The organism is Methylobacterium sp. E-012 (assembly GCF_057836545.1).
This window is the reverse complement of record NZ_JBYQEY010000001.1, coordinates 1,759,503-1,981,851: the sequence shown is the minus strand read 5'-3', so window position 1 is coordinate 1,981,851 and position 222,349 is coordinate 1,759,503. Positions and strand designations below refer to the sequence as shown.

212 protein-coding genes, 3 tRNA genes and 1 pseudogene (2 of these 216 only partly in view) are annotated in these 222,349 nt (G+C 69.5%); 105 read left to right on the top strand and 111 right to left on the bottom strand.

What is annotated here, in order from left to right; translation table 11 throughout:
* A protein-coding gene (locus tag AC3IF1_RS09420; protein WP_243968638.1) for a GcrA family cell cycle regulator crosses the window boundary here: on the top strand, positions 1-2 show a 2-nt sliver of it. 538 nt of this gene lie to the left of the window's left edge; only 2 of the gene's 540 nt are visible here; the start codon falls outside the window, past its left edge; its stop codon straddles the left edge of the window (only 2 of its three bases are visible, at positions 1-2).
* Between the two features lie 12 nt (positions 3-14).
* Here the strand turns inward: AC3IF1_RS09420 and AC3IF1_RS09415 are convergent, their stop codons facing one another.
* Positions 15-926 carry a TAXI family TRAP transporter solute-binding subunit gene (locus AC3IF1_RS09415; RefSeq protein WP_489217326.1) on the bottom strand — a complete coding sequence of 304 codons (912 nt, stop codon included), beginning with the start codon at positions 924-926 and terminating at the stop codon, positions 15-17.
* A gap of 323 nt (positions 927-1,249) precedes the next feature.
* On the opposite strand from AC3IF1_RS09415, the gene cysK reads away from it, so the two are divergent.
* From cysK to AC3IF1_RS09390, 5 genes are all read left to right on the top strand, one after another.
* Positions 1,250-2,224 (top strand): cysteine synthase A, encoded by a 975-nt coding sequence (cysK, locus tag AC3IF1_RS09410; RefSeq protein WP_243968608.1) that lies wholly within the window; start codon positions 1,250-1,252, stop codon positions 2,222-2,224.
* Positions 2,225-2,610: 386 nt separating this feature from the next.
* Positions 2,611-3,108, top strand: coding sequence for a hypothetical protein (locus AC3IF1_RS09405; protein WP_489217325.1), 498 nt, complete (start codon positions 2,611-2,613; stop codon positions 3,106-3,108).
* Positions 3,109-3,235: 127 nt separating this feature from the next.
* Positions 3,236-3,562 (top strand): hypothetical protein, encoded by a 327-nt coding sequence (locus AC3IF1_RS09400; protein ID WP_489217324.1) that lies wholly within the window; start codon positions 3,236-3,238, stop codon positions 3,560-3,562.
* Entirely contained in the window at positions 3,562-3,867 is a 306-nt protein-coding gene (locus AC3IF1_RS09395) for a hypothetical protein (protein WP_489217323.1), read from the top strand. Before AC3IF1_RS09400 ends, AC3IF1_RS09395 begins: the two co-directional genes overlap by 1 nt.
* On the top strand, positions 3,860-4,018 hold the full coding sequence (locus AC3IF1_RS09390) for a hypothetical protein (RefSeq protein ID WP_489217322.1): 159 nt from the start codon (positions 3,860-3,862) through the stop codon (positions 4,016-4,018). Before AC3IF1_RS09395 ends, AC3IF1_RS09390 begins: the two co-directional genes overlap by 8 nt.
* Positions 4,019-4,105: 87 nt before the next feature.
* Here AC3IF1_RS09390 and fabI read toward each other — a convergent pair whose 3' ends face one another.
* Positions 4,106-4,930, bottom strand: a complete 825-nt coding sequence (fabI, locus tag AC3IF1_RS09385; RefSeq protein ID WP_489217321.1) for an enoyl-ACP reductase FabI — start codon at positions 4,928-4,930, stop codon at positions 4,106-4,108.
* 94 nt (positions 4,931-5,024) lie between these two features.
* Positions 5,025-5,951, bottom strand: coding sequence for a DnaJ C-terminal domain-containing protein (locus AC3IF1_RS09380; RefSeq protein WP_243968620.1), 927 nt, complete (start codon positions 5,949-5,951; stop codon positions 5,025-5,027).
* 218 nt (positions 5,952-6,169) lie between these two features.
* Between AC3IF1_RS09380 and AC3IF1_RS09375 the strand changes: the two genes are divergently transcribed.
* The 4 genes from AC3IF1_RS09375 to AC3IF1_RS09360 are packed head-to-tail and all read left to right on the top strand — an operon-like array spanning position 6,170 to position 9,439.
* On the top strand, positions 6,170-6,553 hold the full coding sequence (locus AC3IF1_RS09375) for a VOC family protein (RefSeq protein ID WP_489217320.1): 384 nt from the start codon (positions 6,170-6,172) through the stop codon (positions 6,551-6,553).
* Complete coding sequence (locus AC3IF1_RS09370) at positions 6,553-7,617, top strand: iron ABC transporter substrate-binding protein (protein ID WP_489217319.1); 1,065 nt, start codon at positions 6,553-6,555, stop codon at positions 7,615-7,617. Before AC3IF1_RS09375 ends, AC3IF1_RS09370 begins: the two co-directional genes overlap by 1 nt.
* Positions 7,614-8,666, top strand: a complete 1,053-nt coding sequence (locus tag AC3IF1_RS09365; protein ID WP_489217318.1) for a FecCD family ABC transporter permease — start codon at positions 7,614-7,616, stop codon at positions 8,664-8,666. Before AC3IF1_RS09370 ends, AC3IF1_RS09365 begins: the two co-directional genes overlap by 4 nt.
* Positions 8,663-9,439: an ABC transporter ATP-binding protein gene (locus tag AC3IF1_RS09360; RefSeq protein ID WP_489217317.1), complete on the top strand. Its 777-nt coding sequence runs from the start codon at positions 8,663-8,665 to the stop codon at positions 9,437-9,439. The genes AC3IF1_RS09365 and AC3IF1_RS09360 overlap by 4 nt, the downstream gene beginning before the upstream one ends.
* Positions 9,440-9,528: 89 nt before the next feature.
* Here the strand turns inward: AC3IF1_RS09360 and AC3IF1_RS09355 are convergent, their stop codons facing one another.
* The gene (locus tag AC3IF1_RS09355) at positions 9,529-10,359 is read right to left on the bottom strand and encodes a glycoside hydrolase family 25 protein (protein WP_243968629.1); all 831 of its coding nucleotides are present in this window, start codon (positions 10,357-10,359) and stop codon (positions 9,529-9,531) included.
* 256 nt (positions 10,360-10,615) lie between these two features.
* Between AC3IF1_RS09355 and AC3IF1_RS09350 the strand changes: the two genes are divergently transcribed.
* Positions 10,616-11,053 (top strand): DUF488 domain-containing protein, encoded by a 438-nt coding sequence (locus AC3IF1_RS09350; protein ID WP_489217316.1) that lies wholly within the window; start codon positions 10,616-10,618, stop codon positions 11,051-11,053.
* Between the two features lie 138 nt (positions 11,054-11,191).
* Here AC3IF1_RS09350 and AC3IF1_RS09345 read toward each other — a convergent pair whose 3' ends face one another.
* From AC3IF1_RS09345 to AC3IF1_RS09330, 4 genes are all read right to left on the bottom strand, one after another.
* A complete protein-coding gene (locus AC3IF1_RS09345) occupies positions 11,192-11,581 on the bottom strand; it encodes a DUF6894 family protein (RefSeq protein ID WP_489217315.1) in 390 nt (129 codons plus the stop codon).
* Between the two features lie 33 nt (positions 11,582-11,614).
* Entirely contained in the window at positions 11,615-11,827 is a 213-nt protein-coding gene (locus tag AC3IF1_RS09340) for a hypothetical protein (RefSeq protein WP_409564812.1), read from the bottom strand.
* 113 nt (positions 11,828-11,940) lie between these two features.
* Positions 11,941-12,858 (bottom strand): response regulator, encoded by a 918-nt coding sequence (locus AC3IF1_RS09335; RefSeq protein WP_489217314.1) that lies wholly within the window; start codon positions 12,856-12,858, stop codon positions 11,941-11,943.
* Positions 12,851-16,219, bottom strand: a complete 3,369-nt coding sequence (locus tag AC3IF1_RS09330; protein ID WP_489217313.1) for an ATP-binding protein — start codon at positions 16,217-16,219, stop codon at positions 12,851-12,853. Before AC3IF1_RS09330 ends, AC3IF1_RS09335 begins: the two co-directional genes overlap by 8 nt.
* Before the next feature lie 233 nt (positions 16,220-16,452).
* On the opposite strand from AC3IF1_RS09330, the gene urtA reads away from it, so the two are divergent.
* The 10 genes from urtA to AC3IF1_RS09280 all read left to right on the top strand — a co-directional run bounded on the left by urtA (position 16,453) and on the right by AC3IF1_RS09280 (position 26,260).
* Positions 16,453-17,721 carry an urea ABC transporter substrate-binding protein gene (gene urtA / locus AC3IF1_RS09325; RefSeq protein WP_243969332.1) on the top strand — a complete coding sequence of 423 codons (1,269 nt, stop codon included), beginning with the start codon at positions 16,453-16,455 and terminating at the stop codon, positions 17,719-17,721.
* A 238-nt stretch (positions 17,722-17,959) separates the two neighbouring features.
* The gene (urtB, locus tag AC3IF1_RS09320; RefSeq protein ID WP_243966582.1) at positions 17,960-18,886 is read left to right on the top strand and encodes an urea ABC transporter permease subunit UrtB; all 927 of its coding nucleotides are present in this window, start codon (positions 17,960-17,962) and stop codon (positions 18,884-18,886) included.
* Positions 18,887-18,896: 10 nt separating this feature from the next.
* On the top strand, positions 18,897-20,069 hold the full coding sequence (urtC, locus tag AC3IF1_RS09315) for an urea ABC transporter permease subunit UrtC (RefSeq protein WP_243966583.1): 1,173 nt from the start codon (positions 18,897-18,899) through the stop codon (positions 20,067-20,069).
* A gap of 7 nt (positions 20,070-20,076) precedes the next feature.
* Positions 20,077-20,862 carry an urea ABC transporter ATP-binding protein UrtD gene (urtD, locus tag AC3IF1_RS09310; RefSeq protein ID WP_243966584.1) on the top strand — a complete coding sequence of 262 codons (786 nt, stop codon included), beginning with the start codon at positions 20,077-20,079 and terminating at the stop codon, positions 20,860-20,862.
* A 2-nt stretch (positions 20,863-20,864) separates the two neighbouring features.
* Complete coding sequence (gene urtE / locus AC3IF1_RS09305) at positions 20,865-21,626, top strand: urea ABC transporter ATP-binding subunit UrtE (RefSeq protein WP_489217312.1); 762 nt, start codon at positions 20,865-20,867, stop codon at positions 21,624-21,626.
* 10 nt (positions 21,627-21,636) lie between these two features.
* Entirely contained in the window at positions 21,637-22,656 is a 1,020-nt protein-coding gene (locus tag AC3IF1_RS09300) for an alpha/beta fold hydrolase (protein WP_489217311.1), read from the top strand.
* Between the two features lie 62 nt (positions 22,657-22,718).
* Positions 22,719-23,948: a formamidase gene (fmdA, locus tag AC3IF1_RS09295; RefSeq protein ID WP_489217310.1), complete on the top strand. Its 1,230-nt coding sequence runs from the start codon at positions 22,719-22,721 to the stop codon at positions 23,946-23,948.
* Positions 23,949-24,046: 98 nt separating this feature from the next.
* Positions 24,047-24,364, top strand: coding sequence for an FmdB family zinc ribbon protein (locus AC3IF1_RS09290; protein WP_489217309.1), 318 nt, complete (start codon positions 24,047-24,049; stop codon positions 24,362-24,364).
* A 213-nt stretch (positions 24,365-24,577) separates the two neighbouring features.
* Positions 24,578-25,633 carry an aliphatic amidase gene (locus AC3IF1_RS09285; protein ID WP_489217308.1) on the top strand — a complete coding sequence of 352 codons (1,056 nt, stop codon included), beginning with the start codon at positions 24,578-24,580 and terminating at the stop codon, positions 25,631-25,633.
* 57 nt (positions 25,634-25,690) lie between these two features.
* The gene (locus tag AC3IF1_RS09280; protein ID WP_489217307.1) at positions 25,691-26,260 is read left to right on the top strand and encodes a ClpP family protease; all 570 of its coding nucleotides are present in this window, start codon (positions 25,691-25,693) and stop codon (positions 26,258-26,260) included.
* Positions 26,261-26,311: 51 nt separating this feature from the next.
* On the opposite strand, the gene AC3IF1_RS09275 is transcribed toward AC3IF1_RS09280, so the two are convergent.
* The 3 genes from AC3IF1_RS09275 to AC3IF1_RS09265 all read right to left on the bottom strand — a co-directional run bounded on the left by AC3IF1_RS09275 (position 26,312) and on the right by AC3IF1_RS09265 (position 28,718).
* Positions 26,312-27,160: an oxidoreductase gene (locus AC3IF1_RS09275; protein ID WP_489217306.1), complete on the bottom strand. Its 849-nt coding sequence runs from the start codon at positions 27,158-27,160 to the stop codon at positions 26,312-26,314.
* A 218-nt stretch (positions 27,161-27,378) separates the two neighbouring features.
* Complete coding sequence (locus tag AC3IF1_RS09270) at positions 27,379-28,320, bottom strand: 2-hydroxyacid dehydrogenase (RefSeq protein ID WP_489217305.1); 942 nt, start codon at positions 28,318-28,320, stop codon at positions 27,379-27,381.
* Positions 28,321-28,427: 107 nt separating this feature from the next.
* A complete protein-coding gene (locus AC3IF1_RS09265) occupies positions 28,428-28,718 on the bottom strand; it encodes a hypothetical protein (protein ID WP_489217304.1) in 291 nt (96 codons plus the stop codon).
* A gap of 158 nt (positions 28,719-28,876) precedes the next feature.
* Here AC3IF1_RS09265 and AC3IF1_RS09260 point away from each other — a divergent pair, with 158 nt between their 5' ends.
* Positions 28,877-30,349 carry an MFS transporter gene (locus AC3IF1_RS09260; protein WP_489217303.1) on the top strand — a complete coding sequence of 491 codons (1,473 nt, stop codon included), beginning with the start codon at positions 28,877-28,879 and terminating at the stop codon, positions 30,347-30,349.
* Positions 30,350-30,430: 81 nt separating this feature from the next.
* Here the strand turns inward: AC3IF1_RS09260 and AC3IF1_RS09255 are convergent, their stop codons facing one another.
* The 5 genes from AC3IF1_RS09255 to otsB form a co-directional block, all read right to left on the bottom strand.
* Positions 30,431-30,817, bottom strand: coding sequence for a type II toxin-antitoxin system VapC family toxin (locus AC3IF1_RS09255; RefSeq protein ID WP_489217302.1), 387 nt, complete (start codon positions 30,815-30,817; stop codon positions 30,431-30,433).
* Positions 30,814-31,056, bottom strand: a complete 243-nt coding sequence (locus AC3IF1_RS09250) for a type II toxin-antitoxin system Phd/YefM family antitoxin (protein ID WP_489217301.1) — start codon at positions 31,054-31,056, stop codon at positions 30,814-30,816. Before AC3IF1_RS09250 ends, AC3IF1_RS09255 begins: the two co-directional genes overlap by 4 nt.
* Before the next feature lie 66 nt (positions 31,057-31,122).
* Positions 31,123-32,130, bottom strand: a complete 1,008-nt coding sequence (locus tag AC3IF1_RS09245; RefSeq protein ID WP_489217300.1) for a glucokinase — start codon at positions 32,128-32,130, stop codon at positions 31,123-31,125.
* A gap of 207 nt (positions 32,131-32,337) precedes the next feature.
* A complete protein-coding gene (locus AC3IF1_RS09240; RefSeq protein WP_489217299.1) occupies positions 32,338-32,631 on the bottom strand; it encodes a DUF4260 family protein in 294 nt (97 codons plus the stop codon).
* Between the two features lie 96 nt (positions 32,632-32,727).
* The gene (gene otsB / locus AC3IF1_RS09235; RefSeq protein WP_489217298.1) at positions 32,728-33,471 is read right to left on the bottom strand and encodes a trehalose-phosphatase; all 744 of its coding nucleotides are present in this window, start codon (positions 33,469-33,471) and stop codon (positions 32,728-32,730) included.
* A gap of 114 nt (positions 33,472-33,585) precedes the next feature.
* Between otsB and AC3IF1_RS09230 the strand changes: the two genes are divergently transcribed.
* The gene (locus tag AC3IF1_RS09230) at positions 33,586-34,095 is read left to right on the top strand and encodes a DUF427 domain-containing protein (protein ID WP_489217297.1); all 510 of its coding nucleotides are present in this window, start codon (positions 33,586-33,588) and stop codon (positions 34,093-34,095) included.
* A 97-nt stretch (positions 34,096-34,192) separates the two neighbouring features.
* On the top strand, positions 34,193-35,416 hold the full coding sequence (locus tag AC3IF1_RS09225) for a serine hydrolase domain-containing protein (protein ID WP_489217296.1): 1,224 nt from the start codon (positions 34,193-34,195) through the stop codon (positions 35,414-35,416).
* 18 nt (positions 35,417-35,434) lie between these two features.
* On the opposite strand, the gene AC3IF1_RS09220 is transcribed toward AC3IF1_RS09225, so the two are convergent.
* The 5 genes from AC3IF1_RS09220 to AC3IF1_RS09200 form a co-directional block, all read right to left on the bottom strand.
* Entirely contained in the window at positions 35,435-36,079 is a 645-nt protein-coding gene (locus AC3IF1_RS09220) for a DUF2147 domain-containing protein (RefSeq protein WP_489217295.1), read from the bottom strand.
* Between the two features lie 220 nt (positions 36,080-36,299).
* Positions 36,300-36,830, bottom strand: coding sequence for a GNAT family N-acetyltransferase (locus AC3IF1_RS09215; RefSeq protein ID WP_489217294.1), 531 nt, complete (start codon positions 36,828-36,830; stop codon positions 36,300-36,302).
* Between the two features lie 132 nt (positions 36,831-36,962).
* Positions 36,963-37,163: a hypothetical protein gene (locus AC3IF1_RS09210; protein WP_243966603.1), complete on the bottom strand. Its 201-nt coding sequence runs from the start codon at positions 37,161-37,163 to the stop codon at positions 36,963-36,965.
* 99 nt (positions 37,164-37,262) lie between these two features.
* Positions 37,263-38,366, bottom strand: coding sequence for a helix-turn-helix transcriptional regulator (locus AC3IF1_RS09205; protein ID WP_489217293.1), 1,104 nt, complete (start codon positions 38,364-38,366; stop codon positions 37,263-37,265).
* A gap of 361 nt (positions 38,367-38,727) precedes the next feature.
* Positions 38,728-40,041 carry an MFS transporter gene (locus AC3IF1_RS09200; protein WP_489217292.1) on the bottom strand — a complete coding sequence of 438 codons (1,314 nt, stop codon included), beginning with the start codon at positions 40,039-40,041 and terminating at the stop codon, positions 38,728-38,730.
* 181 nt (positions 40,042-40,222) lie between these two features.
* Between AC3IF1_RS09200 and AC3IF1_RS09195 the strand changes: the two genes are divergently transcribed.
* Positions 40,223-41,374, top strand: a complete 1,152-nt coding sequence (locus tag AC3IF1_RS09195; RefSeq protein ID WP_243966605.1) for a dimethylmenaquinone methyltransferase — start codon at positions 40,223-40,225, stop codon at positions 41,372-41,374.
* Positions 41,375-41,417: 43 nt separating this feature from the next.
* On the opposite strand, the gene AC3IF1_RS09190 is transcribed toward AC3IF1_RS09195, so the two are convergent.
* Together AC3IF1_RS09190 and AC3IF1_RS09185 are read right to left on the bottom strand one after the other, a co-directional pair.
* Complete coding sequence (locus AC3IF1_RS09190) at positions 41,418-41,630, bottom strand: DUF2283 domain-containing protein (protein ID WP_313900828.1); 213 nt, start codon at positions 41,628-41,630, stop codon at positions 41,418-41,420.
* Between the two features lie 56 nt (positions 41,631-41,686).
* Positions 41,687-41,890 carry a DUF4258 domain-containing protein gene (locus AC3IF1_RS09185; protein WP_489217291.1) on the bottom strand — a complete coding sequence of 68 codons (204 nt, stop codon included), beginning with the start codon at positions 41,888-41,890 and terminating at the stop codon, positions 41,687-41,689.
* A 117-nt stretch (positions 41,891-42,007) separates the two neighbouring features.
* On the opposite strand from AC3IF1_RS09185, the gene AC3IF1_RS09180 reads away from it, so the two are divergent.
* Positions 42,008-43,204, top strand: a complete 1,197-nt coding sequence (locus AC3IF1_RS09180) for an MFS transporter (RefSeq protein ID WP_489217290.1) — start codon at positions 42,008-42,010, stop codon at positions 43,202-43,204.
* Here the strand turns inward: AC3IF1_RS09180 and lptB are convergent.
* The 11 genes from lptB to AC3IF1_RS09125 all read right to left on the bottom strand — a co-directional run bounded on the left by lptB (position 43,194) and on the right by AC3IF1_RS09125 (position 54,972).
* Positions 43,194-44,054, bottom strand: a complete 861-nt coding sequence (gene lptB, locus AC3IF1_RS09175) for an LPS export ABC transporter ATP-binding protein (protein ID WP_279598197.1) — start codon at positions 44,052-44,054, stop codon at positions 43,194-43,196. The two genes, AC3IF1_RS09180 and lptB, sit on opposite strands and share 11 nt — an antisense overlap.
* Positions 44,051-44,749 carry an LptA/OstA family protein gene (locus tag AC3IF1_RS09170; protein WP_489217289.1) on the bottom strand — a complete coding sequence of 233 codons (699 nt, stop codon included), beginning with the start codon at positions 44,747-44,749 and terminating at the stop codon, positions 44,051-44,053. Before AC3IF1_RS09170 ends, lptB begins: the two co-directional genes overlap by 4 nt.
* Positions 44,746-45,465 carry an LPS export ABC transporter periplasmic protein LptC gene (gene lptC / locus AC3IF1_RS09165; protein WP_489217288.1) on the bottom strand — a complete coding sequence of 240 codons (720 nt, stop codon included), beginning with the start codon at positions 45,463-45,465 and terminating at the stop codon, positions 44,746-44,748. Before lptC ends, AC3IF1_RS09170 begins: the two co-directional genes overlap by 4 nt.
* 215 nt (positions 45,466-45,680) lie before the next feature.
* Positions 45,681-47,513 (bottom strand): molecular chaperone HtpG, encoded by a 1,833-nt coding sequence (htpG, locus tag AC3IF1_RS09160; RefSeq protein WP_489217287.1) that lies wholly within the window; start codon positions 47,511-47,513, stop codon positions 45,681-45,683.
* A gap of 155 nt (positions 47,514-47,668) precedes the next feature.
* A complete protein-coding gene (locus AC3IF1_RS09155; protein ID WP_243966612.1) occupies positions 47,669-48,148 on the bottom strand; it encodes a DUF2442 domain-containing protein in 480 nt (159 codons plus the stop codon).
* Positions 48,135-48,368, bottom strand: coding sequence for a DUF4160 domain-containing protein (locus AC3IF1_RS09150; RefSeq protein ID WP_313900830.1), 234 nt, complete (start codon positions 48,366-48,368; stop codon positions 48,135-48,137). Before AC3IF1_RS09150 ends, AC3IF1_RS09155 begins: the two co-directional genes overlap by 14 nt.
* A gap of 78 nt (positions 48,369-48,446) precedes the next feature.
* Positions 48,447-50,435, bottom strand: coding sequence for a potassium transporter Kup (locus tag AC3IF1_RS09145; RefSeq protein WP_489217286.1), 1,989 nt, complete (start codon positions 50,433-50,435; stop codon positions 48,447-48,449).
* A 163-nt stretch (positions 50,436-50,598) separates the two neighbouring features.
* Complete coding sequence (gene nadC / locus AC3IF1_RS09140) at positions 50,599-51,471, bottom strand: carboxylating nicotinate-nucleotide diphosphorylase (protein ID WP_243967003.1); 873 nt, start codon at positions 51,469-51,471, stop codon at positions 50,599-50,601.
* Complete coding sequence (locus AC3IF1_RS09135; protein ID WP_489217285.1) at positions 51,468-52,991, bottom strand: L-aspartate oxidase; 1,524 nt, start codon at positions 52,989-52,991, stop codon at positions 51,468-51,470. The genes nadC and AC3IF1_RS09135 overlap by 4 nt, the downstream gene beginning before the upstream one ends.
* A complete protein-coding gene (gene nadA, locus AC3IF1_RS09130; protein WP_489217284.1) occupies positions 52,988-54,004 on the bottom strand; it encodes a quinolinate synthase NadA in 1,017 nt (338 codons plus the stop codon). Before nadA ends, AC3IF1_RS09135 begins: the two co-directional genes overlap by 4 nt.
* A 137-nt stretch (positions 54,005-54,141) precedes the next feature.
* Positions 54,142-54,972: an aldo/keto reductase gene (locus AC3IF1_RS09125; RefSeq protein WP_489217283.1), complete on the bottom strand. Its 831-nt coding sequence runs from the start codon at positions 54,970-54,972 to the stop codon at positions 54,142-54,144.
* Positions 54,973-55,193: 221 nt separating this feature from the next.
* On the opposite strand from AC3IF1_RS09125, the gene paoA reads away from it, so the two are divergent.
* The 4 genes from paoA to AC3IF1_RS09105 all read left to right on the top strand — a co-directional run bounded on the left by paoA (position 55,194) and on the right by AC3IF1_RS09105 (position 60,704).
* Entirely contained in the window at positions 55,194-55,844 is a 651-nt protein-coding gene (gene paoA / locus AC3IF1_RS09120; protein ID WP_243966998.1) for an aldehyde dehydrogenase iron-sulfur subunit PaoA, read from the top strand.
* Between the two features lie 10 nt (positions 55,845-55,854).
* Positions 55,855-56,829, top strand: coding sequence for an FAD binding domain-containing protein (locus tag AC3IF1_RS09115; RefSeq protein WP_489217282.1), 975 nt, complete (start codon positions 55,855-55,857; stop codon positions 56,827-56,829).
* Between the two features lie 24 nt (positions 56,830-56,853).
* Positions 56,854-59,076, top strand: coding sequence for a molybdopterin cofactor-binding domain-containing protein (locus tag AC3IF1_RS09110; protein ID WP_489217281.1), 2,223 nt, complete (start codon positions 56,854-56,856; stop codon positions 59,074-59,076).
* Positions 59,077-59,162: 86 nt separating this feature from the next.
* Positions 59,163-60,704, top strand: coding sequence for an acetate--CoA ligase (locus AC3IF1_RS09105; protein ID WP_489217280.1), 1,542 nt, complete (start codon positions 59,163-59,165; stop codon positions 60,702-60,704).
* A 230-nt stretch (positions 60,705-60,934) separates the two neighbouring features.
* Here the strand turns inward: AC3IF1_RS09105 and mgtE are convergent, their stop codons facing one another.
* Positions 60,935-62,347 carry a magnesium transporter gene (gene mgtE / locus AC3IF1_RS09100; protein ID WP_489217279.1) on the bottom strand — a complete coding sequence of 471 codons (1,413 nt, stop codon included), beginning with the start codon at positions 62,345-62,347 and terminating at the stop codon, positions 60,935-60,937.
* A gap of 412 nt (positions 62,348-62,759) precedes the next feature.
* Here mgtE and pqqA (AC3IF1_RS09095) point away from each other — a divergent pair, with 412 nt between their 5' ends.
* On the top strand, positions 62,760-62,849 hold the full coding sequence (gene pqqA / locus AC3IF1_RS09095) for a pyrroloquinoline quinone precursor peptide PqqA (protein WP_243966993.1): 90 nt from the start codon (positions 62,760-62,762) through the stop codon (positions 62,847-62,849).
* A gap of 81 nt (positions 62,850-62,930) precedes the next feature.
* Complete coding sequence (gene pqqA / locus AC3IF1_RS09090; RefSeq protein ID WP_243966993.1) at positions 62,931-63,020, top strand: pyrroloquinoline quinone precursor peptide PqqA; 90 nt, start codon at positions 62,931-62,933, stop codon at positions 63,018-63,020.
* Between the two features lie 157 nt (positions 63,021-63,177).
* Here pqqA (AC3IF1_RS09090) and AC3IF1_RS09085 read toward each other — a convergent pair whose 3' ends face one another.
* The gene (locus AC3IF1_RS09085) at positions 63,178-64,425 is read right to left on the bottom strand and encodes a NupC/NupG family nucleoside CNT transporter (protein ID WP_489217278.1); all 1,248 of its coding nucleotides are present in this window, start codon (positions 64,423-64,425) and stop codon (positions 63,178-63,180) included.
* Positions 64,426-64,482: 57 nt separating this feature from the next.
* Positions 64,483-65,106, bottom strand: coding sequence for a TetR/AcrR family transcriptional regulator (locus AC3IF1_RS09080; protein WP_489217277.1), 624 nt, complete (start codon positions 65,104-65,106; stop codon positions 64,483-64,485).
* Between the two features lie 126 nt (positions 65,107-65,232).
* On the opposite strand from AC3IF1_RS09080, the gene AC3IF1_RS09075 reads away from it, so the two are divergent.
* Genes AC3IF1_RS09075 through AC3IF1_RS09065 form a run of 3 tightly spaced genes read left to right on the top strand, consistent with a single transcriptional unit; the run spans position 65,233 to position 68,466 of the window.
* Entirely contained in the window at positions 65,233-66,084 is an 852-nt protein-coding gene (locus AC3IF1_RS09075) for an SDR family NAD(P)-dependent oxidoreductase (RefSeq protein WP_489217276.1), read from the top strand.
* 1 nt (position 66,085) lies between these two features.
* Positions 66,086-66,988, top strand: coding sequence for an alpha/beta hydrolase (locus tag AC3IF1_RS09070; RefSeq protein ID WP_489217275.1), 903 nt, complete (start codon positions 66,086-66,088; stop codon positions 66,986-66,988).
* On the top strand, positions 66,985-68,466 hold the full coding sequence (locus tag AC3IF1_RS09065; RefSeq protein WP_489217274.1) for a flavin-containing monooxygenase: 1,482 nt from the start codon (positions 66,985-66,987) through the stop codon (positions 68,464-68,466). Before AC3IF1_RS09070 ends, AC3IF1_RS09065 begins: the two co-directional genes overlap by 4 nt.
* Before the next feature lie 16 nt (positions 68,467-68,482).
* Here AC3IF1_RS09065 and AC3IF1_RS09060 read toward each other — a convergent pair whose 3' ends face one another.
* A complete protein-coding gene (locus AC3IF1_RS09060) occupies positions 68,483-69,136 on the bottom strand; it encodes a protein-L-isoaspartate O-methyltransferase family protein (RefSeq protein ID WP_489217273.1) in 654 nt (217 codons plus the stop codon).
* A gap of 301 nt (positions 69,137-69,437) precedes the next feature.
* Here AC3IF1_RS09060 and AC3IF1_RS09055 point away from each other — a divergent pair, with 301 nt between their 5' ends.
* From AC3IF1_RS09055 to AC3IF1_RS09030, 6 genes are all read left to right on the top strand, one after another.
* The gene (locus AC3IF1_RS09055) at positions 69,438-71,414 is read left to right on the top strand and encodes an alpha/beta hydrolase domain-containing protein (protein ID WP_489217272.1); all 1,977 of its coding nucleotides are present in this window, start codon (positions 69,438-69,440) and stop codon (positions 71,412-71,414) included.
* 135 nt (positions 71,415-71,549) lie between these two features.
* Positions 71,550-72,824: a PQQ-dependent sugar dehydrogenase gene (locus AC3IF1_RS09050; RefSeq protein WP_489217271.1), complete on the top strand. Its 1,275-nt coding sequence runs from the start codon at positions 71,550-71,552 to the stop codon at positions 72,822-72,824.
* Between the two features lie 8 nt (positions 72,825-72,832).
* Complete coding sequence (locus tag AC3IF1_RS09045; protein WP_489217270.1) at positions 72,833-73,417, top strand: c-type cytochrome; 585 nt, start codon at positions 72,833-72,835, stop codon at positions 73,415-73,417.
* Positions 73,418-73,547: 130 nt separating this feature from the next.
* The gene (locus AC3IF1_RS09040) at positions 73,548-74,255 is read left to right on the top strand and encodes a glutathione binding-like protein (protein ID WP_489217269.1); all 708 of its coding nucleotides are present in this window, start codon (positions 73,548-73,550) and stop codon (positions 74,253-74,255) included.
* Positions 74,256-74,264: 9 nt separating this feature from the next.
* A complete protein-coding gene (locus AC3IF1_RS09035) occupies positions 74,265-74,840 on the top strand; it encodes an NUDIX domain-containing protein (RefSeq protein WP_489217268.1) in 576 nt (191 codons plus the stop codon).
* Entirely contained in the window at positions 74,837-75,754 is a 918-nt protein-coding gene (locus AC3IF1_RS09030) for an inositol monophosphatase family protein (RefSeq protein ID WP_489217267.1), read from the top strand. The genes AC3IF1_RS09035 and AC3IF1_RS09030 overlap by 4 nt, the downstream gene beginning before the upstream one ends.
* 203 nt (positions 75,755-75,957) lie before the next feature.
* Here the strand turns inward: AC3IF1_RS09030 and clpB are convergent, their stop codons facing one another.
* A complete protein-coding gene (gene clpB, locus AC3IF1_RS09025; protein ID WP_489217266.1) occupies positions 75,958-78,594 on the bottom strand; it encodes an ATP-dependent chaperone ClpB in 2,637 nt (878 codons plus the stop codon).
* 199 nt (positions 78,595-78,793) lie between these two features.
* On the opposite strand from clpB, the gene AC3IF1_RS09020 reads away from it, so the two are divergent.
* Together AC3IF1_RS09020 and AC3IF1_RS09015 are read left to right on the top strand one after the other, a co-directional pair.
* The gene (locus AC3IF1_RS09020) at positions 78,794-79,564 is read left to right on the top strand and encodes an MOSC domain-containing protein (protein WP_489217265.1); all 771 of its coding nucleotides are present in this window, start codon (positions 78,794-78,796) and stop codon (positions 79,562-79,564) included.
* A 167-nt stretch (positions 79,565-79,731) separates the two neighbouring features.
* On the top strand, positions 79,732-80,742 hold the full coding sequence (locus AC3IF1_RS09015) for an NAD-dependent epimerase (protein WP_489217264.1): 1,011 nt from the start codon (positions 79,732-79,734) through the stop codon (positions 80,740-80,742).
* Between the two features lie 73 nt (positions 80,743-80,815).
* Here the strand turns inward: AC3IF1_RS09015 and AC3IF1_RS09010 are convergent, their stop codons facing one another.
* Both AC3IF1_RS09010 and AC3IF1_RS09005 read right to left on the bottom strand, forming a co-directional pair.
* Positions 80,816-81,571 (bottom strand): collagen-like protein, encoded by a 756-nt coding sequence (locus tag AC3IF1_RS09010; RefSeq protein ID WP_489217263.1) that lies wholly within the window; start codon positions 81,569-81,571, stop codon positions 80,816-80,818.
* A 321-nt stretch (positions 81,572-81,892) separates the two neighbouring features.
* On the bottom strand, positions 81,893-83,806 hold the full coding sequence (locus AC3IF1_RS09005) for a putative bifunctional diguanylate cyclase/phosphodiesterase (RefSeq protein ID WP_489217262.1): 1,914 nt from the start codon (positions 83,804-83,806) through the stop codon (positions 81,893-81,895).
* Positions 83,807-84,102: 296 nt separating this feature from the next.
* Here AC3IF1_RS09005 and AC3IF1_RS09000 point away from each other — a divergent pair, with 296 nt between their 5' ends.
* Together AC3IF1_RS09000 and AC3IF1_RS08995 are read left to right on the top strand one after the other, a co-directional pair.
* Positions 84,103-85,170, top strand: a complete 1,068-nt coding sequence (locus AC3IF1_RS09000; protein ID WP_489217261.1) for a spore photoproduct lyase family protein — start codon at positions 84,103-84,105, stop codon at positions 85,168-85,170.
* 86 nt (positions 85,171-85,256) lie between these two features.
* Complete coding sequence (locus tag AC3IF1_RS08995; RefSeq protein ID WP_489217260.1) at positions 85,257-85,715, top strand: nucleoside deaminase; 459 nt, start codon at positions 85,257-85,259, stop codon at positions 85,713-85,715.
* 4 nt (positions 85,716-85,719) lie between these two features.
* On the opposite strand, the gene AC3IF1_RS08990 is transcribed toward AC3IF1_RS08995, so the two are convergent.
* Both AC3IF1_RS08990 and AC3IF1_RS08985 read right to left on the bottom strand, forming a co-directional pair.
* Positions 85,720-86,043 (bottom strand): ETC complex I subunit, encoded by a 324-nt coding sequence (locus AC3IF1_RS08990; RefSeq protein ID WP_243966971.1) that lies wholly within the window; start codon positions 86,041-86,043, stop codon positions 85,720-85,722.
* A gap of 13 nt (positions 86,044-86,056) precedes the next feature.
* Positions 86,057-86,133: transfer RNA gene (locus tag AC3IF1_RS08985), tRNA-Pro, on the bottom strand.
* Between the two features lie 267 nt (positions 86,134-86,400).
* Here AC3IF1_RS08985 and AC3IF1_RS08980 point away from each other — a divergent pair.
* Positions 86,401-86,625 carry a hypothetical protein gene (locus AC3IF1_RS08980; RefSeq protein WP_489217259.1) on the top strand — a complete coding sequence of 75 codons (225 nt, stop codon included), beginning with the start codon at positions 86,401-86,403 and terminating at the stop codon, positions 86,623-86,625.
* Between the two features lie 165 nt (positions 86,626-86,790).
* Here the strand turns inward: AC3IF1_RS08980 and AC3IF1_RS08975 are convergent, their stop codons facing one another.
* Positions 86,791-86,925, bottom strand: coding sequence for a hypothetical protein (locus tag AC3IF1_RS08975; RefSeq protein ID WP_279598222.1), 135 nt, complete (start codon positions 86,923-86,925; stop codon positions 86,791-86,793).
* A 434-nt stretch (positions 86,926-87,359) separates the two neighbouring features.
* Here AC3IF1_RS08975 and AC3IF1_RS08970 point away from each other — a divergent pair, with 434 nt between their 5' ends.
* From AC3IF1_RS08970 to AC3IF1_RS08960, 3 genes are all read left to right on the top strand, one after another.
* Positions 87,360-88,721 carry a polysaccharide biosynthesis/export family protein gene (locus tag AC3IF1_RS08970; protein ID WP_243966969.1) on the top strand — a complete coding sequence of 454 codons (1,362 nt, stop codon included), beginning with the start codon at positions 87,360-87,362 and terminating at the stop codon, positions 88,719-88,721.
* A 474-nt stretch (positions 88,722-89,195) separates the two neighbouring features.
* Complete coding sequence (locus AC3IF1_RS08965) at positions 89,196-90,311, top strand: glycosyltransferase (RefSeq protein WP_489217258.1); 1,116 nt, start codon at positions 89,196-89,198, stop codon at positions 90,309-90,311.
* A 465-nt stretch (positions 90,312-90,776) separates the two neighbouring features.
* Entirely contained in the window at positions 90,777-91,946 is a 1,170-nt protein-coding gene (locus AC3IF1_RS08960; protein WP_489217257.1) for a glycosyltransferase family 4 protein, read from the top strand.
* A 72-nt stretch (positions 91,947-92,018) separates the two neighbouring features.
* Here AC3IF1_RS08960 and AC3IF1_RS08955 read toward each other — a convergent pair.
* The 7 genes from AC3IF1_RS08955 to AC3IF1_RS08925 form a co-directional block, all read right to left on the bottom strand.
* A tRNA-Val gene (locus AC3IF1_RS08955) sits at positions 92,019-92,094 on the bottom strand.
* Entirely contained in the window at positions 92,085-92,474 is a 390-nt protein-coding gene (locus tag AC3IF1_RS08950; RefSeq protein ID WP_489217256.1) for an aspartate/glutamate racemase family protein, read from the bottom strand. The genes AC3IF1_RS08955 and AC3IF1_RS08950 overlap by 10 nt, the downstream gene beginning before the upstream one ends.
* Before the next feature lie 164 nt (positions 92,475-92,638).
* A complete protein-coding gene (gene lon, locus AC3IF1_RS08945) occupies positions 92,639-95,065 on the bottom strand; it encodes an endopeptidase La (protein ID WP_243966965.1) in 2,427 nt (808 codons plus the stop codon).
* A 250-nt stretch (positions 95,066-95,315) separates the two neighbouring features.
* Complete coding sequence (gene clpX / locus AC3IF1_RS08940) at positions 95,316-96,587, bottom strand: ATP-dependent Clp protease ATP-binding subunit ClpX (protein WP_010684321.1); 1,272 nt, start codon at positions 96,585-96,587, stop codon at positions 95,316-95,318.
* 185 nt (positions 96,588-96,772) lie between these two features.
* On the bottom strand, positions 96,773-97,399 hold the full coding sequence (locus AC3IF1_RS08935; RefSeq protein ID WP_243966964.1) for an ATP-dependent Clp protease proteolytic subunit: 627 nt from the start codon (positions 97,397-97,399) through the stop codon (positions 96,773-96,775).
* A 125-nt stretch (positions 97,400-97,524) separates the two neighbouring features.
* Positions 97,525-98,922 carry a trigger factor gene (gene tig, locus AC3IF1_RS08930; RefSeq protein WP_489217255.1) on the bottom strand — a complete coding sequence of 466 codons (1,398 nt, stop codon included), beginning with the start codon at positions 98,920-98,922 and terminating at the stop codon, positions 97,525-97,527.
* Positions 98,923-99,059: 137 nt separating this feature from the next.
* A tRNA-Leu gene (locus AC3IF1_RS08925) sits at positions 99,060-99,144 on the bottom strand.
* Positions 99,145-99,303: 159 nt separating this feature from the next.
* Here AC3IF1_RS08925 and AC3IF1_RS08920 point away from each other — a divergent pair.
* Positions 99,304-100,815: a multicopper oxidase family protein gene (locus tag AC3IF1_RS08920; RefSeq protein WP_489217254.1), complete on the top strand. Its 1,512-nt coding sequence runs from the start codon at positions 99,304-99,306 to the stop codon at positions 100,813-100,815.
* Here AC3IF1_RS08920 and AC3IF1_RS08915 read toward each other — a convergent pair.
* Positions 100,808-102,313: an NAD(P)H-hydrate dehydratase gene (locus AC3IF1_RS08915; protein ID WP_489217253.1), complete on the bottom strand. Its 1,506-nt coding sequence runs from the start codon at positions 102,311-102,313 to the stop codon at positions 100,808-100,810. The genes AC3IF1_RS08920 and AC3IF1_RS08915 overlap by 8 nt on opposite strands.
* Positions 102,314-102,507: 194 nt before the next feature.
* On the opposite strand from AC3IF1_RS08915, the gene AC3IF1_RS08910 reads away from it, so the two are divergent.
* On the top strand, positions 102,508-102,846 hold the full coding sequence (locus AC3IF1_RS08910) for a P-II family nitrogen regulator (protein WP_003600526.1): 339 nt from the start codon (positions 102,508-102,510) through the stop codon (positions 102,844-102,846).
* A gap of 273 nt (positions 102,847-103,119) precedes the next feature.
* Here AC3IF1_RS08910 and AC3IF1_RS08905 read toward each other — a convergent pair whose 3' ends face one another.
* Positions 103,120-103,548, bottom strand: coding sequence for a cupin domain-containing protein (locus tag AC3IF1_RS08905; protein WP_489220359.1), 429 nt, complete (start codon positions 103,546-103,548; stop codon positions 103,120-103,122).
* An 87-nt stretch (positions 103,549-103,635) separates the two neighbouring features.
* Here AC3IF1_RS08905 and AC3IF1_RS08900 point away from each other — a divergent pair, with 87 nt between their 5' ends.
* Entirely contained in the window at positions 103,636-104,259 is a 624-nt protein-coding gene (locus tag AC3IF1_RS08900; RefSeq protein ID WP_489217252.1) for a ribonuclease D, read from the top strand.
* A 20-nt stretch (positions 104,260-104,279) separates the two neighbouring features.
* Here the strand turns inward: AC3IF1_RS08900 and AC3IF1_RS08895 are convergent, their stop codons facing one another.
* From AC3IF1_RS08895 to glnA, 6 genes are all read right to left on the bottom strand, one after another.
* A complete protein-coding gene (locus tag AC3IF1_RS08895) occupies positions 104,280-104,918 on the bottom strand; it encodes a VOC family protein (RefSeq protein ID WP_489217251.1) in 639 nt (212 codons plus the stop codon).
* Positions 104,919-105,076: 158 nt separating this feature from the next.
* A complete protein-coding gene (locus tag AC3IF1_RS08890) occupies positions 105,077-105,295 on the bottom strand; it encodes a hypothetical protein (RefSeq protein ID WP_489217250.1) in 219 nt (72 codons plus the stop codon).
* 13 nt (positions 105,296-105,308) lie between these two features.
* Positions 105,309-105,707 (bottom strand): hypothetical protein, encoded by a 399-nt coding sequence (locus AC3IF1_RS08885; RefSeq protein WP_489217249.1) that lies wholly within the window; start codon positions 105,705-105,707, stop codon positions 105,309-105,311.
* 11 nt (positions 105,708-105,718) lie between these two features.
* Positions 105,719-106,033, bottom strand: coding sequence for a hypothetical protein (locus AC3IF1_RS08880; protein WP_489217248.1), 315 nt, complete (start codon positions 106,031-106,033; stop codon positions 105,719-105,721).
* Positions 105,996-106,334 carry an RNase A-like domain-containing protein gene (locus AC3IF1_RS08875; protein WP_489220358.1) on the bottom strand — a complete coding sequence of 113 codons (339 nt, stop codon included), beginning with the start codon at positions 106,332-106,334 and terminating at the stop codon, positions 105,996-105,998. Before AC3IF1_RS08875 ends, AC3IF1_RS08880 begins: the two co-directional genes overlap by 38 nt.
* Positions 106,335-106,807: 473 nt before the next feature.
* Positions 106,808-108,217: a type I glutamate--ammonia ligase gene (glnA, locus tag AC3IF1_RS08870; RefSeq protein WP_243966953.1), complete on the bottom strand. Its 1,410-nt coding sequence runs from the start codon at positions 108,215-108,217 to the stop codon at positions 106,808-106,810.
* Positions 108,218-108,551: 334 nt separating this feature from the next.
* On the opposite strand from glnA, the gene AC3IF1_RS08865 reads away from it, so the two are divergent.
* On the top strand, positions 108,552-109,586 hold the full coding sequence (locus AC3IF1_RS08865; protein WP_243966952.1) for a glutamine synthetase beta-grasp domain-containing protein: 1,035 nt from the start codon (positions 108,552-108,554) through the stop codon (positions 109,584-109,586).
* A 61-nt stretch (positions 109,587-109,647) separates the two neighbouring features.
* Here the strand turns inward: AC3IF1_RS08865 and AC3IF1_RS08860 are convergent, their stop codons facing one another.
* Complete coding sequence (locus AC3IF1_RS08860; RefSeq protein ID WP_243966951.1) at positions 109,648-109,827, bottom strand: DUF2735 domain-containing protein; 180 nt, start codon at positions 109,825-109,827, stop codon at positions 109,648-109,650.
* Positions 109,828-110,365: 538 nt separating this feature from the next.
* Positions 110,366-111,268: pseudogene (gene yddG / locus AC3IF1_RS08855) on the bottom strand (aromatic amino acid exporter YddG); the annotation flags it as partial.
* Between the two features lie 100 nt (positions 111,269-111,368).
* Here yddG and AC3IF1_RS08850 point away from each other — a divergent pair.
* On the top strand, positions 111,369-112,595 hold the full coding sequence (locus AC3IF1_RS08850) for a glycerophosphodiester phosphodiesterase family protein (protein WP_489217247.1): 1,227 nt from the start codon (positions 111,369-111,371) through the stop codon (positions 112,593-112,595).
* 183 nt (positions 112,596-112,778) lie between these two features.
* On the opposite strand, the gene AC3IF1_RS08845 is transcribed toward AC3IF1_RS08850, so the two are convergent.
* From AC3IF1_RS08845 to AC3IF1_RS08830, 4 genes are all read right to left on the bottom strand, one after another.
* On the bottom strand, positions 112,779-113,018 hold the full coding sequence (locus tag AC3IF1_RS08845; RefSeq protein WP_489217246.1) for a hypothetical protein: 240 nt from the start codon (positions 113,016-113,018) through the stop codon (positions 112,779-112,781).
* Positions 113,019-113,039: 21 nt separating this feature from the next.
* A complete protein-coding gene (locus tag AC3IF1_RS08840; protein WP_489217245.1) occupies positions 113,040-113,333 on the bottom strand; it encodes a hypothetical protein in 294 nt (97 codons plus the stop codon).
* A 993-nt stretch (positions 113,334-114,326) separates the two neighbouring features.
* A complete protein-coding gene (gene phbB, locus AC3IF1_RS08835) occupies positions 114,327-115,055 on the bottom strand; it encodes an acetoacetyl-CoA reductase (RefSeq protein ID WP_243966947.1) in 729 nt (242 codons plus the stop codon).
* A 114-nt stretch (positions 115,056-115,169) separates the two neighbouring features.
* The gene (locus AC3IF1_RS08830) at positions 115,170-116,354 is read right to left on the bottom strand and encodes an acetyl-CoA C-acetyltransferase (RefSeq protein ID WP_489217244.1); all 1,185 of its coding nucleotides are present in this window, start codon (positions 116,352-116,354) and stop codon (positions 115,170-115,172) included.
* A gap of 325 nt (positions 116,355-116,679) precedes the next feature.
* On the opposite strand from AC3IF1_RS08830, the gene phaR reads away from it, so the two are divergent.
* Positions 116,680-117,267 carry a polyhydroxyalkanoate synthesis repressor PhaR gene (gene phaR, locus AC3IF1_RS08825; protein ID WP_489217243.1) on the top strand — a complete coding sequence of 196 codons (588 nt, stop codon included), beginning with the start codon at positions 116,680-116,682 and terminating at the stop codon, positions 117,265-117,267.
* A 219-nt stretch (positions 117,268-117,486) separates the two neighbouring features.
* A complete protein-coding gene (locus tag AC3IF1_RS08820) occupies positions 117,487-117,678 on the top strand; it encodes a hypothetical protein (protein ID WP_489217242.1) in 192 nt (63 codons plus the stop codon).
* A 17-nt stretch (positions 117,679-117,695) separates the two neighbouring features.
* Here the strand turns inward: AC3IF1_RS08820 and rpmF are convergent, their stop codons facing one another.
* Positions 117,696-117,884, bottom strand: coding sequence for a 50S ribosomal protein L32 (gene rpmF / locus AC3IF1_RS08815; protein WP_003601373.1), 189 nt, complete (start codon positions 117,882-117,884; stop codon positions 117,696-117,698).
* A 262-nt stretch (positions 117,885-118,146) separates the two neighbouring features.
* On the opposite strand from rpmF, the gene AC3IF1_RS08810 reads away from it, so the two are divergent.
* Positions 118,147-118,512 carry a ComEA family DNA-binding protein gene (locus AC3IF1_RS08810; protein ID WP_243966942.1) on the top strand — a complete coding sequence of 122 codons (366 nt, stop codon included), beginning with the start codon at positions 118,147-118,149 and terminating at the stop codon, positions 118,510-118,512.
* Between the two features lie 94 nt (positions 118,513-118,606).
* Here AC3IF1_RS08810 and AC3IF1_RS08805 read toward each other — a convergent pair whose 3' ends face one another.
* Both AC3IF1_RS08805 and AC3IF1_RS08800 read right to left on the bottom strand, forming a co-directional pair.
* A complete protein-coding gene (locus tag AC3IF1_RS08805; RefSeq protein ID WP_489217241.1) occupies positions 118,607-119,227 on the bottom strand; it encodes a hypothetical protein in 621 nt (206 codons plus the stop codon).
* Entirely contained in the window at positions 119,224-119,553 is a 330-nt protein-coding gene (locus AC3IF1_RS08800; RefSeq protein WP_489217240.1) for a hypothetical protein, read from the bottom strand. The genes AC3IF1_RS08805 and AC3IF1_RS08800 overlap by 4 nt, the downstream gene beginning before the upstream one ends.
* Positions 119,554-119,669: 116 nt before the next feature.
* Between AC3IF1_RS08800 and AC3IF1_RS08795 the strand changes: the two genes are divergently transcribed.
* Positions 119,670-122,549 (top strand): phosphoenolpyruvate carboxylase, encoded by a 2,880-nt coding sequence (locus AC3IF1_RS08795; protein WP_489217239.1) that lies wholly within the window; start codon positions 119,670-119,672, stop codon positions 122,547-122,549.
* A gap of 327 nt (positions 122,550-122,876) precedes the next feature.
* Here the strand turns inward: AC3IF1_RS08795 and AC3IF1_RS08790 are convergent, their stop codons facing one another.
* From AC3IF1_RS08790 to AC3IF1_RS08780, 3 genes are all read right to left on the bottom strand, one after another.
* On the bottom strand, positions 122,877-125,039 hold the full coding sequence (locus AC3IF1_RS08790) for a molybdopterin-containing oxidoreductase family protein (protein ID WP_489217238.1): 2,163 nt from the start codon (positions 125,037-125,039) through the stop codon (positions 122,877-122,879).
* A 221-nt stretch (positions 125,040-125,260) separates the two neighbouring features.
* Positions 125,261-125,710: an NfeD family protein gene (locus AC3IF1_RS08785; RefSeq protein ID WP_243966937.1), complete on the bottom strand. Its 450-nt coding sequence runs from the start codon at positions 125,708-125,710 to the stop codon at positions 125,261-125,263.
* A gap of 5 nt (positions 125,711-125,715) precedes the next feature.
* Positions 125,716-126,693 carry an SPFH domain-containing protein gene (locus AC3IF1_RS08780; RefSeq protein ID WP_489217237.1) on the bottom strand — a complete coding sequence of 326 codons (978 nt, stop codon included), beginning with the start codon at positions 126,691-126,693 and terminating at the stop codon, positions 125,716-125,718.
* A 338-nt stretch (positions 126,694-127,031) separates the two neighbouring features.
* Here AC3IF1_RS08780 and AC3IF1_RS08775 point away from each other — a divergent pair, with 338 nt between their 5' ends.
* Genes AC3IF1_RS08775 through AC3IF1_RS08765 form a run of 3 tightly spaced genes read left to right on the top strand, consistent with a single transcriptional unit; the run spans position 127,032 to position 130,256 of the window.
* Positions 127,032-128,126 carry a glycosyltransferase family 4 protein gene (locus AC3IF1_RS08775; protein WP_489217236.1) on the top strand — a complete coding sequence of 365 codons (1,095 nt, stop codon included), beginning with the start codon at positions 127,032-127,034 and terminating at the stop codon, positions 128,124-128,126.
* A gap of 1 nt (position 128,127) precedes the next feature.
* Entirely contained in the window at positions 128,128-129,216 is a 1,089-nt protein-coding gene (locus AC3IF1_RS08770; RefSeq protein WP_489217235.1) for a glycosyltransferase family 2 protein, read from the top strand.
* Complete coding sequence (locus tag AC3IF1_RS08765; protein WP_489217234.1) at positions 129,213-130,256, top strand: glycosyltransferase; 1,044 nt, start codon at positions 129,213-129,215, stop codon at positions 130,254-130,256. The genes AC3IF1_RS08770 and AC3IF1_RS08765 overlap by 4 nt, the downstream gene beginning before the upstream one ends.
* A gap of 187 nt (positions 130,257-130,443) precedes the next feature.
* Here the strand turns inward: AC3IF1_RS08765 and AC3IF1_RS08760 are convergent, their stop codons facing one another.
* Complete coding sequence (locus tag AC3IF1_RS08760; RefSeq protein ID WP_489217233.1) at positions 130,444-131,097, bottom strand: GntR family transcriptional regulator; 654 nt, start codon at positions 131,095-131,097, stop codon at positions 130,444-130,446.
* A gap of 115 nt (positions 131,098-131,212) precedes the next feature.
* On the opposite strand from AC3IF1_RS08760, the gene tcuA reads away from it, so the two are divergent.
* The 3 genes from tcuA to AC3IF1_RS08745 all read left to right on the top strand — a co-directional run bounded on the left by tcuA (position 131,213) and on the right by AC3IF1_RS08745 (position 136,690).
* Positions 131,213-132,709 carry an FAD-dependent tricarballylate dehydrogenase TcuA gene (gene tcuA, locus AC3IF1_RS08755; RefSeq protein ID WP_489217232.1) on the top strand — a complete coding sequence of 499 codons (1,497 nt, stop codon included), beginning with the start codon at positions 131,213-131,215 and terminating at the stop codon, positions 132,707-132,709.
* A gap of 218 nt (positions 132,710-132,927) precedes the next feature.
* Positions 132,928-136,095, top strand: coding sequence for a double-strand break repair protein AddB (gene addB, locus AC3IF1_RS08750; protein WP_489217231.1), 3,168 nt, complete (start codon positions 132,928-132,930; stop codon positions 136,093-136,095).
* 208 nt (positions 136,096-136,303) lie between these two features.
* Entirely contained in the window at positions 136,304-136,690 is a 387-nt protein-coding gene (locus AC3IF1_RS08745) for a bleomycin resistance protein (RefSeq protein ID WP_489217230.1), read from the top strand.
* 287 nt (positions 136,691-136,977) lie between these two features.
* Here AC3IF1_RS08745 and AC3IF1_RS08740 read toward each other — a convergent pair whose 3' ends face one another.
* From AC3IF1_RS08740 to AC3IF1_RS08725, 4 genes are all read right to left on the bottom strand, one after another.
* Positions 136,978-138,207 carry an acyl-CoA dehydrogenase gene (locus AC3IF1_RS08740; RefSeq protein WP_489217229.1) on the bottom strand — a complete coding sequence of 410 codons (1,230 nt, stop codon included), beginning with the start codon at positions 138,205-138,207 and terminating at the stop codon, positions 136,978-136,980.
* A 108-nt stretch (positions 138,208-138,315) separates the two neighbouring features.
* Positions 138,316-139,245 carry an AEC family transporter gene (locus AC3IF1_RS08735; protein WP_243966924.1) on the bottom strand — a complete coding sequence of 310 codons (930 nt, stop codon included), beginning with the start codon at positions 139,243-139,245 and terminating at the stop codon, positions 138,316-138,318.
* A gap of 126 nt (positions 139,246-139,371) precedes the next feature.
* Complete coding sequence (locus tag AC3IF1_RS08730) at positions 139,372-139,836, bottom strand: hypothetical protein (protein ID WP_489217228.1); 465 nt, start codon at positions 139,834-139,836, stop codon at positions 139,372-139,374.
* A gap of 475 nt (positions 139,837-140,311) precedes the next feature.
* On the bottom strand, positions 140,312-141,517 hold the full coding sequence (locus AC3IF1_RS08725) for a trans-sulfuration enzyme family protein (RefSeq protein WP_489217227.1): 1,206 nt from the start codon (positions 141,515-141,517) through the stop codon (positions 140,312-140,314).
* Positions 141,518-141,598: 81 nt separating this feature from the next.
* Here AC3IF1_RS08725 and AC3IF1_RS08720 point away from each other — a divergent pair, with 81 nt between their 5' ends.
* A complete protein-coding gene (locus tag AC3IF1_RS08720) occupies positions 141,599-142,117 on the top strand; it encodes a TspO/MBR family protein (protein ID WP_489217226.1) in 519 nt (172 codons plus the stop codon).
* 150 nt (positions 142,118-142,267) lie between these two features.
* On the opposite strand, the gene AC3IF1_RS08715 is transcribed toward AC3IF1_RS08720, so the two are convergent.
* The 5 genes from AC3IF1_RS08715 to AC3IF1_RS08695 form a co-directional block, all read right to left on the bottom strand.
* Positions 142,268-142,534, bottom strand: a complete 267-nt coding sequence (locus AC3IF1_RS08715) for a DUF1640 domain-containing protein (protein WP_489217225.1) — start codon at positions 142,532-142,534, stop codon at positions 142,268-142,270.
* A gap of 65 nt (positions 142,535-142,599) precedes the next feature.
* Positions 142,600-143,112 carry a phosphate-starvation-inducible PsiE family protein gene (locus AC3IF1_RS08710; protein ID WP_409564782.1) on the bottom strand — a complete coding sequence of 171 codons (513 nt, stop codon included), beginning with the start codon at positions 143,110-143,112 and terminating at the stop codon, positions 142,600-142,602.
* A 93-nt stretch (positions 143,113-143,205) separates the two neighbouring features.
* The gene (locus AC3IF1_RS08705; RefSeq protein WP_489217224.1) at positions 143,206-143,763 is read right to left on the bottom strand and encodes a DUF4337 domain-containing protein; all 558 of its coding nucleotides are present in this window, start codon (positions 143,761-143,763) and stop codon (positions 143,206-143,208) included.
* Positions 143,764-143,840: 77 nt separating this feature from the next.
* Positions 143,841-146,981, bottom strand: a complete 3,141-nt coding sequence (locus tag AC3IF1_RS08700) for an efflux RND transporter permease subunit (protein ID WP_489217223.1) — start codon at positions 146,979-146,981, stop codon at positions 143,841-143,843.
* 8 nt (positions 146,982-146,989) lie between these two features.
* Positions 146,990-148,207: an efflux RND transporter periplasmic adaptor subunit gene (locus tag AC3IF1_RS08695; RefSeq protein ID WP_489217222.1), complete on the bottom strand. Its 1,218-nt coding sequence runs from the start codon at positions 148,205-148,207 to the stop codon at positions 146,990-146,992.
* 265 nt (positions 148,208-148,472) lie between these two features.
* On the opposite strand from AC3IF1_RS08695, the gene AC3IF1_RS08690 reads away from it, so the two are divergent.
* Positions 148,473-148,655 (top strand): hypothetical protein, encoded by a 183-nt coding sequence (locus tag AC3IF1_RS08690; RefSeq protein ID WP_243966909.1) that lies wholly within the window; start codon positions 148,473-148,475, stop codon positions 148,653-148,655.
* A 168-nt stretch (positions 148,656-148,823) separates the two neighbouring features.
* Here AC3IF1_RS08690 and AC3IF1_RS08685 read toward each other — a convergent pair whose 3' ends face one another.
* The 8 genes from AC3IF1_RS08685 to AC3IF1_RS08650 form a co-directional block, all read right to left on the bottom strand.
* Entirely contained in the window at positions 148,824-150,131 is a 1,308-nt protein-coding gene (locus tag AC3IF1_RS08685) for an MFS transporter (RefSeq protein ID WP_489217221.1), read from the bottom strand.
* Positions 150,132-150,155: 24 nt separating this feature from the next.
* Complete coding sequence (locus tag AC3IF1_RS08680) at positions 150,156-151,538, bottom strand: 2-hydroxycarboxylate transporter family protein (protein ID WP_489217220.1); 1,383 nt, start codon at positions 151,536-151,538, stop codon at positions 150,156-150,158.
* Positions 151,539-151,985: 447 nt separating this feature from the next.
* Entirely contained in the window at positions 151,986-153,635 is a 1,650-nt protein-coding gene (locus AC3IF1_RS08675) for a porin (RefSeq protein WP_489217219.1), read from the bottom strand.
* Between the two features lie 878 nt (positions 153,636-154,513).
* A complete protein-coding gene (locus tag AC3IF1_RS08670; RefSeq protein WP_489217218.1) occupies positions 154,514-156,148 on the bottom strand; it encodes a porin in 1,635 nt (544 codons plus the stop codon).
* 407 nt (positions 156,149-156,555) lie between these two features.
* A complete protein-coding gene (locus AC3IF1_RS08665; RefSeq protein WP_489217217.1) occupies positions 156,556-157,230 on the bottom strand; it encodes a metal ABC transporter permease in 675 nt (224 codons plus the stop codon).
* 112 nt (positions 157,231-157,342) lie between these two features.
* Positions 157,343-157,600, bottom strand: a complete 258-nt coding sequence (locus AC3IF1_RS08660; RefSeq protein WP_409564884.1) for a winged helix-turn-helix domain-containing protein — start codon at positions 157,598-157,600, stop codon at positions 157,343-157,345.
* Between the two features lie 104 nt (positions 157,601-157,704).
* Positions 157,705-158,301, bottom strand: coding sequence for a HupE/UreJ family protein (locus AC3IF1_RS08655; RefSeq protein ID WP_489217216.1), 597 nt, complete (start codon positions 158,299-158,301; stop codon positions 157,705-157,707).
* Between the two features lie 70 nt (positions 158,302-158,371).
* On the bottom strand, positions 158,372-158,845 hold the full coding sequence (locus AC3IF1_RS08650; RefSeq protein ID WP_489217215.1) for a pilus assembly protein PilZ: 474 nt from the start codon (positions 158,843-158,845) through the stop codon (positions 158,372-158,374).
* A 443-nt stretch (positions 158,846-159,288) separates the two neighbouring features.
* On the opposite strand from AC3IF1_RS08650, the gene AC3IF1_RS08645 reads away from it, so the two are divergent.
* The 6 genes from AC3IF1_RS08645 to AC3IF1_RS08620 all read left to right on the top strand — a co-directional run bounded on the left by AC3IF1_RS08645 (position 159,289) and on the right by AC3IF1_RS08620 (position 166,603).
* Positions 159,289-160,776, top strand: a complete 1,488-nt coding sequence (locus AC3IF1_RS08645; protein ID WP_489217214.1) for an ABC transporter substrate-binding protein — start codon at positions 159,289-159,291, stop codon at positions 160,774-160,776.
* Entirely contained in the window at positions 160,776-161,720 is a 945-nt protein-coding gene (locus tag AC3IF1_RS08640) for an ABC transporter permease (protein WP_489217213.1), read from the top strand. Before AC3IF1_RS08645 ends, AC3IF1_RS08640 begins: the two co-directional genes overlap by 1 nt.
* Positions 161,721-161,961: 241 nt before the next feature.
* A complete protein-coding gene (locus AC3IF1_RS08635; protein WP_489217212.1) occupies positions 161,962-162,876 on the top strand; it encodes an ABC transporter permease in 915 nt (304 codons plus the stop codon).
* Positions 162,873-163,889: an ABC transporter ATP-binding protein gene (locus tag AC3IF1_RS08630; RefSeq protein ID WP_243973641.1), complete on the top strand. Its 1,017-nt coding sequence runs from the start codon at positions 162,873-162,875 to the stop codon at positions 163,887-163,889. Before AC3IF1_RS08635 ends, AC3IF1_RS08630 begins: the two co-directional genes overlap by 4 nt.
* The gene (locus AC3IF1_RS08625; RefSeq protein ID WP_489217211.1) at positions 163,886-164,809 is read left to right on the top strand and encodes an ABC transporter ATP-binding protein; all 924 of its coding nucleotides are present in this window, start codon (positions 163,886-163,888) and stop codon (positions 164,807-164,809) included. Before AC3IF1_RS08630 ends, AC3IF1_RS08625 begins: the two co-directional genes overlap by 4 nt.
* Before the next feature lie 192 nt (positions 164,810-165,001).
* Positions 165,002-166,603, top strand: a complete 1,602-nt coding sequence (locus tag AC3IF1_RS08620) for a gamma-glutamyltransferase family protein (RefSeq protein WP_489217210.1) — start codon at positions 165,002-165,004, stop codon at positions 166,601-166,603.
* 213 nt (positions 166,604-166,816) lie between these two features.
* On the opposite strand, the gene prfB is transcribed toward AC3IF1_RS08620, so the two are convergent.
* Positions 166,817-167,945, bottom strand: a protein-coding gene (gene prfB, locus AC3IF1_RS08615) for a peptide chain release factor 2 (RefSeq protein WP_489217209.1) whose coding sequence is annotated in 2 segments (ribosomal slippage) — positions 166,817-167,875 and positions 167,877-167,945 — 1,128 coding nt in all. Because the reading frame shifts where the segments join, the coding sequence is not laid out codon by codon here.
* A 196-nt stretch (positions 167,946-168,141) separates the two neighbouring features.
* On the opposite strand from prfB, the gene AC3IF1_RS08610 reads away from it, so the two are divergent.
* Positions 168,142-168,480, top strand: a complete 339-nt coding sequence (locus AC3IF1_RS08610; protein ID WP_489217208.1) for a DUF3140 domain-containing protein — start codon at positions 168,142-168,144, stop codon at positions 168,478-168,480.
* Positions 168,481-168,502: 22 nt separating this feature from the next.
* On the opposite strand, the gene AC3IF1_RS08605 is transcribed toward AC3IF1_RS08610, so the two are convergent.
* The 4 genes from AC3IF1_RS08605 to AC3IF1_RS08590 all read right to left on the bottom strand — a co-directional run bounded on the left by AC3IF1_RS08605 (position 168,503) and on the right by AC3IF1_RS08590 (position 170,975).
* Complete coding sequence (locus AC3IF1_RS08605; RefSeq protein ID WP_489217207.1) at positions 168,503-168,862, bottom strand: hypothetical protein; 360 nt, start codon at positions 168,860-168,862, stop codon at positions 168,503-168,505.
* 114 nt (positions 168,863-168,976) lie between these two features.
* Positions 168,977-169,189 (bottom strand): hypothetical protein, encoded by a 213-nt coding sequence (locus AC3IF1_RS08600; protein WP_243965142.1) that lies wholly within the window; start codon positions 169,187-169,189, stop codon positions 168,977-168,979.
* A gap of 134 nt (positions 169,190-169,323) precedes the next feature.
* On the bottom strand, positions 169,324-170,541 hold the full coding sequence (locus AC3IF1_RS08595; protein WP_243965143.1) for an LL-diaminopimelate aminotransferase: 1,218 nt from the start codon (positions 170,539-170,541) through the stop codon (positions 169,324-169,326).
* Between the two features lie 107 nt (positions 170,542-170,648).
* Complete coding sequence (locus AC3IF1_RS08590; protein ID WP_489217206.1) at positions 170,649-170,975, bottom strand: hypothetical protein; 327 nt, start codon at positions 170,973-170,975, stop codon at positions 170,649-170,651.
* A gap of 281 nt (positions 170,976-171,256) precedes the next feature.
* On the opposite strand from AC3IF1_RS08590, the gene AC3IF1_RS08585 reads away from it, so the two are divergent.
* Positions 171,257-173,038 carry a PHA/PHB synthase family protein gene (locus AC3IF1_RS08585; protein ID WP_489220357.1) on the top strand — a complete coding sequence of 594 codons (1,782 nt, stop codon included), beginning with the start codon at positions 171,257-171,259 and terminating at the stop codon, positions 173,036-173,038.
* A 55-nt stretch (positions 173,039-173,093) separates the two neighbouring features.
* Here AC3IF1_RS08585 and AC3IF1_RS08580 read toward each other — a convergent pair whose 3' ends face one another.
* Entirely contained in the window at positions 173,094-174,407 is a 1,314-nt protein-coding gene (locus AC3IF1_RS08580; protein WP_489217205.1) for an OmpP1/FadL family transporter, read from the bottom strand.
* 408 nt (positions 174,408-174,815) lie between these two features.
* Between AC3IF1_RS08580 and AC3IF1_RS08575 the strand changes: the two genes are divergently transcribed.
* Entirely contained in the window at positions 174,816-175,700 is an 885-nt protein-coding gene (locus AC3IF1_RS08575) for a fumarylacetoacetate hydrolase family protein (RefSeq protein ID WP_243965150.1), read from the top strand.
* A 62-nt stretch (positions 175,701-175,762) separates the two neighbouring features.
* Positions 175,763-176,779, top strand: coding sequence for a biotin synthase BioB (gene bioB / locus AC3IF1_RS08570; protein WP_489217204.1), 1,017 nt, complete (start codon positions 175,763-175,765; stop codon positions 176,777-176,779).
* A gap of 4 nt (positions 176,780-176,783) precedes the next feature.
* Here the strand turns inward: bioB and AC3IF1_RS08565 are convergent, their stop codons facing one another.
* The 4 genes from AC3IF1_RS08565 to mnmA all read right to left on the bottom strand — a co-directional run bounded on the left by AC3IF1_RS08565 (position 176,784) and on the right by mnmA (position 181,063).
* The gene (locus AC3IF1_RS08565; RefSeq protein WP_489217203.1) at positions 176,784-178,238 is read right to left on the bottom strand and encodes an ATP-binding protein; all 1,455 of its coding nucleotides are present in this window, start codon (positions 178,236-178,238) and stop codon (positions 176,784-176,786) included.
* A 218-nt stretch (positions 178,239-178,456) separates the two neighbouring features.
* A complete protein-coding gene (locus AC3IF1_RS08560) occupies positions 178,457-179,233 on the bottom strand; it encodes a TVP38/TMEM64 family protein (RefSeq protein ID WP_489217202.1) in 777 nt (258 codons plus the stop codon).
* Complete coding sequence (locus AC3IF1_RS08555; protein ID WP_489217201.1) at positions 179,230-179,883, bottom strand: class I SAM-dependent methyltransferase; 654 nt, start codon at positions 179,881-179,883, stop codon at positions 179,230-179,232. The genes AC3IF1_RS08560 and AC3IF1_RS08555 overlap by 4 nt, the downstream gene beginning before the upstream one ends.
* 25 nt (positions 179,884-179,908) lie before the next feature.
* Positions 179,909-181,063: a tRNA 2-thiouridine(34) synthase MnmA gene (gene mnmA, locus AC3IF1_RS08550; protein WP_489217199.1), complete on the bottom strand. Its 1,155-nt coding sequence runs from the start codon at positions 181,061-181,063 to the stop codon at positions 179,909-179,911.
* Positions 181,064-181,311: 248 nt separating this feature from the next.
* Between mnmA and AC3IF1_RS08545 the strand changes: the two genes are divergently transcribed.
* The 8 genes from AC3IF1_RS08545 (at position 181,312) to flbD (ending at position 189,365) form a co-directional block, all read left to right on the top strand.
* Positions 181,312-182,916, top strand: a complete 1,605-nt coding sequence (locus AC3IF1_RS08545) for a flagellar hook-length control protein FliK (protein WP_489217197.1) — start codon at positions 181,312-181,314, stop codon at positions 182,914-182,916.
* Between the two features lie 104 nt (positions 182,917-183,020).
* A complete protein-coding gene (locus AC3IF1_RS08540; RefSeq protein ID WP_243966897.1) occupies positions 183,021-183,707 on the top strand; it encodes a flagellar hook assembly protein FlgD in 687 nt (228 codons plus the stop codon).
* A 91-nt stretch (positions 183,708-183,798) separates the two neighbouring features.
* Entirely contained in the window at positions 183,799-184,074 is a 276-nt protein-coding gene (gene sciP, locus AC3IF1_RS08535; RefSeq protein WP_007569077.1) for a CtrA inhibitor SciP, read from the top strand.
* A gap of 220 nt (positions 184,075-184,294) precedes the next feature.
* Positions 184,295-185,929, top strand: coding sequence for a flagellar basal-body MS-ring/collar protein FliF (fliF, locus tag AC3IF1_RS08530; protein WP_489217195.1), 1,635 nt, complete (start codon positions 184,295-184,297; stop codon positions 185,927-185,929).
* 18 nt (positions 185,930-185,947) lie between these two features.
* Positions 185,948-186,994, top strand: a complete 1,047-nt coding sequence (locus AC3IF1_RS08525; protein ID WP_243966895.1) for a flagellar motor switch protein FliG — start codon at positions 185,948-185,950, stop codon at positions 186,992-186,994.
* A complete protein-coding gene (locus tag AC3IF1_RS08520) occupies positions 186,991-187,602 on the top strand; it encodes a FliH/SctL family protein (RefSeq protein ID WP_243966894.1) in 612 nt (203 codons plus the stop codon). The genes AC3IF1_RS08525 and AC3IF1_RS08520 overlap by 4 nt, the downstream gene beginning before the upstream one ends.
* Before the next feature lie 10 nt (positions 187,603-187,612).
* Positions 187,613-187,945 carry a flagellar motor switch protein FliN gene (gene fliN / locus AC3IF1_RS08515; protein ID WP_243966893.1) on the top strand — a complete coding sequence of 111 codons (333 nt, stop codon included), beginning with the start codon at positions 187,613-187,615 and terminating at the stop codon, positions 187,943-187,945.
* 61 nt (positions 187,946-188,006) lie between these two features.
* Complete coding sequence (gene flbD / locus AC3IF1_RS08510) at positions 188,007-189,365, top strand: sigma-54-dependent transcriptional regulator FlbD (RefSeq protein ID WP_243966891.1); 1,359 nt, start codon at positions 188,007-188,009, stop codon at positions 189,363-189,365.
* A 78-nt stretch (positions 189,366-189,443) separates the two neighbouring features.
* Here flbD and AC3IF1_RS08505 read toward each other — a convergent pair whose 3' ends face one another.
* Positions 189,444-189,728: a hypothetical protein gene (locus AC3IF1_RS08505; RefSeq protein WP_243966890.1), complete on the bottom strand. Its 285-nt coding sequence runs from the start codon at positions 189,726-189,728 to the stop codon at positions 189,444-189,446.
* A 183-nt stretch (positions 189,729-189,911) separates the two neighbouring features.
* Positions 189,912-191,225: a KpsE/RkpR family capsule polysaccharide export protein gene (locus AC3IF1_RS08500; protein WP_489217191.1), complete on the bottom strand. Its 1,314-nt coding sequence runs from the start codon at positions 191,223-191,225 to the stop codon at positions 189,912-189,914.
* Positions 191,226-191,399: 174 nt separating this feature from the next.
* Here AC3IF1_RS08500 and AC3IF1_RS08495 point away from each other — a divergent pair, with 174 nt between their 5' ends.
* The 3 genes from AC3IF1_RS08495 to fliP all read left to right on the top strand — a co-directional run bounded on the left by AC3IF1_RS08495 (position 191,400) and on the right by fliP (position 193,761).
* Entirely contained in the window at positions 191,400-191,840 is a 441-nt protein-coding gene (locus AC3IF1_RS08495) for a hypothetical protein (RefSeq protein ID WP_243966888.1), read from the top strand.
* 65 nt (positions 191,841-191,905) lie between these two features.
* Entirely contained in the window at positions 191,906-192,973 is a 1,068-nt protein-coding gene (locus tag AC3IF1_RS08490; protein WP_489217188.1) for a lysylphosphatidylglycerol synthase domain-containing protein, read from the top strand.
* Positions 192,974-193,050: 77 nt separating this feature from the next.
* A complete protein-coding gene (gene fliP, locus AC3IF1_RS08485) occupies positions 193,051-193,761 on the top strand; it encodes a flagellar type III secretion system pore protein FliP (protein ID WP_243966905.1) in 711 nt (236 codons plus the stop codon).
* A gap of 121 nt (positions 193,762-193,882) precedes the next feature.
* Here the strand turns inward: fliP and AC3IF1_RS08480 are convergent, their stop codons facing one another.
* The 3 genes from AC3IF1_RS08480 to AC3IF1_RS08470 all read right to left on the bottom strand — a co-directional run bounded on the left by AC3IF1_RS08480 (position 193,883) and on the right by AC3IF1_RS08470 (position 198,391).
* Entirely contained in the window at positions 193,883-197,257 is a 3,375-nt protein-coding gene (locus AC3IF1_RS08480; protein WP_489217186.1) for a hypothetical protein, read from the bottom strand.
* Positions 197,258-197,394: 137 nt separating this feature from the next.
* Positions 197,395-198,102, bottom strand: a complete 708-nt coding sequence (locus tag AC3IF1_RS08475; protein ID WP_489217184.1) for an invasion associated locus B family protein — start codon at positions 198,100-198,102, stop codon at positions 197,395-197,397.
* Between the two features lie 112 nt (positions 198,103-198,214).
* Positions 198,215-198,391 carry a hypothetical protein gene (locus tag AC3IF1_RS08470; RefSeq protein WP_243966884.1) on the bottom strand — a complete coding sequence of 59 codons (177 nt, stop codon included), beginning with the start codon at positions 198,389-198,391 and terminating at the stop codon, positions 198,215-198,217.
* A 376-nt stretch (positions 198,392-198,767) separates the two neighbouring features.
* Between AC3IF1_RS08470 and AC3IF1_RS08465 the strand changes: the two genes are divergently transcribed.
* Together AC3IF1_RS08465 and AC3IF1_RS08460 are read left to right on the top strand one after the other, a co-directional pair.
* Positions 198,768-200,213: a homospermidine synthase gene (locus AC3IF1_RS08465; protein WP_489217182.1), complete on the top strand. Its 1,446-nt coding sequence runs from the start codon at positions 198,768-198,770 to the stop codon at positions 200,211-200,213.
* A gap of 125 nt (positions 200,214-200,338) precedes the next feature.
* Positions 200,339-200,596, top strand: coding sequence for a TM2 domain-containing protein (locus AC3IF1_RS08460; RefSeq protein ID WP_489220356.1), 258 nt, complete (start codon positions 200,339-200,341; stop codon positions 200,594-200,596).
* A 102-nt stretch (positions 200,597-200,698) separates the two neighbouring features.
* Here the strand turns inward: AC3IF1_RS08460 and AC3IF1_RS08455 are convergent, their stop codons facing one another.
* Together AC3IF1_RS08455 and AC3IF1_RS08450 are read right to left on the bottom strand one after the other, a co-directional pair.
* Entirely contained in the window at positions 200,699-201,550 is an 852-nt protein-coding gene (locus tag AC3IF1_RS08455) for a metallophosphoesterase (protein ID WP_489217180.1), read from the bottom strand.
* An 8-nt stretch (positions 201,551-201,558) separates the two neighbouring features.
* On the bottom strand, positions 201,559-202,164 hold the full coding sequence (locus AC3IF1_RS08450) for a cation efflux transmembrane domain-containing protein (RefSeq protein ID WP_489217178.1): 606 nt from the start codon (positions 202,162-202,164) through the stop codon (positions 201,559-201,561).
* Positions 202,165-202,352: 188 nt separating this feature from the next.
* On the opposite strand from AC3IF1_RS08450, the gene croR reads away from it, so the two are divergent.
* From croR to AC3IF1_RS08420, 6 genes are all read left to right on the top strand, one after another.
* Positions 202,353-202,826, top strand: coding sequence for a MaoC family dehydratase (croR, locus tag AC3IF1_RS08445; protein WP_243966879.1), 474 nt, complete (start codon positions 202,353-202,355; stop codon positions 202,824-202,826).
* Positions 202,827-202,890: 64 nt separating this feature from the next.
* Positions 202,891-203,658: a TrmH family RNA methyltransferase gene (locus AC3IF1_RS08440; protein ID WP_489220355.1), complete on the top strand. Its 768-nt coding sequence runs from the start codon at positions 202,891-202,893 to the stop codon at positions 203,656-203,658.
* Positions 203,659-203,832: 174 nt separating this feature from the next.
* A complete protein-coding gene (locus tag AC3IF1_RS08435) occupies positions 203,833-204,456 on the top strand; it encodes a TadE/TadG family type IV pilus assembly protein (RefSeq protein ID WP_489217176.1) in 624 nt (207 codons plus the stop codon).
* Complete coding sequence (locus tag AC3IF1_RS08430) at positions 204,456-205,070, top strand: TadE/TadG family type IV pilus assembly protein (protein ID WP_489217174.1); 615 nt, start codon at positions 204,456-204,458, stop codon at positions 205,068-205,070. Before AC3IF1_RS08435 ends, AC3IF1_RS08430 begins: the two co-directional genes overlap by 1 nt.
* Before the next feature lie 144 nt (positions 205,071-205,214).
* Positions 205,215-206,483 carry a TadE/TadG family type IV pilus assembly protein gene (locus tag AC3IF1_RS08425; protein WP_489217171.1) on the top strand — a complete coding sequence of 423 codons (1,269 nt, stop codon included), beginning with the start codon at positions 205,215-205,217 and terminating at the stop codon, positions 206,481-206,483.
* Positions 206,484-207,033: 550 nt separating this feature from the next.
* Positions 207,034-208,119 (top strand): glycosyltransferase family 4 protein, encoded by a 1,086-nt coding sequence (locus tag AC3IF1_RS08420; protein WP_489217169.1) that lies wholly within the window; start codon positions 207,034-207,036, stop codon positions 208,117-208,119.
* A 162-nt stretch (positions 208,120-208,281) separates the two neighbouring features.
* Here AC3IF1_RS08420 and AC3IF1_RS08415 read toward each other — a convergent pair whose 3' ends face one another.
* The gene (locus tag AC3IF1_RS08415; RefSeq protein WP_489217167.1) at positions 208,282-209,373 is read right to left on the bottom strand and encodes a glucosamine inositolphosphorylceramide transferase family protein; all 1,092 of its coding nucleotides are present in this window, start codon (positions 209,371-209,373) and stop codon (positions 208,282-208,284) included.
* Between AC3IF1_RS08415 and AC3IF1_RS08410 the strand changes: the two genes are divergently transcribed.
* The 5 genes from AC3IF1_RS08410 to AC3IF1_RS08390 all read left to right on the top strand — a co-directional run bounded on the left by AC3IF1_RS08410 (position 209,354) and on the right by AC3IF1_RS08390 (position 214,990).
* Positions 209,354-210,586, top strand: coding sequence for a YbfB/YjiJ family MFS transporter (locus tag AC3IF1_RS08410; RefSeq protein ID WP_489217165.1), 1,233 nt, complete (start codon positions 209,354-209,356; stop codon positions 210,584-210,586). The two genes, AC3IF1_RS08415 and AC3IF1_RS08410, sit on opposite strands and share 20 nt — an antisense overlap.
* 181 nt (positions 210,587-210,767) lie before the next feature.
* The gene (locus AC3IF1_RS08405) at positions 210,768-212,357 is read left to right on the top strand and encodes a phytoene desaturase family protein (RefSeq protein WP_489217163.1); all 1,590 of its coding nucleotides are present in this window, start codon (positions 210,768-210,770) and stop codon (positions 212,355-212,357) included.
* Entirely contained in the window at positions 212,354-212,803 is a 450-nt protein-coding gene (locus AC3IF1_RS08400) for a DUF2141 domain-containing protein (RefSeq protein WP_489217161.1), read from the top strand. Before AC3IF1_RS08405 ends, AC3IF1_RS08400 begins: the two co-directional genes overlap by 4 nt.
* A gap of 4 nt (positions 212,804-212,807) precedes the next feature.
* Entirely contained in the window at positions 212,808-213,785 is a 978-nt protein-coding gene (locus AC3IF1_RS08395) for an ABC transporter ATP-binding protein (RefSeq protein ID WP_489217159.1), read from the top strand.
* Positions 213,782-214,990, top strand: coding sequence for an ABC transporter permease (locus AC3IF1_RS08390; protein WP_489217157.1), 1,209 nt, complete (start codon positions 213,782-213,784; stop codon positions 214,988-214,990). The genes AC3IF1_RS08395 and AC3IF1_RS08390 overlap by 4 nt, the downstream gene beginning before the upstream one ends.
* 15 nt (positions 214,991-215,005) lie before the next feature.
* Here AC3IF1_RS08390 and AC3IF1_RS08385 read toward each other — a convergent pair whose 3' ends face one another.
* Positions 215,006-215,482 (bottom strand): cache domain-containing protein, encoded by a 477-nt coding sequence (locus AC3IF1_RS08385; protein ID WP_489217156.1) that lies wholly within the window; start codon positions 215,480-215,482, stop codon positions 215,006-215,008.
* A gap of 207 nt (positions 215,483-215,689) precedes the next feature.
* A complete protein-coding gene (locus AC3IF1_RS08380; protein ID WP_489217155.1) occupies positions 215,690-215,992 on the bottom strand; it encodes a hypothetical protein in 303 nt (100 codons plus the stop codon).
* A 300-nt stretch (positions 215,993-216,292) separates the two neighbouring features.
* On the opposite strand from AC3IF1_RS08380, the gene AC3IF1_RS08375 reads away from it, so the two are divergent.
* From AC3IF1_RS08375 to AC3IF1_RS08360, 4 genes are all read left to right on the top strand, one after another.
* Complete coding sequence (locus AC3IF1_RS08375) at positions 216,293-217,135, top strand: type 1 glutamine amidotransferase (RefSeq protein ID WP_489217154.1); 843 nt, start codon at positions 216,293-216,295, stop codon at positions 217,133-217,135.
* Between the two features lie 101 nt (positions 217,136-217,236).
* Positions 217,237-218,766, top strand: coding sequence for a phytoene desaturase family protein (locus AC3IF1_RS08370; RefSeq protein ID WP_489217153.1), 1,530 nt, complete (start codon positions 217,237-217,239; stop codon positions 218,764-218,766).
* 134 nt (positions 218,767-218,900) lie between these two features.
* Entirely contained in the window at positions 218,901-219,659 is a 759-nt protein-coding gene (locus AC3IF1_RS08365; RefSeq protein ID WP_489220354.1) for a lysophospholipid acyltransferase family protein, read from the top strand.
* Positions 219,660-219,726: 67 nt separating this feature from the next.
* Entirely contained in the window at positions 219,727-220,863 is a 1,137-nt protein-coding gene (locus AC3IF1_RS08360) for a glycosyltransferase family 2 protein (protein WP_489217152.1), read from the top strand.
* Positions 220,864-220,903: 40 nt separating this feature from the next.
* Here AC3IF1_RS08360 and AC3IF1_RS08355 read toward each other — a convergent pair whose 3' ends face one another.
* Together AC3IF1_RS08355 and cutA are read right to left on the bottom strand one after the other, a co-directional pair.
* On the bottom strand, positions 220,904-221,509 hold the full coding sequence (locus AC3IF1_RS08355) for a hypothetical protein (RefSeq protein WP_489217151.1): 606 nt from the start codon (positions 221,507-221,509) through the stop codon (positions 220,904-220,906).
* Positions 221,510-221,683: 174 nt separating this feature from the next.
* The gene (gene cutA, locus AC3IF1_RS08350) at positions 221,684-222,028 is read right to left on the bottom strand and encodes a divalent-cation tolerance protein CutA (RefSeq protein ID WP_489217150.1); all 345 of its coding nucleotides are present in this window, start codon (positions 222,026-222,028) and stop codon (positions 221,684-221,686) included.
* A 145-nt stretch (positions 222,029-222,173) separates the two neighbouring features.
* Between cutA and AC3IF1_RS08345 the strand changes: the two genes are divergently transcribed.
* Positions 222,174-222,349, top strand: the beginning of a protein-coding gene (locus tag AC3IF1_RS08345) for an NAD kinase (RefSeq protein WP_243966854.1). The gene runs 592 nt beyond the window's last position; the window shows 176 of its 768 coding nt (coding positions 1-176); the start codon lies at positions 222,174-222,176; its stop codon lies off the right edge, out of view.

Here is a 222,349-nt window from a genome sequence, read left to right as displayed (position 1 = left end):
GATCGGCGACAGATTCAGGAGCGGCTCGCGTCTGTCGCGCGCAGGTAGCGTGCGGTGGCGGCGTTGATGCGCTCCGCCGGGACCAGCCCGATGAGGTTCCTCGGGTGGGTCGGCGCTGCGGCGTCGCGGGCGAGCGCGCGGACGATCCGGTCAGCCGGATGGCCGTCGAAGCCTGGGCGCGCCAGGACGAAGCTCCAGGAGCCCACCGTCTCGATCGGGTCTGCCTGCCCTGGAAAGCTGCCGGCCGGCACGGTCAGCCGCTTCATCGCGGCGCCGGGCTGCGCGAGGCGCGCGATCCCGGTCTCGGTCGGACCGAAGAACCGGGCCCCGCCCGGCGCGCGGGCGAGCGCCGCGAAGCCCGGCCAGTCAAGACCGCCGCCCCAGAGCGCGTCGGCACGGCCCTCGCGCACCAGGGTCGGCCCATCACCCGCCCGGTCGAGCAGGATCGGGCGAATGTCGCGCTCGGGATCGAGCCCCGAAGCGGCGAGCACGGTGCGACCCATCACGGTGAGGCCGGATTGGTGCGTGCCCAGCGCCACCGCGCGTCCACGCAGATCCGCCACCGACCGGATCGGGCTGCCCGCCGGGACGACGAACAGGCCGGGTGTCGGGTACATCGGGGCCAGCACGGTGACCCCGCCGGGGTCGGCGAAGGCCGGGTAGGCGTACTCTCCTTGAACCAAGCCGAGATCGACGGAGCCGGACCGCAGGAGGCCGAGATTCTCGGCTGAGCCGGCGCTGGCGCGGGTCTCGATCGTGAGGTCCGGATCGGCCTGCCGGATCGCCGCCGCGAAGGCCGCTCCGAAGGCCGGGAAGCCGCCGCCCGGCGTCGCCGTGGCCAGGACGACGTGGACGGCGTCGGCGGCTTGGGCCGGCCGCGCCGCGAGGAGGCCAAGCGCTGCGAGGATCGCCGTCCGGCGCGTCAACGGCCCTGCTCCGGCGGCGTGCGTACGGCGAGTCGGCATCGGCGGTCCCGTCATGCGTGGGCGCCCGGCCGGCGCAGAGGAGGAGAATAAGTTTCCATCGATCCCGCGGCCAATAGCAAAGCCGTTCCACCAACGGCCGGAAACATCGTCGGGAGCGGAAAGAACTTTCAGCAAGGGCACTTAGCCCGATTGCTCCGGTGGCGGCAACGCGATATCGCAGCCTCCCGTCCGCGTCCGAGCCCAGCCTCCCCAACCCAGGAAGCCTTGGTCTGGTCGGTCCGGACACACATCTGTCCGATCCCACGACGAGCAGGAGTTCCGCGATGGCCGATTCCCTCCACGCACCGGCGAAGGTCGGCCACGGCCGTGTCTACGGCTCGATCACCGAAACGATCGGCAACACGCCCCTGGTCCGCCTGAACCGCCTTCCGAAGGAGCACGGCGTCGACGCCGAGATCCTGCTGAAGCTCGAGTTCTTCAACCCGATCGCCAGCGTCAAGGATCGTATCGGCGTCAACATGATCGACGCGCTGGAGGCCTCCGGCAAGCTGCAGCCCGGCGGCACGCTGGTCGAGCCGACCTCCGGCAACACCGGCATCGCCTTGGCCTTCACGGCCGCGGCGCGGGGCTACCGGCTGATCCTGGTCATGCCCGAGACCATGTCGCTCGAGCGGCGCAAGATGCTCGCCTTCCTGGGCGCGGAGCTGGCGCTGACCCCCGGCGCGCAGGGCATGAAGGGCGCGATCGCCAAGGCCGAGGAGCTGCTGAAGGAGATTCCCGGCTCGGTGATGCCGCAGCAATTCTCCAACCCCGCCAACCCCGAGATCCACCGGAAGACCACCGCCGAGGAAATCTGGAGCGACACCGGCGGCCAGCTCGACGCGTTCGTGGCCGGCGTGGGCACGGGGGGCACCATCACCGGTGTCGGCGAGGTGCTGAAGCCCCGCCTCCCCCACATGAAGGTCTTTGCCGTGGAGCCGGAGGAATCCCCGGTGATCTCCGGCGGCCAGCCCGGCCCGCACAAGATCCAGGGGATCGGCGCCGGCTTCATCCCCGACAACCTTCACACCGCCATCCTCGACGGCGTGCTGAAGGTCTCCAATCAGACTGCCTTCGAGACCGCCCGGGCGCTGGCCCGGCTGGAGGGCATCCCGGGGGGCATCTCAACCGGCGGCAACGTCGCGGCCGCGCTGGAGCTGGCCAAACGGCCCGAGTTCCAGGGCAAGCGCATCGTGACCATCGCCTGCTCCTTCGCCGAGCGCTACATCTCGTCGGCGCTGTTCGACGGGATCGGCTGAGCGGGCTGCGCCGCGGACGCGGCGGCCGCGTGCCCCGCGCCGCGTCGAACGGTGCGGGGCCGCCCTCGGCGGGACGCGGTCCATAGGGTTCGGGCATGGCCGGCCGGGGCCGAGTCGGTCGCCACGGCGGGTGGCACAGGCCGAAGGGTGTTCCGCGAGATCGTCATTCTGAGAGGCTATGTCGCTCCGAACACTCCAGTTCAAAGGCTTGAGTGGGCGTTGTCTGCAGGTCGTCTGGATTTATTCAGCACTCTCGATTGCTGCATGCGCGTATCGATCGCGCAAACGATCATAAATTCTCAGTGCCGCGGCCCGCGCAAGACCCGTCTGGATCTTCGTTGATCGTTCCGCTACCGCCGATCGGGCGACCGGTCGGAGATTCGCGCATGCGCTGCCTTTTCGCGATCCTGTGCAGCCTGTGGTCCCAAATGGCGCTGGCGCAGGGTTTCGCGATCCATGACCTGACGTCCCTCGCAGAGCCGGCCCGGACGATCCTCGGCGACGGTGCCACCGCGCAGGCCCAGCCGGGTCAGCTCATTCTCACCTGTCAGGCCTGCCAGGGCGCCCCCACGGTGGCGTTGCAGCTCGGGCGCCTGACCGACGGCACCGAGGATCGGATCCGGTCCGGCAAGACCACCCTCGCTGCGCTGGAGACCCTCTGCCTCAAGCAGAACCCGGATTGCCGGCTCACCAGCCTGCCCGCCGGACCGGCGATCGGCTGGATCAGCCTGTACGCCTTCACCGGCGGCGCGGGCTCGACCGCCGTCATCCTGCGCGACGGCGATCTTCTGACGATCGAAGCCAAGGCGATGAGCCGCGGGGCGGCGGAGGATGCGGTGCAGCGGCTGGCCCAGGCACTCCTGCCACGCATCGTGGGACGCTGACGCCGCGTCTTCCTCCGGGAACCGGCAGCCTCCTCTCGGGGCAATGCTCCCAGGGCGACCGATCGTCCCCGGCGCAACCCTCCCGTCCCGCCTCCGTTGTCCTGCGCAGACACGGAGGAGGCGAGCCATGAGCCAGCAGACAGACCGACCGTCGCTGAAGACCTTCAGCGCCCAGGCCGACCGGAACGGTCAGGATCTCGGCCAGGACTCGCCCCTCGACGTGGGGCTGGCGGCCCGGACCCAGGCCGATCTGAAGCGCGATCCGGCCGGGGACGCAGACGCAGCGCGGATCGCCTCGGGCACGCCCGGCTCCGATGCCACGGATGCGACCGAGGCGGAGACGCCGCGCGAGAACCTCGACGCCCTCAACGGCAAGACCGGGACCGGCGCGGATCTGAGCGAGGCGATCAACCGGGCGACCGCGGCGGTCGGCCAGGACGACGGTAAACGCTGATGGTCCAGCCGACGCGCGACTCCGGGACGGCGACCCGCAAGCCCGACGACGCGGTCGGCTCCCCCGGGGGACCGGCTGCCGGCGGCGGTCTTCAGACCGCCGAGCAGGCAGCCATCACCGATATGGGCGCCGCGCCCCGAACGGAACCCAAGGACGGCTGGGGCAGCACCGGTGACCCGGGACGGGCACCGCCGGCAATCGGCGGTTCGTCCGGCGGACAGTCCGACCGGAAGGCCGCGGCGGCGACCGACGACAGCATTGCGGGCGGCCTGTCCCGCGCGGAGCGGGAGACCCGGGATGACTGACCGCAAGGAGACCGACGCGAAGCCGGACAAGCCGAAGAACGTCGCGCCGGATGCCGTCAAGGACCCGAACGAGAAGACTGACGGCAAACCGGGGCTCGGGCCGCAGGGCGGCGAGACCCAGCAGGACGAGACGGATCCCGGCGGCAGCTGACCAGCCCGAATTTTTTGGGACCTCGTACGTGTCGTACGCCCTGGGTCGTTCGTAATCCGTTTCGCCACGGCCCGCCGTGGAGACGGGTCAGTCCTTGTCGAGCGACAGGTCCGGCGCGTCCGGATTCTTCATGCCGACGACGTGGTAGCCGGCATCCACGTGAAGGATCTCGCCGGTCATGCCGGCGGCCATGTCGGAGACGAGATACGCCGCCGTCTCGCCGACCTCGCCGATGGTCACGGTCCGGCGCAGGGGTGCGTTGTACTCGTTCCACTTCAGGATGTAGCGGAAGTCGCCGATCCCCGAGGCGGCCAGCGTCTTGATCGGGCCAGCGGAGATCGCGTTGACCCGGATGTTCTTCGGGCCGAGATCGGCCGCGAGGTAACGCACAGAGGCCTCGAGCGCCGCCTTGGCGACGCCCATGACGTTGTAGTGCGGCATCCATTTCTCGGCGCCGTAATAGGTCAGCGTCACAAGCGAGCCGCCGGGGCGCATGATCTTCTCGGCACGCTGGGCCACCGCCGTGAACGAGTAGCATGAGACCAGGAGCGACTTGGTGAAGTTCTCCTCCGAGGTCTCGATGTAGCGGCCGGTCAGCTCGTCCTTGTCGGAGAAGGCCACGCAGTGGACGACGAAGTCGATCCCGTCGGTGAAGACCCGGGCCGCCTCCGCGAACACCGCGTCGATCGTGGCCGCTTCGGTCACGTCGCAATGGCCGATGACGTGGGCGTCGACTTCCCTCGCCAGCGGCTCGACCCGCTTGCGCAGGGCATCGCCCTGATAGGTGAAGGCGAGCTCCGCCCCGTGGGCGCGGGCGCTGCGGGCGATGCCCCAGGCGATCGAGCGGTTGTTGGCGACACCCAGGACGATGCCCCGCTTGCCCGCCAGAAGCCCCTGCCCGTGTTCCGCCATGATCGATCCCGAAGCCTCGCGACACCTCGCGGCGCCGGGGCGTCTCCTTAGCGGAGGCGGCCCGGCGACGGAAGTCCGGGGCGCCCCCGCGCGTTCAGGCCGCCTTGGCGCCGCGGCGGGCGCGGGCGAAGTCCATGAGCGCAGCGTCCTCGCCCGCCGGCAGGACGATGGCGGTTGTGGCGAACAGGTCGCCGGGGCTGCCGTCCTTCTTCGGCAGGCCCTTGCCGCGCAGGCGGAAGGTGCGGCCCGAACTCGTCATCGCTGGGATCTTCATCTCCACCGGTCCGGTCAGCGTCGGCACGCGGATCGTGCCGCCGAGCACGGCATCCTCGAGGGGGACATCGACCGTGGTCCGCAGATCCGGACCGTCGACGGTGAAATTCGGGTGCGGCCGGATCCGGATGGTCAGCAGCGCGTCGCCGGGCTCACCGCGCGGACCGGCGCTCTGGCCGAGCCCGCGGAGGCGGATGGCCTGGCCATCGATCACCCCGCGCGGGATGACCACGTCCACCTCCCGCCCGGTGGGCAGGTACAGGCGCAGCTTCTCCTCGCTGACGACCTGCTCCAGGGTCACGGATAGCTCGGCGGCGATGTCCTCGCCCTTGGCGGCCTGGCGCTGGGCGCCGGGGCCGGCCCCGCCCGCGCGGAACGCCTCGCCGAAGATATGCGAGAAGATGTCCTCGCCCATCCCGCCGGCCATGCCGGCGCCCATGCCGCCCTGCCGGCTGCGGGCCATGTTCTCGAAGTCGAATCCACCGGCCCGTCCGCCGCCGAATCCCTCGAAGCCGGTCGCGCGGGGCTTGCCGTCGGCGTCGATCTCGCCGCGGTCGAACTGCTTGCGCTTCTCGGCGTCGCCCAGGATCTCGTAGGCGGAATTGGCCTCGGCGAACCGGTCCTTGGCCTTCACGTCGTTCGCGTTGCGGTCGGGGTGGAAGTCCTTGGCGAGCTTGCGATAGGCCTTCTTGATGTCGGCCTCGCTCGCCCCCTTGGCCACGCCCAGCACGTCGTAGGGATTGCGCATGGAACTCTTGGCTGTGCGGTGTCGGGTTTCCACCCGGATGTGGGAAGGCTGTTGCATACCTGCAACGGTCCTGGGGGCGAAAGTCTGCGGGTTCGCGGCCGGCGTCAAGCGGTCCCCCTCGTCCCGGAGTATTGGGGGACATAACTTCGTTTCGGCACAGGCCCGCGCAGCGTGACTGGAGCTGCGCTGACGCCGAATCGCGAGGAACTGGAGGTCCGATGCAATATGCCTGCGACCACGTCCATCTGCGCAGCCGCGACGCCGTGCAGGCCGCGCGGTTCTATGTCGAGACCTTCGGGGCCCGGGAGGTGAAGCGCGTCGGCGCCGACCCCGTGCAGCGGGTGGTCCTGGATCTCGGCGGGCTGACCGTGTTCATCGAGCAGGCGCCCGCCGAGACGGCGCCGGCCGCATCCACCCCTTGCTTCGGCATCGAGCATATCGGACTGCGGGTCGCCGATATCGAAGCGGCCATGGCCGATCTCACGACCCGCGGCGTCCCCGTCCGGACCGGCATCACCGAACGGGGGCCGGGGCTGCGGATCGCCTTCGTGGAGGGGCCGGACGGGGCGCTGATCGAGATCCTGGAGCGCGGATCCGTCTGATGGGGGCCCTGTTCGGACCCGGCGGATCCCGCGCCGGCGCGCTTGCGCTGCTTCTGGCCCAGTTCCTGGTCCTGGCGGGCGCAGCCGCGGCCCGCCCCTTCACCGACGCGGCCGGCCGGACCGTCGAGCTGCCCGAACGGATCGAGCGGGTCCTGGCCGCCGGCCCCCCGGCCTCGGTGCTGCTCTACACCCTGGCGCCGGACAGGATGGTCGGCTGGGTCAGCGCCCCCCGGCCCGAGGCGCTGCCCTATCTCGAGCCCCGCACCCGAGCGCTCCCGGCCTATGGCCGCCTGACCGGGCGCGGCGGCACCGCCAACGTCGAGAGCGTGCTCGCCGCCAAGCCCGACCTGATCGTCGATTCGGGCAGCCTCGGACCGACCTATGCGTCGCTGGCCGACCGGGTCCAGGCTCAGACCGGCATCCCCTACATCCTGCTCGACGGCAGCTTCGCCAAGATCCCCGAATCCTACCGGCAGCTCGGGGCGGCCCTGGGCCGGCAGGCCGAGGCGGACGCCCTCGCGGCCTACGCAGAGGACCTGACCGGCGCGGTGGCGAAGGCGGTCGGATCCATCCCGGAGGATCGGCGGCCGCGCGTCTACTACGCTCGGGGGCCGCGCGGACTGGAGACCGGGTTCTCCGGCTCGATCAACACCGAACTCGTGGAGGCGGCCGGCGGCCGGAACGTCGCGCAGGGCGGCGACGGGCGCCTCGGCGCGGTCTCCCTGGAGCAGGTCCTGGCCTGGGATCCCGACGTGATCGTCACCCTCGATCCGGGTTTCGCGACCGGTGTGCGGACGGATCCGCTCTGGCGGGACCTGCGGGCGGTGCGGGACGGCCGGATCTACCTGGCGCCGCAACAGCCGTTTCCGTGGTTCGACGCGCCGCCGGGCGTCAACCGGCTGATCGGCCTGCGCTGGCTGGCGGGGCTGCTCCACCGGGACCTGTTCCCGCAGCCGATGGCGGAGGTCGTGCGCGACTTTTACCACCGCTTCTATCACGTCGACCTCGACGCCGCGCAGGCGGCCGCACTGCTCGATCCGACGCAAGCGGGTGCAACGCCGTGAGCCGATCCCCCTCCGCCGCGGCCCCGGTGCGGGCGCACCGGAGCGTCCCGGCCCCGGCGGCGCTCCTGGCCGGGGCCGTCCTCCTGGCGCTGTCCGTGCTCGCGCTGGCGGTCGGCAAGTATCCGGTCACCCTGACGGATCTGGCCAACGTGCTCGGCCACCGGCTGCTCGGCCTGCCGGCCCGGGCGCCGGCGGCGGTGGAGACAGTGGTGATGCAGGTGCGCCTGCCCCGGGTCGTGGCCGCCCTGGTGGTCGGCGGGGCCCTCTCGGCGGCGGGGGCAACCTATCAGGGGCTGTTCCGCAATCCACTCGTCTCGCCCGACATCCTCGGCGTCTCGGCCGGAGCCGGGCTCGGGGCGGTGCTGGGGATCTATCTCGGCCTTCCGGTCGCGCCGATCCAGGCGCTCGCCTTCCTGGGCGGACTCGCGGCCGTCGCGGCGGTGTACGGCGTCGGGCTCGCGGTCCGGCGCAACGATCCGGTCCTGACGCTGGTGCTGGCGGGCGTGGCGGTGGGCGCGGTGCTCGGCGCGGGTATCTCGCTCCTGAAGGTGCTCGCCGATCCCTATAACCAGCTGCCGGCGATCACCTTCTGGCTCCTCGGCAGCCTCACGTCGGTGACTCTGGGCGATGTCGGCGCGGTGCTGCCGATGATGCTAGTCGGCCTCGCGCCCCTGGTGCTGCTGCGCTGGCGGATGAACCTGATGAGCCTCGGGGACGAGGAGGCCCGGGCCCTCGGCGTGGAGACGCGGGTCCTGCGCCCCATCCTGATCGCCGGGGCGACCCTGATCACCGCGGCGGCGGTCTCGATGACCGGGGTGATCGGCTGGATCGGGCTGATCGTGCCCCACATCGCCCGCCTGCTCGTCGGGCCGGACTACCGCCGGCTGCTGCCGGCCTCCCTGGCGCTCGGGGCCGGCTACCTCCTCGCCGTCGACCTGATCGCCCGCACCGTCGGGACGATCGAGGTGCCCCTCGGGATCCTCACGGCCCTGGTCGGCGCCCCTTTCTTCCTGTGGCTGCTGGCGGCCGGACGCGGCCGGATCGGATGACGCTGCTGCAGGTCGAGGATCTCGCCTTCGGCTACGGCGACCGGACCGTCGGAGCGGGGGTCTCGTTCGGCATCGCGGCGGGCCAGGTGATGTGCCTGCTCGGGCCCAATGGCGGCGGCAAGACGACCCTGCTCAAGACCGTGCTGGGCCTGCTTCCGGCCCGGGCGGGGCGGATCCGGCTCGACAGGTCGGACCTGTCCCGGCTGTCGCGGACCGAGACCGCCCGGGCGGTCGCCGCCGTGCCGCAGGCGCACGCGGCCTACTTCCCGTTCACGGTCCGCGAGATGGTGGTGATGGGGCGGGCGAGCCGGCTCGGGCCGTTCGCCACGCCCGGCCCATCCGACGAGGCGGCCGCCGAGCGGGCGCTCGCCACCCTGGGGATCGGGCACCTAGCCGGGACGGTCTATACCGAGATCAGCGGCGGCGAACGGCAGCTCGCCCTGATCGCCCGGGCGCTCAGCGGGGCGCCGCGGCTCCTGATCATGGACGAACCCACCGCGAGCCTCGATTTCGGCAACCAGGCCCGGGTCCTCGGCCAGGTCCGCCGCCTGGCCCGGGCCGGCATCGCCGTGCTGTTCTCGACCCACGATCCCGGCCACGCCCTGCTCTGCGCCGACCGCGTCATCGCCCTGCACGACGGTGGGGTTGCCGCCTGCGGACCCTCCGCCGAGACGGTCACCCCGGCGCTGCTGCGCCGGATCTACGGGATCGACGTGGTGATGGCGACGGTGCCCGGCATCGCGGCGCCGGTCTGCGCGCCGGTCATCGACTGACTGCTATCCCACGCCGCCGCGGGTTGCCGCATTCATAGCCCGGGATACCGCCGCCGGAACGAACCCAGGCTTGTTCGCCTCAGGCACACCTATTTGTCCGTGCAAAGCCCCTGCTCGGACAACCGCTTGTGCTCCCGGGGATCGCAATCGGTCGAGAGGAACGAGGCCCAGTCCGACGGCGTGCCGTAGAAGGCGTTCCGGTCGACGTCGCCCTGCACCCCCGGCACGCGGCCCGTGGAGGTGAATTGCCAGAGCATCCACTTGCGATTGACGAAGCGCTCCTCCGGCTCCGCCGCGGTGGAGCGCAGCCAATGCGGGTAATCCGGCAGCTCGCCCTCCAGCACGTCCTTGTGGAAGGTGATGTCGGTGTAGATGATCGGCCGCTTGCCGGTGTAGCGCTCCATCTCCTCGAGCATCTCGGTGACCATCGCCAGGGCCTGCGCCCGGGGCAGCTTCTTGGGGCAGGTCTGCGAGTGGCCGTTCCACTCGACGTCGAGTACGGGCGGGAGGGCGGCCGGGTCGTTCGGCACGTTCTTCCGGAACCACTCCATCTGCTCCTTCGCGGAGCGGCACCAGAACACGAAGTGGTAGGCCCCCCGCGGGACGCCGGCCCGGGCCGCCCCGTCCCAATTGGTGCGGAAGCGCTCGTCGACGTGGTCGCCGCCTTCGGTCGCCTTGATGAAGGCGAACTGCGTTCCGGAGGCCCGGACCGAGGCCCAATCGACGTTGCCCTGCCACTTCGAGATGTCGATGCCCTGGATCGGGTGGAGCTTCGCCTTGGCCACGCCCGGATGGGGCTTCGCGTCGCCCTTGGTCGGGTAGAAATCGCGATTCGACGCACAGGCCGCGAGGCCGGCGAGAATCACCGCCGCCGCGAACCGTCCGGCGAGCCGGCGAGCCGCCCTCAGCCGATGGCTCATGCCCGGAATCCGGCAGGGGGAGGACGTGTGCGAAAACTGGTCGATCCGCGACATCAGTGTTTAGCCCGCCACCGAAGATGCGCCTCAGACAGGCGTATTCGATGGCCCCGGCGCGGTTAACGGACCTTTGCGATCATTGCGGCGGAATTCCGAGATGCGTTGCAACGCCGCGACATACGCAGGACATCCCAGGGTGTTGCACAGGGTGACACCCGGCTAAGTGCCGGGCCTGACACACGAGTTCGGTCACGCCGCCGTGAACAAGCAAATCTTTACCATAGGGTACGAAGGGCTCGAGTCGGAGCACGTCCCCGGAATCCTGAGCGCCGCCGGTGTCGCCGTCCTGGCGGATGTCCGGGCGGTGGCGAATTCGCGCAAGCGCGGCTTCTCGAAGGGCGCCCTCGGGTCAGCCCTGCGGGATTCCGGGCTCGGCTACACGCATCTGCGCAGCCTCGGAACCCCGAAATCCGGCCGCCTGGCGGCCCGGGCGGGGGACGCGGCGCTGATGCGCCGGATCTACTGCGAGGAAGTGCTCGACACGGCCGCCGGACAGGCGAGTCTCGACGACCTCGCCGCCCTGGCCGAGGCCGCTCCGCTCTGCCTGCTCTGCTTCGAGCGCGATCCGGCCTTTTGCCACCGGCGCGTCCTGACGGAGCGCCTGGGCGAGCGGGGCTTCACGGTCAGGGATCTTTGAGGGGCGTTCCGGGTCACGGGGGTTACGCAAACCGGGGCCGGGTCGCCTCTCCGTGAGATCTTTCAGGAGACGAGGCGCCCCCAGCGTGCCGCGCACCTCCCTCCCCCCTCTGTGGGGGAGACGCGCGGCGCCGGCTCGTCACGCGGAAAAGCGCGAATCCGTCGGGGATCCGTGCACAGGCTGCATGCGTGCACCGATCGCGCCGGCGAGCTTCCGAAGCGGGCGCAGGGTGGCGGCGAGTCGCGAGGGCGGGGCGATGCGCCGCGTCCGCCGGTCCAGGTCGGCCACCGGCTCGACGGGCATGTAGAGCGCGTCGAGGAACGGGATTTCCAGCTGCGTCGCGCCGGTCTCGTCGGTGATCACCATGGTCGCGTCGAGCAACCGCGGGTCGCCGCCGTGCTGGCGCATCAGGCCCTGCACGATCATGCGCGCGGTCGCCCGGGCGGCGTCGGCGTTGGCAACCCATTGTGCCGCCGAAGCGGGCAGCGACGCGCCGCCGAAGCGGACGAGGAAATGGGCGTGGATCATAGGGAGGCTCCTCGGGAGGGCCGAATACGTGCCTCAGGCCGCCTGCGCACCGTCGGCCGGCTCGGCATCCTCGGTCGCCGGCCGCGGGTCGAAGGCGTCGGCCAGGAGTTCGAGGCGCCGCGCCATATCGCGCACCTCGTTCAGGGCGATCGACTTCTGGCCCTCTTTGACCGCGCGGGTGATGTCGCTGACCTGCGTGGTGGCGATCCGCTTCAGTTCCTCGGCGAGTTGCTGGCAGGTCATCATCGCGTCCGGGCTCGGCTTGTCGATCTGAGCCTGGACCGTGGCGCGCGGGCGCTTACCAAGGCGTTGCGCCGGGCCGCGACGCCTGTGGACAAGATGGGGCGTGCGGCGCCGACTCAATCCTGAAGATGGCGCGCCGCGATGATCGAGGCCGCGGTGCGGTTCTCCACGCCGAGCTTGGCGTAGATGCCTTCGAGATGCTTGGTGACGGTCCGATGGCTCAATCCGAGGATCTCGCCGATGTCGCGGCTCGACTTGCCGCGCGAGAGCCAGAGGAGGACCTCCGCCTCCCGGCCCGTGACGGGCAGGCGCGCCCGCAGCCGCTCGACCCCCGCCGCCTGCGCCTCGCGCGACAGGCGCAGCAGAATCTCGTCCGGCGTGCGGCCGATGAAGCTGAGGGCGTAGGCGACCCCGTCCCGGTCGGTCAGCGACAGGGTGCCGGTCGCACCGGCGAGGCAGCCCCGCAGCCATTCCCGGGCCCGCGGCGGCAGGGCGAAGACGTCGGACGGCTCGGCGCCGAGCCCGGCCAGCAGTCGACCGGCCTGCGGCGTCGACCACAGCACGGTCCCGTCCTCCGCGACGGCGAACAGGGTCCGCCCCGCCGTGTCGAGGGCCGCTCGCGCGCTCTGCGCAGCGCGGGCGCTGGCCAGATGGACGCGGATCCGGGCCAGGATCTCGTCGGGGGCGATGGGCTTGGTGACGTAGTCGATCCCGCCGGCAGAGAGACCCTTCACGATGTGCTCGGTCTCGCTCAGGCCCGTCATGAAGATCACCGGCACGCCGGCGAGCTGCGGCTTGGCCTTGAGCCGGCGGCAGGTCTCGAACCCGTCCATGCCGGGCATCACGGCGTCGAGGAGGATCACGTCGGGGGTGATCTCGTCCACCAGCGCCAGGGCGAGGTCGCCGCCCACCGCCACCAAGACGGTGGCGCCGGAGCGCTCGATCGCCTCGGTGAGAAAGCTCAAGGTGTCGGGGGAATCGTCGACCACCAGGACCACGTCCCGGTGCGGCCGTGGGGTCGGGGCGTCAGCCATTGCGGGCGAGCCCCTGCAGCACCGAGAGGTAGCGGCGCAGGTCATAGCCCTCCACCAGCCCGCGCATCTGCTCCACGAAGGCCGGGGGTACCGACGTATCCGCCTCCATGCGGTCGAGCTTGGCCTCGATGGCCCGGATATGGCCGATCCGCCCGAGGCGCAGCAATTCGCCGACATGTTCCGGGCCGGGATGACCGATCTCCGCGAGCGCCGGGACGCGGGCAGGCGGGAGCGGCGCCGGATCGGTCCATTCGAGGTGCAGGAGCTTTCCGATCCGCTCCAGCACGTCGCGCAGATCGAAGGGTTTTGCGAAGATCGCGTCGTGGGGGGCATCGTCGCCCCGCACCGGGCTGATCTCGTGGACGTTGGCCGACATCATGGCGATCGGACCGGTATGCCCCTCCGCCCGCAGGGCCGCCGCGGCGGCCCAGCCGCTCATTCCCGGCATGGCGATGTCGAGCAGGATCAGGTCGATCCCGCCCTCGGCCACGGCCGCAAGGCAGTCCGGTCCCGAGCCCGCCTCGATCACGAGGATCCCGTGCGGCTCCAGGATCGCCCGCATCAGGGCGCGGTGGGCGGTATCGTCGTCGGCCACCAGGACGGTGCGCCGGGCACCCACATAGGCCCGTTCCGGCGTCTGCGCGGGGGCCGGCAGGACGATGGGCGCGGGCTCGGCCACCGAAGACAGCATCAGCCGCAGTCGGGCCTGCGTGCCGCCCCCGGGCGCCGACGCCACGGTGATCTCGCCGCCGAGGAGCTGCGCCAGCAGGTTGGCGATGGTCAGCCCCAGCCCCGTGCCGGGCGTGCTGCGGGCCGCCGGCGTGGAGCCCCGTTCGAAGGGCTCGAAGATCCGCGCGCGATCCGCCTCCGGGATGCCGGGCCCGGTGTCGCGGATCGTGAACGCCGCGATCTGGCTCCGGTAGCTGAGGTCCAGCGAGACCGTGCCGGCCTCCGTGAACTTGATGGCGTTCGACAGCAGGTTGAGCAGCACCTGCCGCAGCCGCTTCTCGTCGGTGGCGACCACCGCCGGCAGGATCTCGGGCCGCGAGAAGCGGAACTCCAGCCCCGCCTCCCGCGCCTGGAGCCGGACCATGTCGACCAGCTGGTCGAGGAAATCGGACAGCCGGACCTCGTCCCGGTGGATCTGGAGGCGGCCGGCCTCCATGCGCGAGATGTCGAGCAGGCCGTCGATCAGCCCGGACAGGTGCTGGCCGCTGCGTCGGATCACCCGGATGGCGTTGAGGCGGTGGGCCGGGATTGCCGGATCGGATTCGAGGAGCTGCGCGTAGCCGAGCACGGTGGAGAGCGGCGTGCGCAACTCGTGGCTGATCCCGATCACGTAGCGGCTCTTGGCCTGGTTGGCCGCCTCCGCCCGCTCCTTGGCCTCCTGCAGCTTGGCATCGGTGACCTTATGGGCGGCGATCTCCGCCTGGTAGAGCGCGGTCTGGCGCATCGTCTCGGCCTGGGCGACGCGGCGGCTCTCGTGGGCGAGGACGAACAGCCATGCTACGACGCCGAGGATCACTGTGAGGGTGAAGAACACGCTGGTGAGCGCACCGCGCAGGAACGCGCTGTGCTCCGGATGCGCGATGGTCGCCCCGGCATGCACGATCCCGAGGATCAGGCCGATCACCGCGCACAGCGTCAGCATCACCGCCAGGTAGCGGCCGAGCGGCGCGCCGATCCAGGCGGCGGTGCGGCCCGGGAGGATCCGCGCGACCGCCGCCTGCGCCTGCGCTTCCAGCCGGCCGTGCGGCTTGCACAGGTCGCCGCAGCGGGCGTCCAGCGAGCAGCAGAGCGAGCAGATCGGCGCGTCGTAGGCCGGGCAATGGGCCATGTCCTCCGCCTCGAAGGGGAGTTCGCAGACCCGGCAGACCACCTCCGCGGTCGGCCAGTCGGTCTTCGGAGCGCGGGCGAGATACCAGCGCCCCGCCGTCGCCCAGGCGATCGCGGGGGCGGCGCAGAACGCGATCACCAGGGTCAGGAGCGGCGCGAAGGGCTGAAGGCCGGGACCGAGCAGCCCGGTATAGGCGAAGCCGCCGCCGGCGAGCGCCAGCACCATCGCGCCGGTCCCGACGGGATTCACCGCGTAGAGATGGGCGCGCTTGAACTCGATGCCGGGCGGCGAGAGCCCGAGGGGCTTGTTGACCGCGAGGTCGGCGGCGAGCGCACCGACCCAGGCCGAGACCACCGAGGCGTAGAGGGGCAGCGTGCTCGCGATCGTCTTGTCGATGCCAAGTTCCATCAGCAGCAGCGCGATGGCGACATTGAAGACCAGCCACACGACCCGGCCGGGGTGGCTGTGCGTCAGCCGGGAGAAGAAGTTCGACCACGCGATCGAGCCGGCATAGGCGTTGGTCAGGTTGATCTTGAGTTGCGAGACCACCACGAAGAGGCCGGTGATCAGCAGGGTCGCCCGGCTGCTCTCCCCGGTCAGGTAGCCGAAAGCCACCGCGTACATGCGGGTCGGTTCGGCCGCGTGTTCGGGCGGCACGCCGTGGCCGAGCACCAGGATCGCGAGCGCGGCGCCGAGCAGGATCTTGAGCATCCCGGGCAGGATCCAGCCGGCGCCCCCGGCCAGCACCGGGAGCCACCACCGGTGATCGCGCGGGCCGTTGGGTTCCGGCACGAAGCGCAGGAAGTCGACCTGCTCGCCGACCTGGGCGAGCAGCGCCAGCAGGACGCCCGTCGCGAGCCCGAACCGGGCGAGGTCGAGACCGGCGCCGCCGTCGAGGCCCGGGAAGTGGACGAGGGCGCGCAGCGGCTCCGCCCCCTGCCCCGCCACGAAGGCCAGGGGCAGCAGGCTCAGGGCGATCCAGAGCGGCTGCGTCCAGATCTGGAAGCGGCTGATCAGGCGGATGCCGTAGACCACGAGCGGGATCACCGTCCCCGCGCAGAGGAGATAGCCGATCCCCAGCGGCAGCCCGAAGCAGAGCTGCAGCGCCAGCGCCATGATCGCCGCCTCGATGGCGAAGAACAGGAACGTGAAGCTCGCGTAGATCAGGGACGTGACGGTGGAGCCGAGATAGCCGAACCCCGCCCCGCGGGTCAGGAGATCCATGTCGACCCCGTGGCGGGCGGCATAGACGGTGATCGGCGTCGCCGTTGCGAAGATGATCAGGCCGACGACGAGGACCGCCGCCAGGGTGTTGGGGAAGCCCGCCGTGAGGGCGAGCGTCCCGCCGATCGCCTCCAGCGCCAGGAACGAGACCGATCCCAGCGCCGTCTGCGCCACCTCGAAGCCGGACCAGCGCCGCGCCTTCTTGGCGGTGAACCGGAGGGCGTAATCCTCCAGCGTCTCGTCGGCGACGAAGCGGTTGTAGTCCCGGCGGATCGGGATGATGCGTTGCGGCCCGTTCATCGCACCGCGATCACGCACGCGCGCGAGAAAACGAGCGTCCGGGGAAACCCCGCGCTCCCCCTCGTACCCTTGAAACGCACCCGTCGGAATCCTGCGTCGCGATCATGCGCTTTATGCAAGAAAAGGGCCATACGCAAAACAGCGTATAGGCCGCAGCGCAACCGAGGTCCTAGCCTGCACCCGTCGATCCGCGGCCGCCTCTCAAGGCCCCGGACGCGAACAGGGTCAGGCAGATGGCAGACGACACCGACACCGGCGCGGATCAAGGCTTGCGTTCCCCGTTGCGGCGCAGGCTGCTCATGGGCCTGGCCGGCGCACCGGCGCTGGCGCTGATGCCCCGGGGCGCCTGGGCGGCGGCCCCGACCTCCGCGGTCAACACCACCGGCCTCGCGGTGACCGACACCGAGGTGACGGTCGGCATCCTGCACTCCATCACCGGCACGATGGCGATCTCGGAGACGGGCGCGCAGGAAGCGGAAAAACTCGCGATCCAGCAGATCAACGACGCCGGCGGCGTCCTCGGCCGCAAGATCAAGATCATCCAGGAAGACGGCGCCTCCGATTGGCCGACCTTCGCCGAGAAGGCCAAGAAGCTCCTGGTCAACGACCATTGCGCCGCCGTGATGGGCTGCTGGACCTCGGCCTCGCGTAAGGCGGTGCTGCCGGTGTTCGAGCAGTATAACGGGCTCCTGTACTACCCGACCTTCTACGAGGGCCTGGAGCAGTCGAAGAACGTCTTCTACACTGGTCAGGAGGCCACGCAGCAGATCCTCGCCGGCCTCGACTGGGTCCACAAGGAGAAGGGCGGCGACAGCTTCTACTTCATCGGCTCGGACTACATCTGGCCGCGCACCTCAAACAAGATCGCCCGCAAGCACGTCGAGAACGTGCTCAAGGGTAAGGTCGTCGGCGAGGAATACTTCCCGCTCGGCCACACCCAATTCAACTCGGTGATCAACAAGATCAAGCTGACCAAGCCGAAGGTGATCTTCGCGGACGTGGTCGGCGGCTCGAACGTGGCGTTCTACAAGCAGCTCAAGGCGGCCGGCATCGACCTGTCCAAGCAGGTGCTGATGACGATCTCGGTGACCGAGGACGAGATCGACGGCATCGGCGGCGAGAACATCGCCGGCGCCTATGCGTGCATGAAGTACTTCCAGTCGATCGAGAACGACAACAACAAGGCCTTCGTCGCCGCCTTCAAGAAGATGTGGGGCGAGAAAACGGTGATCGGTGACGTGACCCAGGCGGCCTATCTCGGGCCGTTCCTGTGGAAGATGGCCTGCGAGAAGGCCGGCTCCTTCGACGTCGACAAGGTCGTGGCGGCCTCGCCGGGGCTCGAGTTCAAGGGCGCGCCCGAGGGCTACGTCAGGATCGACGAGAACCATCACCTCTGGTCAAAGACCCGGGTCGGCAAGGCCAAGCCGGATGGCCAGTTCGAGATTGTCTACACCAGCCCCGAGCTGATCAAGCCGGATCCGTTCCCGAAGGGCTATCAGTAGCCTCGCCGATTCTCCCCTCCCCCCTCTGCGGGGGAGGGTGGCCCCCGAAGGGGGTCGGGAGAGGGGAGCGACGGTGCAGGATGACGCACTGCCCCTCACCACACACGCAGCTTCTTCCGGAAGCCGGGTTCCCCTCTCCCGACCCCTGCTGACGCAGGGGCCACCCTCCCCCGCAGAGGGGGGAGGGAGAGCGCTCCGGGCTTCAGTCAGGCATTCCCAAGCGCCGGAGACCGAAACCATGCTCGGCGACTATTCCCTCGGCGACCTCGGCGCGATCTTCGCCATGCAGGGCTTCGCCGGCCTGATCCTGTTCTCCGTCTACCTGCTGATGGCGCTTGGGCTCGCGATCATCTTCGGCCAGATGGGCGTGATCAACATGGCCCACGGGGAGTTCATGATCCTCGGGGCCTACGTCACCTATCTCTGCTCGACCTTCTTCCAGTCCTACCTGCCGGCGCTGTTCCCGATCTACTTTTTCGTGGCGATGGGCCTCGCCTTCCTCGCCTCCGGGGCACTCGGGATGCTGGTCGAGTGGAGCCTGATCCGGTTCCTATACAAGCGCCCGCTCGACACGCTGCTCGCCACCTGGGGCCTGTCGCTGATCCTGCAGCAGGCCTACCGGTCGATCTTCGGCGCCCGCGAGGTCGGCGTCGAGCTGCCGTCCTGGCTGATCGGCTCGGTGCAGGTCACCGACACGATCGAGATCCCGATCAACGGCCTGTTCGTCATGGCGGTAACCATCCTGATCACCGTGAGCGTCGCGCTCCTGATTTACCGCTCGCGCTTCGGCCAGCAGGTCCGGGCCGTGATGTCGAACCGCGCCATGGCGGGGGCGGTCGGCATCGATACCGAGAAGGTCGACCGCTACACCTTCGGCCTCGGCTGCGGCATCGCGGGGATCGCCGGCTCGGCCTTCACGATGATCGGCTCCACCGGGCCAACCTCGGGCCAGCTCTACATCGTCGACACCTTCCTGATCGTCGTGTTCGGCGGCGCCGCGAGCCTGCTCGGCACCATCGCGTCGGCCTTCTCGATCTCCCAGACGCAGTCGACCCTGGAATTCTTCCTCTCCGGCTCGATGGCCAAGGTGATCACCCTGCTCGCGGTGGTCGGCATCCTGATGCTGCGGCCGCAGGGCCTCTTCACCCTCAAGGTCCGGCGCTGAGGATTTTCCGATGACCAATCCGGTCCAGACCCTGACCAAATCGGTCACCGTCAACGACAACCCGTTCATGAAGCCGGTGGAGTGGCTGAGCCTCCTCCTCCTGGCCGGGGTGATCCTCGTGGTCCTGCCCCTGGCGCTCGACGGGTTCCGCCTCAACCTGGTCGGCAAGTACCTGACCTACGCCTTCGTGGCCCTCGGGCTGGTGATCTGCTGGGGCTACGCCGGCATCCTGTCGCTGGGCCAGGGTGTCTTCTTCGGATTGGGCGGCTACTGCATGGCGATGTACTTGAAGCTGGAGGCTTCGAGCGTCGCCAACACAAAAATCCAGTCGACGCCGGGCATCCCGGACTTCATGGACTGGAACCAGATCACGGCGATCCCCTGGTTCTGGCAGCCGTTCAAGAGCCTGCCGCTGACCCTGATCCTGGTGGTGGCGGTCCCGGTCCTGTTCGCGATGCTGATCTCCTACGCGATGTTCAAGCGCCGGGTCGGCGGCACCTACTTCGCCATCATCACCCAGGCGATCGCCGCGATCCTGACGATCCTGATCGTCGGCCAGCAGGGCTATACCGGCGGCATCAACGGCATCACCGACCTGCGCACCCTCCACGGCTGGGATATCCGCACCGACCACGCCAAGGTGATCCTGTACTTCGTCAACGGCGGCCTGCTGCTCGCCTGCATCCTGGCGGCGCAATACGTGAAGAAGTCGAAGCTCGGCCGCATCCTGGTCGCGATGCGCGACAAGGAGGACCGAGTCCGCTTCTCCGGCTACTCGGTGGCGGGCTTCAAGGTCTTCGCCTTCTGCTTGGCGGCGGCCTTCGCGGCCATCGGCGGGGCGATGTTCACCCTCCAGGTCGGGTTCATGTCGCCCTCCTTCGTGGGCATCGTGCCGTCGATCGAGATGGTGATCTACGCCGCCGTCGGCGGGCGTCTGTCGCTGTTCGGCGCGGTCTGGGGCACGCTGCTCGTCAATTGGGCCAAGACCAGCTTCTCCGAGAGTTTTCCGGATCTCTGGCTGTTCGGCCTCGGCGCCCTGTTCATCGCCGTGGTCCTCGCCTTCCCGAACGGTCTCGCCGGCATCTGGCGCGAGCACATCGAGCCCCGCCTGACCCGCCGGGTGAAGGGGCTGCGGGCCCCGCCGTCCGCCGTCGCCCCGCCCCACGGCGCTCCGGCCGAGTGAGGACATCATGAACGCCGCGATCCTCTCCTCCCCCGTGGTCGGCGCCGAGGCGGCCCCGCCCGATCACCTCCTCGCCGTCGAGGCGCTGACGGTCTCGTTCGACGGGTTCAAGGCGGTCAACGACGTGTCGTTCTACGTCGAACCCGATGAGATCCGGGTGATCATCGGCCCGAACGGCGCCGGCAAGACCACGGTGCTCGACCTGATCTGCGGGCGCACGAAGGCCAGCGCCGGCTCGATCAAGTACAAGGGCCAGGAGCTGACCAAGCTCTCCGAGAGCGCGATCGTCCAGGCCGGGGTCGGCCGCAAGTTCCAGACGCCGTCGATCTACGACGACCTCACGGTGTTCGAGAACCTGGAGATCTCGTTCCCCCGGGGCCGCTCGGTGTTCGGCGCCCTGACATTCAAGCGGGATGCGGAAGTCCGCGACCGCATCCACGCCATCGCCGAGACGATCTTCTTGAAGGATCAGCTGAAGGAGCGGGCCGAGTTCCTGAGCCACGGCCAGAAGCAGTGGCTGGAGATCGGCATGCTGCTGATTCAGGACCCGGAACTCCTGATGCTCGACGAGCCGGTGGCCGGGATGAGCGTCGGCGAGCGGATCAAGACCGCCGAACTCCTCAACCAGATCATCAAGGGCCGCTCGGTGCTGGTGATCGAGCACGACATGAAGTTCGTCGAGGACATCGCCCACCGTGTGACGGTCCTGCATCAGGGCAAGGTGCTTTCCGAAGGGTCGATGGAGCGGGTCAAGAACGACCCGAAGGTCATCGAAGTGTATTTGGGACATTGACGATGGGCTCGCTCCAGACCACCGCGCCCCTCGTCCAGGCGCCTCCGATTGCCACTATCCCGGCCGCGACGCCGGCGCTCGCCGTCGAGGATCTGCACGCCGCCTACGGCCAGAGCGAGGTCCTGCACGGGCTGACCTTTTCGGTGGCGCCCGGCGAGATCGTCGCCGTGATGGGCCGCAACGGCATGGGCAAGACCACGCTCATGAAGACCCTGATGGGCCTCGTGCCCGTCAAGTCCGGCGCGATCCAGGTCGAGGGCACGGATGTCGCCGCCCTCAAGAGCCATGCCCGGGTCGCCAGGGGCCTCGCCTACGTGCCGCAGGGCCGGATGATTTTTTCCACCATGACGGTCCAGGAGAACATCGAGACCGGGCTGACGGTGACCGGCACCCGCAAAGTCCCGCAGGACCTCTACGACATGTTCCCGGTCCTGCTGGAGATGAAGGGACGGCGCGGCGGCAACCTCTCCGGCGGGCAGCAGCAGCAGCTCGCCATCGCCCGGGCTCTCGCGAGCCGCCCGAAGGTGCTGCTGCTGGACGAACCCACGGAAGGCATCCAGCCCTCGATCATCCGCGAGATGGGCCGGACCCTCAAGAAGATCCGGGACCAGCGCGGCCTCTCCATCGTCGTCTCCGAGCAGGTCCTGAGCTTCGCCCTCGACGTCGCCGACCGGGTGATCGTCATGGAGAACGGCGCCATCGTCCACGAGGCCCCGCGCGCGGGCATCGACGAGGCGGCCGTCGCCCGGTTCCTGTCGGTCTAGGGGCGCCCGCATGGCCGATTACGAGATCTTCGAACTCGGCGACTTCGTGCTCCAGTGCGGCAAGACGCTGCGTGCGGCCAAGCTCGCCTACAAGACCTTCGGGACGCTGAGCCCGGCCAAAGACAACGCCATCGTCTACCCGACCTGGTATTCGGGTCAGCACACCGAGAACGAGTGGCTGATCGGCCCCGGCAAGGCGCTCGATCCGGACAAGTACTTCATCATCATCCCGAACATGTTCGGCAACGGGCTCTCGTCCTCGCCGAGCAACACCCCCGCGCCCTGGAACGGGCCGCGCTTCCCCAACGTCACCGCCTACGACAACGTCCGCGCCCAGCACCGCCTCGTCGCCGAGCATTTCGGCATCGAAAAGCTGGTCCTCGTCACCGGCTGGTCGATGGGGGCGCTCCAGACCTACCACTGGGCGGCGATGTACCCGGACATGGTGCCAAAGATCCTGCCGTTTCAGGGCTCGGCCAAGTGCTCGCGGCACAATTACGTCTTCCTGGAGGGCGCCAAGGCGGCGCTGCAGGCCGACGCCGCCTGGGCCGAGGGCTGGTACACGAGCCCGCCGACCCGTGGCCTGCGCGCCTTCGGCCGGGTCTATGCCGGGTGGGGCCTATCGCAGACCTTCTACCGGCTCGAGGCCGACATCACCCACATGGGCTACGCCTCGCTGGAGGACTTCCTGATCGGCTTCTGGGAAGGGCTGTTCTACGCGCGCGACGCCAACAACCTGCTCGCTATGCTGTGGACGTGGCAGCACGGCGACATCAGCGCCAACGACACCTTCCAGGGCGACTTCAAGGCCGCCCTCGGCGCGATCCGCGCGAAGGCGATCCTGATGCCCGCCTCCACGGACCTGTATTTCCCGCCCGAGGACAACGCCATCGAGGCGGCCGCCATGCCGAACGCCGAGCTGCGCGTGATCGACACGTGGTGGGGCCATTTCGCGGGCGGCCCCGGCACCAGCCCGGACGACATCAAGGTCCTCGACGACGCGCTAAAAGAGCTGCTCGCGAGCGGGTGAGGTTCGCGCAACGGCGCGCGGATGGGGTCCGCCCCAAGGTTCTAGGGAGCTGGAGACAGAACATGCCCGAGACGCTGATCAAGGTCGATCTGACGCAATCGGCCTACGACAACGACATGGTGCACAACCGCTGGCACCCGGACATCCCGATGGTCGCCACCGTGAAGCCGGGCGCGGACTTCATCGTCGAGACCTACGACTGGACCGGCGGCTTCATCAAGAACAACGATTCCGCCGACGACGTCCGCGATATCGACCTGTCGATCGTCCACTTCCTGTCCGGCCCGATCGGCGTCGAGGGCGCCGAGCCCGGCGACCTGCTGGTGGTCGATCTCCTCGATATCGGCGCCAAGCCGGAGAGCCAGTGGGGCTTCAACGGCTTCTTCTCGAAGAAGAACGGCGGCGGCTTCCTCGACGAGCACTTCCCGCAGGCCCAGAAGTCGATCTGGGATTTCGAGGGGATGTTCACCAAGTCGCGCCACGTGCCGGGCGTGCGCTTCCCCGGCCTGATCCATCCCGGCCTGATCGGCTGCCTGCCCGATCCGAAGATGCTGGAGACCTGGAACACCCGCGAGAAGGCGCTCTACGACACCAATCCGGAGCGCGTGCCGGCGCTGGCCACCCTCCCCTTCGGCCCGACCGCCCATATGGGCCGGCTCACCGGCGAGGCGAAGGACAAGGCCGCCGCCACCGGCGCCCGCACGGTCCCGCCCCGGGAGCACGGCGGCAATTGCGACATCAAGGACCTGTCGCGCGGCTCGAAGATCTACTTCCCGGTCTACGTCCCCGGCGCCGGCCTCTCCATGGGCGACCTGCACTTCAGCCAGGGCGACGGCGAGATCACCTTCTGCGGCGCTATCGAGATGGCCGGGTGGGTCCACCTGAAGGTCGAGCTGATCAAGGGCGGGATGGCCAAGTACGGGATCAAGAACCCGATCTTCAAGCCGTCGCCGATCACGCCGAAATTCGACGACCACCTGATCTTCGAGGGCATCTCGGTCGACGAGCACGGCGGCCAGCATTACCTCGACGTGCACATCGCCTACCGGCAGGCCTGCCTCAACGCGATCGAGTACCTGAAGAAGTTCGGCTATTCGGGGGCGCAGGCCTACTCGATCCTCGGCACGGCACCGGTCCAGGGCCACATCTCGGGCGTGGTCGACATCCCGAACGCCTGCGCGACGCTGTGGATTCCGACCAAGATCTTCGAGTTCGACATCAACCCCGGCGCCGACGGACCGACCAAATTCTTGGATGGCTCGATCCAGATGCCGCTCTCGCCGGATCTGTAATCTGCCGCCGGTCACGGAGGCGACCTGCCCCTCTCCCGTGCGGGAGGGGGGACCCGCGCTCAACCTGATCACGCGCCGTTCAATTCGGAAAGCACGCCATGCCCGTCTACGAATACGCCTGCGCGGCCTGCGGGCCGTTCACCGCCATGCGGCCGATGGCGGAATTCAAGGATCCGCATGCCTGCCCGGATTGCGGGAAGGCCAGCCAACGGGCCTTCCTCACCGCCCCGCGCATTTCCGGGATGGATGCCGGGCTCAAGGCCGCCCACGCCACCAACGAGCGCAGCCGCCATGCGCCGCGACGCTCGGGCAGCCACGGGGCCGGCTGCGGCTGCTGCGCGCCGAAGAAGACGGCCGCGGCGCCGGCCGCCGCCAAGAGCTTTCCGTCAGCGCGGCCCTGGATGATCAGTCACTGACCGGGACGCTAACAGCCCTCCCCCCTCTGCGGGGGAGGGTGACCCTCGCGTCCGCGAGGGTCGGGAGAGGGGAGCGCCGCATCCGGACAACGCGCGCCGTGCCCGACATCCTGCAGCGTCGCGCTGCCCCTCTCCCGCCCCGCATCCGCGGGGCACCCTCCCCCGCAGAGGGGGGAGGGTCACTGCGCAACAAACATCGGAGGAACCCACGCCATGATGCACGGAGACATCTCGTCCAGTCAGGACAGCGTCGGCGTCGCCGTCGTGAACTACAAGATGCCGCGCCTCCACACCCGCGCCGAGGTGCTGGAGAACGCCAAGGCGATCGGCAAGATGATCGTCGGCATGAAGAGCGGCCTGCCCGGGCTCGATCTCGTGATCTTCCCCGAATACTCGACCCACGGCATCATGTACGATGCCGCCGAGATGTATGAGACCGCCTCGACGGTCCCGGGCGCGGAGACCGAGGTCTTCGCCGCCGCCTGCCGGGAGGCCAAGGTCTGGGGCGTGTTCTCGCTGACCGGCGAGCGCCACGAGGAGCACCCCAACAAGGCGCCCTACAACACCCTGATCCTGATGAACGACCAGGGCGAGATCGTGCAGAAGTACCGCAAGATCATGCCCTGGACCCCGATCGAGGGCTGGTATCCGGGCGACCGCACCTACGTGTCGGACGGCCCGAAAGGGCTGAAGATCAGCCTGATCATCTGCGACGACGGCAACTACCCGGAGATCTGGCGCGACTGCGCCATGCGCGGGGCCGAGCTGATCATCCGCTGCCAGGGCTACATGTATCCGGCCAAGGAGCAGCAGGTCGTCATCTCGAAGGCGATGGCCTTCGCCAACAATGTCTATGTGGCGGTCTCGAATGCCGCCGGGTTCGACGGCGTCTACACCTATTTCGGCCACTCGGCGATCATCGGCTTCGACGGCCGCACGCTCGGCGAGTGCGGTGAGGAGGAGATGGGCATCCAGTACGCGGCCCTGTCGAAGTTCCTGATCCGGGACTTCCGCGCCCACGGGCAATCGGAGAACCACCTCTTCAAGCTGCTGCACCGGGGCTATACCGGCATGATCAACTCGAAGGAGAACCGGCACGGGATGTCGGAATGCCCCTACGAGTTCTACCGGCGCTGGATCGAGGATCCCGACGGGACCCGGGACGCGGTCCGGGCCATCACCCGCCAGGGCGTCGGTACCGAGGAATGCCCGATCGAGGGCATCCCCTTCGTCGGCAAGGGCGAGGGTGCGCCGGACCCGGTCCGCTAACATCCACCCGGCCCGATCCCGTCCGCGGGACCGGGCCGCTGCAACCCCGGGATCGCCATGGACACGACACCCCTCGCCCCGACCGCGTTCCGCAGCCCCGCGGTGCTGCTGTCGGGCCCGGTCGACTACGACATGTACAAGGACTTCCGCCGCCAGTTCGGCGCTGCGGACGATCGTGAGATCGTCGTGATCGAGCTCTCGACCCTGGGCGGCGACCCGGAGGTCGCCCGGATGATGGGCGAGGACATCCGCTACCACTCCGAGATGAACCCCGATCGCCGGTTCGTCTTCCTCGGCAAGGCCGCGATCTACTCGGCCGGCACCACCTTCATGAGCTTTTTCGCGCGTCCGAACCGCTACCTGACCCGGGGCACGCGGCTGATGATCCACGAGCGCAAGATGAACAAGGAACTCCACGTGCAGGGGCCGCTCACCACCTGCGTCGCCGCCGTGAAGGCGACCCTGCACGAGATCGAGTGCTCGATCGTGATCCAGAACGAAGGGTTCTCGAACCTCATCCAGGGCTCGGACGTGACCCTGGATGAGGTACTTCAGAAGGCGCCGGCCAATTGGTACCTCGAGGCCGAGGAGGCACGGTCTCGGGGTTTGATCGAGGCCGTGATCTGAACGTCCCCCATCGCGAGCGACGCGACCGCGGACGGCGCACGGCCGCCAGGATCACCCCTGCGGGTAATCCGCGCTCAGGCTGGTCTCGCGCCACGCCTCGATCTCGGCGAGGCTCTGCCGCAGCCAGTTCGTGACCGCCTCGAACCCCCACGCGCCGAGCACGAGGTGGCGGGGCGGGTTGTCGATCTCGGTCACCCGGATCATCGCCTCGCCGGCCCGTACCGGATCGCCGGCCTGCGTGCCGCTCTTCTCGGACGTGGCCTTGAGGCGCGCGCCCGCGGTCTCGGCGTAGTCGGCGATGGTGCTCGGCGTCTGCACCAGGGAGCGGCCGGCCCAGTCGGTCCGGAACGGCCCCGGCTCGATGCAGGTGACGTGGATCCCCAGCGGCCCCGTCTCGGCCGCGAGGGCGTCGGAGAACCCCTCCACGGCGTGCTTCGTGGCGGCATAGTAGCCGGAGCCCGGAAAGCCCACGAAACCGGCAACCGAGGTGACGTTGAGGATGCGGCCGGAACGCTGCGCCCGCATCACCGGCAGCACCGCCCGGGTCAGGGCGAACAGCCCGAAGACGTTGGCGTCGAACTGCGCGCGGATCTTATCCTCTTCACCCTCCTCGATGGAGGATTGGTAGCCGTAGCCGGCATTGTTCACGAGCACGTCGATCCGGCCGAAGGTTTCCGTGGCGGCGCGCAGGGCTTCGGCGATCTGGCCCGGCGCCGTGACGTCGAGGGACAGGGCCAGCACGCGCGCCTCGACACCCTGGGCGAGGTCGGCGACCTTGGCCTGGTCGCGGGCGGTGACGACGGCGCGCCAGCCCCGGGCGATCACGAGTTTGGCGAGGTCCCGGCCGAAGCCGGTGGAGCAGCCGGTGATGAACCAAACCGGATTGGTGTTCTGCGTCATGGTGGGTCCCGTGATCGGCATTGCGTGGTCAAGGAGTCGCGGCCGGCTCGGGCGGGCGATCCGCGCCGTCTGCGCAACGCCCGAGCCGCCCGGAAGGCGTGTCCCCACCCTGTAACGCGGCCGATCCGCACCGTATCCGCGGCCGGGTTCGCGGCGATCACGTTCGCCCGCGGGTCGCGGCTGCGCGCCAGGTCGACGGAACCCGCGATGGCGCAGTCCTAATAGCCCCGCGCGGCATCGACTCCGTGCGGCGGCGCCCCGGTCTTCCGATAACTCCGCAGGTTGGCGGCCACCGTGGCGGCGGCCGAGGCCATGTCGGTCGGACCGGAGACGTGCGGGAGGACCGTCACGCCCGGATGGGACCAGAGGGCGGAGTCCGCCGGCAGCGGCTCGACATCGAACACGTCGAGCACCGCATGCGCCAGACGGCCGCCGTCGAGGGCCGCGATCAGGTCGGCGGTCACGACGATCGGCCCGCGGGCGAAATTGATCAGCGCGGCCCCGGGCTTCAGTGCGGCCAGGCGCGCGGCGTTGACGAGGCCGCGCGTCTCGGTGGTCAGCGGCACGAGGCAGACGAGGATATCGCACCGGCCCAGCATCGCCGGGAGGCCGTCGGCGCCATGGTAGGTCTCGACACGAGCGACCGCCTTCGGCGAACGGCTCCAGCCGACGACAGGGAAACCGGCATCGAGCAGCCGCGCCGCCGCCTCGGAACCGAGCGCGCCCAGACCGAGCAGGCCGACCGTGACGTCGACCGGTTTGCGGTAGGCGTGCGGGCGCCAGACCCGCTCGCGCTGCTGGCGGGCGTAGGCCGGCATGTCGCGCTGGAGATAGTAGGTCCAGGCCAGCACCGCCTCGGCCATGGTGCGGGCCATCTCCCGGTCGACGAGCCGGACGATCGGCAGCGGCCGGTCGAAGGCGCCGACGAGCTTCTCGACGCCGGCCCAGAGGCTCTGCACCCAGACGAGGCCAGGAAGCGCCGCGACCTCGGCCGGATCGGGGTTGGCCACGATGGCGACCCGCGCCGCCGCACGCTCCCCGGCGTCCATCGCCCGGAACGGGACGAGCCGCTCCTCCGGCATCGCGGCCGCCAGGATCTGCCGGTATTCCGACTCCTGCGCCAGGCCCTTGCACCCGATGAGGGCGACTGCCTCCGCCATCCGTGAACTCCGTACCGGCCCCGACCACGCCATTCGCGAGGCGCCAAGCAGGGGCTGTGCCCGAGCCGACCGGAAACGCCAAACCGCCGGATCGCCGCGCGGCGGCCTCAGCGGACCTCGTTCAGCGCCGGGTAGACGAGGCGGACCGCCCGGCGATCCGGTGGGATCGGGGTCTCGACGCGCCTGCCGATGCTGCCGGTCGTGCCGGGCCCGACCGGTTGGGCGGGCCGCAGACGCCAGCGCTCGGCGGCCGGCATCTGGACGCGGGGCTTGGGTCGTTCGAGGTGGCCGTCCGCACCCTGCGTCGGGACGGTGGCGAGCCCCGCCAGCGTCATCGCGGTGGCGACGGCGAGGCGGATCGGAGACTGGCGACGGGATCGGGCTTGGCGGAGGAACATGATGGGGCACCGCGTGGACCCCTCGGTTCTGCGCCCCGCGGATGAAGACGGGATCGAACCGAATCGTTTCCCAAGTCGTTGCCAACACCTGCCTGCGGTCGCGGTAAATGCGCGCTGTCCAGGCAGGGTAAACGACAGGACAGGGGGAATACGCGCGCATGGCGAGCAAGGTGGAAGGGCGTGCCGGAACGCCGGAGCGAGCCGAGATCGGCGGCGTGATCGATACCGACATCTCGGCACGACTGGACAGGCTGCCCTGGGGCCGCTTCCACGTGCTGGTCATCGTGGCGCTCGGCATCACCTGGGTGCTCGACGGCCTCGAGGTGACGCTGGCCGGCTCCCTGGTCGGCGCCCTGCGCAAGCCGCCGATGTCGTTCTCGGAGTTCGATGTCGGGCTCGCGGCCTCCTGCTACCTCGTCGGCGCGGTGACCGGGGCGCTCGGCTTCGGCTGGCTCACCGACCGGATCGGCCGCAAGAAGCTGTTCTTCATCACGCTCGCCCTCTACCTGATCGCGACCGCGGCCACGGGCCTGTCCTGGAGCGTCGCGAGCTTCTGCGTCTTCCGCTTCTTCACCGGTGCGGGCATCGGCGGCGAATACACGGCGATCAACTCGACCATTCAGGAGCTGGTCCCGGCCCGGGTCCGCGGCTGGACCAACCTGGTCATCAACGGCTCGTTCTGGATCGGTGCCGCGCTCGGCTCGTTCATGTCGATCGTGCTGCTAAAGCCCGAGGTGATCGATCCGGCCTGGGGCTGGCGCGTCGCCTTCTTCACCGGCGGCGCCATCGGCCTCGTCATCCTGCTGCTGCGCACCTGGATCCCCGAGAGCCCGCGCTGGCTCGCCACGCACGGCTACGCCGCGGAGGCTGACCGGGTCGTCACCGGCATCGAGAAGCGCTTCACCGACGAGGGCGTCACCCTGCCGCCGGTGGACAAGAGCAAGCGGATGAAGGTCCGCACCCGCGACCACACCCCCTTGTCGGAGGTGTTCCGTGCCCTGTTCGTCACCAACCGGCTTGCCACCATGGTCGGCCTCGCCCTGATGGTCGCGCAGGCGTTCTTCTACAACGCCCTGTTCTTCACCTACGCGCTGGTGCTGGAGCGGTTCTACGCCGTGCCGGGCAACAGCGTCGGCTGGTATCTGCTGCCCTTCGCGCTGGGATCCTTCCTGGGCCCGCTGCTGCTCGGTCGGCTGTTCGACACGATCGGCCGGCGCCAGATGATCGCCTTCACCTATGGCATCTCGGCGGTGCTGCTGGTGGCCGTCGGCGTGCTGTTCCGGCTCGACGTGGTCGGGCCGGTGGGGCAGACCGCGGCCTGGATGGTGGTGTTCTTCTTCGCCTCGGCAGCGGCGAGTTCGGCCTACCTGACCGTCTCCGAGACCTTCCCCCTGGAGATCCGGGCGCTCGCCATCGCGGCCTTCTATGCGGTCGGCACCGGCATCGGCGGCGTGTCCGGCCCGCTCCTGTTCGGCAGCCTGGTCGAGACCGGCTCGCGGGACTGGGTGCTGTTCGGCTACGGGATCGGCGCGGTGCTGATGCTGGTCGCCGCCGTGGTCGGCGGGATCTGGGGCACGGCCGCGGAGGGCAAGTCGCTGGAGGACGTGTCGAAGCCGCTGGCGGCGGCGTGAGCGGAGAACCGGCCTTCGGCCAACTCTCGTTGAGTGGAATACATCGGGATTTGGCCGAGAGGGCGGGTGAAGGACATTCAGTCAAATCAAACGGATCGGACCGTCATATCGCGCAATGAGCCGGTCGGCCGTCACGAATTCCAGTCCCTCCAACCGAGCCTGTGTGAGCAAAAGCCGATCGAACGGGTCTCGGTGGATGGGCGGAAGGCTGGCAACTGCCGTCGCGTGAGCTCCCGTTACCGGAAGCTCGATATAGCCATTGGCGAGCAGGCCTTTCCGCAGGCTCTTCGCATCGACTTGGAAATCTTTGCGGCCCAACCCGCTCTTGATGGCGATTTCCCAGAGGCTCGCCGCACTGAACAAGAGCGTATTCGCACGATCGTCGATGAGAAGTCGTGCGGCAGCGGTCAGACGGTCGGACCCTGCCGCGGCCCAAAGAAGGATATGCGTATCGAGAAGATGTCTCACCGGCCTTCGAACGCCGCCGCGATCTCTTCGCCACCCACGCGATCGAAATCGTCCGGAATGCAGAGGCATCCGGCCAAGAATCCGATCCGGGACGTATCGGCAGATGCCGGCGCATCGAACGGGACGACACGAACCAACGGTTTGCCATCCTTCGCGATGATGAACGGCTCGCCCGATGCCGCCTGTTCGACTAGGCGCGACAGGTTCGTCTCAGCGTCCTTCAGATTGACCGTCCGCATCAATCCGGTCCCAGTCCCCGACAGATCCTGCTGCGCCGCGCGGCGACATCCCACGATCGTAAACCCTCAACCATCCTTCCGCCACACCTGCCCGTGGTAGACGAATTTCGCGCCCTCGTTGGCCAGTGCCGCGAGGCCGCGGAAGGCGGGATCGTGGACGGTGATGACGCTGGTCGGGATCTGGCGCATCATCCCGGCGAAGGGCGCCTTCCGTTCGAAGGCCTCGCGGAACCCGCTCTCCTGCAGCACCTTCACGATCCGGGGGGCGATGCCGCCGCCGATATAGACGCCGCTGGTCGCCAGGAAGGTGAGCGCGAGGTCGCCGCAGATACGGCCGAGCAGGCGGCCGAACAGCTCGAGCGTCTCGGCCGCATGGGGGTCGGAGGCGTTGAGACCCGCCTCGGTCACCGCCGCGGGATCGAGCTTCTCGTGCGGCTGGCCGGTCCGGACATGCGCCACCGCCGCGTGCAGCCGTGACAGGCCCGGCCCCGACAGGATCGATTCCACGGTGATCCGGTCCTCGACCCGCTCCAGGGCATGCCAGACCTGCTCCTCGAACGCGTCGGAGGGGCCGAAATCGGTGTGGCCGGCCTCGGTGGACACGATGGCGAGATGGGCGGAATACGGCACCAGGGCGGCGGCGCCGAAACCGGTGCCGGGCCCGAGCACGACGCGGGCGCCCCCCGAGGCGGGCGGACAGGGGCCCACCGGCGTGAGGTCGTGCGGCTCGATCTCCGCGGCCCCGGCCGCCACCGGCACGTAATCGTTGACCACCACAGCGGCGGAGAGGCCGAAATCCTCGGCGATGCGCTGGCCGGCGATCTTCCAGTGCGCGTTGGTCAGTTGAATCTCCGGCCCATCGATCCGGCCGGCAATCGCCAGAATGGCCGAACGCGGCGGCGGCGCCCGATCGCCGCCCTTGGCCAGGGATGCCTGGATGGCGCGCGACGGATGGGGGTGGTCGGCGGTCGCCTCATGCGAGAGGAGGCGGGGGAGCGCCCCGCGTGACTCGATGAGACCGAAGCGTGCATTCGTGCCGCCGATGTCGCCCACAAGGACCGGAAACTCGAACATCGCAAGGTGCCTCTGCTGGAGCGCCCGCCGCGGACTGGACATTGGTCCGGCAGCGGGCACGTTGGATCAAGGGCTCTGAAAGCCGTCCCCGGCATGACGCGTGCCTGACGGCGGCTTCGGCGGTTCATCCGCCGCACGCCCCCGGCCGATGGCACCGAGATGCGTATTGCCGAAACCGCTCGCGTATTTGAGGCCGTAGCCGAGCATTCAATCAAGCCCAATATGGGCGAGCCAGATCAGGGTCAGCCCTGCGAAAAGCGGCTGGCCAAGGGAGACCGCCAGGCACAGGCCGATCAGCGAGGGCGTCTCCGTATGGAGGACGTTATAGAGAACGGCACCGCGGGCGGGGCCGAGGGCGTATCCCAGCAGGCTCAGATCCGGAGCAAACAGCAGGGCGGCGAACAGCCACCAGGGCTGCCCAAGCCAGGCATAGGCCGCTGTGGCACAGGCGAGCAGGGCGGCGCCCTCGATCCGCAAGATCGTCCGCGGCCCATTGCTCACGGCTCCGTCCGACATCCCGAACCCCCATCGAAGGGCGCCCCGAGCAGGCCGGACGGCATCCCGGTTCGCATTGGCCTCACGCGCCGGCTCATCCCCTCAGGCCGGCGGCAGGGCCGTCAAGTCGACGGCGCCCCGCTCGGCCCAGTCCTGAAGCAGCGCGCGGACCGCGGCCGGGTCGGGCAGGCGCCGGCCCGCGACCGTGTCGCCATCGCCGACCCGGACGGCGATGCCGCCATCCGCATTGACTGACGCGAAGGCGATCTCGTCCGTGCGGTCGTCCCCGAAGAAGACGGGTGTTCGCCCGGCATAGGGGGCCTCCGCCATGAAGGCGCGGATCGCGTGGGCCTTGGTGGCCTGCGCCGGGACGATCTCGCCGACCGCCTTGCCGAGTTGCAGCCGGTAGGCGCCGCCGAGCCCCTCCGCCGCCGCCTTGACCAGCGCCTCTGCCCGCTCCGCATCGTCTGGGCTCGCGAGCCGCCAGTGGACCGCCACGGAGGCGCCCTTGTCCTCGATCAGGACGTCGGCCAGCGTCGCGCTCTCCGCCTGAAGCCGCGCGACCTGCCGGCGCAGATCCGGATGGTCCTCCGCCCGCCCGCCGGTGACGGCGCCCCCGAGACGGCGCTCGACCCCGTGCAGCCCGGCGGCGTCGAGGCGCGACGGCGCCAGGAACCCGTCGATCACCGAGACCGGGCGGCCGGTCACGATCGCCAGCGCGCCCCCGAGGCGCCCGCGCAGCCGCTCCAGGGTCGCCACGAGACCGGGCTCGACCACCACCGCATCGGGACGCGGGGCGATCTCGGCGAGGGTGCCGTCGAAGTCGAGGAAGAGGGCGATGTCCATCGCTTGCGGTCCCGGGCCCGAATCTCGGACACGCGCTAGCACGGGGCGGCCGCCCGACAAACGGTGCCCGCACCGCCCTATATGATCGAATCGGCGCTCGACACGGAGATCCGCATGACATGGCCTTCGGCACGACCCGCACCGGATCCGACCGGGCCGGGCGAGGAGAGCGTCTGGGCCTACCCGCGTCCGCCGCGGCTGGAGCCGGTGGCGCAGCGGTTGCGCGTGATTCTCGGCGGCGCCGTGATCGCCGAGACGGAGGCGGGATTCCGGGTCCTGGAGACCTCCCATCCGCCGACCTATTATCTGCCGCCGGGTGACATCGTGGCCGGTACGCTCGGGAATGCGCGGCACGGCGGAATCTGCGAATGGAAGGGGCGGGCCATGCTGTTCGACGTGCACAGCGGCGATCACACCGCCCCCGGGGCCGCCTGGACCTATCCCGATCCGACACCGGATTTCCGCGCGCTCGCGGGTTACGTCGCGTTCTATGCTGGGCCGATGGACGCCTGCTTCGTCGGGGCCAATCGGGTCACGCCGCAGCCCGGCACGTTCTACGGCGGCTGGATCACGCCCGGCATCGTCGGCCCGTTCAAGGGTGGTCCGGGCTCGATGGGCTGGTGAGGACGTTGCCCGCCGCGGTCCGCGCTTCGTTCCAGACGGTGGAGGCCACCTCCGCGACGAGGCGCTACATCCGGAAGCGGGAATGTGAGGAGACGCCATGAATGCGCTGACCGAAACCGATCCGAAGGCGGCCGGCTTCGATCCCGCGGCCCTAGGCCGGATCGAGCCCTGGATGGACGCGCTCGTCGCCGATGGGCGGCTCGCCGGCCTGTCGGTGACGGTGGCGCGGCGGGGCCGGATCGCCTTCGCGCGGGCCTGCGGCCAGGCCGATCTCGCCCGGGGAACTCCGTTCACCCTCGACACGGTGGCGCGGATCTACTCGATGACCAAGCCGCTCACCTCGGTGGCGGTGATGCAGCTCTACGAGCAGGGTCTGTTTCAGCTCGACGATCCGGTCGCCCGGGTGCTGCCCGAGTTTGCGGAGATGCGCGTCGCCGTAGGCGGAAACCGGGCCAAGCTCGAGACCGAACCGGCGCGCCGGCCGATCACCGTGCGCGACCTGCTCACCCACACCGCCGGCCTGACCTACGGGTTCATGGAGGCGACGCTGGTGGACGCCCAGTACCGCGAGCACAAGATCGACTTCCTGGCCCGGGAGGGCACGCTCGCCGAGATGACCGCCCGGGTGGCGCGACTGCCGCTGCTCGCCCAGCCGGGCACCGCCTGGAACTACAGCGTCGCCACCGACGTGCTCGGCCAGTACGTGGCCGCTCTGAGCGGCCGGCCCTTCGCAGACTATCTGCGCGACCACGTGATCGGCCCCCTCGGCATGGTAGACACCGATTTCCACGTCGCGCCCGAGCGGATGCCACGCTTCTGCGCGGCCTATGTGTACGACCGCGCACGCCGGCTCAACCTGTTCGACGATTCCGTCGAGACGGCCTTCGCCCAGCCGCCCAGCATCGCCTCGGGCGGCGGCGGCCTCGTCTCGACCGCGGCCGACTATCACCGCTTCTGCCGGATGATCCTCGACCGCGGCAGCCTCGACGGCACCCGGCTGCTCGGCCGGAAGACCGTCGATCTGATGCTGGACAATCACCTGCCGGGCGATCTCGCCGCGATGGGCACGCCGCGCTTCGCCGAGACCTCCTATACCGGGATCGGCTTCGGTCTCGGCTTCTCGGTGATGCTCGACCCGGCCCGAGCCCAGATCCTCGGCACGCGGGGCGAGGTTGCCTGGGGCGGCATGGCCTCGACGGCGTTCTGGATCGACCCCGCCGAGGATCTGTCGGTCGTGTTGATGACGCAGCTCGTGCCCTCCTCGGCCTTGCCGATCCGGCGCGAGCTGCGCGTCCTGACCTACGCGGCCCTGGAGGCGTGAGCCTCGCTCACGCTCCGGTCACTCCTGGGCCGGAGCCGCGGTGCCGGGCGCTGCAGTGGCGGGCTTCGGGGCAGGCTTGGCGGCCGCCTTCGCGGTCGGCCTCGCGCCGGCTGTAGCGCCGGTCGCCGCGGTGGCGAATTCCGGATCGGTATGCGGACCGTTCGGACCGTTGGTGGGGCCGCCGAGCTGACCGGGTACGAGGTCGGTCACCTTCGTCCAGGTTTGCGACTTGCACAGGAACGCGATCAGGCAGCCGCGGACGGTCAGTTCGCCCGGGGCATCCGTCCAGATGGTCACGTCGTACGACTTGCCGTCCTCGGAATTGTAGATTTTGCCCTCGTAATGGGCATCGGCGTTCGGCTTCAGGCCCATGATGAGCTGATGGCCGAGGGACGGACGCGCCTGCTTCTTCGGATCGGGGTTCTTGAAGTCGATCCGCGGCTCGCCCTTGTCGTTGAGCGGAACCTTCAACCAGACCACGTAACCGCACAGGCGATCCGCCGCGGTCCCGCATTTCTCGAGACGCACGCGGGCGCGACCGTCCTCGGTGAGATAGGTTCCGCTCGGATCGGTCGGCGTGGCCGCCTGCGCCGAACCCGCCAGCGCCGAGAGCGCCAGGATCGCGAGCGGCGCCATCCGGCGACCGATCGATGAAAACCGCATTCCCGAACTCCTATACTTCGCGGGCCGTGATGGGGACCGGACCGCTCGCGTGAGGACAGGTCGATCCCCTCGCGTCATCGCGCTTGCACCGGGCCGAACGCCGGGTGGCCAGCGCCGCCTCCCCGCCCTCTCCCGCGCGAAGTTGTCCGCATCATGACAATACCGCCGGAGGCTGATGGCGCGCGGCGCTGTCCCGGTCCGCGCGGCGCGCCGCCGCGGATCAGGTACGCGTCGGCGGCAGGCTCGTTGCGGGTCCGAGCGGGCGCTGCATGAGGGTGACGTCGAGCCAGCGCCCGTGCTTGTACCCGACCGCCGCCAGGGTGCCGATCGGCGCGAAGCCGAGGCGCGCGTGCAGGGCAATCGAGGCCGGCGAGCCACTGTCAGCGATGACCGCTACCATCGTCCGGCAATCGATCCGCTCGCTCGCGGATATCAGGGCGCCGAGCAGAGTACGCCCGACCCCGCGGCCCCGGGCGGTCCGCGCGATATAGATCGAATCCTCGACGGTCGAGCCATAGGCCGCTCGCTGATGATAGGGTCCGGCATAGGCGTAGCCCGCGACCGCGCCGTCCCGGACGGCAACGAGATAGGGAAAGCCGCCGTCACGCAGGAGCGCGAACCGCCGGGCCATCTCGTCGAGCGTCGGCGGCTCCGTCTCGAAGCTGGCGGTGCCGGTCGTGACCGCGTCGCCGTAGATCGCCGTGATGACGGGAAGATCGGCCTCCGTTGCGGGGCGTATCGCGTCCGTCATGCGGACTCCCATCCAGAACCGTACCGCCGCTGCCGCGCTCGGCACGCGCAACGGTGTGCCTCCGGATACGACGAAGCCGGATCCCGTCGGGACCCGGCTTCGGGAAAATGCAGGAACCGGGCCGGAGCCGGATCAGCCCTGCTTGGCCTTCTTGTTCGCGTTGTGATGGCCGACGGCGCAGCCCGCGGCGGCGCCCATCTTGCCATGGCCGGCCATATGTCCGGCGACACCGCCGACCACCGCGCCCTTGAGGCAGCCCTTCGCCTCGGCCGGCGCACCGGCCAGCAGGGCACCGACGGTCAGGGCCGTGATCAGTGCGATCCGATTGGTCATGGAAGTTCCTCCTCGTGTCCCCATCGCAACGGCTTCATGGCCCAGCCCGTTCCGTTGGCGACCGCGTCGCGCCCTGCGGGCCTCCGCGGCGTATCGCGCTCAGCGCGCGAGCCCTGCCACCATTCGGACGAGATCCGACTGACGCGCCGCCCCGGTCTTGGCGAAGATCGCCTTCAGCTGCGAGCGTGCGGTCGCGGCGGCGATCGAGAAACCGGCGGCCGCCTCGGCAAGGGAGGCACCGCCCGACATGGCCTGGGCGAGGCGCGCCTCCGCGGGCGTCAGCCGATAGGCCGCTTGAAGGATCGCCGAGGCCGGCACCGGCGTGGCACCGGGCACGCTGGCCAGCATCAAGGTGCGGCCGCCCCCGAACAGGCCCCGGCTCGGCCCGACCAGCGGAACGACGTGGATCACGATGGGCGCCGCGTCCCGGCGTGCCACCACCACGGCCGAGAGCGGCGCCCGGCCATACGGGCGTGCCAGGGCTTCGAGCTGCCGCGACGCCTCCGGGTCCTCCGTGGCGAGGCGTCCACCCGCGAGCTTCAGGTCGGGGCCCAGCAGCGCCGTGAAGGCCGCGTTCCAGCACAGTGCCCGCCCCTCGAAGTCGAGAACCAGCGCCGCGCGCTCGATGACGTCGAAGGCCTGGGTCAGGCCGGCGAGCCGCGCCTTCTCCACCATCGTCGTCAACAGGGCCGCACGCTGGAGCAGCGGCGACAGGGTCGCGAGTCGCTCCTGCTCTTTCGGCTCGAACGGTCCCTGCGCCACGGTCCGCTGCAGGGACAGGCACCAGAGCTTGCCCTTCACCTCGAATCCGACCCCCGCGAACCAGCGCAGGCCGCCGGAGGCGAGCAGATCCTGGTAGTAGGGTAGCCGCGCGATCTCCTCGGGCGAGGTGAAATCCTGGTCGACGGTGATGCCGCGCGCGCGCATCGTCGCCAGGCCGCGCAGGCGGTGATCCTCGCGATGCCAGCCCTCGTCGAAGTAGCGGCGGGAGGCGTCCGCCAGGGATTGCGTGTGGAGCGCGTCGAGCCCCGTGCGATCCGTGCGCAGCAGGAGCGCCCCGGCACTGCCGGAGGCGCGCGACGCCCGCTCCATCAAGTCCGGCCAGCGCGCCGCGTCGATCACCGCCTCTTCGAGGTCTTCCCGGAACCCTGACTCCAAGTCGTCCCGCAGGCGGGCGAGGTGATCGTGATTCAGGCCGGCCATCGGACCTGTCTCCGGTCAGACTTCATCCAAGATTGGGACGCGTCCGCACGGACCAAACATAATTCGCAGCGCTAATCCAGCGCAATTTATTGATCTTTAGCGCGCATGTACAATTTTGAGTGCCTACCCTCTGTGGCCGGTATCGCGCCCCTCCGGGTTTCCCGTGGCACCGTGTCGGGCCATGTCGTCAGACCGGTGATCGACGGATCCTCTCAGCAGGTCCGAGGGTCGCCACGGGTCGAGAACGCCGTCGTCGACGCGGGCTCTCGCCCTCGGACATACGCTGACGCGCGCGACGAGGCCCATCCCCCGGCCGATCCGTGGACGGGCGCTCAACGGCCTTGAAACGCGCGCCTGTCCCTCACTCCGCGGGATGCAGGCCGGCGACGAAACTGTCCTGCGGCACCTCGTCGGGGATCGGCTCCTGGATCAGCGTCCAGTAGCCCAGCGCCGCCACCAGCGCGATCACCGCCCCGGTGACGAAGGCCATCGAGAAATGGCCGGTCCCGCCGACGATGAACCCTGTCACGGTCGGCGCCAGGGCCCCGCCGATATAGCCACCGAAATTCTGCATGGCCCCGAGGGAGGCGGTGCAGCTCGCCGGCGCCGCCACGGAGGCCATCGCCCAGGCCGCCGACGAACTCATGTAGACCAGGAACAGCGAGGCCGAGATGCACGCGATCGCGAGGGTGTCGCTCGGGGTGAGCGCGGCCACCACGGTGAAGGCCGCCGTCGCCATCAGCGAGGCGGCCATGGGGATCTTGCGGCTGCGGATCGGATCGACGCCGCGCCGGACCAGCATGTCCACGACCCGGCCGCCGAGGATGCCGCCCATCACCCCGAAGGCGAAGGGGATTGAGCCGACGAGGCCGGTCTTCTGCAGGGTGAAGTGCCGCTCGATCTCCAGGTAGCTCGGCAGCCAAGCGGTGTAGAGCCAGGTCATGTAGATGCAGCCGAAATAGCCGACGATCATCCCCCAGCTGGTCCGGAAGCCGAACAGCCGCCGCCACGCGCTCCAGGTGACCGGGCGGCTGGCGTTCGGCCCGTCGCCCTCCTCCAGGAAGGCCCGCTCCCCGGGGGTGAGATCGGTCTCGCGCGGGTTGCGGAACACGAGGTAGACGAGTGCGGCGAGCGCCAGCCCGACGCCGCCCATGATGACGAACATCGACCGCCAGCCGAAGCTCACCATCAGGAAGGTCAGCAGCGGCAGGGCCAGGAAGGTGCCGAGCGAGGAGGCGCAGTTCCAGATCCCCGTGGCGGTGCCGCGCTGGCGGATGTTGAACCAGTCGCGGGAGACGCGGGCACAGGTGGGAAAATGCGGCGCTTCTCCGACGCCGAGCACGATGCGGGCGCTCACGAATTGCCAGAACGAGGTCACGGCGCCGCCGAGCATCTGACCGAGCGACCAGCAGGTCAGGCCGAGGGTGAGCGTCAGCCGCGGGCCCAACCGATCCGCCAGCGCCCCGGCCGGCAGCTGGGTGAAGGCGTAGGCCCACAGGAAGGCCGAGAGCAGCAGCCCCATATCGGGGATCGACAGGCCGAGATCCTGCCGGATCAGCGGGTTGGCCACCGCCAGGGTGGCGCGGTCGACGTAGTTGACGACGCCGGCCGTCACCAGCAGCGCGAGCGAGATCGTCTGGATGCGGCGCACCCGCGGCGTTGCAGCCATAGCCATGGTGTCCTCCCTGGATGACGGGCCCCTTCGGGGCTCCGGGTCCGTCCGGTCGTTTGCGACTCATGACGTCCGAGCGACATTCTGCACCGAACGCCGTCGGACGGAAGGCCTGCCGCCCCTCGCCTCGCGCCGCCCGGCGTCGTAGACCGCTGGGACCCGCCATCGATCGAGACCGCCCCGCGTGCGCCTGACCCAGATCACCCACCACGACCTCGACGGCTACGGCGCCTCCACGGTGGCGGCCGCCTGCGCCGCGGTGGAGCGCGTCGTCCACGTACCGCGCTACAGCGATGTCGGCCCGGTCTTCGAGGACGAGATCAAGCGCCTCGGCCGCGCCGCCGACAGCGAGATCCTGCTGATGACCGACCTCGGCCTGGAGGAGCAGACCATCGCGGGGCTGAAGAAGTTCGCCGCGATGAACCGCCGCCGCGAGGATGGCCGGAGGCACCGCCTCGTCGTCCTCGACCACCACGCCTCGTCGCTGGACCAGCTGCGCCGTCTCGCGCTGGAGCCGGTTCCCGATCCGGCCCGGCCCGGGCTCAACCGGATCGACCTGGGCGATCCCGAGATCACGGTGCTGATCGAGGAGGATCTCTGCGCCACCCGGATGACCTTCGACCACCGGGGCCTGTTCGCCACCGGCGAGCCCGATACCGACCTGTCCAGCCTGCTCGCGGCGGTCGACGCCGTCGACCTCTGGCGCAAGGAGAGCCCCGCCTTCCGGGGGGGCCTGGCGCTCGACGAGGTATTCTGGGACGCGGTTTCGAGCTTTGTGCCGGTCGGGCATCCTTGGCACGACAGATTCGTGTCCGACATCCTGCTCGCGGCCGCCGCGGCCCTGCGGGACGGGGCGAGCCCAGCCGAGCTCGAGCGGCGCGCCACGGCGATCCGGACCGACATCGTCGATGCCCTGCTGCGCACGGCGCCGGACGACGATCCCGCGCTCACGACGCGCATGCGCCTCGCCCGGGCGCTCGCGCGCTCCGATACCCTGTTCCGGCCGCTGAAGGACGGCACGCTCCTGTCCTTTGCCCTCGATTCGGGCACGTTCCAGCGGGTTTCCGACCTGATCATGGATGCCGGCCGGGCCAAGCGCGTGGTCAACGTCCAGCGGATGGGGAACCTGTCGTTCCGCTCCAACGACGGCACGGCGCTCGACGGCGCCCGCCTGTTCCGCGGCGGCGGTCACCGGGACGCCGCCGGCGGCCGGCTCCAGAGCGGCTCGGCCTTCTCGATGGCCGACGCGATCGCCCAGGTCGAGCCGGTGCTGAACCCGGACAAGCCAGCGGGCGCGGACAGCCCGTTCGCGGCGTTGAAGAACTGGAAAGGGTGAGGCTCGTCCGAGCACGCCCTGGGGGTTGGCGCCGCGTTACGACCTATGCCGCGTGAGGCCGGTCCAGCGCGGCTCCGGGTGCCACCTGTTTGCTGGCGTCGAGGATCTCGACGCCCACGATGCGGCCCTCCGCGTCCAAATCCACGATGAACCCGGGGCGAATTTCCTCGCTCTCGACGATGCGCGTCTCGGCGAGGCGGATATAGAGCGCGTCCACGATGGGATCGTACTCGGATTTCATCGCGTCCTCCTCCATGCACGCGTACGGCCTCGATCGAGCAGGGCCGTGACGACCAAGACCTCCGCGCCGTCTTAAAGCGGCTCGTATACCACGCGAAGAACACGACCGTCGCGTTCGGGCACCCGTGCGAAAGCGCGGTGTCGGCCCGGATGATCGGGATCCGCCTCGACGCGCTCCGGGTCCGTTAGGACCCGTTCGACCCAGAGCGGTTCGATCTCACGCAGCCGCATGCGCCCGAGGACGTGATCGCTCCAACGTATGCGGACCGTTCCCACGGCCTGCCTCCCCCCGCAACACGACACAGGGTTTAGTGCCCCTCCGACATCCTCTCGTCGCGCACCGGATCGAACGTATCCACAGCGGCCGTGCGGACTGAAGCGACGAGACCATCGATGCGCCCCGGTCGCCCGAGCCTCCGCGTCCTGATCGTCCTCGCGGCCGCCCAGATCATCGGCTGGGGTAGCGTCGGCCTCACAGCGGTCATCGCGCCCCTGGTCGCGGCCGATCTGGGGATTGACCTTCCCGCGGTATTCGCCGGGACCTCGGTCCTCTACGTCACCATGGGTGTCTGCGCGCCGATTCTCGGCCGCGCCTTCTTCCGATACGGGGCCCGGACCGTGATGATCGCCGGGAGCGCGCTCGCCGGTCCGGGTTTCGTCCTCTTGGCGGTGGCGCACGGTCCGGTCGCCTATTTCGCGGCCTGGACGATCCTCGGCGTGGCCGGCAGCGCGACGCTGACCAATGCGGCCAGCATTCTCCTGAACGAGATCGCCGGGCGCGGCGCCCGCCGGGCGATCGCGGCGCTGATGCTGGCCACCGGCCTGTCGAGCAGCCTGTTCTCGCCGACCACGGCGTTCCTCACCGGTCTCGGCGGCTGGCGGGCGACCTGCATCGTCTATGCCGGAGCGATGTGGTTCCTCTGCCTGCCCCTGTACCGCTGGGGCCTGCCGCCGCGCGTGCGGCCCCCCACCGGGGCGGAGCCGGGGCCCGAAAGGAGCGCGCTGCCTCAGACGAGTACGTTCTGGCTGATCGCCTGCGGGATCACCCTCAACGCCTTCGTCACGTTCGGCCTCAGCGCCACCCTGATCGAACTGCTGGTCGCCGAGGGCCTAAACCGCGCGGATGCGATCGGCTACGGCGCAATGCTCGGAATTGTGCAGGTTGGCGCGCGGGGCATCGACTTCCTGGGCGGCGGCCGGTGGGATGGACTAACCAGCGGCCTGTTCGCCGGCGCCCTCGTGGTGGTGGCACTGATCCTGCTCGCCGCAAGCGGCGGGACCCCGGGCGCGGTCGCGGTCTTCATCGTGCTCTACGGTCTCGGGAGCGGTGTCCTGGCGGTGGTTCGCGCGACCCTGCCAATGGCTTTCTTCGACAAGGCCGCCTATGCGCGCGCCGCCTCACGCCTCGCGCTCCCCCTCAACATCGTGACGGCGACCGCCCCGCCGATCCTGGCGACGATCCTGACGACGTTCGGCCGGGAGGCTGTCCTGCTCCTCACGGCCGGATGCGTCCTGACGGCGACTCTGACGTTCCTGGCCCTGACGCAGTGCCGGCCCCGCGCGGAGGTGCAGGCGCCCCTCAAAGCCTGAAATCCTCGCCGAGATACAGCCGCCGCGCGTCCGGGTTCGCCACGATCTCGTCCGGCGTGCCCTCGGTGAGGATTCGGCCGGAATGGGCGATGTAGGCCCGGTCGATCAGACCCAGGGTCTCGCGCACGTTGTGATCGGTGATCAGCACGCCGATGCCGCGCTGCTTGAGGTGCTTCACCAGATCCTGGATGTCGCCCACCGCGATCGGGTCGATGCCCGCGAAGGGCTCGTCGAGCAGCATGAAGGTCGGCGAGGAGGCCAACGCCCGGGCGATCTCGCAACGCCGCCGCTCGCCGCCCGAGAGTGCGATCGAGGGCGCCTTGCGCAGGCGGGCGATGTCGAACTCCTCCAACAGGGAATCGAGCTTGCGCGCCCGCTCCTTGCGGTCGGGCTCGGCCACCTCCAGCACGGCGCGGATGTTGTCCTCCACGCTCAGGCCCCGGAAGATCGAGGCTTCCTGCGGCAAGTAGCCGATGCCGAGCCGCGCCCGCTGGTACATGGGCAGATGCGTGATCGGCAGGCCGTCGAGGGTGATGTGGCCGCGGTCGGCCGCCACCAGACCGGTGATCATGTAGAAGATCGTGGTCTTGCCGGCGCCGTTCGGACCGAGCAGCCCCACCGCCTCGCCGGTCCGGACGGTGAGCCCGGCCTCGTGGACCACGGTGCGGGCGCCGTAGCTCTTGCGCAGGCCGCGCACGCTGAGGATGCCGGGCCCGCCCGCGTCGACCGCCTCCGACTCGGCCGCTTCAACGTCGGCGGGCCGCGCGCGTCGGCCGAACAGGCGGCCGAGCCAGCTCGCCCGGCCCGCCGGTTCCTGCGGTCCGGCCTGGAACGCCACCGCGCCGCTCAATCGACCTGCGCCTTCGGCTTGGGCGGCGGCGCGCAACCTTTCGGCTTGCCGTCCTTGTCGGCCTTCTCGCCCGGCACGAACAAGGCCGAGACCCGGCCGCCCGCCACCGGGTCCATGTTCGCCCGGCCGGTGTTCATGTCGTAGACCAGCCGCTGGCCGCGGGTGACGTTCTGGCACTGGCTCAGCACGACGTTGCCGGTCAGCACGATGCGCTTGGCATCCTGATCGAAGACCGCGTGGTCGCCGGTGGCGACCTGATCCTTCTGCACCACCGTCACCGGTCCGGCGCAATCGACCTTCTGGATGCCGTTCTCGGCCGGGTTCCGGGCCGGCGGGGCCTCGGCGGCGGCAGTGGCCTGCGCCTCGCCCTTCGCCTCGCCCTTGCCGTCACCCTTGGCGTCCTTGCCAGGCGTGTCCTTGCCGGGCGTATCCTTGCCGCGCTTGTAGTAGACCGTCATGGTCGAGCACCGGATCGTGCTCTCGCCCTGCACGGCCACGACGTTGCCGGCGAAGACCGCCCGATTCTCCCGGTCGAACACGTCCAACCGGTCGGCGTCGATCTTGATCGGCTCCTTGCCGCCGCCGCCGATATTGCCGAAGGGGGAATCCTTCTTGGCCGCCTTCTCGGCGAGGGCCGGGGCGGCGAGCATCAGGCAGGCCGCCACGGCGGCGCCAAGGGTGCGGGCGGTGTTCATCGGGCACCGTCCGCGGGCTGCGCGTCCGAGGTCAGGATGCGCAGAGCCGGCTTCTCGGCCTGATCCTCGTTGACGATGACCACGTGGACGTTGCCCACGAAGGAAATGCGCTTGCCGCTCTCCACCACGTCGAGGCTGTCGGCGTTCACGGTGGCCCGGGGGCTCGACACGGTGACGGGCTCCTGGGAACTGATGGCGCCGGTCTTGAACGCCACCGCGGCGGAGCGCAGCCGCGCCTCCTCGCCCTTGTCGGTCCAGATCCGGATGTCGGTCTTCAGGTCGAGGGCCTCCCGGGCGCTGTCGAACAGACCGGAGGCGGCCGAGAGCCGGGCGACGCCGCCCTGGTCATCGGTGGCGATATGGCCGCGCATCTGCTGCAGCTCGATGAGGCTCGGCTTGCGCACGTCCTGGAGGGCGGCGTCCGCCGTCACCTCGTAACCGCGCGTCCCCTGACGGAAACCCGCGAGCCGCGGATTCTCCATGCGGACCTTCGTGCCCGCCAGCGTCACCGGGCCGATCGAGACACCCGGCAGATGCGCCGCGAAGGGATTGAACAGGTAGGCCAGCAAAAGGGCCACCGCACCGCCGGCCGCCACGGGGATCAGCCGGCGCATGGCGCGCACCCGGCCGCTGTGGCGGTACGCCCGGGCATGGGCCCGGGCCCGCGCCGCCGCGACCGCCTGTCCGTTGCCGGCTTGAGCCTCGACCGGGTTCATGCAGCGTCCGTGAGGCGCGCCTGACGCGCGCGCGAGAGGGATCGGCTCAGACGCCTGCGGCCCCCACCGCGCCCGCGCCATCGGACGGGCAATGCTCCCGGCCGGTGGCGAAGTTATGGCTTGACCATTTCCGAATGATCAACCGAACTTGTAATCCAGCGACCGGGATGTGTGTGGCGACACACGTCCCGCACGGACGGATGCGGCCCCCAGGCCTAGGCGCTGCGGGTCGCCGCCAGGGCCGCCGCCACCGTCCGGACAAAGGCCGCCGGGTCGCGCGGGCTGTCGCCGTCCTGGATGCGGGCGAGATCGAGCAGGGTTCCGGCGGCCTGCGGCACCTCCGATTCGGGCGAAGCGGCGAGCGCGCGAATCAGTTGATGACGCGGGTTGATCTCCAGAACCGGCTGTCCGGCCCCGGCCCGCCCGGCGCGGCGCATCAGCCTCTGCATCTGGAGGTCGGGGCCGCCGGTGCCGGCCGACAGGACCACCGCCGAATCGACCAGCCGGTCCGTGGTGCGTACGTCCGAGACCTCGGCACCGAGCGCCGCCTTGACGGCGGCCACGAAGGCGTCGAGCCCGTCCGGTGTCTCCGGCTGCTCGCCCTCCGGGGCGAATTTCGACAGGTCGAGGCCGCCCTTGGTGATCGAGCGGAGCGGCTTCTCCGCGAAGGTGCCGAGCTGATCCGGCCAGAAGGCATCGACGTGATCGGAGAGGAGCAGCACCTCCAGACCACGCGCCTTGAAGCCCTCGAGCTGGGGCGAGGAACGCAGCGCCTCGGCATCGTCGGCGACGAGGTAGTAGATCGCCTCCTGGCCATCCTTCATCCGGGACACGTAGTCGGGCAGAGAAGTCCAGCCCTCAACCGCAGAGGAATGGAAGCGCAGGAGCGGTGCGATCTCGCCCCGGCGCTCGAAATCCTCGTAGATGCCCTCCTTGAGCACGGCGCCGAAATTCTCCCAGAAGGGCTGGTAGCCCTCGGCGTCCTTCGCCCGGCTCGTGAGTTCGGACACGACGCGTCCGGTCACGGCCCGGCGAATCCGGGCAAGCGCCGGCGTCGATTGCAGCATCTCGCGGGAGACGTTGAGGGGCAGATCCTCGGTGTCGACGACGCCCTGGACGAAGCGCAGCCAGGGCGGCAGCAGCTCGGCCTCGTCGGTGATGAACATCCGCCGGACATGCAGGCGGACCTTGCTCTGCCGGTCGTTGTCGAGGGCCTGGAACGGCTTCGCGCCGGGCACGAACAGCAGCGCCGAGAATTCGAGCTGCCCCTCGGCGCGCCAGTGCAGCGTGGCCCAGGGCTTGTCGAAGTTCATGCCGAGGGCGCGGTAGAATTCCTCGTACTGCTCCTCGGTGACCTCGGACTTCGCCTTGCGCCAGAGGGCGGTCGCCTGGTTGGCCGATTCATCCTTACCATCGCGCACGACCGCAATCGGTACGGTGATGAAGTCGGCCCATTTCCGCACGAGGTGGTCGAGACGGTAGGGCTCCAGGTACTCGTCGGCATCCGCCTTGAGATGCAGCACGATGTCGGTGCCGGGCTCAGACCGCGTGGCGGGTTCCAGCGTGTAGCTGCCCTGGCCCTCGGACGCCCAGGTCCAAGCCTCGTCGCTGCCGGCCCGGCGCGACGTGACGGTGACCCGGTCGGCCACCATGAAGGCCGAGTAGAAGCCGACGCCGAACTGGCCGATCAGGCTCGGCCGGTCCTCCGCCTTTGCGGTCTCCAGCGTCTGCGAGAAGGCCCGCGTGCCGGACTTGGCGATGGTGCCGAGATTGGCGGCGAGATCTTCCTTGCTCATGCCGATGCCGGCATCCGAGACGGTGAGGGTGCGCGCCTCCTTGTCGGGGGCGATGCGGACTTTCGCGTCCGGCGGCAGGGCGCTCGCCGCCGAGGTCAGCGCCTCGAACCGGCGCCGGTCCATGGCGTCGGCGGCGTTGGCGACGAGTTCGCGCAGAAAAATCTCGCGGTCGGAATAGAGCGCATGCACGACGAGGTCGAGGAGCCGGCCTACCTCCGCCCCGAACTCGTGTCGCTCGATCGTCTCGCTCACGGGTGATGCCTCCGCATAGGGAAATTCGCGGGGGCCATATGCTTGCGAACGCCGCGGTTTTCAATGCGTTGAGCGCGTTGAGGCGCTCCCGCGGAGACGGCGCGCGCGCAATGGCGATGCTCTCGAACCGAACCGACGGTGAAGCTGCGCCCCTCTTAGCGTCCCGGCCGCAGAACCTGGTCTAAGTGTCGACAGGCCAGAGCGATGTAGCGTGGTATCTCCCGATCCTTGGCGAAGTAGGCGACGCGGCGACGCGCGATGCCGAGTTGGGCTGCCGCCGCGTCGAGGGTCAACCCGTTGCGCCGGAGGAAATCCGAGAACTCCGCGTTCGTCATTGCCGCTTCGGCCAGATCCTCGACCGTCTCTGCCCCGATATCGAGATCGTCGTTGCCCTCCCATCGGATCGAACCGCCCCATGCGCCCAGCCGCACCGTGTCGAACGGGATCGTCCCATCCCGCAGGGGACGGAACACCTTCAGCGTGAAGATCACGGGGGCGAGATCGACCCTGTCGCATCGCCCGCGTCGGGCGCCGTCGGCCCAGCTCACCAGCACCGTATAGGGTGCGTCTGCCGGCGTGACGCTGGCCAGCGTCGGCAGGGGCCGACCGACGGTCACGATCTCATCCGCGCTCATTGAGGCGCCTCCACTCGATCATCAACGCTTCGGTCTGCCCGGCTGCCCAGGCCACCACTTCGGCCAGGGCTTTCCGGTTGTACGTCCCCCGGATCACCTGCAGGGAGCGGATATCGACGAGGGCGTGGAAATCGGGGCCGATCATATGAAAGTGGGGCGGGCTATGGTCCCGCGACCGAACCTCGATTCGGAATCCGTCAAAGTGATGAAACGTCGGCACGACGCGTCCACCGGAGACCGGGTCGGTCCCTGATAGTGCACGAAGTGCACCCTATCAATCGCTCCGTCGGCCGTCCGCTCAGATCTCGATCTCGGTCCCCACCTCGACGATCTGACGGGTCGGCAGGCCGAAATGGGCACCGGTGCGCTCGGCGTTGCGCTTCATGAAGGCGAACAGGCCCTCCCGCCAGGGGGCCATGCCGGGACGGGTCGGCGACGGGATCACCACCTCGTGGCCTACGAAATAAGTCATGTCCTCCAGGTATTCCGGCGGCAGCAGGCCGCTCGCCACGGCGCATTGCAGCCCCTCGGGGATCGAGGCCGTCTGCATGAAGCCGTAGCGCAGGACGACGCGCTCCATGCCGGGGGTGTATTTCGAGATCGCCTTGCGGATGCCCTGGGCCACAAGGGTCACCTGCGCCCGCTCGCTCGCCGGGATCACCGGCGCCTCCTCGTAGAAGACGGTGATCAGCAGGATCCGCTCGTGGAGGCAGCGGCTGCGCTCCACCAGACGGCCGAGCGCCATGGGGATCCCCTCTGTGGCGGCGGTCAGGAAGGCCGCGGTGCCGGGCAGGGTCACGGGCGGATGCGAGGCGAGGCGGCCCAGGAAGGTCGCCTCGGGCATGCGCATGGTCTCGCGCACGGATTCGAGGATGTGGTTGCCCTTCATCCAGGTCAGCATCAGGAAGGCGACCGCCCCCGCGAGCAGCAGCGGAAACCAGCCGCCCTCCAGGATCTTCACGCTGTTGGCAGCGAAGAACACGGCGTCGATGGCGAGGAAGAAGCCGTTCACCGCGAACACCAGAATCGGATTGTAGCCCCACCGCAGGGCGATCAGGGCGGCGAGCAGCGTCGTGATGCCCATCAGCGCCGAGACCGCGATCCCGTAGGCGCCGGCCAGGGCGTCGGACGAGCCGAACACCACGACGGCGGTGAGCGTCGCGGCGGCGAGCAGCCAGTTCACGCCCGGCACGTAGATCTGGCCACGCTCCTCCTGGTCGGTATGGACCACCCGCATCATCGGCATGAAGCCGAGCTGGATCGATTGCTGGGTCAGCGAGTACACCCCCGAGATCACCGCCTGCGAGGCGATCACCGTCGCCATCCCGGAGAGGGCGACCAGCGGATAATGTGCCCAGTCCGGGGCGAGCAGGTAGAACGGGTTCTCGATGGCGCCCGGATCGGCGATGATCAGGGCACCCTGCCCGCAATAGTGGATCAGGAGCGCGGGCAGAACGAGGCCGAACCACGCGATCCGGATCGCAGGGGCGCCGAAATGGCCGAGATCGGCATACATCGCCTCGCCGCCGGTCACCGCCAGGAAGGCCGCACCCAGCATCAGGAAGCTGACGTGCCAGCCGGCATGGAGCAGGAAGTCCACGGCCCGCCAGGGATTGGCCGCCGCCAGGATCTCCGGCGTGCGCAGGATGCTGGGAACAGCCAGAAGGACCAGGACCACGAACCAGACCATCATGACCGGTCCGAACACCCGCCCGATGGCGGCCACGCCCTTGTGCTGCACCAGGAACAGCCCGATCAGGATCACCAGGGTGATCGGCACCACGTACGGCCCGAGCGCGGGCGCATCGACCTTCAGGCCCTCGACCGCCGACAGCACCGAGATCGCCGGGGTGATCGCCCCGTCGCCGTAGAGTAGCGCCGCGCCCACGAGCCCGACCACCAGCAGCAGCGCCTTCCACGTCCCCGGCCGCGCCTGCCGGGCGCCGAGCAGCGCCAGCATGGCCACGATGCCGCCCTCGCCGCGGTTGTCGGCCCGCAGGATCAGCACCGCGTATTTCAGCGACACGATCAGGATCAGCGACCACAGGATCAGCGACACCGCCCCCGTGGCCGCCGCCGGCACCGAGGCCCCCCCGGCGGTGGCTGCCTTCACCGCCTCCTTGAACGCGTAGAGCGGGCTCGTTCCGATATCGCCGTAGACGACGCCCAGGGCACCGAGGATCAGCGCCCTACCGGGTCCGTGCCGGACCGCACCCGGCTTGCGCGCCACCGGCGCCGCGGGAAGGCTGACCGCCGGGGCAGCCGCGGTTCGGAGGGCTTGGCTCACGGGCAGATCCGGTCAGTGGCGTTTCTGTTGAGCGAAACTGTAACAAGCTCTCCGCGCGGCGATAGACTCGGAGGATCTCCGAAGCGACCGCGGGGAAGACCTGTAACCGGAACGTGATGACGCTGGCGCAACCCGCACGTCGACGGCGGCCGGAGGCCGGCGCTCAGGCGGCGTCGAGTCCGAGGTCGATGATCGCGGCGGAATGGGTGATCCAGCCGCAGGAGATCAGGTCGACGCCGGACGCCGCGACCGCCCCCACGGTCTCTCGCGTGATCCGGCCCGACGCCTCGGAGAGGGCGCGGCCGCCGATCATCGCCACCGCGCGGGTCAGCTGGTCCGGACCCATATTGTCGAGGAGCACCGCATCGACCCCGACCGAGAGGGCTTCCTCCAGCTGCGCCAGGCTGTCGACCTCGCACTCGATCTTCACGAGGTGACCGGCCCGCGCCCGGGCCCGCTCGATCGCCGGCACGATGCCGCCGGCCACGGCCACATGGTTGTCCTTGATGAGCACCGCGTCGTCGAGGCCGAAGCGGTGATTGGAGCCGCCGCCGGCCCGGACCGCATGCTTCTCCAGGGCACGCAGGCCTGGGGTGGTCTTGCGGGTGCAGACGATCGACGCCTTGCCGTGCGGGCGCGCCGCCTCGACCAGCCCGTGGGTGGCCGTGGCGACCCCCGACATCCGGCAGAGCAGGTTGAGCGCCACGCGCTCGGCGGTGAGGATCGCCCGGGCCGGCCCTTCGAGGCGCAGGACGACGTCGCCCGGGGCGACGCGGGCGCCGTCGCCGCGCTCCACCGTGACGGTTACCGCCGGATCGACCAGCGCGAAGGCGATGGCGGCGGCATCGGTGCCGGAGATCACCCCGTCCTGGCGGGAGGCGATCACGCCGCGCATCCGCGTACCCGGCGGCACGATGGCGTCGGTGGTGATATCGCCGGCCCGGCCGAGATCCTCGAGCAGGGCGGCGCGCACAACCGGCTCCACGAGGAGCCGCGGCAGGGGCAGGATCTCGTCCGTCAAGACCGATGGCGTCATGGCGTTAGCGCCTCCCGGGCGGCCGTGGTCTCGCGGAACGCGGCGTCGAGCGCTGCGAGCGTCGTCTCGGTATGCGCCGCCGGGGCAATGTGGGGACAATCGCTGCGCCAGTGGGCGCCGCGGCTCTCCCGCCGCTCCAGCGCGCCGCGGGCGATCAGCAGCGCCACCAGGGCGGCGTCAAAGGTTCGCGCGTGGGGCGCCAGGGTCGCGACGGCACCTTCGAGACCGGCGGCGTCGCGCACGACGCCGACCCGCGTCTCCATCAGCGTGCGGATCGCCGGAAGGTCCGCGCCCGAACGGGCCGCGACGGTCTCGGGTACGATCGCGTTCGGCGGCGGAGCGTCCAACCCATCGGCGATGAAGCGCGCGTAAGCCAGCCCCTCCAGCAGGGAGTTGCTGGCGAGGCGATTGGCGCCGTGGAGTCCCGTGGAGGAGACCTCACCGCAGGCATAGAGGCCCGGCACCGAGGTGGCGCCGTACGCATCCACCTTCACGCCGCCCATGTGATAATGCGCCGCCGGGCGGACCGGGATCGGCTGCACGGCCGGGTCGATGCCGGCGGCGGCGCAGAGGCCCGCCACCGTGGGGAAGCGCTTCGGCATCGCGGCGCCGAGGGCTCCGCGGGCGTCGAGATAGACGCGGCGGCCCCGCTGCAGCGCCTGGAAGATGCCCCGGGCAACCACGTCGCGGGGGGCGAGGTCGCCGCCCGCGATTCCGGCCATCACGGGGGCGCCGGTCTCGTCGATGAGCCCGGCGCCCTCGCCGCGCAGGGCCTCGGTGGCCAGCGGCATCGGATCGGTGCCGGCCGCGATGGCGGTGGGGTGGAACTGCACGAACTCCATGTCGCGCATCACGGCGCCCGCCCGGGCGGCGAGGGCCAGCCCGCCGCCGACGGCGCCGGTCGGGTTCGTGGTCGCCGCGTAGAGGGCGCCGACGCCGCCGGTGGCGAGCACCACGGCCCGGGCCGGGATGCGGAACCGGGCCCCGTCGCGCTCGGCGACGATGCCGGCCACCGCGCCGCGCGTATCCCGCAGCAGGTCACAGGCGCGGGCCTCGACCACCTCGACCGACGGCGCGGTCAGCACGGCCCGCACCAGCGCTTCGAGGACCCGGGCCCCGGTGGCGTCGCCGCCGGAGCGGACGATGCGGCGGCGGCCATGCGCGGCCTCGAGGCCGAGCGCCAGGGCGCCGTCCTCGGATCGGTCGAACGGGACCCCGATCCGCACCAGCCAATCGATCAGCCCGGGGCCCGCCTGGGCAACCCTCAACGCCACGTCGGGCTCGGTCAGCCCGGCGCCGGCCGCTTCCGTGTCGGCGGCATGGAGCTCCGGCGCATCGTCCGATCCGACCGCGGCGGCGATGCCGCCCTGCGCCCAGCCGGTGGCGGTGCCGAGACCCAGCGGCGAGGCGGTGACCAGCGTCACCGCGCGGGGCGCGAGGCGCAGGGCGACACTCAGGCCGGCGACGCCGCCGCCGACCACGACGATGCGGTCGGCCGTGTTGGGGGAGATGGCGTTCATCGCGTGCGCACCAGCAGCATGCGCTCCACCGCCGCCCGGGCGCGGTCGGCGAGGGCCGGATCGACCGTGACCTCGTGAGTCATGGTTTCGAGGGAGCGCCGGATGTTGCGCAGGCTCATCCGCTTCATGTGCGGGCACATGTTGCAGGGCTTGATGAACTCGATATCCGGGTTCTGCGCGGCGATGTTGTCGGCCATCGAGCATTCGGTGACGAGCACGACCTGCTTCGGCCGTTTCTGGAGCACGAAGTCCATCATCATCGCGGTCGAGCCGGAGAAGTCGGATTCGGCGACCACGTCCGGCGGGCATTCGGGATGCGCGATCACCGTGACGCCGGGATAGCTGTCGCGGACGTCGCGGATATCGGCCGGGGTGAAGCGCTCGTGCACCTCGCAATGGCCGGCCCAGGTCAGGATCTCGACCTCCGGGATCTCGGCCTGGACGTTCTGCGCCAGGAACTCGTCCGGGATCATCAGCACCCGGGGGGCGTTCAGCGACCGCACCACCGCGACGGCGTTGCCCGACGTGCAGCACAGGTCGGACTCGGCCTTCACGGCCGCCGAGGTGTTGACATAGGTCACGATCGGCACGCCCGGGTACTTGGCCCGCAGGCCACGCACGTCCGCTGCGGTGATCGAATCGGCCAGCGAGCAGCCCGCGCCCATGTCGGGGATGAGTACCGTCTTGCTCGGGTTCAGGAGCTTGGCGGTCTCCGCCATGAAGTGCACGCCCGCCAAGACGATCACGTCGGCGTCGACCGTCACCGCCTCGCGGGCCAGCGCCAGGCTGTCGCCGACGATGTCGGCCACCGTGTGGAAGATCTCCGGCGCCTGGTAATTATGCGCCAGGATCACGGCGTTGCGCTCGCGCTTCAGCCGCAGGATCGCTTCGATATCGGGCGCGAGCGCCGGCCACTCGATCGCCGGGACGTGCCGGCTGACGCGGGCGTAGAGATCGGGAAGCGGCAGGCCCGGGCCGGGCGTGCAGGAGACGGGTAACACGGTCGACGCCATGGCGTCCTCCATTATGCTCAGTTTGAGCATTGTGCCGTCTAACTTATGAGGGCCGGAGGCGCATGTCTAGATATGCACGCTGTGAGCATAAATCTTTTGCGGCGCGGTGTTATGCTGCGCTGCCGAAGGGTTGAGGCTCAGCAAAAGGTCGCCGGATCGGGCCCGATCCGGCCGTCCGGCCGGTCGAAGGCAGCGATCCGATCCATCTCCGCATCGGAGAGCGCAAAGTCGAACAGGGCGATGTTCTCGACGATGCGTTCGGGCCGGGCGGTCTTCGGGATCGCCACGCAGCCGATCTGCACCTGCCAGCGCAGCACGACCTGGGCGGGGCTCTTCCCGTGGTCCTGCGCGATCGCCAGGATGGCCGGATCGTTCAGCTCCTTGCCCTGGCCGAGGGGGCTCCAGGATTCGGTCACGATCCCGTGACGGGCATGGTCCGCGCGCGGCGCCCGGCGCTGGAAATGCGGGTGCAGCTCGATCTGGTTCACAGCCGGCGCGACGCCGGTCTCGGCCAGAAGCATGGCGACGTGCTCCGGCGTGAAGTTCGACACGCCGATCGACTTGGCCCGACCCTCGTCACGGAGCTGGATCAGCGTCTTCCAGGTCTCCACGAACAGGCGCCGCTGCGGGCACGGCCAGTGGATCAGGTAAAGGTCGACATAGGGGAGGCCAAGGCGCTCCAGGCTCTCGTCGAAGGCGCGCCGGGCCTCGTCCCGCCCCTGGCGGTCGTTCCAGAGCTTGGTGGTGAGGAAAATCTCGTCCCGCGACACCCGTGCGTCGCGGATGCCCCGGCCGACCCCCGCCTCGTTCCCGTAGGCGGCGGCGGTGTCGATCAGGCGGTAGCCCGCCTGCAACGCCCGGCCGACGAGGTCCGGCGCCTGCGCGTCGGAGAGCTGCCAGCAGCCGTAGCCGATCTGGGGGATGCGGTGCCCGTCGTTCAGGGCCAGGGTCGGGACGGATATGGCCATGCGGTAAGCCTCTGGCTGAATGTTCCAGCCCTCACGTGGACCGGCGGCGTCACCGAGCAAGGCCGATCGACGAGAAGCTATGGATCCGATGGCTCCCCGTCCGAAGGCTGAGCCGCGGTAAACGGGCGCAGTCTGGACCGGATCTAATCCGCAGAGCCGGACGTTGGCGGACCAGATTCCAGGTTGCGCCGCGCAGCGTCGCGCACGGACGGGATAGCAGCATGACAGACGCGACTCCGAAGAGACCGTTCGCCCTGACCCGGCGGTCTGTGGTGGAAGGCTGCGCCGTGGCCGGGGCGCTGGGCGCCCTCGGGGTCCGGCCCGCGCCCGCCGTCGCCGCCCCCGGCGATCCGGCTCCGCAGACCCTGCCGGTGCGGCTCACCATCAACGGCCAGGCGCACGACCTCGTCCTCGACACGCGCACGACCCTGCTCGACGCCCTGCGCGAACACCTCGCGCTGACCGGCACGAAGAAGGGCTGCGACCACGGCCAGTGCGGCGCCTGCACGGTGCTGGTCGACGGGCGGCGGATCAACAGCTGCCTGACGCTCGCCGCGATGCACGACGGCGATCAGATCACCACCATCGAGGGGCTCGCCTCCGGCGATCAACTGCACCCGATGCAGGCGGCTTTCCTGGAGCATGACGGCTTCCAGTGCGGCTACTGCACGCCGGGCCAGATCTGCTCGTCGGTGGGCATGCTGAGCGAGGTCAAGGCCGGGTGGCCGAGCCACGTCACCGAGGACGTGGCGTCGAGCCCCAGCCTCAGCGACGACGAGATCCGCGAGCGGATGAGTGGCAACATCTGCCGCTGCGCCGCCTACCCGAACATCGTCGCGGCGATCCGCGACACCGCCGCCAGCAACCTCTGAGGGGGCGGACATGAAGGCTTTCACCTACGAGCGTCCCGCGACCGTGCAGGACGCCGCCAAGCTCGCGGCCGAACGCCCGAACGCCCGGTTCATCGCCGGCGGCACCAATCTCCTCGATCTGATGAAGCTGCAGGTCGAGACCCCGGCGACGCTGATCGACGTCAACCGGCTCCCCCTGGACAAGGTCGAGGCGACGCGGGAGGGCGGGCTGCGCATCGGCGCGCTGGTGCGCAACTCCGACCTCGCCGCCGACCCGCGGGTCCGGAAGGACTACGCCGTCCTGGCGAAGGCGCTCCTGGCCGGCGCCTCGGGCCAGCTCCGCAACAAGGCGACCACCGCCGGCAACCTGCTCCAGCGGACGCGCTGCTACTATTTCTACGATACGGCCATGCCCTGCAATAAGCGGGAGCCCGGCTCGGGCTGCTCGGCCATCGGTGGGTTCAACCGCATCATGGCGGTGCTGGGCACAAGCGAGGCCTGCATCGCCACCAACCCGTCCGACATGAACGTCGCCATGCGCGCCCTCGACGCCACCGTGGAGACGATGGACCCGAATGGGCAGGCGCGGACGATCCCGATCGCCGACTTCCACAGGCTGCCCGGCGACACGCCGCAGATCGAGACCGACCTGCGCACCGGCGAGATCATCACCGCCGTCACCCTGCCGAAGCCGGTGGCGGGCCTGCATATCTACCGGAAGGTCCGTGATCGGGCCTCCTACGCCTTCGCCACGGTCTCCGTGGCCGCGGTGATCGCCGGCGCCGAGGGCGGGAAGCCCCACGCGGCGCGGCTCGCCTTCGGCGGCTTGGCGCACAAGCCCTGGCGGGTGGCCGAGGCCGAGACGGCGCTGGTGCAGACCGGCTCCGCCGACGCCGCCGCCGACGCGGTCCTCAAGGGCGCCCGCGGCTACGGCAGCAACGACTTCAAGATCCCGCTGACGCGGCGGACCCTGCGCGCCGTCGTGGCGCAGGCGACCCGCGCGTAGCCCTCCCGCTCAAGGACCGTCCCCATGGAGATGAATCAGCCGATCGGCCGGACGCCGCTCGACGACCGTCCCGACGGGCTCGTCGGCAAGCCACTGAGCCGCGTCGAGGGCAAGCTCAAGGTCACGGGCCACGCGCCCTACGCCTACGAGACCCGGGCGCTGCAGAACCCCGCCTACGGTTTCATCGTGGCCGCCACCATCGCGTCCGGCACGATCCGGTCGATCGATGCCGATGCCGCCCGCCGGGCGCCCGGCACGATCCTGGTGATGACCCACGAGAACGTACCCGCGCAGGGGGAGAAGAAGGAGCAGGTCTGGCCGCAGCTCCAGGGGCCGCAGGTCGCCTTCTACGGGCAGCCGGTCGCCTTCGTGGTGGCCGAGACCTTCGAACAGGCCCGCGCCGCCGCGATGCTGGTGAAGGTGCAGTACGACGCCCAGACGCCCAAGGGCCATCTCAAGGACGCGATGGCGTCGGCCTACGAGCCGAAGCCGATCAACTCGCCGCCGGATTCGAAGCTCGGCGACTTCGACGCGGCCTTCGCGGCGGCGCCGGTGAAGCTCGACGTGGAGTACGTCACGCCGAACCAGATCCACGCCCAGATGGAGCCGCACGCGACGATCGCCGCCTGGGACGGCGACGGTGTCGTCCTCCACACCGCCAACCAGATGCCGAACCGCGGCCAGAAGGCGCTGGGCTCCGTGCTCAAGCTGCCCCCCGAGAAGGTGCGGATCGTCAGCCCCTATATCGGCGGCGGCTTCGGGGCGAAGCTGCAGGTCCAGCCTGAGGCGACCCTGGCGATCCTGGCCTCGAAACTGATCGAACGGCCCGTCAAGGTGGCCCTGACCCGGCAGCAGGAATTCCACGTCGCGACCCATCGCAGCGACACGATCCAGCGGATCCGCCTCGGTGCCGACACCGAGGGCCGTCTCTCGGCCATCGGTCACGAGTCCTGGTCCGACACCGCCGAGGGCGACGGATTCTTCGAGACCGCCGCCAACGTCACCCGCTCCCTCTACGCGGCGCAGAACCGCGTCACCCGCCACCGGCTGGTGAACCTGAACATGCCCATCGCTTCGTCCATGCGCGCACCGGGCGAGGCCGTGGGTCAGCTCGCCTTCGAGTGCGCCATGGACGAGCTGGCCGAACAGCTGAAGATCGACCCGATCGAGTTGCGGGTCCGCAACGAGCCGGCCGAGGATCCCGAGAAGAAGGTGCCGTTCTCCACCCGCCAGCTCGTGCCATGCATGCGCGAGGGCGCGCGGTTGTTCGGATGGGACAAGCGCCAAGCGACGGGCAGCCGGCGTGACGGCAACTGGCTCGTCGGCATGGGCATGTCGGCGGCCGCCCGCCTCAACCCGCTGATGCCGTCCTCCGCCAAGGTGAAGCTCGGGCCGGACGGCGTGCTGGTCGTCCAGATGGCCATGACCGATCCCGGTACGGGCACCTACACGATCCTCACCCAGATCGCCGGCGAGATGCTGGGCCTCCCGCCAGAGCGCGTGCGGGTCGAGATCGGCGACACGGACTTCCCCTACGCGTCCGGCTCGGGCGGGTCCTTCGGTGCCGCCTCGGCGGGATCGGCCCTCTATGTCGCCTGCGACAACCTCCGGCAGGCCGTGCTCAAGGCCGGCGATCTCAACCCGGATGGCGCGACCTTCCGCGATGGCGCGGTCACGTCGGGCAACCGCACCGAGTCGCTTACTGACCTGGCCAAGTCGGGTTTGGAGGCCTCGGGGGAGATCAAGCCCGGCGAGATGAAGCAGAAATTCTCGCAGTACTCCTACGGCGCGCATTTCGCGGAGGTCGGGGTTGATATCGACACCGGCGAGATCCGGCTGCGGCGGATGCTCGGCGTCTTCACCGGCGGCCGCATCCTCAACGCCAAGACCGCGCGCAGCCAGGCGATCGGCGGCATGACCTTCGGTGTCGGCGCAGCGCTGATGGAGGATGCGGTGGTCGATCCGCGCTACAGCTACTTCGTCAACCACGACATGGCGGAGTATCACGTGCCGGTCCATGCCGACATCCCGGCGATCGATGCGGTGTTCCTGCCGGAACTCGACGACAAGACCAACCCTTTGAAGAGCAAGGGGCTGGGCGAACTCGGCATCTGCGGGGCCGGCGCGTCGCTGGCCAACGCCATCTACAACGCCACCGGCATCCGCGTCCGCGAATACCCGCTGACCCTCGACAAGATGCTCAAGGGCTTCGAGGAGCAGGAGGGCCAGGCACAGCGGCGGACCTGACCCAGGTCGGAATCGCGCACCCGCGGTTGACGGCAGGGCGCGCAGGCGGGACACCGGGCCAAAAGCCCGAACACGGGGGACGCCCGGTGCCCGACAGCCGATCCGATCACCGCCACCCACCGGAGCGGTTCAACGCCGCCCGGTACTGCCTCGCCGAGAACGCCCGCCTGCGTCCCGACAAGACCGCGCTGATCATGGTCGGCGATGGCACGATCGACCGGCTCAGCTTCGGTGCGGCCGATAGGGCCGTGCGCGGCATCGCGGCGGGGCTGCGCGCCTTGGGGCTGGAGCCCGGCGACCGGGTGATGATCCGGATGGGCAACGAGGCCGACTACGTCCTCGTCTATTTTGGTGCCCTGGCGGCCGGACTGGTGGCGCTGCCCTCCTCGCCCCAGCTCACCGAGCCCGAGGCGGCGTTCCTGATGGAGAATTCCGGGGCCGCTGCGGTGGTGATCGGCAGCGGCTGTACGGTCTCACCGGAGGCGCTCGGCAACCGCCGCCTGCTCGATGCCGCGGCGATCGCGCGGATGAAGGCCGGCCCGCCGCGCCCCGACTACGCCGACACCGCCGCCGACGATCCGGCGATGCTGATCTATACCTCCGGGACCACGAGCCGGCCGAAGGGCGTGCTCCACGCCCACCGGGCCGCCTATGGCCGGCGGCCGATGCTCGATCATTGGCTTGGGCTGACCGAATCCGACGTGATGCTGCATGCCGGCACCATGAACTGGACCTACACGCTCGGGGTGGGCCTGAGCGACCCCTGGTCGGTGGGCGCCACCGCGGTGCTCTACAATGGCCCGCGCGACCCTGCGGTCTGGCCGCGCCTGATCGCCGAGTACGGCGCCACCCTGTTCGCCGCGGTGCCGACTCTCTACCGCCAGATCCTGAAATACGGCGACCTCGGCGCCCACGATCTGTCGCGCCTGCGCCACGGCTGCACGGCGGGCGAGCCGCTTCCGATTGCGCTGCTCGAAGCCTGGATTCAGGCCACGGGTAAGCCCCTCTACGAGGCCCTCGGGATGAGCGAGATTTCGACCTACATCTCCAGCGGCCCGACCATCCCGGTGCGCCCCGGCTCGCCCGGCAAGCCGCAACCCGGCCGGCGGGTGGCGATCCTGCCGGTCGAGGGCGTGCCCGTCCCCCTCCCGGCCGGCGAGATCGGTCTGCTCGCCGTCCATCGCTCCGAGCCGGCGCTGATGCTCGGCTATTGGAACCGCCCCGGGGAGGAAGCCGAGGTGTTGCGCGGGGACTGGTTCGTCGGCGGCGACCTCGCCCGGCTCGACGCCGACGGCTACCTCTGGTTCGAGGGCCGCAACAACGACCTGATGAAGGCGATGGGCTACCGGGTCTCGCCCAACGAGGTCGAGGCGGTGCTCGCAGCCCACCCGTCCGTGGCGGAGGTCGGCGTGGCCGAGTTGCCGGTGCGTGCGGATGTCTCGGTGATCTGCGGCTTCGTGGTACTCCAGCCCGATTGCGAACCGGACGCCGAGGCGCTGCTCGCGCATTGCGCCGAGCGGCTTGCGGTCTACAAGCGCCCGCGGGAGATCCGCTTCCTCGACGCCCTGCCGCGCACGGCGAACGGCAAGGTGCAGCGCAAGCGGCTGGCGGCGACCGTGGCGGAGTGACGGGGCGCGCGCCCAGGTCCTCCGATCCGGCACGTCAGTTCGAGCGCTCGCCTTCTCCGGTGCGGACCTGAGATGTCACGGGTCGGCTCGGGAGGGCGCGACCGGCCTCCTCATCCCTGTGGGCTTCGAAATCCGCATATCGCTCCGGAATGAGGACAAAGACCGGCCCCGCGCGCGCCCTCCCCGCCTCTGCGGCGGAGAATGGCCCACCCGCGTCTATTCCAAAACCCCTACAGCAGCGTCCCGCGCAGGATCAGCAGCGCGACGGAGAAATAGATCACGAGCCCGGTGACATCGACCAGCGTCGCCACGAACGGCGCCGAGGCGGTGGCGGGGTCGAAGCCGATCCGCTGGAGCAGGAAGGGCAGCATCGAGCCCGATAGGGACCCGAAGGTCACGATCCCAACCAGTGCCGACCCCACGGTCACGGCGACCAGCGGCCAGTGCTCGCCGTAATCGTAGAGGCCGAGCTTCTGCCACGCCACGATCCGGATCACCGCGATCACCCCGAGGATCGACCCGAGAACGATGCCGGTGGGCAACTCCCGCAGCGCCACGCGCCACCAGTCCCGCAGGCGGATCTGGTGCAGGGCCAGCGCCCGGATCAGCAGGGAGGTCGCCTGCGAGCCCGAATTGCCCCCCGAGCTCATGATCAGCGGGATGAACAGCGTCAGGACGATCGCCTTCTCCAGCTCCCCCTCGAAGCCCTGCATGGCCGAGGCGGTGAGCATCTCCGAGAGGAACAGCGCGCACAGCCAGCCGGCGCGCTTCCGGATCATCGTGAAGAAGCCGATATCCATGTAGGGCTCGGGCAGCGCCTCCATGCCGCCGAAGCGCTGCACGTCCTGCGTCTGCTTCTCGATCATCGCGTCGATCATGTCGTCGACGGTGACGATGCCGATGACGTGGCCGACCGCGTCGACCACCGGCAGCGCCAGGAGATCGTACTTGGAGATCAGCCGGGCCGCCTCCTCGCGGCTGGCGGTGGGCGAGACGGCGAGCGGCCGCCGTCCCGGGGCGACGCTGAGCACGTTGTCGTTCGGATCCCCCGAGATCAGCCGTCGCAGGGGCACCGCCTTAGTGAGCGCCCGGGTCCGCGGGTCGAGCACGAAGATCGCATAGATGGTCTCGCGGGTCTTCTCGACGTGGCGGATGTGCTCCAGCGTCTGGCCCACGGTCCAGGTGCCGGGGATGGTGACGAACTCGGTGGTCATCAGCGAGCCGACCGTCTCCTCGCCATAGGCCGAGAGCCGGTCCACGGCCCCGCGGGTCTCGGCGTCGAGGCGGGCGCGCAGGTCGGAGCGGCCCGGCTCTTCGATCTCGCGGAAGACGTCCGTGACCCGGTCGGCCGACATCCCCGACAGGTAGGCCGCCACCCGGTCCCGGGGCAGCATCTCGATGATGTCGGCGGCGCAGTCGAGCTCCGGCTGGTCGAGCACCTCGACCGCCCGCTCCAGCGGCAGGCCCAGCAGGATGGCGGCCGCGACCTCGGGCGCCTCCTCGTTGAGCTTCTCCACGATGTCCGGGGCGCGCTCGTCCGAGAGCCGCGCGGCCAGAACGGACGGGTCGATGCGCGTGTCGAAGGGGGCGATCTCGTTCATGGCCTCGCCTCGTGGGTTACGAGGCGACGCGGCGCCGGTCATCCTGGGTCAAGGCCGTGACCGGTCGCCGCGTCGGCGCCCCGCGGCCAGGCCTCTCAGCGGCTCAGGCGGGACGACGGCGCGTGGCCGGACACGGCAGGCACGATCGGTCGGGCACGTCGCTTCGCTGGTCGCTGCTTGAAGGGGAGCACGGCGCCGCCGAAGACAGCGTCGCGCCGGTGCCTCGTGCGCCCGCGAAAAAAGTCAGTCAAGTCGAAACCGTGCCGGAAACGGCGTTGCCGGGGCCCTGAACCCACAGGAGAGGCCCGAGTGTCGCGCGGCGGCACCAGGGGTCCCCCGGGGGTCCCGACGGGGTCCCGACGGGGTCCCTATGAGAAATATAAGTGTTGTGCTCGCTTGTATTGCGTCCAAGATATCGGCTATATACCGCTCACCAACAGCGAGGAGAAACGCCATGGCTTGGTCTGCCCCGATCGTGTCCGAAGTTTGCGTCGGCATGGAAGTCACCAGCTACGAGTCGGCCGAGATCGACACCTTCAACTAAGACGTGCGAGGGCCGGAGCGCCGAGCGCCCTGCCCTTCGTGGTCTCCGAGACAATCACCCGAAGTTCATCAGGAGGAAATCATGGCTTGGTCTGCCCCGATCGTGTCCGAAGTTTGCGTCGGCATGGAAGTCACCAGCTACGAGTCGGCCGAGATCGACACCTTCAACTAAGACGTCGACGATCTGTTTTGGGCGCCGCTTCATCCGAAGCGGCGCTTTTCGTTTGTGCGGCGTTCCGAGCGTTGCCGAAGCTGACAAGCTTTTGGACTAACCGTATCGCTGCTTCGGCGGGGCGGTCACAGCGACGGCGTGGACACGATAAGCGCGCTCACCCCACGAACAGGCCGGCAATCGCCGCGCTGGTGAGATTCGACAGCGTCCCCGCCAGGATCGCCCTTAGCCCGTAGCGGGCGACCTCGGAGCGCCGCTCCGGGACGAGGCTCGAGAAGCTCGCGAGCTGGATCGCGATCGACGCGAAATTCGCGAACCCGCACAGGGCGAAGCAGACGATCGCCTGCGTACGCGAGTCGAGGGTTCCGCCGGTCAGGATCGGCGACAGGTTGGCGTAGGCGAAGAACTCGTTGAAGGCGAGCTTCTGGCCGATGGCCCCGCCGACCAGGGTCGCGTGCTCCCACGGCGCGCCGAGCAGCCAAGCCAGCGGGGCGAGCGCCCAGCCGAGCACGCCCTCGATCGAGGCGGCGGGATAACCCACCAGCCCGCCGATCGTGCCGAACAGGCCGTCCGCCAGGGCGATCAGCCCGACGAAGGCGATCAGCATGGCCCCGACCGAGACCGCGACCGCCAAGCCCTTCTGCGTGCCGTCGGCAGCCGCCTCGATGACATTGGCCGCCCGGGTCTCGCCGAACTCCACCCGGGCGGTGGTGATCCGGGTCGGCTCCGTGGAGGGCACCAGGATCTTGGCGTAGAGCAGGCCGCCGGGGATCGCCATCACGGAGGCGGCGAGCAGGTAGGTCATCGGGACGCCGAGCGCCGCGTAACCGGCCAGAATCGAACCCGCAGTGGACGAGGCGCCGCTTGCCATCACGGCGAACAGCTCGGCGCCGGTCAAAAGTGCGAGGAACGGGCGCAGGGCCACCGCGATCTCGCTCTGGCCGATGGCGATGGTGATGACCGCGGCAAAGGATTCGATCGGCGCGGTGCCGAGGATCCGGCGCAGCACCGCCCCGAGGCCCCGGGCGAGCGCCTGCATCAGGCCGAGGTGGTAGAGCACAGCGATCAGCGCCGACACGTACAGGATCTGTGGCAGCACCCGCAGGGCCAAGATGAAGCCCGAGCCGCCGAACAGTTCGAACATCTTCGGCTCGACGAGGCCCCCGAACAGGAACGCGGTGCCGCGGTCGCCGTAGGCGAGCACGGTGGCGACGACGGCGGCCGCCGCTGTCAGCGCCGCCTGCCCGGCCGGCAGGAACAGGACCAGGGCCCCGAGCCCCACTTGAAGCGCAAGCGCAGTCAGGACGACCCGGGGGCGGATCGCCCGTCGATTCGTGGAGAACAGAACCGCGACGGCGAGCAGCAGCAGCAGGCTGAGGCCGGCATGGGTGAGACGGTCGAGCATCACGGCTTTCGGGGTCACGCTTGACCGGGGCCCATGGAAGGTTCGGGCCAGTCCGCATCACACCGGGCGCCGGGCGACCAGATACGGCGCGAATAGGTCACGCACCTGCGCGAACCCCCAGTCGAGATCCGCTTCGGTCAGCGCGGTACCGCCCTGGAGGCGGTGGCTCATCCAATGGCTGGAGACGATCCAGGCGTTGTCGATGAGCCGCCCGAGGCCCTCCGGGTCGATCCGAAGCCGCCCCGCCCGCACGGCCGCCTCGAAGACGCCCCGGGCCAGGGCCTGCGTCCGCGCGCGAAGAGCGTGGACGCGCGGGCGCAGGGCGGGGGCGATCTCCACCATGGCGATCCCGTCGCGGTAGATGCAGCGGTAGCGCCAGATCAGGTCGAACCAGGCCCGCTGGTAGGCGAGCAGCGCCTCCGGCGCCCCGGCATCGGCCGGCATCCCCCCCGCTACCGCCAGGGCCTCCGCCTCGAAGGCCGCGAACAGCGCCTCGACCAGGCCGGATTTGCGCGGGAAATGATACTGGAGGTTCCCCTCCCGGATCCCCGCGGCGGCGGCGATCTCGGCCGTGGTCACCCGGCCGAGCCCCCGGGCATTGAACAGGTCCAGGCTGACCGCCAGAATCCGGTCGCGGGTGTTCTGGACCCGCCCATCGGCAGCCCGTTCGCTCTCCTGCAATCCCCGGCTCCGGCCCCGCGCCATCGTCTCCGATCCTGATCTAGGGTGTTCACCCTAGACAGTCGTGGAGGCGAGGGCTATCCCTGAAGGGAAGCGCGGACGAAGCGGCGCGGCGGGAGGCGACGTTTGGCTCAGACATTTCGACTCGCCGGTGCCGTCGCCCTCGTCACCGGTGCCGCGAGCGGCATCGGGGCCGCCCTGGCGACCGGGCTCGCCGCCAAGGGATGCAGCCTCCTGCTGGTGGACCGCGATCCGGTCGGGCTCGAGGACATCGCCGGCCGGATCCGCGACCGCGGGACCGCGGTGGAGACCCGGGTCGTCGATCTCGCGGACGCGGAGGCGATCCGCGCGCTGCCGGACTGGGCCGGGGCGCGGTTCGGACATCTCGACCTCCTGATCAACAATGCCGGCGTCGCCCTCGGGGGCCGGTTCGACGAGACGCATCTCGAGGATTTCGAGTGGCTCATGGACATCAACCTGCGCGCGGTCGTGCGGATGTGCCACGCCTTCCTGCCGATGCTGCGCGCCCGGCCGGCGGCGCAGGTCGTCAACCTGTCGAGCCTGTTCGGCCTGATCGCGCCGCCGGGTCAGGTCGCCTACTGCACCAGCAAGTTCGCCGTCCGGGGCTTCTCCGAGGCCCTGCGGCATGAATATGCCGGCACCGGGCTCGGCGTGACCGTGGTTCATCCGGGGGGCGTTGCCACCGCCATCTCGCGCAACGCCCGCGGCCGGCGCCCGCCCACCGACCCCGAGGCGGCCAAGCGCGCGGCGGTGGAGGACGAGGGGGCCCGCGCGGCCTTCGGCAAGCTCCTGACCCTCGACCCCGCGACGGCGGCGGCCGCGATCATCCGCGGGATCGAGACCCGGGCGCCGCGGATCGTGATCGGCAAGGATGCCCGGAACGCGGCTCTGATCCAGCGGCTGATGCCGGTGGGCTACTGGAAGACGATCGTGCGACTGTCCGGGGGGACGCTCTGAGATGGCGAGCCTGCGCGCCTATATCGGCGCCTACATGATCCGCAGCCGGGTCCGCGGTCCCCTCGCCCGGGCCCGGGACGCCGCCGACTTCCGCCGCATCTTCGAGGCCCAGGCCTTCCCGGATCCCAAGGGCTTGACCTACGAGATGGGCAGCGTCGGCGGCGTGCGCGGCGAGTGGGTCCGGCCGAAGTCCGGACCCGGGCGCCGGATGCTCTACATCCACGGCGGCGGCTTCATCGCCTGCTCGCCGCGCACGCACCGGCCCGTGACGGGCGCCCTGGCAAGCCGCGGCTTCACGATCTTCGTCCCGGATTACCGCCTCGCGCCGGAGCACCCGTTCCCGGCCGCGGTCGAGGACGTCATGGCCGTCTGGGCGGCGTTCAGCGCCGAGGGAGCGGCCTGCGTGGCGGGCGAATCGGCCGGCGGCAATCTGGCCCTGGTGCTGATGGGCGAGGCCCGCGCCCGGAACCTGCCGATGCCCTGGGCCGCCGCCCTGTTCTCCCCGGCCACCGACTTCGTCTCGGAGGACGGTTCGCGGGTGACGAATGCATGGCGCGACGCGATGTTCGACCCGAAGGCGCTCGCCACGATCCGGCAGATGTATCTCGGCCGCGCCGATCCGGCCGACCCGCGGATCTCGCCGCTCCTCGGCGATCCCACCGGCTTCCCGCCGCTCCTGTTCCACGTGGGCGACCGCGAGGTGCTGCGCGACGATTCCGTCCGCATGGCAGAGCGAGCCCGGGCGGCCGGCGTCGCGGCGGAGCTGAAGGTCTTCCCCGTCGTGTCTCACGCCTGGCAGTTCGCGGCCAACATGCTGCCGGAGGCGCGCACCTCCCTCGACGAGGCCGCCGCCTTCCTGAAGGCGCACGCCCCCCAGGCCACCCCCGGGAGCCCCGCGCGATGACCGAAGCTTCAGACGCCGCCGCGCGCTCCGAACCCCTGGCGGTGCTCATCGTCGGAGCCGGCTTCTCCGGGCTCGCGATGGCGATCCGGTGCCGGCAGGCGGGGATCGGGCCATTCCGGGTGATCGAGAAGGGCGACGGAATCGGCGGCACGTGGCACGACAACACCTATCCAGGGGCGGCCTGCGATGTGCCCTCGCATCTCTACTCCCTGTCCTACGCCCCGAAGGCGGATTGGAGCCGGATGTATGCGCCGCAGGCGGAGATCCTGGCCTATCTCCGGGAGACGGCGGAGCGCCACGGGCTGATGCCGCTGATCCAGCTCGGCACCGCCTTTCAGGGCGCGACCTGGGACGAGGCGCGCGCCCTCTGGCACGTGGAGACCGATCGCGGCCCGATCACCGCGCGGGCGATCGTCTCCGGGATGGGCGGCCTGCACCATCCGGCCTATCCGGACATCCCCGGCCGCGACGCCTTCGCCGGGCCGGCCTTCCACACGGCAGTTTGGGACCATGCCGTAAGCCTCGCCGGCAAGCGCGTCGGCGTGATCGGCACGGGGGCGAGCGCCATCCAGGTCGTGCCGGAGCTCGCCGAGGTCGCCGGCCAGCTGACCCTGTTCCAGCGCACGCCGCCCTGGATCATGCCCAAGAACGACCACGCCATCGCGGAGCGCATCAAGGCCCGGTACCGGCGCCTGCCCCTCGCCCGGCGGCTCGAACGGGCGCGGCTGTTCTGGCTGCACGAGGTGCGCGCGCTCCTGGGCTTCACCAAGGTCTCGAAGCTCACCGGTCAGGCCGAGGCCCTGGCGCGGCGGCACCTCGCCAAGGCGGTCCCGGATCCGGAGTTGCGGCGCCGCCTCACGCCGAACTACCGGCTCGGCTGCAAGCGCGTGCTGATCTCCGACACGTACTACCCGGCGCTCCAGCGCCCGAACGTCACCCTCGAGACCGGAAGCATCGCGCGGATCACGCCGGGCGGGGTGACCACGCAGGACGGCCGGACTCACGACCTCGACGTGATCGTCTACGCCACCGGCTTCGACGTCACCGCGACCTTCACGCGGATGAACCTCGTCGGCCGCGACGGCCTGCGCCTGGCGGACGCCTGGGCCGGGGGCATGGGGGCCTACCAGGGGATCACGGTCGCCGGGTTCCCCAACTACTTCATGCTGCTCGGGCCCAATACGGGCCTCGGCCACAACTCGGTGGTGGCGATGATCGAGGTTCAGGTCCAGCACGTGCTCGACTGCCTCAGGGCCCTGCGCCGCGGGACCCGGGCCATCGAGGTCCGCCCGGAGGCGCAAGCCCGCTTCCTCGATCGGATCCGCGCGCGGCTCGCCGACAGCATCTGGCAGGCCGGCGGCTGCCGCAGCTGGTATCTCGACGCGCAGGGGCGCAACGCGACCCTCTGGCCGGATTCCGTGATGGCCTACCGCCGGAGCGCCCGGCGCGCCCGCATGGCGGATTACCGGCTGGGCTGAACCTGCCTCGGGCGCGCTAGAACGCGAACCCGGCTTCCGCCACGAAGGCGTCGAGGCCGGGCAGCGACGCATCGAACAGCGGGCGCCCCCCGAAGGCGTCGCCGGCGCGGACGAACACCGTCACCTTCGCGTTCCGGTGGGGACCCATCACGCAGACCAGCCGGCCGTCGTCCTTGAGCTGTTCCAGCAGCGCCTGCGGCCGGACCTCGACGCGGCCGTTGATCAGCATCGCATCGAAGGGCGCCTGCTTCGGCGCGCCCGATTCGATCGGACCCTCGATCACCTCGGCGGCACTGCCCAGCTGGGCGCGCGCCGCCGCGGCGAGGTCCGGAACCGATTCGAGCGCCGTGACCTTCGCGCCGAGCTGCGCCATGATGGCCGCCGCGTAGCCGTAGCCGCTGGCGATGTCGAGGGCGGCGACGCCCGGGCGGATGCGCAGGGCCTGGATCATCCGCGCCAGCACCATCGGCGCCGGCATGCAGCGGGCCTCGGCGCCCGCCCCGCCGATCTGCAGGGTCTGGTCGATATAGGCGAAGGGCTCGCGCCCCTTGGGCACGAAGGTCTCGCGCGCCACGGTGTCGAACGCGTCGAGCACCGAATTGTCGTTCACGTCGAAGGTCCGCAACTGGCAGTCGACCATCATCCGCCGCGCCTGCGCGTAATCGATCATCGATGCGTTTCCCCGAACCGGATCGGAACGCTGCGTCGGCCGGGCACCGGCGGACGGCCGGCACCCCGGCCAAGCCTAAGCTTCCCGGACGGGGGGCGTTTTCGGAGATCGTTCGCCAAAACGCAAGGTGAGCGCGCGGAACGAATCCAGGGCTGCACCCGGGTCGTCCCGGTTCTCTCCTCGACGCAGACGTGAAATACCGGTCCTGTGAATGCTGTCGACATGCAGCGCTCCGACGCAACCAAGACATCTGCCGCGGCCGGACGGCCGACGCGCAGGGGACAATTCGGGAGGTCCTGCGATGCGCGTCCGCTCCGTGCGCCTGTGTGCCTGCGCCGTCGCGCTGGGTTTTCTGCCCCCGGCCGTGGCGCCGGCCTCCGCCCGGATCGTCGGCATCGACATCACCGCGGTCGAACCCTTCGCGGACGGCGCGGGCTTCGGCCAGGCCGGCCCCTACGAGCGGGTGATCGGATTCGCCCGGGGCGAGATCGACCCGGCCGACCCGGCCAATGCCGGCATCGCTGATATCGCGCTGGCGCCCCGCAACGCCCGTGGCCTCGTGGCGTACCGAACGGACCTGTTCATCCTGCGCCCGAAGGATCCGGCACGCGGTAGCGGCACGCTGCTCTACGAGGTGCTGAACCGCGGCCGGAAGTTCCTGTTCAACTGGGTGCTCGACGCGCCCGCGCAGGCCGGACAGGCGGTCAACGACCCGCGCACGGCGCGGGACGCGGGCACCGCCCTGGTGCTCAACCGCGGCGACACGATCGTCTGGTCCGGCTGGGAGGCGGACGCCCTGCGTCAGAACGGCGGCATGGCGATCGACGTGCCGGTGGCCACCCGGGACGGCAAGCCGATCACCGGGACCGTGCGGGACGAACTCGTCAGCGGGACGCGCGGGCCCACGGAGGCGCCGTTCTACCTCACGTTCGAGGCCGCCGGGACCGATCAGCCCGGGGCCACGCTGACCGTCCGCCGCCGCGAGGCCGACGCGCCCCTGCCGGTGCCGCGGGCGGCCTGGGCGTTCGCGGGGTCGCGCCAGCTCAGGCTGCTGCCCGCAGGCACGAAGCCGCAGCCCGGCTCGCTCTATCAGTTCACCTACGAGGCCGTCGGCCCCAAGGTGCTGGGACTCGGTTTCGCCGCCACCCGGGACGTGGTCGCCTTCCTGCGCGGGGGCTCCGCAGACAATCCGGCCGGCGGGGGCGTGCAACGTGCCGTGGCCCTGGGCATCTCGCAGAGCGGCCGGTTCCTGCGCGACTTCGTCCATGAGGGTTTCAACCGGGACGAGGCCGGCGCACGCGTGTTCGACGGGGTGCTGGCCCACATCTCCGGAATTGGCGGCGTGTTCCTGAACGCCCGCTTCGCCCAGCCTTCGCGCACCAACACCCAGCACGAGGACCATCTCTACCCGGAGAACACCTTCCCGTTCTCGGCCGCCACCCTGCACGACCCGGTCACCGGCCGGAACGGCGCGCTCCTGCGCGGCGACGGGTTCGACCCGCTGTGGATGGAGGTCAACACCGAGACCGAGTACTGGCAGAAGGGCGCCTCGCTGCTGACCACCGATCCCCTCGGCCGGGTCGACCTCGACCTGCCGGACACGGCTCGCGCCTACCTGATCGCGGGGGGCTTCCATTACGGCCGCTCCGACCTCGTCTCCGACAGGGGCCCCTGCGCCCACCCGCGCAACACGCTCAATCCCGGTCCGGCCCTGCGCGCCCTGCTGGTCGACCTGGAGGACTGGGTCCGCGACGGCCGGGCGCCGCCGCCGAGCCGGGTCCCGCGCCTGTCGGACGGGACCCTGGTCGAGCCGGCCGCCACCGGTTTCCCCTATGTCCCGGGTCTCGCCATCGCGACGGCCGTCAACGGCATCGCCCGCTTCCCGACCTATGTCGATCCGCACCCCGAGTCGGGACCGCAATACCGGCCGCTGGTGCCGCGGGTCGACGCGGACGGGCAGGACGTCGCCGGCATCCGCCTGCCCGACGTGGCCGTGCCCCGCGGCACCCATACCGGCTGGAACCTCTATGCCGAGCCGTTCCCGGCGGGCGAGTTGTGCGACCGCGAGGGCAGCCTGCTGCCCTTTGTGGCGACGCGGGCCGAGCGCGAGGCCACGGGCGATCCGCGGCCCGCCCTGGCCGAGCGCTATCCGAACCCCTCCACCTACGCGGAGGCGGTCGCGCAGGCCGTCGACGGTCTGGTGGCCGACCGCCTGCTCCTGCGGGAGGATGGCGACCGGTTCGTGCAGCGCGCCCGCACGGCTGCGCCGCAGCCGTAATCCGTCAACCGGTTACGGCCGCAGGACGCTGTCGCATCGGATTTCATCCAGCGAGTCGCGTCTTGGGCCGTAATGCTGAATAATGAGTGCAGCGAAAACCGACCGGCCGAGATGCCGGCTGCCCCGGGAGACACCATGACGCCGACCTCCAAGCCGTTCCTGGGCCGGGGCCTCGCCGCCGCCCTCACCTGCCTGGGTCTGGGCGCCGTGGGCCCGCACGCCGCCCATGCCCAGGAGACGCCCGCCACCGCCGCCCCGCCGGCGAGCGTGAAGGTCGAGCGCGGAGACGCGCTCTATGGTCGCCCGGAAAATGGCGCGGCTGCGAAGCTCGCGCCGGTCGCGGGTCCGCCGCTCGCGACCCCGGTCGCCAAGCTGCCGCTGGACAAGCTCAAGGTGCCGGACGGCTTCAAGATCGAGGTCTACGCCAGCGGCATCGCCAACGCCCGGGAGATGACCCAGGCGCCGGACGGGACCCTGTTCGTCGGCACCCGCACGGTCGGCAAGGTCTACGCGGTGCTGCCGCAGGCGGGCGCGGACGGGAAGCGCGAGATCAAGACCATCGCGTCGGGGCTGCACCGGCCGAACGGCGTCGCCTTCCACGACGGCGCCCTCTACGTCGCCGAACTGTCCAAGATCTGGCGCTACGACGATATCGAGAAGCACCTCGACAGCCCGGAGAAGCCGGCCCTCGTCTACGACGACCTGCCCAAGGACGAGGCCCATGGCTGGAAGTTCATCGCCATCGGCCCGGACAACAAGCTCTACGTGCCGGTCGGCTCGCCGGGCAACATCCTGATGCCGCCGGACACCCACGCGCAGATCCGGCGCATCGACCTCGATGGGAAGAACGCCGAGGTCATCGCCCGCGGCGTGCGCAACACCGTCGGCTTCGACTGGAACCCGAAGACCAAGCAGCTCTGGTTCACCGACAACGGACGCGACTGGGTCTCGGAGGACATCCCGAACGACGAGCTGAACGTGCTCACCGAGCCGGGCAAGCAGCATTTCGGCTTCCCGTTCTGCCACCAGGGCACCTTCACCGATCCGGAATACGGCTGGGGCCATTCCTGCGCGGAGTTCACCCCGCCGGTGGGCCTGCTCGGACCGCATACGGCCTCGCTCGGGATGCGGTTCTACACCGGCACGCAGTTCCCGGAGGCCTATCACGACGCGATCTTCATCGCCCAGCACGGGTCGTGGAACCGCACCACCAAGCTCGGCGGCGCCGTCGTGGTGGCCAAGCCGGGTGCGGACGGCAAGGTCGCGGCGGTCGAGCCGTTCCTGACCGGCTTCCTTCAGGACAACAAGTATGTCGGCCGCCCGGTCGACGTGCTCGTCGCCAAGGACGGCTCGGTGCTCGTCTCGGACGATTACAACGGCGCGATCTACCGCGTCAGCTACGGCCACTGATGCGGCCGATGCGGAGACGGCGCGCGGCGCTGGGGCTGGTCTCGGCCCTCGGCACGCTGCTGGCGGGTGCGGCCGGAGCGGCCCCGGAGGCGGCGACACACGAGCTTCTCGCGGCGTGCGTCGCCTGCCACGGGGCGGGCACGTCCGAGACCGAGGGGATACCGTCGCTGGGCGGCCAGCTGCCGGATTACGTCGTCACGCAGCTCTTCCAGTTCCGGGAGAAGCAGCGCGAGGCGCCGCCGATGAACGACGTCGCCGCCGGGTTCTCCGACGACGACCTGCGCGCCTATGCCGACGCGGTGGCGACCCTGCCGCCCCCGACCCGGACCGGCGCGCCCGCCGATCCGGCCCTGACCGAGCGGGCTCAGGCGCTCGTCGCCAAGCACCAATGCACCTCCTGCCACGGCGCCGACCTCGCCGGGCGGGAGTCGATCCCACGGATCCGGGCGCAGCGGGAGGAGTACCTCGCCAAGGCGCTGACCGGCTACAAGAGCAATGCCCGGCCCGGCTACGATCCCGCGATGAACGAGGTCGCGCAGGAGCTGAGCGAGGCCGACATCAAGGATCTGGCGGCCTACGTGTCGCGGCTCTGACGATTGCGCTCGGCGCGGCGCGGCCGCGCTGGCGGCGGCGGACAGCGGCCCCGCCGCCGCCCCGATGCTTGACCGGAGCACCGCGCAGGCCCACTTCCGGTTCGCCGGGGGCAAAGTGGGACACGAGCCGATGATCGATCTGTACTACTGGCCGACGCCGAACGGCCACAAGATCACGATGTTTCTCGAAGAGGCGGGTCTCGCCTACCGAATCCAGCCAATCAATATTGGCAAGGGTGAGCAATTCAACCCGGATTTTCTGAAGATCGCCCCCAATAATCGCATGCCGGCGATCGTCGACGACGAGCCTGCGGGGGGCGGCGCTCCGGTCCCGCTGTTCGAATCGGGCGCGATCCTGCTCTACCTCGCCGAGAAGACCGGGCGCTTCATCCCGGGCGACCTGCGCGGCCGGGCCGAGGTGCTGCAGTGGCTGTTCTGGCAGATGGGCGGCCTCGGCCCGATGCTCGGGCAGAACCACCACTTCTCGCAATACGCCCCCGAGAAGATCGACTACGCGATCAAGCGCTACGTCAACGAGACCAACCGGCTCTACGGCGTCCTCGACCGGCGCCTGGCCGACCGCGCCTACGTGGCCGGGGCGGATTACTCCATCGCCGACATGGCCTGCTATCCCTGGATCGTGCCGTGGGAGAAGCAGGGGCAGAATCTCGACGATCATCCGAACCTGAAGCGCTGGTTTGCGGCCATCGCCGAGCGGCCCGCCACGAAGGCGGCCTATGCCCGCGCCCCCGAGGTCAATCCGGATTTCGGAAAGACCATGAGCGAGGACGCCAAGAAGGTGATGTTCGGCCAGACGGCCACCACCACCAAGCGCTGACCCGCCCCGATGAGCGAGACGCCGGCCGCGCTGCCCCTGAAGGTGCTCCACCGGGGGTGGAACACCTTCGGGATCGCCACGCTGACCTTGCCCGACGGCAGCACCGTGCCGCGGGCGCTGGAGGATCACGGCCAGGCGGCCTGCGTCCTGCCCTACGATCCCGAGCGGCGTGTGGCGCTGCTGGTCCGGCAGGCCCGGGTCGGGCCGGCCTTCTGGGGTGAGCCCCCCGACCTCGACGAGGCGCCGGCGGGGGGCCTCGACGGGGGCGAGCCGGAGGCGACGGCGATCCGGGAAGCCATGGAAGAGGCCGGCGTGCGCCTCCGGCAGTTGGAGCGCGTGGCGCATGCCTACAGCATGCCGAGCGTGTCCTCGGAGCGCCTCTGGCTCTATCTCGCCCCCTACGGACAGGCCGACAGGGTCGCGTCCGGCGGCGGGCTTCACGCGGAGGGCGAGCAGGTTCTGCCCGTCGAAGTGCCCCTGGCGGCCCTGGCCGAGGCCGCGCGTTCGGGCCGGCTGCCCGACCTCAAGACGCTGGTGCTCGTCCAGGCGCTGATGCTCCGCAGCCCCGGATTGTTCACCGCATGAGCGGCCCACCCGACGCCTCCGCGCAGGATGTCCTCGCCCGGATGCTGGCCTTCGCCGAGGAAGCGGCCCCGCTCGCGCTGCGCATGCGCGCGGCCGGGCTCCAGATGACCAACAAGGGCCCGGATCTGAGCCAGGCCCTCACCGAGGCAGACCTCGCCGTGAGCCGGCTGCTGCACGCGCAGTTCGGCCCCGACCTGATCGAGGAGGAGACCGCCGACGATCTGGGCCACGGGGCCGCGGCGGCGATGCTCGCCCGGGACGCCTGGACCTTCGTGGGCGATCCGATCGACGGGACGCGGCCCTTCGCGGGCGGCCTCTCGGGCTGGGGCGTGATGGTGGCGGCGTGCCGCGCCGGCTGGCCCCGGGCCTGCGTGATGAGCCTGCCCGTCTGGAACGAGGACCGCGCCGGCCCGGCTTGCATTGAACCCGCGGAGGCGGCGCGCGGCCTCCTGCTGGCGGCCTGCGACGGGCGCGCTCTCTGGGCTCCGACCCGGGGCGGGCGCCCGACCGAGGCGCTGCGCGTGCTGGAGCGGCCCGCGCACCGGACCGGCCATGTCGGCTGGCTCGCCGTGGCTGCGCAGCGCTTCACCCTGGATTACGGGCGGGGCTGGTTCCCCTGGAGCGAGGGCGGGTCGATCTCCGACGCCGCGCTCCTGGCCACCGGGCGGCTCGACGCCACCGTCGTCAACAGCATGCTGTGGGACCTTGCGCCGATCCTGCCGCTGTTCGAGGCGCTGGGCTTCAGCCTGTTCCACTGGCCGGATCTCGCCGCCCCGCCCGCGGCCTTGATCGATCTGTTCGATGCCGATTTGTCCGGCCACGACGATCTCTGGCTGGTCTGCATGGACCGGGCGCAGGCCGCCGATCTCTCGGGGGCGATCCGCCGGGCCGAGCCACGATCGTCACACCTCTGACGTCGCGAGCACGCCCAGACACCGGGGTGGTGATCCCGCTCCTCTCGGTCCATCCCCGCCGAGATCTGGCATCGCGTCACTTTTGTGCCGGCGAATGCGCAGCGCATCGGGACCATCGGGACAAGCTGTTCCGATTCCAGCCTTGATCGCAACCGGGGGGAGCGGCCCACCACCAGGCAAGCCGCCCCCGCTTTCCAGACCGATCAGTTCAGCGTGGCGTGGACCGGCCGGCGCTCGGCACCGACCGTGACGTCGCCGATCATCAGGCCCATCGGGCCGACGGTCACCGGCACGGTCTCGCCGTCGTGGACCTTTCCCGAGAGGACGAGTTCGGCCAGCGGATCCTGCACGTTCTTCTGGATCACCCGCTTCAGCGGCCGCGCCCCGTAGGCCGGGTCGTAGCCCTTGTCGGCGAGCCAGGTCTTGGCCTCCTCGTCGACCGTGAGGGTGATCTTGCGATCGTCCAGCAGCTTCTGCAGGCGCCCGAGCTGGATCTCCACGATCGCCCCCATCTCCGACCGCGCGAGGCGGTGGAACAGGATGATCTCGTCGACCCGGTTCAGGAATTCCGGCCGGAAGTGCCCCCGGACCACGCCCATCACCTCGTCGCGGACCGCCTCGGTGTCCTCGCCCGCGGGCTGGTTCACCAGATACTCGGCCCCGAGATTCGAGGTCATGATCAGCAGCGTGTTGCGGAAATCCACCGTCCGCCCCTGCCCGTCCGTGAGCCGCCCGTCGTCGAGAACCTGCAGCAGGACGTTGAACACGTCCGGATGCGCCTTCTCGACCTCGTCGAACAGCACCACCTGATAGGGCCGGCGCCGGACGGCTTCGGTGAGAGCGCCGCCCTCCTCGTAGCCGACATAGCCCGGAGGCGCGCCGATGAGACGGGCGACCGCGTGCTTCTCCATGTACTCGGACATGTCGATGCGCACGAGCGCCGTGTCGTCGTCGAACAGGAAGCCGGCGAGCGCCTTGGTCAGCTCAGTCTTGCCGACGCCCGTGGGGCCGAGGAACATGAACGAGCCGATCGGCCGGTTCGGATCTTGCAACCCGGCGCGGGCACGGCGGACCGCGGTGGAGACCGCCTCCACCGCCTCGCGCTGGCCGACGACGCGCTTGGCGAGCGCGTCCTCCATGGCCAGCAGCTTGTCGCGCTCGCCCTCCAGCATCTTGTCCACCGGCACGCCGGTCCAGCGGGACACCACCCCGGCGATGTGGGCGGGGGTGACCGCCTCCTCCATCATCGCGTCGCGGCCGTTCTCCGACTTGGCATCGGACCGGGCCTCGATCTCGGCGAGCTGCTTCTCCAGCCCCGGGATCACCCCGTAGGCCAGCTCGCCCGCGCGCTGGTACTGGCCCTGACGCTGCGCCGCAGCCAGCTCGTTGCGCGCCTCGTCGAGCTTCTTCTTGAGGCCGGCCGCCGTGCCGAGCTTGTCCTTCTCGGCTTTCCACCGGGCGGTGATCGCCGCCGAGCGCTCCTCCAGGTCGCCGAGTTCCTTCTCCAGCCGGACCAGACGGTCCCGGGAGGCGGAATCGGTCTCCTTCTTGAGCGCCTCGGCCTCGATCTTCAGCCGGACAATCTCCCGGTCGACGTTGTCGAGTTCCTCCGGCTTCGAATCGACCTGCATGCGCAGCCGCGAGCCGGCCTCGTCCATCAGGTCGATGGCCTTGTCGGGCAGGAACCGGTCGGTGATGTAGCGGTTCGACAGCGTCGCCGCCGCCACCAGGGCTGAATCCTGGATGCGCACGCCGTGGTGCTGCTCGTACTTCTCCTTCAGGCCACGCAGGATCGAGACCGTGTCCTCCACGGTCGGCTCCGACACGAAGACCGGCTGGAAGCGCCGGGCCAAGGCCGCGTCCTTCTCGACGTGCTTGCGGTACTCGTCGAGCGTGGTCGCGCCGACGCAGTGCAATTCGCCGCGGGCGAGCGCGGGCTTCAGCAGGTTCGAGGCGTCCATGGCCCCGTCCGCCTTCCCGGCGCCGACCAGGGTGTGCATCTCGTCGATGAACAGGATGATGCCGCCCTCGGCCGCCGTGACCTCGGAGAGCACGCCCTTCAACCGCTCCTCGAACTCGCCGCGATACTTCGCGCCGGCGATCAGCGCGCCCATGTCGAGGGCGAGCAGGCTCTTGTCCCGCAGGCTCTCCGGCACATCGCCGTTGACGATGCGCAGGGCCAGCCCCTCGACGATGGCGGTCTTGCCGACGCCGGGCTCGCCGATCAGGACCGGGTTGTTCTTGGTGCGCCGGGACAGGACCTGGATGGTCCGCCGGATCTCCTCGTCGCGCCCGATCACCGGGTCGAGCTTGCCCTCCCGGGCGGCCTCGGTGAGGTCGCGGGCGTATTTCTTGAGCGCGTCGTAGGCGTTCTCGGCCGAGGCGTTGTCGGCGGTGCGCCCCTTGCGCAGCGCGTTGATCGCCGCGTTCAGGGAGGCGGGGGTGACGCCCGCCGCCTGGAGCGCGCGGCCGGCCTCGGACTCCTTCTCCACCGCCAGGGCGAGGAGCAGGCGCTCGACCGTCACGTAGGAATCGCCCGCCTTCTCGGCGGCCTTCTCGGCGGTGTCGAACAGGCGCATCAGCTCCCGCGTCGCCTGCGGAGCGGACGCGTTGCCGGAGACCTTCGGCTGCTTGGCGAGCCACTGCTCGGTCTGGGCCAGGGCCACGCGCGACTGGCCGCCGGCACGGTCGATCAGGCCGGCGCACAGGCCCTCCGGATCGTCGAGCAGCACCTTGAGCAGGTGGCCCGGCTGAAGCTGGGGATGACCCTCGCGCATCGCGAGGTTCTGAGCCGCCTGCACGAAGCCGCGGGCGCGCTCGGTGTATTTCTCGAAATTCATGCACACTCCTCCCGTACCGGCATCCACCGCCCGATGAGAGGCGCGGCGCCACCGAAACGTCGCCCTCCGGCACGCTGCCGCACGAGGACCCCGGCGCCATCGATGGCCGCCGGTAGCACGGATGTGGTGTTGCAATTGGGCACCACAAGGGGCGATGGGGGGCTTGCGTGACCGGACAATTCGGGGCCACGCTCCACGCATGACCGCTTTGATTCACGTCAGCGCCCTCTACCGCTATCCGGTGAAGGGATTGAGCCCCGAACCCCTCGAACGGGCGGAGCTGGAGACCAGCGGATTCTTCCCCGGTGACCGGCTCTACGCCATCGAGAATGGCCCATCGGGCTTCGACGCGGTGGCTCCTCGGCACCAGCCGAAGACCAAATACCTGATGCTGATGCGCGACGAGGCGCTCGCCCGTCTGCGCACCCGCTACGATGACGTTACGGCGACGCTCACCGTCGAGGGCTGCGGCGATCCGCAAGCCTTCCGCCTCGACACCGAGGCGGGGCGAAGCGGGCTGGCGGAGCTGATGCGGCAGTTCGTTCCCGAGAGCCTGCGGGGCGAGCCGAAGGTGCTCGCTGCCCCGCCGCAATACCGCTTCACGGATTCACCCACCGGCTACGTCTCGCTTATCAATCGGGCGAGCGTGGCGGCGGTGGAGGATTACCTCGGCACGCCGGTCGATCCGCTGCGCTTCCGCGGCAATCTGCTGGTGGAGGGCCTCGCACCCTTCGCCGAGCTGGAGATGGTCGGGCAGGTGATCGAGGCGCCGAGCGGCCTGCGGCTCAAGATCACCAAGCGCACGGTGCGCTGCGCGGCGACCAATGTCGATCCGGCCAGCGGCATGCGCGATTGCGACATTCCCTGGACCCTGGACGCCCGCCTGGGACACCGCGACCTCGGGGTCTACGCCGAGGTGATCGCCGGCGGAGCCATCGCGACGGGGGACGCGTTGCGGCTTGTGGGCTGAACGCGCAGCGCCGCCCGGGCAGCCGATGCCGGACGGAGCGGAGTCGGATCAGCGGTCGAAGCGGCGCCGGCCCCGAACCGCATTCCTGGAAGGTGCGGACCCCGGCCGCTATATGAGGCTGCGCCAGCTGCACCCCGTGCCGGCCTGACGCAGCCCCGGAGCACGACATGAAGAGCGTCCTGGTGACCGGGGTGGCCGGGTTCATCGGCTATCATGTCGCCCGGCGTTGCCTGGACGCGGGGTACAGCGTCCTCGGGATCGACGACATCAACGACTATTATGCGGTCTCCCTGAAGGAGAGCCGCCTGCGCGAACTCGCCCCCTACGAGCGGTTCACGTTCCGCAAGGTCGATCTCGCCGACCGTGCGGCCACGGAGGCGATCTTCCAGGGCACGACGTTCGATACGGTCATCCATCTCGCCGCCCAGGCGGGCGTGCGCCACTCGCTCGACAATCCGCACGTCTACGTCAGGAGCAACATCGAGGGCTTCCTCCACGTGCTGGAAGGATGCCGCCACAACCGTGTGGGGCACCTTCTCTACGCCTCGTCGAGCTCGGTCTACGGTGCAGTGACGCAGATGCCGTTCTCAGTCCGCCAGAACGTCGATCATCCGGTCAGCCTCTATGCGGCGACCAAGAAGGCGAACGAACTCTTCGCCCACAGCTACAGCCATCTCTACGGCATCCCGTGCAGCGGCCTGCGCTTCTTCACGGTCTACGGCCCGTGGGGCCGGCCGGACATGGCGCTGTTCCTGTTCACGCGGGCGATCCTGGCGGGCGAGCCGATCCGGGTCTTCGCCCACGGGCAGATGCAGCGCGACTTCACCTACATCGACGACGTCGTCGAAGGCATCGTCCGCCTCGCCGAGGCGCCGGCCGCGGGCAACCCGGCCTGGGACTCGAATGCGCCCGACCCCGGGACCAGCGGCGCCCCCTATCGGATCTACAACATCGGCAGCCATCGGCCCGTGCCGCTCCTGCGCCTGATCGAAGTCCTGGAGACCTGTCTGGGCCGCACTGCGCGCAAGGAATTCCTGCCACTCCAGCCCGGCGACGTGCCTGCGACCTACGCGGATGTCGATGCCCTCACCGAGGCGACCGGATACGCGCCCAGCACCCCCATCAAGGTCGGCGTGGAGCGTTTCGTCCGCTGGTACCGGGACTACTACCGAGTCTGAACGCGATCCCGGCGTCCCGTCGCGCGCGGTCCCGCCGCCGCCGGGCGCGGGTTCAAACTCGGCCGGCGATGGCTCAGTAGCGGTCCTCGGACGTCACGCCGCCGCCGGGCTCCACCTCGGGCGTCTGATCCGGAAGCGTCTCGTCCCGCTCGGGGCGCGGCTTGGTCGCGGTGCGTCTGGGCGCCGGCGTTGCCCTTTGTGGAGCGGCGAGTGCGGCCTTTCCGGCTGCGCCCGGAGGCCCGGGAGGACCCGCGGGTCCCTGCGCGCCCCGCGGACCGGGCACGCCCGCCGGGCCCGACGGCCCGGTCTCTCCGGCGGGCCCGGCCTCGCCGACGGGACCAGCCGGTCCAGGATTGCCCTGCGGCCCGGGGGATCCGACAGCGCCCGCCACGCCCGCTGGACCTGGGGGACCGGGCAGTCCCATCTCACCGCGCTCGCCGACGGGACCGACCTCCCCCCGCGGGCCGGTCTCTCCCCGGGGACCCTGCGGCCCGGCGGGCCCGACGAGGCCGGGGGCCTGCGGACCCTGCTGCCCGCAGCCCGCGACCACGACGCTGCGCGACTGCTTCGGCGTCTGCACGGTCGCGATGCAGGTGGCCGGATGATAGACGACGTGGAACTCGAAATAGCCGCGGCTGTCCGTCCGCTGGGGGAACTGGCCGTCGAGCGTGATCTCGCTGTCCGGATCATCGGCATACCCGACGATCCAGAGGTCGCCGCCCGTGATCTTGGCCGCCTCGATGCGCATCTCGGCCCGAGCGGGGACCGTCCAGGCGGTCCCAACGGCGACGATCCAGCAGAGGGCGTGGCGCTTCCGCGCTGCGCGCATGGCAATGTCCATGATCATTTGAGCGGCCACCATGCCGCACGGCTTAGGTTAAGCAATAACCCAATGGAAAGACCGAGCGCGGAAAATGCGAGTTTTCCAAGGGTCATTGCCGCAATTCGATATTCATGATGCGAATTCGCCCGGACGCCCGGTGATCATGCGGCCGGCGGTCGGGACGGCGGACCGTGCCGCGCCTACCGGCAGCTGCCCCGGCAGGCCTAGCCAGGCCCATCGCCCCAGGTGCGGCCATGCGGACCGACAAATGCACACGCCGCGCCGGGTTCGAGCCGGAGCGGTCACAACCATGTCACCAGGCTTCGATCAGGCCGCCTCGGTGCAGGTCACGAGCAGCGTAGCCTCCAGGACCGGCACCGGCATCGGACGGCCGAGGTGGTAGCCCTGGAGGAACGGGCAACCCATCGTCTGGAGGATGCGCAGATCCTCGTCAGATTCCACACCCTCGGCCACGACCTCGAGCCCGAGCAGGCGGCCGAGGCCGAGGACCGCGAGGACCAGACCGTGCTTGTCGTCGCAGGTGCCGAGGCCGGTGACGAAGCTCCGGTCGATCTTGATCCGGTCTGCCCGAAGCTGGCGCAGGGACGAGAGCGACGAGTATCCGATGCCGAAATCGTCGAGGGCGACCCGGATGCCCGCGCGTGACAGCGCCTGCAGCTTGCCCTGAACGGCGCCGATATCGAGGGCGGTCTCTTCGGTGATCTCGATCTCCAGCATGGCGGGCGGCAGATCGAGGCTCTGCAGACGCTCGATGACGATCTCGTCCACCGGCACCTGCGCCATCTCCCGGGGCGAGACGTTCATCGCGACGCGGACGCCACCGAATCCCCGGTCGCGCAGGACCAGCATCATCGCGCAAACCCGTTCGAGGATGTAGCGAAGGAGCGACTCGGTGAGGCCGGCGGTGGCCGCCGTGGCGACCAGATCCGGGGGGGAAATCCAGCCGAGGCGCGCGTGCTGCCAGCGCACCAACGCCTCCAACCCCACCAGCGTCGTCGCGTCCATGGCGTAGATCGGCTGAAACCAAACCTCGGGGGTGGCCTCCGCGAGGGCCGTCGAGAGGTCGCGCTCCAAATCGCGGCGCATCTGCAGGCGATCGCGCAGGCCCGCGTCAAACATCCGGAAGTGGTTCCGGCCCGCCGCCTTCGCGGCGTACAGCGCCTCGTCGGCGCAACTCAGCATGTCCGTCAGGCTCGGCTCCGGGCCCGAATGAACGCCGATGCTGACCCCGAGACGGCCCGCGTCGAAACCGTCGAACGGCTGCCCCACCGCCGCGATGAGACGCGCCGCGAGCTGCTCCTGCGGTACGCCGGTGGCGGCGGGATCGTACAGCACCGCGAACTCGTCTCCGCCGAGCCGTGCCGCCAGACCGTGCTCCGGCAGCGCGGCGCTTATCCGCCGGGCGACCTCGACCAGCACCCGGTCCCCGGCCTTGTGGCCGTAGACGTCGTTGATGAACTTGAAGCCGTCGAGGTCGAGCAGCAGCAGGCCGAGCGTGCTGCCCCGGAGGCGGTCTTCCGCCTGCTGGATGAAGCCCGCCCGGTTCAGGAGGCCGGTGAGGTCGTCGTGGGTAGCGCGCCGGCGCATCTCATCGGCCAGGGCGCTCACACTCGCGTGAGCCTCGGCACGCGACCGCGCCAGCGCTGTGGCCTCGTTCTTGAGCCGGCTGGCCTCACGGAAACCCGCCTCGCTCCGGAACGCGGTGTGCGTCAGGGCCAGGAGGTAGAGCAGCACGCAGGCGGCGAGGCAGTTTCGGTCGAAGTCGCCGGCCGCGCAGAGACAGACGAAGACCGAGAACAGCGGCAGCAGGATGAAGGACAACGGGATCCGCGCGTAGGCGGTCCCATGCGTCACCGCTCCCGCGGTGATGCCGCAGGTGATGGCGAGATAGAACAAGGTCTGCGCGGAGGTGTAGCCCTCGCAGAGCAGCGGTTGGCTGGACCAGACCAGGCCGGACAGGCACGCCGCGACAGTGCAGGCACGCAGATGCCGATCGACCGACCGCGCCGCCGCGGCGGCCATGCCCGGCGGCGTCTCGGCCGTCAGGGTCAGGCCGAGACAGGGGGCGCGGCACAGCCCGATCCGGAGGAGGTTGGCGCAGGTCGAGACCGCGAACCAGAGGGCCCCGGCCTCGCCGTGCCCGCTCCGATACGCCACCAGCATGCTCGCCAGCCCGAGCAACATGTTGACGGGGATCGCAGCGAGGACACTGCTGCGCATGGCTTCGAGCTGGTCCCGTCGGACGAGGGCGCGCGAACGCGGACCCGCGGGATCCAAGATCTCGCCGAGGCCGGGCGAATCCGGATTGAATCTCTCCTGGTCCCGAACGATCATCGCGCGTCCATTCAGAAGCGCGCCATCATCCCTATCGAATCGTAAGATATCGTTGCGGGATCACCGGTACAGACGATCCGTCCGAACGGAGCCAATCTTCGCTGGCTGAAGACGTCGGTTCGTGCGCCGTGCCGCCGGACACCGCATCGCATCCCGGGCGGCGTCCGGGCCTCGGATCCGTCATGGCCCTCACGCGCGACCTCCTCGACGTCCAGACCATCTACCATGAGGCCGCGGTGCGGGATTTCCCCCTGGGGCAGGACATCCTCGCACGCTTCCCCGAGGCCGAGCTCATCCCGGTGCCGTCGCACTGGAACATCCCGGAGCTGCATGGCAACGCCGGATCCGTGGAGGATTGGGTGCGGATCAAGCGCTCGACCCTGGTGCTCGGGGTGAAGAAGAGCCTCACGATGCGTCCGAACGGCCGCAGCGCACACTTCATCGCGCCCTCGACGTCCAACGGCTGCGCCATGGCCTGCGCCTATTGCTACGTGCCGCGCCGCAAGGGTTTTGCGAACCCGATCTCGCTGTTCGTGAATATCGAGCAGGCCTGCGCGGCGATCGGCCGGCACGCCGGACGCCAGGGGCCCCTCCGGGAACCCGACACGATCGACCCGGCCTACTGGGTCTACGATATCGGGGAGAACGCCGACCTCTCGGTAGATGCCGCCGTGAGCAGCGGCGTCCGGAGCCTGATCACGCTGTTTCGCGGACTTCCGAACGCCAAGGCGTCCTTCGCCACCAAGGCGGTGAACCGCACCCTCCTGGACTACGATCCGCAGGGCAAGACACGGATCCGCTTCTCGCTCATGCCCGCGCGCATCGCCAAGATCGTCGACGTGCGCACCGCCCCGATCCCGGAGCGGATCGCCGCCATCGATGACTTCGTAGCGGCCGGCTACGAGGTCCACGTCAATTTCTCGCCGGTGATCCTGTACGAAGGCTGGGAGGCCGATTGGCGCGCGCTCTTCGCCGAGATCGACGGCTCGCTGTCGGACGCCGCGAAGGCGCAGCTGAAATGCGAGATCATCCTGCTGACCCACAACGCGGATCTGCATGCCGTAAATCTGGGCTGGCATCCGCGGGCCGAGGATCTGCTGTGGCGGCCGGACATCCAGGAGGCCAAGGTCTCGGAGGGCGGCGGCACCAATCTGCGCTACCGGGCCGGCTGGAAGGGCCAGTGGCTCGCCCGATTCAAGGGCCTGCTCGCCGAGACCATGCCCTACTGCACGGTCCGCTACGCGTTCTGAACTCCCGGCCATCCGCGGCGTTGGAGCGCCAGCATCGGCCCGGCTCCGATGTCCCGGGCGCGGTATCAGCGGAGAGGATCGTGGGGATGTCCACGCACGAGGCCTATATCGGCGAGGCGGTCGCCCTCGCGGCGGACAACGTGCGCGCCGGAGGCGCGCCCTACGGGGCCGTGATCGTGCGCGACGGTGCCGTCCTCGTGCGCGCGGCCAACACCGTCCACGCGACAAACGACCCGAGCGCCCATGCCGAGATGGTGGCGTTGCGCGAGGCGAGCCGGATCCTGGGTCGGCGCGATCTCTCCGACTGCATCATGTACGCGAGCGGACGCCCCTGCCCGATGTGCCATGCCGCGATGCGCCTGGCGGGCTTCAAGCAGGGCTATTTCGCCTTCTCGGCCGAGGAAGCCGAAGAGCATGGCGCTGGCAGTGCTACGATCTACGCGGAGCTGTGCCAGCCCCTCGACGCGCAACCGATGCGGCTCCGCCAGATCCGGCCGGCGGGGACTTCGCCCTACGCGGCATGGCGGGCGCGGCGAGAATCCTGACGCGTCAGTGCGTCCACGGGGCGGTGCGGTTGAACTTGAAATTATCCGAGTAGGACAATCCCTTGCGCAAAGCGGGCTTCGCCGGCTGCTCGACCCGGTAGGCGATGCCCTCTCGCTGGGCGTAGGCCACCGCCTCCTCCTCCGTGTCGAATTCCAGCCGGACCTGCTGCATCATGTCGGAGGATCCGTTCCAGCCCATGAGCGGATCGATCTCGCGCGGGCTGGTCCGGTCGAACTCCAGCACCCACTGCTTGGTGCGGGCGAGGCCCGACTGCGTGGCATCCCGGGACGGACGGAAGATGCGGGCGCTCGGCATCTGACGCGACATGCTCCTGATCGAATGGTCGGGGCGATAGGATTCGAACCTACGACCCCCTGGTCCCAAACCAGGTGCGCTACCAGACTGCGCCACACCCCGACACCCCGTTAGGGGTTCCGATCCCTAGCGTTTCGGCCGCTTCGCCGCAAGGCGACTGTCGACCGCGGAATGGCTGAGGTTTCCGATCGGAGGCATCGAGCGGAAGCGCGCGGCTCGACGGCGTTTGCGAGGCCGATACCCGCAACCCACAGGGAACACGGGTGCTGAACGCGCACCGATCCATCAGTCGGTCGTGACAGCGGCCGTGGTAAATGATTTGCTAATGCCTCCTGCAGCGCCGTCGCGCGTGATGGAGAGATCCCAGTGTTGGACGATAACGATCCGCGTCGGTACGATGACCCGATCTGGTACGATCGGGCCGAGGCCGACGAACCGCCGGGCCCGATTCTGAACGCCGTGGCATACCTTTTCCTGCTGCTACTGGCCGCCTGTGCAATCGCGGTACAGCTGTATTGGCTTCCCAATACGCTCTGGTGCCGGATTGCCGGCTGGATCGAGCGCCGCCGCGTCACATCCACGCGACGGCTGTGATCGGCCTGCCCCTATGCGGTGGCAGCAGGTCCACCCCTGGCTGGCGCGTCGCTCACTGCCGATAACGCGGCTCGGCATAGGGCGGCCGTTCAACCGACGGCGGTCACGTCTCTTTAAGCCTCAGCCAATGCACACGTAGGCGTTGGCAGGCGTTTTCCTGTATCCTCACGGAGCGTCGAGACGCATCGCGCATTCCGGCGGTTCGGGCTCTTCGAGGATGCCGGCGCGTCGAGCGGATGGAATTGGCGGCACGATCAGCCCGGGAGGCACCGGATCGATGACCGGCAGCGCGATGCCCACGTCCCGTCGGATAACCAATACCCAATGCGCTCGTGCCGCGTTCAGCGAGGCCGGCCCGCTGCGAGGTCCCGGGCCAACCGACCGGGCCCGCACGGCATCGGTATTCACCAACGGGAAAAACCTATTCGTCACTATGGACTTAATCGGGACGTCCGCTGCAGAGTCTTTCGGGGATGCGTGGGCCCGGCACCCACGACCGATCGCGGAACGCGCGATGGTACCGGTCTTTATTGTCGAAGCACCCGTGTTGGCGGTCGGACGGCTTCGGAATGGCAAACGAAGCGTTGCTGTCCCGGTCAACGTGCTCGGCAGGTTTGCGGCATCAAGATGCGATCCGAACGAGCGCCGCCGACCCGGTTCGGGCGGGATTCCGCCTGGATCGACGGATAGGAATGGCGTAATTCCCGGATCGGCTGTGCTCGAGGATTGTTACGATGAATAAACATACTGGCTGCATGGAAGGCAGTATAAAACGTAACGTGCACGCGCGCCGGAATTTTTTTGCTGCAGCCTCGTCTCTACTCATCGCCTTGATGGTGATGCTGCCTCAGAGCAGCCACGCACTGGACGGCGATTACAGGCTCGGTGCGGGCGACAAGACCCGCGTCCGGGCGAGCGAGTGGCGGGCCTCTCAGGCCCAGGTCTACGAGTGGGATGCCATATCCGGCGAATACACGATCAATTCCTCGGGTTTTATGTCGTTGCCGCTCATCGGCGATGTGAAGGCCGCAGGCAAATCGACCAGCGAAGTCGCGGACATCATAGCCGATGGCCTCGTGAAGAAGATCGGCACCGTCAAGCGGCCTGAGATCGCCATCGAGATCACTCAGTATCGACCGTTCTACATCCTCGGTCCGGTCACACGCCCCGGCGATTACCCCTTCCGCCCCAATCTGACGGTCCTTCAGGCGGTCGGCGTCGCGGGCGGGTTTCGCCGGACATCCGATGAGCGCCCCGAGCGGGAGTCGATCAGCAGCGAAGGGGATCTGAACGTCCTTCAGCTGACCCTGTCTTCATATCTGACGCGTCTCGCGCGCCTGAATGCGGAATTGTCGGACGCCAAGGACGTGACGTTCCCGCCAGAGGTCAATGCCCAAGCCAGTAATCCGATCGTGCGGGATTTCATCAAGCAGCAGGTGAACATCTTTCAGTCGCGCAAGGAGTCCATGCGCTCGCAGCTCAAGTCTTACGAGGCGCTCAAGGTCCTCCTCAACCAAGAGGTGACCTCGCTCAACGAACGTTCGCAATCACAGCAGCGGCAGATCGACCTGGCGAAGCGCGAGCGGGATGCCGTCGACACGCTCATGAATAAAGGACTGACCGTCAACGCCCGGCAGTCAACACTGGAACAACAATTGGCACAGTTCGAGTCCTCAAAGCTCGACATCTCCACGTCGATCCTCCGCGCCCAGCAGGAGCTGAGCAAGGCCGACCGGGATAGCCTGGAGCTGCGCAACAAATTCAAGAACGAGGTCTCCGACGAGATTCACGACGTGTCCTTGAAGATGCAGGAGACGAAGGAAAAGATCACCACCGCCCAGGCGCTCCTTTCCGATACGGATGGATACATCTCGAAGTCGAGCGACCGGAACGCCCGGACGTCCTACACCATTGTTCGCAAAGTCGATGGCAAGGTCCAGGAATTGGCCGCCGATGAGGGAACGGCCGTGTTTCCCGAGGACGTGGTCCGGGTCCGGATCAATCGGAAAGTCGATGCCGAGGGCGGGCGAACCGAGCTCGGATCCGAGCAGGCCGCCGGCCAGTTGCCCGGATCCCAACTCAAGAGCATCCGGTAGCGCACGGACGATCCGCAACGCCGCGACAGCGGCCGTTTGACTGGAGCGCTCGTGGCCGTAATGGGCACCGGTTCGGTTCGAACGCAGGCGAAAACGCGAGGACCGAGAGCCGGCAGATCAAAGCGCGCAGGGAGCGCCCCACGGGATTCGACAATCCGGGGACATTCCTTGAGGACGTGAGAAACCTGGACGTGTGTGCGCGTCCTGATGATGCCGACCGCACACTGTACCGGTTCCGCCATGCTTCAACCGCGGCGTGCCGCGCATTCGGCCGCCGATGCAACGCGCGCCACCAACCGTCCGTTTTCCCACGGTGGCTCGCGGGACAAGGCCTTGGACGGGTACGCCCTGGATCCTCGTCGGCGTGCCGGGAGTTCTTGTTCGGGCGGCTCGCGTTTCCAAGCGTCAATGAGTACGGACATCGTAAAACGATCTCTGTATTTGAAAAGTGTATTTTTCTTTGAGGCAGATTGAATGAAAGTTGCGATCGTTCATTATTGGTTGGTCGGTATGCGCGGCGGCGAGAAAGTCGTCGAGGCACTCTGCAGGATGTATCCCGACGCCGATATCTTCACGCACGCCTATGACCCGGCATCCATGTCGCCCACCATCAAGGCGCACCGGATCACAACATCCTTCATCGGTCGACTTCCCTTCGCGGCATCGAAATACAAGTCCTATCTGCCGCTGATGCCGATGGCCCTGGAGCAACTGGATTTGCGCGGCTACGATCTAGTAATCAGCAGCGAATCCGGGCCGGCGAAAGGAATCATCCCACCCTCGACAGCCACACATATCTGCTATTGCCACTCGCCGATGCGCTACGTCTGGAACATGTTTCACGATTACAGAGAGCGCACGAGTTTTATAAACCGGATCGTGATGCCGCCCGCTGCACACTACATCCGAAATTGGGATGCCATTTCAGCCAACCGCGTCCACGAATTCGTAGCCAATTCCGCCACAGTCGCGCGCCGCATCGAAACGTATTACCGCCGCCGATCCGTGGTCGTTTATCCCCCCGTCGATACGGAAGCCTTCGAGATCGTCCCGGCCCATGAGCTCGGCGATTATTATCTGATGGTCGGTGAACTCGTCCGGTACAAGCGACCGGAACTGGCCGTCGAGGCATTCAATCGCCTGAAGAAACCTCTGGTCGTGATCGGAGGCGGGGAAATGTTGCGCGAACTTCAGAGCCTCGCCGGCCCCACGGTGAAAATCCTCGGGCCGCAGCCCTTCTCGGTGCTCAAGCATCATTATGCCCGCTGCCAAGCCTTGATCTTTCCAGGCGAAGAGGATTTCGGCATCGTCCCCGTCGAGGCCATGGCGAGTGGCCGACCGGTCATCGCGTTTGCGAAAGGCGGAGCTACGGAAACCGTTCAGGATGGCATAACCGGCACGTTCTTCCGTGATCAGAGCGTCGACGCGATCATCGACGCGCTGGAGCGAAGCAGGCAGATCGCCTTCGATCCGACGCGAATTGCCAGTCGCGCCTCCGAATTCAGCGTCGATCGCTTTTCGAGGGAAATGGCTCGCTTCATCGAAAAAACCATGAATCGTTCAGGTTTTGACGGCCTGGACAATATATAAGCACGACCCTAGCCTAGATAGATGCGTCAAAGGCCACGATCGAACGAATTGGATGACCTTCGTTTGCGGCTTTCAAATATTTTTTTTGGTGCTATCGAAACACTTATAGCGATCAATTTATTTAAAACGCTAATCTTAAGTCGGAGCGCGCGCTATTGATCGATAAAGTAACGTTTGGCGAGAGCGCTTAGACACATATTTTCTATTGAGGCTATCAAACGCGCGAAGGCAGGCCTGGTGAAGTTGGGTTGAAAATCTGGCCACAAACAACAAACATCGATCATCCGCAGTTCTCAGCATAATGTAATTGCGCCTCACACGCGCCTTTGCCTCGCGCATCCGCGATGACCTCGTCTCGACAATGTTAAGCTTGCCCCCCGGCGCAAGCCTTCGTCCAAACGGTCGCGTTTCCGCGAGCCAAAACAACCCGACCGTGATCGTCAGAGCATCGCCCCGGACCGCATCATGAAGAAAATCCTGTTCGTGACGCATGCTGCCAGCTACGGCGGCGCCGAGCTGTTTCTCCGCGATGTCGTGCTTCATGCGCGCAGCAGCGGACAGGAATGGCCGGTCATTTTCCTCGCTGATGGCCCGCTCAAGACGGATCTCATCGATGCCGGTGCGACGGCCAAGACTGTCAGCGCCGGTGCTCAGATCCTGAAGCTGAAGCGGGGGTCGAATGTCCGTGAAGCGCTATCGGCGCTGTACAGCATTTATGCGGTCGTTAAAGTTTTGACTAAAGAATTCCGGAACTACGACGTCATCTGCGCCAACAGCCAGAAATCCTTGTTCATCGCCGGACTTGCGGCACGACTTGCACGAAAGCCGTTCGTGTGGATCCTGCACGATCTCGTATCAGACCAGAGTTTCTCCGCCGCGATGCGACGAGCTCTGGTTTTTTTCGCCAATCATATGACGTCGGCCGTCGTCGCAAATTCTTATGCCGCAAAAGACGCTCTTGTCCAATGCGGAGGCAAAGCAGACAAGATCTCGGTCGTCTATAATGGCTTCGATTTTGACACCAATTTCGGTGACAACGCCTCTGGGCGGGATCGCGCTACCCTCCTCGGAGAAGCAGGCTTATCGGACCTGCCGACTGTCGGTTTGTTCGGCCGGATTGCGCAGTGGAAGGGCCAACATGTCCTGATCGAAGCGGTCGAGCGTGTTTCCGGTCTGCAAGCGATCATCGTCGGTGATGCGACCTATCAGGATGGCTCCTATTTCGATCGGATCCGAGCCATGGTCGAGGACAGGAATCTGTCCCACCGCGTCAAATTCCTCGGGTTTCGGAAGGACGTTCAGCGCCTGATGGCGACCGTCGATATCGTGGCGCACACGTCGACCGAGCCGGAGCCGTTCGGTCGGGTGATCGTCGAAGGCATGGCGCAACGCCGCCCCGTGATCGCGACGCGGGGCGGCGGTGTCGGCGAAATCATCGATCACCCGACAAACGGCATTCTCTGCGAACCGGGAGACAGCGTGGCGCTGGCCGAGGCCATGCGCGCGATCATCACCGATAACGCGATGGCGTCTCGCTTGGCCGAGGCGGGCTATCAAAAGGTGACGGCTCGATTCTCGATCGAGCGCTCCGTCCGGGACCTGAAGGACGTCTTCGACGGGTTATCACGCGTCTGACTGGCGAACGCGACGACCGGTCAGGCACCGCGTTCTTCTAGCCGCCCAGCGGCGCGGGTTGTGTCGGCCGAGTGGTGGGCGGTGAGGGACTCGAACCCCCGACCCTCTCCGTGTAAAGGAGACGCTCTACCAACTGAGCTAACCGCCCTGCGGCCGACCGTTACGGCATGGCGCATGCCCGGCGCAAGGCCCGGCGACCAGCGCCGTGAAGGCCGGTGAATAGCCGGTGCTCTCGGTGGGTTTGCAGCCGGCCCCGTTGGAGACGGATTGGGTTCCAGCCGCGCGGACTGAGCGCGTTCCGGCCTCCACTGAGCAGATCAGCGGGATGCCGATCTCCTGGGCGATCCGCGCCGCAAGTCCCGCCGGACCAGCACCGCCAAGGATGATCGTTTCGGCGCCATGACCGACGCAGGCGCCGCACGCGTCAACCAAACCTGCGAGCGCAGCGTCCGGGTTGCGGGCGATGGCACCGCCACTCGGAGCCACAGTTCGGATCGTCGCAAGCGCATCTGCCAGGCCGAGCACCATCACGATAGCCCGGAGCATCGGCCCCAGGCGGCGCCGCCGACGACAAGGTCGGTCACCGGCGCGCTGGTGCTGGGAGTGATCGGCAGGATGCGCAACCGGTTTTCCGCGCACGAAAAAGCCCCCGGTGCGTGGCTCCGGGGGCTTGTCTCATCCGATCAGGGGGCTCAGTGGGCGACGAAGATCGCGCCGTCCTCCTCAGTCCGAGCAGGCTTGGCCACGGGCAGCGGCTCCTCCCACTCGATCGGCACGGGCTGCCGGACCAGCGCTTTCTTCAGCACCTGGTCCATCCGGGATACGGGCACAATCTCCAGCCCGTTCTTCACGCTATCGGGCACCTCGGCGATGTCCTTGGCGTTTTCCTCAGGGATCAGCACCGTCTTGATGCCGCCGCGGAGGGCGGCGAGCAGCTTCTCCTTCAGGCCCCCGATCGGGAGCACCCGACCGCGGAGCGTCACCTCGCCGGTCATCGCCACATCGCGACGGACCGGGATGCCGGTCAGCGTCGAGATGATCGCGGTGGCCATGGCGATGCCGGCTGACGGGCCGTCCTTCGGGGTCGCCCCCTCCGGAACGTGGACGTGAATGTCGCGCCGGTCGAACAGCGGCGGCTCGATGCCGAAGTCGATGGCCCGGGAGCGCACGTAGGATGCGGCCGCCGAGATCGACTCCTTCATCACGTCCTTCAGGTTGCCGGTGACCGTCATCTTGCCCTTACCGGGCATCATGACACCCTCGATCGTCAGCAACTCGCCGCCGACCTCGGTCCAGGCCAGACCCGTCACCACGCCGACCTGATCGTCCGCATCGATCTCGCCGTAGCGGAACTTCGGCGGGCCGAGGAAGACCGGAAGGGTCTCCACGTTCACCGCGACGACCTTAGTCTTGGTGATCAGGATCTCCTTCACCGCCTTGCGGATCAGGTTGGACAGCTCACGCTCCAGGTTACGGACACCGGCCTCCCGCGTATAGCGGCGGACCAGCATCATCAGGCCATCGTCGTCGATCGACCACTCGTGCGTCCCGAGGCCGTGCTTCTTCAAGGCGTTCGGGATCAGGTGCTTGCGCGCGATCTCGACCTTCTCCTCCTCGGTGTACCCGGCGATGCGGATCACCTCCATCCGGTCCATGAGCGGGCCCGGGATGTTGAGGGTGTTGGCCGTGGTCACGAACATCACGTTCGAGAGATCGTAATCCACCTCCAGGTAGTGATCGTTGAAGGTGCTGTTCTGCTCCGGGTCCAGCACCTCGAGGAGCGCCGCGGACGGGTCGCCGCGGAAATCCATGCCCATCTTGTCGATCTCGTCGAGCAGGATGAGCGGGTTCGAGGTCTTGGCCTTGCGCATCGACTGAACGATCTTGCCGGGCATCGAACCGATATAGGTCCGGCGGTGACCGCGGATCTCGGCTTCGTCCCGCACGCCGCCGAGCGACATGCGCACGAACTCCCGACCCGTCGCCTTCGCGATGGACTTACCCAGCGAGGTCTTGCCGACGCCAGGGGGGCCGACGAGGCACAGGATCGGGCCGGTGAGCTTGTTCGCACGCTGCTGAACGGCGAGGTACTCGACAATCCGCTCCTTGACCTTCTCCAGGCCGAAATGGTCATCGTCGAGGAGCGCCTGGGCGCCGAGCAGATCCTTCTTCATCTTCGAGCGCTTGCCCCACGGGATGCCGAGCATCCAGTCGAGATAATTGCGCACCACGGTCGCCTCGGCGGACATCGGCGACATCTGCCGAAGCTTCTTCAGCTCGGCCGTGGCCTTGTCGCGTGCTTCCTTGGTGAACTTGGTCTTCTCGATCTTCTCTTCGAGCTCCGCGAGTTCGTCGCGGCCATCCTCGGAGTCGCCCAGTTCCTTCTGGATCGCCTTCATCTGCTCGTTAAGATAGTATTCGCGCTGGGTCTTCTCCATCTGCCGCTTGACGCGGGTCCGGATGCGCTTCTCCACCTGGAGCACGGAGATCTCGCTCTCCATCAGGGACAGCACACGCTCGAGGCGCTGCGCCACCGTGGGGGTCTCCAGGATGCCCTGCTTGTCGGAGATCTTGACGAGGAGGTGCGAGCCGATCGTGTCGGCGAGCTTGGACGGCTCGTCGATCTGGGTCACGGCGGAGACGACTTCGGGCGAGATCTTCTTGTTGAGCTTGACGTAATTCTCGAATTCCGAGAGCACGGAACGCGCCAGTGCCTCGGCCTCGACGCGGTCACCCAGCTCGTCGTGCAGAGCCTCGGCGGTCGCCTCGTAATACTCGTCCGAGCGGGTGAAGCCCGTGACTTTCGCGCGGCCCATGCCCTCCACCAGCACCTTCACGGTGCCGTCGGGCAGCTTCAAAAGCTGAAGCACCGAGGCGAGAGTCCCGATCTTGTAGATCGCATCGGTCGCCGGATCGTCGTCGCCCGCATTGATCTGGGTGGCGAGCAGGATATGCCGGTCGGTGCGGACCGCCTCCTCAAGGGCGCGGATCGACTTCTCGCGGCCCACGAACAAGGGCACGATCATGTGCGGGAAGACGACGATGTCGCGCAGGGGGAGGACGGCGTAGGAGCCGGTCGAGCCCGGGACTACCGGCTGGCGCGATTTCGACTGTGACATGCTGACTTCCTCTCAGGGACGCCCGGGTTCGACGCCTCCATGCACGGAGCGCGCCTACAGCCAGGGGCCGACCGGGCCGCGAGGGTCGGGATTTCGCTAATTTTGCGGCTGGCGACGCGGACCGGACCTCGAAAGGAGCGTGCGGCCTCCGCGCTAAGCCTGAGGTGGCTGCGGGGTGCAGCGTTTTCAAGATGTTCCCCGCAGCGCGCCCGGCCCGGGGCCGAGCGCTCGATGCAGCCCTACCAGGCCCTTACGCGCTGACGCTGGCGGGTGCGTCCTTGTTGCGGTCGCCGTGGATGTAGAGCGGCCGCGACTTGCCCTCGACCACCTCCGGACCGATCACCACCTGCTCGACGGACTCGAGGCCCGGCAGGTCGTACATTGTGTCCAGGAGGATCGTCTCCAGGATGGAGCGCAGGCCGCGGGCACCGGTCTTCCGCTCGATCGCCTTGCGGGCCACGAGCGACAGGGCCTCGTCCTGGAAGGTCAGGTCGACGTTCTCCATCTCGAACAGACGCTGATACTGCTTGACCAGCGCGTTCTTCGGCTCCTGCAGGATCTTCTTCAGGGCAGCCTCGTCGAGATCCTCCAGCGTCGCCAGGACCGGCAGACGGCCGACGAACTCGGGGATAAGGCCGAACTTCAGCAGGTCCTCCGGCTCCACCGAGCGGAAGATCTCGCCAGTGCGACGATCGTCGGGGGCCTGCACGGTCGCGCCGAAGCCGATCGAGGTACCCTTGCCGCGCTGGGAGATGATCCGCTCCAGCCCCGCGAAGGCGCCGCCGCAGATGAACAGGATGTTCGTCGTGTCGACCTGCAGGAATTCCTGCTGCGGGTGCTTCCGGCCGCCCTGGGGCGGGACGGAGGCGACCGTGCCTTCCATGATCTTTAGGAGCGCCTGCTGCACGCCCTCGCCCGACACGTCGCGGGTGATCGACGGATTGTCGGACTTGCGGGAAATCTTGTCGATCTCGTCGATGTAGACGATGCCGCGCTGCGCCCGCTCGACATTGTAGTCCGACGCCTGGAGCAACTTGAGGATGATGTTCTCGACGTCCTCACCGACATAGCCGGCCTCGGTGAGGGTCGTGGCGTCCGCCATGGTGAACGGCACGTCGAGGATCCGGGCGAGGGTCTGCGCGAGCAGCGTCTTGCCCGAGCCGGTCGGCCCGATCAGCATGATGTTGGACTTGGCCAGCTCGACGTCGTTGTGCTTCGTCGCGTGCGCGAGCCGCTTGTAGTGGTTGTGCACCGCAACCGAGAGGACCTTCTTGGCGAAGTCCTGGCCGATGACGTAATCGTCGAGGACGCGGCGGATCTCCTTCGGGGTCGGCACTCCGTCGCGGCTCTTCACCAGCGAGGATTTCGACTCCTCGCGGATGATGTCCATGCACAGCTCGACGCATTCGTCGCAGATGAACACCGTCGGACCGGCGATCAGCTTGCGGACCTCGTGCTGGCTCTTGCCGCAGAACGAGCAATACAGCGTGCTCTTCGAGTCGTTGCCGCCAGTCTTGCTCATATCGGTCTCCGAATTCCTCGCGTCCGCAGCCGGCTGAGGGCGGACGCGCATCGCCTGAATGTAGGGGGCCCGTTTAAAGAAACAGTGTGCTGCGCGTCTTTGACCGAAGGGCCCAAACTCGGATGCAAACACGCTGCCGCGGCGGGATCAAGGCCGCGCCGCGGCGATCAGGCGACGTATCCCGCTCAGGCCGCGGCCGGCTCGGGACGCTTCTCGATCACCTCGTCGATGAGGCCGAACTCCCGGGCCGCATCGGCGGTCATGAAGTTGTCGCGCTCAAGGGCGGTGTGGATCGAATCGTAGTCGCGGCCCGTGTGCTTCACATAGATCTCGTTCAGGCGCCGCTTCAGCGCCTCGATCTCGCGGGCGTGGATCAGGATGTCGGTCGCCTGACCCTGGAAGCCGCCCGAGGGCTGGTGGACCATGATCCGCGCGTTGGGCAGGGCGAAGCGATGGCCGGGCTCGCCGGCGGTGAGCAGCAGGGAGCCCATCGAGGCGGCCTGGCCGACGCACAGGGTCGTCACCGGGCAGCGGATGAACTGCATCGTGTCGTAGATCGAGAGGCCCGAGGTGACCACGCCGCCGGGGGAGTTGATGTAGAAGGAAATTTCCTTCTTCGGGTTCTCCGCCTCGAGGAACAGCAGCTGCGCCACGATCAGCGACGCGCCGTAATCCTCCACGGGGCCGGTGAGGAAGATGATGCGCTCGCGGAGCAGGCGCGAGTAGATGTCGAAGGCGCGCTCGCCGCGGCTCGACTGCTCGACGACCATCGGCACGAGCGCGTTGTTGTAGACGTCGATCGGATCTCTCATCTCGTCCTGCCCAGAGTGAGGCCCGGGGCGGCCGCGAATCAGCGCAGCCCCGGGCATGTCAGCGAACACCGGCGATGCTTAACCATCGCCTAATCTTTGCCCGCCGTCCTCGGACAGGGCGGGACTCAGTCGGCCGAAGGCTCGGCCTTGTCAGCCGGCTTCGCGCCGGTCGTGTCGTCGTCATCTTCGTCTGCGAAAAGCGCCTCTTTCGAGACGGGCTCCTCGACGAGTTTGACCTGCCCGAGGACGTGGTCAACCACCTTCTCCTCGAACAGGGGCGCGCGGAGTTCCGCGAGCGCCTGCGCGTTCTTCCGGTAGAAGTCCCAGACCTGCTGCTCCTGGCCCGGGAACTGCCGGACCCGGGCGATGAGGGCCTGGTTCACCTCCTCGTCCGAGATCTTGATATCGGCGCTCTCGCCGACCTGCGCAAGCACGAGACCGAGACGGACGCGCCGTTCGGCGATCTTCCGGTACTCGGCCTCGGCCTTCTCCTGGGTGGTGTCCTCGTCCGCGAAGGTCTTGCCCCGGGTCTTCAGATCCTCCTCGACCTGCGCCCACACGGCGGCGAATTCCTGGGCGACCAGGGACGGGGGCAGCTCGAAGGCGTATTTCGTGTCGAGGGCGTCGAGGAGGTCCTTCTTCAGGCGCCGACGCGTGGCGGCCTCGAAGTCCCGGCCGATCGCCGTGGACACGGCTTCGCGCAGCTTCTCCAGGGATTCCATGCCCATGGACTTGGCGAACTCGTCGTCGACCTTCGCCTCGCCCGGAGCTTGGATCTTGGTGACCGACACGTCGAACTCGGCGTCCTTGCCGGCAAGCTGCTCGGCCCCGTAGGACTCCGGGAAGGTCACCTTCACGAGGCGCTTGTCGCCGACCTTCGCGCCGACCAACTGTTCCTCGAAACCGGGGATGAACGATCCGGAGCCGAGTTCGAGGTCGATACCCTCGCCCTTACCGCCCTGGAATTCCTCGCCGTCGATCCGGCCGACGAAGTCGATGGTGACCCGGTCGCCGGTCTGGGCCTCGGCACCCTCGTCGCGCTCGGCGAACGGACGGCCCTGCCCGGCCATACGCTCGAGGGCCTCATCCACCTCCGTCTCGGAGGGTTTGGCGACGCGCTTGGTCAGGCTCACATCCGAGAGATCGGCGAGCTCGAAGCTCGGCATCACCTCGAGGGCCACCTTGAACGCCAGGTCGCCCTTGGCGTCCAGGGCCTTCTCGACCTCGGCCTGATCGGAGGGGAACTCGACCTGCGGCTCCAGGGCGAGCTTGAGGCCGTTATCGGTGACGATCTGGCGGTTGGCCTCGTTGACGGCGTTCTGCACCACCTCGGCCATCACGGAGCGGCCATAGACCTTGCGCAGGTGCGCGACCGGGACTTTGCCCGGGCGGAAGCCCTTCAGCTGCACCTTGTCCTTCATGCCGGACAGCTCGGTGGTGAGGCGCTCCTCGAGTTCCTGCGCGGCCAGCAGGACCTGAAACTCGCGCTTCAGCCCCTGGGCATTGATCTCGGTCACCTGCATCGTCGTCGTCGCTCTTCAAAAATCTGTGGTCGCCGGCCGGGCCAGCGTCGTGCGGCGTGTTCGCGCGGTCCGGGATGCCAAGATGTCGGGTACGGAGACGGGGCGGTCCGCGGAGGACCGCACCTCAGGAGACGTCCTGGTGCGGGCGGAGGGGCTCGAACCCCCACGTCTTGCGACACTGGAACCTAAATCCAGCGCGTCTACCAGTTCCGCCACGCCCGCGCGCGCCGACATCCGGCGCATCGCCGGCCGCCAGAAGCGGGCCCTATAGCATGGGCCGGCGGGCCCGCAGCAAAAAAAACTCGGCGCCGCGGCTTCGGTGGCGCTTCCCCCGGCGCGCCGCTATGGAGCGGGCCCGCCGCGAGCCGCAGCCGAGATCCCATGCCGCCATCCCGCCCCGTGCCGCCGATCGACCCGCGCCCCGGCCGGCCGTCGCGCCGGACCCTGCTGGCGGGCGCAGCCGCCTTGGGACTCGCACCGGAGGCCGGGCGCGCCCAGGCGCCGGCGGCCGCACCCGGGACGGCGCCTCCGGCGCCCGCGCCGTCGCAGCCACAGCCGGCGGCCCTGCCGGCCGCCCCCGGCAAGACGCGGTTCCGGCCGGAGCCCGCGCCCGAGACCCCGGTCTGGTGTTTCGACGGCAAGGCCCTGCCGCCCGTCATCCGGGTGAAGCTCGGGCAGCCGGTGCGGCTGAGGGTGGAGAACCGGACCGACAAGGGCCTGTCACTGCACTGGCACGGGGTGCGCAACGTCAACGCCATGGACGGGGTCGGCGGAGTGACCCAGGCGCCGATCCCGCCGGGGGGCGAGTTCCTCTACGCGTTCACGCCGCCGGATGCCGGCTCCTACCTGATCCGGCCCCTGGTCGTCGGCGGAGCGAGCGAGCCGTCGGGACGGGGCCTCGCGGGCATGCTGGTCGTCGAGGAGACAAACCCGCCCGCCGTCGATGCCGATGTCTGCGTGGTGCTGCAGGACTGGCGGATCGAAGATGACGGGACCCTGATGCCGTTCGGGCAGGCCAAGCTTGCCGCCGCCCAGGGCCGGCTCGGCAACCTCGTCACGGTAAACGGCACGCCGGCCCCGGCGACCTTCGAGGGACGTCCGGGCGCGCGCCTGCGCCTGCGTCTCGGCAACGCCTGTAACGCCCGGGCGACGCGGCTCAGGTTCGAGGGCGTGAAGGTCTATGTGGCGGCGGTGGACGGGCAGCCCACCGACACGTTCGAGCCCCTGCGGGCGACCCTGCCGTTCCCCCCGGGGACCCGCTACGACCTGCTGGTCGATCTTCCGGATGCGGAGGGCGCCGCCTGCGCGGTCGAGGCGCTGATCGGCAAGGGGCTGACCCTCGCGACGGTCACCACCAAGGGCGCCAGGATTCCCGACAAGCGGCCGCCGATCGGCCCGATCGGCGAGAACAAGCGCCTGCCGGCGGAGATCAAGCTCCAGAACGCCCTGCGGCGCGACGTGGTGATCACCGGAGGCGCCTTCGTGCCCAAGGAGACGAAGGGTGCCAAGGACACGCAGACGGCTTCCCGCGAGGGCCCGGCGCCGGATCCGGTCTACACGGGCGATCCGAGCAAGATCTGGTCGGTGAACGGCGCCAGCGGCGTCGTGGGCCTGCCGCCGATTTTCTCGGTGAAGCGCGGACAGGTGGTGGTTCTGGCCCTGCGCAACGACACCGCCTTCCCGCAGGCGCTGCACCTGCACGGGCACTGCTTCCGCCTGCTTCACCCCCTCGACGATGGCTGGGAGCCCTATTGGCTCGATACGTTCCAGCTCCTGGAGGGTCGGACCGCGCGGATCGGCTTCCTGGCCGACAATCCCGGGCGCTGGCTGATCAGCGCCACGGTGCTGGAGCGGTTCGACACCGGCCTCTGGACGATGTTCGAGGTCACCTGAGGGCCGCCTCGGCGAGGTCGGCGAGAACAGCCGGCATCAATTCGGGGATGTCCTCGGCGATGAGCCCGGGGCCGTGGCGCAGGCCGGCATCCCCGTGGAGCCAGACGCCGGCGGCGGCGGCCTCGAACGGCGGCATGCCCTGCGCCATCAGGCCGGCGATCAGGCCGCTCAGCACGTCGCCCGATCCGGCCGTGCCCAGATAGGGGCTGGCGTGATCATTGATCGCCGCACGTCCGTCAGCGTCGGCGATCACGGTGTCGGCGCCCTTCAGGACCACGACAGCGCCCATCAGTGCGGCGGCCGCCCGTGTCCGGGCGAGCTTGTCCGCCCCCGCGGCGGTCGCCCCGGTCCCGTCGAACAGCCGCGCGAACTCGCCGGCATGCGGCGTCAGTACTGCTCCGGCCTCGCCGTCCGCCAGATGCGCGGCGAGGAGCCGCGCCTGCCCGGAGAAACTCGTCAGCGCATCGGCGTCGAGGACGAGACCGCGTCCGGCGGCCGCCGCCACCGCGACGCGCTCCCGCGTCAGGTCGCCGGTGCCGAGACCGGGGCCGGCCAGGACCACGTTCAGGCGCTCGTCGGTGAGCAGGTCATCGAGATCGTCGGCGGTCTCGCAGGGGCACAGCATGATCGCCGTCAGATGGGCGGCGTTCTCGGCCAGCGCGCCGGCCGGTGAGGCGATCGTCACGAGGCCGGCCCCGACCCGCAGGCCCCCCCGGGCGGCCAGCCGGGCAGCGCCGGTCTTCGTGGCCGGCCCCGACAGCACCAGGGTATGGCCGCGGGTGTATTTGTGGCTCGCTCCGCCCGGCCGGGGAAAGGCGGCTGCCCAGAGGCTCGGTCCGTTGCGGTAGAGGGGCGGTCCGCCGGCGGCCAAGCCCGTCTCCAGGGCGGCCGGACCTGTCCCGATCTGCACCACGCTCAATTGGCCGCAATGCGCCCGCCCCGGCTCGAGCAGGTGCCCGGGCTTGAGCGCCACGAAGGTCACGGTCTCGACCGCCCGGATCGCCGCGCCGCGGACCGCGCCGGTATCGCCGTCGATGCCGCTCGGCACGTCCACCGCCAGGACCGGGCAATCATGGCCGTTCACCGCCTCGACCAGAGCGCGGGCCTCACCGTCGAGATCGCGCGACAGGCCGGATCCGAACAGGGCGTCGATCACGAGATCGCAGGGCGGCAGCGGCGCGGACGCGGCTCGGCCGACCGGGCCCGTCCAGGTCTCGGCCGCCAGGGCGGCATCGCCCGTCAACGCCTGACGATCCCCGAGGAGGCGCAGCTCCACCGGGTAGCCGCCTGCCGCGAGCAGGCGGGCGGCCACGAACCCATCGCCGCCGTTGTTGCCGGGCCCGCACAGGACCAGGGCGCGACCGCCCGTGGGAAGCCGGGCTCGGGCTCGGGCCGCCACGGCGGCTCCGGCCGCCTCCATCAGTGTGAATCCAGGGATCCCGGCGGCGATCGCCGCGGCATCGACCGTCCTCATGGCCGCGACCGTCAGCAACCGCATGTCTGCCTCCCTCACTGCCCGTGCGCCGACCAGACGTGCTGAACCTTGCGCCAGAAATCCGCGAAACGCCCGAAGGATGTGCGGTAATCGCACAGAGATTAGGCATTCCGGCCCGGCACACCGAGAAATCGGCGTGGCGGACGCGTCACGGGGATGTTAGAAATATGCCGCATCGTAGCGCGGGCCCGAGCGGCATGAAGAAGATCGAAGCGATCATCAAGCCTTTCAAGCTCGACGAGGTGAAGGAGGCGCTCCAGGAGGTCGGCCTCCAGGGCATCACCGTCATCGAGGCTAAGGGCTTCGGCCGACAGAAGGGCCACACGGAGCTCTATCGGGGCGCCGAGTACGTGGTCGACTTCCTGCCGAAGGTGAAGCTGGAGATCGTGCTGTCCGATGCGCTCGTCGAGGGCGCGGTGGAGGCGATCCGCAAGTCGGCTCAGACCGGCCGCATCGGTGACGGCAAGATCTTCGTCTCGACCATCGAAGAGGCGATCCGCATCCGCACCGGCGAGACCGGGACCGACGCGATCTGAGCTGTCTCGGGACTGTCGACATTCGCCGGAACTATCGGCCGATCGTGGCGCCGGTGACGTTGGCGGTGTCGTTGTGGGTCGTCGTCGCGCAGCGGGCGGCGGCGCGCTGGAACGGCCTGAGCTTGGCAAGTCAGCACACGACGAGATGACGCCGCGCCGACAGGGGCTTGGCGAGCGCGTGTTTCCGCCCGCGGGAGGGGTTGGCTCGGCTCACCGCGACGGCGTCGGCAGCCTTGAATCATAGCGTCCGCAGACCCGAACGTCCACACCGCCTCAACCCCGCGGCGTCGGCCGCCAATCGGGGGGCGCCATCTCGAAGCCCGAAAACGTGAAGCCCGGCGACACCGTGCAGCCGACGAGCGTCCAGGCGCCGAGGCTCGTGGCAGTCTGCCAATGGCCGGCCGGCACCACGCATTGCGGACGCTGCCCGGCCGCCAGGTCCGGCCCGAGATGCTGCGCTGCCGCGTCGTGCCCGTTCGGGCTGACGGTGATCACCAGCGGCGCGCCGGCATGCCAGTGCCAGATCTCGGTGGCGTCGACCCGGTGCCAGGCCGAGGCCTCGCCGACGTCGAGCAGGAAATAGATCGCGGTGCCGACCGAGCGGCCGTCGACGGTCTGCGGGTCGCGAAAGGTCTCCCGGTAATGGCCGCCCTCGGGGTGGGGCTTCAGATCCAGGGTCGCGATCACCTCGGCTGCCGTCATCATCCGTTTCTCCGCACGCCGCGGCGGCGTCTTGCCGCCACTTGGCGCCGATGGTACCGGCGCACCACCCTCAAGGTCCCGAAAAAGATGCCGAGCCCGACCGTACGCCTCCACCGCGGAGACCTGCCCGCCGATTACGATGCGGGCCGGGCTGTCGCCATCGATACCGAGACGCTCGGCCTCAACCCCCATCGCGACCGGCTCTGCGTGGTCCAGATCTCCACCGGCGACGGCACCGCCGACGTGGTGCAGATCCCGCAGGACGGCCCCGAGCCGGTGATGCTCAAACGCGTCCTGGGCGATCCGAAAGTCCAAAAAATCTTCCACTTCGCCCGGTTCGACGTGGCGGTGCTGTTCAAGGCGTTCGGGGTGATGCCGCAGCCGGTCTACTGCACCAAGATCGCATCGAAGCTCGTCCGCACCTACACGGATCGCCACGGGCTCAAGGACGTGGTCCGCGAACTCGTGGGCGTCGACCTATCCAAGCAGCAGCAATCCTCCGATTGGGGCGCCGAGACCCTGTCGCAGGCGCAGCTCGACTACGCGGCGTCCGACGTACTCCACCTCCACGCCGCCCGGGACCGGCTCGACACGATGCTGGTTCGGGAGGGCCGCACCGATCTGGCGGCGGCCTGCTTCGCCTTCCTGCCGACCCGCGCCCGGCTCGACCTCGACGGCTGGCCGGAGACGGACATCTTTGCGCATAGCTGAGGTGACGGGCCGCCGGTTCGTCAGGTCAGCGTCCGGGGGCCGGACGGAGTCGTGATCCGGGCAGTCCAGCGCGGGCCGTCGCCCCGCACGACCTCCGGTGGCTCGGCCAACCCGAGCGCGGTGTGAAGCTGGCACGCGGCGTCCGGATCCGGATGCGTCAGGACGAGCGCATCGAGCCGGGCCCCGAGATCCGGCATCGTCCGGGCGGGACTGCCGCTCGGCCCCCAATCCATCATGCAGGGCGCGGCGCCGTCCGCCGGCCAGGCCCCATCCGGGCGCAGGCCGAAGCGCCACGACAGGGTGCCGCGGGTCATGGTGGCGGCCTCACCGAGCAGGTCGCCCTGGGCGGCGAGAACACCGTCGAGATCGTCCGTGCGGGCGACGAAGCCGCGCAGCCGCCGGCCTGAATCCCAGTCCGCCCGCACCTTCGCTGGGTCGCTCAAGCCGAACCAACGGGCGCGGGGTGGGGCGGGCGCCTCGGGATCGACCGCGATCACCTCCAGGAACACCGCATCGCCGAGGCGCAGCAGGTGGTTGCGGGTGCCCATCTCGGGATGGCGCCCGCCTTCCGGCATGGCGAAGCCGAGGCAGGCCCGGACATGGGCCACGCCCTCCGCGAGATCGGGGGCCACGACGACGAGGTGGTCGAGGGTGAGCATCCGTGCATCTGCCGCTTTGAACGATCGAGACGTCCGCGTGTCACAAGCTCTTCCGCAGGTCGAGATGAACCGGATAAGGAAGCGCCGAAGGTCCTTTGGATCACGGAAGTGCAAGTCGATGCAGGCGGTGGCCCAGAGTTTCATCCCTTCCTTCGGTGTCAGGTCGCTCTCCAGCACCGCGCCTTCGAAATCGTGCAAGCAGCTCGATCCTCGCCCTTGAAGCAGCCAAAAATCGCGGCGGTGGCTTCCTCGAACGACGCGTCCTGATCGTCGATGCTCTGATTGAACCGCTCACTGAAGCGGATGAATTCCGGTGTGGCGGGCATCCGTCCCGATTCCCGCCGCGCCCGGTTCCGCAGCTTGTTCTGTCGGATCACGACTGCTTTCGCGTCACAATCTGTCTCGCACTCTCTTAAGGAAGGCTCTGAGTTCGGCGCCATCGTAGAACACGATGTCTGCCTCCGACGACCACCACAGCTTTCGTAGTTCCTCGTCCGAGACATCATCCTGGGTGAGGGTGTCAAGATAGGCTTTCAGGCGGCCTCGTTCGGTCTCGTCCTTGAAAGGGGAAAGAATCCATTGAATTATCGCGTCTTCAGTCGAAAAATACTCCATAAGATCTTGATGGAATTGACGTGTGAAGGTGTCAAATTCTGACGGTTTTACCGACGGACGTGAAGCCGATTGGATAATGATTTCAGGGCGGAAGGCTTGTTTCAAAATATCGCTTTTAGCAGTATTGAGCGGCGTAAGTACAATAACTGAAAAAAATAACATGATCATTTTCATACCCATTATAATCATAATCGATCACGAATCTTATTCAGCAACAATCTTAATGGAGGTGCGGAATGGAACAACCACTGCGCTTTCGAGTCGTTCCAGAGATTTAATAATTCCCTGCCGTCGAAATCGTCGCTGGCGATAAGAGATAGATAGTCACGCAAAGATAAGCGGCGCTCTTCCAAAAATGTCTCTATGGCAAACTGCAAAAGCTCCGCTTCCGTGCTAAAAATGCGATCGACATCTTGAAAAAAGCGTTCGATTAATTCGTCGAACTCGGGGTGTGTAGACATTTCAATCCCCTTCATTGTAAGGGAACGCTGATTGTACATGATAACCTCGCGACGACCGTCGATCGCGGACTATGTATATGGCTACGCCATAGGTATTTCTCATGTACATCACGCCATCTTTGGTAATGTATGCCTCGCGGCCGGTCCTGTATCCGAAACGCGTTGTAAAGCAGGCGCGATCTTTCTCCCCAGACTCCACCTCATCAGCGCGCTGCGCGTTGATTTCTAACGTTCGATTAACGAGGTCGTTAGCTGTCTCTCGGGAGTCAAACGAGCCGTCGCATTGCAGTCCACCATGGGCCAACAGGTTTCCCCATTGGCTCTTCCGCACGCGTTCCATCATCTCTTCGTCGGTCTTTCCAACGTGTGAATCAATTGTATGCCCCCGAATTTTTCCTCTTCTTCTAAAACTACAATACATTGGTATTTATCTCTGTCGCTGACATTATATATGTGCGCTGTGTCGTCGTTCTCAGACCGAACTGAACCGTCGTCACTCGTCCATTGTCCCCCGTCCGGATGCCCAGCGGGGACCCGCGGTTGGCCGGGATTGTAGGCGCGAAGGATGAGGCCAAGTCGAAGCAGCTTTACCTCAACACTGACAGCTGCCAGCTGCTACCGGAACCGGGTGACGACGATCTCTTTCGTGACCATGAATCACCCCGCCTGCGAGCGGGTCATTCGTAGGCTTATAATCTTATGTGTCAAGCTTGTTCTTGTTTTGTTCAAGATTGGCTTTGGAGTCGGCGACGGGCGCTTCCACCTCACCTCTCACCTTCGAGGGCCGGGCTCCACGCCCGGCCCCCTTTCACATCACAGCGAGTAGTACTGCACGAACTCGATCGGGTGCGGTGTCATCTCGTAGCGCAACACCTCGGTCATCTTCAGCTCGATGAACGAGTCGATCTGGTCGTCCGAGAACACGCCGCCCTCCTTGAGGAAGGCCCGGTCCTTGTCGAGGCTGGTGAGCGCCTCGCGCAAGCTGCCGCAGACGGTCGGGATCTTCTTCAGCTCCCGGGGCGGCAGCTCGTAGAGATCCTTGTCCATGGCCGGGCCCGGATCAATCTTGTTGCGGATGCCGTCGAGGCCGGCCATCAGCAGCGCCGAGAACGCCAGGTAGGGGTTGGCCATCGGGTCGGGGAAGCGGACCTCGACGCGCTTGGCCTTCGGGCTCTTGGTCCACGGGATCCGGCAGGAGGCCGAGCGGTTGCGCGCCGAGTAGGCAAGCAGCACCGGCGCCTCGTAGCCCGGCACCAGCCGCTTGTAGGAGTTGGTCGACGGGTTGGTGAAGGCGTTGAGCGCCTTGGCGTGCCGGATGATGCCGCCGATGTACCAGAGGCATTCCTGGGAGAGACCGGCATACTTGTCGCCGGCGAAGACCGGCTGCCCGTCCTTCCAGATCGACTGGTGGACGTGCATCCCCGAGCCGTTGTCGCCGTAGACGGGCTTCGGCATGAACGTCGCCGACTTGCCGTAGCTCTGCGCGACGTTGTGGATGCAGTACTTGTAGATCTGCATGTGGTCGGCGAGCAGGGTCAGCGTGTCGAACTTCATGCCGAGCTCGTGCTGGGCCGAGGCCACCTCGTGGTGGTGCTTCTCGACCTTCACGCCCATGGATTGCATGGCCGCGAGCATCTCGCCGCGCATGTCCTGCGCCGAATCCTGCGGCGGCACCGGGAAGTAGCCGCCCTTGGTCTGGACCCGGTGGCCGAGGTTGCCGCCCTCGTAGTCCGTGAAGCCGTTCGACGGCAGCTCGGTCGAGTCGAGCTCGAAGCCGGTGCGGTAGGGGTCGGCGGCGAACTTCACATCGTCGAACACGAAGAACTCGGCCTCGGGGCCGACATAGATCGTGTCGCCGATCCCGGTCTGCTGCAGGTAGGCCTCGGCGCGCTTGGCGGTACCGCGGGGGTCGCGGCCGTAGGGCTCGCCGGTGGCCGGTTCCAGCACGTCGCAGACGATCGACAGCGTCGCCGCCGAGAAGAACGGGTCGAGGGTGGCGGTGGCCGGGTCCGGCATCAGCAGCATGTCGGACTCGTTGATCGCCTTCCAGCCGGCGATCGAGGAGCCGTCGAACATCGTACCTTCGTCGAAGATCTCCTCGTCGATGAGCGACACGTCGAAGGTGACGTGCTGCCACTTGCCGCGCGGGTCGGTGAACCGGAAATCGACGTAGCGCACGTCGTTGTCCCGGATCGTCTTCAGCACCTCGGCCGCTGTGGTCATCGTGGGCATCCTCCAGGAATCGCGTGGAACGCTCGCGGTGCGCCCGCTCTCGGTCAGGCCGCGCCGGCAAGCGGCGCTTGATATCCGGCGCGGGCACCGGTTGCCACCCGCAGCGGGCCGGAATCGCGCCGAGCGTGGGACGATCGACCGCCCGTGGCGCGGCTCTCGATCCCGTGATCGCCAAAACCGGTCGTTCGGGCGATTTTGGCCACCGCACCGGGGCGCTCTGGCATGCTCCATGCAAAAGCGGCAGCGGCCGTCGATGAGGCGGCAAGCCGTTCGCGTCTCCCAGGATTGCCCAGGTCGCGCATCGATAACGGACGAGAGAACCGGAATGACCAAATATAAGCTCGAGTACATATGGCTCGACGGGTACACGCCGACCCCGAATCTTCGCGGCAAGACGCAGATCAAGGACTTCGACAGCTTCCCGACCCTTGAGCAGCTCCCGATGTGGGGCTTCGACGGTTCGTCGACGAAGCAGGCCGAGGGCGGCAGCTCCGACTGCATGCTCAAGCCCGTGCGCCACTTCCCCGACCCGGCCCGCAAGAACGGCGTGCTGGTGATGTGCGAAGTGATGATGCCGGACGGCACGACCCCGCACGAGTCGAACAAGCGCGCGACGATCCTGGACGATCCGGGCGCCTGGTTCGGCTTCGAGCAGGAGTACTTCCTGTACAAGGACGGCCGCCCGCTCGGCTTCCCGACCGCCGGCTACCCGGCGCCGCAGGGCCCGTACTACACCGGCGTCGGCTACTCGAACGTCGGCGACGTCGCCCGCAAGATCGTCGAGGAGCACCTCGACCTCTGCCTCGATGCCGGGATCAACCACGAGGGCATCAACGCCGAGGTGGCCAAGGGCCAGTGGGAATTCCAGATCTTCGGCAAGGGCTCCAAGAAGGCCGCCGACGAGATGTGGATGGCCCGCTACCTGCTCCAGCGCCTCTGCGAGTCCTACGGCATCGACGTCGAGTACCATTGCAAGCCGCTTGGAGACACCGACTGGAACGGCTCGGGCATGCACTGCAACTTCTCGACTGCGTTCATGCGTGAGCACGGCGGGAAGGCCTATTTCGAGAAGCTCATGGAGGCGTTCAAGAACGCCCGCGAGGATCACATCGCCGTCTACGGCCCGGACAACCACATGCGGCTGACCGGCAAGCACGAGACCGCCTCGATCCACGAATTCTCGTACGGCATCGCCGACCGCGGCGCTTCGATCCGGGTGCCCCACTCCTTCGCCAATAACGGCTACAAGGGGTATCTGGAGGATCGCCGTCCGAACTCGCAGGGCGACCCCTACCAGATCGCCTCGCAGGTGCTGAAGACGATCTCTTCAGTCCCGACCGAGGCCGCCGTAGCCGCGTGACGCTTCCGCTGCAAAACGAAACGTGATCCGGAGCCGGGCCCTCGCGCCCGGCTTCGCCTGTTCAGGGCCGGCGCGGGCGCTCGTCGTCGCGGATGGCCGCCTCATGGTACCACGCGCCGCCGCCGATGCTCGGCACGGGCGCGGGCTTGACCGTGTCGATCGCCCGCGGCGTCAGTCTGGGGCGGCGGAAGGCTGACAAATCATAGAGCTTGGCGGTCTCGCGCCCGTCGGTACCGGCCATCACATGGTCCTCCTGCATCGGATCAAAGCGACCGGTCCGGCCGCCTGTTCCCGATGATGTGGTGCTTCCTGCGCAGCACTCCATGGGTTCAGGCGCCGGTGGCGGACATTCGTGCAACGCGAATTCTTAGGCAGATCGGGACAAGCGGCGGTTTTTCCCCCGATCATGCTTGGCGTGATCGGGGGAAAAACCGGTGATCCACGGGCGCAGGAACAGGCGGATCTGGGATCAAGTCTGCTCTATAGAGCGATTGCCATCGAATGATCTCGGCTTCGGCTTCCGTTCGCGCCACGCGGTGATCGACCGCGCAGCGCGACGCTTTAGGGCGCCGCCCCGATCCGCGATCGCGCTGCCCTGGGTTGCGTCGCCGACCCTGTGTTCAGCGACGGGCGTCTGGAGGCACCGGTGCCGGCTGGTCCGGGCGCCGGCCGATGACCTGCCGCCCGGGCTGAACCGGTGCATCGGGGACCTGTACTCGGGCCGGCACCGGCCCTCGATCCCGCCGAACCGGTCCTTCAACGCCAGCCTGCGAGATGGGTTTTGCCGCGCGGGAGGCCCGCATCGCCGTCAAGGCACCGGCCACGATGAGCAGGCAGGCGAGCGCCAGGGCCGGCCCCGTGCTGGCATAGCCGGTCAGCACCAGGATGAGCGTGGACAGGACCGGCGCGGCGTAGGCCGTCACGCCCAGCAGCCGGACGTCGCCGTGCTTGCAGCCGATATCCCACAGATAGAAGGCGGCCCCTACGGGCCCGAGGCCGAGCAGCAGCACCGCACCCCACTGCACCGCATCGGCCGGCCACACCGTCGTCTCGACGGCGAGATGGCAGACGAGGCTGAGGGCCGCGGTGGCGAGGCAGAAGCCCGCGACGGCGTCGGTCGATACCTGTCCGACCCGGGCCGACAGGATTGAATAGCCGGCCCAGACGAAGGCCGCCGCCAAGGACGCCGCGTAGCCCGGCAGAGCCCCCGCCGCGAAGCCGAGATCGCCCCGTCCGGCAAACAGCGCGGCGACGCCGGCGAGACCCAGGAGCGCTCCGACGAGGTGGCCCGGACGCAGCCCCCCCGATCCCGGCAGGCGGGCGGAGAACAGCACGATCAGCAGCGGCCAGAGATAGTTGATCAGCCCGGCCTCGGCCGGCGGCGCGAGGCGCAGGGCGCTAAAATAGAGCGCGTGATAGCCGAACAGGCCGCCGATCCCGAGGAGCCAGACCCGCCACGGCTGGATCAGGGCGCGGGCGCGCGCCGGATCGGCGATCCAGGTGGCGCAGCCGCACAGGCCGCCGAGCAGGAAGGTCATGGCCGCGAGCTGGAACGGCGGCACCGTGCCCGAGGCCGCGGTCAGGAGGGCGAGCAGGGACCAGAGCAGGATCGCCCCGAAGCCCGCGAGCGTGGCGGCCGAACGCGGCGTCCGTGCCGGGGAGATCGCTGCCGATTCTGTCATCGGGCGCTGCTATCATGCGGGATCGTGAGTCGGCGAGATCGGGGTCACGTCGCTGTCACCATCGCGCGCTACCGGCGATCGGACACAGGAGAGCGACGCGATGCGTGCGATGCGAGCCGCGCTGGCGCTGATACTGGCGAGCGGCCCGGTTCTGGCCGGGGATGCCGCCCAGCTGGGACCGCGGCCCTTCTACCTGGTCGACCAGCTCAAACCCGGCCCCCTCAAGGAACGCCTGGCCGCCTGCGGGGTCGACAGGACCTACACGCCCAGGACCTTCTCGATCTCACACCGGGGGGCGCCCCTGATGTTCCCGGAGCATACCCGCGAGGGGTTGATCGCCGCCGACCGGATGGGCGCCGGGATCCTCGAATGCGATGTGGCCTTCACCAGGGACCGCCAACTCGTCTGCCGGCACAGCCAGTGCGACCTGCACACGACCACCGACATCCTGGCCCGACCGCAGCTCGCGGCGAAGTGCACGCAGGGATTCGAGCCGGCCGACCCGGCGTCCGGGCGCAAGGCCTCGGCCAAATGCTGCACCAGCGATCTGACGCTCGACGAGTTCAAGTCGCTGACCGGCAAGATGGATGCGGCCGACCCGGATGCCACGACGGTCGCGGCCTACATGAACGCGACGCCCCGCTGGCGCACCGACCTCTACGCCGGGACCGGCACGCTGCTGTCCCATAAGGACTACATCGCGCTGGTGAAGGGGATGGCCCGGAAGTTCACCCCCGAGCTGAAGGCGCCGCAGGTGGCGATGCCGTTCGACGGCACCTACACGCAGGATCAGTACGCCCAGCAGCTCATCGACGAGTACAAGCAGGCGGGTATCCCAGCCTCGGACGTCTTCCCGCAGAGCTTCCAGCTGCGGGACATCCTGTATTGGCTTGACAAGGAGCCGGATTTCGCCCGCCAGGCGATCTTCCTCGACAACCGGGACGAGACCGCGAAGGGTTTCGATCCGGAGAACCCCGCCACGTGGCAACCCGGCATGGCCGAGCTGGCGCAGAAGGGCGTGAAGATCCTGGCCCCGCCCCTGTGGATGCTGGTCCGGCCTGGGCAGGACGGCGCCATCGAGCCCTCGACCTACGCCCGGGCAGCGAAGCGCGCCGGGCTCGGCCTGTTCGCATGGTCGCTCGAGCGTTCCGGACCGCTGAAGGACGGCGGCGGCTATTATTATCAATCGATCAAACCGGTGGTGACCGGGGACGGCGACATCCTGCGGCTGCTGGACGTGCTGCACGGGCAGGTCGGCGTCATGGGCGTGTTCTCCGACTGGCCCGCGACGACGACCTTCTACGCCAACTGCGTCGGGGCACCGTAGGCCGCCTCAGTCGGCCCACAGGGCCACGAGGGAGAAGAGGCCGGCCATCACGACGTTGACGATGAGGATGCCGGCGATGATCAGGGCGAGCGTCATGGTTGCCTCCGGAATGGGGCGATCTGGCGGGCTGGGGTTGGGGAACGGCCCGGCGGTTCATCCGCGCGGGCCGCATCGATCACTGCTTCAGTGCGGGCTGATCACGTGCATGAGATCGGCGAGGTACTCGACGTTCAGCGGCCTCCAGCCGAGCCGGCGCCGGAGCAAGCCGTAGACCGTGCAGAGCAGGGTGGCCGAGCCGACGACAGCCAGCGTGAACCAGCCGATGTCGCCGGTGCCGAAGCCGACCGCGATGCCGATCAGGGCCGTCGTCACGAAGATGATCCGGCTCGGGTGGGCCGGGCCGCGCGTCGTCACGTCAGACATGGGAACCTCCTTCGATCCGGGTCAGCGGGCGCGGCAGTTGGGGCCGAACCAAGTCATGGTCCGGCGATCCATGCCGCCGTCGGAGGACGCGCCGCAGACGGGGAAGCGCGTGTCGCCGCTCCGCTGCAGGCTCATCACCTTGTAGAGATCGCTCTGCGCCTCGCGGCGTCGGTTCTGCTCGGCGAGCTGGGCCGACCAGTACCGGTTGCTGGCGGCCTCGGCGGCCGCACGATCCTGGTGGAGCCCCATCATGCACGCCGCGAAGGCATCGGTGCCGGGCTCGAACCCGAAGGTGTAGCACTGGTTCTGATCCATAGCGTGCCGCTCCCGGGGCGTGACGCAGGCCGCGAGGCCGAGGGTGCAGGCTGCGGCAAGGACGACTTTCGCGGCGCTCGCAAGCCGCCGAACCTGCCGGCCGTCAGCTTTACCGCCGAACTGCGCAGACAAGGCACCACTTTCGCGAACACGCTGAACGCCGCGTTGACTGTGAATTCGCTGGATCATGGTGTTCGCCCTCCCGTTCTACTGTCGGCGCGAACATCCGCGGCGCGACGGAACGAGACCTATACGGGCTTGTCCGATTTGTTCGTGCCCCAGAGCACGTGAACAATTTCTTCCCGCATCACCCGTCGTGCACACCATACCGGTGGGGCCACAAACCCCGGATCGGTGCGCGACAGGTGCGAATCGATAAGCATGCAGATCCGGAAAATATTTATTGCATAATGTCCGATACTTTATTGATTGAGCAAGAGCAGCGCATCAGGCGACCTTGCACGCGGATCAAGATCAATCAGCTTGGGCGACCGGCGTGGCGTTCGCGACCCGCTGGAGCGTTTCTCTCGCAGAGATGGGTTGCGGTGAAGCAGCCCGTTAGCACCGCTGCCACGCACGCTCAGCAGGTTTCGCAAAAGTGGCCGCCGGTTTTGCGATGAAAACCTGCGATCAGCCAAGGACCTAAGCGGATCAAGCGTTGGCCAGCCCACGGTACACGACAGTGACGCCATCGTCGCCGAACGCGGCACGGGTCCCCTCGCCCGTGCGGGAGAGGGGGCAGGTCGCGACTGCCAACCCGGTCCGCGGACGACTGTGGTGTACCGTGTGGCCCGCCAACGCAAATCTGATCAGGCCTGCTGCACCCGCGGGTGCAGTTGGTGAGAGCGTATGCGACGAGTCGCCTACCCCAAGCTTGAACTGGGATTTGCGGTCGATCCTGATGCCGCCGGTCCTGACAGGCGCGGATCGGCGTCGGCAATCGGCCTCCTTTCGATCGGGTGCGCCGGCCCGAGCCGGCGCACCCGCCGGCGGTTACACGAAGTGCTGACCACCGTTGATCGTCAGCGTCGAGCCGTTCACGAACCCGGCCTCTTCGCTCGCCAGATATTCGACCGCGTGGGCGATCTCGTCGGCCTCGCCGAGGCGGCCCGTGGGGATGGTCGAGATGATCTTGTTCCGGATATCCTCCGGCACCGCCATCACCATCTCGGTGGCGATGTAGCCCGGGGCGATCACGTTGACCGTAATGCCCTTGGACGCGCTCTCCTGGGCCAGCGCCTTGGCGAAGCCGACCACACCGGCCTTCGCGGCCGAGTAGTTCGTCTGGCCGGCCTGGCCCTTCTGACCGTTGATCGACGAGATGATGATGATCCGGCCGAAGTTGCGACTGCGCATGCCCTCAATCAGCGGCCGGGTGCAGGTGAACATCGAGTCGAGGTTGGTCTTGATGACCGCCTGCCACTTCTCGAAGGTCATCTTGTGGAAGGCACCGTCCCGGGTGATCCCGGCATTGTTGACCAGCACCTCGACCGGTCCGAGTTCGGCCTCGATCGCCTTGATGCCGGCCTCGCAGCTCGCGAGGTCGCCCACGTCGAACTTGAACACCGGGATGCCGGTCTCGGCCTTGAAGGCGCTGGCCGCCTCGTCGTTGCCGCCGTAATTGGCGGCGACCCGGTAGCCCTTGTCCTTGAGCCGCTTCGAGATCGCCGCGCCGATGCCGCGAGTGCCGCCCGTGACGAGGGCGACGCGTCCTTGAGCCATTGTTTCCTCCTGTTTGCATCTCGTGATGCCGCGTGCGGATGGCGTCCGCACGCGAATTTTTATGATCCCGGCCTTGAGTCTAAGTTGTCGCGTACACCTGACGTGACAGAACGATCACGCCCGCTCAATGCACATCGCGACGCCCATGCCGCCGCCGATGCACAGTGTGGCGAGGCCCTTCTTGGCGTCGCGCCGCTTCATCTCGTGCAGCAAGGTGACGAGGACGCGGGCACCGGAGGCGCCGATCGGGTGGCCGATTGCGATGGCGCCGCCGTTGACGTTCACCTTCGCGTCGTCCCAGCCCATGTCCTTGTTCACCGCCAGCGCCTGGGCCGCGAAGGCCTCGTTGGCTTCGATCAGGTCGAGGTCGGAGGGCGTCCAGCCGGCCTTCTCCAGGGCCTTGCGGGAGGCCGGGATCGGGCCGGTGCCCATCACCTTCGGGTCGACGCCGGCGGTCGCCCAGGACTTGATCCGGGCGAGCGGGGTGAGGCCGCGGCGCTCGGCCTCGGAGGCCGACATCAGCACCAGGGCGGCGGCGCCGTCGTTGAGGCCCGACGCGTTGGCGGCCGTGACCGTGCCCTCCTTGGAGAAGGCCGGCTTCAGCTTGGCCATCGCCTCCACGGTGGCGCCGTCGCGGATGTACTCGTCGGTGTCGACGACGGTGTCGCCCTTCTTGCCCGGGATCGTGACGGGCACGATCTCGTCCTTGAACCGGCCTTCCTTGCGGGCGGCCTCGGCCTTGTTCTGCGAGCGGGTGGCGAACTGGTCCTGCTGCTCGCGGGTGAGCTGGAAGGCCTGGGCGACGTTCTCGGCGGTCTGGCCCATGTGGTAGCCGTTGAAGGCGTCCCAGAGCCCGTCCTTGATCATGGTGTCGACTAGCTTGACGTCGCCCATCTTCTGGCCGGCGCGCAGGTACTGGGCGTGGGGCGAGAGCGACATCGATTCCTGGCCGCCGGCCACGATGATCGTGGCGTCGCCGTTGGCGATCTGCTGCATGCCGATGGCGACCGTGCGCAGGCCGGAGCCGCAGACCTGGTTGAGGCCCCAGGCGGTGGCCTTCTCGGGGATGCCGGCCTTCATGGCGGCCTGCCGGGCCGGGTTCTGGCCGGCACCGGCGGTGAGCACCTGGCCGAAGATCACCTCGTCGACGTCGTCGGGCGAGACCTTGGCGCGCTCGAGGGCCGCCTTGATCGCGGTCGCGCCGAGGTCGTGGGCCGGCACAGCGCCGAAGGCGCCCCCGAACGAGCCGACCGGCGTGCGCGCGGCCCCGACGATGACGATCTCTTCGTTGGCTGCCATGTGAACGTTCTCCTCTCACGACCGGCGCGCCTTCCACGTTCCGGGCGCGCTCTGTGCCGGTCCTGGGATGAAGGGCGTGGCCTCGGCGAAGTCAAGGATGCACAACGAGCCTTCAAAAGATGCCGATGACGCGCCGACGTGACTGAAATGCCGTCCGCACACCCGGACGCCTGCATTATTCTGCGTTGAAGAGATGCAGTTTGCTGTTTTCTGCGCCCGGGGAAGGCTTTAAGGATCGTGTTGCGGGCGCGAAGACGATCCCCGCAGAGCCGCATCACGCACGCCCGCACGTCCCTAGGTCCCGAGTCCAGAAAGGCCGTTCCCGATGGCGGATACCGTCAAGGCCACGCAAACCGTCATCAAGAAGTACGCCAACCGGCGCCTCTACCACACCGGCACCTCGACCTACGTGACGCTGGAGGACCTCGCCACGATGGTCCAGAACGGCGAGGATTTCATCGTCTACGACGCCCGCACGGGGGACGACATCACCCGTTCCGTGCTCACGCAGATCATCTTCGAGCAGGAGAACAAGGCTGGCGCGGAGAACTTGCTGCCGGTGGCGTTCCTGCGCCAGCTGATCCGCTTCTACGGCGACAGCATGCGCACGATGGTGCCGAGCTTCCTGGAATTCTCCATGGCCAATTTCGCCAAGGACCAGGATGGGCTGCGCGAGAAATTCGCCCACAGCTTCGGTCCGGCCGCGTTCCAGAATGCGATCGAGCAGTCGGTGCGCACCAACATGAACTTCTTCGGCGATGCCATGAAGATGTTCACCGGCTTCGCGCCGCCCGCAGGAACGCAGCCGACCCCCGCAGCCGCGCCAGCCGCCTATGCCGGCGGTGAACTCGACGATCTGAAGCGTCAGATGCTGGAGATGCAGCAGCGCCTGGAAGCGCTGGCGAAGAAGTAGTCACCCGCGCCCTGCGACCGAATAGAAGGTTGACGGTCCCTTAATACCGGTATCACCCTTGCGACAACGGCACGGAAACGTGCGGAGAATGTCGCGATGGTGCGAGTCGGAACAGGCGGTCGTCCCGGCCCGGCACAGGCCGGTCCCGTTGGGGCCACACGCGGCGCGACGGCGCAGGCCCCTGCGGAATCCGCGGGGCCTTCCGGCCGTGCGCTGGTCGTGATCGAAGGGGGGCGTCCCGGGGAACGCGGACAGCCCGCGCGGGCGCTGAGCACGGCCGTGGGGCGGGCCCGCGCCGGCTTCGTCGCCCAGTTGCTGACCGCCGATGACCCGACGCTGCTGCCGTCGCGTCAGGAACGGACACAGATGGCCGCCGCGCGCTACGCGGAGGCGGCGCGGCGCCTCGCCTGAGGCGCCGCCACGGGGCCTTACGCCTCGGCGGACTTCACCTTGAGCACCTGACGGCCGCGATACATGCCGGTCTTCAGATCGATGTGGTGCGGACGGCGCAGCTCGCCCGAATCCTTGTCCTCCACATAGGTCGGCGCCTTGAGGGCGTCGGCCGAGCGGCGCATGCCGCGGCGGGAGGGGGAGGTCTTTCGCTTCGGAACGGCCATGGCAGGATCCTTCGTGACGCCGCGGACAAAGCGGCGCCCGGGCGGCTCCCCGATCGAGGATCGCCACGCGCACCGCGGGATACGGATGAGGGCGCGCTTATAACGCCCGCCTTCGCCCATGGCTAGGGCATCGCTCCGGAATTCGGAACTGCGACGCTGCCTGGGGGAACCAGACACAACCGTTAAGCGTGGGTTCAAGCGGAACGGCCCAGACCTGCGAGGCCGGTGCCGCGCAGCGGACCGCGCCTTTCGGGAGAACGCCATGGCCTCCTCCACCAAGACCCTCGCCCTGCTCGCGCTGCTCTCCAGTCTCGTGGCAGGCCCCGTGCTGGCGCAGGCGCCCGCCCCCCAGACCCCGGCCACCACGGCGCCGACGGCCCCGGCAAAGCCCACGGCCCCGAGCGCTCCGGTCGCCGGGCCGCCGAACGCCGCCAAGACGGCGCTCATCGACCTCAACACCGCCAGCACCCAGGAACTCGACGCCCTGCCCGGCATCGGGGCGGCCCGCGCGGCCGCAATCGTCAAGGGCCGCCCCTATCGCGGCAAGGACGATCTGGTCTCCAAGAAGATCATCCCGAAGTCCGTCTACGACGGCATCAAGGACAGGGTCATCGCCAAGCAGAAGTGAGCCGGGCGCCGCGCATCGGATCCGACATCCGTCGCGACACTCCCCCTGATCCGCTCCATAGCGGGCGCCGTCACCGGGCCTTCGGGACGGTGCCCTATTCGGCAATCGCCCCCTGGGGCATGGAGAAGCCCGGCGGGGCCTTCTCGGCCGCGGCCTTCGGTGCCGCCGGCCGCGCCGGGGCCTTCTTCCGAGCCTGCACCTTCGGCGGCGCCTTCACGGCCGGGGGCGCCTCGCAGGTGCGGAAGGCGAGCTGCGCCAGGGGCGTCCCCTCCTCACTTACGATGGCGATCGATTCGGGCAGCGTCGGCAGGGACGGCTGCCACTTGATCGGGCCGCCCAGCATCGCCTCGATGGCCGACGGAACGCTCCCGCGCCGCAGCGTGGAGAAATCCGGGCCGTAGGCGGTGGCGACCTTGCCGGCGATCACCACCTGCAGCACCTCGTTCACCTCCGTCGTCAAGGGTCTGAGCGGGTTGGTCGTCTGGACCTGGCCGGCCCGGGTGATCACCATGCTGAAGCCCTTGCCGTTCTCGAAACGCGCCGCACGGGCCCCGCAGGGCTGATCGGGGGCGACTGCCGGGGTCGCGTCGGGGTTCGAGGCCGGCGCCGGGTCGGCTGCGGCGGCCGGCGCCGGCCCGGGCGCGGCCTGGCCCGCCGCCGCGTGCAGCGTTGTGGCAAGGAGCAGGGCAGCGGCCCCGCGGGCCCGCGACCTCATCGTCCGGACTCCGGTGCGTCGCGCCGTGCCTCGCCCCGGTCCGTCCGGTGCAGAGCCCTGATCGGTTCCAATTCGGTCGCTTCCAGATCGAGCACGTGCGGATCGCGCGTCCTTTGATCGAGGACCTGCTGATCGAGGATCTGCGCGGTCCGGTCGATCGGGCTCCGGCGCGGGCCGACCGCGCCGATGAACAGGTCTTCGTCCTCCGCATCCAGCTCGGAGCCCATGCGCAGGGGTTCGCGCCGGCCCCGGGCCGCCATCGCGGCGACCGCGACGATGGCGACGACGAAGATCAGTATCGCCAGGATGATGAACAGGCGCTCCATGAGGCCCGAAGCTCTAGCCCGGCCACCGGGCCGCCGCCAGCCCATCCCGCGCGGAACGCTCCTTGCGTCGAGCGCCGGGCCGGGTAGATGCGGGCAGACCGGAGCCGGGACCAACCATGCAGCACGAGCCGAGCCGCGAGCCCGAGGAATTGGAGGACCACCTCCTCGGCCTGATCGAGGCCGCCCGCGACCAGGCGCGGGAGGATCCGTTCCGCAACCCGGTCCTGGCCGTGACCCTGGCGATCACCCGCCGATTCGACCGGGACGAGATCTCCGCGGACGATCTCGACCGCCTGTTCGCGCGGCTGCGCATGGAATCCCTCGCGGCGCGGGCGACGCGGCTGCGCGCCTATGTCGGTCTCGGCGATGCCGCCGGCGACGCCCAGGCGGCGATCCCCGCCCGCCTCGTGGCGGCGGCGCCCGACGGAGCCGACAGCTTCGACGCCTTTTCGGCCTTCATCCATCGCATCGCCTTCGCGGTGGTGTTCACGGCCCACCCGACCTTCGGGATGCCGCGGGCCGTGGCGACCCTGCTCGCCGAGGCCGCGAGCCTGCCGGACGCGGCCGGCCGCGCCGGGCTGATCGCGCGCGCCGCCGCGCTCTCCACCCGGCCGGACGCGCCGATCACCCTGGACGTGGAGTTCGAACAGGCCTGCGCGGCGGCCAATAACGGCCGGCTGGCGCTGGACGCCTTCAACGGCGCCGTGCTCGACGCCGCCCGCGCCCGCTGGCCCGAGCGCTGGACCGAGCTGACGCCCCGCCCCTTCGCCATCGCCAGCTGGGTCGGCTGCGACACGGACGGACGCACCGATATCGGCTGGTGGGACACCCTGCGCTACCGCCTCATCTCGAAGCGCATGCAGTTCGACCGGGTGATGCGCGAACTGCCCGAGGCCGGCGCCTGCCGCGAGGTCCGGACCTTGGCCGAGGGGGCGCTGGCGGCGGTGAACCGCCAGCTCGCCGTGGCGCCGCGGCTGGGCGACAAGCCGTCCCTCGAAGCGGTGCATCGCTTCGCCCTGGCGCTCATCATCGAGCGGGAGCGCGCCCAGACCGATGCCGGCCCCCTGGTGGCCGGCCTCACCGCCGCCCTGGAGGGGGTCGAGGACGGCGCCGACAAGCGGCGCATCGCCGTCCTGCGCGCGGGCGTCGCCACGCACGGGCTGTCGAACGCCCTGCCGCATTTCCGGCTGAACGCCAGCCAGATCCACAACGCCGTGCGCCGGGTGATCGACCTGGAGGGCGAGCCCACCGACGCGGCCCGGCGCCGCTCGCATCTGGCGACGATCCACGCCCTCCTGAACGACGTCCGCCCGGTGGCGGTGGATTTCGGCGCGCTCGCCGCCGAGCGCGCCTCGGCCGCCCGGCTGATGATGACGATTGCCCAGATCCTCAAGCACGTGGACGGCACCCACCCGGTGCGCTTCCTGATCGCCGAGACCGAGACCGGCTACACCCTGCTCGCCGCCCTCTGGCTGGCGCGCCATTACGGGATCAGTGACAAGCTGGAGATCACCCCGCTCTTCGAGACGGCGAGCGCCCTGGAGCAGGGCATCCGGGTGCTGGACGATGCCCTGCGCAACCCGCATTGGCGCCAGTACCTCAAGCGCATCGGCCGTCTGACCGTGCAGTTCGGCTATTCGGATTCGGGCCGCTACGTCGGCCAGCTCGCGGCGACCTTCTGGATCGAGCGGCTGCGTTTGCGCATCACCGAGATGCTGGTCCAGAACGGCCTGGCCGATATCGAGCTCGCGATCTTCGACACGCATGGCGAATCGATCGGCCGCGGCGCCCACCCGACCTCGCTGCGCGACCGCCTCGCCTATCTGGCCCCCGAGGATGCGCGGAACCGCAACCGCAAGGCCGGCATCAAGGTCCGGCTCGAATCGAGCTTCCAGGGCACCGACGGCTACCTGCTCTACGGCACCGAGGCCCTGGCCGAGGCGAGCATCGCCCGGATCGCCGAGCACGTCTACGCCCTCGATGTGGCGGAGGAGGACAGCTTCCCCGGCTATGCCCTCAACGACCCCGCGGACGGTGCCGACGCGGCGGACGACCCGATCTACTCGGAGCCGGACTTCGCCCTGGAATTCTTCACCGCGGCCCGCCAGGACATGGAGGCCCTGGTCGACGATGCCGGCTATGCCGCGTTGCTCGGCACCTTCGGCCCCAGCCTGATCGACCGCACCGGCTCGCGCCCGGTGGCGCGCCAGTCGGACAATGGCGGCCCGGCCCGCATCACCCATCCGACGCAGATGCGGGCGATCCCCAACAACGCGATCCTGCACCAGCTCGGTTTCCTGGCGAACTCCCTCTACGGGATCGGACGGGCCGCCCAGCGCGGTCCCGACCTGTTCCGCGACATGCGCCGCGACTCGGTGCGCTTCTCCCGGGCCTTCCGCCTGGTGCAGCACGCGGCCGCCGCGGGCGATCTCGATGTGCTGCGCGCCTATATCGACACTCTCGATCCCGCCGTGTGGCTGGAACGGGCGCGGCGCACCCAGAAGGACTTCCGCCGGGAGGAACTGGTGGTGATCGCCGGTGCCCTGGAGCGCCTTGACCTCGCCCCGGCGCTGCGCAGCCTGTTCGGTCGCCTGACCTGCGACTGGCTCGCCCTCACCGCGGCGGCCCCCGACCTGCCGACCATGTCGGCCCGGCTGACCCTGCTGCACGCCCTGCGGCTGGCCCTGATCCACCGGATCTGGTTCCTGGCGGTGCACATCCCGGGCTTCCGCCCGCAGGCGGGGGTCTCCCGGGAGCAGCTCCTGGAGCGCTTCCTGCGCCTCGACATCGACGGCTGCCTGACGCTGCTCGACGCGATCTTCCCGGTCACCCCGGATCCGACCCTGGGCCTGAATTTCGGCGAGGCGGCCGGCCCGCGGGATGTCGGCACCTACGAGGCCGAGCACGCCAACCTGTTCCAGCCGATCCGCCGGATGTTCGATCAGGTGCGCGAGATCTCGGGGATGATCCAGCACGAGGTGGGGGCGTTCGGGTAGAAAGGTCGTTCGGGCCAGAGGCTAACGCCCCGGTCCGATCGAAGCCTGTGGGCGTGCAAGTGGCTCATCACTGTAGCGCGGGCGGTCGTAGCTTTGGTTGAGACCTCTCGCCATGAGTCCCGTCTAGGCGGCTGCTCTGGGTGGTTTTCTGTCGGTCCGCGTTCGAGCGTGAAGGTGGGCGAAGCAGACACCCGGGTGTGCTCGACATCGACGAACACCCGGCGCTCGCCCACTTCGGTCTCAGCACAGGCTGACCCAAGGGCTGCTATCGAACAAACAAACGCCCCGTAGGGCGCCTGTCTGTCGCTCGGCCGATCGGTGGCGCCCTCAGTTCGCCCGGGCGACCTCGACGAGATTGTCCGAGAAGGACGGCGCGTGGCCCATGTCGGTGAAGGCGCCCGACGAGATGCTGTTGACCGTGCCCTCGTTGAGCTGACGCCAGTAGCCAAGCGTCGCCACCACGATGCCAGCCTTCACATCGTCGGTGATGCGGGCCACGCCCTTGAAGGCGCCGCGGTCGTTGGCAACCTGCACCCGGTCGCCGTCCCGGATACCGCGCGCGTCGGCATCGTGCTGGCTGATCATCACGAACTGCTCGCCCTGGCCCTTCTGCTTGTCCTCCATGTTGGCGTAACAGGAGTTCAGGAAGTAGTGGCTCTTGGGCGAGACGATGTTGAGCGGGAAGCGCCTGGCCAGCTCGGGGTCGTTCGTGTGGGATTCCCGCGGACCGAGGTAGTCGGGCAGCGGGTCGAGCGCCTCGCCCGGCTGGAAGCCCTCGTACATCTGCCGGAACGGCGGCGCGACGAAGTTGGTGGCGCCCTCGACCTTGAGCATGCACTTGCCGGTCGGCGTCGGGAAGTTACCGTCCCTGTGCGGCGCCCGGTCGTCGGGCGTGCCGACCTTCAGCCGGGCGAAACCGTGCTCGCGCATGTAGGCGAGGTCGATGCCCTCGCAGGCCGGGGCGGACCAGTCGACGTAGTGCTCTAGGCACTCGCTATCGCTCCACTTGAAGTTCTCCTCCTCGAAGCCGAGCCGGGCCGCGAGCTGGCGGAAGATCTCGTTGTTCGGGATCGCCTCGCCGGGCGCGTCCGCGCACTTGGTGTTGTAGGTGAGATAGAGGTGGCCCCACGACAGGATCATGTCCTCCATCTCCGCCCCCATCGTCGCCGGGAGCAGGATGTCGGCGTAGGAGGCCGTGTCCGAGATGAAGTGCTCGGCCGAGACCATGAACAGGTCCTCCCGCATCAGCCCCTCGACGATCTTGTCGGTCTCGGGCGCCTGCGTGACCGGGTTCGAGTTCCAGCACATCATCGACATGATTGGCGGGTCGAGCTGCATCTCGCCCGTGAGCGCGCGGCCGATCTGCAGGTTCGAGACGACGCGGGTCCCCTCCGGGATCAGATCGGGTCGGCACATCACGTCGAACTTGTACGGGTGTTCCCAGACACCGAACTGCGTGACGCCGCCGCCGACATGGCGCCACGCGCCGGTCAGGGCCGGGATGCAGGTCACCGCCCGGATGGTCTGGCCGCCGCCGTAGTGCCGCTCCAGCGCCACGCCCATGCGAATACCCACCGGCTGCGCGGTGGCCATCTCGTAGGCGAGCTTGCGGATGTCCTCGGCCGGGACGCCGGTGATCTCGGCCGCCCACTCCGGCGTGCGGGGGCCGGCCCGCTCCTTCAGCTCCTCGAAGCCGACCGTGTGGTTGTCGACGTAGTCCTGATCGACGAGGCCCTGGGCGATGATGGAGTTGATCAGCGCCATGGCCAGCGCCCCGTCCGTGCCGGGCTTCGGCGCGATGTGCCAGTCAGCCGCCTTAGCGGTGCGCGAGGCATAGGTGTCGATCACCACGACCTTGGCACCCTTCTTCTGGGCGTCCTTGACGATGGCCCAATGGTGCAGGTTCGTGCTGACCGAGTTGCAGGCCCAGATCACGATGTATTTGGAATGGATGTAGCTGTCCGGGTCGAGGCCCGCCGTCGGACCGACGGTGAGGAGCCAAGCGGTGCACGAACCCTCGCCGCAGAAGGTCCGCTCGGTGACGGTCGCGCCCATGCGGTTGAAGAAGGCGTCGCCGCCGTTCAGCCCGTGCACGAGGCCCTGGTTGCCGAGGTAGCTGTAGGGCGCGATGGCTTCGGGCCCGTACTGGTCGATGATCGCCTTCCAGCGCGTGACGATGGTGTCGAGCGCCTCGTCCCAGGTGATGCGCTCGAATTGCTTGGACCCCTTCGGCCCGACGCGCTTCATCGGGTAGAGCAGCCGATCGGGATGGTAGTGGCGCTTCTCGTAGTCCTTCAGCTTCACGCACAGACCGCCCCGGGTCATCGGGTGGTCCGGGTTACCGCGCACACCGAGCAGTTCCCCGTCCTTAACCTCGAACAGCATCGAGCACGTGTCCGGGCAATCATGGGGGCAACCGCCGAAGAAGGTCTCGGTCAGGCTCTCGGCCTCGGCGACGATCAGGGAGTCCGGCTTGACGATCTCGTTCATGTGCCCTCCACGGCCGAGCGTCTCCCCTTATTGTTCCTGGGGGGCCGGCCCGGTGCCTGGACAGGATGCACTTAAGTATGAACAAGTCCAAATGTCGTTTGAGTGAGCGCTCCTCGAACCGGCATCTGCTTTTGGGAAGCTGAGACCCGCCTCAGCGAGGCAAGGATGGGTCGGGCGCAGTCTCCGACAAACCCGTCGCGCCGCGCCCAACGCCCCGCCCCTCAAAATCCCTCCACCCGCAGCACCGTCCCGGACAGCCCGACCACCCGCACCCGCGCTCCGGCCGGCAGATCCGGTCCCTCGACGCGCCAGAGCGTGTCGTCGAAGCGGAGGCGGCCGGTGCCCTGCACGATCGGCTCGGCGAGCACGCCCGCGCGACCGATCAGGCCGCGGTCGGCACGGTTGAGCATGGCGTCGCGAGGGCTGGCCCGGCTGGACAGGCGGGTGGCGATCCCGACCAGGACCACGGCGAGGCCTGCGAACAGCAGGGTCTGACCCTGCCAGGGCATCGGGATCAGCGCCGCGGCGAGCCCGGTCGCCAAGGCCGCCAGGCCGAACCAGATCAAGAACACGCCCGGCACCGCGATCTCGGCCCCCGACAGGACGAGGCCGGCGATCACCCAGCTCCAGGCTGGGCCGAGGGCCGCGAGGATCCCGAGGGTATCGGTCATGGCTGTCAGCGCCGCGGCGCGGCGACGTCGGGCGGCGCGCCCGCACGGCGGGCCTGCGACGCCTCCCCGAAGACCGCCCGGGTGAGTTCGCCGATGCCGCCGAGCGTGCCCGCCAGCGCCGCGGCCTCGATCGGCACCACCACGACCCGCTGGTTCGGCGCGGTCGCGATCGCCCGCACGGCGTCCACATACTTCTCCGCCACCAGAAAATTCGCCGCCGCGATGTCGCCCTCGGCGATCGCCCGGCTGACCATCCCGGTCGCCGCCGCCTCGGCCTCGGCGGAGCGCTCGCGGGCCTCCGCATCGCGAAAGGCGGCCTCGCGGCGGCCTTCCGCCTCCAGGATCGCCGATTGCTTGCGCCCCTCCGCCCGCAGGATGTCGGCGGCGCGCTGGCCCTCCGCCTCCAGGATCGAGGCACGCTTCTCGCGCTCGGCCTTCATCTGCCGGGCCATGGCGCCGGCGAGGTCGGGGGGCAGCAGGATGTCCTTGATCTCGATCCGGTTGATCTTCACGCCCCAGGGCGCGGCGGCCGCATCCATCACCCGGAGCAGGCGCTCGTTGATCTCGTCGCGGTGCGCGAGGAGCTGGTCGAGATCCATCGCGCCGACCACCGTGCGGATATTGGTCATGGTCAGGGTCGTGGCGGCGAGGGCGAGGTTCGAGACCTCGTAAGAAGCGCGGGCCGCATCGAGCACCTGGTAGAACACGACCGCGTCGATGGTCACGCCGGCATTGTCGCGGGTGAAGGCCTGCTGGCTCGGCACATCGATCACCTGCTCCATCACGTTGACCCGCCGCCCGACGCGCTCGATGAACGGGACGATCAGCGCGAGGCCGGCGCCGAGACTCCGGGCGTAGCGGCCGAATCGCTCCACCGTGTAGACGTAGCCCTGGGGCACGATCTTCACCCCGGCCGCCAGGGTGACGACCGCCAGAGAAGCGGCACCGACCGCGAACACGCTCAGCCCCAACGAAAGATCCATCGCCCAGTCCCCTCTCCGCCCCGCAGCCTAGCGAGCGGCCCCCTCCCCCGCGACCGGGCCGGCCGAACCGCGAAGCGGCACCGCGATCCCGACCCGCACCGCCGGGTGGCGGCCGATGGCCCGGGTGAACAAGGGACCCATCGTTCCGATCATCAATGGTTCAGGCCGCAGGGCCTAGGAAGTGTGGCAGCGTCGCGCTCGTCGTTGCTTCGGCTTCCCCGGTGCAACGCTTGCTGAAGACATTCTCGGCATGATACCTGCTACCTCGCCGCGGAAAGAAATCCTTCCGCACCGCTGCGAGCGGTAGATATCCCTACCCAACCAGATCCGGTGCGCGCGTGAAGATTGCTGTCCTCGCACATCTCAAGTACCCGATCGGCCAGCCCTATGCGGGCGGTCTGGAGATGCACACGCACCTGCTCACCGTCGCCCTCAAGCGCCACGGGCACGACGTGACGCTGTTCGCCAGCCGCGGATCGGACCCGGCGCTGGATCCGGTGATGCTCTGTGATCCCACCGGTGACGCGCTGATGGATCCCGAGCGCGAGGCGGCGATCGACGGCGCGGAGCACGACGCCTACCGGCGGATGATGGAGATGGTCGCGGCCGGCGGCTTCGACCTCGTGCACAACAACGCCCTGCATGCCCTGCCCCTGCGCGAGAGCGCCCGAATCGGCCTGCCGTGGGTCACGGTGCTGCACACGCCACCCTTCGAGGCCCTGGTCGGCGGCGTGATGAAGGCCGATCCGGACATGGCCTTCCTGGCGGTCTCGCCGTCCCTGGCGCAGGAATGGGCCTCCCTGGTGCCCGACGCCCAGGTGGTCGATAACGGCGTCGATCTCTCGACCTTCGCGTTCTCCGAGGCTCCCGATGCGGCGCCCTTCGCGTTCTGGTCGGGTCGGATCGTGCCCGAGAAAGGTCTGCACCTCGCCATCGACGCCGCCCGGGCGGCCGGCCTGCCGCTGACCTTCGCGGGGCCGAAGCTCAATCCGGTTTACTGGGCGGCCGAGATCGCGCCGCGGCTCGGGCCGGACCTGACCCATCTCGGACATCTGCCGCACCGGGAACTCGCCCACCATCTGGGGCGCGCCCGGGTGGCGATCGTGTCGCCGTGCTGGGAGGAGCCCTTCGGCCTCGTGGTGGCGGAGGCCCTGGCCTGCGGCACGCCGGTGGCCGCCTTCCGCCGCGGTGCCATGCCCGACATCCTCGACGCGCAATGCGGCCAGCTGGCCGATCCGGACGATGCGCAGGACCTCTCGGTGGCGATCCGGGCGGCCGCCGGGTTGTCGCGGCGCGCCTGCCGCGATCGGGCCGAGGCGCTCTACGACGCCGCCGCGATGACCGCACGCTACCTGGAGGCCTACGAGGCCGTCATGGCGCGCTGCGCCGAACGGGCGCGGCCGGCGCTGCGGGTCGCGGGCGGACGAGGCTGACATGCGCGCCGACGCGGTCCGGCCTGGTCCCTCACGCTGCGTCGTCTGCATCCCGGCGCGGAACGAGGCGGAGCGCCTGCCGATCCTGCTCGCATCCCTGGCCGGACAGGTCGAGGTCGCGACACGGCTGCGGGTCGTCGTCGTCGCCAACAACTGCACGGACGGGACGGCAGCGACGGTTCGGGCCCGGCAGGCGGCGGGCGCGTGGCCCGGGCTGGAGATCCGGCTGATCGAGGCGGATCTCGTCGGCGCACAGGCCCATGTCGGCACGGCCAGGCGCATGGCGCTCGATGCCGGCGCCGATTGGCTGGCGGATGACGGCGTTCCGGATGGAATCCTGCTCACCACCGACGCGGATGCCCGCCTGCCGGCCGACTGGATCGTGGCGAACATGCGGGCGCTCGAACAGGCGGACGTGGTCGGCGGCCGGCTCGTCATCGACGAGGACGGTGATGCGGATCCGAAGCTCGCCGAGCTCCACGCCCGAATCGAGCGCTACTGGTCCGGCGTCCGGCGCCTGGAGGACCTGCTCGACCCGCCGCCCTACGACCCGGCCCCGCGCCACGGCGACCATACCGGCGCGAGCCTCGCGGTCCCGGTCTCGCTCTATCGGGCGGTCGGCGGCCTGCCGCCGCTGCCCTGTGGCGAGGACAACGCCTTGGTCGGCCTGCTGCGCGCCCACGGCGCTCGGCTGCGCCACTGCCCGGACGTGCGGGTGATGGTCTCGGCCCGACACCAGGGGCGGGTCTCGGGCGGGATGGCCACCGAGATGGCCCGCCGCGCCCGGGTCCTCGACGGGGAAGCCTATCTCCTCCCCGAGGCGGCCCATTGGCAGGCGCTGATCCTGCGCCGGGCGGCCCTGCGCCAGGCATACCGGCTCACGGGCTCGGCCTGGGTGGCGGCATGCCGGCAGCTCGGGCTCGGCGACGATGACCTCGACGCCCTGCAAGATTACCCCAACGACATCGCGTTCGTCGAGCGGGCCGACCGGATCCTCGAATCCCGGGCGGCGCCCGCGCGGGAATGCCCCCTCGACCGGGCGCTCGCCGACCTCGACGCCCTCGCCCTGTCCCTGCGGGCCGCGGCGTGACCCGCGGGATCGGCTGGTACGTCCACCATCAGGGCGCCGGCCATCTCCAGCGGGCCCGGGCGGTGGCCGCCGCCCTGCCCCGCCCCTGCACGATCCTCGGCACCCTCGCGGGCCTCGACACCGCGGGGCTCGATCGCCTCGACCTGCCCGACGACCGCCCGTTGGGCGACGCCGCTTTCGAGGGCCGGGACGGCGAATCCGAGCGGCCGGAGGCGCTGCACTACGCGCCCCTGAACCATTCCGGCATCCGCGCCCGGATGGCGCGCATCGCCGAATGGGCGGCGCGGACCGAGCCGGCCCTTCTCGTCGTGGATGTCTCGGTTGAGGTCGCGCTGCTGGCGCGCCTCCTGTCCGTGCCGACGCTGCTGGTGCGGCTCGCCGGCACTCGGACCGACCGGCCACATCTCGAAGCCTTCCGCGGCGCGACGCGGCTGCTCGCGCCGTTCCCCGAGGCGCTGGAGGCCACGGGCGTGCCTGACTGGATTCGGGCCAAGACGGTCTACGCGGGTTTTCTCGGCGCGCCGGCGCAGGCTGCGACCGAGACCAGCCGCGATATCGTGGTGGTGTTCGGCCGGGGCGGCGCGGGGGGCGACCTCGCGGCACTCGCCGCGGCGGCCCGGGCCGTCCCCGATCGCGCCTGGCATGTCCTCGGCCCGGTCTCGGGTTCAGGCGCGACGCCGGACAACCTGCATGTGCATGGCTGGGTCCCCGACGTTGCCGCTCGGGTGGCGGGGGCGGCCTTGATGGTCGGCGGCGGCGGCGACGGGGTCGTGGCCCTCGCCGCGTCGCAGGCCAAGCGCTTCCTCTGCCTGCCGGAGGCGCGGGCCTACGGCGAGCAGACCGAGAAAGCGGCGGCCCTGGCCGGGCTCGGCGCCGCGATCGTGCATGAGGGCTGGCCCCCCGCTTCCGCATGGCCGGATCTCGTCCGGGCGGGGCTCGCCCTCGATCCGTCGGTGCTCGGCGCCCTGCACCGGCCGGACGCGGTCGATGCCACCGCCGCCGCGATCGAGCGTCTCGCCCAGTCGTTCGAGCGGGCATGACATCGGCGTCTGCCGGATAAGACAGGCTCCGGAATACCGGCGCCTGTCCGTCCAGACGTCCGGGCGAGGAGCGCCTGACGGACCGGCATCCTGCGCCGGTTGCTTCGCGAGAGCGTCCTGCAGAAGGCCCGCTGCGCCGTCGCGGGAAGGCAACTAAAATTGAGCGATCGGGCGTTTGCGGGGTGGCTCAGGTCTCCTGCCAGATCCGGATCCGGGCTTTGAACGCGGCGCGGATATGCGCCCGGGCTGCGGCTTCGGCGCCGTCCCCGTCAAGGGCCCGGATCGCCGCCACGATGGCGGCGTGCTCGGCGAGGGACTCCGCGGCGCGGTCTGGGGCCGCCAGGGTGGTGGCGCCCGGCAGCAGCACCAGCGACAGGCGCATCGTCTCCAGCGTGCTCTGAAGGAAGCGGTTGCGCGCCGCGCCGTGGATCTGCCGGTGGAACAGGCGGTTGGTCCGCGCGAGCGCCGGCGCGTCGCCGATCAGCGACCGATCCCGGGCGACCATCTCCTCCAGGATCTCGGTTTCGACCGCGCTGGCGTGGATCGCGGCGAGGCGGGCCGCCGTCCCCTCAAGCACCTCGCGTAGGTCGTAGAGCTCGCTGACCTGCCCGTAATCGAGCTGCGCCACGCTGGCGCCCCGGTGCGGCTCGTGGGCGACGAGGCCCTGTGCCTCCAGCCGCCCCAAGGCCTCCCGCACCGGCGTGCGGCTGATCTGGAACCGCTCGGCGAGCTCGGCCTCCCGCAGGCGGCTGCCGGGCACGAGTTCACCCTCCTCGATCGCCCGCAGCAGGCGCTCGTAGGCGCCGGCGCCGCTGGAGCGTTCCGCTTCGCTGGCTTTCATCCGGGTCTCCTCGCCTGGCCCTTAGCGTCAAACCGCACGCTGCGGAACGCTTGCCGCAGATTGCATGCAGGCGTATACAATTCAGCGACGAATCGTGAGGGGTGAGGAGACGGCGATGCAACGTCCAGGTGATGGGCCGTGGGATGTCGTGGTGGTCGGGTCCGGCAACGCCGCCATGAGCGCAGGCCTGGCCGCCCTGGAGCGCGGCGCCTCGGTGCTGATGATCGAGAAGGCCGAGCGGGATCTGGCTGGCGGCAACACCGCTTACACGGCCGGCGCCATGCGGTTCGTCTACGAGGGCAACGACGACCTGATCCCGCTGTTGGCCGATCCGCAGGATCCGCGCCTGCCCCGGACCGATTTCGGCGCCTATACGGCCCAAAAGTTCGAGGACGACCTGCTCGGCTTCAACGACGGCCGGCCGCTCTCCCGCGAGCAGCGCATCCTGATCGACGAGAGCGGCGCGGCCCTGCGCTGGCTCGCGACCCAGGGGGTGAAGTTCGAGCCGATCTATTCCCGCCAGTCCTTCGAGAAGGACGGGCGCTTCGTCTTCTGGGGCGGCCTGACGCTCGCCACCCACGACGAGGGGTTCGGCCTCGCCCAGGCGGAACTCGAGGCCTTCACCGAGGCCGGCGGGGAGATCCGCTACGGCTGCCCGGCCACCGGGCTGGTCGTCGCGGACGGGCGTGTGGTCGGAGTGGAGACGCCGCAGGGGACGTTCCGGGCGAAGGCCGTGGTCCTGGCCTGTGGCGGCTTCGAGTCGAACGCCGCGTTGCGGACGCGCTTCATCGGCGCAGGCTGGGAGAAGGCCCGGGTCCGCGGCACGCCGCATAACCAGGGCGACGGGCTGGAGATGGCGCTGGCGCTCGGCGCGAAGGCACACGGCTTCTACGGCGGCTGCCACGCGACCCCGATGGACCTGCACACCCCCGATTACGGCAATCTCGACCTGCCCCACGGCGAGCGCAAGCACTACCGGAAGATCTGCTATTTCCTGGGCCTGATGCTGAACGCGAACGGCGAGCGGTTCGTCGACGAGGGCAAGAATTTTCGCAATTACACCTATGCCCAGTTCGGCCGCTCGATCATGGAACAGCCCGGTCACGTCGCCTGGCAGATCTTTGACGCCAAGGTCGATCACCTGCTCTACAGCGAGTATCGGTTCCACGACGCGCATTTCGTCGAGGCCGACACCCTGGACGGGCTCCTCGACCTGCTCGACGGCATCGATCGGGACGCGGCCAAGCGCACCATTGCGGAATTCAACGCCGCCGTTGACGAGACCGTGCCGTTCGACCCGACCGTGAAGGACGGGCGCGGCACCAAGGGGCTCGCCCTGCCCAAGTCGAACTGGGCGCAGGCGATCGCCACCGGGCCGTTCAAGGCCTACCCGGTCACCGGCGGGATCACGTTCACCTACGGCGGCGTCGAGGTCGGCGACGACGGCGCGGTCAAGCGGGAGGACGGCAGTGCCATCACCGGGCTCTACGCCTGCGGCGAGATGGTCGGGGGCGTGTTCTTCAACGGCTATCCGGGCGGTTCGGGCCTGACCTCCGGCGTGGTGTTCGGCCGGCGCGCGGGCTACGGCGCCGCCGCGGCGCGGGGGGCATAGGCTCCCCTCTCGAGCCGCGGCTCAGGACGACACCGCCGGTGAGGGTCGGGACATCCGGGCCCCGCCCCGATTGCTCGATCCTTACGCGTCGAGCCGTCGTTGCGGGCGGTGGCTGGCGTGCCTGAGCCCATCCGCAGGTCTTGCGAAGCCTCGCGCCCGCAAGCCTTGGATCCTCACCAACCCCTGTCCCGGCCGCGCGCACCGGCGTAGAAGCGTCCATGCCCGCCCGACAGGCCGTCTTCACCATCACCCGCGGCGTCCCGTTCCTGCCGACGCTTGCCGAGGCGCTGATCTCCGGCCGGCTCGTCGGACCGGTGGCGGACGACCCGCTGGCGCTCGCCGCCGTCACCATCTACCTGCCGACCCGCCGCGCCGCCCGGGCGCTCGCGGCGATCCTGGCCGAGAGGCTCGGCCGGGACGCGCCCGGACGGGCCACCCTGCTGCCCCGGATGATCCCCCTCGGTGAGGCCGACGAGGCGGAACTCGACCTCGCCGCCGAGCCGCTGCTGGAGGCGAATGCCGACCCGCTGGGCGCGCCCATGCCCCCCCTGGAACGCCGGCTGATCCTCGCCCGCCTCGTCCAGGCCTGGGCCAGGACCGTAGACCGCACCCTGCTGCCTCTGGACGCCGAGGTGCCGTTCCTGGTCCCGTCCTCCCCCGCCGACGCGGTCGGTCTCGCGGGCGATCTCGAACGGCTGATGGACGCGCTGACCGTCGAGGGCCTGCCCTGGTCGGAGATCGGCGCCGCCGTGGAGGCGGAGTATTCCCGCTATTTCGGCCTGACCCTCGACTTCGTGAAGATCGCCGCCGAGAACTGGCCAAAACTCCTCGCCGAACGCGGGCTGGCCGACCCCGTCGCCCGCGCCCGCGGCCTCGTGCAGGCCGAGGAACGGCGCCTGTCGCGCGGCGCCATCCCGGACCCCGTGATCGTCGCCGGTTCCCTCGGCTCCGTCCCCGCCACCGCCCGGCTCATCGCCGCCGTGGCGCGCCTGGCCCGGGGCGCCGTGGTTCTGCCGGGGCTGGACCTCGACCTCGACGCGGCGGGTTGGGACGGCATCGACACCGGCGAGGGCTTTTCGCGGGTGATCGCGCATGGCCACCCGCAGGCGGTGCTGCACCGGCTCCTCGGGCCGGAGAACCTGAATCTCGGCCGCGCGGAGATCGCCGCCCTGGGCGAGCCCGATGCCGGACAGGAGGCCCGGGCGGCGCTGCTCTCGCAGGCACTCCGCCCGGCTGACACCACCGACGCCTGGGCCGCCCTCGACCCGGCCGAGCGCGACGGATTCGCCCGACGCGGTCTCGACGGGCTGGCGCTGGCGGAGGCCGCCGACGAGCGGGAGGAGGCCCTGGTGGCCGCTCTGGCGCTGCGCGAGGCGCTGAAGACCCCCGGCGCCACCACGGCCCTGGTCACGCCCGACCGGGGGCTCGCCGGCCGGGTCGCGGTGGAGCTGCTGCGCTGGGGCATCGTCGCCGAGGACTCGGCCGGGGTGGCCCTGGCCGGAAGCCCCGCGGGTCGACTCGCCCGGCTCGCCGCGGAGCTGGCCGCCGACCTCGCCCGCGATCAGGCCGATGCGATCCCGGCCCGGCTGATCGCCCTGCTCTCGCACCCGATGGTCCATCTCGGGCTGCCGCGCGCCGACGTGGTCCGGGGCGCCGCGGCGCTGGAGATCGGGCTGCTGCGCGGTCCCGTCCCGGCCCCGGGTTTTCTCGGCTTGCGCAACGCCCTCGCGGCCGAGCGCGCCGGCCCGCCCGAGCACCGGCCCCGGGCCAAGCGGCGCTTGGCGGACATCGATTGGGATTTGGCCGCGGACCTGCTCGCCCGGCTGGATCTGGTCTTCCGGGATTTCCCGGGGGCGGACGGGGCCGGGGATTGCGACCTCGTCGCCACGGCCACGCGCCACCGGGAAGCCTGCGACCAGCTGATCGCCGGGCCGGAGGACGCCCCCGCGGAGGAGACGGACGGCTCCCTGTCCTGCCTCGACGCGCTGTTCGACGACCTGGAGATGGCCGACCCCGGCCTGATGCCCGGGCGGTTCGACGATTACGCGACCTTCTTCACGGCGCTTACCCGGGAGCGCGTGGTCGCCTGTACCGGCGCGCCGCCGCATCCGCGGCTGCGGATCCTCGGCCTTCTGGAGTCGCGGCTGCTCTCGGTGGACCGGATGGTGCTCGGCGGTCTCGACGAGGGCGTCTGGCCGGTGCGGACGCTGACCGATTCCTTCCTCAACCGGCCGATGCGCGAGCGGGTCGGCCTCAACCCGCCCGAGCGGCGCATCGGCCAGATGGCGCACGATTTCGTGCAGGCCTTGGGCTGCCGGGACGTGCTGATCACCCGGGCGCTCAAGCGCGATGGTGCGCCGACCGTGCCGTCGCGGCTGATCCAGCGCCTGCGCGCGCTTTCGGGGGACGCCCGCTGGGATGCGGTCGTGGAGGCGGGGCGCCGTTTCACCGGCCTCGCCGCCCGGCTCGACGCCGCCCCGCCGGAACCGCGGCTGAAACGCCCCGCGCCGAAACCGGACCCGGCCCTGTTCCCGCGCTCGCTCAGCGTCACCGAGATCGAGACGCTGGTGCGCGATCCCTACAGCATCTTTGCCCGCCACGTGCTCGGGCTCGATCCCCTCGATCCGCTGGCGCCGGCCCCGGGCGTCGCCACCCGGGGCTCCCTGGTCCACGACGTGTTCGCGGCCTTCGCCGAGCGCCATCCGCGGGCGCTGCCCCCGGATGCGGCGGAGCGGCTGCTCAACTTCGCGGTGAACGCCTTCGCCGACATCGAGGCGGAGTATCCGAACCTCTACGCCGAATGGTGGCCACGCTACGAGCGCATGGCCGCCGCCTATCTCGACTGGGAGGCGCAGCGCCGTCCCGGCCTGGCCCGGGTCCATCCGGAGGTCTCCGGGCGCTGGGTGATCCCGATGGGGCCTGAGAGCTTCACCCTGCGCGCCCGGGCCGACCGGATCGAGCTGCGCCCGGACGGCTCCGCCTGCATCGTCGACTACAAGACCGGCGCGCCGCCCTCGGCGAAGACGATCTTCTCCGGGTTCTCGCCCCAGCTCACCCTGGAGGCGGCCATGCTGATGCACGGCGCCTTCAAGGATCTGCCGACGGTGCGGACGACGCCGGACCTGCTCTACGTCCACGCCTCGGGCGGCCGGAAGCCGTTCGTGCCGATCCCGGTGAAGGCGCCCCGGGGCGAGGAGCGCGACGTCGCGGCGATCGTCGCCGAGCACGCCGCAAGGCTCCGGGGTCTGGTCGCCCGGTTCATGACCGGCGAGGCGGCCTACACGGCCCGGCCCTACCCGCAATTCGCCAGCCGGTACGGGTCGTATGACCACCTCGCCCGGGTGCTGGAATGGTCGCTCGGCGGCGAGGAGAGCGGGGAAGGCTGACGGGTTCGTCGTGCCTTCGCGACCGCCTGTGACTCGCGCTAAGGTCGCTCCTGGGAGCGGTTGGCGAAGGCTCGGCAGCCGCGTTCCGTATCGGGAGGGCCGAATGGCCGGCACGGAACCTCTGGCTGACCCCGCCGCCAGGGCACGATCGCCGGGCTCGGGCAGCGCACCGCAGGGTGGGTTCGCCGCGCTCGTTCCGGAACTGGGGGTGACGGATCTGGATGCCAGCCTTCGCTTCTGGTGCGGATTGCTCGGCTTCGGGATCGCCTACGACCGTCCGGCCGCGCGCTTCGCTTACCTGACGCGTGGTTCGGCGCAGATCATGCTGTACCAGCGCAACGGGTCCTGGGAGACGGGCGCCCTGCACCGCCCGTTCGGTCGGGGGATCAACCTCCAGACCAAGGTCGAGCCGCTGGATCCGGTCCTGGCCGCGCTCGACGCGGCGGGCTGGCCGATCTTCGAGGGGCCCGGCGAGGCGTGGTACCGTGTCGGGGATGCCGAGCATGGCCAGCGGGAATGCCTCGTGCAGGATCCCGACGGGTACCTCGTCCGCCTCGTGGAGAGCCTGGGGGTCCGGGCCCCCGCGGGTGGCTGAGTTCGGAGAGCCTCGGGCGGACCTGCGTCTTTGCATCCTCCGCGGACCTCACGGGGTCATGCTTCGCGCTTGAGATCAACGTCCGGTCGACGCCTTGGCAGTCCAGAGCGACCACCCGCCCTCCCTCCCCCGCAAAGGGGGGAGAGACGCGTCTGGTGCCGTCCGTTGCCCGCATCCGGCAGCCTTGTCGAACATCGCAGCCTGCATGCGGAGGGAGGATGCAGGGACCTCGGAGTTCGATGGGTGAATGCGTCGCCTCTGCGTGACGGGCGGCGGGCCGATACCCCCTAAAAAAACGCCTGCAGCCCCGTCTGCGCCCGGCCCAGGATCAGGGCGTGGACGTCGTGCGTCCCCTCGTAGGTGTTGACCGTCTCGAGGTTCTGGGCGTGGCGCATCACGTGGTACTCGCCCATGATGCCGTTGCCGCCGTGCATGTCCCGGGCGGTGCGGGCGATGTCGAGCGCCTTCCCGCAATTGTTGCGCTTGATCAGCGAGATCATCTCGGGAGCCATCCGGCCCTCGTCCATCAGCCGCCCGACCCGGAGCGACGCCTGGAGGCCGAGTGCGATCTCGGTCTGCATGTCGGCGAGCTTTTTCTGCACCAATTGCGTCTGGGCGAGGGGCCGGCCGAACTGCTTGCGCTCCAGGGTGTAGCTGCGCGCCCGGTGCCAGCAATCCTCCGCCGCGCCCATGGCGCCCCAGGAGATGCCGTAGCGCGCCCGGTTGAGGCAGCCGAACGGTCCCTTCAGCCCGGAGACGTTCGGCAGCAGCGCGTCCTCGCCGACCTCGACCCCCTCCATGACGATCTCGCCGGTGGTGGAGGCGCGCAGGGACAGCTTGCCCTTGAGCGTCGGCGCCGAGAGACCCGTCATGCCCTTCTCGAGGACGAAGCCGCGGATCGCGCCCTCGTGCGCGTCGGACTTCGCCCAGACCACGAACACGTCGGCGAAGGGGGCGTTCGAGATCCACATCTTGGCGCCCGAGATCCGGTAGCCGCCGTCGATCTTCTCCGCCCGGGTCTTCATACCGGCCGGGTCCGAGCCGGCATCGGGCTCGGTCAGGCCGAAGCAGCCGATCCATTCGCCCGAGGCGAGCCTCGGCAGGAATTTCTTCCGCTGCTCCTCTGAGCCGTAGGCGTGGATCGGATACATCACGAGCGAGGATTGCACGCTCATCATCGAGCGGTAGCCGGAATCCACCGCCTCCACCGCCCGGGCCACGAGGCCGTAGGCCACGTAGGAGGCGCCCGCGCAGCCGTATTCCTCGGGCAGGGTCACGCCGAGAAGGCCGAGCGCGCCCATCTTCCGGAACAGCCCGGGGTCGGTCTTCTCGGTGGCGTAGGCCTCGACGATCCCCGGCAGCAGCTGCTCCTGCGCGAAGCTCTGGGCGACGTCGCGGATCGCCCGCTCGTCCTCGGTGAGCTGATCCTCCAGCAGGAACGGATCCTCCCAGACGAAGCGTGCGGAGGCCGGGGCCGACGGGGAGGCGCTGCCCGGGGGGCGCATCGGAGCGTTCATGGGGTTCCTCGCAAGGTGTGCGTCCGGCCTCGCGGGCCCGCGCTTGGGCCTACCCTAGACCCGTCCGGCGTGCCGTCCAACGCACCGGGTGACGCCCGAGCCCCGCCGTCACGCCCGGCCGAGCACCGTGAGCCACGCCAGCGTGGTGAGCGGCGCAAGCAGGGTCGAGACCAGCACGGAGGCCGCGACCATCCCGGTCTCGGTCCGGTAGCGCGCCGCCAGCAGGTAGGCGTTGATCCCCACCGGCATGGCGGCGAACAGTGTGGCGACCCCCGCATAGGCGGCGGGCATCGAGAACACGTGGAAGGCGAGGACCCACACGGCGAGCGGGTGCAGGAGGTTCTTCAGGGCGGCGATCACCAGCGCGCCCTTGAGGTCGAACAACACCCGGTAGCGCTTCAGCCCGGCGCCGAGCGCCACCAGCGCGCAGGTCGAGGCGGTCCCGGCGAAGGCGTCGATGAGGGACTGGACGATCCCGGCCGGCGCGACGCCGAAGCCCTTCATGGCCATGCCGATCAGGAGCGCCACGAAGATCGGGTTCTTGAGCAGCACCAGGGCGAGGCCGCGGATCCGCGCCAGCACGGGCAGACCGGAATCGGATTCGATCAGGAAGGTGGCGCTGCCCATCATCAGCGGCAGGTGCACGGCCAGCAGCATGAACAGCGGAAAGGCGCCCTCCTCGCCATAGGCCTGGAGGATCATCGGCACGCCGACGAACACGGTGTTCGACTGGCTCGCCGCGAAGCCGTGCAGGATCGCCCCCCGCCGCTCGATCCCCGCGCGCCGCCGGGCGATCAGCGTGCCGACGTACCAGGACAGGCCGGCGCCGCCGAAATACGAGACCCAGTAGGACCAGGCCACGGTGCCGCTCATGCCGGGCTTCGTCAGCGTGGCGATGATCAGCGCCGGCACGGCGACCGCGAAGACATATTCAGACAGGCCGTCGCTGACCTTCTCGGACAGGAGCCCGGCGAGCGCTGCCGCCCAGCCAATCAGGACGATCCCGAAGATCGGGGCGATAATGGCGAGGGCGTTCACGGGTCCGGGCGGTGTGCGGGAGGGCGGAATATCCGCCCATAGCATGCCGCCGCGGCCGCTTGCGCCGGCGTCCGAAGAATAGGTCGTCGACTCCCGCCGCGGGAAAAACCGCTCTCCGCCCTCGGCCTACTTGTTCTCCAGCACCTGCATCGGGTCCGTGCGCTGGCTCGCTGGCGGCTCCTTGGTGAGGTTGGCACCGTTCTCCCGCTGGACCTTCACGTCGCGCGGCGAACCCGGACCGCCCACGGCAGTGCCCCCGTCGCTGCTCTGCGTCGGAACGGTGCCGGAAGCGAGTTCCAGGCACGTCACCATCTCGACGTAGGACGGGTAGCCGCCGGCCTTGAACTGGTCCTCGCACTGCCGTTTGGCCGCCGGGCTGTAGCTGCCCCAATGATTCTCGGCCTCCTTCCTGGCCTCCCGCTCGGAGCGCAGGCAGCCGTCATAATTGGCCTTGTCGCTGATCGACGTGTTGGTGACCTGCGCGGACCGGCAGGTCTGCTCGACATCGAGGTTCGGCACCGTGTCGGCGCGGGCGGGGCCGGCCAGGGCGCCGAGCAGGATCGCGGCGGCGACTGTGGGAAGACGTTTCATGGCGTTCAGAGCTCACGCTTGGGTGGTGCCCGCAACAGGCTTCGCCGTCAAAACGCGCCAGCGTCGGTTTCGGCACCGTTTCCGAACCGTGACGAATCGCGAGTTGCCAACGGAGGCGGGGCTGGCCCTGGAGCGGCGGACGGGGCCATTGAGTTGGAACCCGTGGGATCCTCGTGGCGGCCGCCACCGAGGCGATGGCGGCCTTCGTACAGGCGATCGTGAAGTCGGCGACCCGCCGGCGCGGATCGGCGACCGCGCGGTCGAGAGGGCGACGCGCACCGACGCTCAGGGTGCACCGCCCGGCCTCCGCGGGCGACCGGGACGCCGTTCCAGCATTCCGAGAGCCTGATGTCGAAGGTCGGCCCGTTCCGAGCCCGCGTCCAGGCAGTCTGACTGCGCGGGTAACGTCTTGCTCGAGCCGGAGACAGGGATCCCGGCCGCTCCGCTGCTGCAGCCGGGATTGGTTCGGCGGCGCTCAGGCTTCCGCGTGCGCGTCGCGCAGCGCCCGGTCGAGGTCGCCGTACAGGTCGTCCGTATCCTCGATGCCGGTGGACAGGCGCAGCAGGTCCGGCGGGCAGGCGCTGCCCGGGCCCTCCACCGAGGCGCGGTGCTCGATCAGGCTCTCGACGCCGCCGAGCGAGGTCGCCCGCTTCCACAGCCGCACCCGCGCGGCGGTGGCGATGGCCCCAGCCTCGCCGCCCGCGACCCGGATCGACAGCATGTAGCCGAATCCGTCCCGCATCTGCCGGCGGGCGACCGCGTAACCCGGATCGTCCGGCAGGCCCGGATACAGGACCCGGCTCACCAGCGGGTGCCCACTGAGGCGTTGGGCGAGCCGCAGGGCGGCCTCCGCCTGCGCCGCCGCCCGCAGGTGCAGCGTCCGCAGCGAGCGCATGAGCAGATAGGCCTCGAACGGTCCGAGGATGCCGCCGCTGCCGGCGCGGATGCCGCGGATCCGCTCCCAGAACGCGTCCGCGGCGGCGCCGGCCAGCACGCCCGCGACCACATCGGAATGGCCGTTGAGGATCTTGGTCGCCGAATGCATCACGATGTCGGCCCCGAGGTCGAGGGGGCGGGTATGCACCGGCGAGGCGGCGGTGGAGTCGACCGCGAGCCGGGCCCCGGCGGCGTGGGCGATCTCCGCGGCGGCGGCGATGTCGGTGACCGTCCAAAGCGGGTTGCCGGGCGTCTCGATCCAGACGAGCTTGGTCCGGCCGGGCTGGATCGCGGCGCGCAGGGCGTCTAAGTCGTCGGTCTCAACGAACGACAGCGTCAGCCCGCGCCGGGGCGCCTCCTCGCGCAGCCAGCGCTTCAGCGCCCAATACATGACGGTTCCGGCGACGACGTGGTCGCCGGGTTCCAGCGCGCCGAACGCGGCGGTGGCGGCCGCCATGCCGGACCCGAACAGCAGGGCGCCGGCCCGGGCATTCTCCAGCATCGCCAGGACCGCTTCGGTCTCGCGCACCGTGGCATTGTCGGGTCGGGCGTAACTGTAGCCCGAGCTGTAGCCGTTGTCGGGGTCGCGGACGAAGGTGGTGGAGAGGTGGAGCGGCCTCACCACCGCCCGGGTCTGAGGCTCGATCCAGCCCATCGCCTGCGCGGCGAGGCTCCGGGGCGCCAAATCAGACATTCCGTCGCGCCGGGTATCCGATAAACCCTGCGGCGCGTTAGGCTGTGACATCTGGCGATTCCCGGCGGATGGAGACGGGCGCGTGCCACGGCGCAGGGGGCTCGGCAACCCGTGCCACCGGAGACGGACGACATGACCGCCGCCACACACGTCGCCGAAGGCTCCGCCCTTCCGCGCTGGCTCCGGCTCGCCGCCGCGATCCTGCCGGTGGCGGCCACCGCAATGGTCGGGTCGATGGCGACCCAGGCGGAGATCCCGGGCTGGTACGCAGGCCTGAACAAGCCGGTCTTCAACCCGCCCGACTGGGTCTTTCCGGTCGCCTGGACGCTCCTCTACACGATGATCAGCGTCGCGCTGTGGCGGCTGCTGGGCGCGCAGCCGCGCACCGGACCGGGCCGCGAGGGCTGGTGGCTCGCGCTCGCCGCCTTCCTCGTCCAGATCGCGTTGAACGCTGCCTGGACACCGGTCTTCTTCACCGCCCACGCCATCGGGGCCGGCCTGATCGTGGTGGCGATGCTGTTGGTGATGGTGCTGTGGACCATCCGGCTGACGTGGCGTTTCGACCGGCTCGCAGCCTGGCTGCTGGTGCCCTACGCGGCCTGGGTCGCCTTCGCGACGCTGCTCAACGCCGCCATCCTGCGGTTGAACTAAGCGCGCGCCGGGGGCGGACTAAGATCCATCGGACCACGATCTCCCATCATTGCCGTCATCCTTCGCGCCCCGCTGGCACGGCCACGTCAGGATCAGGGGGATATCCGCCCCGAACCCCGCTCATCCGAGTTGCTACGCCCGGGCCGGCCTTCAGCGTGGACCCACGGACAACGCAGCGACGGCGCCGACGATCACCATCGTCGGGAAACCCATCGCGGCGACGACGAGCCATTTCAGGATCGCGTATTGCAGATCGGCAATCGCGATCCTGAGATCCGCCTGCGACGCCATTCCCGCCAAAATCGCCTCGCGCGCGTCACGCAGCGCGCCGGTCACGGTGTCGGCCTGCACATCCGAGAACCCGGCCGCCTGCAGCGTGCGCGCGATCGCCAACGTGTCGAGTGCGGCGAGACTCATGGGCGCGAAGCTCACACGCGCTGCTCTGCCTGGCAGGTCCTCAGACCCGCGAAGCCGCAGTCAGGTCAATGTTCGTCACCCGCGGATTCCTCGCCCGCGGGTTTCCCGTCTCCGCGGGCGCGGTGGAGCAGGAAGATCGCGAAGACCATCGTGACGATCAGTCCGGCCAGCACGCCGAGTTCGATCATCGAGGCCTGGAACAGCGCCTGCTTCTCCGGCGACCAATCCTTGGCGTGGGTGATCTCCGAGGATTGGAGCGTGATCACCAGGACCCGCCGGATCGAGGCGATGAGCCCGACAATCAGGAACGGCTCGCAGGTCAGCGTCCCCGACCGCATCGAGACCCGTACGGTGTGCAGGATCTCGATCAACATCAGCAGGAACAGCAGCCGGTCGATCACCTCGAGGATCTGCTCGGCGCCCCCGAGGGCCCGCAGGGCCTGCCAAGTCAGTCCGGCAGCGTCGATCAGTGCCACGAGAGCGGTGACGGCGAGCAGGAGCCCGAGCGCCGCGTAGATCGCGTGCTCCGTGTGCAGGAAGATCGCGCTGGCGATCCGCGTCAGCTGGCCCTGCTTCATCGACCGATCCGGCATTGGGTCCCCCGAAACCATCACCCGAACAGAGTTATGCCGCACCGTCCGGCCGCCGATGTCGGCGGCGCGCGCGCCCGGTCAGTGGAAGAACGGCAGCGCGTGCGGGGCGAGATAGCCGAAGCCCAGCAGAACCGCCCCGGCAAGCCCCAGGAAACCGCCGGCGAAGACCAGGACGGCGATGCCGGTGATCACCTCGGCCGAGGCCAGCACGATGCCGATCTGGAAGGCCGCCGAGGCCAGTTCGTAATGATGGTAGCGCAGCAGCGACAGGTCGCGCCGCTCCTCGGAGGCCCGGGCCTTCGCGGTCAGCTCCTTGCGGCCCTCGCCGGTGGCGGGCTCGGATTCCCACCGCGCCAGGGTCTTGGCCCATTCGGCGCGCTTGGCCGCGATGGCGTCCTGGTTCGGCCCCGGGGGCACCAGGGCCAGGGCCTCGTCGGCGGTCTTGAGCACCGTCGCGCGGATCGTGCGGGCCTGGAAATAAGCCCATTGATTGGCGGCCTCGACGTTGGAACCGATGGATTCCGTCTGGGCGGCCTTGCCGAGCGTCTCGCTGAAGGCGAGGAACAACGCCAGGATCGAGATCAGCAGCGCGACGCGCTTGTTCGAGCCTTCGATCGCCCCGTGACCACCCGACATTGTTTCGCGAGTCCCCGTTGATTCGTCGGCGGGAGTCACAGCCCATCGCGGCCGCGTGCGCAATGCGCGGCGGCGGCCTATTCCGCCGCGATCCGAGGCGGCAGCGCCCGACCGTCATTGGCCGGATGGCGCGCCTCGCCGTAGCCCGGCGCGTCCTCCGGCTCGTCCCGCATGCCCACGAAGCGGCCGAACATCCGCTTGAGCAGGTGCGAGAGGTCGTCCATCAGCACGAAGATCGCCGGCACGAAGACCAGCGACAGCACCGTCGACACGATCAGGCCGCCGATCACCGCCACCGCCATGGGGGAGCGGAACTCGCCGCCGATGCCCAGCGCCATCGCGGAGGGCACCATGCCGGCCGCCATGGCGATGGTGGTCATCACGATCGGCCGCGCGCGCTTGCGGCCGGCATCGACGATGGCGGTGTTGCGGTCGACGCCCGCGCGAATCTGCTCGACGGCGAAGTCGACCAGCATGATCGCGTTCTTGGTCACGACGCCCATCAGCATCAGGATGCCGATCACCACCGGCATCGAGATCGGCATGTGGCAGATCAACAGCGCCAGGATCGCGCCGCCGATGGAGAGCGGCAGCGAGAACAGGATGGTCATCGGCTGGAGAAAGTTGCCGAACAGCAGGATCAGCACGCCGAACACCATCATCAGGCCGGCGCCCATGGCGAGCGCGAAACCCTCGAACACCTCACCCATCACCTCGGCGTCGCCGGTCTGGCTGATCGTGACCCCGGGCGGCAGATTTTTGGCGGTGGGCAGGTTCATGACCTGGGTGATCAGCTCCGCCAGCGCGTCCGTGCCCTGCATGTCGCCCTCCAGGGCGACGCGCACCGCGCGGTCGTAGCGGTCGATGCCTGTGGGGCCCTGGCCGAGGCTGATATCGGCCACGGTGGCGAGCGGGACGGCGGCCCCGCCCTTGACCGGCACCTTCAGGGTTTCGAGTTCGGAGAGCCGGCCGCGCAGGCTCTCGGGCAACTGAACCCGAATCGGCACCTGCCGATCGGTGGCGTTGAACTTGGCGAGGTTCATGCCGATGTCGCCGATCGTGCCGACCCGCACGGTCTCCGCGATGGTGTCGGTGCTGACGCCGAGATCGGCCGCCACCCCGGGCTTCGGCCGGATCCGGACCTCGGTCCGGTCCAGGGGCGCCGTCGACATGACGTTGACGAGGAAGGGAACCCGCTGGGCCTGGCGCTGGAGCTTGGCGGCGACCTCCGCCACCACCGCCTTGTCGGGGCCCGCGATGATCAGCGCGAGGTCCCGCTGCCCATTCTCGCGCAGGGCCCAGAAGCGCAGATCCGGCTCCTCGCGCAGGATCGCCGCGACCTCGGCATCGACCTGCTTCTGCGTCCGGTGGCGGGTGTTCTTCGGGGTGAGGTTGATGGTGAGGCTCGCCAGCCGCACCTCCTTCTTGGCCGGAAGCTGGCGGCCCCCGTCCACGAACACGCTCTTCACTTCAGGAAGTGCGCGGATCTTCGCCTCGATCCGGTCGGTGACTTGGACCGTGTCCGCGAGCCGGGCGCCCGGCGGCAATTCGAGGACGAACAGCGTCCGTGCCTGATCCTCCGCCGGCAGAAAGCCCGCGGGCAGCAGGCCCGTGGAGGCGATCGAGGCGGCGAAGCACGCGATGCCCAGGACCAGCGTGATGAACTTGTGCCGGACCGACCAGGCCACGAGGCGGGTGTAGCCGCGCATCACGACGCCGTCCCGCGTGTGGTCCGGCCCGTGGTCGCGCAGGAAATAGGCGGCGAGCAGCGGCGTGATCAGGCGCGCGACGAGCAGCGACATGAACACCGCCGCCGCGATGGTCAGGCCGAACTGCTTGAAATACTGGCCGGCGATGCCGCCCATGAACGACACGGGCGAGAAGATCGCCATGATCGTCGCCGTGATGGCGATGACCGCGAGCCCGATCTCGTCGGCCGCCTCCAGGGCGGCCCGGTATGGTGTTTTCCCCATCCGCATGTGCCGGACGATGTTCTCGATCTCCACGATCGCGTCGTCCACCAGGATGCCCGTGACCAGGGTGATCGCCAGCAGGCTCACGGCATTGAGCGAGAAGCCGAGCGCGCTCATCACCCAGAAGGTCGGCAGCACCGAGAGTGGCAGCGCCACCGCGGCGATCAGCGTCGCCCGCCAGTCCCGCAGGAACAGCAGCACCACGACGACGGCGAGGGCGGCGCCCTCGATCAGCCCCATCATGGCCGAGTGGTAATTGCCGATCGTGTTGTCGACGCTGGTGTCGATCAGGTCGAAGCGCACGTCGGGATTGGCCGCGTGAAGCGCTGCGATTTTCTTGGCCACCCCGACCGAGACGTCGGCGTCGCTGGCGCCGCTCGCCCGGGAGATCGCGAAGGCCACCACCGGCTCGCCATTGAAGCGCGCGAAGGTGCGCGGCTCCTCGGCGGTGTCCGAGAGGGTCGCCAGCTCGTCGAGGCGGACCTTGCGGTTGCCCGGGACGACGATGGAGGTCTTGGCCAGCGTGTCGAGGCTCGCCGAGGCGGCAAGCGCCCGGATCGACTGCTCCTGGCCGCCGATCTCCGCCCGGCCGCCAGCCATGTCGGCGGAAGTCAGGCGCAGCTGCCGGTTCACGTCGGCGGCGGTGATGCCGAGCGCCAGCAGCCGGTCGGGCTTCAGGGTGACGCGGATCTCCCGGGCGACGCCGCCCAGCCGCTCGACGCCGCCCACGCCCTTCACGCTCTGGAGGCTGCGGGCGACCACGTCGTCCACGAACCACGACAGGTCCTCGGGCGTCATGGCCGGCGCCGAGGCGCCGTAGACCATGATCGGCAGCCCGGCGATCTCGACCCGGGACACGATCGGCTCGTCGATGGTGCGCGGCAGGTTCTGGCGGATCTTGGCGATCGCGTCCTTGACGTCGTTGGTCGCCCGGTCCTGGTTCACCTCCAGGCGGAACTCGATCGTCGTCGTCGAGATGCCCTCGGTGATGGTCGACAGGATGTGTTTGACGCCCTTCACCCCGGCGACCGAATCCTCGACCCATTTGGTGACCTGGGTCTGCAGCTCGGCCGGCGCGGCACCCGATTGGGTGATCGTCACCGAGACGATCGGGATGTCGATGTTCGGGAACCGGGTGATCGGCAGCGTGCGGAAGCTGACGAGACCCAGGATCATCAGGACCAGGAACAGCACCACCGAAGGGAGCGGCTTCCGGATCGCCCAGGCGGAGATGTTGAGGCGCATGGCTGATCCTACCGCGGGGCCGCGTCGGCCATGGGGGCGGCCATGGGGGCGGCCATCGGTGTGCTGACCGGAGCGGCCACGGCCCGCACCCGGTCGCCGTCGCGCAGGAAGCTGCCGGCGCGGGCCACGATGCTCTCGCCGGCGGCGACCCCGGTACGGATCTCCGTGAAGCCCTCGGCGGAGAGGCCCGTCGCGACGGTCCGGGCCTCGACACGGCCGTCCTTCACCACGAGCACGCTGGCTTGGCCGTCGGCAGCGTAGAGCAGGCTGGAGACCGGCACCGCGACGCCCGTGCGGCGCGCCACCTCCACGTTGCCGCGGGCGAAGGCGCCGATCCGCAGGGCCGGATCCTCGGCGAGCCGGATACGGATCTTGCCGAGGCGCGTCGCCCGTTCGACCTCCGGATAGACCCGGCGCACCGCGCCCGTGAGGTGCCGGCCGTCATCGAGATCGAGGCTCGCCGGGTTGCCCACCTGGATGCGCGCCAGCGAGGTCTCCGGCACCTCACCCTCCAATTCGATCTCGCCCCGGGCGATCAGCCGGAACAGCGGCTCGCCCACAGCCGTGGCGGTGGCGCCGACCCGCGCGGTGCGGCGGTTGACGATGCCGGCCTCCGGGGCACGGATGTCGGTGCGCGCCCGCCGCAGGGCGATCTCGGATCCCGCCGCCCGGGCGGTGGCGAGGTCGGCCTGGGCGGATTGCAGGCCGCCCCGGGCGGCGGCGAGCCGGCCCTCGGCCCCCTGGGCCGCCGAGACGCGCTGCTCCAGCACGGCCGCGGTGGAGTTGCCGGTCTTGGCCAGCGCCTGCGCGCGTTCGAGCGCCTGCTTGGCCTCGACATTGGCGGCCTCCGCCTGGACGATCTGACTCTGGGCCTGGACGATGGCCGCCTGAGCCCGGGCGATCGCCGCCGTATTCGACGCCTCCTGGGTGACGATCATCTCCTGGGAGAGGCGTGCGAGCACCTGTCCCTTGGCGACGCGATCCCCCTCCTCGACGAGGAGATCGGTGATGCGCAGGCCCTCGACCTCGGGGGAGACGAGGATCTCGTCCCGGGGGACCAGCGTGCCGGTGACGACCGCCCGCTCGACGATCTCGCGGCTCTCCGCCGGGACGACGGTGACTGCGGGCGCGATGGCGGCGGCGTCAGGGACGGCGGCGCTCTCGACCGCCCGGGCCGGCGCCGTAGCCAGGATCGCGAGCGCGCACAGGAGAGAGAGGCGAGACACGCGCCAACACACAGAGTTCACGACGGGGCCTCGCAGTCGGCGCTCGAGTCTTCACGCAGCTTCCTCGCTGGGTAGCTCGGCGTTTTCATGGCGTATTGTCGTCACCGAGACCGAATGTAGCGCCGCCCGAGGAGGCCGTCGCCGGACCACACGCCGCATGTCGTCATGTGCAGGCGTGTGCCGCTTTTCGATCGTTTTCCTGCAACCCGCCGGGGACCGCGACGTTGTTCCCGGACTGGACTTGTTGCGACCGGGAAAAGGTTCGATGAGCATCTTTCAGATCAAGCAGACGACGAGCGGCGCCGTGCTCTGGACCGGCGCAGCCGACGACGAGCAGACGGCGCTCGACGCCATGGCGCGCGAGGCGGGCTATCGGGACTTCAAGGCCATTCCGGACACGATCCGCGCCAATGGTATCGAGGCGGCCAGGCTCGACCTGATCTCCTGACGGTTTGCCCCACTTTCCGGGGGGCCGAGCAAGGGTCCCTTGAAACCTTTGCCGCTCGGCGGCATCGTTGAAACGTCGCGGCGATGCGCTGTGACCCCGGGGGTGCTTCGCCGAGGCCGTCCACGCCCCGGAGAGGGCGCAGGCCTCGCGGGGCGCCCCCCCTTTTCGTCAGGCTGGTACGGGGCTTCGCGCGGCCGTGGGCCTGCCCCCAAACAGGCTGAGCGTCGCGACGATGCCGCAGGCGGCCGCTGCCATCAGCCAGTAGCTCGGCGCTGCTCGGTCGCCGGTCTTCTCGATCAGATAGGTCGAGACCATCGGGGTGGCCGTACCGAACAGGGCGGTGGCGAGACTGTAGGCCAGAGAGAAGCCGCTTGCCCGAACGTGGGCCGGCACGACCTCCGACAGCGAGACCACCATCGCGCCGTTGTAGACCCCGAAGAAGAACGAGAACCACAATTCGACCGCGAGCATCTTGGCGAAAGTCGGATCGGCGACGAGCCAGTGCAGGGCCGGGTAGGTCGTCAGCAGCGACAGGATCGAGATCGTCAGCAGCACCGGCTTGCGGCCGATTGAGTCCGAGATCGCCCCGCCCACCGGCAGCCAGACGAAGTTGGTGATGGCCACGCACACCGTCACCAGCAGGCTGTCGGTCTCGGTGAGCTTGAGGACGGTCTTGCCGAATGTCGGGGTGTAGACGGTAATCATGTAGAAGGTCACCGTGGTCATCGTCGTCAGCATCATGCCGAGCAGCACGATCCGCCAGTTGGCGGCGACGGTGGTGAGGATCTCGCGCGTCCCGGGGTGATGGGTCCGCTTGGCGAAGGCCGCCGTCTCTTGGAGCGAGCGCCGGATGAAGAAGATGAACGGCACGATCAGGCAGCCGATCAGGAACGGGATCCGCCAGCCGAAATCGCCGACCTGCTGCTTGGTCAGGAAGGCGTTGAGCCCGTAGCCGATCAGGGCGGCGAACAGGATCGCCACCTGCTGGCTCGCCGACTGGAACGACGTGTAGAAGCCGCGCCGCTGCGGCGTGGCGATCTCGAACAGGTAGATCGAGACGCCGCCGATCTCAACGCCCGCCGAGAACCCCTGCAGCAGGCGCCCGGCGAGCACGATCAGCGGGGCCGCGAGGCCGATCGTGGCGTAGCTCGGGCAGAAGGCGATGAGCACCGTGCCGCTCGCCATGATCGCCAGCGTGACGATCAGGCCCTTCCGGCGCCCGATCCGGTCGATATAGGCGCCGAGCACGATCGCCCCGAGGGGGCGCATCAGAGCGCCGAGCCAGAACGTCCCGAAGGTCAGCAGCAGCTCGGTGGTCTCGTTGCCCGAGGGGAAGAACGCCTTCGCGATGGCAGTGGCGTAGAACCCGAACAGGAAGAAGTCGAACATCTCCAGGAAATTGCCGCTCGTGGCGCGGAGGATCGCTCCGATCCTGGATTTGAGGGTCGCCTCGACGGCACCCGGATCACCGGACATGATTCCACGCTCCCTGGGGGCCGCTCAGGCCCCGATCCATTGCATGGCGATGATGGTGCCGGTCACAGTCAGCGCGCCGCCGATGCGGGTGGCGATCTGCGCGAAGGGCATCAGCGCCATGCGGTTGGCCGCCGTGAGGATCGCCACGTCGCCGGTGCCGCCCTGACCGCTGTGGCAGGCGTTCACGATGGCGGTCTCGATCGGGTACATGCCGAGCCAGCGTCCGACGAAGAAGCCCGTCATCATCAGCGTCGCCACCGTCGAGACGATGGTGATCAGGTTCACCAGGGTGAAGGCGGCCATCAGCTCGTTCCAGGGGGTGAGCGCGACGCCGATGGCGAAGAGCAGCGGGTAGGTCATCGAGACCTGGACGAACTTGTAGACCACGAAGCCGCCGGCCTGGAGATGGGGCGACACGGCGCTGGCGAGCTTGGCGAAGACCGCCAGGAACAGCATCGCCACGGGCGCCGGGAGCCCGACCAGGTGGTGGGCCATCACGCCGAGCAGGTAGAGGGTGATGGCGGTCAGCCCCGCGGCGGCGATCGTGGCGGGATCGATCTGCCCGCGCGCCGCCTCTGACTTGGCCTGCGCGTCGCTCGACTTCATCGTGTCCGAATCGGGCTGGAGGCGCCCCTCGCCGGTGAGGCGGGGATAGCGCTTGCCGACGGAATTGAGGGTGCCGGCGAAGATGATGGCCGTGAGCGAGCCCAGCATCACCGGCGGCAGGACCTGGGCGAAGATCACGCCCTGCTGCTGGCCGAGGATCGCCGCGTAGCCGATGGAGAGCGGGATCGCCCCCTCGCCGACACCGCCGGCCATGATCGGCACCACGATGAAGAAAAAGGTCTTGTAGGGACCGAGACCGAGCAGCGTTCCGACCAGCGTGCCCACGAGGGCCGCGGCCACGGACCCTGCGGCGAGCGGCGCGAAGATCTTGAGGAAGCCCTTGATCAGGACCTCGCGGTCCATCCCCAGGATCGAGCCGACGATGATCGTGGCGATGTAGATGTAGAGGAAGTTGGTGAACTTGGTGAAATCGGTGATCGCCTTCACCATCTGCGCCGGCACCAGCGCGTAGTAGACGAGGGCCGAGGGGATGAAGGTCGCGAAGATCGCCCCGGCGCCGATGCTCCGCAGGATCGGGATGCGCTTGCCGATCTCCGCGCAGGTGAAGCCACCCATCACCAGGACGGCGATCATGGTCGGCCCGTCTGGCTTGATCTCGCCCTCCTGGACCAGGATCGCGAGCAGGATTGCCAGCACGAGGTAGATCGGCAGCGGGATGATGCCGATCTTGAGATCGACGAGGCGCCACCAGCGCTCCGGCCAGGACCCGGCGGCCCGGCCCTCTCCGAGCCGGTCGTCCACCGGCGCGGGAACCGGGCTCGTGGTGGCGGTGCTGGTCATGGCATCCCCCCTGGATCACGCACCACGCACGGGCCACTTCGGGCTTCGCCGCGCCTCGCGGACACGGTCCGTCAAGGTCCGCACGGTCTGCGGAGATACAGTGACGTTCGGCGTATCAGCGCCGGCCAGGGGCGGCAACGCGATGCGGGGAACAAAGGGCGCAACCTGTACCGCGGACGGGGTTGAGGCGCCCGTCGGCGGGGGCATCGGGCGTCGCGGGTTCAAGTCCGGTGGCGCATCTTTTGATGGTGCGTCATCCATTTCCGATAGCCGGCGATCAGCTGGCGAACATGGTCTTGTCGCCTTTCGTCTTCGTCGGCGGGACGGACGCTTGCACAGTCGATCGGGCGCTGAGCCCAAAAAAGAGGCCCGGCACGGAGCCGGGCCTCGAAAGTTGTTTCGCACGGGGCCGACGCCGGGACCGAAATCCCGGCGCCGACATTCGCATCAGAAGTCGCGCTGGACGCGGAGGCGCACCGAGGACACCGAGTCCTGTGTGGCGGTGCGGACCGCGAAGGTACCGGCGTTGATGCCGGCGATGTTGCTGTAGGCGGTCGGGCTCTTGTCGAGATCGATCGCCCGGCCGCTCTTCAGGCCGATCTGGGTGTAGTAGCCCTCGACGCCGATATCGAGGTCCTTGACCGGCGACCAGATCAGGCTCGCGCCGGCCACGAACTGGTAGGTGTCGCGCAGCGCCTGGCTCAATTGGTAGAACCGGGTGCCCGGGACGCCAACGGCGTTGGAGCCAAAGCTGTTGGCGCCGTTCGGGTTCGTCAGACCGAAGATCGCGCCCTGAGCGAGGCGCGCACCGGCGGAGAAGCTCTGCTCGCCATAGGAGCCGAACACGGCCGAGCGCCATTCCGGCGACCAGTAGTGCAGGTACGAGGCGACCGCGGTGAAGCTGGTCGAGGTCTGCAGCTGGCCCGTGAACGGGTTGATCGTCGCGTCGGAGAAGTACTGGGCGAACTTCTGACCCTGGATGGTCGTGGTGCTCTGGGTGTAGGACCCCGTGAACGCGGAGTAGCCGGTGTAGAGCTGCGCACCTTCGCCGTAGGCGCCCTGCAGGTACAGGGCGTCGCCCGGCGCGATGAACGGGGCGTTGACCTTCAGGCCGCCCTGCACCGCCCAGCCCAGCACGCTGTTGGTATGCGGGAGGCCGGTGATGACGCCGCCACTGCCGACGGCGGTCGCAGTCGACAGGTTGCCGATGTTCAGCTCGTGGGTGGCGGCGGAGAGCTGAGCCGAGCCCCAGGCCTGGTCGAGACGCAGGACGCCGACGAAGTCGGGCAGACGCGAGCGCTCGATGCTGTCGACGTAGCTGTAGCGGGTCGGGACGCCGCCGGTATAGCCGACGAAGACCGGCGTCGGCTGGTTGGTCACGCCGAAGTTCGACACGCCCCCCGAATTCACGGTGGCGGAGATGTTCTGGGGCGAGAAGATCGGGGTCCGGCGGAAGACCGGATCTTCGATCGAGAGCGTCGCCGACAGGCCGTTGCCCACCGTCGCCGTGTAGGCGAGCAGGTTGGTGGAGGAATTGTCCGAACCGGCGGTGGCGCCGGCGAACTCGAAGTCGTGGGCGTAGAAGTCGAAGAACGACGACGCGCGACCGGCGGTCAGCCCGGCGAACTGGATGAACGCCTTGTCGACGTTCATGAACTGCTGGTCGCGGCCGAAGCTGTCGGTGCCGATGCCCGGGTAGGCCTGGCCGATGCGCTGCTGGGTGCCGGAGGTGCCGACGCCGGAATAGCCGGTGCGGGCGCCGGCGTCCAAGCGCACGAAGGCGCGCAGGGTGCCGTAGGCGGTCTGGGTGCGGGCATCGAGGTTGATGCGCATCCGGCCCTGGTAGCCCGACGTGTCGCCGTTGCCGGCGGCGCGCGAGTTGCTGGTCATGTAGCCGCCCTCGAACCGGGCACGGCCCGAGATGCGCAGGCAGGTATCGGTGTTCAAGATGTAGAAGAAGCCGGCACCGTAGGCGGTGCAGACGCGGACGTACTCGACTGGCACCGCCTTCTTGACCGGGAGGTCGGCGGCGTGCGCGGCCCCCACCGCCGCGAACGCGGCGGCGGACCCGAGCAGCGAGCTCTTCAAGAGCTTCATAGACATCTCCAAAGCTTCGAGACCCGATATCGCCATCCGCGCAGTTTTGATCTGCACTACAGGCACATTGTTTTATTATTCTACCTATTACAGGCAGCTCTGTTCGGGCACCCGATTTCGAGACGCGCCGATGCATCGGCACATTGTTCAAACCAAAGCTTCACTGCAACATGGATTCACGTATCGACCGGGTCTTGTCTCAATATGTTGCAACATCGCAACAAGATTGAGAGCAAATATATCTGCATCTAAGTATCATTTGAAAAAATGACATACTGATACAACAACGATACCACAGTTTTGCTATATGTATTGATCGAAAAATTATACAGTCAAAGAGCAATATCACGAGCTCTTCCGTGGCCCGCCATACGCTCGGCGGACGGCGTTGCCCGCCGTTTTCAAACCGGCAGGACACGACACGCACCCTCTGGACGGGAGAAACGGCCGGCCGGATGTGTCCGGCGCCGATCCGATCGCGATGATGATTCTCGACGCGGCCGACTCACCCCCGTCCGGGGCGTGGCGCCGGCTCTGACGGCGCAGCCGGTCCGACAGGGGCGTCGGCCATCAACCCAACGACGCGTCACGGCGAACACCGCGGACACGGCCGGCACGGGGGCGGCATCAGGATCGAAGTGATGGGCGCAGGCCAGCCGTCGGCGGGCGTCGAGCCGTCCGGCCCAGCCGATAGAGGCGGCCGCATCGCCCGCGAGATCGGGCAGCGCGGGAGCGCCCTGGCATCGGCGGCGCGGGGCGGCGGGCCGGATTCGGGTTCGGAACCGAGCCGAACGACAAAAAAGGCCCGGCCGAAGCCGAGCCTTGAGATCCGTGAAGCACGAGGAAGGCTGCCGGGGCCGAAGCCCCGGCGGGCCGGATCAGAAGTCGCGTTGGACGCGGAAGCGGACCTGAGACACCGAGTCCTGCGTGGCGGTCCGGACCGCGAAGGTGCCGTTGTTGATGCCGGCGATGTTGGCGTAGGCGGTCGGGCTCTTGTCGAGATCGATCGCCCGGCCGTTCTTCAGGCCGATCTGGGTGTAGAAGCCCTCGACACCGATATCGAGGTCCTTCACCGGCGACCAGATGATGCTCGCGCCGGCCACGAACTGGTAGGTGTCGCGCAGCGCCTGGCTCAGCTGGTAGAACCGGGTGCCCGGCGTACCGACCGCGTTGGAGCCGAACGGGTTGCTCCCCGCCAGACCGCTCACGAGGCTGTAGATCGAACCCTGGGCAAGACGGGCGCTGTTGGAGAAGCTCTGCTCGCCGTAGGAGCCGAAGAACGCCGAGCGCCACTCCGGCGACCAGTAGTGCAGGTACGAGGCGACCGCCGTGAAGCTGGTCGAGGTCTGCAGCTGGCCGGTGAACGGGTTGACCGTCGCATCGGAGAAGTACTGGGCGAATTTCTGGCCCTGGATGGTGGTGGTGCTTTGCGTGTACGAGCCGGTGTACGAGGAGTAGCCGGTGTAAAGCTGTGCGCCCTCGCCGTAGGCACCCTGCAGGTACAGGGCGTCACCCGGGGCGATGAACGGGGCGTTGATCTTCAGGCCGCCCTGAACCGCAAATCCCTGGACCGTGCTGGTGTGGGCGGGGACGAGGACCGGACCCGTGCCGGTGCTGGCGGCGGTCGAGAGGTTGCCGATGTTCAGCTCGTGGGTGGCGGCGGAGAGCTGAGCCGAGCCCCAGGCCTGGTCGAGGCGCACAACGCCGACGAAATCGGGCAGGCGCGAACGCTCGATGCTATCGACGTTCCCGTAGCGGTTCGGGCCGACGAAGATCGGGGTCGGCTGGTTGGTCACGCCGAAGTTCTGCACGCTGCCCGTGTTCAGGGTGGCGGCGACGTTGAACGGCGAGAAGATCGGGGTCCGGCGGAAGACCGGATCTTCGATCGAGATCGTCGCCGACAGGCCGTTGCCCACCGTCGCCGTGTAGGCGAGCAGGTTGGTGGAGAAGTTGTCCGAACCCGCGGTGGCACCGGCGAACTCGAAGTCGTGGGCGTAGAAGTCGAAGAACGACGACGCGCGACCGGCGGTCAGCCCGGCGAACTGGATGAACGCCTTGTCGACGTTCATGAACTGCTGGTCGCGGCCGAAGCTGTCGGTGCCGATGCCCGGGTAGGCCTGGCCGATGCGCTGCTGGGTGCCGGAGGTGCCGACGCCGGAATAGCCGGTGCGGGCGCCGGCGTCCAAGCGCACGAAGGCGCGCAGGGTGCCGTAGGCGGTCTGGGTGCGGGCATCGAGGTTGATGCGCATCCGGCCCTGGTAGCCCGACGTGTCGCCGTTGCCGGCGGCGCGCGAGTTGCTGGTCATGTAGCCGCCCTCGAACCGGGCACGGCCCGAGATGCGCAGGCAGGTATCGGTGTTCAAGATGTAGAAGAAGCCGGCACCGTAGGCGGTGCAGACGCGGACGTACTCGATCGGCACCGCCTTCTTGACCGGGAGGTCGGCGGCGTGCGCGGCACCCACCGCCGCGAAGGCGGCGGCGGACCCGAGCAGCGAGCCCTTCAAGAGCTTCATAGATATCTCCAAAGCTTCGAGACCCAATGATGCGGACGTGCCCGGTTGACCGGATCTAGCCGCACGTTTTGTAGAGTTGGGCCTGCGTCTTATCGGCAGGCTCCTGCGGGCTCTCGCTTGGCGATGCCCCCGTGCACCTTCACCATGTGCGAACGGGTTTCGGCCGGCAACGTGGATTCGTGTCTGCTCCGGCAGTTCCGAAGCGATGTTGCCGCCTGGCAACAATCTCGGGCGGCTTTGGCCATTATCCGGCCTGTATGGGCGAATTCGGCCGGGGTTTCCGGCGCGTTTTCGGACTCGAATAGCCGGGGGCCGGTATTCGCGGGTCGGCCGATTCGTAAGCGGTGCCCGCTGAAGCGGACGACGTCTGCGGGCACCGGTCTCGGACGTTCGGTTACATTGCCGGCTTACATCGGCGGCGTCAGACCGTCTTTGCCGACGGCGACCCGGCGGGCCGTCATGTGACCATCGTCCTCACGCGCGACCACGACGAATGCTTTGGCGCCCGGGGTGAGCGCCGAGGCGTCGGCCGGCGCGAAGCTGACGACCGGGGCCTGGGGCGGAACCAGGATCTGGATGGACTGGCCCTTGCCGTAATCCACGGTCAGCGTCCGCTCCGCAGCGCCGCCACTGGCCGTCACGGTGCCGTTGGTCATCGCGCTCTTGACCCGCGGGGCGTCGGGCGCGGTCGACACGGTGCCGTTGGTCATGGCGGTCTTCACCTTGGCGCCGCCGGCCGTGTGATCGGGGATCATGTCCCAGTCGTAATGACCCTCGCCGGTGCCGCGCATCGCCTCGGGGAACAGCACGACCTCCAGAGCCACCGGGGGCTCGCCCTTGGTGGCCGTGCCGATGAAGACGCCGTCCTTGATCTGGTCCAGATTGGCCGGGACGACCCAGGACACCCTGGCGTCGGGGGCCAGCATCATGGACTCGGACTTGCCGTCGAGGGTCTTCAGCGTGAAGCCGCCGTCCTTGACCGCCTCGATTGTCCCGCGCAGGCGCTCCACCTTCGGCGCGGCCTGGGCCCCGGCGACGGTGGCCATCAGGCCGGCCAGGGCAAGAATCGGAAGTTTCGACATATTGGTTCCTCGCGCCACCGGAATCGGTGCGGCGCACGGGACCTGGGGCTGGGATCGCCCCCGTCAGCCCCGGCGAACCTGTGACATCGCGACGTCGTCCGCAGGCCGGCGATCAGTCGGTGCGCCCGAGCCGGGCCAGGAACGGCGCGGCGGCCAGCGCAGCGGCCGCCTCGAGGGCGCGGTACTGAGCCACGACCTCCGTACCGAAGACCGAAAGCCGGGCGCCGCCGCCGGCCCGGCCGCCGATCTGGGCCTCGACGACCGGGCGGCCGAAGCCGTTATTCATCGCCTCGACCAGCAGCCACGCCCGCCGGTACGACATGCCGAGAGACCGGCCGGCCCCCGAGATGGAGCCGTGTTCGGCGATCATCTCCAGGAGCCGCACCTTGCCGGGCCCGAGCCGGTGACCCGGCTCGAGATCGATGCGGATGCTCAGCCGAGGCGCGGGCCCCGCGGGCGTTGGATCCGTCGGGCTCAGACCGGCAGCGCCAGCAGCGCGACACCCGCCGCGGCGAGACCGACCCCGAGAACCGGCGCGGCGCGCGTTGCGCCGAACCGGGTGCCGGCGAGCCCGAGGCCGAGCCCGGCCGCGTGCAGCAGCGCGGTGGCGGCCAGGAAGCCGAGACCGAACGAGAGGCCCGAAGCGGTTTCCGGCATCTCGGCCCCGTGCGCGTAGCCGTGGAACACCGCGAAGACCCCGACCAGGGCCGCCAGCAGCGCCACCGGCGCCCGCAGCCCGACGAGGGTGGCGAGGCCGAACACCACGAGGGACAGCGCGATCCCGGTCTCGGCATAGGGCAGCACTAAGCCGGCCATGCCGAGCCCCGCACCGACGCTCATCAGCGCCAGGAACGACAGGGGCAGCGCCCACAGCGCCCGTCCGCCACGCAGGGCCGCCAACAGCCCGACCGCGACCATCGCCAGGACGTGGTCGGCGCCCATCAGCGGGTGCAGGAACCCCGCCGCCGCACCGGTCGCCGCACCGTGGCCGGGATGGGCGAGCGCGGCCTGCGGCAGCAGCACGAGGGCGGCCGGGAGGGCGACGAGGGGAGCGGAGAGCAGGCGCTTCATGGGAGATCCTTCGCTATCCCGGGCAGATGTAGCGCCGTTCCGATCCCTCTGCGAGGGGCCAGAGCGACGCTCACAGGGTCATCGCCTCGTGGACGGCGTCCGGTTCGAAGGGTTCGAGGAAGGCGGCGCCGACGCCGTGCGTGAAATGCCGTTTGACGCAGGCGAGCTTCCGCCCGACCCGGATCGTGGTGCCGAGGGCCAGGAATCGATCCACCAGCAAGGCCACGCCGGAGGCCGAGACGTTGAGCACGTGTCCCGGAAAGACGTTGCCGCCCTCCAGCGCGACCTCCACGATCTTCTGCCGCGGCACGATGCGGTCATGAACGCGGAGCGGCTCCGGACGGAGATCCTGGGCACGGGCCAGTGTCACGAACTGGCCGGCCAAGTCCGCGAGCGCAGTCCGCCCGCCCCGGATCGAGCCCACGAATTCCTGGCCCGCCGTCCACTCTATGCGGACGTCGAGCAGGCCGACGTGGCGGATGCTGCAGGTCAGATCTTCGCCCGGTGCCAGATATTGTGCAGACCGGAATCGGATGCCCTCCACCGAGACGTCCGTGGTGATCGCGTAGAAATCCCGACGGCGACGGTTCCAGCACAAGGCGGGCAAAATGACGAAATGCCGCCGACCCTGCATAACCCTCGACGCCGCGCCCGAGACATGGCGCCGTTGTGCGATGGATCAGCCTGCCGGGAAATTCAGGCGCTCGATAAAATTGTGCTTATCCCCCGGTGACCCCCGGTGAAATCTCTGGGAAAATTTCTGCGGCGAACCCCGCGAAATTTCCTCCGGGCACCGAGCGCCCGACCGTCCACGCGATCGGTTCGGAACCGCACGCGACCCTGAATACAAAATGCACCTTGACCGTGTGGCATGGATGCTGCCTTGGGATTGTGCATACCAGGGCGGGGTCGGACATGGCCCGCCGCCCTCACGGATCGGTCGCGGCCGGTCCCGCCCCGCCACATGCCTGTACCCGGACCGGTCCCATGGTGCGTCTCGCCGCCTGTCTCCTCGCCGGAATGATCCTCACCGGACCCGCGGCCGCGCAGACCCTGCGCTACGGCATGATGGAGGATCCGGACGCCCTCGACCCGACGCTCGCCCGCACCTTCGCGAGCCGGATGGTCTTCGCCGCCCTGTGCGACAAGCTCGTGGATATCGGGCCCGACCTGAAGCCGGTGCCGCAGCTCGCGACCGCCTGGGAACTCTCGCCCGACGAGAAGGCGCTGACCATGCATCTGCGCCCGGGGGTGCTGTTCCAGGACGGCGAGAGGCTCGACGCCGCGGCGGCCAAGTACTCCATCGAGCGCCACATGACGATGCCGGGCTCGCAGCGCCGCTCCGAGATCGCCCCGATCGCCTCCGTGGACGTGGTCGACGACCTGACGTTCCGCATCAACCTGAAGCAGCCCTTCGCGCCGTTGCTGGCGCAGTTCACCGACCGGGCCGGCATGATGGTCTCGCCGAAAGCCGCCGAGCGACTCGGGGACAAGTTCGCCTCTGCGCCGGTCTGCGCGGGTCCGTACCGGTTCGTGGAGCGGGTGCCGCAGGACCGGATCGTGGTCGAGCGCTTCCCTGACTACTGGAACAAGGACGCGATCCAGATCCAGCGGATCGAGTTCCGGCCGATCCCCGACGCCACGGTGCGGCTGACCAACCTCCGCGCCGGGCAGCTCGACCTGTTGGAGCGGCTCGCCCCCACCGACGTTCCGCAGGTGAAGCGGGACGCCAAGCTGAAGCTCGACTCCACCACCGAACTCGGCTTCCAGGAGGTCCTGTTCAACCTCGGCAAGGCCGGCTCGCCGGTGGCCGACCCGAAGGTGCGTGCGGCCTTCGAAGCGGCGCTCGACCGCAACGCCATCAATCAGGTCGTCTATAACGGCGAGTTCCTGGCCGGGAACCAGTGGGTCAACCCGAAGAACCCGAACTACCTCGCCGCGTACCCGATCCCGAAGCGGGACGTCGCCAAAGCCAAGGCCCTGCTCGCCGAAGCCGGCAAGCCGAACCCGCAGATCACGCTCACCGTCTACGCCAACAGCGAGTCGCCCCAGGTGGGCCAAGTGATCCAGGCGATGACCAAGGAGGCGGGCTTCGACGTGAAGCTGCAGGCGGTGGACTTCACCACGGCCCTCGATGCCGCCGACAAGGGCAATTACGAGGCGCAGCTCTATTCCTGGAGCGGGCGCTCGGATCCGGACGGCAACACGTTCAGCTTCCTCGCCTGTAAGGCCGCGCTGAACTATCCCAAATACTGCAGCCCGGAGGCCGACGCGGCCCTTCAGGCCGAGCGCGGCACCGTCGATCCGGTGAAGCGCCAGGCCGCCTGGAAGGCGCTCGCCGATCAGGTCCTGAAGGACCGGCCGGGGATCTATATCCTGCACCGGAAGCTGCTCTGGGCCTACAGCCAGAAGCTCACGGGCTTCGTGCCCTATCCAGATGGGCTCGTGCGCTTCCCCGGCCTGAAGCTCAATTGATGCTGCGGTTTCTGGCCCGACGCCTCGCCCTGGCGGTCCCGACCCTGATCCTCGCCTCGATGATCATCTTCGCCCTCCAGCAATTGCTGCCGGGGGACGTCGCCACGGCTCTGACCGGCGAGGAGCGCGACCCGCAGGTGATCGCCTTCATCCGCGAGAAGTACCACCTCGATGCGCCGCTTCCGGTGCGCTACGGCTACTGGGCCGGGGGCGTGCTGCGGGGCGACCTCGGCGAGTCGATCCGCCTGCAGAAGCCGGTCTCCGAACTCATCGTCGAGAAGCTGCCGGTGACGCTCGAACTCGCGTGCCTGGCCATGCTGGTGGCGCTCGCCATCGGCGTGCCCATGGGGGTGCTCTCGGCGGTCAAACAGGGCCAGGCCGCCGACACGATCGCCAACGGGATCGCCCTCTGGGGCCTGTCGGTGCCGAATTTCTGGCTCGGGATCCTGCTGATCCTGCTGTTCTCGGTGGAACTCGGCTGGCTGCCGGCCTCGGGCTACGTCTCGCCCTTCGAGAGCTTGTCCGAGAACCTCGCCGCCATGGTGATGCCGGCCTTCGTGCTGGGCAACGCCATCGCGGCGGTGATGATGCGCCACACCCGGGCGGCGATGCTGGGCGTGCTCGGCTCCGATTACGTCCGCACCGCGCGCGCCAAGGGCGTCTCGCCGTTGCGGGTGACCCTGCGGCACGCGCTGCCCAACGCGGCGATCCCGATCATCACCCTGGGGGCGCTGGAATTCGGGCAGCTTCTGTCGGGGGCGGTGCTCACCGAGCAGGTTTTTTCCGTGCCGGGCTTCGGCAAGCTGATGGTCGACGCGGTGTTCAACCGGGACTTCGCCACCGTCCAGGGCGTCGTGATCTGCACCGCCGCCACCTACATCGCGCTCAACCTCGCCGCCGACCTGCTCTCCGCGGCCGTGAACCCGAAGCTGAGGCGGGCATGAGGGTCATGTTCAAGCGCACCGCCCTCCCTCCCCCCTTTGCGGGGGAGGGTGGCCCCCGAAGGGGGTCGGGAGAGGGGAACCCGGGTTCAGGAAGGGGCGCGACCTTCAGGCCGGGCACAGTCCTGTTCTGTACCGTCGCTTCCCTCTCCCGACCCGGCCTGACGGCCGGGCCACCCTCCCCCGCAGAGGGGGGAGGGAGGGCGCGTGGGTCTAACGTCGCCGCCAACGTCCCGAGCGCACGATGAGCACCGGCACCCCCATCGCCGGGACCACCGGCATCGCAGCGCCCACCGGCAACCCGGGCCTCGTCCAGGAACCCGGCACCATCACGGCCTTCTGGCGCCGCCTGCGCGCGCGCAGGAGCGCGATCGCGGGCCTCGTCATCGTCGGGCTGCTGATCCTGATGGCGGTCTTCGCCTCCTGGATCGCCCCCTACGACCCGACCGCCACCGACTGGGGCAACGTCCGCGGCGCGCCCAGCCTCGCGCACCCGTTCGGCGGCGATGAGGTCGGGCGCGATGTCCTCGCGCGGATCATCTACGGCGCCCGCGCCTCCCTCGGGGCGGGCCTCGTCTCGGTAGCGCTCGCCGTCTCCCTCGGACTGCCGCTCGGCCTGCTCGCCGGCTACGCGGGCGGCTGGATCGACGGGGCGATCTCCCGGCTGACCGACGCGCTGCTGGCGATCCCGTTCCTGATCCTGGCGATCGCGCTCGCGGCCTTCCTCGGCCCGAGCCTCGTCAACGCCATGATCGCCATCGGCCTGTCGGCGACCTCGACCTTCATCCGGCTGACCCGGGCGCAGGTGCGCGCGGTGGCGGCGGAGGAGTTCGTCGAAGCGGCCCGCGCCATGGGCAACCCGCCCTGGCGGATCGCGTTCGTCCACATCCTGCCCAACATCGTCCCGGCGATCCTCGTCCAGGCGACGCTGACCATCGCGGCCGCCATCATCGCGGAGGCGAGCCTGTCCTTCCTCGGCCTCGGCCAGCAGCCACCCGAGCCATCCTGGGGGGCGATGCTCAACACCGCCAAGAACTTCATGGATCAGGCGCCCTGGATGGCGATCTGGCCCGGCCTCTCGATCTTCCTGGCCGTGCTCGCCTTCAACCTGTTCGGCGACGGGCTGCGCGACGCCCTCGACCCGAGGCAGCGGACATGACGAAGCCCCTCCTCGACGTCCGCGATCTCGCGGTCGCCTTCGACACCGACGGCGGCGCGGTCCACGCGGTCAACGGCGTGTCCTACACCCTGCAGGAGGGCGAGACGCTCGGGATCGTCGGCGAATCGGGCTCCGGCAAGAGCGTGCACGTGCTGGCCATGCTGGGGCTGATCCCGCGCCCGCCGGGCCGGATCACCGGCGGGCAGGTGCTGTTCGAGGGCCGCGACCTCCTCGCCCTGAAGGAGCGGGAACTCCGAAACATCCGCGGCGGCGCGATCGGCTTCGTGTTCCAGGACCCGATGAGTTCGCTCAATCCCGGCATGAGCGTGGCGGCGCAGATCGTCGAGCCCCTGCGGATCCATCTCGGCCTCGACGCCCGCGCGGCCCGCGCCCGGGCAAAGGACCTGCTCGACCTCGTCCGCATCCCGAACGCGGCCGCGCGCCTCGACCAGTACCCGCACGAGTTCTCCGGCGGCCAGCGCCAGCGGGTGATGATCGCCATCGGGCTGAGCTGCCGGCCGAAGCTGCTGATCGCCGACGAGGCGACCACGGCGCTCGACGTCACTGTCCAGGCCGAGATCGTCGCCCTGGTGCAGGAGCTGAAGCGCGAGCTCGGTATGGCGATCATCTGGATCACCCACGACCTCGGCGTGGTGGCCGGCATCAGCGACACCGTGCAGGTGATGTATGCCGGCCGCATCCTGGAGCGCGGCCCGGTGGACGACATCTTCGCCGATCCCCGCAACGCCTACACGCTCGGGCTGCTGCGCTCCCTGCCGGACCTCTCCGGCGGCCGGGCCGGGCGGCGGCGCCTGCACCAGATCGAGGGGGCGCCCCCGGATATGCGCCACCCGCCGCCCGGCGATCCCTTCGCGCCGCGCAACGCCTACGCGACGCCCCGCTGCAGGGCCGAGATGCCGCCCCTGGCGCAGGCGCCCGGCGGGGCGCCGGGCCACCTCGTCGCCGCGTGGTACGACCTGCCGAAGATCCTGGCGCAGGAGGCGGCACGGTGAGCGCACCCCTCTATCCCGTCGTGTCGGTCCGGAACCTCACCAAGCACTATCCCCTGCGCTCCTGGTGGGGCGGCAAGGCCTCGGTGTTCCGCGCCGTCGAGGATGTCAGCTTCGACATCCGACCCGGCGAGACCCTGGGCCTCGTTGGCGAATCCGGCTCCGGCAAGTCGACGATCGGCCGGGCCGTGACGATGCTCAACCCGCCGACCTCCGGCACGATCGCGTTCGAGGGGACCGACCTCGCCAAACTCCCGGCGGCGGCGATGCGGAAGATGCGCGCCCGGATGCAGACCGTGTTCCAGGACCCCTACGCGGCCCTCAACCCGCGGATGAGCGCAGGGGACTACGTCGCGGAGGCGTTCAAGCTGCACCGGCGGGACATGCGCAGGGCCGAACGGCGGGAGGCGGTCGCGGCGCTGTTCCAGCGGGTCGGGCTCGATCCGCGGTTCATGGGGCGCTACCCGCACCAGTTCTCGGGCGGCCAGCGCCAGCGCATCTGCATCGCCCGGGCGATCGCCCTCAAGCCGAGCTTCATCGTCGCCGACGAGCCGATCGCGGCGCTCGACGTCTCGATCCAGGCGCAGGTGGTGAACCTGCTCCAGGACCTGCAGGACGAGATGGGCCTGTCCTATCTGTTCATCTCCCACGACCTGCGGATGGTGCGCTACCTCTGCCACCGGGTGGCGGTGCTCTGGCGCGGACGCATCGTCGAGCTGGCCGAGGCGGACGCCCTCTACGCGGATCCGCGCCATCCCTACACCCGCCGCCTGCTCGCCGCGGTGCCGGTGCCGAACCCGGCCGAGGAGCGCGCCCGCCTCGCCGCCCGCGACCTCGGCGGCCACGACCAGCCGCCGGACGGGCCGCTCACCGAGGTTGCGCCGGGGCATTGGGTGGCTTTGCCGGAGGGGAGGCCCGCGTGACGGCCTTCACGGCCTCCCCCTATCTCCACCTCAGCCTGAGGCGCGAGCGCAGCGAGCCTCGAAGGAGGGCTCCAGCCAGCCGCGCGATCCCTGGAGCGCTCCTTCGAGGCCTCCGCTTCGCTCCGGCGCCTCAGGATGAGGTCGCGTTTCGGATCCGCAGACTCTGAACCGTTCAGCACAGCAGGACATCCCGTGAGAGACTTCTCCGCCCCCGGCCGCTCCCCGGTCTACGCCGCCAACGCCGCCGTCGCGACCTCGCACCCGCTCTCGACGCTCGCCGCCATCGAGGTGCTGCGCGCGGGCGGCAATGCCGTCGATGCCGGCATCGCGGCGGTGGCCGTGCAATGCGTGGTCGACCCGCTGATGACCGGCATCGGCGGCGACTGCTTCGCCCTCTACGCCCCCGCCGGGGCCACGACGCCGATCGCGCTGGACGGCTCGGGCCGGGCGCCGGCGGCCGCGACGGCCGACTGGTACGCCGAGCACGGCGTCGCCATCACCCCGACCTCGCCGCACGCCGTCACGGTGCCGGGCGCGGTGGGGGCCTGGGACCTGCTGGTCCGCGAGCACGGCACCCGGCCGCTGGGCGAATTGCTCCAGCCGGCGATCCGTTACGCGGAGGACGGCTTCGTGGTCCAGCAGCGGGTCGGCTGGGACTGGCAGCGCTGCGTGCCCCGGGTCGCGTCCGACCCCCATGCCGCCGCGACCTACCTGCCCGGCGGCGAGGCTCCGGCCATCGGCAGCGTGATCCGCCTGCCCAAGCTCGCCGCCACCCTCCGGCGCATCGCCGAGGGCGGGCCGCGCGGCTTCTATGCAGGACCCGTCGCCCAGGATATGGTGAGCCGGCTCAACGAGCTCGGCGGCCTGCACACGCTCGACGACTTCGCCGCCGCCCGGCCCGACGTGGTCGTGCCGGTCTCGACGCGCTATCGGGGCTACGACGTCTACGAATGCCCGCCCGCCGGCCAGGGTCTGGCCGCGCTGATGATGCTCAACGTGCTGTCGCATTACGACGTCGGCGCCCTGTCGGAGCTCGACCGGCTCCACCTCTTCGCCGAGGTGTGCAAGCAGGGCTATCACCACCGGGACGTGCTGTTCGGCGACGCCGCCCTCGCCAACGTGCCGGTCGAGCACCTGCTCTCCGACGCCTGGAAGGCCGCCGCCCACGGGGCGATCGACATGGGCCGGGCGCAGGCGCCGGTGATTTACCCCGAGATCGCCCGGGAGATGGAAGAAGGCCGCGCCCACAAGGATACGGTCTACCTCTGTGTGGTCGACCGGGACGGCAATGCGCTCTCGCTGATCAACTCGATCTTCCAGGGCTTCGGGTCCGGCATCCTGGCCCCCGAGAGCGGCGTGCTGCTGCACAACCGGGGCCTGTCCTTCCGCACGGAGGGCGGGCACCCGAACAGCGTCGGCCCGGGCAAGCGGCCGATGCACACGATCATCCCCGGCATGCTGATGAAGGACGGACAGGCGGTCGCGCCGTTCGGCGTCATGGGCGGCCATTACCAGGCCATGGGCCATGTCGAACTGCTCTCCGGCATCCTCGACCGCGGCCTCGACGTCCAGGCGGCCCTCGATGCCCCGCGCAGCTTCGCCTACGGCGGCAGCCTGGAGGTGGAAGGCGGGGTCCCCGATGCCGTGATGGCGGGACTGGTCGCGCGCGGCCACGCGGCGATCCGCGCGCCCCTGCCACTCGGCGGCGGCCAGATCATCTGGATCGACCGCAAGGCCGGGACGCTGACGGCCGGCTCGGACCCGCGGAAGGACGGGGCGGCGCTGGGGTATTGAGGGGCGCTTCGCCCTCCCTCCCCCCTCTGCGGGGGAGGGTGGCCCCTGCGTCAGCAGGGGTCGGGAGAGGGGAACCCGGCTTCAGGACGGGACGCTACCTTCACACCGAACAGAGTTTCGTTCTGCACCGTCGCTCCCCTCTCCCGACCCGCTCCGCGGGCCACCCTCCCCCGCAAAGGGGGGAGGGAAATCCTGCGGAGCCGGCAGCCCGCCTCAGTCGATGTCGTCGACCACGTCGGCGCCGCCATAGAGCCGCTGGGCGAGCGACGCCTCCATGAACGGATCGAGATCGCCGTCGAGCACCTCGTCCGGATCCGTCGACTGGGTGCCGGTGCGCAGGTCCTTCACCAGCTGGTACGGCTGCAGGACGTAGGATCGGATCTGGTGGCCCCAGCCGATATCGGTCTTCGACGCGGCCTCGGCGTTGGCCTTCTCTTCGCGCTTCTTCAGCTCAGCCTCGTAGAGGCGGGCGCGCAGCATGTTCCAGGCGGTCGCCCGGTTCTTGTGCTGCGAACGCTCCTGCTGGCAGGCCACCACGATCCCGGTGGGATTGTGGGTGATGCGCACCGCCGAATCCGTGGTGTTGACGTGCTGGCCGCCGGCGCCGGACGACCGGTAGGTGTCGATCCGGCAGTCGGATTCCTTGATCTCGATCTCGATCCGGTCGTCGATCACCGGATAGACCCAGACGCTGGCGAAGCTGGTGTGCCGCCGGGCACTCGAATCGTAGGGCGAGATCCGCACCAGCCGGTGCACGCCCGACTCGGTCTTGAGCCAGCCATAGGCGTTGTGGCCCTTGATCAGGAGCGTCGCGCCCTTGATCCCGGCCTCTTCGCCGTCGGTCATCTCGACGACATCGACCTTGTACTTCCGGCGCTCGGCCCAGCGCGCATACATGCGCTGGAGCATGTTGGCCCAGTCCTGGCTCTCGGTGCCGCCGGCCCCGGCATGGACTTCGAGATAGGTGTCGAACCCGTCGGCCTCGCCGGACAGCAGGGTCTCGACCTGCCGGCTCGCGGCCTCCTTCTCGACCGCCAGGATCGACGCCTCGCCCTCGCGGATCGAGGATTCGTCGCCCTCCATCTCGCCGAGTTCGATCAGGGTGGCGCCGTCCTCGAGGTCGCGCTCCAGCTTCTTGATCGCCGTGACCGCCTCGTCGAGCTGCTGGCGCTCGCGCATCACAGTCTGGGCGGCCTCGGCATCGTTCCAGAGGTCGGGGTTCTCGGAGGCTGCGTTCAGCTCCGCGAGGCGTTTATCGACTGTATCCCAGTCAAAGATGCCTCCTCAGCAGTCCTATAGACTGCTTGGCGGCATCCGAGGCTTGCTCGATCTCGGCGCGCATCTGGTTTTTCGGGGGTGGGGTGTGGGAAAGGGGTTCTGTATCGGGCCGGGGTGATACCCCCCGGGGACCAGCCTGTAAACGCCGCCCCGCCGCCGCGGCCTCTTCCCGTGCGGCGCCCGACCGCAGGGATGCGCGCGAGCCGGTCCGCCCCGGGCGCGTTGTCGGGCACGAACGGCATCCGAGCGGAGGTCCGCGAATGGCGGAGGACGATCACGCAACGACGTGGAAGGACTTCAACGAAGCCGTCAACATGACGCCGGCGGCGCTGAGGAAGCATCTCGACAGCGACGGCAGCAAGGAGGTCGGCCAGAAGAAGGACGGCGATGAATCGACCGGCCACGCGATGGGCCGGCGTATCCTGGCCATCAAGGACAAGAAGAAGGCGGACCTGACGAGCGACGACTACGCTGCCATGGGCAAGGTCGTGAGCTACGTCCACCGCCATCTCAAGCAGGGCGGTGCGGCCCGCAAGGACCCGGACTCACCCTGGCGGATGTCGCTGATGAACTGGGGCCACGATCCGCACAAGGATTGAGGCCCCGGAGAGTCAGGATGGCTCAGTAGCGCGGCGGCACGGTGTAGGACGGGGCGATCACGTATTCCTTCGGCCGCTTGCGCGCGCCGAACCGGCTTTCGGTGATCTGGTCGTTAAAGTAGTCGAACCCGGTGTAGCCGAAGCCGCCGCCATTCATCACCTCGGCCACGGGAACCGGCGGCACGGCGAGATCGGAGCGCCCCGGCGGCACGACACCCTGGCAGCAGGTCTCGGCCTGAAGGACGGTCGGGCCATCCGGGGCCGTGAACACGTAAGCGCGCGGCCGGTACGGCGCCGGCGCGTAGGCGGCGTCGGCGGCGGAGGCACCCTGCCCCGTCACGAGGGCCAGCAATCCGGCGGCGATCAGGGTCTTGGTGCTCACGCGGTGCTCCGTCACGGGGCCGGTCGGACCGGCAGGTTTCCTGCAGTCTAGCGGATCGCCAGCGGATTGTCCGGCCCGTCCGAGCGGACCGGTTACCGAAATGCCGTTCGCGGATCAGCCGCGGGCGCGCAGGACAACCTGCGGGCTCGCCGGCACCGGGCGGCAATCCGAGATGAAGGCGTTGACCGGCAACGGCTTCGAGTCGCAGGCATAGACGTCCGTGGGGCCCGGCGCCGGGATCGGATCCCGGGCGATGATCGGGTTCGGCGCGCAGGCCGAGGCCGCGGCGGCGAGCAGCAGGGCGGCGATCAGGTTCAGGCGGCGCATGCGGCACTCGGGACGCGGGAAAACCCCCGTCCCTGACCCTGGCCATCGCGGTCCGCCCTGACAAGCGCCGGAGTGGGCCGACGGTGCCTTTGGCGGAGCCTGTCGCCCCGCGGCAACAACTTCAGCCGGTCCGATTACCCGGCGCGGGCCATCGGCACGACGTTGTGCAGGGTTTTGTCGGTGCCGTCGAAGAACCGGCGGACGTTGCGCGCCGCCTGGCGGATCCGCTGCTCGTTCTCCACCAGGGCGATGCGCACGTACCCGTCGCCGAACTCGCCGAAGCCGATGCCGGGCGCCACCGCCACGTCGGACTTCTCCAGCAGAAGTTTCGAGAATTCGAGGCTGCCCATCTCCCGGTAGCGCTCGGGGATCGGCACCCAGGCGAACATGGAGGCTGCCGGCGCCGGAATGGTCCAGCCGGCCTTGCCGAAGGATTCCACCAGGGCGTCGCGCCGCTTCCTGTAGATGCCGCGCATCTCGTGGATGCAATCATCCGGCCCGTTGAGGGCCGCGGTCGCGGCGACCTGGATCGGCGTGAAGGCGCCGTAATCGAGGTAGGACTTCACCCGGGTCAGCGCCGAAAGCAGGCGCTCGTTGCCCACCGCGAAGCCCATGCGCCAGCCGGCCATGGAGTAAGTCTTCGACAGGGAGGTGAACTCCACCGTGCAGTCGATGGCGCCCGGCACCTGGAGGACCGAGGGCGGCGGGTTGTCGTCGAAATAGACCTCGGCATAGGCGAGATCCGACAGCAGGATCAGCTCGTGCTGCTTCGCGAAGGCCACGAGGTCCCGGTAGAAGTCGAGGCTCGCCACGTAGGCGGTCGGGTTCGACGGGTAACAGACCACAAGGGCGACGGGCTTCGGGATCGAGTGGCGCATGGCCCGCTCGAGGGCCGGAAACATCTCAGGGGTCGGCTCGGCCGGCACGGAGCGGATCACCCCACCGGCCATCAGGAAGCCGAAGGCGTGGATCGGGTAGCTCGGGTTCGGCACCAGCACGACATCACCCGGGGCGGTGATCGCCTGAGCCATGTTGGCGAAGCCCTCCTTGGAGCCGAGCGTCGCCACCACCTGCGTTTCGGGATTGAGGCTCACGCCGAACCGGCGCTGATAATAGCCGGCCTGGGCCTTGCGCAGCCCCGCGATGCCCTTGGAGGCCGAGTAGCGGTCGGTGCGCGGGCGCCCGGCGGTCTCGCACAGCTTGGCGATGACGTGCTTCGGAGCGTCGAGATCCGGATTGCCCATGCCGAGATCGATGATGTCGGCGCCCTGCGCCCGGGCGGCGGCCTTGATCCGGTTGACCTGCTCGAAGACGTAGGGGGGCAGTCGCTTGATGCGGTGGAAGTCGGTCATCGGCGTGTCCATCGGCGCGTCCCGAGTCTGGCGTCTTTCGTAAGCCGGTCGCGCGAACCATCTGCTGTAGCAGACTTGCACGTCGCCGCCGACCCACAAAAGCGTGGCTATTGCGGGGGCGCCGGGGCCGGCTTGATACTCGCGGCGGCGCCCTGGCCGGCGCTCGCTGCGGCACGGCCGCGGGCCTCGTTGCGGCCGCGGGCGCCCTCGAGCTCCGCCTCCAGGGCCTTCTGCCCGGTGACGGTTTTCGGCCGGACCGGGCGTTTGGGGGCGTCGACGCCCACCGGCATGTAATCCTGCGTGTCCTTGGTGCGGGATCCGGTCACGAAGTCCGGTGCCGCCACGACCCGCGGCCCGTATCCCGCATCGGTTGCCAGCGTGCGCACGGCGTCCCCCGAGCAGCCGGCGAGCGGCCCCGCCAGGAGGGCGACCATCGCCGCGCAGGCGAATCCGGGGCGGCGAGCCCGGACGTCACTGTTCGAAAAGGCACGATCCATAGTCACACGGCCATGAGACGAGGAATAGGCATGAGAAGATCGGCCGGATGTCTCGGTCACGTTCCGGGGCGGGGTGGCGAAATCCCCGGCGCGTTCCTTATTTTAACGAAAACGTGGCCCGCGCGACAGGGTCGACAGCCCATATCAGGGAGGTACGCGTGACGAGCCCGCAGGCGCCGGACCAGACTGCTCCGCCGAAGCCGGCCCCCAACGGCGCGATGCCGGACGGGACGACCGCGCCGATGCCGGATTTCGAGGCCTTGTCCCGCAATGCCGGACAGTTCGTCGAGGCGATGGGCCGCAACGTCGCCAAGCTGCTCGGCCCCGACGGGCAGCCGGGCACATCCGGCAGCGAGCTGAACGAGGCGGCGAAGGTCCTCGGGCAGGTCGCCGAGTCGTGGCTCGCCGATCCGAGCCGCAGCGCCGAGGCCCAGACGCGCCTCTCGCAGGCCTTCCTGTCGCTGTGGGGGTCCACCTATCTGCGCCTGCAGGGCCAGCCGGCCGATCCGGTGGCGCTGCCGGAGCCCCGGGACGGCCGCTTCGCCCACACCGAATGGTCGACCAACCCGTATTTCGACTTCATCAAGCAGGCCTACCTCCTCGCTACCCGCTGGGCCGAGGGCCTCGTGGACGAGGCCGAGGGGCTCGACGCGCATACGCGCCACAAGGCGCAGTTCTACCTGCGCCAGTTCACCAGCATGCTCTCCCCCTCCAACTTCCTGCCGACCAACCCGGAATTGATCCGCCACACCCTGCAGGAGAACGGCGCCAATCTCGTCCGCGGCCTCAAGATGTACGAGGAGGATCTGGCGGCCGGCGGCGGCCAGCTGCGCGTGCGCCAGACCGACCCGAGCGGGTTCGAGGTCGGCCGCAACGTGGCGGTCACCCCCGGGGAGGTGGTGTTCCGCAACGACCTGATCGAGCTGATCCAGTATGCGCCCACCACCGAGACGGTGCTCCGGCGCCCGTTCCTGATGGTCCCGCCCTGGATCAACAAGTTCTACATCCTCGACCTCAACCCTCAGAAGAGCTTCCTCAAGTGGATGGTCGACCAGGGCCTGACGGTCTTCTGCATCTCCTGGGTGAATCCGGACGCGCGCCACGCCGACAAGGACTTCGAATCCTACATGCGCGAGGGGATCGAGGCGGCCATCGACGCGATCGGGGTCTCGACGGGCGAGAGCGCTGTCACGGCCGCGGGCTACTGCGTCGGCGGCACGCTGCTGTCCGTGACGCTCGCCATGCAGGCGGCCACCGGCAACCGGCGGATCAAGAGCGCGACGCTGCTGACCACCCAGGTCGATTTCACCCATGCCGGCGACCTGAAGGTGTTCGCTGACGAGGACCAGATCCGACAGATCGAGGCGCAGATGTCCGAGCGCGGCTACCTGGAAGGCGCCCGGATGGCCAACGCGTTCAACATGCTGCGGCCGAACGACCTGATCTGGTCCTACGTCGTGAACAACTACATCAAGGGCAAGGCACCCTCGGCCTTCGACCTGCTGTATTGGAATTCCGACGCCACCCGGATGCCGGCGGCCAACCATTCCTTCTATCTGCGCAACTGCTACCTCGACAACACCCTGGCGCAGGGCCGGATGGTGCTCGGCAACGTCCGCCTCGACCTCGAGAAGGTGCAGGTCCCGATCTTCAACCTCGCCACCCGCGAGGACCACATCGCCCCGGCGATCTCGGTGTTCGAGGGCTCGAAGATTTTTGGCGGCAAGGTCGATTTCGTGCTCGCGGGTTCGGGCCACATCGCCGGCGTGATCAACCACCCGTCGAAGCCGAAATACGGCTACTGGACCGGCGGCCCGGTCCGGGGGACGCTGGAATCGTGGATCACCGCGGCGGTCGAGACCAAGGGTTCGTGGTGGCCCTATTGGTTCCAGTGGATCGAGGCGCAGGCGCCCGAACGGGTGCCGGCCCGGAAGCCCGGGGGCGACGCGCTGCCGTCGCTGGGACCGGCGCCTGGAACCTACGTGCGGATGCGCGCCTGAGGCGCATCCGCACGCGTAGGGTGTCCCCCGGTCACGGGCGTCCCGCGGGCTCGCCTCAGTACTTGCGCACCAGCGGCGCCGGGGCCGGGGCCGGCGGAGCGCCGAACACGTAGCGGAAACCGACCGAGACGATGTCGGCGCTCGAGTCGACCACGCCCGCGAAGGCGATGTTGGCGACGTTGTAGTCGCGCCCGAGCCCGGCGAGGATCCGCGACCGGTTCAGGAAGAAGTGCGAGTAGGCGACGTTCAGGGTCAGCTGCTGGCTCCAGCGATAGCTGGCGCCGACCGAGACGTTGTAGCGGTCGCCGTCGGGCAGGCGCACCGAGCGGTTCGAGAAGTCGATCGGCGAGCTTTCGTAGGCGAAGCCGGTCCGCAGCGTCAGGTTCGGCGCCGCGTCGTACTCGGCGCCGATCGAGTAGGTGTAGCCGTCCTTGTAGTTGAGCGGCAGGGAATTCACCGACAGTCCGAGCGTCTTCGACACGATGCCGATGTTGCCGAGCCTCGACCAATTGTCCCACTCGAAGCCGAGATCCACCCGCGCCACCGGCGAGAGCGCCTGGGTGAGGCCGACACTCACCTTGTCGGGCGTGTTCAGCTTCGAGCGGACCTGCCCGGCCAGCGGCGCCAGGGCGAGCAGCGGCACGCCGATCGAACCGTCGATCTCGTGATGCACGGAGGAGCGGTAGCCGATGCCCAGCACGGTCCCGTCGCGGGGCGTCAGCGTGGCGCCCGCGGTGAAGCCCGCGCCCCAGGACTCACCCTTGAGGAAGGAGCTCGGATAGACGGTCGGCTGGAGGCCGGGGATCGGCAGCGCCTGCCGCAGGGTCAGTCGGAAATACTCGATGTTCGGGCCGGCCGCGAGCGAGAGCCACTCGTTGACCTTGAAGCCGATGACCGGGTTGATCGCCAGGGAGAAGATCCGGGACGAGCGCCCGTAGACTTCGCCGGCCCAGACCTGCCGCGGCTTGGTCACGAGGCCGAAGGGGGCGCCGGTGGAGAGGCCGAGCCAGAGGCGGTCGTTGAGTTGATAGGAGGTCGCCCCCGCCGGCACCACGGCGCCCTGGCCGATATCGCCGGAGCCGCCGAGGCGCGCGAAGCCGGGATTGGTGCCCGGCGCGGGACGAATCTCGGAGGAGAGGCCGATATAGGTGAAGTTCTGCTCCGCGACGAAGCCGGGATTCATCGTGATGGTCGCGGGATTCCAGAAGATCGACGAGACGCCGCCCGATCCCGCCGCCGCACCCGCGAAGGCGAGCCCCTGCGCCTCGGTACTCTGCTCCCGGATGCCGAACGCCCCCGCACGCGCCGCCCCGGCGCCGAGGATCATCGCTGTCGCCGCGAGCAACGCCGCGCGCACCGTCCCGCCCATCTTCTCCCCCAACGCTCGACCCGGCGCCGTCGATTGACCACGACTCGTGATGCGGCACCATTTCAGGCATCGTGCCGGTTCGCCGCACAGATTCGCAATGCCGATCGGCATTTCCCGCGCAAAGACGAAGTTCAATGGAAAGCCCGCACGAGATCCATCTGTTCTGAGCGTATCCCTGCGACGGTAAAATTTTATCATCCGACGTCTGTGTTCGCCGGGTCGGCCGCGCCCATGAATAATATGTCCTTAAACGGGCATATATGCACTTTCCCGCCGATATGTTGCCATAATGCGACATCGGCTTCGATCCGCGGTGTCGCCGATCACGCTTGCGCCAGGACCGGGGCCCGGCCATGGTCCCGCCAACCGGCGCAGACCGGTTCCAGGGTAAGGATCAGGAGCGCGGCGATGAAGCTCTTCCGGCACGGCCCGAGCGGCGACGAGAAGCCCGGCCTCGTGGACGCGAACGGAGGCTTGCGCGACCTTTCGAGCATCGTGCGCGACATCGCCGGACCGGCGCTCGGGCCCGACTCGCTGGCGCGGCTGCGCGCCCTGGATCCCGAGACCCTGCCGAAGCTGCCGCCGGACGTGCGCCTCGGCCCCTGCGTCGGCGGCACCCGCAACGTGGTGGCGATCGGCCTCAACTTCGCCGACCACGCCGCCGAGACGGGCTCACCGATCCCCTCTGAGCCGATCATCTTCAACAAGGCGCCGTCCAGCCTGTGCGGGCCGAACGACACCGTCATCATCCCCAAGGGCTCGTCCAGCACCGACTGGGAGGTGGAGCTCGCGGTGGTGATCGGCCGGCACGCCAGCTACGTCCACGCCAACGAGGCGCTGAGCTACGTGGCGGGGGCCTGCATCTGCAACGACGTCTCGGAGCGCGAGTGGCAGATGAACCGCGGGCCCACCTGGACCAAGGGCAAGAGCGCGCCGACCTTCGGGCCGCTGGGCCCCTGGCTGGTGACGCTCGACGAGATCCCCGACCTGAAGACCCTCGCCATGAGCCTCGACGTGAACGGCGAGCGCCGCCAGACCGGCTCGACGGCGACGATGATCTTCGACGTGCCCCAGCTCGTCGCCTACGCGTCGCACTTCATGCTGCTCGAGCCCGGCGACGTGATCACAACCGGCACCCCGCCCGGGGTCGGCCTCGGCATGAAGCCGCCGCGCTACCTGAAGGCCGGCGACGAGATGGTCCTCCGGATCGAGCGCCTCGGCGAGCAGCGCCAAAGGGTGATCGCCTTCGACGACTGGACCGCCAAGGTCTCGGCCGGCGAGCCGACGGACTGAGCGGACACGCTTCGGCCGCCCGGACGCTTGATTTCTGGCCGCCGATCCGGCTCAAACGCAGGATGAGCGCAACGTCCCTCCCCGCTTCCCCGCAAGACGCGTCCGGCCCGATCCGCCATGATTGGAGCCTGACGGAGATCCGGGCGATCCACGACCTGCCGCTGCTCGATCTCGTGCATCGGGCCGCGACGGTCCACCGGGCGCACAACGATCCGGCCGATATTCAAAGGGCGAGCCTGCTCTCGATCAAGACCGGTGGCTGCCCCGAGGATTGCGGCTACTGCTCGCAATCGGCCCACCACAAGGAGACCGGCCTCGCGCGCCAGCGCCTGATGCCGGTGGAGACGGTGCTGGCCGAGGCCGCCGCCGCCAAGGCCGCCGGCGCCACGCGCTTCTGCATGGGCGCGGCCTGGCGCAGCCCCAAGGACGGGCCCGATTTCGACGCCGTGCTCACCATGGTCCGGGGCGTGCGGGGCCTCGGGATGGAGGCCTGCGTGACCCTCGGCATGCTGACGGCGAGCCAGGCCGAGCGCCTCGCGGAGGCCGGGCTCACGGCCTACAACCACAACCTCGATACCGGGCCGGGCTATTACGACAAGATCGTCTCGACCCGGACCTATGAGGACCGGCTGGACACGCTGGAGCGGGTCCGGGCGGCCGGGATCGGCGTCTGCTGCGGCGGCATCATCGGCCTCGGCGAGGGGGTCGGCGACCGCGTGGCGATGCTGCAGGTTCTGGCCAATCACGCGCCCCATCCCGAGAGCGTGCCGATCAACGCCCTGGCCGCCGTCGCGGGAACGCCGCTGGGCGATACCGCGACGGCGATCGACCCGTTCGACATGGTGCGGATGTGCGCCACCGCGCGCATCGTGATGCCCCGGGCGCGGGTCCGGCTCAGCGCGGGCCGCCGGGCGCTCAGCCGCGAGGCCCAGGCCCTGTGCTTCCTCGCCGGGGCGAACTCGATCTTCTACGGCGAGCGGTTGCTCACCACGGCCAACAACGAGGCGGATGCGGATGCGGCCCTGCTGGCCGATCTCGGCATCCGCGTCGCCGAGCCGGTTCTCGCCGCGGCGGAATAGGGCCTCAGCCCTCCGGCAGCACGATCCGGAACCGCGCCCCGCCCTCGCAGGTGTCGAGGGTCAGCGCGCCGCCATTGATGCCGATCAGTTCGGCGGCGATCGGCAGGCCGAGCCCGGTGCCGCCGGAGCGCGTTGAGCCGGCGAATGGGGCGAACAAGTTCTCCCGCGCGCGCGCCGGCAGGCCGGGGCCGTTGTCGGCGACCCAGATGGTCACCCGGCCCGGCTCCTCGCGCACGGCCGCGACCTGCACTGCGGCCTCCGCGACCTTCGCCCCGTCCAGCGCCTGGACGGCGTTGCGGACGAGGTTGGCGAGGGCCCGGCCGAGCTGCTCCGGATCGGCCAGGACGGACAGGTCGTCCGCCGCCACCCGCACCGCCACGGGGTGGGCCGAGAGCGCGGCAAGGTCCGGAAGCTCCGAGAAGATCGGCGCCAGCTTCGTGCTGGCCAGGCGCGGCGCCCGCTCGGTGACCCGGCCATAGGCCAGGGTCGCCTCGCAGAACCGGATCGCCCGGGCCAGGGTCCCCACGAGCCGCGGGGCGACGCGCTGGACCGTCGGATCCGCGGTCCCCTCCAAACGGTCGCCCAGGAGTTGCGCTCCGGTGAGCAGATTGCGCAGCTCATGGCTGATCTTGCTCACCGCGAGCCCCAGCTCGGCCAGCCGCCGCTTCTGGCGGAGCTGGTCGGCGAGGCTGCGCTGCATCCGCCCCAGCGCCAGCTCGGCCTGGCCGATCTCGTCGCTGCGGCGGGACGGCGCGATGATCCGGCCGGCATCCTCCGGATCGTCCGCGAAGGCCGTGATGCTGGTGACGAGCCGCCGGACCGGGCGCACGATCAGGACCTGCAGGACCACGAAGACGAGGCCCGCCGCCGAGGCCGCGATGATCAGCGAGGAGACCAGCAGGCGCAGGGCGTAGTCGACCATCGCGGCCCGCAGCGGTGCCTCGTCGAGGAGGATCTCGACCCGGTCGAAGCCGATACCGCCCTCCCCGACCACGCGGATCGGCTCGCGCATCGGGGCGACGAGGGTGCGCCAGGCGCCGCGGACCGCCGAAAAAGCCGTGACGTCGCGTAAATCGACGGTGTCGGCGACCCGTTCCGGCACCGGCTCGATGGCGAGCAGGCGCTGCGTGCCGCCGCCGCGGACCGCGATGGCCCGGGCGTTGACCCCCGCGAGCAGCCGGCTCTCCAGCGCCTCCGAGACCGGCTCGGCCGTCCGGCCGTCCAGGACGAGGGCGGCGACCTGGGCCGCCGCCAGACGGTCGGACATCCACTCGATCCGGTAATTGGCCACGGCCGGCACGTAGGTCAGCACCTCGGCCGCCACCACGAAGGCGACGGTGACGAGGAACAGCCGGCCGGACAGGCCGAGGCGCAGCCGCCGCCGTTCGGGCCCGTCGCGGGTCGGGGCGGCAACCGGCAGGGCCGGAGCCGCGACGGTGGTGTCGGAATCAGCGGCCATGCCGGTCAGGCTCCGCGCTTGCATCGCGGATCGGGATCGGCGGGGTGGAGGGTGCAGATGCTCGAGCCGGGTCCGGCCTTCGCGGGAGACATGTTCGCAAGCCACAGTTTTGCAGGGGATACAGGCTCTTGCCCGTCAGCACTATACGGTAGCGACCCGCAAGCGGTTGCATGTGCCCTTCGACATCGGAGATCGCGCGCCGCTGCGGATGGCGGATCTCAGCCGCGCCGGGCGCGTCGGCTCAGGACCATGCTGGCCAGGGCGAAGACGCCGAGCATCGCGAGCCCGGCCACCATCCTGGGCGTGATCAGGTCCCGCAGCGTCAGGGCCCTGTCGCAGCCGCTCCCGTCGGCCGCCAGGCAGGCGGCCCGGGCGGCCTCGTGGGCCGCCACCACCTCCTCGATCCCCGCCCCCGTGGTGGCGTACACGAAGGCGCCGGGCAGCAGGCCCAGGACGGTCGCCGATACGAAGACCCACATCCTCACCCCGAACGCCGCGGGGGCGAGGTTGGTCACCCAGAACGGGAACAGGGGGAGGAGCCGCAGCACCACGATGTAGCCGAAGGCGTCGCGCCGGAAACCCGCGGCGAGACCCGCGAGGCGGTTGCCGCCCATCCGCCGGAGCAGGTCGGCCCCGGGGCCGCGGCCGACGGCGAACACGATCGCGGCCCCCGTCGTGGCGGCGCAGACCGCCGTCAGCGCCCCCGGCACGATCCCGAACAGGAAGCCGCAGATCATGGTCAGGATCAGGGTCGCCGGCACCGACACCACCACGGCCCCGACATAGAGGCCGTAGGCCGCCGCCAGCGCGCGGACATAGTCCGCCTCGACGAGCCCGCGCAGCCAGGCCCGGGAGGCGAGCAGCCGGTCGAGGCTCAGGATCTGCGCCGCGCCCGAGACGAGCACGAAACCCGAGATCCCGAGCAGCAGCACGAGCGGCAGCCAGCGCCGCACGCGGGTCCAGCGGCCCTCGGCGACGGGTGGGGCTTCGCTCACCCGGGCTTGCGCATCCGCAGGATCTTGAAGAACCCGCCCGGGAAGGTCGGTTTCAGCCCGACGACCTCGACGCCGTTGCGCCGGGCCCAGGCCTCGACCCGCGTCGCCTTGAAGTCCGACGACCAGCCGATCTTGGTGCAGAGCGGCGCCACGATCTCCTCGACCCTGGCCACGGGGCCGTCGCTCTGGCCGAAATGATTGGCCAGCACGATGCCGCCGCCGGGGCGCACCACCCGCAGGAACTCGGACATCGCGGCCTCAGGGTCGGGCACCAGGGTGATCAGGAACTGCGCCACCACGGCGTCGAAGCTCGCATCGGCGTAGCCCAGGTGGCAGACATCCATGACCTGCAGGCCCTTCACGTGGGCCAGGTTGCGGCGCCGGACCTTAGCGCGGGCGCGCTTGAGCATGTCCTCAGACAGGTCGACGCCGCAGACGAAGCTCGACCGCGGGTAGTAGCCCAGCGCCAAGCCGGTGCCGACGCCGGCCTCCAGGATCCGCGGGCCGTGCTCGGCCGCCGCCTCGACCGCGGCGCGGGCCGCGGGCTCGGTGAGCTTGTCGTAGACCACGTCGTAGACGGGGGCCCAGCGGGCATAGGCCTTGCGCATCAGGGCCGTGCTCGGCCCGGCCGTCTGCGGCTCGCTCAGCATCGTTCGGTCTATCCTGGGAATGGGATCAGGCGGCCTCTCGGGGCCGGGCCGACAACGCGTCGACGCGCCGGATGGTGCCGCCGCCGAGCACCTGGGCCCGGGGCCCGTCATCCGCATAGATCGCGCAGGCCTGGCCCGGGGAGACCCCGTCCTCGGGCTCGGCGAGCACGATTTCGACCGCGCCGTCCGGCCCGACCGTGAGCGTCGCCGGGCGCGGCGGCCGGGTCGAGCGCACGCGCACCGCCACGGGCAGGTCGCGCACGGCCTCGGCCGGGCCGGCGCCGAGCCAGTTGAGATCCGAGAGGCGGATGCGGGTCGTCGCCAGCGCCGTACGCGGGCCGACCACCACCCGGGCGGTATCCGGCTCCAGCCGCACCACGTAGAGCGGCTCGGGTCCCGACAGGCCGAGCCCCCGGCGCTGGCCGACCGTGTAGTGCACGATGCCCGCGTGCCGCCCGACGACCTGACCCGCGAGATCGACGATCTCGCCCGGGCGGGCGGCGTCCGGGCGCAGGCGGGCGATCACGTCGCTGTAGCGGCCCTGCGGGACGAAGCAGATGTCCTGGCTGTCCGGCTTCTCGGCCAGGGACAGGCCGAGATCCTTGGCCAGCGCCCGGGTCTCGGGTTTGGTCATGTCGCCGAGGGGAAAGCGCAGGAAGTCCAGCTGCTCGGCCGTGGTGGCGTAGAGGAAATAGCTCTGGTCCCGGGCGGGGTCGAGGGCGCGGTGCAGCGCCCGGCCGCCCCCCGGCAGGGCCCGGCTCGCCACGTAGTGCCCGGTGGCGAGGGCGTCGGCGTTCAGGTCCCGGGCGAGGCCCAGCAGATCGCGGAACTTCACGGTCCGGTTGCACTCGACGCAGGGGATCGGCGTCTCGCCGGCGAGGTAGCTCTCGGCGAACTTCTCGATCACCGCGTCGCGGAACCGGTCCTCGTAGTCGAGGACGTAATGCGGGATGCCGAGATGCGCAGCCGCCCCCCGGGCGTCGTTGATGTCCTGGCCGGCGCAGCAGGCCCCCTTGCGATGGGTCGCGGCGCCGTGGTCGTAGAGCTGAAGTGTGACGCCGACCACGTCGAAGCCCTGGCGCTTCAGGAGACCGGCCACCACGGAGGAATCGACGCCGCCCGACATGGCGACGACGACGCGCGTCTCGTGGGGGGCTTTGGGAAGATCGAGGGCGTTCATCACATGGGTCCGCAGCCGCCGGCCCGGAAGCTTCCCGGCTGCACGCCGCGTCTATAGCGGGACTCGGCCCGGCTTTCCAGGGCAACGCGTCCGCCGGCCCGGATACCCGGCAGATCCTGCCGGGTATCCGGCAGCTTCGGCCGCATCGCGGCGCGCCGACAGCGAGAGAAACGTTTTGTTCTCAGCGCCTTGGCCCCACCGCGCCGGTGGCGCGCACCTTGCTGCATCGGATCCGAGAGGAACCCGGCATGGCGAGCGGTGCGGCGGATCGGTTGAATGTCACCGCGTGGGCTCCGTCCACGCGGACGGGCTGGGACGCGGCGGGGGTCGCGGCCCGGGCCGGCGACTCGTCGCAGGACCGGTTCGGCGCGGCCCTGAGCGAGGCCCGGACCCAAGACGCTGCCGCGGCGGCGCAGGCCCGCGCGGCCAGCCAGCGGGACGCGACCGATGCCGGGCGGGCTCGCCAGACCGCCCAGCGCGACGAGGCCGACGCCTCCCGCGCGGCCGCCGAGCGGGCGCGGGACGCCGCGGTGCGGGCCGATACCCGGGCCGCGGACCGGCGGCCGGTTGCCGCCAAGTCGTCGGACGCGTCCGCACAGGCCGCCGACACCCCCCGCCCGAAGGAGCCCCCGGCCGATTCGGGCCCGCCCCCGGAGACGTCCGAGGCCGCATCGCCGAGGGCGCCTTCGAGCGCGCAGGCGCAGACCGATCCCGCTTTGTCGAAGACCGCGAAGGCCGATCCCGCCGCAGAGCAATCCGGGACGGCCGCGGCGAATCCCGCAGCCGACGCCCCGGCCGCGGGCACCGACATGTCCGCCCGGACCGAACCGGCCGTGCAGACCCCGCAATCCGATCCCGCCGCGCAGGCCGCAGGCTCCAACCCCGCCGCCACGTTGCTGACGCTTCTCGCGGCGCTGTCCAAGGGCGGCGGCCCGGCCGGCACGGCGGCCGTCGCGTCCGGGGACCAGGCATCCGGGTCGGGGGAGATAGCCGCCAAGGGTGTGGCGACCCCGGCCGGCGCCGGGGCGACACTATCCGGGACGGGGACGCCCGCTGCGGGCCCGGTGGAGGCCGCCGCCGCGCAGTCCACGGGAGTTTCGGGAATCGCCCGGGCGGGCACCGGGGCGAAAGCTCTCGTCAACGCTGCAGGATCCGGGCAGCTCGATCCGAGTGCCGCGGTCGGGGCCGTTGCCACCGGCGCGGGCGATCCCGCATCCGCCGCCTCTGGCCCCGGCAAGGACTTCCTGGCCGCCCTGGCCGATGCCGGTCAGAGCGGGGGCGCGGCGCAGGCGACGGCCCCGTCCCCGGCCCCTGCGGGTGGATTGCCCGCGACGCCCGCGGCATCCGTCGGAACGACCAACGCCGCGCAGGCCGCGAGCGCGACCACGCCGAACGCGGCGCCCGCCCCGACCGATCCCCCCATCCCCATCGGACAGGTGCCGATGGCCATCGGCCTGCGCTCGCTCAACGGGTCGAACGAGTTCCAGATCCGCCTCGACCCCATCGAGCTCGGGCGGATCGACGTCAAGCTGGAGATCGACAAGGCCCGCGGCACCGTCACGACCCACTTGGTGGTCGACCGGCCGGAAACCCTGGCGCTGCTTCAGCGCGACGCCGGCCAGCTGCAGCAGGCCCTGTCCCAGGCCGGTCTCGACCCGTCGGCCGGCGGGCTCAACCTGTCGCTGCGGGGCGACGGCAGCGCCCAGAGCAACGGCGGCGGCGGCGACGGCCGGTCGGGCGGCTCCCCCCAGGGCGGTTCGGCAGGCTGGACCCGGGATCAGGCGGAGGCCCCGCAGGAGACCGCCCCGACCCGGTGGCTGCGCGGCTACGGCGGCCTCGACATCAGGATCTAGGGCATCGGCCCGGGCGGCGGATGCCGGCCCGGCGCGCCTCGCGGATCGACACGGAATCATCGCGCCCGGGCCCAGCGCTCAGGCACGGCACAGGAGAGAACGGCATGTCCAGCGGCATATCCAGCCTCACGAGCACGGCGGCCACGACCAACACGGCGTCGAGCGGCGGCGCAAACGCCACCGAGATCGCGAGCAACTTCACGCAGTTCCTGACGCTGCTGACCACGCAGCTCAAGAACCAGAACCCCCTCGACCCGATGGACACCAACCAGTTCACACAGCAGCTGGTGCAGTTCGCCGGCGTCGAGCAGCAGCTCAAGACCAACGACCGACTCGACAACATCCTGACCGCGTCGCAGTCGGCCAGTTCCGCCTCGGCAACCAGCTATATCGGCAAGACCGTCACGGCGGACGGCAGCACCTCCCAGCTCGCCGGCGGCTCGGCCTCCTGGAGCCTGACGCCCGCCCGGGCGGCCTCGAAGGCGGTGATCACGATCCTGGATTCGAACAGCAACGTGGTGGCCACCCAGACCACCTCCCTCGCCGCCGGAAGCCAGTCCTACACGTGGAACGGCAAGACTTCGGCCGGGCTGACGGCAGCCAACGGGAACTACTCGATCAAGGTCGCGGCGACCGATGCCACGGGCGCCAACGTCGCCGTCGACACCAGCCTGTCGGGGACGGTGGACGAAGTCGATCTCAGCGGAACTTCCCCGGTCCTGTCGATCGGCTCGCAGAAAGTGCCCCTGTCCAGCGTGCAGACGATCGGGTTGTCCACAAGTGGCACTTAACGAATCACATCCGAGTGACTCGCTTCAACATCTCTTAAGCGGGCGCAAGTACCTTGGACTCTCGACAGGTCAGTCGAGTGTAGAGCGTATCATGACCGAACCTAGCCGCCCGAGAGTGAAGTATGTCATCGGGCCCGACGGCAGCCCCCTCACCATTGCGGACCTTCCGCCCCCGAGCACCCGCCGCTGGGTGATACGCCGCAAGGCCGAGGTCGTGGCCGCGGTGCGCGGCGGCCTCCTCAGCCTGGAGGAGGCGTGCAAGCGCTATACCCTGACGACCGAGGAATTCCTGAGCTGGCAGTTCTCCATCGACCAGCACGGTCTGGCCGGCCTCCGGACCACGCGGATCCAGCACTACCGGCACTGATCCCGGCGACGGCGGGGATGGAACCGAACGCCCGCGCCCGCCGGTCCCGAAACATCACGAAGCCGTGTCCCGGTCCCGGGCGCGGCTTCGCGGCGTTTCGGAGACCCGTTCGTGCGTCCGCGAGCCCCGGCATTAACGGCCCGCTAACCACGGCCTGGGCAACTTCTGCCGAGCGGGCCGCCAGGGACCGCCTCGCGTTCAGAGTGCAGCGAATCCGCCCGTGAAGCCGGTCCTCGATCTCGTTACGAAGTTCGGACCGGCCCGCATCGCCGCCATGGCGGCGGTGACGCTGACGCTCATCGGCTTCTTCGCCTTCATCATCCTGCGGGTCTCGCGCCCGGACATGGGCGTGCTGTTCTCGGACCTGTCGATGCAGGATTCCAGCGCCGTGGTCCGCGAACTCGACAGCCGCGGCATCCGCTACGAGACCCGGGGCGACACCGGCCAGACGATCATGGCGCCCCGGGCCGACCTCGCCAAGCTGCGCATGGACCTGGCCGGCAAGGGCCTGCCGACCCAGGGCGGGGTGGGCTACGAGATCTTCGACAAGGGGGACGCGTTCTCGTCCACCAATTTCGTGCAGAACGTGAACCACCTGCGCGCCCTGGAGGGCGAGCTCGCCCGCTCGATCCGGGCGATCGGCCGGGTCCAGGCGGCCCGCGTCCACCTGGTCCTGCCGGAGCGCCGCCTGTTCGAGCGGGACCGCGAGAACCCCAGCGCCGCCATCGTGCTGAAGCTGATGGGCGACCTCGATGCCGGGCAGGTGCGGGCCATCCGCCACCTCGCCGCCTCGGCAGTGGAGGGCCTGAAGCCCGAACGGGTCTCGATCGTCGACGAGCGCGGCCGGCTGCTGGCCGACGGCGCCCGGGATGCCGAATCCGACGGCGCCAGCGGCTACGAGGACCGGCAGGTCACCCTGGAACGGCGCCTGCGCGGCCAGATCGAGGACGTGGTCGCCGGCATCGTCGGGCCGGGGCGCGCCCGAGTCCAGGTCAATGCCGAGCTCGATCTCAACCGGATCGAGAGCCGCTCCGAGACCTTCGACCCCGAGAGCCGGGTGGTGCGCTCTGCGCAGACCCGGACCGAATCGGCGCTCACCGGCAATGCCGACGGGCAGGTGAGCGTCGGCAACGAGTTGCCCGGCGCCAACGGCGCCGACAAGGCGCCCGCCCCCAAGGACGCCACGAACAAGAACGAGGAGACCACGAACTACGAGATCTCCAAGGTCACCAAGACCGAGATCGCCGAGGGGGGCCGGATCAAGCGCCTGTCGGTGGCGGTGGTGGTCGACGGCGTCTACGCGACGGCGGCCGACGGCAAGCAGGCCTACACCCCCCGGGCTCCGGCCGAGATCGAGCGGATCACCGCCCTGGTGCGCAGCGCGGTCGGCTTCGACAAGGGGCGCGGCGACCAGATCGAGGTGGTGAATCTGCGCTTCGCGGAGGCGCCGAGCGTGCCGCAATTCGCCGAGCCGACGCTGATGCAGGCACTGCTCACCCCCACCAAGGAGGACGTGCTGCGCATGGCCGAACTCGCCGTGCTGGCGCTCCTGACCCTGATCGTCCTGCTGACCGTGGTGCGCCCGCTGATACGGCAGGTGCTGGCACCCATGCCGGCCGCGCCGTCCCTGGCCGGGCCCGGGATGGGAGGCGCGCTCGACGCCGCGGCGATCACGGGCGCCGGGGGGGGGACCATCACGGTGGTGGAGCGGGACAACCCCACCGCCCGGCTGATGGAGTTCGCCAAGATCAACGGCCAGGTCCAGGCCGAGACCGTCCAGCGCGTGGTCGACATGGTCCGGGCCAGCCCGTCCGAGACCGTCGAGGTGCTGCGCGGCTGGATCCAGGAAGAGTAAGGCGTCGAGGAACGGACGATGGCGGCAGGTCTGGCGAATACCCTGGCGAATGTGGGCGGCGACTCCTTCGCGACGATGCCCGGTCCGCAGCGCGCGGCCGCGCTCCTGCTGATGCTCGGCGAGGAGGAAGGCGCCCCGATCTGGCAGATGCTGGAGGAGGAGGAGGTCAAGAAGGTCAGCCACGCGATGGTCCAGCTCGGCACGCTGGAGGTGCAGACCGTCGAGCGGCTGATCATCGAGTTCGTGACCAAGCTCGGCAACAGCGGGGGCATCTCGTCGAACTTCGAGCGGACCGAGGCGCTGCTCCTGAAGATCTTCCCCAGCGACCAGGTCTCGCTGATCATGGCGGAGATCAAGGGCGCGTCCGGCAAGCGCGTTTGGGCCTCGATCGCCCAGGTCGACCCGGAGATCCTCGCCTCGTTCCTGCGCAACGAGTACCCGCAGACCGTCGCGGTGGTGCTCTCGCGGGTGCGCGCCGACTACGCCGCCAAGGTGCTGACCATCCTGCCCGAGGATTTCGCCATCGATTGCCTCAACCGCATGTTGCGCATGGAGACGGTCCAGAAGGAGGCCCTGCGCCACATCGAGGAGACCCTGCGGGTCGAGTTCGTGTCCACCATCGCCCAGACCCAGCGCCGCGACGCCCACGAGATGATGGCCGACGTGTTCAACGCCTTCGACCGGCAGACGGAGGGGCGTTTCCTCGCCGCCCTCGATCAGGCGAATCGCGGCTCGGCCAAGCGCATCCGCGAGCTGATGTTCACCTTCGAGGATCTGCTCAAGCTCGATCCGGGCAGCGTCCAGACCCTGATGCGCGCGATCGACAACGAGACCCTGTGCCGGGCGCTCAAGGGCGCCAACGAGCCGACCCGGGCCTTCTTCATGAAGCAGATGTCGACCCGCGCGGCCAAGAACCTCACGGACGAGATGGCCTCCCTCGGCCCCGTCCGCCTCAAGGAGGTCGACGAGGCGCAGGCCAAGATGACCGAGATCGCCAAGGACCTCGCCGAGAAGGGCGAGATCATGATCGCCAAGAATAGCGCCGAGGAGGAGCTGGTCTATTGAGCGCCCAAGCGTCCCGGAGCGCGAAGCCGTTCCTGTTCGAGACGGATTTCCGCAGCGCGCGTCCGAGCGCGGATGCGCTGCGCGCCACCGAAGCCGCCCTGCGCGCCGAGGCCGAGGCCCATGCCCGCGGCCTCCAGGACGGACGGATCCAGGCCGAGGCGCAAGTCCAGGGCCGGCTCGCCGACGCCATGACCCGCCTGGCCCTCGCCGCCGCGGGCCTGATCGCCCAGGCCGACGCGCGCGATGCCGAGCGTGAGGCGCAGGCCGTCGAGGTGGCCGTGCTGATCGCCCGGAAGGTCGCGGGCGACGCCCTGGAGGCCGCCCCGCTCGCCGGCATCGGCGAGGCGGCGCGCGCCGCGCTCCAGCACCTACGCGGCGTGCCCCACCTGGTGGTGCGGGTCCATGACAGCCTCGTCGAGGAGGCCGAGACCCTGATGAAGCGCCTGGCGCGCGAGCGCGGCTACGAGGGCCGCCTCGTCGTGCTCGGCGACCCCGACATGGCGGCGGGCGATGCCCGCATCGAGTGGGCCGACGGCGGCATCGTGCGGGAGCGTGCCCGCATCGAGGCGGCGGTGCTGGACGCCCTCGGCCTCCCGACGCGCCCGTGAAGGAACCCCGATGTCCGACGATTTCAGCCTGCCCCAGCTCGGCGAGAACGATCCCGACTACGCGGCGGGCTCGATCCGCGACGCGCCGACCACCCCGAAGACCGCCGCCGACCTGGAGCAGCTCTTCGACGTGCCGGTGATGGTCTCGGCGGTGCTGGGCTCCGCCCGGATGCCGATCGGCGACCTGCTCCGGATGGCGCCCGGCGCCGTGCTGGAGCTCGACCGGAAGGTCGGCGAAGCGATCGACGTGTTCGTCAACAACCGGCTGGTCGCCCGCGGCGAGGTCGTCCTCGTCGAGGACCGGCTCGGGGTGACGATGACCGAGATCGTCAAGGGCGAGTGAACTTTTTTCGGCACGGACGCCGGGGGGCTGTCCGCGCCACGATGGTTGAGAGGGACGAACCATGCGGCTCCTGATGATCGGGCGGCTCAACGGCGAGCTGATCACCGCCTCGAAGATCGCCATGCAGCGCGGCGCCGCCGTGACGCAGGCCGATGCCGTGCCGCAGGGCCTGAACGTGCTGCGCGCCCGCGGCGCCGATCTCATCATGATCGACGTGGCCCTGCCCATCGCCGACCTGGTCGCAGCCCTGGAGGCGGAACGGATCCGCACCCCCGTGGTCGCTTGCGGGGTCTCGGCGGACGCGCAGACCGCCGCGGCGGCGATCCGAGCCGGCGCCAAGGAGTACATCCCGCTCCCCCCCGATCCCGAGCTGATCGCCGCGGTGCTTGAGGCGGTCGCCACCGACCGCGCCGCCTTCGTCTGGCGCGACCCGTCCATGGAGCGGGTGGTCAAGCTCGCCGAGCAGGTCGCCCGCTCGGAGGCCTCGGTGCTGATCACCGGCGAGAGCGGCACCGGCAAGGAGGTCCTGGCCCGCCACGTCCATCAGAAGTCGAACCGGGCGGCCAAGCCCTTCGTCTCGGTCAACTGCGCGGCGATCCCCGAGGCCCTGCTCGAATCCGAGCTGTTCGGCCACGAGAAGGGCGCGTTCACCGGCGCGGTCGCCCGGCGCATCGGCCGGTTCGAGGAGGCCAATGGCGGAACGCTGCTCTTGGACGAGATCTCCGAGATGGATGTGCGCCTGCAGGCGAAGCTGCTGCGGGCCCTCCAGGAGCGGGTGATCGACCGGGTCGGGGGCACTGCCCCGGTGCGGGTCGACATCCGCGTGCTGGCGACCTCGAACCGCAACCTCGCCGAGGAGGTCCGGAAGGGCACGTTCCGCGAGGACCTGTTCTACCGGCTCAACGTCGTCGCCCTGCGGCTGCCGCCTTTGCGCGAGCGCCCGGCCGACATCCTGGAGCTCGCCGCGCATTTCGCCAAGAAATACGCCGCGGTGAACGGCGTGCCGGCCCGCCCGCTCGACGCGCAGGCGCGCGCCCTGATCCTGAAGAACCCCTGGCGCGGCAACGTGCGCGAGTTGGAGAACACCCTGCACCGGGCGGTGCTGCTGGCCTCGGGGGACGCGATCGGCCCCGAGGCGATCCTGTCCCCGGACGGCGAGGTGATGAGCGCCGAGGGACCGGCGACCCGCGCCGCCCAGGCCGCCGAGGCGGCGACCCGCGGACTGGTGGGGCGGACCGTGGCGCAGGTCGAGTGCGACCTGATCCTCGACACCCTCGACCATTGCCTCGGCAACCGCACCCATGCGGCCAAGATCCTCGGCATCTCGATCCGGACCCTGCGCAACAAGCTCAACGAGTACGTCTCGTCGGGCCTCGACGTGGCCGAGCCCGGCGGCGTTCGGAGCGCGGCCTGCGGCTGAGCGGCCGGGCCGGGTGAGGCGGCGCAGGCGGGCATCATCCTTCTTCGAAAGCCGGTGCCGGGCTGTCGCGACACTGCTTCAGCGGCGCCCGGCCTGCTCGGCGCGGTTGGCCTCGTTCTGGGCCGCGAAGGCGGCGTCGAGCTTGCGCAGCGATTCATAGCGGGCGACGTCGCTCTCGACGTCGCGGATCGTCTCCTCGACGAGGTGGCGCTGCAGCGCGACGCGCGGGTCCTCCGGCGGGAACGCCTCCCGCTCCTGGAGGCGGAGCACGGCCTGCCGCACGACGGTGTAGACCGCCTCACGCTCCGCCCGGGTCATCGACGGCTGGATCGCCTTCGCGACGAGATCGGAGAAATCCGACATGGACCGTTAGACTTCGCTCTTCCAGCAGGGCACGGGCGCCGCCACCCTCTATAGACCGCGCCGTGCGGGATCCAGAGGCTCGCGCATCATCCTCACAGGTAGCCGACGGCTTTCGGCACGATGCGAACCTGAAAGCCCGCGCCTCGTGCCGGTTCCGACATCCGGCCTGTTGCGCGCGGCGACCTACATACGCTGGTCGCGGATGCCCGCCAGCAGGAGCGAGGACGAGCTCCAGATCACCAGGAAGCAGAAGAACGACACGATCAGCGTGTGACCCCGCTCCGGGTAGAGGCTGTCGGTCGGCAGGACCGGCGGCACGAAGGTCGCCAGGAAGATGTGCTGCTTGCTGGCCGAGACCCGCGCGCGGTCGAGCAGCATGTTCGCCGATTCCTCCAGCTTCTCGGCGATGGTCCGCTCCACGAGCAAGCCCTCGTACTGGAGCAGGGCCTCGGTCAGGTTCGAACCGCCGCCCGCGGCGCCTGCCGCACTCGTTAGCTCGTCCTGCAGGGTCTTCATCTGCTGGTCGATGGCCGCGAGATTGGCGACGAGGATCTGGATCGAGCGCGAGCGCTCGTCCAAGCTGGAGCCGCGCAGGATCTGCAGGTCGTTCTCCGCCTTGAGCTTGTCCTTCCGCAGGAGCGTCAGGGTGGCCAGCGTCCCCTCGGCCGTCTTGACCGGATCGATCACGCCCCACTGATTGCGGAAGAGCTGCAGCGCGAGGTGGGCCTTGCGCAGGCGCTCCTGGGCGGTGGTGGCATCGGCCTGGGCCTGGGCGACCATGTCGGCCTGCGCCCGCTTCGAGATGTCGTTGATCAGCGCCTCGGAACGCGCCACCACGGCGCGGGAGATCGTCAGGGCGTCCTCGGGGGTGAAGGCCCGGACCGTCAGACGGATCACGCCCGAGATCGAATCGATATGCGCATCGACCTGCCTGCGCCAGTACTTGGTGAGATCCTCGATCGGGCCATTCGGATTCAGCCGCGTCCAGAAATCGGCCTGGCGGCGGGAGAACATCGTCGACAGGCCGATGCTCTTCTCCAGCGCCTCGACCATCGTCTGGCTGCCGATATAATCGCGGACGATGAAGCTATCCTGGCTGTTATGCTTCTGGATCAGGTTGGTGTACTGGCCGAGCGCGATGTTCTCCATCGGCTCGACGTTGCCGCGGACCGCGAACTGAGCCTCGGCGACGTATTGGTCGGAGGCGAAGCCGAACAGGTACAGCCCGATCACGAGGGTCGGCAGCAGGACGAACAGGCTGACGCGGCGGACGATCCGCGAGCCGTAGGTCGACGTGTCGTCCTGGCGCGGGCGCAGGCCCGGCAGGCGGGTCCAGTCCAAGTGCCGTCGAATCGAGGCGGCCAGGGCCCGGGCGCTCCGATCGGCCGGGACCGGGCGGATCGTCTCCGCACTCCGCCGCAGCTCGCTCCTCGTCGGTGCGCCGAACGTCACGATCTCGCCTTCGCGCGTGTCGTCTTTGACGTCGTCGAAGCTCATCCGCTCATTGTTCCTGGGTCTGCGCCGGTTCCGCTCACGCGGCGCCGGCCGGAGGGCGGCCCGTGCGCGGAACTGGAATCCCGTTCTTTTCGGCCCTTTTTATGGCGCCCGTCCCGTCCGCCGCGGCGACGGAGGCCGTAGCCCGACAGGGGTATCGCGCCCTACAATCTCCCGATGATGACAGAACCGTCAATTGCGGGCGACACGGATCGCCGCCCTCCTGGTCGTTCGGCCGGCCGGTCCGCCAAGACCAAGCTCACCGAGATCGTGGTCGTCTGCTCCAAATGCGCGAAGCGGCAGGGGCTGAAGCCGCGCGCGGTCCGTGCGCTCCTGAAGAAGGCCGGGAAGCAGGACGGCCCGGATGCCGCGGGCGCGCGGCGGAAGCTCTGCATCGTCGAGTCGGGCTGCCTCGGCCCATGCCCGAAGCGGGCCATCGCGGTCGCGACCGGTGCGAGCCTGGCGGCCGGCCGCGTCGTCCTGCTCGATCCCGCGGCGGGCCCGGCGGAGGCGCTCGCGGCCGTGCTCCATCCGGTGCCGCGGCGGCCGCCCCCCGAATTCGGCCCCAATACCGCACTAGCGGCGGTACGACCCGCCGAATCGCCGCCGGCTCGCTGACCGGCACAACCCCTGGAGCCGTCGCTCTTGCCCGCCTCCCGACGCGCCATGCGCACGCCGCGGCCGTGACAGGCACGCACCTATCCGGGAAACGCCGGGTCGTCCGCGCCCTGGTGCGCCGTCTTCCGCTGCTCGGCACCCTGATCGGGCTCGGCTTCGCGGTCTGGCTCGTGGCGACCAACGACCTCGACGCCGTGGCGACGGCGTTCGGGCGGATCGGCGTGGCGGGCTTCGTCGGCGTCACCCTGGTGCGGGCGCTGGTGTTGGTGCTGTGTGGCATTGCCTGGGCGCGCATCCTGGACGGGCTGTCGCCCGCGCCGGTCTCGGCTTGCCTGATCCTGCGCTTCGTGCGCGAGGGCATCAACGTCCTGCTGCCGGTTGCCTCGGTGGGGGGCGAGGTCGTCGGAGCGCGTCTCCTCACCGTCTGGGGCGTCGCCGGCTCCTTGGCGGCCGCCTCGGTGCTCGCCGACCTGCTGTTCCAGGTCGGGACCCTCGCCCTGTTCGCCGGCCTCGGGGCGGGGCTCCTCCGGCGGGTCGAAGGGGCGCAGGCGGCCGAACTCGCCGATTGGACCCTGCGGACGCTCGCCGTCGCCGCGTTCGCCGTCGCGGCGCTCTTCGCCCTCCAGCGGACCGGGATCGTGCGGCTGGTCGAGGACCGGGTTACGGCGCTCGGTCGACGCTTCGTGCGCGAGGCCGAGGCGGGCCCAGAGCCGACACCGCGGATCCAGGGGGCGCTGGACGCGGTCTGGGCGGCGGGCCGGCGCGGCCGCCTCGCCCAGTCCTGCGCCCTGCACGCGCTGGCCTGGCTGCTCGGCGCCACCGAGATCGCCGTCGTCCTCACCTGCATCGGGATCGACAATGTCGGCCTGACCGACATCCTGGTGATCGAGTCGCTGAGCCAGGCGATCAAGGCCGCGGCCTTCCTGGTCCCGAGCGGGCTCGGCGTTCAGGAGGGCGGGCTCGTGCTGGTCTGCGGCCTGTTCGGCATTCCGCCCGGGACGGCCATCGCCCTGTCCCTCGCCCGCCGGGTGCCCGACGTGGTGCTCGGCCTGCCGGCGCTCCTCGTCTGGCAGAACCTCGAGGCGCGCCGCCACGGTGTGCGCCCCGCCGCGCCGACCTGCGACCGTCCGTGACCCCGATGCCCGACGCCCCGTCCGTCCCAACCCGCATCGGCCCGAGGCGATTGCGCCGGCGTCTCCGCCTGGCCGCGATGCCTGCGCTCGCCGTCGCGCTCTTCGCCGCCGGGCCGGCGCTCGCCCAGAGCGTCACCCTCGACCTCGGTGCCGGCGGCACCACCGAGCGCGCCCTCCAGCTCGTCGCGCTGATCACCGTCCTGGCGGTGGCGCCCTCCGTGCTGGTGATGGCCACCGCCTTCACCCGGATCGTCGTGGTGCTGTCGCTCCTGCGCTCGGCCCTGGGCACCCAGACGGCGCCGCCGACCGCGGTGCTCGTCAGCCTCGCGCTGTTCCTCACCGCCTTCGTGATGGCGCCCACCGGCCGCGCGGCCTACAGCGCCGGGATCGAGCCCCTGATCGCGGGCCGGATCACGCAGGCTCAGGCCTTCGAGCGCGCCTCGGCGCCGTTCAAGACCTTCATGCTGCGCAATGTCCGCGAGAAGGACCTCAAGCTGTTCCTCGACCTCGCCAAGGTGCCGACGCCCAAGGGGCCGGAGGATGTCGGCCTGGAGATCGTGACGCCGGCCTTCATGATCTCGGAGCTGCGCCGCGCCTTCGAGATCGGCTTCCTGCTGTTCATTCCGTTCCTGATCATCGACCTCGTGGTCGCCTCGGTGCTGATGGCGATCGGCATGATGATGCTTCCCCCGGCTACGGTCTCCCTGCCGTTCAAGCTGATCTTCTTCGTGCTGGTGGACGGATGGACCCTGGTGGCGGGCTCGCTGGTCCAGAGCTACAGCGGATGAGGGCGCCGGGGCCGGCGATCCAACGGCTTTGCCGATCGCGCCTCGGCGTTCCGCTCCGGGGTCCAGACGCGTCCCGTCTCTGTCTCCCGGACAGCGTCCGGATCGATGACGCGCGGCCCGCTCACCCCGGCGGCGCGCCGGCGGCTCCGGCGCTGCTCTGCTGGTCCGCGCCCTGCGGCTCGGCGCCCTCGGCAGCGACGGCTCGCCCCCGGTCGGAAATGGCGGTCTCCGGGTAGCGCTTGCGGTATTCGGCCAGGAAGGACGACAGAGTCTCGGCCTTCGTGGCGCGGGCCGCCACGGCGCGGAAGCCCGGCGCGCGGGTCGGATCGGTGCCGGTGAGGAGCGCGAAGGTGCGCGCATCCGGGCTCGCCGCCATGGTCTCCGAGAACTTCGCCTTGAGCCGTTCCAGACCGATCGCCTCGCCGGCTAGGTCGTAGGCGATCGCGGCGCGCACCGCATCGGCCCGGGACTGCGCGTCCAGGGGCTGCCCGGACCGCCACGCCTCGCCGAGCAGCGCCTCGTGCGTCTCGCCGGCCTCGCGCCACCGGCGGGCACCCCAGTAGATGTCGGCGCGCAGGCGGTCGATGTCGGGCCCGCTCTCCCCCTCGATCGTCTCCAGGGCGAGGTCGGTGCGGGTCAGGTCCGACAGGGCGCGGGCGCGGATCAGGCCGCGGGCCCGGTTCAGGTCGCGCGGCAGCTCCGGCAGCTCCGTCGCGTCGAGGGCCTTCAGGGCCTGCAGCGGCTTGTCGTCCATCAGCCGCACGGTCGCCAGCCGTGCCGCGACGGCGGACCGGGCCGGCCCGGTGAGCCGGTTGTCGATCTGGTACTGAAGGAGGTCGGCGGCGGAGTCCAAGAGATCGAGGCCCACAAGGCGATCGGCCAGCCGGCGCACCACCTCGTCGCCGCGCCGCCCGATCGGGCTCAATTCCCGGAAATCGAAGAACAGCGCCACGGCCTCGATCCCCGGCAGCGCGTCCCCCTTGTCGGTGAGATACAGGTTCTCGAAGGCCACCTGCGCCTCGCGCATGAGCGCCGCAGCGGTGTCGCCGTTGGGCGCGATGGCGCTGGCCCGGCGCGCGGCCGTGAAGGCATCGCGCCAGCGCCCGGCGGCGAGATAGAGGCGGTCGAGCCCAGCGGTGATGCCGTCCTCGATCGCGCCGCCGTGCCACGTCAGGGCGAGACGTTCCAGCCGCTCCGTGGCGGCCTCGGCCGTCAGCTTGCCGGCGGCGCGGGCCAGCAGCGTCCTGCGCAGACTCGCCTCGACCGAGACCGGACGCACCGCAGCCGTCTCCAGCCCGGCATAAGCGTCCAGGGCGGCTTCGACCTGCCCCGTCGCCTCGGCCACGCGGGCCCGGACGAGGGCGAGCCGGTCGCGAATCCACGGGGGGAGGTCCCGGGCGTCCTCGGCGCGGGCAGCAGCGGTCTCGGCATCGCCGTTCTCGATCGCCGATTCCGCCGCGGCGGTTCGAATCAGTTGAGCGAGGTCAGGGGGGTAACTGTTGGCGAGGGGCAGGACCTTCAGGAATCCGGTCTCGGCGGCCTTCCAATCGCCCGCGCCGGCCGATGCCACGGCCCGCCACAGCGCGGCCTCCGGATCCCCGGCGAGCATCGGCAGGGTCAGCGCCTTCAGCGCTTCGGCGTTCCGCCCCATCCGCACGAGCGCCAGGCCGCGCAGGAGGGCGGTGTCGCGCTGGGCGGCCAGCAGCGGATCGTCGGCGGCGGCCGCCTCGAGCGCCGTGAGGCCCTCGGGATTGAGCCCGTTGGCGAGGTCGGCGCGGGCGAGCGCGAGCCGCGCCGGGCCGCGTTCGGTCGGCGTCGCGGCGGCGGCCGCGTTGGCGAACCCGCGCAGGGTCTCGCGCACGTTCCCGGACCGCGCCCGCTCCCAGGCGTCGGGCGCGATGGCGAGCATCCCGGCCTCGGCCAGGACCATCTCGGCCTTCCGCGCCACCGCGGAGGCGGCGAGCCCCCCCGCCCGGCCGATCGTCACGGTGTCGAGGTCGGGGCGCACCGCGAGGTCGTCGGCGCCGGCGAGAACCGCCAGGCCGTGCCGGCTCGGCAGGATCTCGAAATCCACGAACCGCCGGTTCTTCGGGTTGCCCACGGGGCGCTGGGCCGCCGAGGTCACCACCGCGATGCGCTCGCCGTCGAGGTCGAGCCACGTCGCCGAGCCGGGCCGCGGCAGGCCGAGCGAGACCGCGATGCGGCCCGAGGGGTCGGGCTTGCGCTGGGGGTCGATCGTATCGCTCGGGCTCAGGGTGTCGCCCGCCGAGAGTTCCCAGGCGGGCCCGCTCTCCGTGGCAACCGCGGTGAGATCGACCAGGCGGCCCTGGGGCACCGAGAACCGCAGGAGCGTGAGCGGTCCCGTCCGACCGGGCGCGCCGACGGGCACGAGACCCTGGCTCCCGGCGGGGACCACGACCGGCTCGGCGGTCTCGAAGGCCAGCGTGGCGACGCCGCCCCGCTCGAACAGGACGGCCGGCGGCAGGGCGTGGAACGGGAAGACCAGGCCGGACCCGGCCCGGCGCTTCGGCGGCGCCTCGGGGGGTCGATCCGGACCGGCCGGCGCCTCCGCCCGGCGCGGCGGTTCGGATGCGGGGGTAGACGGCGTCGCGACTACCGCCTCCGGCTTCGGGGGCCCGGGTACCTCGACGGCGGTCCTGCCGGGCTCGGGCGGCTTGCGGCGGACCACGTCCAGGAGGAAGGCTCCGTCCTCGCGCTCCGTGCCGATGCCGAACCCCTCCTCGGGGGTCACGAGCAGACTGGCCGACGTCGCATCCGTCTCGGTCGCCAGCTTGGCGATGCCGGGCCGGGAACGGCCGCGGGTCAGACCCGGATCGATGGTCCAGGGTCCGACGATCCGCAGCCGCGTCGCGGCGCCCTCGGCGGTGAGGGTGGTGACCGCTTCCGCGGGCAGGCGCAGCGACAGGCGCGTCAGCGTCGGGAGTAGAGCGAGTTCCAGGGACAGGGGCTCGCGCACCGGTTCGGGTACGCGGGCCCTGAGCGCCTCCTCGGCGGCCCTGGCGCGGCGGGCGAGATCGGCCACCACCTCGGGGGGCAACGGCGGCGGCAGGCCGGACCAGCCCTCCGGCAGCAGGTCGACGAACACCCGCTCGCCGGCCGATTGCAGGTTGATCCGGTAGGGCCGCTGGAGGGCGACCCGCAGGCCGGTCCCGTCGGGATCGCGCCGGACGCTCGAAACATAGGCGGGCATTTCCTCGGCCAGGTGCTCGGGGCCCGGGGCGACGCGCTCGCTGTAGCCGAGGAGCAGGACGCCGCCGGCGAGCTTGGCCTTGACCGCGACGGGCTTGTCGAAGGTGAGCACGATGCGGCCGTAGCCGCCGGGGCCGGCGCCGGTCTCGCCGCCCTTGGCGCCGACCAGCTGGGCGGCCAGGGACGGATCGATCGCCGCCAGCAGCGCCACCAGCGACAGCGCCGCGCGCAGAAGCCGGGCCCCGAGCCCTCGACCGATCCGGGGTCGCCCGCCCACCGCTCTCATCGCCTCGCCGATCCGATTCCGGCGCGCGGCTCCGGCGGGGCCGCGGCGCGCGGCGCCACATGTCCGGAACATCCTGCGGCGGCGCGGCTAACGCTGCCTTAACCGTACCCCGTAAATCCGCCGGACCGCCGGGCTTTTCAGCCGCTCAGGGCGACGGCGCGGTCGAGGGCCCGGGCGAAACCCTCGAGCGGAACCGTGATCGTCGCCGCGTCGCTGCCGCCCGACTTCTGGCCGATCACGAAGAGCGTCTTGGCGGCCCGCATGCCGTCGAGGGCCAGCGTCGGGAAGCTGATCGGGACGAAGCAGCCGTCCGGCCCGCAGGCCGTGTAGGGCGCGCCCTTGCCGAGGGCCTGCTCGTCCAGCTTGAAGGTGACGCCCGGCTCGATCGACAGGCCGAAGGGCATCAGCACGATCCCCTCGGAGCGGCCGTTCGCCGGGGTCTGGAGCTCGAAGCCGAACTTGCGGCGGCCGGTCTGCGAATCGCCCTGCGACTGGGCGACGATGCAGGTGATCTTCTCGCTCGGGCGCGTGCAGGTCATGGTCCAGTCGCCGTAGCTCTCGCTGACGGTACTGGCGCCGGTGGGCCACGCGGCATGCGCCGGGGCCGATGCGGCAGCGGCCGGCGCGGCGTCCGCCGCCGCAGGCTTGACGTCCACGGGGGCGGGCTTGACCGCCGTCTTCGGTGCGACCGGCTTCGGACGGGGTTTGGGCCGGGCCTTTGGCGGGGCATCGGCCGGGGCGGCGGCCTCCGGTTCGGCATCCTGGGCCCGCGCGGCTGCCAGCGGAACGGCGAGCAGCAGCGTCACGGTCAGGCTGAGGCGCAGGAACGCGCGAATCGTCGGCATGGAATCAGCAACTCCGGGACCATGGAACGGCACAGCCGCCTAAAGCCCGAACGGGGACGACGCAATCGCCCCGGTATCCACGCCGGCGAAAGCACTCCGCCGGGGGGACCCGTCAGAGCGGGTTCGGACCACCGGCGGCGCGGGCCAGGGCGCAGCGCCGGGCGAAGGCGGCCTCGGTCCCGCTGCGGACGGCACGGGCGCAGACGAACACGAGGGTGAGGATCCCGGGATCGCGATCCACGGTCTCGGTGACCGGGCCGGGGATCCGGGACGTGATGAGTGCGAGCATGACGGACTCCGACGGGCTGGATCTCGGACGTTCCCGTGAAAACCCCTGCCGAGCGGCCGTCTCGGCGGCCTTGTTGCAACGCAATATGAGGCCTGCGGCCGGCGCCGACCACAGGAGTGTACGCTGACGGCGCATGCATTCGGATCATGGCTGCTTGTGCTGTCCGTCAACGATGCGTTAACGGCCCGGTGCGCCGGACGGTTGACCGTGCCCGGGTGAGCCGCCATTGAGCCCCCTGCCCGGCAACGGGTCCGTCGACCGCGCTGCGATGCCGGGGCGGGCTTGTCGCCGCAGTGTCACATGCCCGCCATAACTCGCCCGCTGGCCAGACCACGCGGACGCCCGCGGCGCCCGTCAGAATCCGAGGATCTCCCGCATGTCCGAGCAGCCGACCCATCACCCGATCCATGGCCGTATCAGCGGGCCCATCGTGATGATCGGCTTCGGCTCGATCGGCCGGGGCACGCTGCCCCTCATCGAGCGCCACTTCGAATACGACAAGGCCCGCTTCACGGTGATCGACCCGGTCGACACCCACCGGGCGCTCGCCGAGAAGCACGGCCTGCGCTTCGAGACGGTGGCGCTGACCCCCGAGAACTACCGCGACGTGCTCACCCCGCTCCTCACCGAGGGGGGCGGCCAGGGCTTCTGCGTGAATCTCTCGGTCGACACCTCGTCGCGCGCCATCATGGAACTCTGCCGCGAGCTCGGCGCCCTCTACATCGACACCGTGGCCGAGCCCTGGCCGGGCTTCTACTTCGACAAGACCAAGAGCCAGGGCGACCGCACCAACTACGCCCTGCGCGAGAACATCCTCGACGCCCGCGCCCAGAAGCCGGGCGGCACCACCGCGGTCTCGTGCTGCGGCGCCAATCCCGGCATGGTCTCGTGGTTCGTCAAGCAGGCGCTCCTGAACATCGCGCGGGATACCGGGCTGCAGCGGTCCGAGCCGAAGACCAAGGCTGAATGGGCCGCGCTGATGAAGGATCTGGGCGTCAAGGGCGTCCACATCGCGGAGCGGGATACCCAGCGCGCCAAGACCCCGAAGCCGCGCGGCGTCTTCGTCAACACCTGGTCGGTGGAGGGCTTCGTCTCCGAGGGCAATCAGCCGGCCGAGCTCGGCTGGGGCACGCACGAGACCTGGAAGCCCGCCAATGCCCGCGGGCAGGAGAAGGGCTCGGCCTGCGCCATCTACCTGCTGCAGCCGGGCGCCGACACCCGCGTGCGCACCTGGGTGCCGACCGCCGGCTCTCAGTTCGGCTTCCTGGTGACCCACAACGAGGCGATCTCGATCGCCGACTACTACACGGTGCAAGAGGGCGGGACGCCGGTGTACCGGCCGACCTGCCACTACGCCTATCACCCGGCCGACGACGCCGTGCTGTCGCTCCACGAGATGTTCGGCAAGGCCGCCCAGGTGCAGGAGCAGCAGCTCATCCTCGACGAGACCGAGATCGTCGACGGCATCGACGAGCTCGGCGTGCTGGTCTACGGCCACGCCAAGAACGCCTACTGGTACGGCTCGCAGCTCTCCATCGAGGAGACCCGCCGGATCGCCCCCTACCAGAACGCCACCGGCCTGCAGGTGACCTCGGCGGTGCTCGCCGGCATGGTCTGGACCCTGGAGAACCCGGAGGCCGGCATCGTCGAGGCCGACGAGATGGATTTCCGCCGCTGCCTCGAAGTCCAGACCCCGTATCTCGGCCCGGTGGTCGGGGTGTACACGGACTGGACCCCGCTCACCGACCGCCCGGGCCTGTTCCCGGAGGACATCGATACGAGCGATCCCTGGCAGTTCCGCAACGTGCTGGTCCACGGCTGAGGTTGCCCGGGCCGGCGGATCGTTCCCGCCGGCCCGGTCCTGCCATCGGGCACCCCTGTCTCAAAGCTTGACCGTACAAGCGGGGGACAGAACAAAAGCGTGTCGCCAATAAGGGGCCGAGCCTAATACCAGCCTATATCCTTTGGTTTTTTCTCGGCTTCCTCTCCGCTCATCGCTTCTATCTCGGTCGTACCGGCAGCGCGATCTTCCAGATCGTCCCAAATTGCATCGTCATCGGGGTGATCTGGCTCGTCATCGACCTGTTCCTGATGCCCGGGATGGTGCGGGCGAACCAGGCGAGCGTCCGCGATCGCCTGATGCGGAACCTTCAGACGTCGCGTCCGGCGTCCGGCGCGGCTCTGTCCCCGCCCGACCACTTCTGAAGACGCGCCGGGGAATGCGGCACGCGGGTGCGGCTCGACCGCGGCCGCGTCCCGATACGGGGGCACCAGCACACGCAGCCGGCCGCCCCGGGCGAGGCCGGATCAGCGCCGCGCGACCTCGACGAAGCGATCGCTCCGGTAGCCCGCCCCCTCCACCGGGTTCGACACCCAGCGGCAGCGCCCGATCGCCAGGTCGTGGCCGGCGTGGAAATGGCCGGAGATCCACAGATCCGGCCGTTCGGCATCGGCGAGGTCGTCCAGCGCCGTGCTGGCGTAGAAGGCCGGGACCCACCAGGGGACGCCGGGCGCGTCCCGGAACCGGTCCGCCGCAAGCGGGCTCGCCGGATGGTGCGTCACCACCACGGTCGGGCCGTCATGCGGGATCCGGAGCGCGGCGTGCAAAGCCGCCCGCTCGGCCCGGTGCGCCGCCATCGCGTCCGCGGGCTGCCAGGGGCTGCCGTCGGCCTTGCGGATCGAACCGAGATATTCCCGCGAGCCCATGACCGGATCGGTCATGCGGTCGGCCGCGTAGGCAACCGGGTCGACGGGCCGGTCCGGTGCGTCCGGGGCGAGCCAGCGCCCGGCGAGGGCCCAGTCGCTCCACAGGGTAGTGCCGACGAAGCGCACCCCGTCGACGATGCAGGTCTGCGCCCCCTGGAGCAGGTGGATCCGGGCGCCGAGGCCGTTGAGCCGCGTCACCTCGGCCTCCACCGCCGCCAGCAGCTCCGGCGCGGTGCGCCTGTCCCCGGTCGGGGCGTAGCGCTCGTGGTTGCCCGGAACCAGCACGATCGGGCGGCCCTGCGCGAGGTGCAGCAGCGCCGCGAGACCGCGCTCGGGATGCCCCTCGTAGAGGTCTCCCGGGCAGGCGAGCAGATCGAACGGCTCCGCGGGCGGCGGGATCAGGTCCAGCCGCCGCCGCTCCAGATGCAGATCCGAAATGGGGAAGATTCGCATGGCTTCGGTTATCGTGCGGCTCTGCGCTCGGCCGCGGCGGCCTTGAGAATGTCGGCAGCGGACTCGGCGTTGAGGATCGCAATGCCCGCCGCCACGGCGAGGTCCGGCCAGGGTGTGGGATAGGCGGCGGTCACCAGCCCGGCGGCGATGATCGCGAGGTTGGCGAAGGTATCGTTACGCGCCGAGAGATAGGCCGCGCGGGTCAGGCTGCCCGATCCGGTGCGGTGCCGGGCGAGCATCAGCGCGCAGGTGAGGTTCACGGCGAGCGCCCCGAGGCCGGTGAGCGTCAGCGGCAGGGCGGCGGGGGCCACGAAATCCGAGACCTTAGCGTAGGCCGCCCAGGCGCCCGCCACGGCCGGCAGGAGCAGGATGCCCGCCATGGCGGTCCCGAGCCGCGCCCGGTTGCGCGCGCCCCAGCCGAGGCCCGCGACAATCAGCAGGTTGATCGCCGCATCCTCCAGGAAATCGAGGCTGTCGGCGATCAGCGCCACGGAGCCGATGGTCAGCGCCACCGCGATCTCGATGCCGAAATAGCCGAGGTTCAGCGCCGCGACGCGGGCCACGACGGGGCGGAGGGCGGGCGGCGCGGGCCGGGCTGCTTCATCGACGGTCACGGGACGCGTCTTCGCCGAGGCCGGCACGCCTGTCGAGGGCCGTTGAGAAATCCCTGTCCGCGACTCAAGAAAGTTCGACGCCCTTCCGCCTTCGTCCGGGTGGATTCGCCGCCGCGATCGTGCGAGGCCGGTTCCGGAGCCGGCTGCGCGGAACGCGGCACCGGCCGGAAGCGGAGGTCTGCCGAGCCATGCTGCCCGAATTGCGCGTGCTCTATTTCGAGGATCTCGAGATCGGCCTGTCGGAGACCCTGTCGAAGACCATCGCCTCCTCGGACGTGGTGGGCTTCGCTGAGATCACCGGCGACCGCAACCCGATCCATCTCTCCGAGCACTTCGCCGCCCGCACGCCGTTCGGCACCCGCATCGCCCACGGCCTGTACACCGCCGGGTTGATCTCGGCGGTGCTGGGCACCCGCCTGCCGGGACCGGGCGCGGTCTACATCTCCCAGACCCTCAACTTCCGCGCGCCGGTGCGCATCGGCGACGTCGTGGAGGTCACCGTGACGGTCGCCGAGCTGATGCCCGAGCGGCGGCGGGCGCGCCTGGCCTGCCAGTGCTCGGTGGCGGGGGAGACGGTCCTCGACGGCGAGGCGCTGGTGAAGGTGCCGACCCGGGCCGAGGCCGACCCGCTCGCCAGCCGGACCGAGCGGTCGCAGGGCTGAGGTGGGCGCGGTCCCGGAGACGGTCACCGACCCGGACGATCCCCGCCTCGAACCCTACGCCCGCATGCGCGAGCGCGACCTCGTCGGCCGCGCCGGACGCTTCATCGCCGAGGGCGAGGTGACCCTGCGGCTGCTGCTCGGTCGGCGCAGCCGCTTCCGCGCCGAATCGATCCTGCTGTTGCCGGAACGCTGGCCCGGCCTCGCCGAGGCCGTCGCCGCATGCCCGGAGCCGCCCCCGGTCCTCCTCGCCGCCAAGCCGGTGATGAGCGCCGTTACGGGCTTCCCGATCCACCGCGGGGTGCTGGCAGTCGGGCGGCGCGGACCGGACCCCGACGCGGCCAAGCTGGTGCCGCCCGCGCCCGCTCCGGCCCTGGTGCTCGGCCTCGCGGGGCTGACCAACCACGACAATGTCGGTGCCGCTTTCCGCAACGCCACCGCCTTCGGGGCGGACGCGGTGCTCCTCGACGCGGCGAGCTGCGATCCGCTCTACCGGAAGAGCATCCGGGTCTCGGCCGGGGCCGCCCTGATCCAGCCCTTCGCGCGGCTCGCCCCGGGGGAGGATTGGCTGCGCCTCGCCGATGCCCTCGACCTGGAGGCGCTGGCGCTCAGCCCGGGGGCGGCCGAGGCCCTGGACGAGCGCGCCGCACCGGCGCGGGCGCTCCTGATCCTCGGCACCGAGGGGCCCGGGCTGGAAGCACCGCTCCTCGCCCGGGCGCGGCCGGTTCGCATCGGGATGGCCGCGGGCTTCGACTCCCTCAATGTCGCCACCGCGGCGGGGATCGCCCTGCACAGCATCGCCCGCGGCCAGGGGCGCCTCGGCGGTGGGCGATGAGCGCCGGGATGCCGCCCGGGCGGCGCATCTCGGAAGGACAACACGCTGCGCGATGATCGTGGATAAGGATCGGCGCGATCGGGCGATCGATCGGGTCTTCAGGGTGGCATACGGAAAAACGTAAGACTTCCCTGGTCTAGTCGGTCCGACAACCCCAACCCGTTGGGTCAGACCGTGAGATCATTACGCTACGCTGCTCCCCGATGGCTCAGGCCACGGCCCCTCGTCGCACGGCTGTGGCGCGAGCGGAGCGGCGCTACTGCGGTCGAGTTCGGTTTCGTCGCGCTGCCGTTCCTCGCCCTGGTCGGTGCCTGCCTCGAGAACGGGCTGGTCGCCTGGGAGCAGGAGATCCTCCAGCAGGCCGTCGTCGAGGCGGGGCGCCAGATCTATACGGGCTCGTTCCAGACCTCGAATTCCGGCACGACCGATGCGGCGACGCTGATCAGCCGGTTCCGGACCGCGATCTGCACGCAACCGAGCGGCGCCGCGCGGGTGACGATCTTCACCTGCGCCAATGTCCGCGTCAGCGTCACGCAGGCGTCCAGCTACGCCTCGGCCTCGGCGGTCTCGCCGGTGGCCACCAGCAGCAGCGGCGTCAGCGACTGGAATCCCAACTTCCAGAGCTACACCTGCGGGGGGGCCTCCACGATCATGGTGGTTCAGGCCGCCGTCGACATTCCGGTCTTCTTCCCGCTCCTCGGCTTGGCCACGGCGAGCCTGCCGAACAAGCGGCGCGTGCTGCAGGCCGCGACCGTCTTCAAGATCGAGCCCTACACCACCCAATCCGTATGCTCGTGATGGTGGTCCTCGCGAAACGCCTGAAGCGCTTCCGCAGCGACGCGCGGGGCGTCGCTGCGGTGGAGTTCGCGCTCGTCCTCCCGGTGCTCATCGTCATCTATTTCGGCACGATCGAGCTGACCCGCATCCTCGATGCGAACCGCAAATTAACCCTGTTCGCACGGACGCTCGGCGATCTGTCGGGGCGCGCGGACAATCCGAAGCCCTCGACCGGCGACATGGCGACGATCGCCGGCGCCGCGACCACGATCCTCCGGCCCCTGGACGCCTCGGGCCTCCAGATCGTCGTCAACGCCATGGGCGTCGAGTCCATCTACGGCACGCTCTACGGCGGCGTCTGTTCCAGCTGGGCTCAGAACGCGACGCAGCGCCCGGCCCTCCAGATCAACGGGACGAACGGCTTGCCGGCGACGCCGGCCGCCTACCAGTTCGACGGCGCCCGCTACATCCTGGCCGAGGTCACGATGACCTACACGCCGATCATTGGCAGCGCGCTGTACAAGTGGATCTTCGGTGCGGGCGGTCTGACCTTCACCCGGCAGATCCCATGGTCGGAGCGGACCGTGAACGAGATCGTCATGCCGGGCGGAACGGCCTGCCCGAACTACAGCTAGAGCCATGCTTGATCGCTGGCTCTGCGTCCTTGTTTCAGCGCGCGCGGCGAACCGGCAAGCGGTTCGGCCGGAGCGCGCTCACGATTGTGGGAGGGTGCCCTGTCCTCGTTTCCTGGCCGGGTGAACCGGTACGTCAGACATCGGGTGCTGAGCTACGGCCGCGCCCGGTCCGGGCAGGTCGCGATAACCCTCGCCCTGGTGGCGATGCCGATCCTCTTCGCCTCGGCCGCGGCGATCGATTACGGCCGACGCAACGCCGTCAAGGCGCGGCTCGACACGGCCCTCGACGGCGCCGTGCTCGCGGTCATGTCGCAGAAGACCAATTCCATCTCGACGACCAATCTTCAGAACATGGAGACGCAGTTCCGCGCGGAGGCCGCCAAGGTCCCCGGCGTGACCGTCACGTCGTTCACCCCCGGGACGCCGGTCAACGGGGCGTCGACCTTGAGCCTCACGGCGAGCTACACCGCGACCGTGAAAACCAGTCTCGCCTTGATGATGAAGGTCGTGACGATGAATATCGGCGGGACCGCTTCGAGCACCCGCAATTTGTTCCAATATATCAATTTCTATCTTCTACTCGACAATTCCCCATCGATGGGGCTGGCCGCGACCGACACCGATGTCAACAACATGAAGAATGCCACCGGCGGCTGTGCGTTCGCCTGCCATCAGCATACCTTCGATTCCTCGGGCAATGTGACCGGCGACAACCTGAACGACAATTATCACATCGCTCAGAAAAACAACATCAAGCTGCGGATCCAGGTCCTGCGCGATGCTGTGTCGGCGCTGGTCGATCAGGCCAATGCCAGCATGTCGCTGCCGCAGCAGTTCCAGATGGAGATGTGGACCTTCAACGATTCCACGACACAGACGCGCCTTCAGGCGATGACCGCGACCCTGAGCCAGATCAAGACGGCGGCTGCCAATATCGACATTGCCTACGCGTATTATAATCAATCCGACAATCAGTCCGATTTCGAACGCGCCATCACCAAAATGAATACGACGATACCGGCCAGCGGCACCGGCTCGACCGCGGCGTCGCCGATCCGGTTCCTGTTCTTCGTGACCGATGGTGTCGAAGATACCGGGGGCACCGTCACCAATCAGAGCGCGGGCTTTCAGTATCAGAGCAATCGCTTCATCGGACCCTTCAGTCCGTCGACGTGCAAGGCGCTGAAAAACAACAACGTCCGCATCGGCATCATCTACACGCAGTATCTTCCGCTTTATGACAACAGTTTCTACAACTCCTATGTCCGACCCTACGAAAACCAGATCGGGCCGTCGCTGAAATCGTGCGCGTCGGACGGGTTGTATTTCCCCGTCGCGTCCGGCGGCGACATCACGGCCGCCATGCTCCAGCTGTTCTCGACCGCCGTGGCGTCGGTCCGATTGAGCAACTGACGGGGTCTTCGACGCGACGCGCGCCGCGCCCCCGGAAAGCGGCACGGTGTCGGGTCCGAGACCGGCGACGCGGACGGGCGCGACGGTGAGCGCGCGATCCCTCGCGCCCCATCTTCGACGCTCGATGTCCGCACGCGAAAACGTCGGGGCGGCTGGGGCGTTGCGCTGGCCGTCACGGAGATGCGTGGTCCCTTTGCGCCCCCCGGCGACCATGCAAGCCCGGCCGAATCGCGGTTCAGCGCCGCGTCGAGGGAAACAGGCCGCGGCTCGCCTTTTCAGGCGCCACAGCCGGTCAGGCGGTGTTGCCGCGGCGACGTTTCATGCAACCGCCCAAATTTTATCCGGCAAATACCGGGCGGTATGCGCGATTAGAGTCGTGTTACGTAGTTACTGCCATCATAATACCGCTGGAAATTAGGCCATACCGTTTTGCCACTCCCAAGCCCCCGGGCAATGGAAGTTTCAACGGCGCGCATCACAACCAGCTCAAGATGTTAATCGTATTGGCAAAACTTATTAACGGCACGACAAGCTCGATACGGAGCCGTGTATGAAAATCTTGCACGCCGCGAACGAGTTGGTCAATAAAGGCAACGGAATTGTCAATTCGGCCGTCGATCTGGCCTGCATGCAATCGGAGGCCGGACACGACGTGTCGTTCGTCAGCTCCGGAGGCGGGTATTTAGATCTTTTATCTGAATTTAATATTCATCATGAATACGCGAACATGTACATTCGATCCGGTTGGCCATTCTTCAGAGCTCTGCCTCGACTCCGGGAGATCATCAGGTCACGCAAGCCTGATATCGTCCATGCCCATATGATGACCGGCGCCGTGCTGATGCGACTGGGTCGAGATCTGGCCGGCTTCGGAGACTATGGTCTGATCACGACCGTCCACAACGAGTGGCGATTGACATCGAATCTGATGCAGGCCGGTGACCGCGTCATCGTTTTATCGGAGAGCGGGCGGCGCGCTTTTCACAAGCGGGGTTTTCGCTACGACAAGATGCACGTGGTCCGGCACGGCATCCTGCAATCGCCACGTCGCCGGGCGGAGGTCCATGCACGGGAGGTGCGTCCTCCGGGTCGCAGGCCGCCCGTGATCATCACCGTCGCGGGCCTGTACCGCAGGAAAGGCGTCGGTGATCTGATCTCCGCGTTCGGGGACATTGCGAACGAGTTTCCGGACGCCACGCTCGAAATTCTGGGATCGGGACCCGATCGCGACTATTTCGAAGCGCTCAAAGCCCAGACGACCGGTTCGGATCGCATCCACTTCCAAGGCTTCATCGCCAAACCCTACCGAGCCTTGCGGGAGGCTTCGGTCTTCGTGCTCGCATCGCATACAGAAGCCTTTCCCCTCGCCGTCGCAGAGGCGCGAGAGGCCGGATGCGCCGTCATCGCGACCGCCGTGGGCGGCATCCCGGAACTGCTCGATCATGGCCGCGCCGGCATCCTGATCCCGCCGCACAACCCGGCTTTCCTGGCGCAGGAGCTGCGGCGCGTGCTGCGCGATCCGGTGGAACTGGAACGGTGGCGCCGGGCCGCGAGAACCAACCTCGATTGGCTGTCCTGCAAGCGCATGGCCGACGAGACGATCGGCGTCTATCGATCGCTGCTTCAACCCTCGTAGCGCGTCGTCCCTCTCCCGAGACCCGACGGCCAGCCCTCGGGACGACGGTCTGAGGCCCTGGCCGAGCACGTCGGATCGGACCACGGCGCGCACGCATCGCTCGATCGCGCGTCCGGGGCACCATCAGCATCCCCCTCGCCTGGAAGCACCCTGCGCGGCGGTTCAGGTCCCGCCGGCAAACGGCGACCAGCGCAACACATTGGCCGAGCCGTCGATGAATTCGAAGCCGCCGCACTGGCTCAGCGTGTGCAGCCGTCGCCCGGGCCAAGCCTGGCACGGGGCGAGCGTGTTCCGGACATTCTGTTCGTAGCCGGCCGTGTCGAGGCGCGTGATCTCGGCCAACCCGACGGCGGCGCCGTAATGGTGGCTGCAATCCTGGACCGGTCTCCACAAGCGACCGTCGCGGCGAACGACTGGCCCCGCCGACCGCGCGGTGCGGGCGTCGTGCAGCACCGGGTTGCCCGGATGGGGGCGCCACGGGCCGAAGAGGCTCGCCGCGTGGAACAGGCACAGATCCGCCGAGGCGGAACCGGGATTCTCCAAGGTCGCGAGCAGCCAATACAGACCGTCGTGCTGGACGAGGGTCGCGTCGGTCAACGGCATTCCGTCGATGAGCACGGCCTCGCGGGTCCAGCGATCCGGGAACGGGTCCGCGCGATAGAGGACGACCTCACGGTTCTCGCAGCTTTCCGGGATCATCCAGATGGCGCCATCGTGCTCGAACACGTGCGGGTAGGACAGGTGCCAGGGCTCTTCGAGCACTGGGCGCACCGGCCCGACGGGTCCAGCCGGGGTCATCTCGACGGCCGAGATGACGCCTTTCTGCCGGTGATGGTGGAAATCCTCCACGAACAGGATCGTCCGCCCGCCATGCGCGATCGCCATCGGATCGGCGAAGAAGCGGATGCCGGGATCCGGCAGGCGGTTCCAGCGCGTGTCCGCCAGCGATTGCGTGTCCCACAGGTCGGGACCCGAGACATGCCGCCAGCCGACGCGCCAGTGCGGGGACCGGAACAGCTTCGCGTAGACATTCTCTGCAACGAATTGCCGTAGACGACCCATGAAACGCATCGTGATGGCGGATGATCTCGACACGTAAGGCGGAGACAGAATTCGGCCAGCGATTCGCACGTCCAAGGCGCAGGTCGTCGAGATCCACCGGTCGCCCGGTAGCGCGGTGCAGCGCGAGAATTCGTTTTCCAAGGGCGGTCGGCGCGTGTTCAATCGGCGGTCGATGAGCACGACACGTTCCATCCCCGCCGCCCCGCGCCGCACGACCTGGCCGATCGTCGGGAGCGGTCTCGTAGCCCTCGCGGTCGCCATGGGGATCGGCCGCTTCGCCTTCACGCCGCTCATGCCGCTGATGATCCGGGACGGCACCCTGAGCACCGCGTCGGGCGCGGAATGGGCGGCCGCCAACTACGTCGGCTACTTCCTCGGCGCCTTGACCGCCGCGTGGTTCGCCGGCGACCCGCGCCGCGGCCTGCTGCTGAGTCTGGTCGGCGTCGCGCTGACGACCCTCGCGATGTCCGGGGTCGATGCCGGGGCGACCGCGCTGCTCGGCCTCGCGTTGCGGGGGGCCGCCGGCGTGTTCAGCGCCTGGGCGCTGGTCTGCGCGAGCGGCTGGTGCCTCGCCGAACTCGCACGGAAGCGGGCCGGACGATCCGGGGCCTGGATCTACACGGGCGTCGGGCTCGGCATCGCCCTGGCCGGCGTGCTGACATGGCTGGGGGGACGCCAGCCGGCACACCGGCTGTGGCTGGAACTCGGCGCGGTCGCCGGCGCCGGCGCGCTGCTCGTCTGGGCGCTATCCGCGCTGCGGCCCTCCGGGCCCGACACGGAAACGGCCCCGCTTACGGAGCACGCGGCCGCGGCGACCGTGCCGCGCCGCCGGAGCAGGCAGCTGAGCCTCGTCCTCTGTTACGGGACGTTCGGGTTCGGCTATATCGTCCCGGCGACGTTCCTCCCGTCTATGGCGCGGGCGCTGGCGCCCGATCCGCTCGTCTTCGGGCTGACCTGGCCGCTCTTTGGCCTCGCCGCCGCCCTGTCGGTCGCGGCCGTGGCACATTTCGCGCCGCACGGGTCCCGCCAGCGGATCTGGGCCCTGGCACAGGGAATCATGGCGCTGGGCACCGCCCTGCCCCTGTTCGTCCAGAGCCTCCCGGCCATCGCCACCGCGGCGGTGCTCGTGGGCGGCACCTTCATGGTCGCGACCATGGCCGGTTTGCAGCTGGCCCGTGAGGTGCGGCCCGAGGATCCGACGCCGCTGCTGGCGCAGATGACCGCAGCGTTCGCCGCCGGACAGATCGCCGGCCCGCTGCTGGTGCGCGCCCTCGGATCCGGCCGCTGGGCCGGCTGGGGCGCCCTGGAATGGACCGGAGCGGCCGCGACGCTGTCGCTGATCCTGACCGCGCTGTGGCTGTGGCGCACGGTCCAGCCCGGCCCCGACAGACCGCGTCCGGCATGAGGTGGTTTGCCCCGGTTCCGCCCCTCCGATGCGATACCCCCGCGGGGACCGGTCGACGGCCCTTCACGGGTCTCGAAGCCTGTGCTGTTCTGCGCGCGACAAACGGCAGCAATTGCCGCGCGCGACGAGCGGTCTAGCTTGACGGTTGTGGTTCGGGGGATTCTGGCAGGAGTCGGCGGCGTTGCTTCAGTCTGGGAATGGGTTGCGGGCGCTCACCGGACGCCGGGTAGCCGTGGTCGGCGCCGGTCCGGGTGGCTTGGCCACCGCCCTTCTGCTGGCGCGGGCCGGAGTCCACGTGACGCTGTTCGAGAAGGACGCGCAGGTCGGCGGCCGCACCAAGACCGTGGCGGCGCCGGGCGGCTACAAGTTCGATATCGGGCCGACCTTCTTCCTCTACCCCCAGATCCTCGCCGACATCTTCGCGAGTTGCGGTGAGCGGCTCGAGGATCACGTCAAGCTCGAACGGCTCGATCCGCAATACCACCTCGTCTTCGAGGGCGCGGACGGCATCTCGGGCACGATCCGGGCGACCGGCGACATCGCCCGCATGGAGCAGGAAATCGCCCGCCTGGCGCCGGAGGATGCCAAGCACGTCAAGGCGTTCTTCACGGAGAACCGGACCAAGCTCGACTACTTCAAGCCGATCCTCCAGCAATCCTTCCACACCCTGCGCAGCATGGCGAGCCCGGCGATGCTAGCGGCCCTGCCCTACCTGCATCCCGGGCGCAGCGTCGACAAGGATCTCAAGCGCCACTTCGCCGACCCGCGGGTGCGCCTCGCCTTCTCGTTCCAGACCAAGTACCTCGGCATGTCGCCGTTCCGGTGCCCGAGCCTGTTCACGATCCTGTCGTTCCTCGAATACGAGCACGGGGTCTACCACCCGGTCGGCGGCTGCGGCGCCGTCTCGGATGCGATGGCGGGCTTGGCCGGGCGCATGGGCGTCGATGTCCGGCTCAACAGCACCGTCGAGCGGGTGACCTTCGACGGCAAGCGCGCCAGCGGCGTCGTGGCAGATGGCGAGACCTTCAACGCCGACGCGGTGCTGATCAACGGCGACTTCGCCAAGGTGGTGCGGGCCCTGGTCCCGGAGCGGCACCGCCCCCGCTGGCGCGACGCGAAGATCCACAAGGCCCGGCTCTCCTGCTCGACCTTCATGCTGTATCTCGGCCTTGAGGGGTCCATGCCCGACAGCCTCGGGCACCACACGATCCTCCTCGCCGACGGCTACGAGAAGAATATCCGCGAGATCACCGAGGGCACGCTGCCGATGCAGCCGTCCCTCTACGTGCAGCACGCGGGCTACACCGACGGCGGCATGGCCCCCCCGGGCCACACCGCCCTCTACGTGCTCGTACCGGTGCCGAACCTGAAGGCCGGGATCGACTGGCCGTCGATCCGTCAGACCTATCGGAGCCTGATCCTGGAGCGGCTGAAGCTCCTCGGCCTCGGCGATATCGAGTCGCGGATCCGCTACGAGCGAATCATCGACCCGACCCAGTGGGAGGAGGATTTCGCCGTCCACGAGGGCGCCACCTTCAACCTCGCCCACGACCTGATGCAGATGCTGTATTTCCGGCCCCACAACCGCTTCGGGCCGGGACTCTACCTCGTGGGCGGCGGCACCCATCCGGGCTCCGGCCTGCCGGTGATCTACGAGGGCGCCCGGATCACGGCCCGGCTGCTGATCGAGGAACTGGCCGGCGCCCGCGCCGCGGCCACCGCGGGCATCCCCGAGACCGCACCGCTCGCCACCTCCGGCGAGGCTTCGTGACCAGGCCGGCGGGCCGGCGGAACGGTCTCGCCGGGTTCGTCCTCGCGGTCTGCCTCAGCGCTACCCTGCCGGCGGCGGCCGCGAGCGTGCAGGTCGAGATCGATGGGATCGAACCCGGCGGCGGCACGGTGCGCATCGCCCTCTGCCAGGGGAGCCTGTCGGAGGCCGCCTGCGCCCGGGGCGACGAGGCGCCGGCCTCCGGCGACCGCATCCTGTTCACCTTCCGCGGTGTGCCGGCGGGGACCTACGCGGTGGCGGCCTTTCAGGACGCGAACGGCAATGGCCGCCTTGACCGCACCGGGCTGGGCCTGCCCCTCGAACCCTACGGTTTCTCGGGCCCCGCCGGGCGGCGGGCGCGGCCGGATTTCGCCGAGGCCGCGTTCGTGCTGCGGGAGCCGGGCGCAGCCCTGCGGGTGCGCCTCGCCCGCGCCCTGCCCCGGCGCTGAGGCGATGGCCGATCCCCTGGTCCGAATCGCGGGCGTCGATCTCGACCTCCGCGGACGGCGGGTCCTGGAGCGTGTCGACCTCGATCTCGAACCGGGCGAGACCCTGGCACTGCTCGGGCCGAACGGAGCGGGCAAATCGTCTCTGATGCGCCTCGTGGCCGGCCGCCTGCGCCCGAACGCGGGATCCGTGCGCGTCACCGGGGCCGATCCGTACCGGGAGGGCGGTGCCCGGCGGGCCATCGGCTGGGTGCCGCAGGAGATCGCCCTCTACCCGAAGCTGACCGTGGCTGAGAATCTGGGCGTGTTCGGCCAACTCGCGGGCGTCCCCCGGCGCGACCGGCGGGCAGCGGTGGAGGCCGCTTTGGCGATGGCCGAGATCGGCGGGGTGGCGCGCCGCCCGGTCGGGACCCTGTCGGGGGGCTACCGGCGCCGGGTCAATATCGCGGCTAGCCTGATGAACCGGCCGCGCCTCGTCCTCCTCGACGAGCCGACGAGCGGGGTCGACCTCGCCGCCCGGGCGGCGATCCACGCCGTCCTCGACCGGCTCAAGGCGGCCGGCACCGCGATCCTGATCGCCACGCACGACTTCGCCGAGGCGGAGCGCCTCGCCGCGCGGGTCGCGTTCCTGGCGCAGGGGCGGATCGTGCGCGCCGGCCGCCTCACCGATCTGCTGGCGCAGCTGCGCACGGGCGTCCCCGAGCGGGAACTGAGCCTCACAGTCCCGGCCGACGAACCCGCCGAGGCGGCCCTGCGCCGGGCCGGCTTCGCGGTGGCGGAGCCGGGTGGCCTGACCTGGCGCTCGGTGGAGCGGTCCGGCCTCGACGGCGCGGCCCTGCTCGGTAGCCTGCGCGCCCAGGGCGTGCCGGTGGCCGAGGTCCGGGTGCGCGCCCCCCGATTGGAAGCCCTCTACCTCGACGCACTCCGGCCCCGCGCGGTGACCGACGCCGAAATCCCCGCCCTGCGGGACGGGACGGCCGGATGATCGGCGCCGCCTTCCGCGTGATGGCCCTGAGCCTGCTGCGCGACCGCGCCGCCCTGGTAATGGCGTTCGTCCTGCCGACCGTGATCTTCTCGATCTTCGCGGCGATCTTCTCCGGGGCGACCGGCGAGCGGATCCGCATCCATCTCGGACTCGCCGACCTCGTCCAGACCGCCGCGACACGCCGCCTCACCGACGCGCTCGCTGCCGATCCGTCCCTGCGGGTCACGCGCCTGCCCGAGACCGACCTCGCGGGCGTCGTCCGGGCTGTGCGCTCGGGCGAGGTCGACGTGGCGCTCGCCCTGCGCGGCGATCTGATCGCGACACCCTCCGAGGGCGCCCCGGGCGCCGCCGACCGCCCGGTGGTGCTGGTGGAGAATCCCGCCAAGGCCCTGGCGACGCCGATCGCCCTGGGCCAGTTCCAGCGCGTTCTGAACGAGTCACTGCCCGACGTGGTCCTCTCGCGGATCGTCGCCGACGTGGAGCGCACCGGCAAGATCGGCCCGGACGAACGGCGCTTCCTCGACGAGGCCTTCGCCGAGCAGCGGGCGAAGAAGGAACCGTTCAGCTTCGCCGACATGGTCGAAAGGCGCAGTACCGCGGCCAGCACCACCAACGCCCGGATCAGCTACTATGCGGGCGCGATCACCGCGGTGTTCCTGCTGTTCGCCGCGATGCAGGGGGCGATGACGCTGGTCGAGGAGCGCGAGACCGGGCTCAGCGAGCGGCTCATGGCCGGGCCGGGTGGGCTGCCGGTGGTGGTGCTCGGCAAGTTCGGCTTCCTGACGCTCCAGGGCGTCGTGCAGGCGGGCCTGATCTTCCTGGCCGCCGCGCTGCTCTACGGGGTCGAGATCGGGCCGCACTGGCCGGCCTTCCTGGCCACGTGCCTGCTGGTCTCCGCGATGGCGGCGGGGCTGGCGCTCGCCGCCTGCGCGCTGGCGGCCTCGCGCCAGCAGGCGCACCTCGCCTCGACCTTCGGGGTGCTGCTGCTGTCGGCGGTAGGCGGCTCGATGGTGCCGCGCTTCCTGATGCCGCCCTGGCTCCAGCAGGCCGGCTGGCTCACCCCCAACGCCTGGGCGATCACCGCCTATCAGGACGCGCTCGGCGAGGGCTTCACCGCCGCCGCCCCGGCGCTGGCGGTCCTGGCCGCGCTGGCCCTCGCCGGCCTCGGCTTCGCCCTCGCGCTCGCGGCCCGACGGACGGTCTGAGCGGGCGAGGCAGCGCTATTCGACATAGACGCCGGCTCCGATGAGCGCCTCGGAACCCGCCACGTGCGTCTGGCAGACGTAGCTCCATTTCACGGTGGGGACGGCCTGACCCGGCTTCGGGAACATGTAGTCGATCCAGCCGGACCCGAACCGGCTGACGGTATCGATGAAGTCCCGGTGGAACTGCTTCCCGTTGGCGTCGCGCTCGCCGAGCAGATCCCGCCCCTCGCGGTCGGGCTCGGCGGCATTGAACAGGACGATCCCGCGCATGTCGACGACGAACAGGTAGACGTCGCCATACCGCCAGGGGCTGCCCTTGCTCCTGAAGTCCGCAAAGGCGCCGGTGCCGCGCTCCTCCAGGAAGTCGGACGCCCGGTTGACGAGGGTCTCGATCTCCGGAGCCTGATGGACGACCGGTCGCAGCCGCTTTCCGAAGGCCGGACACGCCGCGCCGATCAGGAGCAGCACGGGCCATATCAACAGGGCTCTCATCACGGCGTCGCCTCCCTGAACCACCCTTCCAGGCCGCACGAACTGCCGGGGACCGCCGACGGCTGTCGCGGGGTTCCGCCCCCCGCTCTCGGCGGCGCATGTTCGTGGCCGTCAGGCCCCCCGACAGGGCGGCGAAGCCGGGGAGGCCACCATCCGACATGTCCGCCCGGCGCAGGACGGATGAGCGTGCGCAGCGGCCGGAGCGGATCAGGCCTGCGTTTCCAGGGCGCGGCTTCCGCTCGAGAGGTGCCGCCGCATGACGGACAGCCAGGTCCGTCTGGGCGGGACGGGCTGGCTGACGGCGTTGGGCAGCGCCTCGAAGGCCAAGCGGTTTCGGTGCGTTTCGATGATCCTGTGGAGGTGCCGGATCGCCACGAGGCCTTGCGTCGCCATCAAACGATGCCCGTCGCAGGCCTCGCTCTGGCCGAGGCGATTCGCGGCATCCTCGGCGCGTGCGATGAGTGCGCGGGCCTCTGAGCAGTAGAGTTCAACCTGAGCGAGATCGTGCATCCCAACCCCCCGTCGATCCTGTAACCGCATTCGCGATCGCTGGATACAATCATAACCAGCCATGGCGCATCCTCTGTTTGGATGTCGCCGCATATATCCGCCGATCACAGCGGCAAACTGGCCGATCCGATCATCGGATACTGTATTCTGCCATCCTGAATACCGGGAGCCGAGGCACCCGCCCGGCATCGCTTCGAAACAGCCGGGGCGCGACGATCCGCGCCCGCCCTGCGACCAGCCGCGCGCGGACACGGTCGCCGCGATCGGGCACGGTCCGGGCCCGCTCGACGAAGGAACCCCATGCTGCGCCTGCTCATCGCCGACGGCAACGATCGCGCGGCCCGCGACCGGCACGTCGCCGCTACGGGCCGGACCTCGGCCGAATCCTACGCGGCGGTCGTGCGGGATCTGGCACCCGGGACCACCTGCCGCCTCGTCAGCCCGGCCGATGCCGACGCCGCCCTGCCGGCGGGCCTCGCGGATTTCGACGGGCTGATCTTCACCGGATCGACCCTCAAGGTCGCGGAGGACACGCCCGCGGTGCACCGGCAGCTCGATCTGATGCGGACGGCCCTGGAGGCGGGGCTCGCGGTCTTCGGCTCGTGCTGGGGCGTGCAGGTCGCCGCCACGGTGACCGGCGGAACGGCCGCCGAGAACCCGCGCGGGCCCGAATACGGGTTCGCCCGGGCGATCACGCCGACGGAGGAGGGCCGAACCCATCCGCTGCTGGCCGGCCGCCCGGCCACCTGGGACGCCCCGGCGATCCACTCGGATGCCGTGCTGGAGCCGCCCCCGAACGCCCGCGTGCTCGCCGGCAATCGTGTTCTCGGCATCCAGGCCCTCGAGATCCGGCACGGCGCCGGCTGGTTCTGGGGGACGCAATACCATCCGGAACTCGCTCTCGACGAGCTGGCCGCGATGCTGCGCCTCTGCGACACGGCCCTGGTGGAGGCCGGTTTCGCGGAGGATCCGCGGGCCGTGGCCGTCTATGCCGACGAGATCGCCGGCCTGCAGGGGACAGACCCGGAGGCGGCCCGTCGCCTGGCCTGGCGGCACGGGATCGGCCCGGAGGTCCTCGATGCGGATCTGCGCCGCCGGGAAATCGGCAACTTCCTGGCGCAGTTGTCGACGACGGCCCGCTGAAGATTCGTCACCGCGACGGGGTGGCGCGTTGACCCGCCCGGTCCCAGGTCTAGCTTCGCTCCTGCGGGCCGGTTCCACGGCCCGGGGAGCGACTCGTCAGGATGAGCCAGGATTCTACGGTCGCCGTCATCGGCAGCGGGCTCGGCGGACTCGCAGCCGCGTGCGTCGCGGCGGCGCGGGGCCACCGCGTGACGGTCTACGACAAGAACGGCTGGCTCGGCGGCAAGGCGGCGGTGCTGCACGAGGGCGGCTTCCGCTTCGATATGGGACCGACCATCCTGACCGTGCCGCGCGTCCTGGAGCGGATCTTCGCGGAGGCCGGCCGCTCGGTCCACGATTACATGGACCTGCGCCGCCTCGACCCGCAGTGGCGCTGCTTCTTCGACGACGGCACCCATATCGACCTGATGCAGGACATCGAGCGGATGGCCGGCGACATGGATCGCTTCGCCCCCGGCACCGGCGACGGCTACAAGAAATTCCTCACCATCTCGGAGCACCTTCACGGGGTTTCAGAAAAATTCTTCTTCTGGAAGCCCGTGGAGGACCTGTTCGATACGATCAACATCCGCGCCAACATGAATCCCGGCACGCTGCGCGACGTGCTGTCCCTGCGCATGCACGCCTCCGTCGCCTCGACGATCCGCGGCAAGGTCAAGGACGCGCGGCTCGCGCAGATGCTCGACCACTTCGTGCAATATGTCGGCTCCTCGCCCTACGGCGCCCCGGCGGTGCTCTGCGCCATCGCGCACATGCAGACCGCCGACGGGGTCTGGTACCCGATGGGCGGCACCCGCGCGGTGGCGGAGGGGCTGGCGAAGCTCGCCCAGGAACTCGGTGCCACCTGCAAGACCGACACCGAGGTGACCGGGATCGAGACCGCGAACGGCGCGGTCCGGGGGGTGCGGACCGCCGCGGGCGTGACGCCCTTCGACGCGGTGATCTCCAACATGGATTCGGTGCGCACCTACCGGGAACTCGTCGGCGGCGCGGCCGGCAAGGCCTACGCGAAGAAGAACCCCGAGCCGGCCTGCTCGGGCGTGGTGCTCTATCTCGGGCTGAACAGGCGCTACGAGCACCTGAACCACCACGATTTCGTCTTCTCCCGGGACCCCGAGGAGGAGTTCGACTACATCTACAACAAGGGCGAGCCGGCCCCGGACCCGACCGCCTACCTGGCGGCCCCCTCCTCCACCGACCCGAGCGTGGCACCCGAGGGCGGGGAAGCCCTCTACGTCCTGGTGCACACGCCCTATCTCCGGCCGCACCACGACTGGCGCCCGGACGGGCCGCTGTTCCAGAACTACCGGCGGACCATCCTCGACAAGCTCAAGCGCACCGCCGGCATGCCGGACCTGGAGGAGCGCATCGTGGTCGAGCGCCACCTGACGCCGCAGGACATCCACGAGCGCTATCGCGTCCTGAACGGCGCGATCTACGGGCTCGCCTCGCACGGCCGGGTGATGGGCGCGTTCAAGCCCGGCAACCGCTCGCGGCAGGTGCGCGGGCTCTATCTCGCCGGCGGCGCCGCCCATCCCGGGCCCGGCATGCCCATGGTGATGATGTCCGGCTGGATCGCCGCCGACGCGCACGATCAGGACGCCCGCGGCGCCCTGCGCGAGACGGCGTGACAGCGGCGGCCGCGCCTCCCCCCGCCCCCGATCCCGGTTCGGGCTTGCCCGGGCAGGCCCCGGACCGGCCGGGGGGCGGGAGACGGACGCGCGTCGCCGCCCTGCCCCCGGTCTCGCGCCGGATCCGCGACTTCATGGTGGCGTGGTTCGAGCGCTACCTGCATCGCCACCTCGACGCCCTGCGCCTGCCGCTCTGGAGCACGCCGCCGGCACGCGACCATCGCGGCCCGCTGGTGATCTACAGCAACCATCCCGCCTGGTGGGACGCGGCCGTGATCCTCGTCCTGGCCGGCCGCTTGTACCCGGAGCGGCTGAGCCGGGCGCCCTTCGACGCCGCGACGCTGGCGCGCTACCGCATCTTCGCGCGGATCGGCGCCTTCGCGGTCGACCTCGACAGCCCGCGAGGCGCGGCGCAGTTCCTCGATGCCGCCCGGGCGATCCTGGCGGCGCCGGACGGCATGCTCTGGATCACCGCGCAGGGCCGCTTCGCCGACGCCCGCGCAAGGCCGCTGGGCCTGCGACCGGGCGTGGCGCGCCTGGCCGAGATCGCCCCCGATGCCCTGTTCGTGCCGCTCGCCCTGGAATACGCTTTCTGGGACGAGCGCGGCGCCGGGGCCTTCGCGGCGTTCGGCTGCGGCATACCCGGAGCGGAACTTGCCGCCCTCCCCCGGCCGGCGCGGCTCGCCCGCCTGGAGGGCGATCTGACTGCGACCCTGCATCGGCTCGGCGCCGATGTGATCAGCCGCGAACCCGAGCGCTTCCGCGCCCTGGTCTCGGGCCGCAAGGGCGTCGGCGGCGTCTACGACCTCTGGCGGCATCTGGCGGCCCGGCTCTCCGGGCGCCGCTTCGACCCGGCCCACCGCCCCGCGGACGGGCGGGATCGCGTCGTATGACCGCTTCCGCCCGGCCCGCCCGGCATGTTCTGGGGACCGGCGACGTCCCATCCGGGTGCGGTGAACCATGACCGACTGGATTCTCACCGCCCTCGCCCTGCTCGGTCTGGTCCTGGCCCTCCTGCCGGCCGTCGTGGCGGCGGTGAACCTCGCCGTCCTGCGCCGGCCGGAGCCGGAGGCGGATCCCAGCCTGGTCTCGATAATGATCCCGGCCCGCAATGAGGCCGGCAACATCGCCGCCACCGTCCGGGCGGCGCTCGCCAGCACGATGGTGCCGGTGGAGGTGATCGTCGGCGACGACCATTCCACGGACGCGACCCCCGAGATCGTGCGCGCCATCGCCGATCCGCGCCTGCGCCTCGCCGCCGTACCGCCGCTGCCCGAGGGCTGGACCGGCAAGAACCACGCCTGCAGCCACATGGCCGGTCTCGCGCAAGGGCGCCACCTGCTGTTCATCGACGCCGACGTGTGCCTCGCCCCCGAAGCCGCCGCCTCCCTGGCGGCGCGGGCCCGCCGCACCGGCGCGGCGCTGGTGAGCGGCGTTCCGCGGCAGCGCGTCGATACGCTGGGCGAGAAGCTCACCGTGCCGATGATCGACTTCCTGCTGCTGGGCTACCTGCCGGTACCGCTGATGCGCCGCCTGCCCGACCCGTCCCTCGGGGCGGCCTGCGGCCAGCTCATCCTGTTCGAGACGGCGGCCTACGCGGCCACAGGGGGCCACGGCGCCATCCGCGCCGCGCTGCACGATGGCGTCCGCTTGCCGCGCCTGTTCCGCGCGGCGGGCTACCGGACGGATCTGGTTGCGGCAGCCTCCCTGGCGACCTGCCGGATGTATCAGACCTTCGCACAGGCCTGGGCGGGCTTCTCCAAGAACGCCCACGAGGGCATGGCCACGCCCCGGGCCCTGCCGGTCTGGACCCTGCTGCTCGGAGGCGGACAGCTGCTGCCGCCGCTCCTCGTGGCGGCCGGCCTGCTCGGCCTCGCACCGCCCGCCGCCCTGGCCCTCGCGTCGGCCGCTTTCGCCCTGTCGCTGGCAACCCGGGGCGCGATCACCCTGGCGGTTCGGGCACCCCTGGCGACGATCCCGCTCCACCCGGCCGCGGTCGTGGTGGCGCTGGCGATCCAGTGGAACGTGCTGCTGCGCCGGGAGCGCGCCGGCGCCGCGACCTGGAAGGGCCGGAGCTATCCGGTGAGCGGCGTCTGAGAAGCCCCTGCATCCCACTGGCTCCGATCCGCGCGGCCGGTCATTTCGGGGCCGGTTCGCAGGGACCGGTGCCGGAGGCCTGCCCCGGCAGCGGCTTCTTCAACGACACGATGAGCTGCACGGTCGGCGCGGCGCCGACCTGCCGGGTGAGGTGCCCGGCCCGGCCATCCGGCCCCTGAGGGGTCGACCCCGCATCGGCGTTGAACTGGACCTCCCCCGGTCCCTGCTCCAGCACGGTGCCGTCCGTCGCCTCCACCGACCAGCGTCCCGAGAGGGTGATCACCCATTGCGGGCCGGGCGCGCTGTGCCACGGGCCGACATAGCCGACCGGCAGCACCGCGTAGGCGATCGCCGCCACGTCGCCCGGCGGCGTGCCGACGTATTGCGGCGGCGCGGGCGGGGCGTAGCTCTTGAAGGTGAAGTTCGTCAGATCGCAATATTGGACATGGCTGCGTCCTGCGGCGTCAGCGTAGAGGACGCCATACCGGAGGGCGGGCGGATCGGCGGTGGCGAGACCCGCCGGACCGGACGGCGCCGGCACGATGGTCATCGGCGGCGGGCCGTCGGCCGCCCGGACACCCGCGCAGCCTGGAGCGACCGCCATGAGGAGCGCAGCGACGCGACGTCCGGTCTTCGATGATGCCATGGTGTCATCTTCCCCATCGTGCCGGCCACGGTACGTTCCGCCCGCACCGGCGAACGCGGTCGCAGCCGACCCGCCCAAGTCGAGCGGACGGACCGGGGGAGAACGCGGCAGGCGCGGGTTCGAAGCATCCGGATCGCCCCGGCCCCGCGGGCGCTCCCCGGCGGGGGCCGCCGGTCAGGCCGAAGGCCCCGGCGCCCCGACGAGCCCGGTCTCGGCCAGGATCCAGGCCGCGGTCTCGGCGTCGGCGCCGGCGACCGGCAGGTGCAGGATGATCGGCGTCTCGTAGGGATGGCGCGCCTTGAGGGCGGCCGACAGGGGCTCGGCCAGACCCTCGCGGCTCTTGAGGATCGTCGCCACCTCCTCGCCGCGCTCCACGGCGCCCTTCCAACGGTAGACCGAGCGCATGCCCGGCAGAACGTTGATGCAGGCGATCAGGCCTTCGCGGACGAGGGCCTCGCCGATGTCGAGGGCCGAGGCGGCATCGGGGAAGGTGGTGTAGACGAGGAGCGGACGCTCCATGCTATGCCTCCGGGTCGCGCATGCGTCCGGTGAGAGAGGGACATGCGGGGCACCGACGTCAACCGGGCGGTTCGCTCGTCAGCACTGGAGCCGTGACGTGACCTCCGACGCGACCTCGACGCCCCCGCCCGGCCTCGCCTGACCGATGCCACATTTCAAGAAGATCGCCTTCGTGGCGAGCCCGACCGGCTATGCCCGCGACGCCGCGGCCGCCCTGATGCGCCGCTACGACCACGTCTCGCCCGAGGAGGCGGATGTGGTGGTGGCGCTCGGCGGCGACGGTCTGATGCTCCAGGTCCTGCACCGGTTCATGGACAACCC

What these genes read in the sequence shown, in the direction of transcription:
- cysK (WP_243968608.1), top strand. Translation starts at nt 1,250, where the DNA reads ATGGCCGATTCCCTCCACGCACCGGCGAAGGTCGGCCACGGCCGTGTC.
- AC3IF1_RS08475 (WP_489217184.1), bottom strand. Translation starts at nt 198,102, where the DNA reads ATGCCGACGATTCGCGCGTTCCTGCGCCTCAGCCTGACCGTGACGCTG.
- AC3IF1_RS08785 (WP_243966937.1), bottom strand. Translation starts at nt 125,710, where the DNA reads ATGACCGATACCCTCGGGATCCTCGCGGCCCTCGGCCCAGCCTGGAGC.
- AC3IF1_RS08865 (WP_243966952.1), top strand. Translation starts at nt 108,552, where the DNA reads ATGACCAAATATAAGCTCGAGTACATATGGCTCGACGGGTACACGCCG.
- AC3IF1_RS08360 (WP_489217152.1), top strand. Translation starts at nt 219,727, where the DNA reads ATGACCGACTGGATTCTCACCGCCCTCGCCCTGCTCGGTCTGGTCCTG.
- AC3IF1_RS08455 (WP_489217180.1), bottom strand. Translation starts at nt 201,550, where the DNA reads ATGCGAATCTTCCCCATTTCGGATCTGCATCTGGAGCGGCGGCGGCTG.
- AC3IF1_RS08465 (WP_489217182.1), top strand. Translation starts at nt 198,768, where the DNA reads ATGTCCGAGCAGCCGACCCATCACCCGATCCATGGCCGTATCAGCGGG.
- lon (WP_243966965.1), bottom strand. Translation starts at nt 95,065, where the DNA reads ATGTCACAGTCGAAATCGCGCCAGCCGGTAGTCCCGGGCTCGACCGGC.
- AC3IF1_RS08680 (WP_489217220.1), bottom strand. Translation starts at nt 151,538, where the DNA reads ATGACCAGCACCGCCACCACGAGCCCGGTTCCCGCGCCGGTGGACGAC.
- AC3IF1_RS08725 (WP_489217227.1), bottom strand. Translation starts at nt 141,517, where the DNA reads ATGTCACAGCCTAACGCGCCGCAGGGTTTATCGGATACCCGGCGCGAC.
- clpX (WP_010684321.1), bottom strand. Translation starts at nt 96,587, where the DNA reads ATGAGCAAGACTGGCGGCAACGACTCGAAGAGCACGCTGTATTGCTCG.
- glnA (WP_243966953.1), bottom strand. Translation starts at nt 108,217, where the DNA reads ATGACCACAGCGGCCGAGGTGCTGAAGACGATCCGGGACAACGACGTG.
- AC3IF1_RS09200 (WP_489217292.1), bottom strand. Translation starts at nt 40,041, where the DNA reads ATGGCTATGGCTGCAACGCCGCGGGTGCGCCGCATCCAGACGATCTCG.
- AC3IF1_RS09055 (WP_489217272.1), top strand. Translation starts at nt 69,438, where the DNA reads ATGCGCGTCCGCTCCGTGCGCCTGTGTGCCTGCGCCGTCGCGCTGGGT.
- AC3IF1_RS09340 (WP_409564812.1), bottom strand. Translation starts at nt 11,827, where the DNA reads ATGATGACCTGCCAGCAACTCGCCGAGGAACTGAAGCGGATCGCCACC.
- AC3IF1_RS08730 (WP_489217228.1), bottom strand. Translation starts at nt 139,836, where the DNA reads ATGAAACGTCTTCCCACAGTCGCCGCCGCGATCCTGCTCGGCGCCCTG.
- AC3IF1_RS08675 (WP_489217219.1), bottom strand. Translation starts at nt 153,635, where the DNA reads ATGAAGCTCTTGAAGAGCTCGCTGCTCGGGTCCGCCGCCGCGTTCGCG.
- AC3IF1_RS08380 (WP_489217155.1), bottom strand. Translation starts at nt 215,992, where the DNA reads ATGCACGATCTCGCTCAGGTTGAACTCTACTGCTCAGAGGCCCGCGCA.
- AC3IF1_RS08410 (WP_489217165.1), top strand. Translation starts at nt 209,354, where the DNA reads ATGAGCACGACACGTTCCATCCCCGCCGCCCCGCGCCGCACGACCTGG.
- AC3IF1_RS08805 (WP_489217241.1), bottom strand. Translation starts at nt 119,227, where the DNA reads ATGAGGTCGCGGGCCCGCGGGGCCGCTGCCCTGCTCCTTGCCACAACG.
- AC3IF1_RS08430 (WP_489217174.1), top strand. Translation starts at nt 204,456, where the DNA reads ATGGTGGTCCTCGCGAAACGCCTGAAGCGCTTCCGCAGCGACGCGCGG.
- fliN (WP_243966893.1), top strand. Translation starts at nt 187,613, where the DNA reads ATGTCCGACGATTTCAGCCTGCCCCAGCTCGGCGAGAACGATCCCGAC.
- fliP (WP_243966905.1), top strand. Translation starts at nt 193,051, where the DNA reads ATGCCTGCGCTCGCCGTCGCGCTCTTCGCCGCCGGGCCGGCGCTCGCC.
- AC3IF1_RS09085 (WP_489217278.1), bottom strand. Translation starts at nt 64,425, where the DNA reads ATGCTCGACCGTCTCACCCATGCCGGCCTCAGCCTGCTGCTGCTGCTC.
- phbB (WP_243966947.1), bottom strand. Translation starts at nt 115,055, where the DNA reads ATGGCTCAAGGACGCGTCGCCCTCGTCACGGGCGGCACTCGCGGCATC.
- AC3IF1_RS08850 (WP_489217247.1), top strand. Translation starts at nt 111,369, where the DNA reads ATGCGTGCGATGCGAGCCGCGCTGGCGCTGATACTGGCGAGCGGCCCG.
- AC3IF1_RS09180 (WP_489217290.1), top strand. Translation starts at nt 42,008, where the DNA reads ATGCGCCCCGGTCGCCCGAGCCTCCGCGTCCTGATCGTCCTCGCGGCC.
- clpB (WP_489217266.1), bottom strand. Translation starts at nt 78,594, where the DNA reads ATGAATTTCGAGAAATACACCGAGCGCGCCCGCGGCTTCGTGCAGGCG.
- AC3IF1_RS08505 (WP_243966890.1), bottom strand. Translation starts at nt 189,728, where the DNA reads ATGTCGGATTTCTCCGATCTCGTCGCGAAGGCGATCCAGCCGTCGATG.
- AC3IF1_RS08470 (WP_243966884.1), bottom strand. Translation starts at nt 198,391, where the DNA reads ATGCTCGCACTCATCACGTCCCGGATCCCCGGCCCGGTCACCGAGACC.
- nadC (WP_243967003.1), bottom strand. Translation starts at nt 51,471, where the DNA reads ATGACGCCATCGGTCTTGACGGACGAGATCCTGCCCCTGCCGCGGCTC.
- AC3IF1_RS09190 (WP_313900828.1), bottom strand. Translation starts at nt 41,630, where the DNA reads ATGGAGGAGGACGCGATGAAATCCGAGTACGATCCCATCGTGGACGCG.
- urtE (WP_489217312.1), top strand. Translation starts at nt 20,865, where the DNA reads ATGGGCTCGCTCCAGACCACCGCGCCCCTCGTCCAGGCGCCTCCGATT.
- AC3IF1_RS08655 (WP_489217216.1), bottom strand. Translation starts at nt 158,301, where the DNA reads ATGAAGCGCCTGCTCTCCGCTCCCCTCGTCGCCCTCCCGGCCGCCCTC.
- AC3IF1_RS09370 (WP_489217319.1), top strand. Translation starts at nt 6,553, where the DNA reads ATGGGGGCCCTGTTCGGACCCGGCGGATCCCGCGCCGGCGCGCTTGCG.
- AC3IF1_RS09205 (WP_489217293.1), bottom strand. Translation starts at nt 38,366, where the DNA reads ATGGCCGGCCTGAATCACGATCACCTCGCCCGCCTGCGGGACGACTTG.
- AC3IF1_RS08640 (WP_489217213.1), top strand. Translation starts at nt 160,776, where the DNA reads ATGCTGCGGTTTCTGGCCCGACGCCTCGCCCTGGCGGTCCCGACCCTG.
- AC3IF1_RS08565 (WP_489217203.1), bottom strand. Translation starts at nt 178,238, where the DNA reads ATGGCCGCTGATTCCGACACCACCGTCGCGGCTCCGGCCCTGCCGGTT.
- AC3IF1_RS08875 (WP_489220358.1), bottom strand. Translation starts at nt 106,334, where the DNA reads ATGGAACGCGTGCGGAAGAGCCAATGGGGAAACCTGTTGGCCCATGGT.
- AC3IF1_RS09250 (WP_489217301.1), bottom strand. Translation starts at nt 31,056, where the DNA reads ATGCGGACGGTCAATCTGAAGGACGCTGAGACGAACCTGTCGCGCCTA.
- AC3IF1_RS09380 (WP_243968620.1), bottom strand. Translation starts at nt 5,951, where the DNA reads ATGCGCAATCCCTACGACGTGCTGGGCGTGGCCAAGGGGGCGAGCGAG.
- AC3IF1_RS09045 (WP_489217270.1), top strand. Translation starts at nt 72,833, where the DNA reads ATGCGGAGACGGCGCGCGGCGCTGGGGCTGGTCTCGGCCCTCGGCACG.
- AC3IF1_RS09390 (WP_489217322.1), top strand. Translation starts at nt 3,860, where the DNA reads ATGACTGACCGCAAGGAGACCGACGCGAAGCCGGACAAGCCGAAGAAC.
- AC3IF1_RS08370 (WP_489217153.1), top strand. Translation starts at nt 217,237, where the DNA reads ATGAGCCAGGATTCTACGGTCGCCGTCATCGGCAGCGGGCTCGGCGGA.
- fabI (WP_489217321.1), bottom strand. Translation starts at nt 4,930, where the DNA reads ATGGCGGAACACGGGCAGGGGCTTCTGGCGGGCAAGCGGGGCATCGTC.
- AC3IF1_RS08685 (WP_489217221.1), bottom strand. Translation starts at nt 150,131, where the DNA reads ATGTCCGGTGATCCGGGTGCCGTCGAGGCGACCCTCAAATCCAGGATC.
- AC3IF1_RS09225 (WP_489217296.1), top strand. Translation starts at nt 34,193, where the DNA reads ATGAATGCGCTGACCGAAACCGATCCGAAGGCGGCCGGCTTCGATCCC.
- AC3IF1_RS09260 (WP_489217303.1), top strand. Translation starts at nt 28,877, where the DNA reads ATGGCGAGCAAGGTGGAAGGGCGTGCCGGAACGCCGGAGCGAGCCGAG.
- AC3IF1_RS08920 (WP_489217254.1), top strand. Translation starts at nt 99,304, where the DNA reads ATGCCGCCATCCCGCCCCGTGCCGCCGATCGACCCGCGCCCCGGCCGG.
- AC3IF1_RS08935 (WP_243966964.1), bottom strand. Translation starts at nt 97,399, where the DNA reads ATGAGAGATCCGATCGACGTCTACAACAACGCGCTCGTGCCGATGGTC.
- AC3IF1_RS08600 (WP_243965142.1), bottom strand. Translation starts at nt 169,189, where the DNA reads ATGCGCCGCCTGAACCTGATCGCCGCCCTGCTGCTCGCCGCCGCGGCC.
- AC3IF1_RS08790 (WP_489217238.1), bottom strand. Translation starts at nt 125,039, where the DNA reads ATGAACGAGATCGTCAAGCCGGACTCCCTGATCGTCGCCGAGGCCGAG.
- AC3IF1_RS08585 (WP_489220357.1), top strand. Translation starts at nt 171,257, where the DNA reads ATGCCGGACGGGACGACCGCGCCGATGCCGGATTTCGAGGCCTTGTCC.
- AC3IF1_RS08915 (WP_489217253.1), bottom strand. Translation starts at nt 102,313, where the DNA reads ATGCGGTTGCTGACGGTCGCGGCCATGAGGACGGTCGATGCCGCGGCG.
- fmdA (WP_489217310.1), top strand. Translation starts at nt 22,719, where the DNA reads ATGCCCGAGACGCTGATCAAGGTCGATCTGACGCAATCGGCCTACGAC.
- AC3IF1_RS09035 (WP_489217268.1), top strand. Translation starts at nt 74,265, where the DNA reads ATGAGCGAGACGCCGGCCGCGCTGCCCCTGAAGGTGCTCCACCGGGGG.
- AC3IF1_RS09040 (WP_489217269.1), top strand. Translation starts at nt 73,548, where the DNA reads ATGATCGATCTGTACTACTGGCCGACGCCGAACGGCCACAAGATCACG.
- AC3IF1_RS08860 (WP_243966951.1), bottom strand. Translation starts at nt 109,827, where the DNA reads ATGGCCGGTACCGACGGGCGCGAGACCGCCAAGCTCTATGATTTGTCA.
- AC3IF1_RS08700 (WP_489217223.1), bottom strand. Translation starts at nt 146,981, where the DNA reads ATGCGCCTCAACATCTCCGCCTGGGCGATCCGGAAGCCGCTCCCTTCG.
- AC3IF1_RS08715 (WP_489217225.1), bottom strand. Translation starts at nt 142,534, where the DNA reads ATGAGTCTCGCCGCACTCGACACGTTGGCGATCGCGCGCACGCTGCAG.
- AC3IF1_RS09275 (WP_489217306.1), bottom strand. Translation starts at nt 27,160, where the DNA reads ATGACGCAGAACACCAATCCGGTTTGGTTCATCACCGGCTGCTCCACC.
- AC3IF1_RS08720 (WP_489217226.1), top strand. Translation starts at nt 141,599, where the DNA reads ATGACCGCCGCCACACACGTCGCCGAAGGCTCCGCCCTTCCGCGCTGG.
- urtB (WP_243966582.1), top strand. Translation starts at nt 17,960, where the DNA reads ATGCTCGGCGACTATTCCCTCGGCGACCTCGGCGCGATCTTCGCCATG.
- AC3IF1_RS08555 (WP_489217201.1), bottom strand. Translation starts at nt 179,883, where the DNA reads ATGCTGAGCGAGCCGCAGACGGCCGGGCCGAGCACGGCCCTGATGCGC.
- AC3IF1_RS08525 (WP_243966895.1), top strand. Translation starts at nt 185,948, where the DNA reads ATGGCGGCAGGTCTGGCGAATACCCTGGCGAATGTGGGCGGCGACTCC.
- AC3IF1_RS09220 (WP_489217295.1), bottom strand. Translation starts at nt 36,079, where the DNA reads ATGCGGTTTTCATCGATCGGTCGCCGGATGGCGCCGCTCGCGATCCTG.
- AC3IF1_RS09395 (WP_489217323.1), top strand. Translation starts at nt 3,562, where the DNA reads ATGGTCCAGCCGACGCGCGACTCCGGGACGGCGACCCGCAAGCCCGAC.
- AC3IF1_RS08390 (WP_489217157.1), top strand. Translation starts at nt 213,782, where the DNA reads ATGATCGGCGCCGCCTTCCGCGTGATGGCCCTGAGCCTGCTGCGCGAC.
- AC3IF1_RS08780 (WP_489217237.1), bottom strand. Translation starts at nt 126,693, where the DNA reads ATGGATCTTTCGTTGGGGCTGAGCGTGTTCGCGGTCGGTGCCGCTTCT.
- croR (WP_243966879.1), top strand. Translation starts at nt 202,353, where the DNA reads ATGCTGCCCGAATTGCGCGTGCTCTATTTCGAGGATCTCGAGATCGGC.
- tig (WP_489217255.1), bottom strand. Translation starts at nt 98,922, where the DNA reads ATGCAGGTGACCGAGATCAATGCCCAGGGGCTGAAGCGCGAGTTTCAG.
- AC3IF1_RS08830 (WP_489217244.1), bottom strand. Translation starts at nt 116,354, where the DNA reads ATGGCAGCCAACGAAGAGATCGTCATCGTCGGGGCCGCGCGCACGCCG.
- AC3IF1_RS08760 (WP_489217233.1), bottom strand. Translation starts at nt 131,097, where the DNA reads ATGAAAGCCAGCGAAGCGGAACGCTCCAGCGGCGCCGGCGCCTACGAG.
- AC3IF1_RS09230 (WP_489217297.1), top strand. Translation starts at nt 33,586, where the DNA reads ATGACATGGCCTTCGGCACGACCCGCACCGGATCCGACCGGGCCGGGC.
- AC3IF1_RS08885 (WP_489217249.1), bottom strand. Translation starts at nt 105,707, where the DNA reads ATGAAAATGATCATGTTATTTTTTTCAGTTATTGTACTTACGCCGCTC.
- AC3IF1_RS09215 (WP_489217294.1), bottom strand. Translation starts at nt 36,830, where the DNA reads ATGACGGACGCGATACGCCCCGCAACGGAGGCCGATCTTCCCGTCATC.
- AC3IF1_RS08965 (WP_489217258.1), top strand. Translation starts at nt 89,196, where the DNA reads ATGAAAGTTGCGATCGTTCATTATTGGTTGGTCGGTATGCGCGGCGGC.
- AC3IF1_RS08500 (WP_489217191.1), bottom strand. Translation starts at nt 191,225, where the DNA reads ATGAGCTTCGACGACGTCAAAGACGACACGCGCGAAGGCGAGATCGTG.
- AC3IF1_RS08910 (WP_003600526.1), top strand. Translation starts at nt 102,508, where the DNA reads ATGAAGAAGATCGAAGCGATCATCAAGCCTTTCAAGCTCGACGAGGTG.
- AC3IF1_RS09115 (WP_489217282.1), top strand. Translation starts at nt 55,855, where the DNA reads ATGAAGGCTTTCACCTACGAGCGTCCCGCGACCGTGCAGGACGCCGCC.
- AC3IF1_RS08395 (WP_489217159.1), top strand. Translation starts at nt 212,808, where the DNA reads ATGGCCGATCCCCTGGTCCGAATCGCGGGCGTCGATCTCGACCTCCGC.
- AC3IF1_RS08990 (WP_243966971.1), bottom strand. Translation starts at nt 86,043, where the DNA reads ATGTCGCGTCAGATGCCGAGCGCCCGCATCTTCCGTCCGTCCCGGGAT.
- AC3IF1_RS08895 (WP_489217251.1), bottom strand. Translation starts at nt 104,918, where the DNA reads ATGCTCACCCTCGACCACCTCGTCGTCGTGGCCCCCGATCTCGCGGAG.
- AC3IF1_RS08545 (WP_489217197.1), top strand. Translation starts at nt 181,312, where the DNA reads ATGGCGAGCGGTGCGGCGGATCGGTTGAATGTCACCGCGTGGGCTCCG.
- AC3IF1_RS08905 (WP_489220359.1), bottom strand. Translation starts at nt 103,548, where the DNA reads ATGACGGCAGCCGAGGTGATCGCGACCCTGGATCTGAAGCCCCACCCC.
- pqqA (WP_243966993.1), top strand. Translation starts at nt 62,931, where the DNA reads ATGGCTTGGTCTGCCCCGATCGTGTCCGAAGTTTGCGTCGGCATGGAA.
- AC3IF1_RS08900 (WP_489217252.1), top strand. Translation starts at nt 103,636, where the DNA reads ATGCCGAGCCCGACCGTACGCCTCCACCGCGGAGACCTGCCCGCCGAT.
- AC3IF1_RS08480 (WP_489217186.1), bottom strand. Translation starts at nt 197,257, where the DNA reads ATGAGAGCGGTGGGCGGGCGACCCCGGATCGGTCGAGGGCTCGGGGCC.
- AC3IF1_RS08495 (WP_243966888.1), top strand. Translation starts at nt 191,400, where the DNA reads ATGATGACAGAACCGTCAATTGCGGGCGACACGGATCGCCGCCCTCCT.
- AC3IF1_RS09155 (WP_243966612.1), bottom strand. Translation starts at nt 48,148, where the DNA reads ATGAGCGCGGATGAGATCGTGACCGTCGGTCGGCCCCTGCCGACGCTG.
- AC3IF1_RS08595 (WP_243965143.1), bottom strand. Translation starts at nt 170,541, where the DNA reads ATGACCGACTTCCACCGCATCAAGCGACTGCCCCCCTACGTCTTCGAG.
- AC3IF1_RS08420 (WP_489217169.1), top strand. Translation starts at nt 207,034, where the DNA reads ATGAAAATCTTGCACGCCGCGAACGAGTTGGTCAATAAAGGCAACGGA.
- AC3IF1_RS08385 (WP_489217156.1), bottom strand. Translation starts at nt 215,482, where the DNA reads ATGAGAGCCCTGTTGATATGGCCCGTGCTGCTCCTGATCGGCGCGGCG.
- AC3IF1_RS08710 (WP_409564782.1), bottom strand. Translation starts at nt 143,112, where the DNA reads ATGAAGCAGGGCCAGCTGACGCGGATCGCCAGCGCGATCTTCCTGCAC.
- AC3IF1_RS09375 (WP_489217320.1), top strand. Translation starts at nt 6,170, where the DNA reads ATGCAATATGCCTGCGACCACGTCCATCTGCGCAGCCGCGACGCCGTG.
- nadA (WP_489217284.1), bottom strand. Translation starts at nt 54,004, where the DNA reads ATGGCGTCGACCGTGTTACCCGTCTCCTGCACGCCCGGCCCGGGCCTG.
- AC3IF1_RS08660 (WP_409564884.1), bottom strand. Translation starts at nt 157,600, where the DNA reads ATGATCGCCGAACACGGCTCCATCTCGGGGGCCGGCCGGTCTCTCGGC.
- AC3IF1_RS08365 (WP_489220354.1), top strand. Translation starts at nt 218,901, where the DNA reads ATGGTGGCGTGGTTCGAGCGCTACCTGCATCGCCACCTCGACGCCCTG.
- AC3IF1_RS09360 (WP_489217317.1), top strand. Translation starts at nt 8,663, where the DNA reads ATGACGCTGCTGCAGGTCGAGGATCTCGCCTTCGGCTACGGCGACCGG.
- AC3IF1_RS08630 (WP_243973641.1), top strand. Translation starts at nt 162,873, where the DNA reads ATGACGAAGCCCCTCCTCGACGTCCGCGATCTCGCGGTCGCCTTCGAC.
- AC3IF1_RS09270 (WP_489217305.1), bottom strand. Translation starts at nt 28,320, where the DNA reads ATGGCGGAGGCAGTCGCCCTCATCGGGTGCAAGGGCCTGGCGCAGGAG.
- AC3IF1_RS09060 (WP_489217273.1), bottom strand. Translation starts at nt 69,136, where the DNA reads ATGATCGATTACGCGCAGGCGCGGCGGATGATGGTCGACTGCCAGTTG.
- AC3IF1_RS09005 (WP_489217262.1), bottom strand. Translation starts at nt 83,806, where the DNA reads ATGCGCAGCAGTGTCCTCGCTGCGATCCCCGTCAACATGTTGCTCGGG.
- AC3IF1_RS08440 (WP_489220355.1), top strand. Translation starts at nt 202,891, where the DNA reads ATGCGCGAGCGCGACCTCGTCGGCCGCGCCGGACGCTTCATCGCCGAG.
- AC3IF1_RS09170 (WP_489217289.1), bottom strand. Translation starts at nt 44,749, where the DNA reads ATGAACACCGCCCGCACCCTTGGCGCCGCCGTGGCGGCCTGCCTGATG.
- AC3IF1_RS08770 (WP_489217235.1), top strand. Translation starts at nt 128,128, where the DNA reads ATGCGCGCCGACGCGGTCCGGCCTGGTCCCTCACGCTGCGTCGTCTGC.
- AC3IF1_RS08740 (WP_489217229.1), bottom strand. Translation starts at nt 138,207, where the DNA reads ATGAACGCTCCGATGCGCCCCCCGGGCAGCGCCTCCCCGTCGGCCCCG.
- tcuA (WP_489217232.1), top strand. Translation starts at nt 131,213, where the DNA reads ATGCAACGTCCAGGTGATGGGCCGTGGGATGTCGTGGTGGTCGGGTCC.
- AC3IF1_RS08705 (WP_489217224.1), bottom strand. Translation starts at nt 143,763, where the DNA reads ATGTCGGGTGGTCACGGGGCGATCGAAGGCTCGAACAAGCGCGTCGCG.
- AC3IF1_RS09015 (WP_489217264.1), top strand. Translation starts at nt 79,732, where the DNA reads ATGAAGAGCGTCCTGGTGACCGGGGTGGCCGGGTTCATCGGCTATCAT.
- AC3IF1_RS09010 (WP_489217263.1), bottom strand. Translation starts at nt 81,571, where the DNA reads ATGCGCGCAGCGCGGAAGCGCCACGCCCTCTGCTGGATCGTCGCCGTT.
- AC3IF1_RS08845 (WP_489217246.1), bottom strand. Translation starts at nt 113,018, where the DNA reads ATGTCTGACGTGACGACGCGCGGCCCGGCCCACCCGAGCCGGATCATC.
- otsB (WP_489217298.1), bottom strand. Translation starts at nt 33,471, where the DNA reads ATGGACATCGCCCTCTTCCTCGACTTCGACGGCACCCTCGCCGAGATC.
- mgtE (WP_489217279.1), bottom strand. Translation starts at nt 62,347, where the DNA reads ATGACCGGCGCCGCGTCGCCTCGTAACCCACGAGGCGAGGCCATGAAC.
- AC3IF1_RS08950 (WP_489217256.1), bottom strand. Translation starts at nt 92,474, where the DNA reads ATGGTGCTCGGCCTGGCAGATGCGCTTGCGACGATCCGAACTGTGGCT.
- lptC (WP_489217288.1), bottom strand. Translation starts at nt 45,465, where the DNA reads ATGAACCCGGTCGAGGCTCAAGCCGGCAACGGACAGGCGGTCGCGGCG.
- AC3IF1_RS08590 (WP_489217206.1), bottom strand. Translation starts at nt 170,975, where the DNA reads ATGGTCGCCCTCCTGGCGGGGCCGCTCGCCGGCTGCTCGGGGGACGCC.
- mnmA (WP_489217199.1), bottom strand. Translation starts at nt 181,063, where the DNA reads ATGAACGCCCTCGATCTTCCCAAAGCCCCCCACGAGACGCGCGTCGTC.
- AC3IF1_RS08840 (WP_489217245.1), bottom strand. Translation starts at nt 113,333, where the DNA reads ATGGATCAGAACCAGTGCTACACCTTCGGGTTCGAGCCCGGCACCGAT.
- AC3IF1_RS09265 (WP_489217304.1), bottom strand. Translation starts at nt 28,718, where the DNA reads ATGTTCCTCCGCCAAGCCCGATCCCGTCGCCAGTCTCCGATCCGCCTC.
- AC3IF1_RS08665 (WP_489217217.1), bottom strand. Translation starts at nt 157,230, where the DNA reads ATGTCGAAACTTCCGATTCTTGCCCTGGCCGGCCTGATGGCCACCGTC.
- AC3IF1_RS09345 (WP_489217315.1), bottom strand. Translation starts at nt 11,581, where the DNA reads ATGATCCACGCCCATTTCCTCGTCCGCTTCGGCGGCGCGTCGCTGCCC.
- AC3IF1_RS08645 (WP_489217214.1), top strand. Translation starts at nt 159,289, where the DNA reads ATGGTGCGTCTCGCCGCCTGTCTCCTCGCCGGAATGATCCTCACCGGA.
- AC3IF1_RS08810 (WP_243966942.1), top strand. Translation starts at nt 118,147, where the DNA reads ATGGCCTCCTCCACCAAGACCCTCGCCCTGCTCGCGCTGCTCTCCAGT.
- pqqA (WP_243966993.1), top strand. Translation starts at nt 62,760, where the DNA reads ATGGCTTGGTCTGCCCCGATCGTGTCCGAAGTTTGCGTCGGCATGGAA.
- urtC (WP_243966583.1), top strand. Translation starts at nt 18,897, where the DNA reads ATGACCAATCCGGTCCAGACCCTGACCAAATCGGTCACCGTCAACGAC.
- AC3IF1_RS09245 (WP_489217300.1), bottom strand. Translation starts at nt 32,130, where the DNA reads ATGTTCGAGTTTCCGGTCCTTGTGGGCGACATCGGCGGCACGAATGCA.
- urtD (WP_243966584.1), top strand. Translation starts at nt 20,077, where the DNA reads ATGAACGCCGCGATCCTCTCCTCCCCCGTGGTCGGCGCCGAGGCGGCC.
- AC3IF1_RS08690 (WP_243966909.1), top strand. Translation starts at nt 148,473, where the DNA reads ATGAGCATCTTTCAGATCAAGCAGACGACGAGCGGCGCCGTGCTCTGG.
- AC3IF1_RS08355 (WP_489217151.1), bottom strand. Translation starts at nt 221,509, where the DNA reads ATGGCATCATCGAAGACCGGACGTCGCGTCGCTGCGCTCCTCATGGCG.
- flbD (WP_243966891.1), top strand. Translation starts at nt 188,007, where the DNA reads ATGCGGCTCCTGATGATCGGGCGGCTCAACGGCGAGCTGATCACCGCC.
- AC3IF1_RS09335 (WP_489217314.1), bottom strand. Translation starts at nt 12,858, where the DNA reads ATGGCTGACGCCCCGACCCCACGGCCGCACCGGGACGTGGTCCTGGTG.
- AC3IF1_RS09110 (WP_489217281.1), top strand. Translation starts at nt 56,854, where the DNA reads ATGGAGATGAATCAGCCGATCGGCCGGACGCCGCTCGACGACCGTCCC.
- AC3IF1_RS08960 (WP_489217257.1), top strand. Translation starts at nt 90,777, where the DNA reads ATGAAGAAAATCCTGTTCGTGACGCATGCTGCCAGCTACGGCGGCGCC.
- AC3IF1_RS09355 (WP_243968629.1), bottom strand. Translation starts at nt 10,359, where the DNA reads ATGAGCCATCGGCTGAGGGCGGCTCGCCGGCTCGCCGGACGGTTCGCG.
- AC3IF1_RS09290 (WP_489217309.1), top strand. Translation starts at nt 24,047, where the DNA reads ATGCCCGTCTACGAATACGCCTGCGCGGCCTGCGGGCCGTTCACCGCC.
- cutA (WP_489217150.1), bottom strand. Translation starts at nt 222,028, where the DNA reads ATGGAGCGTCCGCTCCTCGTCTACACCACCTTCCCCGATGCCGCCTCG.
- AC3IF1_RS08575 (WP_243965150.1), top strand. Translation starts at nt 174,816, where the DNA reads ATGAAGCTCTTCCGGCACGGCCCGAGCGGCGACGAGAAGCCCGGCCTC.
- AC3IF1_RS08610 (WP_489217208.1), top strand. Translation starts at nt 168,142, where the DNA reads ATGGCGGAGGACGATCACGCAACGACGTGGAAGGACTTCAACGAAGCC.
- AC3IF1_RS08635 (WP_489217212.1), top strand. Translation starts at nt 161,962, where the DNA reads ATGAGCACCGGCACCCCCATCGCCGGGACCACCGGCATCGCAGCGCCC.
- AC3IF1_RS09065 (WP_489217274.1), top strand. Translation starts at nt 66,985, where the DNA reads ATGACCGAAGCTTCAGACGCCGCCGCGCGCTCCGAACCCCTGGCGGTG.
- rpmF (WP_003601373.1), bottom strand. Translation starts at nt 117,884, where the DNA reads ATGGCCGTTCCGAAGCGAAAGACCTCCCCCTCCCGCCGCGGCATGCGC.
- AC3IF1_RS08415 (WP_489217167.1), bottom strand. Translation starts at nt 209,373, where the DNA reads ATGGAACGTGTCGTGCTCATCGACCGCCGATTGAACACGCGCCGACCG.
- AC3IF1_RS08540 (WP_243966897.1), top strand. Translation starts at nt 183,021, where the DNA reads ATGTCCAGCGGCATATCCAGCCTCACGAGCACGGCGGCCACGACCAAC.
- AC3IF1_RS08995 (WP_489217260.1), top strand. Translation starts at nt 85,257, where the DNA reads ATGTCCACGCACGAGGCCTATATCGGCGAGGCGGTCGCCCTCGCGGCG.
- AC3IF1_RS09125 (WP_489217283.1), bottom strand. Translation starts at nt 54,972, where the DNA reads ATGGCCATATCCGTCCCGACCCTGGCCCTGAACGACGGGCACCGCATC.
- AC3IF1_RS09020 (WP_489217265.1), top strand. Translation starts at nt 78,794, where the DNA reads ATGACCGCTTTGATTCACGTCAGCGCCCTCTACCGCTATCCGGTGAAG.
- AC3IF1_RS09280 (WP_489217307.1), top strand. Translation starts at nt 25,691, where the DNA reads ATGGACACGACACCCCTCGCCCCGACCGCGTTCCGCAGCCCCGCGGTG.
- AC3IF1_RS08800 (WP_489217240.1), bottom strand. Translation starts at nt 119,553, where the DNA reads ATGGAGCGCCTGTTCATCATCCTGGCGATACTGATCTTCGTCGTCGCC.
- AC3IF1_RS08795 (WP_489217239.1), top strand. Translation starts at nt 119,670, where the DNA reads ATGCAGCACGAGCCGAGCCGCGAGCCCGAGGAATTGGAGGACCACCTC.
- AC3IF1_RS09405 (WP_489217325.1), top strand. Translation starts at nt 2,611, where the DNA reads ATGCGCTGCCTTTTCGCGATCCTGTGCAGCCTGTGGTCCCAAATGGCG.
- phaR (WP_489217243.1), top strand. Translation starts at nt 116,680, where the DNA reads ATGGCGGATACCGTCAAGGCCACGCAAACCGTCATCAAGAAGTACGCC.
- AC3IF1_RS09400 (WP_489217324.1), top strand. Translation starts at nt 3,236, where the DNA reads ATGAGCCAGCAGACAGACCGACCGTCGCTGAAGACCTTCAGCGCCCAG.
- addB (WP_489217231.1), top strand. Translation starts at nt 132,928, where the DNA reads ATGCCCGCCCGACAGGCCGTCTTCACCATCACCCGCGGCGTCCCGTTC.
- urtA (WP_243969332.1), top strand. Translation starts at nt 16,453, where the DNA reads ATGGCAGACGACACCGACACCGGCGCGGATCAAGGCTTGCGTTCCCCG.
- AC3IF1_RS09330 (WP_489217313.1), bottom strand. Translation starts at nt 16,219, where the DNA reads ATGAACGGGCCGCAACGCATCATCCCGATCCGCCGGGACTACAACCGC.
- sciP (WP_007569077.1), top strand. Translation starts at nt 183,799, where the DNA reads ATGACCGAACCTAGCCGCCCGAGAGTGAAGTATGTCATCGGGCCCGAC.
- AC3IF1_RS09030 (WP_489217267.1), top strand. Translation starts at nt 74,837, where the DNA reads ATGAGCGGCCCACCCGACGCCTCCGCGCAGGATGTCCTCGCCCGGATG.
- AC3IF1_RS09135 (WP_489217285.1), bottom strand. Translation starts at nt 52,991, where the DNA reads ATGAACGCCATCTCCCCCAACACGGCCGACCGCATCGTCGTGGTCGGC.
- AC3IF1_RS08970 (WP_243966969.1), top strand. Translation starts at nt 87,360, where the DNA reads ATGAATAAACATACTGGCTGCATGGAAGGCAGTATAAAACGTAACGTG.
- AC3IF1_RS08880 (WP_489217248.1), bottom strand. Translation starts at nt 106,033, where the DNA reads ATGTACAATCAGCGTTCCCTTACAATGAAGGGGATTGAAATGTCTACA.
- AC3IF1_RS08670 (WP_489217218.1), bottom strand. Translation starts at nt 156,148, where the DNA reads ATGAAGCTCTTGAAGGGCTCGCTGCTCGGGTCCGCCGCCGCCTTCGCG.
- AC3IF1_RS09070 (WP_489217275.1), top strand. Translation starts at nt 66,086, where the DNA reads ATGGCGAGCCTGCGCGCCTATATCGGCGCCTACATGATCCGCAGCCGG.
- AC3IF1_RS09000 (WP_489217261.1), top strand. Translation starts at nt 84,103, where the DNA reads ATGGCCCTCACGCGCGACCTCCTCGACGTCCAGACCATCTACCATGAG.
- AC3IF1_RS09300 (WP_489217311.1), top strand. Translation starts at nt 21,637, where the DNA reads ATGGCCGATTACGAGATCTTCGAACTCGGCGACTTCGTGCTCCAGTGC.
- paoA (WP_243966998.1), top strand. Translation starts at nt 55,194, where the DNA reads ATGACAGACGCGACTCCGAAGAGACCGTTCGCCCTGACCCGGCGGTCT.
- AC3IF1_RS09210 (WP_243966603.1), bottom strand. Translation starts at nt 37,163, where the DNA reads ATGACCAATCGGATCGCACTGATCACGGCCCTGACCGTCGGTGCCCTG.
- AC3IF1_RS08580 (WP_489217205.1), bottom strand. Translation starts at nt 174,407, where the DNA reads ATGGGCGGGACGGTGCGCGCGGCGTTGCTCGCGGCGACAGCGATGATC.
- AC3IF1_RS09285 (WP_489217308.1), top strand. Translation starts at nt 24,578, where the DNA reads ATGATGCACGGAGACATCTCGTCCAGTCAGGACAGCGTCGGCGTCGCC.
- bioB (WP_489217204.1), top strand. Translation starts at nt 175,763, where the DNA reads ATGAGCGCAACGTCCCTCCCCGCTTCCCCGCAAGACGCGTCCGGCCCG.
- AC3IF1_RS09050 (WP_489217271.1), top strand. Translation starts at nt 71,550, where the DNA reads ATGACGCCGACCTCCAAGCCGTTCCTGGGCCGGGGCCTCGCCGCCGCC.
- AC3IF1_RS08375 (WP_489217154.1), top strand. Translation starts at nt 216,293, where the DNA reads ATGCTGCGCCTGCTCATCGCCGACGGCAACGATCGCGCGGCCCGCGAC.